Raw genomic sequence first — 227,049 nt, forward strand, 5'->3', positions numbered from 1 at the left:
GTTCGATCTGCTGCCGACGCTGGAGAAGAACTCCCGCGTGAAACTGCTCAATTTCACCGGCGGCAACATGTTCGCCGGCGCCTACCGCCTCAACGCGGCGTCGAAACCGTTCGACGATCCGGCGATCCGGCGCGTGCTGTGGAAGCTGGTCGACCAGCGCGAAGTGCTGGATGCGCTCGGCCTCGATGCCAAATACGCCACGCCCTGCGCGACCTTCTTCACCTGCGGCACCACCTATGACAGCAAGGCCGGCACGGAAGCCGCTGCAAAGCCGTCGATCGAAGCGGCGCGCGCCGCGCTGAAGGCGACGAAATATGCCGGCGAGCCCGTGATCGTCATGGAGGCCAACGACCTCGAAGCGCCACGCGTCTCGGCGCAGGTGCTGGCCGAGCGGCTGAAGCAGGCCGGCTTCAACGTCGATCTCCAGGTGATGGACTGGGCGAGCGTGCTGGCGCGCCGTGCCAAGAAGGAGGGCTGGAGCGTCTATGGCGTTCACGCCGGCGGCTTCGATCTCGGCTCGCCGCTGACCAACGTCATGGTGGCGTTCAACTGCGCCGACTTCACGGGCTGGCAATGCGATGCGCGCATCACGCCGCTCATGGAAGCCTTCGCCAAGGCGCCTGCCGAGGAGGACCGCAAGAAGATCGCGGCCGAGATTCAGACGGTGATGTACGATCAGGCGCCCGGGATTCCATGGGGCCAGTTCGCCCAGCCGGCGCTTTATCGCGCGACGCTGCGCAATCTGATACCGTCCGCCATCCCGGTGTTCTGGAACGTAGAGAAGTAACGCGATGTACGATGTCATTGTTGTCGGCGGCGGCTCCGCCGGCGCCGCTGTTGCGGCGCGGCTCTCCGAGGATCCCGCAAGGCGCGTGCTGCTGCTCGAAGCGGGTCTCGACTGGCGTGCCGACGAGGCGCCCTGGGAGGTGATGACGCCGAATCCCATTCCGATCATCCACAAGCGCGAGTACCAGGAAAAATGGCAGTGGCCTGATCTGCTGACGCGCCGCGTGGCGGGGCAGGAGCCGCGCTTCTATTGGCGCGGCAAGGGGCTGGGCGGCTCGTCGATGATGAACGGCCAGATCGCGATCCGCGGCGTTGCTGACGCCTTCGACGAATGGGCGGCCAATGGCTGCACCGGCTGGTCGGCGAAAGAGGTGATGCCGCTGTTCTCGGTGATCGAGGACGATCTCGAGTTCGGCGACACCGCAGGCCACGGACGCGGCGGACCGCTGCCGGTCTACCGCGCCCCGCCCGAGAAGTGGGGACCGATCGATCGCGGCTTGCGCGATGCGGCGCTGGCGAGCGGCTATCCCTGGTGCGCCGACGTCAACGGCCCTGACGGCGAGGGTGTCGCCTGTTATCCCATCAACAGCCGCGACAGCCGCCGCATCACCACCAACGAGGGATATCTCGAGCCCGCGCGCGGCCGCGCCAATCTGGAGATCCGCGGGCATGCGCTGGTCGATCGTGTGCTGATCAGCGACGGTCGCGCGACCGGCGTCCGCGTCCACATCGAGGGGCAGGGCACGAGCGATATCGGTGCGCGCCAGATCGTGCTGTGCGCCGGCGCGATCCACAGTCCTGCGATCCTGCTGCGCTCGGGCATCGGCCCGGCCGAAGAGTTGAAGGCGATGGGGATCGCCGTCGAGCGCGATCTGCCGGTCGGTCGCCACTTCTTCGACCACCCGCTGTTTCGCGCCACGATCCAGCTCCATGAAAATCTCCGGCCGACCGATCCGGACACCCGCCACACCAATTGCTGCGTGACCTATTCCTCGGGCCTCGCCAACGGCGGCAAGCGCGACATGATCCTGATCGCCTTCAACCACCGCGGCATCGGCGTGCCCGGCGCGATCGGCGCCGGGCTGTTCAACGCCTATTCGCGCGGAACGCTCAAGCTCGCCTCGACCGACCCCAGTATCGATCCCGTTGTCGAGGAGAACATGCTGGCCGATCCCCGGGACATGCTGCGCATGATGGATGCGGTGAAGCGGCTCGCGGTGATTACGTCCCAGCCGGCGCTTTCCGGCATCGCCGACTGGATCAGGTTGACCGACACGGATCTGACCTTGCCGCAAGCCGCGGCCTTGCCGGATCACGAACTCGACGCGCTGCTGCGTCGTGAGACCGGCGACATCCAGCACGCCGCCGGCAGCTGCCGCATGAGCGGCGTCAACGACCCCGATGGCGTGGTCAATCCTGATGGCACGGTGAAAGGCATCGCGGGCTTGCGCGTCGCCGACGCCTCGATCATGCCGTCCGATTGCCGCGCCAACACCCACTTCACGACGGTGGTGATCGCGGAAGCGATCGCGCGAATGATGATGCGGTAGTTGTCACAAATACAGGTGTCATGCCCCGCGAAGGCGGGGCATCCAGTACTCCGACGCACCAGTGGGTTCGCACAATGTCCGCCGCGGAGTACTGGATCGCCCGCCTTCGCGGGCGATGACAGCGAGAGTGGGGCTAGACTTGCCGTCGTGCCAATACACGTTTCAAACAGCGGGCGAGCGTTCGCCTTCTCGCGGCGGATATCACCCGAGTTTTGCTTCTCGCGCGCCCTCGTAGAGACAAGGGCGCAGGGAAGGCCGGGCGCCGGCTGGCACCCGCAAGTCCGTGCGCCACAAAAAATGCACACGGGGTGGACTACAGGTCTCGCCGGATCGCCCGGCCTTCCCTGCGCGAATGGTTTTAACGGTGTCCTTCGTGCTCTCCCCGGGGAGCGATGCACTATTGCCCCCGTCGCCTCACGGATGGCTGATGCGCGCGTCCGGTCGGACCGCAACATCACCGCAAGACTTGACGCACAGACCCCGGGCGTCAGGACCACACGACTTCTCCGTCCGCGCACGTCTTCGCTGGGAATCCGAGAGGTGGCGTGTGCTCGCTCCCGAAGCCATGCGAAGACGCTGTCAGCGCCGGGTCGTATGCGCAAGAGCCATTGCTCACGGTGTCCCGCCCTGCAATGCCGATCGCGCCCGACGCCGTCGCGTCCATCGCTGCCCGGCCTGCGGTTCGTGACGATCGCGATCCGCCCCTTGTCTCAGGCCAGGGTGTTTCGCATGTACGACAAATCCGAATTTCGGTAAAGTGGAATATTTTCGGGGCCGGAGCTTGACACGTCGTGAGATCACGCGGCGCGGCTGTATTGCCCGACAGGCAATCGTCGGCGGGGCGTAGGTGACGAGCTTTCGGCCAGAGGGCGATGAAATGGCATACGGTCTTTGGATTTTTGCAATAGGACCGTTTGCAATCTCATTCAGATGAGTAAGGCCACCGCTGTTTTCCCCGTGGGTCGGTCAAAATCCCCCGGGTATGGTCACTTGAAACTCCCCCACCTGATGATCGCCGTCAGCGCCGCTGAACAGCAGTAGCCGGTCAGGCAGGACGTTTATGTTCGACCCCTTTAGCCAGCAAGGGGCCGGGGAGTTGAACGTCTTGAAGCGACATCTGCAAAGCACGGTATTTACATTACTTGATCGCAACGCCAGCCAGCGCGAGATCCACAGGCTGACGGGGGTCGATCGCAAGACGATCCGGCGTTACCGGGCGCTGCGGGCTGGTGCGGAGGCAAATTCCCCCGGGGAAGTGACCACCGGCACGGTGAGCGCGGACGACCAAATTCCCCCACCCCGACCACCGGCTTTTGGGGTGTCGGAAGCGACAGCCGCCTGCAGCCTGGCCCGCTCGGCCTGCGAACCGCATCGGGCATGGATCGAAGAACAGGTCCGCCTGAAGCGGAATGCGCAGGCGATTTACCAGGACCTGGTCGATCGATTTGGCTTTCCGTCCAGCTATCAGAGCGTCAAGCGGTTTGTGCGCACGTTGCGACACAGCGATCCCGAGCAGTTTGATCGACTTGAGTTCCTGCCTGGCGAGGAGGCCCAGGTCGACTATGGCGAGGGCGCTCTGACGATTGATCCCAGGAGCGGCCGGTACCGCCGTCCCCGCCTGTTTGTGATGACGCTGCGCTACTCGCGGCGCAGCTTCCGGCGGGTGGTCTGGAAGTCCAGCCAACACGTCTGGGCGCAGCTCCACGAAGAGGCGTTCCGGTATTTTGGCGGGGTCCCCAGCTATGTCGTGCTCGACAATCTGAAGGAAGGCGTCCTCAAGCCGGATTTGTACGAGCCCGAGCTCAACCCGATTTACAGCGCGATGCTGGCTCATTACGCCGTGGTCGCCGATCCCGCGCGGGTGGCCGATCCCAATCGGAAAGGCTGCGTCGAGAGTGCGATTCAACATACCCAGGGCACCGCGCTGGCCGGACGGCGCTTCGAGACACTGGAAGCCCAGAACGAGTTCCTGAGGCACTGGGAGGAGAATTGGGCCTCCAAGCGCATCCACGGCAGCACGCGCCGTCAGGTCGAGGCGATGTTCCAGGAAGAGAAGCCGCACCTGCGGCCGCTGCCTGTCGCTCCCTTCCGCATCTTCACCGAAGTCGTCCGGACTGTCTGCGACGACACCACCGTACGCGTCGACAACAGCTATTACGCCGCGCGGCCCGCGCCGATCGGCAGTCAGGTCGTGGTGCGGATCTACGCCTCCACGATCGAGATCCGTGATCGCCACACCCGTGCGCTGCTGCGTGTTCATTCCCGGATGACGCACCCCGGTTCTGTTGTCCTGCCGACCAGCGAACGGCCGTTCAATCCGTCGCGGCAAACCGCCGTGCTGCTGGCGAGCGCCGAGCGCATCGGGCCGCAGACCAGGGCGCTATGCCAGCAAGTGTTCGACACCGAGGGGCGCCCCGGACAGCGCGCGATGTGGGGCATTGTCGGGCTGGGCCGGAAGTATCCGGCGCGGCTGGTCGAGCAGGCCTGCGCGCACGCCATCGACAACCGCATCTACCGCTACAAGCACGTGCGTGCGACCGTCGAGCGGTTGTTCGAACAGGCGATTGAGCAGGTTGGAGTGACGCCACAGCCGGCATCGCCGCTCACCCAGGATCATCCGCTGATCCGTACCCCCGCGGAATACGGCGACCTCTTCAGCCGCGCTGTGCGGCGCGACGCCGACGATAATGGTCGGCAGGCCGAGGCTCACGACGATCACGCCACGGCAATCCGCGCTCGTGTCGCCTGCGCAACCCCGGCCAGCTCCGGCGCCACGAGCGCTCCCGCTGCACCTTCTCACCTTAAACTGGAGACCTAGCCACATGATGACCATGCCGGAAATTGAGCGTTGCCTACGACAGCTGCGCCTGTCGGGTGTCCGCGACACGCTGCAGACGCGCGTGCTCCAGGCGCAGGGCGCCAACCAGCCCTTCCTCGAGACCTTCTCCCTTATCCTGCAGGATGAACTGGACCGTCGTCAGTCCCGTCTTATCGAGCGGCGATACCAGCAATCCGGGCTCGACGAAAAGCTGACGCTCGCCGAGTTCGACTGGTCCTTCAATCCCAAACTGCCACGTCAGACCTGCTTCCAGCTCCACACCCTGGCGTTCATTGCCGCTGGCGAGAACGCTCTGCTTGTCGGCAAACCTGGCACCGGGAAGTCGCACATCGCCAAGGCGATTGCCTATCAGGCGATCCTGCAAAGCCACAAGGTCCAGTATCTTGAGACCGACGACTTCTTCCACCGCTACGCCCTGAACTCTCCGGCACAACGCGAGGTCCGGCTGCGAACCATCATCGACTGCGATCTCCTCGTGCTGGACGATCTATTCCTCGCACGCGCCATCCCCGACGACGCCGGCACTTTGCTGCAGACCCTGATCCATCAGCGCTACAAACTGCGCCGCAGCGTCATCGTCACCTCCAATCGCGTCGTGCAGGATTGGGGGCATACCTTGGGGACAACACTATGAGCACGACGATCCTCGATCGCCTTATGCATCATTGCCATCTGCTTGAGTTCGACGGACGCAGCTATCGGCTCAAAGAAGCCGCTGAAGCTCTTGCCCGGGAAACAAACTCAAACTAACAGTCCCTTGTCCTGCCTCGCGGGTGGAGGAATTTGACTGACCACACCCGGAGGAATTTGAAGTGACCCGCGGGGTTTTTCCGCGCGTTATTCCGCTCCTGGCCCTTAGCGGAGCCTTCGCGATACAGTGCTCTACGGCAGCTTTTGACCCAACTGAGACATGAAAGGGACGCTTAAGCTTGAGTTGCACAGTCGCGTCAGATCCGATTGCCCCAGAACCTATGTAACAATACGTAGTCCCATTCTTTCTTGATGCGGCCGTCACAATAGTTAGGTAGCGTGGCTTTATCGTCGGCCTGCCCGGCTACCGATGACTGTGAGCAGAAGACTCGCGCCCTCGACTCAGCGTGAGCCCCTATGCCCAAAAACTCTCCGCGCCCGATCTGCCCGAAATGCGGCAAGCCGATGCACTTCGTGATCGTCAAAACAGGCGGTCGCAAGTTTCGGTGTATTAAGTGCGATGACATCGACCCAATGCAGATCCCAGAAGTTCAAGCATGGACCAAAAGCGAATTGCACCCGCCGAAAACTGGCACTTCATGTGATCGTGCAGGGGCAGTTTTTGCCGCCGAATGGGCGATCAAGCAAGCTCTCAAAGAGAAACGCTATTCAAAATAAGATCGGCGGAGTTGGCCGACTTCTCGGATGTCGCCTGTTGGCCCGTCGCTTCCGTCGACGCGATGAAGCTGCATGTCGGCTCGTAAAGGCAAAATGGAAGGCTGCGGCCGAGCGCCAAGCCGACGCTTCGCAACCTGCTGGAAGAAGAGGCCAGGCTTGCCAATTGGCATAAGAAAAAACCGAAGTGGTAGGGCTCGCGGGGAGTGAGCAATTTTGCTCAGACGCGACGATGCGGATATGCAATTCGTGCCACACCGGGGTTTTGCAAACCCACCCGGGGCTGGGAAGCCGCTGCCCGCGACACAGATTAAGCGGGCGGCGCTTTTTCCATGGAGTAAGGCCGCCTCGGTTCGAAGCCTCCTTCAATTGACGGCGAACATGTCGCCTATTGGCCCTTAGCGACCCTTCGAGGCGCCCCGTGTCGAAGTCTGCTTTTGATCCAGACCGGACCAGGCACCCAAATCCCCAATTGACGCCAGCTTATCCCGGCCCTTGAATGCTTCCCGGAACGCCTGATGGAGGAACGCCTGCCCGCAGACTTCTGCGGCACTGCCTCGCGAGCGGCCGATCTTCACGCTGTCGGCTTCGAAGGTCCAGGTCCGCCGATGCGCATGGAGGTCTTGGCCATGAGGATTTCTTCAGCGCTTTTCGCCCTTTCGCTGACGTCGCTTGCTTCAGCGGGGGCGTCTGCACAAAGCCAAGAGGGCCCGCCCGCATGGGCCTATCCGGTAAACCCGCCGAATTTTCAACGCGCCCCCGACGACGGCACGATCCGGCGAGTCCCCGACAGTGCCGCCGGTTTTACGCTCACGCAACTGCGCGATCTGTTCGCCGCTCCCGACTGGCATCCGCAAGACCATCCGGCTATGCCAGAGATCGTCGCAAAAGGGAGCAAGCCTGACGTGTTCGCGTGCGGCGTCTGCCACCGGGCAGACGGACCGGGCGGCCCTGAGAATGCCAGCCTGTTTGGCTTCTCCGCGGAATACATCATCCAGCAAACGGTGGAGTTCAAGTCGGGCCTGCGCAAGAATTCGGTGCCCCGCGTCGCCACCGACCTGATGATCAAGACGTCCAAGGCCATCACCGATCAGGAGCTCAAGGAGGCTGCGAACTATTTTGCGTCAATCAAGCCGAGATCCAACATTGCGGTCGTAGAGACCGAGACCGTGCCGAAGACACATGTCAGGGACTTGTTCCTGGCGCCGATGGACGGCGGCGAGAAAGAGTCCATCGGCCAGCGCATCATCGAGATTCCGGAAAACGTGGAACACTTTCTCAGCCGGGACTCGCGCGCTCGTTTCATCGCCTATGTCCCGGTTGGCAGCATTGAGAAAGGGCGGGCGTTGGCGGCGAGCAGCGACCTCCGCGTCCAGTGCGCCGCCTGTCATGGTGCCGACCTCAAAGGGACTGCCGTGGCGCCAGGGATTGCGGCCCGTTCGCCCACGTACATGTTCCGTCAGCTTTACGACTTCAAGTCGGGCGCGCGGAAGGGCGCCAATAGCGACGTCATGAAACCGGCTGTTGAAAACCTCGGCATCGACGACATGATCGCGCTGGTCGCCTACACGGCGTCGCTCATGCCTTGACGTTTCCAGGCTGCTCGTACACGCCCTAGATCACCCCCACCAGCCGCAGCGCCACGCCTGCGGCGCAACTGCCCGCCAGCACCGTGAGCATGCCGAGCTTGAAGCGGAAGATCGCGGTTGCGGCTGCGACCGACAGCACGAGCGCTGGAATGTCGACGCTGGTCAGCACCGGCATGTCGAAGTTCAGCGGGAAGGCGTGCACCGGTACGGTCTCGCGGAACAGCGTGTGCAGCGCGAACCAGATCGAGAGGTTGAGGATCACGCCGACGACGGCGGCGGTGATCGCGCTGAGCGCGCCGGCAAGGCCGGTGTTGCCGCGCAGGCGCTCGATATAGGGGGCGCCGACGAAGATCCAGAGGAAGCAGGGCGTGAACGTGACCCAGGTCGCGAGCAGGCCGCCAAGCGTTGCCGCCAGCATCGGCGACAGGCCGCTTGGATCGCGATAGGCCGCCATGAAGCCCACGAACTGGAGCACCATGATCAGCGGACCCGGCGTGGTCTCGGCCATGCCGAGGCCGTCGAGCATCTCGTGCGGCTTCAGCCAGTGATAATGCTCGACCGCCTGCTGGGCGACATAGGCCAGCACCGCGTAGGCGCCGCCGAAGGTGACGAGCGCCATCTTCGAGAAGAACAGGGCGATTTGGCTGAAGACGTTGGCCTGGCCGAGCGCGGCGAGCAGGGCAACTACCGGCACCAGCCACAGCGCAAGCCACAGCGCGCCCACGCGGATCGCGCGGCCGGTGTCGGGTTTGATGTGATCGGGCACGGCGTCGCCGAGCATGCTGTCGATCACGGCGCTGCTGCCGCCATGACCGTGACCGGCCGGAGCAAATTCCGGACGGCCCTGTCTGGCGCCGATATATCCGATCAGGCCGGCGGCGATGATGATGATCGGGAAGGGGACTGCAAAGAAGAAGATCGCGACGAAGGCGATAGCCGCGAGCGCGATCATGATGCGGTTCTTCAGCGCGCGCTTGCCGACGCGCACCACGGCCTCGACGACGACGGCGAGCACGGCGGCCTTCAGGCCGAAGAACAGCGCCTCGACGAAGCTGACATTGCCGAAAGCCGCGTAGATGTAGCTGAGGGCCATGATGGCGATGATGCCGGGCAGGATGAAGAGCCCGCCCGCCATCAGCCCGCCGGCGGTGCGATGCATCAGCCAGCCGACATAGGTCGCAAGCTGCTGCGCCTCCGGCCCCGGCAGCAGCATGCAGTAGTTCAGCGCATGCAGGAAGCGGCCTTCGGAGATCCACTTCTTTTCTTCGACCAGGATGCGGTGCATCACCGCGATCTGGCCCGCGGGCCCGCCAAAGCTCAGGCAGGCGACGCGCAGCCAGACGCGGAAAGCTTCATTGAAGCTGATGCCGTGACCGGCATCAGCTCCTGATTGAACGTTACGGGTATCCATTACGCCTTCACTTTGTTGGTCGGCCAGTTGTGGGTCTCAGCCGTGGCGTCGCGGCACCAGCGGTAAAAGGCGTCGTAGAGCAGCAAGCCGGCCTCGAGCTGTTCGAGGTCGTCGTCATACATCCGCGACAGCCCGAGCGACGCCGCGAGCAGTCCGGGGGCCTCCGGCGCCAGATCAGGCCGCGCGGTGTCGGCGCCGCGCACCAGCGTTGCGAGCCGGAGCAGGGCCGGGGTGGCGATCCCGAACTCCTCGATCATGACGTCGAAGGTGCAGAGCTCGCCGCGGTGGCTCCAGAACACGTTCTCGATGTCGAACGGGGCTGCATTGAACCGCTCGCCGACCGCGACCACTTCGGACGGCGCCACATACAGGAACACCGCGTTGGGATCGACGAAGCGGCGGATCAGCCAGGGGCAGGCGATACGGTCGACCTTCGGCCGCGCCCGGGTTACCCAGACGGTGCGTCCCTTGGCGTCGCGGGGCGGCAGCTTGCGGGTGTCGAGGAGCGGCAGCTTGGCCTCCTTCCAGCCCTCGAAACCGCCGTCGAGCGTCTCGGCCTGAACGCCAAGCTGGCGCAGCCAGGCCGCGGTGCCCTGCGCAAGCTTGGCGCCGCGCAGGCAGGAGACGATGACGGAGCGGCCCGCGAAGGCGGCGCCCCAGTCGGGAACGTTCTCGTGGCTGAGCCTGATGGAGCCGGGGATCAGCCGCCGGTCGGCGGCAAAGTCCTCCTCGGTCCGCACGTCGATCAGGACAGGAGCGTTGGCCGTGCCGATCAGGCGCGCCAATTTATCGGATGATATGGTCGTGAATGTAGACATGATGCGTCCTCGCATAAACCAAACGGGACGCGATACTTGGGCATGTCGCCTCGTGGGGAGATCGCTCAAATCCCCATGAGCCGCATTACAACGAAACCGCGCCAAGCTGTCAACCGCCGGTTTTGCCGCTAATGAGCGTTAGAAAGATGTGCTGCCGGGGCCTATATTGGCCCCTTGCGGATTCTGTTTTCCGGAGAGTTGAGCCGATGCATTCCCATTCCATCGAGCAATGGACCCATGACCACGCTTTCCTGGGCGAGAAGCACGACGAGAACGAGCGGCGCACCTGGCTCGTGGTGGTCCTGACGCTGGTCATGATGGTCGGCGAGATCGTCGCCGGCTCGCTGTTCGGCTCGATGGCGCTGCTCGCCGACGGCTGGCACATGGGCACGCACGCAGCCGCGCTCGGCATTGCTGCGTTCGCCTACCGCTTCGCGCGCCGGCACCTGGGCAATGCGCATTTCACCTTCGGCACCGGCAAGTTCGGCGATCTCGCCGCCTTCTCCAGCGCGATCATCCTCGGCCTGATCGCGGTCGAGATCGCCTATGAGAGCGTGCTGCGGCTCTTCACGCCGGTGCCGATCGTCTATGGCGAGGCGATCGCGGTGGCGGCGCTCGGTCTTTGCGTCAACCTCGCCAGCGCGTGGCTGCTGCGCGGCAGCCACGATCATCACCATCACGGCCATGATCACGGCCACGGCCATGCGCATGATGAACATGACGATCATGACCATCACCACCATCGTCATCACGACAACAATCTCCGCGCCGCCTATGTCCACGTCATGGCGGATGCCGCGACCTCGTTACTCGCGATCGGCGCGCTCGCGGTGGCGATGTATTCGGGATGGGTCTGGGCCGATCCGGCCGTCGGCCTGATCGGCAGCGTCGTGATCGCAAGCTGGGCGTTCGGCCTGATCAAGAGCTCGGGCGCGGTGCTGCTCGACGTGCGCGCCGACGAGAAGCTGGAGCGGGTGATCCGGGCACGCATGGAGGTCGGCGAGGATCGCGTCACCGACCTGCATCTCTGGCAGGTCGGCCCCGGCCATTGTGCCGTGCTGGTGTCCGTGGTGTCGGACAAGCCGAAGCAGCCGGCCGTCTACAAGAAGCGGCTCGCCGGGCTGAAGGGCCTCAGCCACGTCACGGTCGAGGTCGAGACCTGCCCGCACTGACGTGATCCGCGGGAGCGGAATTCTGCGGCGCGGCCGGGGTTGATCCTCGGTTGTAGCTTCCCAAACGCTTGCCAAGGAGGACCAAGGATGACGTCCAGGATCAAGCTTGCTTTTGCCGCCGCCGCTCTCGCCTTGTTCAGTCATGCAGCGATGGCCCAATCGGAAAAGCCCGGCGTCGAAAGGCTCTACGTCCTCAATTGCGGTGAGGGAACCGCCGGCGACATCTCGCGCTGGACGCCCGGTCTGAACGAAGGCAAGTCGATGGACTTCGTCGACAGTTGCTATCTCGTCAAGCACGCCAAGGGCTGGTTCCTGTGGGACACCGGCATCGCCGATTCCGTCGCCGCCATGCCCAATGGCCTGGTGCCCGCCGATCCCAAGGCCGTGACCTGGCGGCGGCCGAAGACGCTTGCCGCCCAGCTCGAGCAGCTCGGCGTCAAGCCCGACGACGTCAAGGCGATGGCCGTCTCGCACACCCACCCCGACCACTCCGGCAATGTCGAGCTGTTCCCGCAGGCCGTCCTCTACGTGCAGAAGGCCGAATATGACTGGCCCGGCGCCAACAACGAGCCGCGCTTCAAGCCTTCGCATCCCGTCGAGCAGCTCGTGGGCGACAAGGACGTGTTCGGCGACGGCAGCGTGACCATCCTGTCGACGCCTGGCCATACGCCGGGACACCAGTCGCTGCTGGTGAAGTTGCCGAAGACCGGCGCGGTGATCCTGTCCGGCGATGCCGTGCACTTTAGGGATAATTGGGACAACCGCCGCGTGCCCAGCATGAACGTCAACAAGGACCAGACCGCAGCCTCGATGCAGAAGATCGCCGACACGCTCTCCAGGGAGAAGGCGCAGCTCTGGATCAATCACGACAAGGCCCAGCGCGACAGCCAGAAGATGGCTCCGGAGTTCTACGACTAGCTTCTCCTACCCGCTTGTTGCCACACTACAACGTGTTGTCGCGCCCGCTGATGCAGCGATCGAGCGCGCTCGGCTTTCTCACGGTCGGCATGGGCGCGGGCGCCGTCGTGCTGGTGCTGGCGGGGCTCGTGAAAGGCAGCTTTGCGGCGCTCGATCACTTCACGACGGCGCAGTGGATCGCCGGCATCTATCTCGGTGCCGGCGGCGGCGCGCTCGCCTTCATCCTCTGGGTCATGGCGCTGGCGCGGGCAACGCCGACCCGGGTCGCCAATACCATGACGGTCAATCCGATCGCCGCGACCTTGCTGGCAGCGCTGCTGATCGGCGGGCCGATCACGGCAAATCTCCTGGTCGGGCTGCTCGCCGTCTTCGCCGGAATCTGGATTGCGACCAGCGAGGCGAAGCCGGCCTAGCTGTGTGGCGCAGTCGCTGCGGGCGGACTTGCCTCCGGCGTCTTCTTCGGCTTCAGCGTGCCGGCATAGAACGACAGCAGCCACACCAGCATGACGGCAAGGAGATAGACGACCCAGGCCTGCGGCGGCGTGGTCGCCCAGCGCAGGAGGCCCTTGAATGTGCGGGGCGGGCTGTTGTCTTCGGTCATGGCCCGCTTGTGCGCGAAAGCGGCGGTGCGGTCAATCGGGCCGGCGCTCGGCGCGGATCAGGAACAGCGCCGCCAGCGCCGAGAGGCTCAGCGCGGAGGAGACCATCAGCACCTTGGCGCCCATGACGTCGATGAGGAGGCCGAACGCCAGCGGCGCCACCGCCTGTGCCATCCGCGCCGGCGCGCCGATGATGCCGAGGCGGTAGCCGAAATCCTTCGGCCCGAAGATCGACAGCGGCAGCGTGCCGCGGGCGATCGTCAGGATGCCGTTGCCGGAGCCGTGCAGCAACGCGAACGCGCTCGCCGCGGCGCCGCCGACGATGGCGACGACGGCAGCTCCAATCGGATGGGTCACGCAGGCGAGCCGGGTCGACCACAGCGGATGAAAGCGGCTCAGAACGCTCGCTTCGAGGATGCGCGCGAGCACTTGCGCCGGACCGATCAGCGCGCCGGCCGCGATCGCTTCGACATGGGTCGCGCCGGTTGCCTCCACGATGCGCGGGAAATGCACCGCCATCGCGCCGGTGACGGTCCAGGCCGCGGCGAAGACGAAGGCGAGCAGGATCATGGTGCGGTCGAGCGGCACATGCGGCTTCGCGGCCGTCGCCGCCGCCTGCTTGGCGCCCTTGATCGCCGGCAGCATGAAGAAGTTGAGGGGCAGGCCGATCAGGATGTTGGCGGCGGCCCAGGCAAAGCAGGTCTCGCGCCAGCCGATATGGGCGAGGCCCCAGGCGGTGAGCGGCCAGCCGACGGTGGAGGCGAAGCCCGCCATCAGCGTGATGCCGGTGATGGGCCTGCGCGCCTCGGTGCCGTAGATGCGGCCGAGCGCGGCGAAGGCGGCGTCATAGAGCCCCATCGCCATGCCGATGCCGAGCACGAGCCAGGCGACCGCCATCACCAGAACGGATTGCGACAACCCAAGGAGCACGAGGCCGGCGGCCATGGTCAGGTTCGAGGCGGACAGCACCTGCCGTCCGCCGACGAGATCGATCTGCCGCCCGATCCGCGGGCCGAGCATCGCGGAGATCACCAGCGAGGCCGAGAACGCGCCGAAGATCCAGTTGGAGGAGACGCCAAGGTCGTGCGCCATGGGATCGGCGAGCAGGGCCGGCAGATAGTAGCTGGAAGCCCAGGCCAGGGTCTGCGTGGTGCCGAGCGCCAGGATGATCGGGAGCTGGCGCTGGCTCATCCGCGCGTGCTTCCGATTCTGGCCGACAAAGTCATCATCGCCGGCATTTGCCGCCGGCGCAGCGAGTGCGTCAACCGCGATCGCGGCATATTCGACCTGCAAGGGATGGGAGCCTTGCGCATGGCTCGCGCGAGGCTTGCGCCTTTCGCTCGTCACGAATGCACGGCATAATGGCGCATGCAATTGACCTCGCGCCTCGCGCTGATGAACTGGCTGACCGGCCAGGGGCTCACGGGCCTGCCTGAAAACGAACTGCTCCGCGGCTTCTGCGAGCGCTGCCGCGCCGAGGGCCTGGAACTCTCGCGCGCCCTCGTCGTCATCGACACGCTGCATCCGATCTATGAGGGCCGCGGTTTCCGCTGGAGCGACCGGGCGAGCAACGAGAGCGACGCGTTCGAATACGGTTCGACCGCCGAAGGCGATGCGGCCCAGCACTGGCGCCGCTCGGTGTTCTTCCACATGCTCGAGCACGGCCACGACGAGATGGTGATCGATCTCGCCGACGCGCCGTCGCTGGATTTCTCGCAGATCGGCGAACTCGCCGAGAAGGGCCATAAGCATTATCTCGCCTTCGTGCACCGCTTCGGCGAGAACGGCGCGCTCGGCCTGATGGATTGCCTCTATTCCTGCTGGACCACGCGCCGCGACAGCGGCTTCAGCGAAGCCGAGTTGGAGTCCCTGCGCGATCTCGTGCCGGTGCTGGGGCTCGCGATCAAGTCGGCGCAGCAGGTCGATATCGCGCGCACGCTCGGGCGCGTCTATCTCGGCCGCGGCGCCTCCGAGCAGGTGCTGGGCGGCCGCATCTCGCGCGGCGTCACCGAGCGCATCAAGGCAGTGCTGTGGTACTCGGATTTGCGCGGCTCGACCGGGATCAGCGAGAGCATCGGTCCCGACGAGATCATCCCGTTTCTCAACGACTATGCGCAGGCTGTGATCGACGCGATCCACGATGCCGGCGGCGACGTGCTGAAGCTGATCGGTGACGGTGTGCTCGCGATGTTCACCGGCGAGGACATGGCGCATGCGCGACGTGCTGCGCTCCGCGCCGAGCATCTGTTCCGCCAGAACGTCGCAGCGCTGAACAAGCGGCGGGAGGCGGACGGCCGTCCCACCACGTCGGCTTATATCGGGCTGCATGTCGGCGAGGTCTTCTACGGCAATATCGGCAGCGAGGATCGGCTCGATTTCACGGTGGTGGGTCCGACGGTGAACGAGGTCAGCCGCATCGCCTCGATGAGCCGCTCGGTCGATCGCGAGCTGTTGGCGTCGGCGGAGTTCTACAAGGGGCTCGATGCCGCCGGCCGCCGCTATCTCGTCTCCACCGGCCGCTACGCGCTGCGCGGCATCGGCCGCGCGCAGGACCTCTACACGCTCGATCCGGAGGTTGACGCCAGCGAGCCGGTGACGGGGAGCTATGAGCGGTATCTGGCGAGTTAGGCATCACTCCCTCGCCTACGTCGTCCTGGCGAAAGCCAGGACGACGAGGAGGATGCTGCGCCACTTTCCGCAATCGCGACGCAGCTAACACCTCACCGCCACTTCGTCCCCCACCATGTCCGGCTGCCGGTCGAGTGACGCGGCCGGTGACAGCAGGATCACGAGCGCCTGCATGCCGAACACCGCCGCCGCGAGATAAAGGCACGCCTCCGCGCTCCAGAGCCCGCCCACGATTGCCCCCAGCGCCGAGCCGAGCGGGCGGGCGCCGTAGCTCATGATGTTGATGGCGGAGACGCGACCGAGCAGGCGCGGCGGCGTCACGGACTGGCGCAAGGTGGTGGTCGAGATCACCCACAGGATCGGCCCGACGCCGAGCAGGAAGAAGCTCAAGGCCGCAAGCCAGGGCGAGGGGACCAGCACCGTCAGCGCCATCACCAAGGAGGCGACGAAGCCGGTGACCGGGCCGAGGCCGACAACCGTGCCGAAGGCGACGCGCTGCATCACGCGCGTCGCGAGCAGCGCGCCGATCACCATGCCGACGCCGTACATCGTCAGCACCGTGCCGACGCCGGCGGCGGTCAGCCCGAGATGGCGCACGGCATAAGGCACGAACACGGCGATCTGCAAGAACCAGCCGGTGTTGAAGATGAACTGGGTGATGAAGACCGGCCGGAGCAATGGATGGTGAAACACGAAGGCTGCGCCTTCGCGGATGTCCTGGAACGGATGGCGCCGCGGCGCCGGCGTGCGGGCGGGCTCGTAGATGCCGGAGAGCAGCACCACGGCAATGGCCGAGAGCGCCGCGGCAAAGCCGAAAGCCAGGCTCGCGCCCCACCAGCCGACCAGCGCGCCACCAAGCGCAGGCCCGCTGGCAAAGGCGATGGTGCGCGCGAGCTCGATCCGGGCATTGGCGGCTGGCAACAGGTCCGAGCTCACCAGCGAGGGCACCAGGGCCGGTGCGGCCACGCTGTAGACGACGGTGCCGCACACGGCAGCGAAGCCGAGCAGGGCCAGCAGCGGCAGATTGAGGGCGCCGAGCGCGAGCAGCAGCACGATCGCCGCGAGGGCTGCGGCCCGCAGCGCCTCGGCGCCCGCCATCAGCGCGCGGCGGGAGATGCGGTCGGCGAGCAGGCCGGCCGGGATGGCGAAGAGCACGAACGGAAGTGTCAGCGCCATCTGCAATAGACCGGTCTGGCCTTCAGCGACCCCGAGCGTCAGCACGGCGACGATGGGGGCTGCGGCCAGCGCGATCTGCTCGGCCGATTGCGCCGCGAGATTGGACCAGGCGAGGCGGCTGAAGGTGTCGGGGAGGCGAGGCGGATTTGACATGGCTCATTTCCTGCAGAGTCGGATTGGCGCCAGTATCCGCCCCCGAGACCGGCCAAACCCACCCGCTTCCCGACAGGCCCGGGGCAAAACAGGTCCGTGCCGGGAACCGACGCGGCCAGATGCAGTTGCAAATGAGTTGCAATAAGATTCGACTTCGGTATTCTGACCACATGGATGCCCGATCGCCCGATTTAACCACCGACGCCGCCGGCTGGCGCACCGACGTGCCGACCACAAAAAGCCTGGCCGAGGTGAATGCCTCCGTCGCCCTCCCCACGGCGGGGGTGTGGTGGCGGCGGCTGCTCGCCTTCGTCGGTCCGGGCTATCTCGTCTCGGTCGGCTACATGGATCCCGGCAACTGGGCGACCGACCTCGCCGGCGGATCGAAGTTCGGCTACACGCTGCTCTCGGTCATCCTGCTCTCCAACCTGATGGCGATCCTGCTCCAGTCGCTGGCGGCGCGGCTCGGCATCGTCACCGACCGCGACCTCGCGCAGGCCTGCCGCGCGACCTATTCGCCGGCGGTGAACTTCCTGCTCTGGCTCGCCTGCGAGGCGGCGATCATCGCCTGCGATCTCGCCGAGGTCATCGGAACGGCGATCGCGCTCAAGCTCCTGTTCGGCATCCCCCTGATCGGCGGCGCGCTGATCGCCGCGCTCGATGCCTTCCTGCTGCTGCTATTGATGAACCGCGGCTTCCGTTTCCTGGAAGCCTTCGTCATCGCGCTGCTCGCGGTGATCGCGGTTTGCTTCGCGGTCCAGATCGTGGCCGCGGCGCCGCCGGTCGCGGAGGTCCTGCATGGCTTCATGCCGAAGAGCGAGATCTTCACCAATCCGGAGATGCTCTACATCGCGATCGGTATCATCGGTGCCACCGTGATGCCGCATAATCTCTATCTGCACTCCTCGATCGTGCAGACGCGCGCCTATGAGCGCAACGAGACCGGCCGGCGCGAGGCGATCAAATGGGCGACGACGGACTCGACCATCGCCCTGATGCTGGCGCTGTTCATCAACGCCGCGATCCTCGTGGTCGCCGCGGCAACCTTCCACAAGAGCGGCCATTCCGACGTCGCCGAGATCGGCCAGGCTTTCGAGCTCTTGTCACCGCTGCTCGGCCTCGGTATCGCCTCGACGCTGTTTGCCATCGCGCTGCTGGCCTCGGGCCTCAACTCGACGGTGACCGCGACACTTGCCGGCCAGATCGTGATGGAGGGTTTTCTCGATCTGCGCCTGCCAAGCTGGGCGCGCCGCCTGCTCACGCGCGGCATCGCGATCATTCCGGTGATCATCGTCACGGCGATCTACGGCGAGCGCGGCACGGCCGATCTCTTGGTGTTCAGTCAGGTCGTGCTGTCGATGCAGCTGCCCTTCGCAGTCATCCCGCTGGTCCGCTTCGTCTCCGATCGCCGCAAGATGGGCAAGTTCGCGATTTCCCCGTACGTCGCTACGATCGCGTGGATCGTCGCGGGCGTCATCGTGGTTTTGAATCTGAAGCTGCTGGCGGATACGCTGTTCGGGTGAGCCGAGGCGGCCGCTTGCTCCGCCTGGCCACAACAGCCGCGCCCGGTGGCATTTTGGGCTGGCGGCCTGATTTTCCCAAGAGCACGAAAGGGCGGATAGGCACACGCCTGAACCTCGATTTTGTGAACTGCCTCACTTTTCAATTTATGCGGGGCGCGTATACTGCCCACCAATTGCTACTAGGACGAGTGTTGTAGGGCGTAGTGTCATGTTGTTTGTTTCAGGATTGATTTTACTCCCCGCGGGATGATCGGCGGCCCGCGCCGGATAAAGTGCGCCGACCGCATTTTCTCCGGATACATCTATCGGTTCTGCGCGAGCCCGGTCGGCACGCGAATGGTTGGTTAGATTCATTGCTTTGATTGACGGCTTGTTTTTTCGCTGCGCGGGTTCACGTCCGGGAGGGGACGATGATCAGGCCAGGAAGCATCGGTTGTTTCGGTAAATTCATTGATGAATGGGGGCTGCCGTGACCAGGTGTCCCACGTGTTCAACGCGTGTTGCCCGCGAAGATCGGTTCTGCTCGCAATGCGGCGCGGATCTCAAGCGTCGCGTGGTGGAGCCCGGTACCCAGGATCGGGGCGCACAGGTCGTCCAGCTGCGTGATCATCCGCCGTTACGATCAAAGATGCTGACCGAGAATAAGCACGTCAGCGTGCTTTTCGCCGATGTCTGCGACTCGACCGCATTGCTGCAGCATTCCGACCCCGAAGAAGCCCGCAACTACCTCGGCAAGGCGCTGAACCAACTGGCCGAGGCGGTCGAGACCTATGGCGGCACGGTCAGCCAGTTGCTCGGCGATGGGCTCGTCGCCTTGTTCGGTGCGCCCCTGGCGCAGGAGGATCACGCCTTACGTGCGTGTCTTGCCGCCCTCAAGATGCAGAGAGCAACCGTTCCCGGCCATGACGTGCAAGGCGTTGCAAGTCCGACGCTGCGCATCGGCATCAATTCGGGAGAGGTGCTGGTCGGGGTTGTCGGACAATACGATTGGTCGCACTACGGAGCAGATGGCAAGACGATTCACCTTGCGTCCCGGCTCGAAAAGATGGCACCGCCCGGCGGCATTCTGGTCAGTGCCGCGACGCAGCGGCTTGTCGCCCAGCAGATCGAGACGCGGTCGGTAGGGACCCGGCAAATACGGGGATTGGACGAGCCGATCGAACTCCACGAGGTCGTGGTCGAGACCGAAAGTTCGGCAGCGGCGCCGCTGACGCGCAAGCAACGCTGGGCGCCTCTGGTCGGACGCGAAGATTCCTTACGGATCCTGGCAGGGGACCTTGAGGTCGTTCGAAAGGGTGGAATGCGAACGATCGGGCTGTGCGGCGATGCCGGGATCGGAAAGTCCCGCTTGGTTGCCGACTGGACGGCCGCCCTCGCAAGCGAGGGCATGGACGTCTGCGTTTCGCAGGCGAGAGGCTATGCGAGCACGCGCGCCTACAGCGCCGCCGCGGACCTGATCGCGAGCCTGGTTGGGCTGGTGCAAATGAACGTGACGGACGTACGGCAGTCCGCCAGGCAGGCCTTGATCGAGGGATGGCCAGCCGAGGGCGCCGAACATCTCGCGGCGGCCAGCGACCTGTTGGGGCTGGCGGCGCCCGATCAGGCCTGGCTGGCGCTGAACCCGGTACAACGACGGCGCCGCATTGGCGAAGCACTGCTGTGGCTGGTGCGCAGGCGCGCGCGGTCTGGCCCGTTCGTGCTGGTGCTCGAGGACGTTTTCCTGGCCGATCGCGAGAGCCGGAGGTTGTTCGAGGCCTTGCTTCCGAAGCTTCAGGAGCTGCCGGTTCTGGTCTGCGTCAGCTATCGGCCCGATTTCGAGCACCAGTGGCGGCAGGCGCCGTGGTTCGTAGAGCGCATGATCGAGCCTCTACACGACGGCCAGATGCTCAGGCTCGCGCGTGCCCTGCTGGGGGACGATCCATCCGTGCTCGGCGTCATGAACGAGCTGGTCGCCCGCGCCGACGGTAATCCCTTCTTCCTTGAGCAACTGGTCATCACCCTCATCGATGACGGATCGCTCGAGGGAACGCCGGGAGCGTACCGCCTCCAGAGGCCTCTCGGAGAGCTGCGCGTGCCGGGCTCGATCGCCGCGGTCATCGGCGCGCGGACCGACAGGCTGCCCGAGGCCGCCAAGTCTGCGCTCGAGGCTGCGGCCGTTCTTGGCGATCCCATCACGCGCGACCTGATCGCCACGATGCAGGCGGTGGACATCGCGCGCGCCGAAGAATTGCTCGCCCTTTGCGTCGCGTCCGGCCTCCTGTCGTGTCCGGAGCAGACGAGCCTATCGCTCGAGCCGCAGGCGTTCGCGTTCCGCCACGCGCTGGTGCGCGACGTCGTGCTCGGGGTGCTTACGCGCAGCAGGCTCAAGGCGCTGCATCGGCAGGCCTTCCTGGCGCTCCACGCGCAGCCGGGAGCCGCGGATGCCGATGCCGCGCCGGTGTTGGCGCATCATTCCTTCAAAGGCGAGGAATGGGAGCAGGCGGCAAAGTTCGCCATCAAGTCGATGGCACGAGCCATCTCGCATTCGGCCAATCAGGAGGCCCTCCAATTGTTCGAGAAGGGGATCCAGGCTGCACGGCGTGTCGACGGCGCCCCGACTGCGCAAGCCCTGGAGCTTGCGCTTCGTCTGGAAGCCATCGGGGCAATGATGGCCCTTGGGCAGATCGACGACATCTTCAGCAACATGGAAAGGGCTGAAGCCATTGCCGTGCAACTGAACGATCAGCGCGCACGGGCGGCGGTTTCGACCGAGACAGCGGTGTTTCTGTGGATGCGCGGTCGTTTCGAGCAAGGCTTGCGCTACGCCTCGCAGGGCCTGGAAGCGGCCCGCCTTGCACAGCGTCGCCACATGACGATGGCGGCGCATCAGACGCGCCTGATGCATCTGCATGCCCTCGGGCGATACGCGGAAGCGGCCGTCGAAGGCAACGTCCTGCTGTCCGAATACGGCCCGGAACTGTCGGCGCACTACGTTCAGCCCGGATGGGCCGCCATTCCCATCATCAACCTGTATGCGTTTCACGCCAGCACGCTCTGGCGCCTCGGGGACAGCGAAGCCGGTAGCGCCTTCTGCGCCAAGGCCTACGAGATCCTGTCGAACATCGACCACCCATACTCCCGTCTGCTGATCGATACCGTCCAATCGCAGATGTGGATCGAGAACGACGAGCTCGACCGGGCGGAACGCATGATGCGCATGGACCTGCAGCAGTGCCTGACGCACAACGTGCCGACCATGCTTTCCGTTTGCATGGGCGTTCTCGGCAGCGCGCTTGCACGCAACGGCAAGGCTGCCGAAGCGGTGCCCATGCTGGAGAGAGGGTTCGCCGATCGCATCTACGAGGCGGCCGGCCCCTACGGCCGGACGTTCATGCGTGTGAGCCTCGGTGTCGCCTATCGCAAGCTCCGACGGCTGGACGATGCGATCGCGGTCGGACGCAAGGCGGTCGAGCAGGCCGCTGAAGAATACGGGCACCAGACCGAAGCTCTGTACGAGCTCGCTGAAACGTTGCGGCACGCCGGCGATCAGGCCGGGGCCGAAGCGCATTTCAAGCGAGTCGCCCTGGCGGCGGAACGCCTGGGCATGCCCCACTATCAAAGGCGGGCCGCAGCGGCCCTCGCGGATTGGCGGAAGGATGGGCATGCAGCATGAAACTCTCCACTTATGAACCCGACGCCTTGCAGCCGGGAGCACGCAGTCTCTCCTATGGTGTCTTTTGCTGGCTCAACCGCCACATCACCGTCTTGCGTGCGCTCGGCGCACTGCTGCGGCGCTGGCCCTCGGTGGGGGGCTTGTTCGGCATGGTGGCACGCGCCAGTGCCGTCAAGGACGTGCTGACGCGCACGCGCAGCTTTTCCAACACGGCGCATGCGGCCAACATGGTCTCCGGAGACTATCTCATCGGGATGGATCCCGGCCCGACCTATTCGGCCGATCGGGATCTCGTCCATGCGCGGTTGGCGGCTCTGGACGTTCCAGCCGATTCCGATGCCGAGGCACAGCGCCGGATCAAGGACCTGAGCAAGCCCGGAGCGGCCGAATTCGATCTGATCGATGATTACCTGATGTGGGTCGTATTCCACGCCATGAGACCCCTGTTTGGAGATGCGACAGGCGCCGTGGTTGCGGGGTCGGCGACCAACGCTGCGCAAGGCGATGTCGATGAAGGCTTGCAACGACAGTACATGCTTGAGATCCGATACGTCGCGGGGCAGCTGCTGGCTGGCAACCTGGCGACACTCGACCTCCGGCGGCGGGCGGAATCGTGTGGGGATGCGCTACAGGCGCGCATCGATCGCGTCACCGGCCCCATCGGCGCTGCGTGGGGCGTCAAAAGCTCCTCCGAGGACATTGAACGAAACGCGGTAGGCCTTGCCTGGATCTCGCATCCGGTCACCGTCCAGTCGGGAGCCCTTGTCATGCAAGAGCTGCTGGGACGCCAGAAGGTCTATGAACAGCTGCGATCGCGGGCCAGGGCTCTCGGCGAGTCCCGCGTCTGGACCGACCCCGATTTTCGCAAGGCCGTGCGCAACCATGTGCTCGAGCTCATGCGCTTCCGGCCGATTTTTCCGCTGCTGGCGCGCGACGTGCCCCGGGATACGGAAATGGAGACGGGCGCGCGAAGCAACGCTGGATGTCCGGGCGGCGGCAAGGTCTCGCTGTTGTCGATCGCTGCCCTGTTCGATCCCACCGCGGTGCCCCAAAGCGGTCGCTTCTGCCCGAACCGCGATTGGGGCAGCGAAGATGCCTTGCGGTATCTCATGTTCGGCTATGGCTACCGCCAATGTCCCGCCCGGGACTACGCGGTGGATATCCTGACAAGCGCGCTGATCGGCTTGCTCACCTTGCCCCGGCTGCAACTGGCGCGCGGTGAAGGCAAGGCCATTGCTTATGACGGACCGCTGATGTTGTGCATGCGCATGCGTATCACCTGAGCACGCGGAGAAGACAGCCATGCTCGAGATTGTCCGGCAGCAGATGATCTGCATCGTTGCGCCCGGCTGGCCCGGCGGAGGCGGTCTCCCGCAATCACTCCAGGATGCGCTGGACAGCCTCTTGCGCGATGTCGCGGTGGTTCACTTCGCTTCGATCGGGCTCCTGCCGGCGGTGGCCGATGCCGCGGAGCAAAGGCCCTCGCTGATGGTCGAGCTTGCGGTCGAGGAGGGCCTGCGCCCGTACGACCTGCTGTATCGCCTCATCCACCATCCCGGCGGCGCGATGTGGTCGCTGTTCGGTGCCATGGTCGCTCCCGGCGTTGCGGTCCCCACGGCGCAGCACGAGCAGCAATTGCTGGACAAGCTGATGCAGTGGCACAGCATCGCCGATGGCGCCTTCGTCGGCGCCCGCGACCGGTCGGTCCGGCAGATCAAGATGGAGCAGGACCTGCTCGAGCGCACGCGAGCCGAGGCGCGGACGCTGAAATCCAAATACGGCAATGATCGCACCGCGTTCGCGCTGGCGCTGGCGCGATGGGCATACGCAGACCCACGCTTCGAGTGGGCGGCCACGCCTGCACCGCGTTCCTACTGGCGCGGGAAGGGGGCCGGCATCGGCGCGAAGCTCGCCTATCCGGTAGCGGCGATCGTCCTGTGGTTTGTCGCGCTCTGGCTCATCTCGGCACTTCCGCGCGCCTACAATTGGTTCTTCGGCGAACCGGGTCCCATCGTGCAGGCCGTGGAGGACGCCGTCAGCAAGACGAGCAAATGTCTGCTGGCGATAAGTGGACACGGTTTGCTGGCGTTCGCGGTGATTGCATTTCTAGTGTGGCTGTTCCTGGTCCCGCTGCCTGCGCAATTCGTGTCATGGAGGCGGTGGTTGAACAGCGTTCAGCAAGAGCTCGACCGACCGACCGATACGTTCTCATCGCTGTCGACCTATGTCGGTGGCTGGGTCATCGGCGTGCCGCTGCTGCTGGCCATCGCCGCGTGCGCCATAGCCTACACTCTCGCGCCGCTGGCCTATGCGCTCGCTCCGGACTATATGGCGCGTATCGTCGAACCGAAGATACCAAAGCTGACCGGATTGGAGATCATCGGGATCGCCGTCGCTGTGATCGCCGTGGTGCTTTGCATCGGTACGTTGTTTTACTGGCTCAATCGCCGGTTCACGAAGCTGAGCGAGCAGTTCTTCCATCCGCTCGAAGACGACGTTCCGCGTGCCCAGCAGATCCACCCGTCGGTCGAGAGATGCGAGGCGGAGCTGGTCCGCAAGACCCAGCACATGTTCAGCCTTACGGATGTGCGTCGTCCGAACGGGTGGAGCGCGTGGTGCATCCGGACGGCCCTGCGTATCGTGACATTCGCCGGACGGGTGTTTTTCACGCAAGGGTGGCTCGGAAATGCGCCGGGCATCCATTTCGGTCACTGGCACATCATCGACAACGGTCGCCGCTTTCTGTTCTGCTCGAACTATGACGGCAATTTCGGCGGCTATCTCGACGATTTCATCAACGGTGCTTCTACCGGAACCACGCTGGCCTGGCGCTGGACGGAGCTCAGTCCACGCGCGCCGGCGGTGGACGGTCAGCCTGGCATTGCCGCGCCGCGCAGCTTCCCGCCGACGCGCTTTGTCATCTTCCGTGGTGTGAAGTGCGAGCTGAAATTCAAGTCCTACGCGCGCGACAGCATGCTCCCGCACATCTACCATTTCGACGCGTGCAACAGGACGATCGAGCAGATCAATCTTGCGACCGGACTGCGCGACGCCCTGTTCGGCGAGCGCAACGAGAAGAACGACGACCTGATCATGAGGGCGATCGAGACATGAAGCACGCACCGCTTCTCTCCGAGCAAAGCGACGACATCCAGGGCATGCTGAAGAGCGGCTTCGGCTGGCTCAAGAGCAGCCGTTTCTGGTTGCTCACGATCCGCGAAGGCCGCGTGGATCAGGCCCGGGCCTGGCTCGCGAAACTCGTCGACAGCGGTTTGGTCGTCAGCGCCAAGCGTGTCGGGACGGGCAGGAAGAAACCGGAAGAGTCGATCAGCGAGGCCGTGGCGGTCGCCTTCAGTTTTTCAGGGCTCAAGAAGCTCGGCTGTACCGAGGCGGAAACGCATCCGTTTCCGACTGCTTTCAGCAGTGGCATGGGAAGCGCATTGCGCAAAGAGCTGTTGAGGGACGCTGGGCGTGATCAATGGCGCTGGTCGGATGTTGAAGACCCCGACGGCCGCCAAACCGTTCACATCCTCGTTGCGCAATGGTGGGTGCTCGACAAGAAATCGCGAATGGAGGATCCCGATCCGGATGCGTTCATCGTCAGGACCGTTGAAAACAATCCTTGCTCGTTCAAGAAAGAGGAAGATGGCAAACTGCGCGAGCCGTTCGGGTTCCGCGACGGCCTCGCTCAACCCGTGATCCGCGGCCTCAGGGAAGAGGGGGGGGCCGCGCTGAAGCAGGCCAAGCGCGATGCCGGCGACCTCTATGAGGATCGCGTCGTCGAGCCCGGAGAATTCATTCTTGGCTATCGCAACGAATATGACGAACTCACCTACTGTCCCAACGTGAAGGAGTGGCCGCAGTCCAGTGCCCGCTTCACGCTGAACGGAAGCTACCTGGCCGTGCGGCAGATCGCGCAGGATGTCGATGCGTTCGAGCAGTTCAAGACGGCTAATGGCCAGCACATCTGCGAAAAAATGATGGGGCGTCGGATGGACGGCATGCCGCTCGGATGGCAGGGACCTCTGGGGTCGGATTCGGCGGCGGACGCCTTCCGCTATCGAGTCCAGGACGCAAACGGCTTCGTTTGCCCCCAGGGAGCTCATGTCCGCCGGTCCAATCCGCGCGATTCCCTTGGCATCGATGTGCCATCGAGCATCAAATCATCCAAGCTGCACAGGTTGCTCCGCCGTGGACGGCCCTATCGTGAGACGACCGAAAGCGGCACGTCGTGCGATGGCTTGTTCTTTATCGCGTGCAATGCCGATCTCGAGCGCCAGTTCGAGTTCATCCACCAGCGCTGGGTGCAAAACCCCCGGTTCGGGACTCTTGAAGGCCAGGACGATCCTGTCGTGGGTTCGTCGCCTGTCCCGAAGACGTTCACCATTCCGGGATTGCCGAGCGGCAGCGAAGTGACGCTGGCCTCATTCACGCAGGCGCTCGGAGGCGGTTACTTCTTCTTGCCGGGGATCGCGGCGCTTCAGTTCATCGCCGGAGGTCGCGCCGGTGCAAAGCCTGCCCCGTCGCGTCAGGTTGAAGCGGCCTCCTGAGAGGGAAGACGGCGGAGGGCTTAGTCCTGCGGCTCTGACGCCGCATCCCCTTGCGCGTCGATGCGCAGCCAGCCCGACGGAGCGAGGCGCTGCTGCGGCAGGAAGCGGGCCTTGTAGTCCATCTTCTTCGAGCCCTCGATCCAGTAGCCGAGATAGACATAGGGCAACCCTTGCCGACGGGCGCGGGCGATGTGGTCGAGGATCATGAAGGTGCCCATCGAGCGGCTGACCTGGCTCGGCTCGAAGAAGGAATAGACCATCGACAGGCCGTCGCTGAGCACGTCGGTGAGCGCAACCGCGATCAGCTCCTCGCCGCGGCCGGTGATACCGCTGTCGGGGCCGCGCTTGCGGTACTCGATGATGCGGGTCTCGACATGGCTGTCCTCGACCATCATGGCGTAGTCGAGCACGGTCATGTCGGCCATGCCGCCGTGGCGGTGGCGAGCGTCGAGATAGGCACGGAATACCGAATATTGCTCGGAGGTCGGGACCGCACTGCGCTGCTCGCCGATGATGTCGGCGTTACGCGCTATCACCTTGCGGAAGTTGCGGGACGGGCGGAACTCGTTGGCGATGACCCGGACCGACACGCAGGCGCGGCACTGGTCGCAGGCGGGCCGATAGGCGATCGACTGGCTGCGGCGGAAGCCGCCATGGGTCAGGAGGTCGTTGAGGTCGCCCGCGCGGTCACCCACGAGGTGCGTGAACACCTTGCGCTCATGCCGGCCCGGCAGATACGGGCAGGGAGAAGGCGCCGTAAGGTAAAATTGGGGGGTGTCGCGCGAGTGCTGGGTCAAGGGACGTCGTGGGCCTCCAAAACGGGTGTCAGCATCGCGCTACGGAAGCCCCCGGTCAATTGGTCTGCTCGGCAGGTCAGATCAGTCAGCTTAGCCGGTCCTGGTTGATAGGTTCTTGATCAGTAGGTTCTGGCGCCCTGGGGCAGGGGTGCGCGGACCGAGTTGTTGATCACGACCGTTCCGAGCACGAAGTCATGCAAAAGGCGCCGCCGGCCGTTGAACAGGCCGACCAGGACCACGAAGGGCGACAGGAACGAAACCGTCACCCAGAACAATACGGCATGGGTGGCGCCGAGCACGAAATAGCCAGGAGCGCCGTACCAGGTGCGCAACTCCAGGTCCATCACCCGCATGCCGATCGTCGCCGACGACGGACCGCCGATGCAGGCGCCGTAATAGACGATGGCCCAGATCACGGACGCCGGCCAGGCCAGCCAGAACAGCGCCCAGCCGATACCGAGCGTGACCACGCCGAACAAGGCGATGAAGAGGTAGCCGAGGATGACCGGCACCGCGATCACGACCATGTCGATCAGGAAGGCGAACACCCGCCGCGTCGCGACGCCGCGGAACAGTTCCGGGTGCAGATATGGATCGTAAGCGTGCGGTTGCACCCCGCCGTCATTGCGCCAGGCGCCTGCCTGGGGTCCTGAATTGCCCGAGTCCGAATACGACATGGTCCATCCTCCAGATGGGAAACTTCCGTGGCAGGACATGGGAACAGGCCGTCCGCGTGCCAAGGGCGTCGGGATTAACAAGCCGAAATATTCCGGCGATTCGGGGGCGAGGGGGCGGGAGGGACGAGCTGCAACCGCGAACCCAAGCGTCGTCCTGGCGAAAGCCAGGACCCATTACCCCAGGAAGAGTTTGGCGAAGACCAGAAGTTTGATTCCTTCGCTGGTACGAATACCGCCCGCCATCGATGGATCACGCGGTATGGGTCCTGGCTTTCGCCAGGACGACGACGGAGGCGAGGTCCCGGCCATCGCCAGGACGACAATGACCTTACCCCTGCGCCCGCAGCTTCTCCGCCGCCTTCGGGGCAAAGTAGCTCAGCACGCCATCCGCGCCGGCGCGCTTGAAGGCGAGCAGGCTCTCCATCATCGCGCGGTCGCCGTCGAGCCAGCCGTTGCCCGCGGCCGCCGCGATCATCGCGTACTCACCGGACACCTGGTAGGCGAAGGTCGGCATCGCAAAGGTGTCCTTCACGCGGCGGACCACGTCGAGATAGGGCATGCCCGGCTTCACCATCACCATGTCGGCGCCCTCGGAGATGTCGAGCTCGACCTCGCGCAGCGCCTCGTCGGTGTTGGCGCTGTCCATCTGGTAGGTGCGCTTGTCGCCGGTCAGCGTCTTGGCCGAGCCGATGGCGTCCCGGAACGGGCCGTAGAAGGCGGAGGCGTATTTGGCCGCATAGGCCATGATCTGCACGTCGATCAGCCCTGCCTGGTCCAGTCCCTCGCGGATCGCGGCGACGCGGCCGTCCATCATGTCGGAGGGCGCGATGATGTCGCAGCCGGCTTCGGCCTGCACCAGGGCCTGGCGCACCAGCACGGCGACCGTCTCGTCGTTCAGGATCGCGCCGTCCGCGATCAGGCCGTCATGGCCGTGGCTGGTGAAGGGATCGAGCGCGACGTCGCAGAGGACGCCGATCTCCGGAAATTCCTTCTTGATCGCGCGTACCGCCTGGCAGACCAGATTATTCGGGTTGCAGGCCTCCGAGCCTTCCTCGTCGCGCAGGGACGGGTCGGTGTAGGGAAACAGCGCGATGCAGGGGATCGTGAGCTTCATCGCGCGCTCGGCCTCGCGCACGGCCTGGTCGACGCTAAGGCGCTCGACGCCCGGCATCGAGGCGATCTGCTCGCGCTTGTTGTTGCCGTCGATCAGGAACAGCGGCCAGATCAGATCGTCGGTGGTGAGCACGTTCTCGCGCACCATCCGCCGGGCCCACTCGGCCTTGCGGTTGCGGCGCGGACGGATGGCCAGATCGAGGGCTGGGGAGGCGGCTGCGCCATCCCGGCGCGAAACCTCGCGCAATTCGATCGGACGCCCGTATTTGATCGCCATCACTCTTCCTCCGGCTGGAATTATTCTTATACCAGCTCGCATGGTTCCCGTCACCGCGGCTTGACCTGCCGCAAGGGATGGCAGCCGATTGATTTTGCGGGGCGAAACAGCCAGAAGGGAGCCATGTCCGAGATCTCCACCCGCGATGCGGCCCGCGACAGCGCCAACGCCAGGGACGCCGCCAGAGACAATGCCAGAGACAATGCAATGTCGGTGGCGGCGATCTCGTCGGAGCGCTCGGAGTCCGACGACAATGTCTGGACGCGCCGGCTCGTGCTGTTCCTGCGGGTGATGGCGGTGCTCTCGATCCTCAAGGGCCTCTATCATTGGGCGCAGGTGACCGGCTTCGTCGGCGGCGAGGACGAGGCGTTCGAGAACCAGTCGATGGCCTGGCAGGCCGCGACCGTCTACTTCGCCGTGATCGAGCTCGTCGCCGCCGTCGGGCTGTGGCTCGCAACGCCCTGGGGCGCGGTGGTGTGGCTGACGACCGTGGTGTCGATGGCGGTGATCGAGCTGATGTTCCCGGGAATCTACGGCGGCAGCCTGGTCGTGGTCGGCGTCGAGGTCTTCATGCTCGCCGCTTATCTGGCGCTCGCCTGGATGGCCGCGCGCGAACGGCCGCCGTAGGGCGGATGCAGGACTCTTGTAGGATGGGTAGAGCGCAGCGAAAGCCATCACCGACGTGCGCCCGCATCGATGGGTTTCGCTTCGCTCTACCCATCCAACGATCTGTTCAGCTCCGGGACACGAGAGCAGAGTTCGGCGCTTGGTTGACCGCTGGTTGCCTAAAATTCGAAGTAAGTTTTCGCTAACCTAGCCTGGTCCGCCACAGCTCTTACGCGCGCGTTTCGAAACGGGGCGGGGCTGTTCTGGAATGCGACAACCGGGGCGGACGGAGGGTGAACAGGACCTTGCGAGGGTCAACAGAGGGTTGCGAAAAGCCCTTGTGGCACAGGCTTAATCCGCAATTCACTGTCTTAAATTCATGATCTCTTTATTCTCTTATTTAAGCCGATCTTCAAACGAGCCCCTTAAGTTGCACCTATCAGACGGGACACAAGTTTCGTCGAATAAGTGTCGATAAAAACGACAACAGGGGAAGTGTCATGATGAAAGCCGTCGCAACTGCGGCAGATACCGCAGAGCGCGTCTCCGGCCAGCAGGGTTCGGTGCAGTCGCTCTATCTGGAAGCTTTGACTCTGGTGGAGCGGCTGCATCGCCGGCTCCTCGACGTCATCAAGGACGAGTTCGATCGCCGCGGTCGCGCCGACATCAACTCGGTGCAGGCGCTCCTGCTCTACAACATCGGCGACAAGGAGCTGACCGCGGGCGAGCTGCGCACGCGCGGCTACTATCTCGGCTCCAACGTCTCCTACAATCTGAAGAAGCTCGTCGAGCTCGGCTTCCTCGATCACCAGCGCTCGCGCGTCGATCGCCGCTCGGTGCGCATCCGCCTGACGCCGCAGGGCCAGGAAGTCCGCCGTATCGTCGACTCGCTCTACCAGAAGCACGTCAAGACGGTCGAGCAGGTCGGCGGTATCTCGGGCGAGGAATTCTCGACCCTCAACAAGTCGCTGCACCGTCTCGAGCGTTCTGGACTGATCAGATTCTCTATCGGCTCTGAGTTTCCAAGGGATGGCCAAGCCGGCCCGCAACAAGACCGGCAAGCCTGCCGAACGTGCCTGACTTCCCCAAGCGCACCGGCCCGGTTTCTCCCGGACCGGTGCGTTTTGTCATTTTGCAGCTGCGAGAAAATTCACCGATCGGGTGGAACCGGAGCCCGGTATCGCCGTTAGTTCTCTGGATTCGGAGGATGCGATGCTGGTCGGGCGCGGGCTGCAGGTCATGAACGTCCAACTCGTGAGTGATGCCTATGCCATCGCCGCGAATTACCTCCGCCGCTCCGGTGCGATTCCCGACACGCTCGTCACCAACGAACACCTGCTCGAGATCATCATCAAGCTGCTCCAGCACGGCGAATTCAACAAGATCAGGCTCGCCAACAAGGCGATCGCCCGGTTCGAGACGCAGTCCGAGGCCCGCGCGGTTGCCTGATCAAAACTCCCGACATTCCAGAGAACCAGAGGGTGCCATGGACGCTGCCATCGACCGCATCATGCAGACTTATGACCTGCTCGCCAATCGCACGGCGGCGGCCAGCGAGGAGACACGCGCCAAGGTGACGAACTACCTCAACACGCTGATTGAAGCGGGTGAGAAGGACCCGCACAGGTTGACGGTCTGCGGCCTGACCTATTTGCGCCAGCTCGACGGCAGCGTGGACCCCGTGAAGGCCGGGTATACGGGGCTCTAAGGGGGAGGGGCGGCTCTCATCGGCCGGCAGGACTTTAAGGTCCAAAACGGCCCCTTCAGGCATCATCGGAACGGGGCGGTTCCAGCGAACCGCTCCAGCGTCCGGATCCTTCAATCCCCACCATATCTTGCATAAATATCAGGCCCGACCCGCAACTACTTGGCCGGGGGCGGGCGATGTGGTAGATCGCGCTCGCCGCTTCCGATCGCCACACCAGACCCGCCCGTAGCCCGCCAAAAGGCTGCGGCGGTGGAGATATTCGCAAGATGACCTCAGCCAGAACCGCCTCCGCGCCCGATTCGTTTTTCACCGCCTCGCTCGACCAGGCCGACCCGGAAATCGCAGCCGCCATCAAGGGCGAGCTCGGCCGGCAGCGCCATGAGGTCGAGCTGATCGCCTCCGAGAACATCGTCAGCCGTGCCGTGCTGGAAGCGCAGGGTTCGGTGATGACCAACAAATATGCGGAAGGTTATCCGGGCGCGCGTTACTATGGCGGTTGCGAGTGGGTCGACGTCGCCGAGAACCTCGCGATCGACCGCGCCAAGAAGCTGTTTGGCGCTGGCTTCGCCAACGTCCAGCCGAACTCCGGCAGCCAGATGAACCAGGCGGTGTTCCTGGCGCTGCTCCAGCCCGGCGACACCTTCATGGGCCTCGACCTCGCGGCCGGCGGCCATCTCACCCATGGCTCGCCCGTCAACATGAGCGGCAAGTGGTTCAAGGCCGCGCACTATACCGTGCGCCGCGAGGACCAGATCATCGACATGGATGCGGTCCAGAAGCAGGCCGAGGAGGTCAAGCCGAAGCTGATCGTCGCCGGCGGCTCGGCCTATTCGCGCGCCTGGGACTTCAAGCGTTTCCGCGAGATCGCGGACAGCGTCGGCGCGTATCTGCTGGTCGACATGGCGCACTTCGCCGGCCTCGTCGCCGGCGGCGTGCATGCCTCGCCGGTGCCGTATGCGCACGTCACCACCACGACGACGCACAAGTCGCTGCGCGGTCCGCGCGGCGGTCTGATCCTCTCTAACGACGAGACACTCGCCAAGAAGCTCAACTCGGCGATCTTCCCGGGCCTGCAGGGCGGCCCCCTGATGCATGTGATCGCGGCGAAGGCGGTCGCCTTCGGCGAGGCGCTGCGTCCGGACTTCAAGGTCTATGCGAAGAACGTCGTCGAGAACGCCAAAGCGCTGGCCGAGGCGATGAAGAGCCACGGGTTCGATATTGTGTCCGGCGGTACCGACAACCATCTGATGCTGGTCGACCTCAGGCCGAAGGGCCTGAAGGGCAACGTCTCGGAGAAGGCGCTGGTCCGCGCGGCCATCACCTGCAACAAGAACGGCATTCCCTTCGACCCCGAAAAGCCCTTCGTGACCTCGGGTCTGCGTCTCGGCACCCCGGCGGCGACGACCCGCGGTTTCGGCGTCGCTGAATTCCAGCAGGTCGGCGGCATGATCGCCGAGGTTCTCAACTCGATCGCGCAGTCCGACGACGGCAAGGCGCCGCTGGTGGAAGCCGCGATCAAGGAACGGGTCAAGGCGCTCACCGATCGGTTCCCGATCTATCAGTAAGGCTAGGCCAAGCGGATGCGCTGCCCGAACTGCAACAGTCTCGATACGCAGGTAAAGGACTCGCGTCCGACCGAGGACTCGTCCGTGATCCGCAGGCGGCGCGTGTGCGTCGCCTGCAATTTCCGCTTCACCACCTTCGAGCGCGTGCAGCTGCGCGAGCTCACGGTGATCAAGCGCAACGGCCGCCGTGTGCCGTTCGACCGCGACAAGCTGATGCGCTCGGTGCAGATCTCGCTTCGCAAGCGGCAGGTCGAGCCGGAGCGGGTGGAGAAGATGGTCTCCACCATCGTGCGCGAGCTCGAGACCGGGGGCGAAGCCGAGATCTCCTCCGAGGTGATCGGCGAGACCGTGATGGAGCATCTGCGCACGCTCGACGACGTCGCCTATGTGCGCTTCGCCTCGGTCTACCGCAATTTCCGTGAGGCCAAGGATTTCGCCGACGTGCTCGGCGAGCTCTCCGGTGAGGAGGAAGCGCGGCTCGCCGCGATCCGCAAATGATCTTCCGCATCCTGGAGGATCAGTTCGCGCAGAAGATCCGCGAATCCAAGGACGCCGATCGCCGCTTCATGCAGCTTGCGCTGGCGCTCGGCCGGCGCGGGCAGGGACGGACTTGGCCCAATCCGGCCGTCGGCGCCGTCATCGTGAAAGACGGCGTCATCGTCGGCCGCGGCTGGACGCAGCCCGGCGGACGTCCGCATGGGGAGCCCGAGGCCTTGCGGCGTGCCGGTGAGGCGGCGCGCGGGGCCACGCTCTACGTCACGCTGGAGCCGTGCTCGCATTTCGGTAAATCGCCGCCTTGCGCCGATGCGGTGATTGCGGCCGGCATCAAGCGCGTGGTGGCGGCGATCGAGGATCCCAATCCTGAAGTCGCAGGCCAGGGCCATGCCCGTCTGCGTGCTGCCGGCATCACCGTGGACGTGGGTCTCTGCGCGGCGGAGGCTGCGTTCGACCACGCCGGGCATTTCCGCCGCATCCGCGACAGGCGCCCGCATGTGATCCTGAAGCTCGCGGTCTCGCCCGACGGCAAGATCGGTGCCGCCGGCGGCAAGCCGGTCGCGATCACGGGCGAAGCTGTGCGCAATCGCGTGCATCTGCTCCGCGCGCAGAGCGATGCCATCCTGGTCGGCATTGGCACGGTGCTGGCGGATGATCCGCTTCTCACCTGCCGCCTGCCCGGCATGGCTGCGCGTTCGCCGGTGCGCGTGGTGCTCGACCAGAGCCTGCGCATGTCCGCGGCGAGCCAGCTCGTCCGCTCCGCGCGCGAGACGCCGCTGTGGGTGGTGGGCTCTGAACTTGCCGAGGCTGCGGCCGCCACGCGGCTTGGAGCAGCCGGCGCGCAGATCATCCGCGTACCGCCGGGAAACGCCTCCGGGCTCGATCTGCCGGCAGTGCTGCATGTGCTGGCCGAGAAGGGCATTTCGCGGCTGATGGTCGAGGGCGGCAGCCTCGTTGCGGCTTCGTTCGTGGCGGCCGATCTCGTCGACGAGATCTGGCTGTTCCGCGGCGCGGAAGAGGTCGGCAGCAGCGGCGTCGATGCGCTCGATGCATTGCCCCTGTCGAAAATCACGCAGTCGCAGGCCTACAAGGTTCATGCTAGCGAGACATTCGACAAGGATACTCTCACCATCTACGAGCGCGCCTAACATGTTCACCGGCATTGTCACCGATCTCGGCGAGATCGTCAGCTTCACGCCAACGGCGCAGGGCCAGTTGCACCGGCTGCGCATCGCCTGCAGCTATGATCAGACCACCATTGCCGATGGCGCCTCGATCGCCTGCAATGGCGTCTGCCTGACGGTCGTCGCTTCAGGTGTCGCGGGCGGCAAGACCTGGTTCGACGTCGACGCGGCCGCCGAGACGCTGGCGCTCACGACGGCAAAGCACTGGAGGGTGGGCACCAGGCTCAACCTCGAACGCGCGCTCAAGATCGGCGATGAGCTCGGCGGCCATATCGTCGCCGGTCACGCCGACGGGATCGCGACCATCGTCAGCCGCGAGGACCTGCCCGACATGGCGCGGTTCGTGCTCTCCACGACGCGCGAGCTGGCGCGGTTCATCGCCACCAAGGGATCGATTACGCTCGACGGCGTCTCGCTGACAGTCAATACGGTTGCGGACGTGACCTTTTCGGTGCTGATTATCCCGCACACGCTGACCGTCACGACGATCGGCGGCTGGAAGGCGGGGGCCGAGGTCAATATCGAGGTCGACCTGATGGCCCGCTACGCGGCGCGGCTGACGGAAATGAAGTGACGGCAAAGCCGTCATTCCGGGGCGGTCCGTAGGACCGAACCCGGAATCTCGAGATTCCGGGTTCGCTTCGCGCCCCGGAATGACAGTTTAAAACTTGGCTTACATGCGTTCGGCGACTACATAGCGCCGACCCCTGTGAAACGGATTGAACGATGGCAGACGCGCGGCGCGCACCCTTGAAGGACCAGACCGACATTTCCGGCGCGCGTGCGCTGATTGTCGAGGCGCGGTTCTATGACGATCTCCAGGATGCGCTACTGGACGGCGCAGTGGCCGAGCTGAAGGCCGCCGGCCTGACGCATGACGTCATCACGGTTCCCGGCGCGCTGGAGATCCCGGCGGCGGTGGCCATTGCGGTCGATGCCGCGGCGGCCAACGGCAAGCCCTACGATGCGGTGATCGCGCTCGGCTGCGTGATCCGCGGCGACACCATCCATTTCGAGATCGTCTCGCAGGAATCCTCCCGAGCGCTGATGGACCTTGCGGTTTCGCGAAAGCTCCCGCTCGGCAACGGCATTCTCACCGTCAACACCGAGGCGCAGGCCTGGGCGCGGGCGCGCGCCAGCGAGCTCAACAAGGGCGGCGATGCCGCGCGCGCTGCGCTTGCGATGCTGCGCATCAAGCGCCGCCTGGCGCGGGCCTGAGCCATGGCCGACAACAACAAGAAGCCGGCGGGGCTTACGGAGAAGAAGGCGAACCGGCGCGGTGCGGCGCGGCTCGCGGCCGTCCAGGCGCTGTACCAGATGGATATCGCCGGCGCCGGCATCAACGACATCTTCGCCGAGTTCGAGAGCCACTGGCTCGGCAACGAGGTCGAGGGCGACACCTACCTGCCGGCCGAAGCCGCGTTCTTCCGCGACGTCGTCTCCGGCGTCGTGCGCGACCAGAAGAAGCTCGACCCCCTGATCGACGAGGCGCTGTCGAAGGGCTGGCCATTGAAGCGGATCGAGGCGATCCTGCGCGCGGTGCTGCGGGCCGGGGCCTATGAGCTCCAGCATCGCAAGGACGTGCCGGGCCGCGTCGTGGTCTCCGAATATGTCGACGTTGCCAATGCCTTCGTCGATCGCGAGGAGACCGGCATGGTGAATGCGGTGCTCGACCAGATCGGCCGTCAGTTTCGCGGTGACGAGTTCGGGCGAGGGTAAACACATATTCCGCTGTCATCCCCCGCCTTGTGCGCAGTTGCGCACTGGGGCGGGTGATCCAGTACGCCGCGGCAGCGGTTATTGAAATCGGGCGTCTCGGCGTACTGGATCGCCCGGTCAAGCCGGGCGATGACAGTGGAGTTTGGGGCTAGCGCCGATGACCAACGCACCGGAAAACTCCGCCGAAGACACCCTCATCGCGCGCTATTTCAAGCCGCTGGCGACCGATCCCGGTGCGTTCGGGCTGGTCGACGATGCCGCGGTCCTGTCCTCGTCCGGCGACGACATCGTCGTCACCACCGATGCCGTGATCGAGGGTGTGCACTATCTTGCCACCGACCCACCCGACACCATCGCGCGCAAGGCGCTGCGGGTGAACCTGTCCGATCTCGCCGCCAAGGGCGCCGTGCCGGCCGGCTTCGTGCTGACGCTGGCGCTGCGGAGCAAGGAGGACGCCTGGCTCGGGCCGTTCGCGGATGCGCTGGGCGAGGATGCGAAAACCTTCGCGTGCCCGCTGCTCGGCGGCGACACGGTGTCGACGCCGGGGCCGCAAATGATCTCGATCACCGCCTTCGGCCGCGTGCCACGGGGGCGGATGGTCGGCCGCACCGGGGCGCGGCCAGGCGACCGTATCCTGGTGACAGGCACGATCGGCGATGCCGCGCTCGGACTTGACGTGCTCACGGGCGGCGCTGCGGCTGCGGCGCTCGCGTCCGATCCTGCCGCAAGGGAAGCTCTGGTTTCGCGCTATCGCATTCCGCAGCCACGCAACATGCTGGCGCGCGCGGTGAGGGACCATGCGTCGGCTGCGATGGACGTCTCCGACGGGCTCGCCGGCGACCTGACAAAACTCTGCGCGGCGTCGGGCGTCTCGGCCTCTGTGGACGTGGCGAACGTGCCGCTCTCGGCCGCCGCGGCGGGCCTGATCGTGCGCAACGCCGTTTGCGTCGAGACGCTGCTTGCCGGGGGCGACGATTACGAGGTGCTGTGCACGGTGCCGCCGGCGCAAAGCGATGCGCTGATTGCCGCGGGGCGGGCTGCTGGCGTTGCGGTCACGGCGATCGGCACGATCGTCGCAGGGAGCGCGCGGCCGCGCTTCCTGGACGGGCAGGGCCAGGAATTGGCTTTGAAGCGGCTGTCCTACAGCCACTTCTAGGAATTGCTCCAAATCGCGGCGTCCGGGCGATGGGCTGAGGACTTGGAGCTCAGGACTTGCTCAGGACTTGGCCTAAATACTTGCCGAGATCGGCTTTTTCGGCCGCTTCCGGCGTTGCACCATCAAGTTGATTTTGGCAAGCTCGCGACCGACTGAGGCCGCCCCTTCGGGAAAGGGGGCGGCCTTGTTCGAAATCAAGGCGCCGCACCGCACGACGGACAATAAAAGGCGCCGGGGACACATCAAGGATCTGAGGCAAAAAATCACATGACAGCATTATGGTTGATAGTGCTCTGCGGAGTGCTTTCCGTCGTCTACGCGATTTGGGCGACGTCTTCGGTGTTGAGCGCGGATGCGGGGTCGCCGCGCATGCAGGAGATCGCAGCTGCGGTGCGCGAAGGCGCACAGGCCTATCTGCGGCGCCAGTACACCACGATCGGTATCGTCGGCATCGTCATTTTCGTGCTGCTTGTCTATTTCCTCGGGTTCTATGTCGCGATCGGTTTTGCCATCGGCGCCATCCTGTCGGGGGCGGCCGGCTTCATCGGCATGAACGTCTCGGTTCGCGCCAATGTGCGCACTGCCCAGGCGGCGACCACGTCGCTCGCCGGCGGCCTCGAGCTCGCCTTCAAGGCGGGCGCGATCACCGGCATGCTGGTGGCGGGTCTCGCGCTGCTCGGCGTGACCCTCTATTTCGGCTTCCTGGTCTATTCGCTGAAGCTCGCGCCTGACAGCCGCGTCGTCGTCGACGCCATGGTGGCGCTCGGCTTCGGCGCCTCGCTGATCTCGATCTTCGCCCGTCTCGGCGGCGGCATCTTCACCAAGGGTGCGGACGTCGGCGGCGACCTCGTCGGCAAGGTCGAGGCCGGCATTCCCGAGGACGATCCGCGCAACCCGGCGACCATTGCCGACAATGTCGGCGACAACGTGGGCGACTGCGCCGGCATGGCCGCCGACCTGTTCGAGACCTATGCGGTGACCGCGGTCGCCACCATGGTGCTCGCGGCGATCTTCTTCGCCAAGACGCCGATCCTCATGAGCATGATGACGCTGCCGCTCGCCATTGGCGGCATCTGCATCATCACCTCGATCATCGGCACCTTCTTCGTCAAGCTCGGGCCGAGCCAGTCGATCATGGGCGCGCTCTACAAGGGCCTGATCGCAACCGGCGTGCTGTCGCTGATCGGCATTGCCGTGGTGATCTACACGCTGATCGGCTTCGGCAAGCTCGACGGCGTCGACTATACCGGCATGTCGCTGTTCGAATGCGGCGTCGTCGGCCTGATCGTCACCGCGCTGATCATCTGGATCACCGAATACTACACCGGCACCGACTATCGTCCGGTGAAGTCGATTGCGGCTGCGTCGGTGACCGGCCACGGCACCAACGTGATCCAGGGCCTTGCGATCTCGATGGAGGCGACCGCGCTGCCTGCGATCGTCATCATCGCCGGCATCCTCGTCACTTACAGCCTTGCCGGCCTGTTCGGCATCGCGATCGCGACGGCCACCATGCTGGCGCTGGCCGGCATGATCGTCGCGCTCGACGCCTTCGGTCCGGTGACGGACAACGCCGGCGGCATCGCCGAGATGGCGGGCCTGCCGAAGGAGGTGCGCAAGTCGACCGATGCGCTCGACGCCGTCGGCAACACCACCAAGGCGGTCACCAAGGGCTACGCGATCGGTTCGGCCGGTCTCGGCGCGCTCGTGCTGTTCGCGGCCTACAACCAGGACCTCAAGTTCTTCGTTGCGGATTCCGCGCATCACACCTACTTCGCCGGCGTCAATCCCGACTTCTCGCTGAACAATCCCTATGTGGTGGTGGGCCTCCTGTTCGGTGGTCTGCTGCCGTATCTGTTCGGCGCGATGGGCATGACGGCCGTGGGCCGTGCGGCGAGCGCGATCGTCGAGGAGGTGCGGCGTCAGTTCCGCGAGAAGCCGGGTATCATGCAGGGCACCGACAAGCCGGACTACGGCAAGGCGGTCGACCTGCTGACCAAGGCGGCGATCAAGGAGATGATCATCCCCTCGCTGCTGCCGGTGTTGTCGCCGATCGTCGTCTACTTCCTGATCTACGCGATCGCCGGAGGCGGTGCGACCGGCAAGTCGGCGGCGTTCTCGGCGGTCGGCGCGATGCTGCTCGGCGTGATCGTGACGGGCCTGTTCGTCGCGATCTCCATGACCTCCGGCGGCGGCGCCTGGGACAACGCCAAGAAGTACATCGAGGACGGTCACTACGGCGGCAAGGGCAGTGATGCCCACAAGTCAGCGGTGACCGGTGACACCGTCGGCGATCCCTACAAGGACACGGCGGGACCGGCGGTGAACCCGATGATCAAGATCACGAACATCGTGGCTTTGCTGCTGCTGGCGATCCTGGCGCACTGAACCTGTCGCGCGCTACAAACGACAAACCCGCGGTGCAAACCGCGGGTTTTTTGTTGTCCGCTTTACGGGGGACCGTCGCCATGAAGGTCGAGACGACCAAGTGTATCCGGTGCGGCTGCGACATGCTGATGGCCGACACGGTCTGTCCGACTTGCGGCAGGGTGCAAGCCGGTGGCCGGCAATCCGGTGCGCGTACAATGCTGGCGGTCGCGCTGGCGGCGGCCGTCCTCATCGCCTTCAACTGGTTCAAATCTCCTGCGCCGCAAGCGAGCCCGCCTACTGCACATCCATCTGCAAACCTTCCTTCTGGATGATGCCGGCGAACTTCTTCGTCTCGGCGTCCACGAAGTCGGCGAACTGCTGCGGCGTGCCGTAGTCGGCGCGGGCGCCCATGGCGGCGATGTTCTTCTTGATGTCGTCGCGCTCCAGCATCGCCTTCACCTGGAGATTGAGCGCTTCGAGCACCCCGGCGGGGACGCCTTTCGGCAGGAACACCGAGAACCACGACGAGACGTCGAAATTGGCCAGCTCCGGTGCGCTCTCGCGCATGGTCGGCAGGTTCGGCGCGAGGTCGCTGCGCTCGGCGGTCGTCACGCAGAGGCCGGTGAGCGTGCCGTTCTGGACCTGCGGCAGGCTCGGATAGAGGTTGTCGAACAGGATCTGGATGTCGCCGGCGAGCGCGGCCTGGAGCGCGGGCCCGGCGCCGCGGAACGGGATGTGCGTCATCTTCAGCCCGGTGAGCTGCAAGAACCAGGCGCCGGTGAGGTGAGGGCTCTGGCCGACGCCGGAGGAGGCATAGCTGAGCTTGTCCGGATTGGCCTTGAGATAGGCGATCAGCTCGGCGACCGACTTGATGCCGGTCTTCGGATGCGCCGACACGATGTTCGGGATCCGGATCATGTTGGAGACCGGCTGGAGCTGGTCCGGCTTGTAGGTGAGGTTCTTGAAGATGCTGTAGGCGATCGCGTTCGGCCCGGGGTTGCCGATCAGGATGGTGTGGCCGTCCGGCTTGGCGCGAACCACCTCGGCGGTGCCGATCGTGCCGCCGCCGCCGGAGCGGTTTTCCACGACGGCCGACTGGCCCCAGGCGGTTTGCAGATGGGCGGCCAGGAGCCGGCCCATGACGTCAGTCGAGCCGCCGGCCGCAGCCGGCACGACGAGGCGGACGTTTTCGGTGGGTTTCCAGTCCGCCAGGCTCGACCGCGGCAGGATCGCTGCAGCCGACAGGCCGGCAGCGCCGGTGAGCACGCGGCGGCGGGACAACAAGGTTTTCGGCACGAATCCACTCCCAGCTTCTTGTTTTGCAGGGAGCGTATGGAACCCGGCGCGCGACGGCAAGTCGCACGCGCCGGTAAGTGCCGCGCGGAGGGCGGCACGACGCCGCAGGCTGAAGGCTCAGTTAAAGCTGAGCAGCTTGAACAGCGGCGTGAGGTAGCTCATCTCCTGGCCCGATGTCGGCGTGGTGCGGCTGATGAAGTCGAAGATCTTGCCGTCCTGGAGACCGTAATTCGCCAGCCTGCGCACGCGCCGATTCTTGTCGAAATAGATCGCGATCACGCGTTGATCGACCACCCTCTGGTTCATGAAGGCGACCATCCGCTCCGAGCGCTGCGAGATGTAGTAGAAGACCTCGCCGTCGAGGGTCGCGACCGTGGAGGGCGTGCCCATCACGATCAGCACCTGGTCCTGGCTCGCGCCGATCGGAATCTGCTCCAGCGCGCCGGGCGGCAGGATGTAGCCCTTCTGGAACTGCTCGCCGGTGCAGCCCGCGAGCGCCACGCCGACCAAGGCCGCAGCGGCAGCCATGCGCAGGCCGCGCCAGCGTGCATGAAGGCCGCGCCGCTGGTCTGCGCGCGGGCTCGTCTGGTTCGTTATCGTCATAGCGGAACTGATTCCGTCCCCTTGCGTCGCGCGAGGCGCTGAAGTACCGGGCTGAGGCTCTGAATGCAACACGCGCGCGCCCGCTTGCGGAAACCACAATGCTTTGGCCGTTCAATCACTTCAGGAAACCCCGGCTAGCCCCGCCGGGCACCATTGAAGCCATCTATGGCATGATCGTGACGCAGGCGCGAGAACCCATATTTTACCGCGACTTGGGCGTGCCCGATACGGTTAACGGGCGTTTCGACCTGTTGCTGCTCCATCTCTGGCTGCTGCTGCGCCGCCTGCGCACGGTCCAGGGCGCCACGGAGCTGTCGCAGGCGCTGTTCGACCGCTTCTGCGAGGACATGGACGACAATCTGCGCGAGATGGGGGTGGGCGACCAGACCGTGCCGAAGCGGATGCGGGCCTTCGGCGAGGCCTTTTACGGCCGGGTGCAGGCCTACGATCAGGCGGTCGAAGGCGGCGGTGAGGCGCTGGCGGCGGCGATCTGCAAGAATATCTTGAATGGGTCCGGCATGGACCAGGCGGAGCGGCTCGCGGCCTACGCGCGGGCCGCGGACGCCGATCTCGGCCGGACCGGCGAGGCCGCGCTGCTGCGCGCGGCCTTCAACTTTCCCCCGGCGCTTCCCGAGGATGTCACGCCATGAGCCGACCGAATACTGGACCCGATCCCTGGCGGTCCCCCGTCATCGTTGCGCAGATTCCCGACACCGGCCTGCACCGTGAGATCGAGGCGTCGGCCGCCGAACGGCAGGTCATGGCCGAGGTCGCGGGCGTGCGGGAGATCCTGTCCGCTAACGCCAGCTTCGACGTCGTGCCGAAAAGCGGCGGCCGGGTCCAGGTCACGGGCCACGTCCGCGCCCGGGTCGGCCAGACCTGCGTGGTCTCGCTCGATCCGATCGAGAACGAGATCGAGGAGGAGGTGGACCTGACGTTCGCCCCCGAGGCCGAGGCACGCCGCCTGTCCGACCTGATCGAGGAGGGCCAGGACGACGAGGAGCCACCGGAGGTCATCGACCCGCCGGAGGCCATCATCAATGGCATCATCGACCTCGGCCGGCTCGCCACCGATGCCCTGTTCCTGGCGATCGACCCCTATCCGCGCAAGCCGGGGGTCGTGTTCGAGGCGGAGGTCGTCGCCCTCGACCCGTCGGACCATCCTTTCGCAGCGCTGAAGGCGCTTCAGGACAAGAAGAAAGGCCAATAGCTGCCGATTCCCCGTAAGACCGCTTGCCAGGCAGCGCGAGGCCTTTGCGGGAGTGGTTTGAAAACCTGAATTATCTATCTGATTTCCATATATTTCTTGCGAATCTTCTGGTTTGCCGCCGGATCGCCCCGAATGCAAAAGGCTGGGGGCAAGAGGTTGTTTCGGGATAACAAAACGCTATTGTCGCGCCCCGGTCCGGGCGCGGCGTGGCGCTTGGCCGCCGCCACGTCCGTGGCGAACCCATTTTGCGGCCCCCGCTCGTTGAAGACCGCACCAGACCAGGTTTCCAGGACTTTTATGCTAAGCAAGGTTCGCATCGCGCTTGACGCCATGGGAGGCGATGTCGGCCCCGCCGTGGTCATTCCAGGCGCCGCCATCTCGCTTCAGAGGCATAGCGCGACCGAATTCCTGCTGGTCGGCGACCGCGCCAGGATCGAGCCCGAGCTCGAGAAGCACCCCGCGCTCAAGGCTGCTTCCAGGATCGTCCATACCGACGTCGCCGTCAGTGGCTCGGACAAGCCGAGCCAGGCGCTGCGCCGTGGCCGCAGGACCTCCTCGATGTGGCTTGCCATCGATGCGGTGAAGAAGGGCGAGGCGGATGTCGCGGTCTCCGCCGGCAATACCGGCGCGCTGATGGCGATGTCTCGCTTCCACCTGCGCACGCTGCCGGGCATCGACCGCCCGGCGATCACGGGGATATGGCCGACCAAGCGCGGCGAGTCCGTCGTGCTCGACCTCGGCGCCACCATCGGCGGCGATGCGCACCATCTGGTGTCGCTGGCCGTCATGGGCGCGGCGATGGCAAGCGTCCTGTTCAACAAGTCGCGCCCCACGGTCGGCCTGCTCAACATCGGCGCCGAGGAGATCAAGGGGCACGAGGAGATCCGCGAAGCCAGTGAAATCCTGCGGGCGAGGAACCTGCCGGAACTCGACTATATCGGCTTCGTCGAGGGCGACGGCATCGGCAAGGGGCTGGCCGACGTCATCATCGCCGAAGGTTTCAGCGGCAACATCGCGCTCAAGGCCGCCGAGGGAACCGCGCGGCAGATGGCGGAATTACTCCGCAACGAGATGCAGCGGAGCTGGCTGTCCAAGCTCGGCTATCTCTTTGCGCGCAGCGCCTTCCAGGCCCTGCGGGACAAGATGGACCCCAACAAGTCCAATGGCGGCGTGTTCCTGGGGCTCAACGGACTGGTGGTTAAAAGCCACGGCGGAACCAGCGCCGAAGGCTTTGCCTATGCGATCGATGTTGGCTATGAGATGGCTCACTACGATCTCCTGAACAAGATCAATCAGATGCTCAACCGCGAGGGTGGTGCACTCAATTCCGTGCAGGCCGCGCAGGAGGCTGTTTCGTGACCAAAATTCGTTCGGTCGTGCTGGGCTGCGGCTCTTACCTGCCGGAGCAGGTGGTGACCAACGCCCAATTGGCGGCGCGTATCGACACGTCCGACGAGTGGATCGTCCAGCGTACCGGCATTCGCGAGCGGCACATTGCGGCCGAGGGCGAGTTCACCTCGCACTTGGCGATCAAGGCCGCGCAGGCCGCGCTCACCGATGCCGGCGTGGACGCGCAGTCGATCGATCTGATCGTGCTGGCGACCTCGACGCCCGACAACACCTTCCCCGCGACGGCCGTCGCCGTGCAGCACGGGCTCGGCATCAACCACGGCGCGGCCTTCGACCTGCAGGCGGTGTGCTCGGGCTTCGTGTTCGCGCTCGCCACTGCCGACAATTTCCTGCGCACCGGCGCCTTCAAGCGCGCGCTGGTGATCGGCGCCGAGACCTTCTCGCGCATCCTCGACTGGAACGACCGCGGCACCTGCGTGCTGTTCGGCGACGGCGCCGGCGCGGTCGTGCTGGAGGCGCAGGAGCAGGCGGGCAGTGCGGCGACCGACCGCGGTGTCGTCACCACGCATCTGCGCTCCGACGGCCGCCACAAGGCAAAGCTGTTCGTCGACGGCGGCCCGTCCTCGACCCAGACCGTCGGCCATCTGCGCATGGAGGGCCGCGAGGTCTTCAAGCATGCGGTCGGCATGATCACCGACGTGATCGTCGATGCCTTCGAGGCGACCGGGCTCAATGCCGACAGCATCGACTGGTTCGTGCCGCACCAGGCCAACAAGCGAATCATCGACGCTTCCGCGCACAAGCTGCATATCGCGCCGGAGAAGGTGGTGCTGACGGTGGACCGTCACGGCAACACGTCGGCGGCCTCGATCCCGCTGGCGCTGGCGGTGGCGCGCAAGGACGGCCGCATCAAGCGCGGCGACCTGATTCTGCTCGAGGCCATGGGCGGCGGCTTCACCTGGGGCTCGGCGCTGGTGCGCTGGTAGAGCCACAGTCGATAAAATTTTGCCGGAATCAGCGGCGATATCGATGCGTCTGCATTGATGAGCGCTGTTGACCGGCGTATCGTAACCTCATAATTTCAGACAACAATTGTTCGCCGTGATGTGGGGCAGGGCGATGACCGATACAAGTAAAACCGTAACGCGTGTTGATCTGTGCGAAGCCGTCTACCAGAAGGTCGGCCTGTCGCGCACGGAATCGTCCGCCTTCGTGGAACTCGTGCTGAAGGAGATCACCGACTGCCTTGAGAAGGGCGAGACGGTGAAGCTGTCGTCGTTCGGTTCCTTCATGGTCCGCAAGAAGGGTCAGCGCATCGGCCGCAACCCGAAGACCGGCACCGAGGTGCCGATCTCGCCGCGCCGGGTCATGGTGTTCAAGCCGTCGGCGATCCTGAAGCAGCGGATCAACGCCCAGCACCGTACCAACGGCGACGGCAGCAAGGTTCAACCCGAGGCGTAATCGCCTTTCGGATAAGGATTTGGCATTTGGACAAGGCGCCGGATGCGTTCCGAACCATCAGCGAAGTAGCGCAGGAACTCGACATTCCGCAGCACGTGCTGCGGTTCTGGGAGACCCGGTTCTCCCAGATCAAGCCGATGAAGCGCAGCGGCGGCCGCCGCTATTACCGCCCCGACGACGTCGACCTGCTCAAGGGCATCCGCCGGCTGCTCTACGGGGAGGGCTACACCATCCGCGGGGTGCAGCGGATCCTGAAGGAGCACGGCGTCAAATCGGTCCAGGGCCTCGCCGACGGCGCGGCCGCGGTCTCGTTCGGAGCCATCGAGGACGCCATCGGCGCGAGCCTGATGGAGCCGGACGACGAGGCACCGATCAAGGGCGTCGCCGACGCCGACGATGACGACTACCAGGGCGACGAAGAGGACGGCATCGACTTCCGCTTCACGGAGGTCGACGACGAGGAAATCCTCACCACCTTCCGCAAGGGCGGCACCCCCGCCGCGCCTGCCGGCCCCAGCGCGCTGGACCGGGAGCGGCTGGGACGGGTGCTCGCCGACCTCGTCGCCTGCCGGGAAATGCTGGATCAGGCGCTGAAGGACGGCTAGGGCGGTATCGGCCGGCTTTGCGGGCAGTTCCGGGGCTCTGGGCTCAGAGCCAATCAGATCGCGATACCAAAATGCTGCGACCTCGCCTTGCGCAAAGCGGCGATCCTAGCTAATGGAACGACGTTCGGAGCGTGGCGCAGCCCGGTTAGCGCACTAGTCTGGGAGACTAGGGGTCGGAGGTTCAAATCCTCTCGCTCCGACCATCTAACAAACTGCGATTGCAGGGACATTTTCGCTCCTATCAAAAGCCGATGACGCTCGCACAACCTCGGGGGAAGCACCGGGGAAGCACGAGCGCCGATTCTAAGCGCGTCGGGCGGACTTTGCACCGCCCGAAAGTAACCTCAGTTCAGGTGCTGCCGGCTTTCGGCGCCGGCCCTTGCCTCCAGCATTTGGATGGCGGCGGCGAGTGTCACCGCAGCGTCAATCTCGACCAGGTTGCCGGGCAGGGGACGGAATTGGCCCGCGGCCTTTCCCTTGAGTGGCGCCAGCATCGCTGCGGCGGTCGCCGAGCTCACGTGGCAGCGGATCAGGGCGTTTCCGTCTTCTATGGCCAGGATGAGGTCAGTGCCGCGGCGAGCAAGGAGGGCGCCGAGATTATCCGAGGTCGTCGCGGTGCGGAGGGCGATTGCGTTGCGCATAGTGTTTTGCCTTTCGAGCAAGATGCGAGTCCAGGGGCGAAATGACCGACACTAGGCGGCCCCGCGCACCTTTGGGCGTGCGCCTTGGACATACGCGCGCGGCCCCTGGACAAGATTTGTGATTGCCGCTCACCGGATTGGCTCTCGGCTAGTGTTTCGGGCTTTCGACCCGCGATCAGGATGCGCTCAGCGGGAAGATCGGCAAGGAATGTTTTGTCTGGAAAAGTCTAATACGTGAAACCAGACAGCTTAGGGCTTGATCCGCTTTGCGCACTTCTGAATCTCAGCGCTCTTGTCGGGTTTTGAAATCGCGCATTACCAGACAAGAAATGCCTGTGCCGCAGGGGTTTTTGTGACTCTAAAAGATAAGCAATGCCAACGTCTTCGCCTGTCTCGATGCGCGGTGATTGTCTTCAAATGAAGGCCGAGCCGACGGCGTCGGGCTAGCGTAGTTGACGCGTGTTTCCACGTGATGGCCTCGTGCCAAGCCTGCACCCACCCCCGGCCCACTCCCACCCCTCGGGGGGAGGGGCTTGCTCGCAGTCAAAACGCCGCAAAGCCGCTCCGCTAATTTTGCGATTCCGGGGAGTTCAAGGTCCCGCGTACTGGCGGTCGACCGGTGTGCGGCAAAATGGATTTGAAATCGAGAAGATCAAACTGTACGACTGCGAAATCCTGCTGCACCTGGACCACTCCAAGTCCGACCAGGAGGGCAAGTGCACCGCGCTCCTGGTCCGAATGGCAGGGAGCTTCCGCCGCTCTAGCGTAGATCGACTTCTCTCCGGTGTCGCTATCCAGCGATGCTTCGAAGAAGGGAATCTTCAATTTTAGCGCGGCTTTGATTTTGCAGAAACGCGTCACTCCTATTTGGCTGTGAAGCATGCCCACCTTGGTTTCGGAAATGTACAGGTAATAGTTCATTGGCATTCTCAAGGGTCTTGCCGCCATGCTGCGGCCGCCGGCGCCCGTGGATCCACCAAGGGTGCCTATCGGACGTCAGTTGACGGAGGCTTTGCTTCGGACGACATCGTCAGACCTGTGAGGGACGGAAGCCTGCAATCTCACCTGAATTGTTCGCTGTCGTCAACCTTAAGTCGCATCAGAAGCACTTGGCCCAACGGAGCGGCGGAGCTCCGGTGCCACCCGATTCCGCCCATGTCGCGTAATCGTCGAACCCGAGCGAAACTCCTTCAAGCAGCGACTTGGCGTCGCCAGGCGCCTTCAAATATTCCCATAGTCGATCGGCATTGGAATCGTCGAATTCGACGAGAAGTGACATCATTAGGCCGAGGCCAAACTTGCTTCCGATATCCATCCGGCCGTACTGAAGGGCGCAGTCGGCGAAGCCATAGATGTAGCCCAGCGCTTTCGGGTTGATGCGATCTTGATCCACCAAGACAATATCGCCAATAAATAATTCCTGAGCTCGAAGCAGTTCCGCCAGTAGGCGCATTGCACCCGCGTATCGTACTTTCAGCGCCTGCTCATCCATCGATCACCCTTTTCAATGGTGGTGAATGCTACCGGCTTTCGTGCTGGAGTCCGGTAAGGGCTCTTATCGCACTCCACTAGTCCAACTGTCGTTGATCCGTCCATCTAGGTGGAATCACAGTCGTCAAAAGACGGAAACTCTTTGAATGTCGCGTGATGGGGGTCCGGCTGAAAAGCACCGACTGGTTGTAGCTGTAGTGAAACTGCATGGCGGCGCGCGCAATGGGTGCGCCAGCGGGCATTCTAACAACGTGATTGAGCGGACAGACATAAATCGGTGCTTCACGGGGTTTGATGAAGTTCCGGGTGTCGACTTCTAATACCACATTGGATAGGCCGGCGCCTTTGTCGGTGATCGCCTCGATTATCTAAGTATAGCGGAGCCTTAATCAGCGTCATCGCTCGAAATGATCCCCGTCGGACAGCCTCGCTTCCCAGGAAGGTGCCTAAAGATAGGAAATCGACAATGTCCGCTCGATGGGCCACCCACTGCCAAAGGGGCGCTGTCTGAGAAGAAATATTGCGAAGGCCGCAATCGGCTAGAGCAGTGACTTCGTCGGGCCCTAATTGCCCGATATCACCGTAACGGAAAATCAGATTGGCGTCGTGAACGCCCATGACGTCTTCGTCGTTTCCTTGTTGATGAAGTACTTGGCCAATGAGGCGGAAGCGAGCCAGATCAAACGGTTCAATATGCTTCTTTTTCTTGGCGACTGCGGCAATGCGCTCGAGAAAAGATAGAGCGCTCGTTGACAGCATACCTTCTGTTGGTGCGTCTTTGCTGGATGTTTGACCTGCGCTCGGTGCGACGGAACTATCGTCGGGACTGGTCTCGTTGGTCGCCCTCAAATTACTTAGATATCGAAATAGCGCACGTCTAAGCTTTTTCTGGTAATCGTCCTCAGTCTTGAAATCTTCAAAGAGAACGCGTTTCTCGGTGATCATTTGTTTTCGGAATTCAAGCACCCGTTGAAGGCCGGTGCCTGGATCGTCCAACTTGTCAGATGGAATCTCCTTGAAAAACATGCTGATTTCCGGCTTGCCCTCGCTGGACCGGCGGCTCAATGCGAGTTCAAATTCTTCTTCAAAGCCCGATGTGAACCGGCCCTCGCTGTCTGGGGGCGTGCCCCATCGTTTCCACATGAGCCCTATGAAGTACTCGCACTGTTCAACCTCTTTATTGATCAAGGCTTGTGGGCGCCCATAAGCGGAGACGGTATCTTCCCACCCGATCAAATCGACGTGGTAACCAAATGTTCGGCCGATCGTTTCGTTGATCTCATCGACGGCCTCTTTTGCCAATGAGCGTTCTCTTCCCAAATCGCCCGGTGAAGCCAGAAAAACTTTGACCACTTTTCGAACGTTCTCTGCCATAGCAGGCGGAATCCTCTCACATTTAGTTTGTTAGAGCCCGAGACCCAGTCACTGGGCCGCGCGATCGCCAACGCTTTCGCTGCCGTTCGTCATGTTTCGCGATTGCTGGAGTCCGGTAGGGGCTCTTATCGGACTCCAGCCCTATGAAAACCATTCCATGCCCGTGGACTCCACGTACTTCTTGATGTGTTCTGCTCGTGCCTCAGTTTGGAGCGAAACGTAATCCTTGTTGGGCGCGTTCGTTTTGAACTTCTCCTCTTTGGCTGCAGATATCAGCATCTGTAAATGACCACGAGCAGGCGCTGGCACCGGGACAGTCGGGTCGATATCAGCCAACAGGCATGCCGCTTGGTAGAGCCGAAGTGTGGTTGCTCTGCTCCACGGGGATAAATCGGGCCTGTCGAAGGTCTTAGTTGCGAAGAGCGTCCTGACAAAGCGGGGCAATAGGGCCAGATAAACGGAAGCCACGATTGTACTGAATGTGGTCAGCACGAGGACTTGCACCGAGGCGCTCGAGAGCCAAGTCCAGACTGTTGCAGCAGTTGCAATTGCAAAAGCGACTGCAATCGGCCAGAAGCCAATGAAATCAAGTACGTGCTTGACGGCTTGCACGACGAGCATTTCGCTTAGCTTTTTCAGCATTTCAGCCCCATGAAAACCAAGCAACTTTTCGTTGCACAATTGTCTAGCTGAAATCACCATCGCCTTGGAAGGCGTTGGCGCGGGTCCTCCCCAGCGGAAAAGCAAAACCGGTGGCCCGGCCCCAAAAAGTCGCTAGCTGCCGGGGGCAAATCTGATGCAACGACCACACGATGCAACGCCTTTGGAGCTGATTCCAATCAGCGAGGCGGCCCGGAAGATCGGGGTCAACAAGTCCACCTTGAGCCGGCAGATCGACAGCGGCGCAGTCCGGTCCCACGACGGGAAAGTCGTGTTATCTCAAGTGCTTGAGGACCGGAAAAACAACGTCAATCTCAGTCAGTCGCGCCGTCTGACCACGGCGGCGACGCCGCACGGGTCTTCCACCTCCCTAGGGGATGAATGGCGAGGGGAGAGGGAAAACCTCGCTACCCGAGCCACAACTGGCAAGCTTCGGTAGAGCGCCACTCTGAGCCGTAACTTTTTGCTCACTTCGGTCCTCTAGAGTTATCTCACGGACGCAACGCCGCTTCGCCGACGGCACCCACCGCGCAATCCCGCGCTCTTCCTCTCACCCCGTCGGCAACCAATGTCCTACCCCACCAAATACACGCGCCAATACGATTACGTTTCGTACCAAAACGCCAATCCGGCCCGGCCGCTGCCGGCCGACAAGGTCCACGCTGACTTCAACCAAGTTGCGCTCTCGACGAATGAGATCGTCGACTTCCTGAAGACGTCGCTGCGCTCCGATGGCGCAGTCATGAACGGGTCGATCGGCTTCGACCAGCTTTCGACCAGCGTCAAAGCAATGACGGGCGATCCGACTTCCGTTGAGACGTTGTTGTCCGCCGCATCTGCCAGCGCAGAGTCCGCGGCTGCATCCGCGGGTGCGGCCGGCACCAGCGCGACGAATGCGGCAACGTCTGAGACGAATGCGGCGACGAGCGCGAGCTCAGCGACCACGTCGGCGAGCTCGGCGGCCACGTCCGCAGCCAACGCCGCGACGACCCTGGCGAATGCGCTTGTCCGCGGAAACAATCTATCGGACTTGGCGAATGTGTCGACCGGCCTGAATAACTTAGGTGGCGTCAGTTTCCTAACGGTTCAGGCCGCCAGTTCTGGCCAAAAGGCGCAAGCAAGGTCGAACATCGGTGTCGGAACGGACGCAGCCGCAACGAAGTCAGATCAGCAGGCAGGTACGAGCACGACGGCGGCCGTGACGCCTTCACAGCAACAACAGCACGACTGCTCGGCAAAAGCCTGGGCTCTATTTCACTGGAGTGGCTCGGCCCTCGTGATCGATGCTTCGTACAATGTCGCAAGCATTTCGCGCAGCTCCGCTGGCATCTACAACGTAACCTTCACAACCCCGTTTGCGAGCACGGCCTTTTGCTGCCAAGTGACGACGGAGATCGCCGGCAATACGCCCGAGGGCGTTATGGCCATTGTCGCGCAAGGGTCTCGCTCCGCCGGATCGGTACAGGTCCGTTTCCTAAATCAGGCAATGAGCGCGCCTGTGGATCCGAGCGCCGCGCATCTGGTCTGTTATGGACGGCAATGATTGGCAGCCCGCGGTTCAAAGACTGTAGCTGGCGAGCCAAGCTCCGTAGTATCTGAGGTCTGTCGATAATGCCCAAACTCGTAGAGTTCGAAGGCAGCATCCACCAATTTCCTGATGACTTCACGCAAGCGGAAATCCAGCGTGCATTGAGTTCCCGTCCGCGCGCTCCGCAACTTGCTGACGTGACCGCTTCCGATCGCCGACTTCCGATGGCCGAAGACCCTCGGTCCGTGCCAGCGCCGCAGCTGATTCCTCAACTCCCGGCGGGCTACAAGCTTGACCCGCCAAACCCGCCGGCGGCGACCGCGCTACCGCCGCTTCCCTATGGGTATACGCTCGATCGCAAGCCCACGCTTGTGCCGGTCGACCACGATCCTTTCGCTCAGGCGGCCACACCTACACAGCCAAAGCTCGTGCCTGTCGATCATGACCCTTTCGCGGCGTTTCCCGACGCGCCTCCCGCTGCCGCACCATCCGCTCCTGTCACCACGCCCCAAGGCCGCATCTACGTCTCGCCGGCGACCGCCGAGCCGAACGCCGCTCCGAGTGCGTTGCACAGCCTCGCCGTCGGCGCCCAAGGCGTCGGCAAAGGCCTCACGGACATCGTAACGGGGCCGTTCGATCTCGTCGCGGGGGCACAGAACCTCATCTCCGGCGGAGTCAACAAGCTGTTCGGCACGAACATTCCCATGGCTACGCCGGCGTCGAAGCTGGTCGAGAAGGCCACCGGGCCGTTCTCCATTCCGGAGAGCGAGATGTCTCCGGGCGAGAAGCTCGGCTACAACGTCAACCGCTTCGGCACACAAGCGCTCGGTACCGGCGCCATGCTTGCAGCGCGAGCGCCAAGCGTCGCCGCTGCGACAACGCGGGCTGACACGTCCGTCGGGCGCGTCCTGGACCATCTGTCCCGGCCGTACACCGAGGCGCCCGCGCGGACGCTTGTCGGCGACACGATCGGCGGCATGGGCTCCGGCGTTGCGGTGAACGCAGCGGACGATTACGTCCCCGAGCACGCTGTCGTCGGGGACACGATACCGAAGCAGGTGGCGAACATTGTCGCGCCTCTGGTCGGGGCAGTCGGCGCCAACTCCATCCAGGGCACCGCGGAAGGCATTGCCGGCTTAATCAAGAACATTGCGGCGAAATCATTCGGTTCTGCATCGGCACCGATCCCGCTCAATCCGAACACCAGGGCGCCGTACAGCACCGCCGATGTCGATCGCGCCGCAGCTAGGATCCAAGACGCCGCATCCGGCTCGCCGCGCGCGCTGGCGCAAGACATCCGCGAGAATGCGGCCGCCTTGTCGCGGCCGGCAGAGGAAGGCGCCTCGCCCTTGCAGAGCTCGGCAATGCCGACGTCAGGTTTGCTGTCGGGCGATCCCGGTCTCATCGCAGCAGAGCAGGGAGCGCGCCTCAAATCGGCGCCGGAGTTCATCAAGCGCGACCAGAATGTCAAAGCCGCAGCGGCAGAGCGCGTTGACGCCATGCGCGACCCGGAGGCGGATCTCGGTGCTGTCGTGCGCCGCGCCGCGCAGACGCGAGATGAGCGACTTGGCGCCGCAGAGAACGAGATTCTCCAGAGAGAAGAAGCGATCCGGTCTGTTGATCGAATCCGATCGGATCAGGGACAGCCGTTCGGCGCGCTCGCCAATAGTGAGGTCAAGGCAAACGCTTCGCGTCGACTGGACGAGGCTTTCGTCGATCGGACCTACATTCCGGCACGCGCCGAAAAGAATCGGCTGTTCGACAGTGCTCCCGGGCGGGCCGATGAGCTTCCGGCCGACCACGTCTTCTCGGTGATCGACCGGATCCGCGCCGGCGCGAACGATTTGGCCCCGGGAACTCTGCCGGCGGACTTCATGCGGCGGCTGGACGCTTTGCGGCCGCAGATGGTTGAGCATCCGCCGGAAAGCGGGCGAATGGTCAACGTCGGCGGGACCGGCACGGCGCTCGGTGGCGACCTTGCGGACCTACGCAAGTTCATCGGACCGGCCCAGGAGCGCGCGCAGGCATCCGGGAACTTCGACCTCGCGGACAACCTGGGCCGATTGCGGAGCGCGATAAATCGCACCCTCGAGGACGCACCTGGCTACTCGGAAGCCAATGCCAACTATCAGCGCTTCGCACAGCGTTTCCGTCCCGAGCGAAATGACGAGACGGCAAGGTTCACCCGCGAGCTCGATCGTGGCGGCCAGAACGTCGACGGCGAGCTCAACCGCGGCGGAACGCCTCCAAGTGCTACCGCGGACCGCTTCCTGGCCTCACCGGAGAAGGCGACCAGCTTGACGCGGGCGCTTGACGGGTCACCCGCTGCGCCGGACGCTCACGCGGCGCTTCGCGACTACCTGCGCTCCGACTTCGCCAAATCGGCCCTCAATGCCGATGGCACGGTGAACTCGATCCGCGCCAACGCGTGGGCGCTAAACAATGCTGACGTACTGGCGCAATTTCCCGCCGTGCGGGGCGAGTTCGACGACATTGTCGCCGCCGCACGTCGCGGAGAGCAAATGTCGGCGCAAACAAGGGCGGACCTGGAAGCAGCGCGCGCCAACCGCAAGGCCACCGAAGCTGAGATCGATCGGTCGGCAGTCGGGACCCTGCTTCGGGAGGATGCCCGCGACGTCGCGCAAAAGCTGCTCGGCGGGAAGTACAACGCTGGAGCCAAGCTCGACGAAATCAACGCGCTCATCAAAAGCGATCCCCAGGCGGTAAGGGGCTGGAAGGCCGCCGTGTCCGAGGTTCTTGCGGACAAGGTCCAGGGCACTCGGCAGGTAGGCGATACACTCGAGGTGCATTTCGCTCGGTTGGCGCGAGAGTTCAAGGACAATGAAGCGTTGCTCGCGAAGACCTTCACGCCCGAAGAGATGAACAACCTCCGCCAGGCGCACAAGATCTTGTCCTACTTCAAAGAGGCCGAGAAGCGTTCGACTGTCGGGTCCGACACGGCCGAGAAGCTCAACATCCCGGGATGGGCTCAACTGGCCGTACGCCACTTCAAAGGCGACTTGGCCGGCGGCGGCTTGATTAAGCGGTTCAAGCTGCTCCTCGAGATGCTCCCTTCCAACAAGCAGAATGCGGACGAGATCATTCACATGGCTTGGTTCGATCCGAACGTGGCCGCCTATCTCCTGGAGCGCCCCGTAAAGAATCCGAACGTGCCGCAGTACAACATCGACTTGCGCCGTCTCATCGCCGCCGCGAACTCATCGCGCGATAACTAAGGAGCTTAGATGCCGTCGATCGCAGCTTACGACCTCACCGAACAGCAGCGGACGTTGGTGCGCCTTATCGTAAACGAGGGTAGGCGACCTGAGGAAGCCGCAGAGATCGCCGGCTATCACCCGAAGTCGGTCTATAAGACTATGCGGCTACCAGCGGTCGCGGCGGCAATTTCGGAGTCGATCCAACTCGATCTCGCGGTGGTCGGCGCACCGCTGGCGTATCGAGTAGCGAAGTCACTTCTCCAGGACGCAAGCGTTAGCGCCCGCGTCCGGGCGGATCTCTCAATCAAAGTTTTGGACCGGGCAGGGCACATTGCTCCTACGCGTAAAGACACGTCGCCACAACAAAAGGCGCTATCTGAGATGTCTCGAGACGAACTCGCTGCCTTCATCGAGCGCAACCAAGCGGAAATCGACAAGGTTGAGGGCGAGCTGGCATCGCGGGCTAAGGACGTGTCTCATTATCTTCGATGAGATCAGAGCACTGCTTCAGGTGCGATATTCGTCAATCGGCTCTGATTTCACGTTTACGGTGACTTCCATGCTGACATCCTCGCCGGCATCGCCCGAGCTATGGCTGATTTTGGGTGACGCGGCCTGATCAGGCGGCGTGGCTTTCAGTGTTCGGAATGACTTCGATTCCGTCGATGAACTTTACACCGGCGATGACTTTCGGCAACTGGTTCGTGCTCTTCAATCGCCGCCAGGTCTTCGATGCGGCGTCGATGAGCTTGAACACCATCAGCTTCGCAGTTTGTTGCGACAGCGATCCCTTGGTCCGCACCGTTCGGTGGCGCACCGTGGCGAAGACGCTCTCGATCGGGTTCGAGCTGCGTAGGTGGATCCAGTGCTCAGCAGGGAAGTCGAAGAAGGCGAGCAGCGCATGGCGATCCTTGATCAGGCACTCCACCGCACGTCCGTATTTGACGTGGTATTTCTCGACGAAGACGTCGATCGCGGTTTCAGCTTCGGCCCGGTGTGGGGCCAGATAGATGTTCCGCAGGTCGTTCTTCATGGGGCCCTGCACGGATTTGGCGACCTTGTCGAGTACGTTGCTCACTTTATGGCACCAGCATCGTTGGTGCCGCGTGCCGGGAAAGGCCTCGTCCAGTGCCTTCCAGAAGCCGAGGGCGCCGTCGCCGATGGCGAGTTGCGGGGCAATCCGTAACCCGCGTTGCCGCAGGTCGATCAGGAGTTCGCGCCAGCTCTGCGCGCTCTCGCGCACGCCGACCTGGAAGCCGATCAGCTCCTTCTTGCCTTCCGGCGTGGTGCCAATCAGCACCAGCATGCATTCGCTGTGATCTTCCATGCGGGCCTGCAGGTACACGCCATCGGCCCAGATGTAGACATAGCGACGCGCCGACAGATCGCGTCTCTGCCAGCGTTCGTACTCGACCTGCCAATCGGCCTTCAGGCCGGCGATCACCGAAGGCGACAGGTTCGGCGCATCCTTGCCGAGCAGCGCCGAGAGCGCCTCCTGGAAGTCGCCGGTCGAGATGCCGCGCAAATAGAGGACCGGGATCAAGGCATCCAGGCTCTTCGTCCGCCGCGCCCATAGCGGCAGGATTGCCGAACTGAAGCGGAGGCGGTCGCCTGGCCCGCTCGCTCCGCGGTCGCGGACCTTGGGACGAGCGACCTCCACCGGACCGATGCCGGTCGCAATCTCGCGCACCGGACCGTGCCCATGTCGGACCAGGCGCGCTCGACCGTCGGGCAGCGTCAGATTGGCCGTGCTGGCCAGAAACGCGCCAACCTCGATCTCGATCGCCCTGGCAAGCAGGTCCCGCGCGCCGGCACGAACGATATCGGTCAGTGGATCATCAACCGCGGACGGCTGACGGAAAGCAAGAACATTGGTAGTCTCGGTCATGGCGTATCGCTCTCCTCGAGAGGTTCTGGCAGGCTCGTCACCCGCCTCGATACGCCGCCTTCCTCACACCGTCATCACCCAGATTCCGCCATAGCTCGCATCGCCCCAGTAGCTGCCTGAAAGTGGGATAGCCTGAGCCGGGGTTCGAGCTACGCCGACCCTAATAAGGTCCCGATTCCCGACTATTCCGTTGGTTGGGTCGAACTCTACCCAGCCCGAGCCCGGGACGTAGATTGAACACCAAGCGTGTGTCGAGCCACCTCCGAGCCGGACCGGTCCATCGCGATCGGGCACATAGACGTACCCGGTGATGAAGCGGGCGGCGAAGCCGAGCGAGCGCGCGGCTTCCATCATCAGAAATGCGAAATCTCGGCAGGTTCCCTGTTGAAGGCCTATGGTTTCTGCGGGTGTTTGTGTACCTCGCATCGTGCGGCGCTGGTAGGAAAATCCCTCTGCGATCGCCTCGTTGAGCGTCATGAGTAACTGCCCGGTGGGTCGGTTAACGCCAGGTCCCATGAACTTGGAAAGCCATTCGTCGATGGCTGTATCGCTTGGATAATGGCGACGGATGTATGGGTCTAAATCCGGCAGCTCATTGCCGTCATAAGCGAACGGATGCTCCCGGGCGTATTCCTCGATCCGAAAGTCTGGAGCGTTCTCTGGGGTATGCTCAAGACGAATTGTCGTTTCAAACTCCAGCAGCTCTGCCAAAGTATTGAAGTCAACCAGCGTAAGGCAATTGCCGAAGACGTCGTGTATCCAGCGAATTTCGATGGGATCCGGTTTTATCACAAGTTGGCAGTCGAGCAGCCGCTGATCAAAGCTATCTCGCGGACGAAAGAGCATTTGATGCTGCCCAAGCTTTACGGGCCTGCGGTAGCGATAAACAGTGCTGTGGTGGACAGTGTAAATGGTCATCGCATGAGCTCAGGACCGCAAGATAAGACCCGGTCTTGACCGTAGTTCGCAAGAGAAAAGGGGTTTATTCGTCCCAGACAGACACTGAACGAGATTGTTAGCTGAGCGGCGGCGAAGGGGCTGCGGTTTCCGCGCGGGTAGCGAGGCGCAGACTGAATTGCCGAAGATCATGCGCAGCATAGCGGTCGAACGCGGTACGCATAGGCTGCAGATAGATAGGGCGGCGAGCGCCGGCGCCGCCGCAGGTACGCGCGCGGGCCTTCCCATGGGTAGTCGGGACGATTCTCGCAAACCCTGTCGACATCGTCACAGGTCTGGCGCGCAAAACATCGTCATTTTGCAGCGCGGTACGGTTCCCAGGTGCTAACGTGCGTTCGAACTCGCGAACTGCGGCGGCCTGCCGCTCTCGAAATCTGGTCTCACCTCCGCTCCCCGACTGCCGCATCCGCCGCAGACAAAGCGTGGCTCGACGTCGGATAATCGAACATCGTCCGGCCAGCGATCAGCGCTCAGAGCTACGTGATGGCCGCAATGGCAATAGACCAGCACACCGCGTACGCCCATCTGCCGCATCTCGCCGAAGGTGATCTTGACGGCGCGGCCGTCAACATGCGCGGGCGTGTGGCGTCGGGCAGGGTGAGGCATGCCGCCATCGAAACACGGCGCCGGCCGGAGTCAAATTATCAATCCCTTGGGCCTCGGAACGCGCGCGAGCTACTGCGCGTCGTGGGTGTGGAAAAGCAAAGGCCCGCCGGTTCACGATGGCGAGGCCCACCCTTGTTGCATGCGCTAATCATTCGTGAATTGCCCACCCCTGACGCCGTAGAAATACTGATCCAGCTATGATGGCGGTGGCGTTGATTACCGGCTGTGTCAGCGTTTTGGCTCTAGGCGCCACATTCGCGGTGATCATCTATTTCGATGCTAGAGCGGATCGCGGGCGCCAACAGTAAGGCCGCGCCGGAAGTTGATTGCCTGATGAACAGGATCACTCAAACGTTGGGCCGGACGGGGATGTCCCTTGTTGTCGTCTCTCTCGTCTCTGCCTGCTCCAGCTCAGAACATGCCGCTCCGAAGTCAGTTGCTCGAGCTGGCGCGCCGTGGGCTCGAGACCTCAATGAGCCGCCCCCAAATCGAGAGCCCGCGAGTGCCGCAACTGCACAGACAAAGGCAGACCTGAACGCTGCGCGCCAGAAGGCGGTTACCGGGCGGTAGGGGGCTTTCGCGCTGAGTCGTCCGCAAGCTTACCTGTGCCGGCAGAACTTCACGAGCGGCGGGGCTTTGGTCCCGCGCCTAGATCAGCGGAAATGGTTGTTCCTATATTGAAGGGCTGACGGATCCGCAGGGCTCATGGGTTAGGAGCACGTGCCCGTGCCAACATTCATGGTGCGTTTGGGCGAAGCCAATCAAGGCCAGGATAATCAAAGCCACTGCGACGCATCCGGCTACAACGTTCTGCATCATGGCTGCCACTCCAGGTAAACTGTGACTGGCTTACTCGGCCAGGCACCGGCGAGCAGGACTTCGAAGTCCGCGCTGGGCGCCCGGTCACCGAGTGATCACCGCGGACGGTGACCGGGCGGACAACCTATCTGGAGCTATGGCTGATTTTGGGTGACGCGGCCTGATCAGGCGGCGTGGCTTTCAGTGTTCGGAATGACTTCGATTCCGTCGATGAACTTTACACCGGCGATGACTTTCGGCAACTGGTTCGTGCTCTTCAATCGCCGCCAGGTCTTCGATGCGGCGTCGATGAGCTTGAACACCATCAGCTTCGCAGTTTGTTGCGACAGCGATCCCTTGGTCCGCACCGTTCGGTGGCGCACCGTGGCGAAGACGCTCTCGATCGGGTTCGAGCTGCGTAGGTGGATCCAGTGCTCAGCAGGGAAGTCGAAGAAGGCGAGCAGCGCATGGCGATCCTTGATCAGGCACTCCACCGCACGTCCGTATTTGACGTGGTATTTCTCGACGAAGACGTCGATCGCGGTTTCAGCTTCGGCCCGGTGTGGGGCCAGATAGATGTTCCGCAGGTCGTTCTTCATGGGGCCCTGCACGGATTTGGCGACCTTGTCGAGTACGTTGCTCACTTTATGGCACCAGCATCGTTGGTGCCGCGTGCCGGGAAAGGCCTCGTCCAGTGCCTTCCAGAAGCCGAGGGCGCCGTCGCCGATGGCGAGTTGCGGGGCAATCCGTAACCCGCGTTGCCGCAGGTCGATCAGGAGTTCGCGCCAGCTCTGCGCGCTCTCGCGCACGCCGACCTGGAAGCCGATCAGCTCCTTCTTGCCTTCCGGCGTGGTGCCAATCAGCACCAGCATGCATTCGCTGTGATCTTCCATGCGGGCCTGCAGGTACACGCCATCGGCCCAGATGTAGACATAGCGACGCGCCGACAGATCGCGTCTCTGCCAGCGTTCGTACTCGACCTGCCAATCGGCCTTCAGGCCGGCGATCACCGAAGGCGACAGGTTCGGCGCATCCTTGCCGAGCAGCGCCGAGAGCGCCTCCTGGAAGTCGCCGGTCGAGATGCCGCGCAAATAGAGGACCGGGATCAAGGCATCCAGGCTCTTCGTCCGCCGCGCCCATAGCGGCAGGATTGCCGAACTGAAGCGGAGGCGGTCGCCTGGCCCGCTCGCTCCGCGGTCGCGGACCTTGGGACGAGCGACCTCCACCGGACCGATGCCGGTCGCAATCTCGCGCACCGGACCGTGCCCATGTCGGACCAGGCGCGCTCGACCGTCGGGCAGCGTCAGATTGGCCGTGCTGGCCAGAAACGCGCCAACCTCGATCTCGATCGCCCTGGCAAGCAGGTCCCGCGCGCCGGCACGAACGATATCGGTCAGTGGATCATCAACCGCGGACGGCTGACGGAAAGCAAGAACATTGGTAGTCTCGGTCATGGCGTATCGCTCTCCTCGAGAGGTTCTGGCAGGCTCGTCACCCGCCTCGATACGCCGCCTTCCTCACACCGTCATCACCCAGATTCCGCCATAGCTCACCTATCTGGCGGGCCTTCTCAAAGCGGCGTGAGGATCTGCCATATGACCAGCAGCACCACGATCACCATCATGACGTAGATAATCCTACGGCCGGTCTGGTTTATTCGGCTCATCGGATCACCATGCACGGTTTGCCCTTCTTGCGCTGTGGCCCGCCATCTGGTGTCGGCCCTCCGCGGTTCAAGGCCCTCATGATGCCAACCCCCAGCTTGCGCCCGTCTACCTCGATCGGATCATCCTCGAACGGCCGCCCCCAGCCTCGATCGGTCATTGCCGCGGGCTGACGCCGCTTGCGCTATCTGGCGAAACCGGAGTCTAGAAGCTTCAGAGTCGAAATAGGCCACTTGCCGTCGTGGCCACCGATCGAGATCCGGAGCCCGTGCACCTCGTCAAGGAAGACGTGATCAACCGTCCCCGCCTTACCGTCGGTCAGGATAACACCCCTGCCGATTAGCTCCGTCTCGGCAGCATGAAGTTCTCGAAGGATGTTCGTCGCTCGTTTGGTCCAGTCATCGGACATGGTCATGCCCTACGCGGCCGGCGGATTAGTGAAGATCAGTCAGAGCGGCAGATGCATTGAGGCCATCGCCGCTTCGCGCGAGTCAGTGCCGCCAACCGTCCTTGTCGAGCTCGACCCTGAAACCTTCCGGCAGCCGCGGCGTCTCGCTTTCGGTCACGACTTGCAGCGCGGGTTACTTAGCGGGTGCAAATCGCCTTGAAGCCAGCGGCCATTGGAATGCATGGGATCGTCATGCGCTGCGAAGGTCGTAAGTGCGTGATTGCAGACAGCGCAGCGAAACATGTGCAAGTCCACGCTTAGGCTTTTTGGCTCGATGCTGACGAGCATCATCTGGGCCTTGCACCTCGGACAGGCGGGGCGCGCAAAAGGAGCCGGCGGAATGGGCCGCGCCCATCTGGCGACCCACCGCTGTTCGAACTTTCTTTCGAGGTCCGCAGGGATCGTGCTCATGATCCGAACTCCGGGGTTCGCGATCCTGCCCCGGTGCTACCGTTTCAACGCTCACCGCGCCCTAAAGGTCCCAAACAGCACCAGAGGGAACCATCGCGTCCGCAGCGGCGCGCTAGTCGGCCGCCAGCGCGTTCAGTCCGTCGCGGGACGTCGCCGGAAAAGATGTGCCAGGTCTCGCGGCGGCGGGTGAGGGCGGTCATGCGCTCATGCGGTCAAGTCTAGGGAGCGAGCTTCGCAACGCCAATGTGCCCCACCAGAACAGGCGTTCCAGAAAGTGGGTCGCTGAGAAGGGTTTTTCGTAGTAAAATCAGTGGGGATTTCGGCTGATGGCGCTCCCTAGCGGAATCGAACCAGAGCCGCAGAGGCTAGGCTTTCGTATTCATATCTTTAACTTGCTCTTGCAGGAGCGGTGATGAAGCCACCGAGGCCTCAACGCCAGATCAAGGGCGCCGAAGAATCGTTTGGATCAAGGCTCCCACCTCCGGAGCCGCATCATCTTTCACTATTCCGTCCGACCCTGGCCTAAACAGCGCGGTCAAAATAAGTGCGCGGTCCTTTTCTTCCACAGACTGGCTCTTGGTGAGTGCTAGAAACGTCATGATCATTGTGCGCCGTTCTTCCGCGTCGGTGGCGAGGTGATACGCACTCAGATAGATCCGCAACAGGATCCGGGCCGCCCAAAACAGGATGCTTGTCATGAGCAATGCAAAGGCGGTCGATTTAAAAAGGGCTGCATAAGGAATGGCCTCACCGCCGGTTGGCAGATGTGAGGCCGCTCTTTCGAAAAGGCACCAAAGCACCGATACGGCGACTATCGCGAAAATGACCAGGGCTATTGACGCATAGCAAGAGCTTTTCCGGTGTTGCGCTGCGCGCACTTGCCAATATCGGACAGGTCCGCGCAGTTGCATCTGAATCTCGTATGCGGCCGTGATGCCTTGGAGGTCAGATTTCAATTTTTCAAAAGTTGCTTGATTTGACTCTGTCGCGCGCGCAGTACTCTCCTGAATGCCATCTCGCTGCGCTTGCGCTTGCTCAGCTATGGCACTCATCGTCTGGCGGGAAGTTGCGACAGCATTTGAAAGTACATTGCTCAAATCGTCGGCATCGCGGACAAGGCCAGCCCTGATCGATTCAGCCGAAATTTTCAGGGCGTCCATCATCTCCGGATCGACGTTAGCCAAAATCGCGTATCCGACAGCGCGCCCGCGGCGCAGGCTGTGGCGGCTTTCGAAGAGGTTATCGTTTATCTGGTGATCTAGCCCGGTCAGCACGGCCAAAGCCGCCGCGGCGGCTTCCGGATCTTGCTGTGCGAGACGGTGTATCTGCCATGATTCCTGATCAATCGAACACCACTCGGTACGGGGGTTCCCAAACCGTTGAGTCAATTGTGAGATGAGCGACTCAAAAAACCGAGCTTCGCTCGGGTTGTCTATGACGTTTTTTGCTTCAGCTTTAATCGCCTCGGTCCAACCTGGGCGATACCTGTGAGCTGCTACTTGCGCCACTTGACTGTTAATTTTCTCGCTAGCGGTCCATCCCCAAAGCTCGTCTTCTCGCTTGAGAAAATTCAGCACCTCTTCTGCATTTTCGAATTCGATGAGCCTGTTCAGGGCTGGTCTTTTGACCGTGATGAAGGCCATGTTTCCCCCGCCTTACCAAGAGGGGAGAAACCTCCTGCAACCAGGGGCTGAGCGCAATACCCAGGCTGGACCATTTTCCGGCTCGTCCTCGGGGTCAGTGGGTTAGGCCCAGCGATTGCTGGTTTCCATCCAAATTGGAATAGGTAGTCCGATCAATGGAGTGAAAATGACCCGGTTTGCATAAAAAAGGAAATAAAACAAAGACTTGCGCGTGTTTGGGAGACTAGGGGTCGGAGGTTCAAATCCTCTCGCTCCGACCATTTGTTCCAACTCATCTGTCGGGTGGATTGACCGTCGGCGTGGAGAGCGCTCCGGCCGGCGACGCATGCGCGACGGTCGGTGGCGGGTGGCTGCTTCGGGGGCGGCAAACTAAAATGCCGAAAACAACCCCATGCACAGTAGCGATGCCATTGACGGATAACGTTTTTCCGAATCGGTTTGACCTGTCGGGCAAAACAGGGGCATGATGTCATCGTGGCAGCCGGTCGGGATGGGGCAGTATCTACGACAGCTGCGTCATGCGTTGCACGCCGCGCGAAACAGGTCCGGTCCGATCTCGCCGCTCTCGAACGGCGCGATGAAGATGCCGTTGGGCCGGCCGCGCAACAGCCGGGCGAGATGGGTCTTGCGCATTTCCAGCGGCAGCTGACGCAGATCTTCGTCGCCGAGTGCGAGAACGTCGAATGCGTAGAGCTGCACCTTGTTGTCGTGCCGGCGCGAGTGCAGGGCGTTGAAGTCGGAGATGCCATCGACGCCAAGGACGACCGCCTCGCCATCGACCGCGAACCGTTGCTCGCGATTGCGCAGCGCGGCCTGGACGATCCAGGGGAAGCGGTCGGTCCAGTTGTGGCCGTTCTTGGTGACCAGGCGGACCCGGCGGCCGTTACGCTCAAGGCGCAGACGGTATCCATCGTACTTGATCCATGGACCCAGTCAGGCCCGGCTGGGACAGCCTTGGCTGCAGTTGGCAGGCAGAACTCGAACGCGCGGTGCATGAGAACGAGATAGTCACGCGGCTGCGAATATGCGAATCTCCCTCCCGTTTCAGCGTCGGGAATTCGCCAGTGAGGAACCGATGACAATTGCATTGCCGTATCTTGGAATTGCGCTCTGCTGCTCGCTCGCGGTCTGGTTGGTGAGCTTGATGCTTTAGGCGCAGCTTCAGTGTCGCCAACCATCCTTGTCGACCTCCACGCGGAAGCCCTCCGGCATCCGCGGCGCCTCGCCGTCGACCGGGGCGTTGCAGGCCGGGCAGGGCGCGCCGGCGGCGCCGCAGGTGCATGCGCGTGGGCCATCCCATGGGCGGTCGAGATGGTTCTCGCAAACCCAGCCGACGTCGTCACAGGTCGTGCACTTTACGGCCGCGTGCGGCTTTGCTCCGGCTGGCATCAAGTGGCACCTGGCAGCGGCAGCGCGAGCTGCACGTCGAAGCGCCTGGTGGCGTTGGCGGCGATGAAGTTCTGCAGCGCGGACGTGACCTCTGCGTCGGTATCAATTGCCCGCTGCGCCAGCGCGTCAGCGACGTCGGACGTGGCGTCCCGTGACCAACCTTCGCCCGGATTGAAGCACACAATCCTGACCGGATAGGCGTATTGGCCGGATAGGAGATCTCTGAGGACAGTCTCGAGGTCGGTGTCGGTTTCGTCGGTCTCGCGCCAGGCGCAACCGGCGCGGACGCCGAAGTCCTCGAGGACCAGATAAATGTCGCGGTCGAGGCGGTCGGCCGGCACGATCGGGGGCGAGGTACGCATACGCAAACTCCAACACAGACCGTGGCGGAGAGACGGCCCCGGCTTCAGGGTGGCTCCGGTGGTAGGCCGAGGCCGCTCCGCCAGCTCGGACAGCGAGCCGGCGAGATTCAAATGCCGCGCGCTTGCGTGGTTCCCGTAATTCGCGGCTCCATCTGCGCGTATCCTGATTAGGACAGCAGCGCTGGCGCTTTATGGCGCGCTGGTCAAAATTGCTCAGACTTCGACCTGCCGTAGGTGTTGAAATGATCCATCACCGCGCGGTCCCTCGGGCATCTATCGGTGATGAGAACGCCATCACGCGCTCCCGCCTTCAAGAATGGAGCCGTGCCATGCAGCGACGCCACCTCAAGCAAACTACGTCCCTTGAAGAGCGCCTTGCCGAACAAGCCCAGCGTCTCCGTCAGGAAGCCAAATCGCTTCCACCTGGTTTCGAGCGCGAGCAAGCAATCCGCAAAGCGCGGCAAGCCGAGACCGGCGCGCATATCAGCGAGTGGCTAAACTCGCCCGGATTGCAGCCGCCTAAGTAGCCGCCTCCATCGGTCTTTGATTTAGCTCAATGACCCCGATTGGTCCCGCCTATTCGCTGGACAATGAACCAATCCGACAAGCCGGATTCAGCTAAGCCGCCACCTCCTCAGCCGACACGCTTGGATGAGGTGCGCCAGGCCGTTGAAGAATACGCTGCTGACCTCCGGGAAATGATCAGAAAGCTCCGGCAGAGGCTGCTGCATTGAGGCCGGCGTCCAGCAAGGTCGCCAGCTTCCGGTCGTTCGTTGCGCAAGAGTTTGCCATTCCTGTCCGGAACACTACTGCCAATGTTGGGAAACGAACAGAACGGCGCTCGGAGCTGTGAGTAAGCTCGGAGCTGCTTGAGCTTCCCCAAGGTCCAAGCACCCACGGCCCCGGCCTCAACGCCCACCACGACACCCCACGGCCGGGGCCGTTTTTCTCCGCTACCGATAGCCCATTGCCGGCATCGGCGGCCTGACCCAATCAAAGTTTGGCCTGACCTCGGCGCCACGCCCGCCGCAGGCGGTGCAGACGAAGCGCGGCTCGATATCTGACAGCCGGACATCGTCGCGCCAGCGATCGGCGCTGAGAGCAACGTGATGATCGCAATGGCAATAGACGAGGACGCCGCGCAAGCCCATCTCGCGCATCTCGCCGAAGGTGATCTTGATCGGTCGACCGTCGACGTGCGTAGGCGTGTGGCGGTGGACAGGGCGAGGCATGCCGAGATCAAAAGCGGCGTCGCAAGCACGTTGCAAATTATCGATTCCTAGTAGCACGGCGCGAGCGCGAGCTACTGCCGGTCGTGGGTTAAGTGCCTTGTGCGCAGGCCGCCGGTTCACGCTGGCGGGCCACAATCGGCGCACAATTTTGGATTGTGCGACCAGGTTGTAGGTGCTACGTTTTCCCGTGCTATGTGGAGCGAGATACTAGTTCGTATCGCCATTATCTGTGTAGGGCTCACACCTGTCGTGGCGCTAGCAATGCTGACGTTCTGGAAGTAAGGCCGTTTCAAGTTGGCGGGCCTACTCTTCGGCGCGATCACCCTGGACGGCGAGCAGCTCTCTGATCCACGCCACTTTCTCTTTGGCGCTGATCGGTCCCTGTATGGTCTTCCGGATGTCCTCGACCAGGCCTTCTAATCTTAGTCGATGCGCGCGGTCGGCTTCGCGGCGGCTGGCATCAGCAATCTCATCGAGAGCAACCATACGGCGAGTATTGCTGATTTTTCCTGATGCGTCAAAGCGCCGTTGGCGGCCCCTGACCTGATCGGCTCCTCGAAAGGCCGCCCCGGCCCGCCTTCATCAGGCCTGCTTCACGCTCTCCGCGATTGCGCGTTCAACTTCTGAGGCGAGAACCGTCAGGTGATCGGCTAGCTTCGTAAAAAGCTCTCGCTTCTTCGGGTCAGTCGCCAGGTCACGGATGAGGGCGCACTCGGCGGCGTCTGTGCGGAGCTTTTCCAACTGAGCCTGCATGTCTTTCATTGCGATCAGTTCCGTTTCCGAGCGGGAACCGTACCGCTTGTGTACGAAAGCGGACAGACCTAATTGCCAGTTTTTCCTAGGCTAGGGATGCTTAGCGACCCATTACCGCCAAGCAAACCTCCAACGGTCCCAGCATAGGGGTATGCTGGGGCCGTTTTTATTGGGCCTCAGCCTTGATTAAGCCGCACGAAGGTTCCGCTCTCGTGCAGCTCGAGCCAGCCTCTCTCGACCGCATGCTGGATGCCGGTGCCGAACTCCGGGCCCGTCGCCTTGCAGCCGTTCCTGGAGAGGAACGGCGCGTTGATCTTCTCGATGTGAATGCGCCCATTGACGGGCTCGACGCCGGCGGCGAGCTCGAGGAGCTTGCGTGCGGCAACTTGCGGATCTGCGAAGTGGCGGGTCTCGACGTGCTTCATGCGCTGGCGCCGGCGAGCTTGTCGCGCTCGATGCGAGCCAGTTCCTTGGCCTTGGCCTCGGCCTCGTTGCGCGTCAGCAGATCCGGTCGAAGCCGCCGGCCGGGCAGGTCGCCCCAGTAGAAATAGACGCTCGGACGGCCGTCCGCGAAGCGGACCTTATAGCTGCCGGTGTCGGGGACGCGTTCGTGCTTCTTGATCGTGATCGGCGTGGTCATGGGACTTCAATAAATAGCGAGCCCAGGGCGGAACGTCCACGCCGTTGACGAACATGGAGCCGACGATGATGCTTAAACAAGTTCATTCGCGTCATCTAGGACGCGGAGCACTCCTGGGTGACGGCGCGTTCCAGCGCCGGGAGCCAAGCTCACCAAAATTTTGAGGATCATCTGGGGAAATGTCGCGATACTGTTGTTGGTATGGTGGTGCCGATAGCCTCGGGCGGGAAGAAGAGAAAATCGCGATGCCCGCACAACCCGAATTTGTAGTGTTTGACCTCATCAGGATTGTTGCAGGGTAAGTATCGATCGCCAAGAAACATTATCCCTGAGTACCCAAGGTTTTCGAAATAACTGAAAAGATCCGCAGATTCGGTGGGCACGGCTTCAAATTGAATGACCGGGCGGCTAGATTTTATTGTTCGCTCCGCTCCCGAGAAGACATTCAGTTCGTGCCCTTCAACATCACACTTGATGAATCGCAGGTTCGGCATGTGCATGCTGTCGAGCGTAGCGAGCGGCACTGTAAGCTGATCAGCCTGCAATCGGCCGGGTTCGAGGGAAGCGCTCCCGTCGCCAACGCGACAACGCGTTAGCGTCGCTCTTCCAGCCTCTTTTGAGAGTGCGGTGTTCAGAACTTCGACATTCTTTAGTTTGAAGGCCCGCTTCCGATCGTTGATGTAGCGGGCCATTTCTGGTTGGGGCTCGAAAGCCACGACATTGCCAGACGGTCCCACAGCTCGCGCGAGCCAGTACGAGTAAATACCCTTGTTCGCGCCGACGTCCAGCGCAGTACCACCGCGAAGATTGAGGCTCAGCAAGGTTTTGAGTTGAAGCCGCTCCGTGCGGAACCGGTAACGCAGGCACCTAACAAGGAAGTGGACATCTTCGAAGTTCATCCGTTCGCCCTCCAAGCGAGGGATTACCACTACAACCGCAAGTCGCGCAATACACAGAAATAACCGGGCAACAGGCTGAAACGAAGCCCCAATCACCTTTCCGCAAGTAGGTTGGCCCGACCATTCGGGCCATGAAGCTCATTGACGATTGCGGTGGGCAGGCAGAACTCGAACGCGCGGCGCATGCGAACGGGATACCCGCTCGTACGCGGGCAAGGGCCTCGTACGCTACGCTTGGTAGTCTGATGACAAAGAGCGATTGGCTCGATGTCATCTGGGGTCTGCAGGATGCGAGCTATCACGGGCTTGCGCTGCAAGTCGCCATCCGGCGACGTCTTCAGCTTTATGACAATGTTCGCAAGTCAGACTGCCACTAAGAAGAGCGCGGCCGCGCGACGCATTCGCCGGCGAAGGTTCCCTAGAGCAGTTTGGGCAGATCAACGCCAGCTTTCTTATCCGCCAGCGCGGAGAGCCGAGAGAGCTATGGCGGAATCTGGGTGATGACGGTGTGAGGAAGGCGGCGTATCGAGGCGGGTGACGAGCCTGCCAGAACCTCTCGAGGAGAGCGATACGCCATGACCGAGACTACCAATGTTCTTGCTTTCCGTCAGCCGTCCGCGGTTGATGATCCACTGACCGATATCGTTCGTGCCGGCGCGCGGGACCTGCTTGCCAGGGCGATCGAGATCGAGGTTGGCGCGTTTCTGGCCAGCACGGCCAATCTGACGCTGCCCGACGGTCGAGCGCGCCTGGTCCGACATGGGCACGGTCCGGTGCGCGAGATTGCGACCGGCATCGGTCCGGTGGAGGTCGCTCGTCCCAAGGTCCGCGACCGCGGAGCGAGCGGGCCAGGCGACCGCCTCCGCTTCAGTTCGGCAATCCTGCCGCTATGGGCGCGGCGGACGAAGAGCCTGGATGCCTTGATCCCGGTCCTCTATTTGCGCGGCATCTCGACCGGCGACTTCCAGGAGGCGCTCTCGGCGCTGCTCGGCAAGGATGCGCCGAACCTGTCGCCTTCGGTGATCGCCGGCCTGAAGGCCGATTGGCAGGTCGAGTACGAACGCTGGCAGAGACGCGATCTGTCGGCGCGTCGCTATGTCTACATCTGGGCCGATGGCGTGTACCTGCAGGCCCGCATGGAAGATCACAGCGAATGCATGCTGGTGCTGATTGGCACCACGCCGGAAGGCAAGAAGGAGCTGATCGGCTTCCAGGTCGGCGTGCGCGAGAGCGCGCAGAGCTGGCGCGAACTCCTGATCGACCTGCGGCAACGCGGGTTACGGATTGCCCCGCAACTCGCCATCGGCGACGGCGCCCTCGGCTTCTGGAAGGCACTGGACGAGGCCTTTCCCGGCACGCGGCACCAACGATGCTGGTGCCATAAAGTGAGCAACGTACTCGACAAGGTCGCCAAATCCGTGCAGGGCCCCATGAAGAACGACCTGCGGAACATCTATCTGGCCCCACACCGGGCCGAAGCTGAAACCGCGATCGACGTCTTCGTCGAGAAATACCACGTCAAATACGGACGTGCGGTGGAGTGCCTGATCAAGGATCGCCATGCGCTGCTCGCCTTCTTCGACTTCCCTGCTGAGCACTGGATCCACCTACGCAGCTCGAACCCGATCGAGAGCGTCTTCGCCACGGTGCGCCACCGAACGGTGCGGACCAAGGGATCGCTGTCGCAACAAACTGCGAAGCTGATGGTGTTCAAGCTCATCGACGCCGCATCGAAGACCTGGCGGCGATTGAAGAGCACGAACCAGTTGCCGAAAGTCATCGCCGGTGTAAAGTTCATCGACGGAATCGAAGTCATTCCGAACACTGAAAGCCACGCCGCCTGATCAGGCCGCGTCACCCAAAATCAGCCATAGCTCGAGCCGAGAACATCGCACCAATACCCAGAGCAGTATGGCGCCATTATAGGTTGTTGGATGCGTCGACTTCAATGGTCGATGCCGTTTCGGCAACGCCGAAATATCACTTGCTCCGTCGGGCAAAACAGTGGTTCATAAGGCGCTGGCTCTGACTCTGTTAAGAGGAACCAGCATCATGGCGGATGAAGTCGAAGTCTCTTCTGAGCTGTCCAAAATTGCGAAGCTCAATGGGGACTTCCGTAGGAACTACGGCACATTTCTTGGCGCAATTCTGTATCTGCGCTCGATCAGCGCAGCGCGCAAGGCATCCCACTGGGGCGGACTAATCGTAGCCTTTGCGACAGCCATTCTGACTTGGGTGGTGAAGTACGGATTGCCGTGGGTCAGCCCATCGTGAAGACGTGAATTTCGCGGTCTGGGCTCGCTGCCTTAGATTGTTGAGAGCGCGACGTGTTGGAGGTGGGTCCGATGGTCAACGCGCTCGTTCCGCAAAAGATCTGTCTGCCAAAAGCACAGCGAGCCCGTCGCGCTGCGCAATACGTCAGAATGTCGACCGACTATCAACAATACTCAATTGAAAATCAGTTGGCAGTAATCGCTGCCTATGCGCAGAGATTGGAGTTGGAGATTGTCCGGACTTACCGTGACGACGCCAAAAGCGGACTTCATATCAGAAATCGAAAGGGTCTTTTGGATCTGATCGACGATGTTCAGTGTGGGCGCGCGGATTTTGGCAGCATCCTCGTCTTCGACGTCAGCCGCTGGGGACGCTTTCAGGACGTGGACGAGAGCGCGTATTACGAATTCCTTTGCAAGCGTAACGGTGTGCGTGTCGAGTATTGCGCGGAGCTGTTCAAGAACGACGGCACCTTTGTTTCGAGTATCGCGAAGAATCTGAAGCGAGGCATGGCAGCCGAATGGAGTAGAGAGCGATCTGAGAAAGTGTATGCTGGAGCATGCCATGTTGCTCGACTGGGCTTTCGCCTGGGCGGGCGCCCCGGCATCGGCCTGCGCAGAGAGTTGATCGATGCAAGCGGACGCTCTCGGGGTATCATGCAAAACGGTGAGCGGAAATTTCTCCAGACTGATCGGGTTATGTTGCGGCCAGGGCCGCCGGAGGAGGTTGAACTTGTCCGCTCGATCTTCCGACAGTTCGTGGTTGATCAAAGGGGAGAGACCAAGATTGCGCGACGCCTGAATGATGCCGGCATCAAGTGCCCGACCGGCCGGCCTTGGTCGCAGGGGGTCATCCGCTACATGCTGGCGAATGAGAATTACATCGGCAATTTGCTCTATGATCGCCATACGTGTCGGCTTCGCGAGTACAACAAGCCAAACCCGCCGGAGCAGTGGATTCGCAATGTCGGCGCATTCGAATCGGTCATTAATCCAGAGCTGTTCGCGAAAGCGCGTGCGATCATCAGTACTCGCAAAAGCACCAAGGGTCTCTCCAACGAAGAGATGCTAAAGCGACTCAGAATCTTGCTGAAGAAAAAGGGGCGGTTGAGCCGGGATATCATCAGCGATGCGCCGGGCGTGCCGAGTCCTGGTCTTTACCAGTTCCGCTTCGGATCGCTGAGGAACGCTTACCGGTTGATCGGCTACGAGTCGAGGTGGAATTGCGAATATATCGAGACGCGCAATGATCGACACGCCAAAATTCAAGACCACGCTTTGAGACTAGCGACAGCATTGGCTGCTTTGGGTGAAGACATCAAATTCGATCAAGTTCACCAGACGCTACAGGTGCGGGCTCTCGCGGTCTCGTTGCGCATAGCCCGCAGTAGTCATGATGGTAACGAGAAGCATTCGGAAACATGGACGGTCGAGCGCGGCCAACATCTGCCTCCTGGCTTGATCGTCGGAATCAGGCTCGACCGTTCAAACCGGACGGTGCGTGACTATTTCTTAATTCCAGCATCGAAACTCGTCGTTCGCTTAAGGTTCACAGAGATTGGCGCCAAACGTTTCGGCCTGCGCTGGTTTAACTCTTTCGATCGCGTCATCCAGGCAATTAAGCGTCGGCTTGAAGGGCGGGTTGTGACTTAGCGGCTGGAAGTCGCAAACGAAAACGGAAATCTATTTGAGTTAGTCGACGTCATCGACGGCAAATACCTCGTAGAATTGACCCGGCATCGTCTGGGTGAATAGTATTTCCAGCGCAACAATATCTGCATAGCCGCTGCTGTCGTTGCCGACGTTAATTAGGTCAACAACGGTCAAGCCATTGTCCGTGTCGAAGTTGGATGCTGGTGCGCCAGGGATCCGAATGAGGCCCTGCATGCTCGGGCCTTGCGTTCGGATGGCGACTTTGATCTGCGCCGTGTTTCGCCCGGGAAGGCCCGAAGAGCGGAGATCGATCCTCTGCCATTGGTCGAGCTCTGCTGAAGCGTGCCCCATGTCCCTTGGACCCATTGCTGGATCAATGGCGGCGAGGGTAGGGAACGCCAATGCAAAAACTGAAATGGCGAATGCAAAGATAGCCGGTAGTTTGAGGCTGCCAGCGTGAGAGGTGTGCAAGTTAGCGAGCTTAAGCAACACGTGCGCCGACCTTTCATTCACACAAACAATTTTAGCCCTCCTGCAATAGCCCCCAACAGGCCGCTGACCCCCAACAACGGGCCTTTCGGATATTCCGCTAATCGGCGAATGGCAATCTCCGAACCCTTTATTACACCCTTGAAAACCGGTGTTAGCCAGAGAGGCAGGCAGGCCAATGCAATGAATATCGTTGTTACGAACAGATAGCCGACAAAACCGGCCAGAGGTACGGAGACCTGACGGCCGCTGAGGTCTTTGACCAAATCGTAGACGTCAAGGCTGATCATCGTCATCGCGCCGGGCAACCAAATGAAACCGTATTTAGTACGCCCCACGATTAATCTGAGTAGGGCCGGGCCTGTCATCACAGCCGGAACAAGAAGGCTCATGAAGCCTAACGCTACGAGGATGCTTTCGGCCTCCCATCCAATAAGGGCCGCACCGAGGATTATGATGCCAACAGAAAAGCCAAAAAGGAGCAACGGTCGTCCACGCAACCATTCGAAGGTTTTCCACTCCGCTGCTCGGTCAAGCCAAAACCACCAACGTGTCAATTGATCGAGCAAACGACGCTTTGCTTCGGCGGACAGAAAAAAGTCCAGCAATAGGAAAATTGACCCGAATCCTGCTAGGATAGCTGTCAGGTTTACAATGGCCTTCTCCATGCAGCCTCTCCGATGTCGGCGCTGGCGGCCGATTGTTAAATCGGCTCACTAAAGTGCCGTGAGCTCATGAATCACAACCGCAGTCAGACCCCCGCAGGCCCTTGGGCCACATCGATCACATGACGATCGGACCCGACAGTGATGATGATCGTGTAGCTCTTTTGAGCTCCTGCTTGATCGGTCGGTGGCGCCACGTGCAGTTGCCCACCGTACCACTCGCCGGGCATCAACGTGTTGTCTTTGATAACCGATTGCTCGAGCACGGCCATGTTGCGCTGACCACTCTCGACTGTCGCCGCGACCATCGCTTCATTTTGAGCGGCGGCGTTACCTTGGGCGATGGCGGCTGCCGTCGGACTGTAGAAGGTACCGGTGCGGCCGCTGGGCGTCGTATATGAGCCGTAGCCGGCGCGAGAAGCGCTATAGGAATTGGCACCAGCCGCCAAACCCGTTAGTAGCGCCGCGGCCACTTGCCTGTTCTTTTCCTCCTGAACCAGCATCTCGTATGTGACGATCTTCATCTCGAAGTCGGAGCCGGCGGCGTGTTGGATGGCCTCGACCTGTGCAACGCGGAAGTCGACCGGTTGCCTACTGAGGTTGTTGATGCCGACCACGAAGACCGGACGCCCATTCGCCTGAAGCTGGCGAGAGGCCGGTCGGACGAGGACGAGCGAGCTCTTCTGACGCGACACGAGGGCAGGTTGCCCGTCTCGCATCAACGCCTGTTGCTGTGGGTTCGATGCCTTGAACGAAACAGTATCGCCCGCGGTCATGCAGCCGGCTAACGTGGCGCAAACCGCCACTACGGACAAAATACGCATAATGGAAATCTCCCAGACCCGGCGCCAATCCAAGCGCAACTAGGACGGGAGAGCAAGGGAAGTGTGCGCGCCGCAGGTCGACTGCCATCGTCTAAAGGTCGAAGGCGCGGTATCGTTGTGCCGCCACGCGGATCGGCAGGAGTCGAAGTGGGCAGCCCGGGCCAACTTAGGAGGTGGTTCGATCTGGCCCTCCAACATGGCGAACGAGGAGCGGGGATTGTCCCGGCGAACCCGCAGCGCCAGCGCCCAGATGGGGTAGGTGAGACTCGTCTGGTCCGAGTTGCCGCCCTTACGCTCTTCCTCCTGGATGTTCGCCTCGAGCGTCTGAACCCGCCAGTGCGTGACAGTCTCATTGCGGTGCAGCAAGGAGTGCCGTGGCGCCAGCGTGGGAGCAGGGCAGCTAATTTAGTCCGTTTGTATGATTCCCCGCAGGCGAGCTCTGGGTCTAGGCTGAACCCATTGCAGAGTATTTTTGATTGTGGGGCAGCGTTATGTCGAGTGCGATGGAATTGATTGTGGACGGCTACGCGAGACTGAAAGACCGCCAGTCGCTTGAGGACCTGAGGATGCACCGCCAGCGCCTGGCGGTCGACCTGAAAGCCTGGGAGGGCTTTGACTGCCGGTCGTCGATTGCCCAGGTCGAGCAGGACATCGCGGCCATCGAGGCGGGGCTTGAGAGTCTGTCGGGGCAGGTTGGCGGGTAGGTTAGGAGGGAGAGCGTTCCGCAAACGTTGGCGGAGCGGTGTAGGGGCGCGGCCGGGCAACCTGGGGAACCTGAATTGCCATGATGCCCCTGTCAGACGTAGCTTAGCGGCCTGCCGGGCGAGTGCCAGGCCCGGCGAGGCCCACCACGGCTGCACCGGTCGCGGGCGGCCAGCCACGGGTGGGGCGATCCCAAGCTCGGCAGGGGCGCCGTGCCGCACGGCTTCACCTACACATGGTGCGATCTTTCAGCGTTTGCCTCCAGCCGGAACGCCGGGACGAAAGGCTTTGCAGAAGGATTTTGCGGGGAAATTACGCGAGATATTTGAGAAGCAGGTTATCAACGCGAGTGCTTATCGCAACGGACTTTGCATTGACCTAAACAACCGCGCGCAAGCGGGCGAGTTTGTATCCTGACCGCCTCTCCAGGAGGCGAGCGCAAGCAAATTGAGCAAGCAGAGGGAGGCGACATGCGAGCGAGACTGCTTCCCCTAGTCATCCTTTTCGTGTTGTCGCTTCGACCGGCGTTGTCTGACGAGATACAGCGTATGACGGTTGCTCAACTCGCCGCGAAATGTTCGGCATCAGACGCGGAGACGGCGGCGTTCTGTCTAGGACTGGCAACGGGCGTGCTTACACAGCTTCAGAGCAACGGTAATTTCTATATGGGTGTGCGAAGAGTGATGAAGCACGCAATGTTCTCCAATTCGCTGGCGCGGCGTGCGCGCCAGTCGAACCAAAGTTAGCTCTCGCGGCCTTCATCGCTTGGGCAAAAGTCCACCCAGAAAATCAGGCGCAGAACGGTCTCAGCGGAGTGTCAAATGCGATACGGCAGGCTTGGCCCTGCAAGGAGCATCTTTGAGAGCAGGGCGACTGCAAGGGCTATGGTCGGTGCATGGCAGTTGCTTGCCGAGTCGGTCGAGGCGTCAGCGCTGCTGCAAGAACAATCAGAAGATAGAGCTGCTAATCCGGGCCGCTCATGCCCAGACTGCTTCTACCGCCGCCTGATATCTCTCAACGAAGCTGCGAAACCATCCCCTCTTGAAAGCCTGTTGGACCTTATCATCGGGGTCGAGCGGCATGATCACCATGCCTGAGTTAGCAAAAATTTCTTTGAGCTGCGCACTGATCAAGATCGCGCCGAGATCCGGACCGTTCGCGGGACGTTGAATGATCACGTCCCTACAGCACCCGGCCAACGCACGCATCGCTGCAGGAGTCGCGAGATCGCGACTTTGCTCATCATTGTGGCGGCCGACTGCCTCATCGATGATATCACCAAGCTGGCGAGCGCTTTCTGCGTATTGTTCGGGCGTCAATTTGCCGGCCATCGCAAATCCCCTTGGTGAAAATGCTATCCAATCTCAACCGGAGGGCGAGCGCAAGGGGAGCGTCTTACGGGGCCGCCGGCAGCTTCTTCGCTTCGTGAGCCTGATCCATCAATGACCGGATCGTCGTGCCCTTGCTCGCCGCGCTCTCAGAGCCCGCGGCGACACGCTCCGGAGTACACCTCGTCGATGGTGGATTTCCACATTGACGAGCGAGCGCCTCCCAGCCCACGCACTTCCCCGCCTGATTGCGATAGCCCGGACCACCATTGTCACCACAGGCCGAGAAGCCCGGCACACACATGAACATAGGAGATGCGGCGACGACCGCCAGCAAACCCGAATTGCGAATGATCCTTCGCAGCATCTTTAGTGCACCATCATCACTAGGGTCTCCCTCAATTCAACTTCAGTGGTACTCTCGGCTTCGTTGGCACCGTCACGGGGGGATCAGGCAGAGACAGTTCTTTCTTTGACGAGCGCCTCGATTGGAACCCTAGGAGTTGCGCGAAGTCGTCGAGCCTTTCCATGTAACGCCAAGCGGTCGGCTCACCTTCCAGATCAGAAAATTTGACGAGCTGCCAAACCTTCCCGGTCGCCGTATCAACCAAGAAGGTATCTGCTCGCACCGAAGGGTTCATTACCACCTGGTATCGACCCGGCTGTTGCGAAAAAAGGTCTGACCGCGATTCTTGGGCCGATGCGCAACTCGCGAACGCTGACACGAGACCGCAAATGACCGCGCGCATTCTCAAATTCCCCTATAAACGTTCCGATCGCCACCGCAAATGAAGGCGCGCGTCTCACGGTGGCGCTGCCTGCGTAGTCTCTGCGGCCTTCAGGAGAAGGTAGTCCTGCACTGTGGCAGTGTTCGTATAAGCATTGCCGCGCGACTGAATGAGCCATGTGTTAGCGGTCATCTGCTGCGCGGCGTCGCCTGTAAATCCAATTTCTTGATATTTTGTACCGCAGCCGCCCAGCGCGAGGCAGAGCCCGGTGATCGCAAACCAACGCATTTCCGCCCCCTCGCGCTATCCAAGCGCAACTAGGGGGAGTGATCAATGCGACGTTCGCCGAATCGGTAGAAATACGGAGGCAAGCCTAAGTGTCGTGTTGTGCAGATGACTTATCGCGCCCTGGCACTCAACTCGGCCTTGAGCCCGACGGCAGCTTCTGCAACTCGATTCAGAGGGTTCGCAATGCAATAGTTGTCGATCCAGGCGTAGTAGGCAACGCTCTCTGGCTTTGGTGAGATAAAATCCTTTGCAGAGCTCGCAGAATTGTAGCCTGACAGGAAGCCATCAATCCACGCCTGCACTTGAAGAGTCGCGGCGTTGTTGCCCGTCGACCGATATTGCTGCCATTCCGCACAAGTGACCATGCCCGCGCCGTAGACCATCCTGTCGCCCTCGGCGGCAAAGATAGCGGGTGCGGAAGTTACGACGTAGCCAGCAGCTAATAGGCTTGCGATGACTTTCATTGCTGAATTTCGCCCCACTGGTAGCCATACACCCACCAGATCAGGGTAAGCAGGGTCACCACCGCCGGGTGATCAATACCGCGGACGGTGCGTGCCGACTGATCCGGTGGAGGGATTGATGTTGCCCGTGGCCGTGAAGTTGTCTCGCTGAGTGCTGTTCGGATTGGTTGCTACATAGGGCAGCACATAAGTGCCGTGGGTGTTGGGGTAGCCCGACGACGTGTGCGTGTTCGGGTTCGTGCCGGTGCCGAGATACTGCGCCTGAGCAGCAGTTGCGAACAGTGAAAGAGCCACGGCGAAAATCAAATGCCTCATTTCGAATCTATCCCCCAAAAGTGTTATAGGATTATGCACGCAACCATGCGCGACAGGGGAGTCCAGCGGTAATGTATCCGGTCAACTACGGAAGCCTCGCTACCCCTTGACCAACACATCGCCCTGAGAGTCAGATCTGCTGCATGCGGCATCACTGCGACGAACTCGAGCGCATGGAGCGGATCTGCCTGGATTTGATCACTCGGAAACGTGCCCCGGTCGCCACTTGCCTTCAAGGCGTCCCTAGAATCGCCTTATGCTGGCTCAGCCAAACCTCACGGGGGAAGCGGGGAATGGTTAGGCCCGGCGCGCGATCACCGGACAAAGCCGCGCCGGGCCGCGAGTGCTTAGATCGGTGAAAGCCGCCCGACAGTTGGCGAGACTATTTCGCCCGGCTCGGTTCGCCCGCGGTACGCACCAGGCGATCCGCTTTCACCAGAACACGATCATCAGCCGGCTGTGGTCGCAGCGAAAAGCTGATCGCGATAAACGCGACGCAGAGCACCAAGCCCACCGCCATCACGCGCCGGTGGGTCGGTCTATCGACATTATGAAACGATGGGATCATTTGGGTACCTCATTCTGAGGCGGTCCTCGGGACACCATTCATATTTGTGTTCCTGACAAGCGATGAGGTTCAACGCGTGCGCCCGCCTGCTGGCGGGCCTTTTGTCGCGATCTGTGAACTACAAGCGCAACGGGCATCACCTGCTATTGGTGGGGCATGCTGCACCACGCCAGCACATCTGACGGAGGGCGAACTCTGAAACGCCAAGGTTGGCTCCGGCGCGGATCAGTGTCTTGCTCGAGAGCAGATCGCGGTGCGGCCAGCTCAATTCCTCGACGTCGGTTTCCAGCCATAGGACTGGCGCGGAATCTGGCCAGTGACGTCGATGTCCTTCTCGTCAGTGAGGCGCCAGGCCGCCACTCCGAAGCAGACGGTCAAAACTACCGCGGTAGCTAGCAGAAGCGTCGACAGAAACTGGCTCATGCCTACACCCCTGAACGTGGCGCGTGGCTGAGCGACCATGAACTGTCGATTCGGAAAATGCAGACGCGCTGACCTAACGGTGAAATGTCCCCAAGCTTCTGCGAGGCAGAGCGCATGTCGCTCGCGAGCTGTGCCGTTATCCAACCAAAGCCATGCGGCTCTCCGCGGTAATTCGGTATTCGGTTTCGCCCGATGTTTGGGGGATTGCCTCAACCAAGCCCAACTCTACTAGGCGTGCGACGAGCTCGTGATCGAACAGCGGGGGGCTGATCCACGGTTCGGGAGACAACTGCTTCAAGAACGCGCGCTCGATCTCGGTTAGATCCACGGTTGCCTCGGAGAAAACTCCAGCCGACTTGGCGTCGTTCCACCCGATGTAACCGAGCCAATCAAGAAGGACCGAAAGCGCTTATCAGTCCGATCGCAATGGGGACCAGCCCCACGACGGTCCATAGGGCCGGCGAACTGGAGCCCAGGCCAGCAACAAAGATCCAGACACCAAAGCCCACAATGAGCGCCGAAATGGTGTAGGCGAGTGCTTTTTCCATCGGCCGATCCACGAGAAACAAAGGATCGATGCGACTGTACGACCCAGAACGGGGTGAAACGTTCCTTCGTTCCAAAGGCAGTCGAGTCTGACCATTGGCTAAGGCGCATCATCGTACCGGCTCCGGATCCGTATTTCTTTCGATACTATCCAGCGGCGGCAGCGCCGGCTTGGGCGGCCGCTTCTTCGGATCTTTGTGGTTGAAGTGCCCGCGGGTGGGGATAGGGATCCGCAAGCGCTTGCAGAGGTGCCGGAGGGCGAACTCCGATATTCCAAGATCGGCGGCCGCTCGTATCATGGTCTTAGTCCAGACTAGGTCTCGGATCTCGGCGCGGCTCATGTCTCTCCGCAGGTGGCGTCGACCAACCGAGATCTTACGGTTCTTGGTCGTGCGCGGCCGCTTGATGCAGTGCTTTCGTTCGAACGTTTTGGTGGCCTTGTCCTCCATTCGCGATCGATAGCGCGCCAGGCGCTCGGGATAGGGATATGGGAACGGGGCGCACGCCTTCTTCAATTTGTAGAACCGGCGCGCCCAGGACTGCTGCTCTTCGTCATCGAATGGATAGAAGGGCAGGTCGACGGCGCGGGCCCAGGGGGCGTGGGGCGGTATGTTGGATGTTCTTTGCAGATCGAAGTCCCACCAAAGCGCGTCGGCGAGCCGGGTACGCTGCTCCGGGGCGGCTAGGTGGTCGATGGTCTCGGCGCAATATCGCGGCGCACCGGACGGACCGCCGGCGACCGGCGCAATGATGCCGACGTTGAGGAGACTCTCGAGCTCGTAACCCTTCAGGTTCAGCCGTTCGAGGACCTCGTATTCTTCGTAGAGAGGAGGGGCTGTCGTCATCGCCTTTGGTCCCTTTCGATGACGCGTGTCCATCGGATCTGGCGTTCAACGAAGCTGGTGCGGAAGTAACCCCGCGGCGGCATCGGCACCTCGAAGAGGGTGCAGACCCGCTTAAGTACGTGCTTTTTGATCCCTAGACGATTTGCGACCTCGCCCATAGGCGCGTTCCAAACTCGCAAGCCGAGCTCGTCGCGAGATATTCCCGTGTGCTTCGTCACTTCCTCGTTCTGAAGCGCAGCAAGACGATCGACAAGTTGGCGGCCATAAGCCGCCGCGAGCATCGCTTCTTTGATTTCGGGTGGCACGTCATGCGGGACGCCATCCGCTCGCGAAGGCGTTGCGATCGGTTCTGGGTCTAGACCGCGGCCGCTGGCGGGATCGCCTCGCGGTGGAGGCGGGGTGTCGTCCGGACCAAGGGTGACGGCCGTTGCGAGGTCGAGGACTTCCTGTTCGGGCATGCTTCGCTCTCCACGAGCCCCAGCAGGCTTTTGGGATCACTGAGCGGGGGCGCGGTCAACGGTGAGAGTTTTTTGGATTTGTCGACTTTGCACGAGAGTGCTTTTGTCAGGTGCTTTCGTGACGCGCGGCCCCGCTCTTGTCTGGTCGCTGCGTTCGCTAAACTCGGCCCGCGAGAGAGCGTCACTCCGAATCGGGCGGCTTGCCGGGGGTGCGGTTATCGATTTTGTGCAATTTAGCGGTTTTGAGAGGGCGACTTCGTCGACCGGACCTAGTTGTTTCGCCCAATCATCGGGGGTGCGGGGTACATCGCGATTAGGATAACGAGAAGGATGACTTTTTCGCGCGGTCGCTCGCCGGTGCTTCCCGCCGCGTGTATTTGGCTGCGCAACCGACGGTCGTCATCGCCTGCGATTAGTTAGGTCGCTGCGATCGAACGCCTGCGGCGGATGCAGCATGCAGCATCTTCTCTCGTCCGAAGAGATTGAACGGCTTGCCTTCGCTCTCCTCGACCATTGCGAGCGCCTGCAGTCTCATGAACTCGTCGGCGTGTTCGCGTCCCTGAAGCTGCGCAATCATGTTGTATTGACCATTCAGCTTCGCGATCAGGCGATCACCGGACCAGCGCACGATGGCCTGCTGGATCCGCACGATCCAATAGGCGACGAACAGGGCGGCGCCGGCGGCAACCGCCGAGAAGACACCCGGAGTAAGCCAGGTTAGGGGCTTCCCGGGCGCACCAAAAGCCACGGCAGTCCAATTGGCTGCCTGTGGCCACCAAAGGAGGGCGATCGCACCAATTAGCCCGAGCAGCGCAATCGCAGTCGCAAAGCCCAAGGTGAAGACCGTGTAGAATTGGCCGCGGGGCATCCGAAAACCTCCGTTCTGGGGCTCAACGCCAGATTGCCGTAGCTGGAAGGCGTCTGCAAGCCTGCCAGAAGGCCGCTCAGTCGAGATACGAGGGCCGCTGGACGCGTTGCATGGCGAGGATGGCCTGATTGACCGCTCGCTCCCGGCGGGCCGCCAGGCGCGCCGCAGCGCTCGGCTTCTTCAACCGCGCCTTCGGCCGCTTCTTCCGAGCCTTCTTGACCGGGATCGGAACGCCGGGCGCGTGGTGGAGCTCGCAGCGCTTATTGAGTTGGCCTTTGCGGATCCGGCTCTTGGTCGCGAGCGCTTGGAAGATGCGCTTGCACCCCGGTTCTGCGCAGACCGACTGATAGTGGATCATCTCGACGTAGCGGCCGTCCCGGGTCCAATGATCCTTGGTGCCCAGGATCTGGTGGAGCCGCCCTCGAGACTTGAAGAGGCGGCCAGGAGTGAAGCGGTTCATTGATGTCTTCCCGTATTGTGGGCGCATACCGGCGACGTGGATGGACGCAAAAGCCGGCGCCGGCTTCTCGATTGCGGTGGAGCGGCCAGCGGTGGGGGTGTCAGCGGTGTCAGCGGATTCCGCCTAAACGGGCTCAGGGGAAAATAGAGGAAGGAGGGGGCAAAAAGCCTTGGTGTATCCGCGCGCGCAAGTGACACCGCTGACACCCCCGCCGCTGGCGGGGGCTTCAAAGCGTCAGTCGTGTCAGCGCTGTCAGCGGTTGTCAGCGCATCGAGGCGTGCGCTGTCCGTCGTGTCGGGCCGCATACCGGGAAGCAATAGCGCTGACAGCGTTGACACCCGCTGACACCGCTGACGGGGCCGCGCCATCATACCGGACCTCCTTGGCCCGCCCGCCGACTTGCTGCCGCGACTGCGATTTCACCGCGAACAGTCTCGCGACGTTCTGTTTCAGCGCGCCGAATGTCCTCGAAACGCCCATCGTGAACTGCCGGGTTTACCCGCCAACTGGCCGGATCGGAGCTTACCATCCGCAGCCAGCCGTCGGTCTCGAGGCGGCCCATCACGGCGAGAAGCTGCTTGCGGTTGCGGCCTAAGCTGCGCGGCCGCGCCCTGCCGACTTCTCTGGCAGTTATCCGCTCCATGTTGCGGGTCAGAATGTACCCCGCGATCCATCGAGCCTCCTGGTCGTGCCCGGCGCCGTCGAGCACCGTGGAGTGAATGAACAAGGCATGGGCGTACAGAAATTCCTCGACGTATCGGCGAGCTCGTCTGGCGGTTTGGGCCGAGATGAATTCGTCGGGGCCCACCTCGATCGCTTCGGCAATGAGGGCCCATTCGATCAGGTGGAACGCGAGAGTATATCGGCCGAACTCAGCATCCGTTTTTGCCAGCCAAGTCTTAAGGCCGGAGGGAATATCGGGGCGGGCCATTTCCCGCATTTTGAATGCCTTGATGGCCCACAATTCCTGGGCCGCCCCCGGGTCGAAGCGGTAGGTCGCCTCCTCGAGCGAAGCTAGAGCCAGTGCTACCCGCGGAATGGCGGCTTCGATGGCCGGATCCTCAGCGTTATCCTCACCAAGTCCCAGCTGCCGAATGGCGATCAGAGCGAACCTCTGCAGCAGGCCGTCTGTTTCGAGGTCGGGAGCAAGCCGTGCGATCAGATCATCCTGAATCCCTCCGATTATCGAAACAGCCAAGTTCGGAGCTTCGACCGACCCGCGGCCCTGCCGATCGACGCGGTAGGGGCCGCCTTCTTTCGCCTCAAGCCAAAGCGCCCTGTCTTTCGAGCCCTTCGCCCGGTAGGCATCCATCCCGCCAAGCCAGCCAGACAGCTCGTCGGAATACTGGATCATTGGCGCAATCTCGGGCGTTTCGGCCAGGCGCGTTACGATCGCCTCTGTGGTGCTGTCGTTCGAGATCTTGGAGCGTGACTTTGGCGGCGTGGGCTTCACGATGACATCTGCAGGATGCTGATCGTCCTCGGCTGGCTCTTCTGTCTTTTTCTTCCTTGAAGTTCGGGCTGCAATGGCGAGCTCTGCCCGATCGTAGTCTGCCATTTCCTTGGCGAATGCTGTTGACCAGCTCTTGTTGACGGGCGACGCAAAGGCGAGGGCGGCCTTCACCGCGGCTGATTTGGCTGAGCCTGGATCGCCGACAAGCGCAGTCCACAGTACGCAGAGGACCGACCAGGAACTTCGGTTTTGATACATTTGCAACCGATTGGTCGCCGGAATGAGCGAACCCACGACAGCTACCGCAGCGGCGGTGATCGCATCCGAGTTCACGCCTAGCGACCGAGCCCGGTCCCTTCCGAACGCGCTCAGGAAGGGCGGAACGATGCCGTCGAGCATGTCCCCTGGCGGCTTCTCTTGTTTCCAAAGGTCGGCCGGATCAACCCAGTCGCTGGCCGGCTGCGATCGCACGTCCACTTCGACGGGCTCAAACTCCACTTCGGCGCATGCGATGCCGGGAGGATCCTGACCGTACGTGTAGGCGTTGGCCACGCGGGTTTCGATGTGATCGTAACTCTTACCTTCGGCGCGCGGCCAATGCTCAACGATCAGCTCCAGGCACTTCTCCTGGCTGATGCCGAGGCCCCGGACGTAGCAAGCCGTCACGTACGTGCTGTACGCAGCCGCGCCGCCCGTGAGGTGCGAGATCGCGCGCGCGATGTTGGCCGGTTGGTCCAGTTCTACCAGAGGAATGGCGCGGTCGAGGGCCGTTCGCTCGCGAGGGCGGCCACAAGCTGTGGCCCATGCCTCGGGGAGTTTCGCGATGGCCTCTTGGTTCGTTAGATCGTATGCTTTTCCGTCGATTGTGCTCCCGCAACCAACGACGTAGCCGCCGACGCATTTGACATCGATCCCAGGGCCTAATTTCGAATTGCTGTTTCCGAGTGGCCATGGTGCGATAAAATAGCGATGCTCGCCTCCGGATGCTGTTCGGAAGGTTGTCGTTGCCGGCAGCTTGCCGAGGTGCTCCTCAAGCTCCGCGATCGATTGCATCCCCGGTTTGCCTTCCTTGGTGTCAACATCGATGACGACAAGAAAGCCGCTCAGAAAAGGTAGACCGCTCCTAATTCCGATGTTGCGGGCGCGATAGCCGCCGGACCAAAGCTTCAAAATGCGGTCGGGGTCTCGACTGGCGACGTCCTTCCAGTTGTCGCTCAGCGCCGGCGTTTTCTGATTGGGAAGTAGGGGGAAAACGTCGAACCCCAACTCGGCAAGACCAAGGGCAGTTCGTTGATTGTCAACGATCGTTGTGTTATTCATCACTCAGGTTTTCGTTTTTGGCCCCGTTCGACCTGGCAGTCGGCGGGGCCATTGTTTTGGCGCCCGCGGGGTCCGTGGCTGTGTTGGCCCTCATAGTCTGGTGTTGGGAATGGTTGGCCGGCGAAGGGGGCGCGATGCGCGCGACAGATCAGGCGGCCTCTTCTGACGTCGAGTTGCGCCGCCGGCTCCACATCCAGGCGTCCAAGTCGGTGACGTCGTAGAACACCTTAGATGGAATTGGGACGATGTAGGTGGGGCCGCCGCCCTTCACGCGCAAGCGTTCGAGCGTTGCGGTCGACAACCGCACGTGCTTCGCTGCTTCTTTGGTATTCAAGAACTGCTGCATCTGATCCTTTCTCCATTTGGGTGGCGCCACCTTCAGAAAGAAGCTGGCACCCACCACTTGGATCAGATGCTAGCAACGACCATCAGAAGCCGTCTCCCCTTGCATTTGTGGGTTTGTCGATTTTAGCGATTCACAACGCAAAATCTCTTCAGAGAGGACTGGTTTTGAAGGCAAATCGGGTCGCGCGCCGATAATCTTGCGGAGCTCCGCTTCTAAGATCGTTGCGACGCCTCGCTTTTCGAGCAGCATGTCGTATTTGTCGTAGACCGCGGTGACGTCGCCGTTGACGTGATCCAACAACGCTTTGACGTCCGGCCGGGGAGCACCTCCACGGCGGGCAATCGTAGCGGCCGTGCGGCGCAAATCATGCGCTGTGAAATGGGCTAAGCCCAAGAACTCGCGGATGCCGGGGCGGTCCGTTGCGCTATTTCCCTTTTTGTTGCCTTTCTTTTTGCCATTTAGCGCTTGGCTGATCGATGCGCGCGCGATCGCGACGTCTCCCATGTTGAATTTGCTCGGAAAAAGGACTGCCGGCGGCGCATCGTCGATTGGCTCAGGTGGATTGTTGTGACCGATACCGGGCTTCTCCTGTGCGGTCGCTTCCCTGACGATCTCTTGCGCGAGCTCGGAAAGGGGGACGAGTACGGCCCGGTCCTTTTTCACGCGGCCCGGAGGCATGTCGTAGATTGCGCCGGTGGTGCCGAGATGGGTAAATTCGTCAGTCTTAGCGCCGGCCGCCTGGTAGGGACGGACCATCGTGGCCAAAATGAACTTGATCGCGAGTGCAACAGGTCGTTCTACGGGGCAGTCGGGGAGGTCGAGGCCCCACCACAAGGTCCGGATCTCATCGTCGGCCAAGACCCGATCGCGCTTCTTCTCCCTGCCTCCGCGACGTTCCAGACCCGCTAGGGGGTTCAAAGGCACGTATTTGCGGCCCGGCTGCATCCCCCACTTGAACATCTTGTGGAGGACCGACTGGGTTCGATTAGCGCTGACTGGCGCATCGTCGGCAATCAAATCGAGGAGGTCGGCTACATCGTCGTCGGTGATCGATGCCGCTAGTAGGCGGCCCCATTCGTCGCGCGGGCGCCTGAGGTATTGTACGTCGTTCTTCCAGCTCTTCTTATTTGCATTAGGAACCTCCGCTGGCCACTTCCCGGTCTGATTGAACGCCTGGACGATCTCTTTGCCTCCGGCCCCGATCACGTATTCAGCAATGTATTGGTCGGCAAAGGCGTCGAACGTTAATCGGTCTCGCTTGGGGCGATTCGCCCGTTTCTCGGCAGCAGGGTCGGCGCCATTGGCCACGGTTCCCAATAGGATCTTGGCTTGGGTTCGGGCCGCTTCGGGGGCGATTTTGCCGACGGCTGCCAGGGTGAGCCGGCGGACAGGCGCGGTCCGGCCGGTCCCGGCCCGGTAGACCAGGATGAAGGACTTGGCGCCCGTCGGCCGGACGCGCACCCCAAACCCGGGAAGTTTGGCGTCCCAAACCGTGTACTCGGACGCCTGCTTCTCCAGGCCGTCGACTAGGGTTTTGGTGATGGTTTGACCGCTCATTTGTCCTCCGGGAAGCACGGGGGAAGCACCGCGGTGCCAATCACAGCAGGTGATGGATGGCACGAGGTAAAGGAGCGGGCGATTTCTAGGCGGCGCTTAAGGCCGCTGAGGGTGTCGGAGGGCGGGTGAGGGAATGCCAGCCATGTCTGGGAGACTAGGGGTCGGAGGTTCAAATCCTCTCGCTCCGACCATTTTTTCCAACTCATCTGTCGGGTGGATTGACCGTCGGCGTGGAGCCTACTCCCGCCGCGGGACGCATGCGCGTCGATCGGCAGAGGGGCGCTGCTTCGATGGTCGGCAGATTAAAATGCCGAAAACAACCCCATGCACAGTAGCGAAGCTGTTGGCGAATCATGTTTTTCCGAATCGGTTTGACCCGTCGGGCAAAACAAGGGCATGATGTCATCGTGGCAGCCCGTCGGATGGAGGAGTATCTACGACAGCTGCTTCATGGGTTGCGTCGCAGGGGGCTGGGCGCGCGACTTCGGGAGCGGAGTTGTCTTCTCCCCGGCGCAGATCTTCGCCGCCGAGCGCGAGAACGTCGAATGACGAGCGGACTTTCAACCAAATTCTGCGGAAGCTATCGCGCGGCGGCTGTAACACAAATGAGATTGGCACGCGATCAAGCAGGATGATCTGTCGATGCGGTCTTCTCTTGCGCACTTGGAACGACATAGGACCGATTGGCGCATCTCAAACAGCGCCGCTGACCTATTGATCTGCATCATGGCGCTTTACGGCTTTAGTGGTCCGCTTCCTCTGCTGTCAGCTAAGCTGGGAGAAGATCATGACAATCAAATACGTTCTCGCAGTAGCGCTCGTCATGCCACTCCTGATGGTGTCCAGCATTGCGCAAACCGTGGATCGGCACACCTATCAGGGCGGCCCAAAAACAAACATTCCTCATGCCACACGTATGACAACCGCGAGCAGCGCATTCGCAATGGCACCTTCCGCAGTCGCACCAAAGCCCAAGCGTCAGCATTTTTATAGCGGCGGGCCACAAACGGTCGTGCCGCATTCCTATTGAGATAAAGATAAAATACTCGGCAGTGGTCGAGAGCGGCTTTCTTCTGGTTGCACCGCGTGGGATCGCCGTCACGTTATCTAGTCACATGGGCGTGAGAGTGTAAGCGACACAGTCCGGCCGAGTAGCAATTGACGGCGCGAAGCGCCTTCGATTTGGCTCTTTGGGGTGACCGCAGCTTTTCGGAGGAGGTTCGAAATGTATACGCGCGTTCTACAACTCACGATATCCGCTCTCATTCTATCGTATGGCACGTTCGGTGCCTTTGCACAGAGCCAAATGACACCGCAACCAGATCAGCAACAAATGCAATCGCAATCGCATCCCATGGGCCAGGAAGGCGTGGGTACGACGGGACACGGAAGCATGCCGGGCGGCGGCATGATGGGACATATGATGGGGCGCAGCATGATGGGTGGAGGCGCGATGGGACCACCTTTTATGATGCGTATGATGTTCGCTCTGATGGACGCCGACGGCGATGGGACCATCTCACTGCAGGAGTTTCAGGCAGCTCACGAACGAATTTTCAAGGCAATGGACAGCAATAAAGATGGCAAGCTTACGTTAGAGGAGATGCAAACGTTCATCCACGGAACCAGGTGATCGGCTGCCCGCGGATGGCGCGTCGTCCCGTGTGCCATCTGCTCCTACAATGGATCTTTCCTGCTGATGAAACGAAGCCTTAAGCCTTCAGGTCCGCGATCCGCATAATCGCGACCACGTTCGCGTCGTTGTACGCTTGTTCTTTTGTCTCCTTGTTTACGTCACCTGCCGCGTCCACGCAGACATTGCAGCCTCGTTAGGAATGGCCGCAGTTGGCCCGAAGCCGGCTGCAAATGAGGGGCAGAGCATGTCCGCTCTGCCCGGTTAGTTCAGACGTCGACCTGCTCTGCTATTGCGAGTGCATCGTCGACTTCAATTCCCAGGTACCGGACGGTGCTCTCGATTTTGGTTTGCCCCCGGCGTGGGAGCACGACGAACCTGTTTCCGTTTGAAGCCTTTGAACGAGCTGGCCATTGGGCTTGCGATGATCGGCGAGGCGCGTTTCGCCAGGAATTTGTCTGGTCTCCACGATGCGACGACCGCCCTCGACGTGAGACGGCCCGCCTGCGCGAGCGGCTCATGCAGGTCATTGGATGGCTCCATCCCTTGAAAGACGCCCGGGAGCATCTAGATAACATCCATAAGCCATCCAAAGGGATGGTATATGGATGTTTTACTATGGCCGCTAATGTGCACGAGCTGCGACCCAAGGCCCCCGACACCGAGAAGATCACGATCAACCTTGGCTATGTCGACCTCGGTCACGTCGATCTTATGGTGCAGGAAGGGTTCTATTCGAACCGGACCGATTTCATCCGGACAGCAATCCGGAACCAACTCGAGCGACACGTAGAGGTCGTCAGACAGTCCATGGCCCGGAAGAAATTGGACCTCGGGCTGCGCAACTACACTCGCGAGGATCTCGAAGCGGCGCGGCGCGCCGGCGAGATGCTGCAGATCAATGTTTTGGGCTTAGCCACCATCGCCCAGGACGTCACTCCCGAGTTGGCTCGCGCCACAATCGCGTCGGTCTCGGTGCTGGGGGCCCTTCACGCCACTCCCGCGGTCAAGGCCGCACTCGCCGACAGAACGAGGTGAACGATGCTGAATCAAGACATAGTCCGCGAAGCAACCCGCCTCACGCGTGGCGGCCAACTGGTCGAGGCCACCGCGCTGCTGCAGCGCATGCTCCAGGGCGGTCGCGCGCCAAGACCGGAGTCTCGCAGCGCCTCTCAGGCTCGGCTCCCGCGGCTCGATCCGCTTACCATCGACGCCACGGCCGACGTCGTCGAGGAGCGGAAAGCTCCGCAGATTGCGCCGGCCCGCTCTGCTCAGGGACGCAGACACTCCTTACCGCTCGACGGCATGCGGGATTTTTCCGGGAGCTATGGCGGAATCTGGGTGATGACGGTGTGAGGAAGGCGGCGTATCGAGGCGGGTGACGAGCCTGCCAGAACCTCTCGAGGAGAGCGATACGCCATGACCGAGACTACCAATGTTCTTGCTTTCCGTCAGCCGTCCGCGGTTGATGATCCACTGACCGATATCGTTCGTGCCGGCGCGCGGGACCTGCTTGCCAGGGCGATCGAGATCGAGGTTGGCGCGTTTCTGGCCAGCACGGCCAATCTGACGCTGCCCGACGGTCGAGCGCGCCTGGTCCGACATGGGCACGGTCCGGTGCGCGAGATTGCGACCGGCATCGGTCCGGTGGAGGTCGCTCGTCCCAAGGTCCGCGACCGCGGAGCGAGCGGGCCAGGCGACCGCCTCCGCTTCAGTTCGGCAATCCTGCCGCTATGGGCGCGGCGGACGAAGAGCCTGGATGCCTTGATCCCGGTCCTCTATTTGCGCGGCATCTCGACCGGCGACTTCCAGGAGGCGCTCTCGGCGCTGCTCGGCAAGGATGCGCCGAACCTGTCGCCTTCGGTGATCGCCGGCCTGAAGGCCGATTGGCAGGTCGAGTACGAACGCTGGCAGAGACGCGATCTGTCGGCGCGTCGCTATGTCTACATCTGGGCCGATGGCGTGTACCTGCAGGCCCGCATGGAAGATCACAGCGAATGCATGCTGGTGCTGATTGGCACCACGCCGGAAGGCAAGAAGGAGCTGATCGGCTTCCAGGTCGGCGTGCGCGAGAGCGCGCAGAGCTGGCGCGAACTCCTGATCGACCTGCGGCAACGCGGGTTACGGATTGCCCCGCAACTCGCCATCGGCGACGGCGCCCTCGGCTTCTGGAAGGCACTGGACGAGGCCTTTCCCGGCACGCGGCACCAACGATGCTGGTGCCATAAAGTGAGCAACGTACTCGACAAGGTCGCCAAATCCGTGCAGGGCCCCATGAAGAACGACCTGCGGAACATCTATCTGGCCCCACACCGGGCCGAAGCTGAAACCGCGATCGACGTCTTCGTCGAGAAATACCACGTCAAATACGGACGTGCGGTGGAGTGCCTGATCAAGGATCGCCATGCGCTGCTCGCCTTCTTCGACTTCCCTGCTGAGCACTGGATCCACCTACGCAGCTCGAACCCGATCGAGAGCGTCTTCGCCACGGTGCGCCACCGAACGGTGCGGACCAAGGGATCGCTGTCGCAACAAACTGCGAAGCTGATGGTGTTCAAGCTCATCGACGCCGCATCGAAGACCTGGCGGCGATTGAAGAGCACGAACCAGTTGCCGAAAGTCATCGCCGGTGTAAAGTTCATCGACGGAATCGAAGTCATTCCGAACACTGAAAGCCACGCCGCCTGATCAGGCCGCGTCACCCAAAATCAGCCATAGCTCTTTTTCCGGACTCGGCCTGCGCAGTCCGATCAAGCGCGCCCCTCTGTCCCCATCGGACATCGTGCCCGAGGGCACACGGTTTATCGCCGGTACCTTCAGTAACGCCGCGGGAAGCCGGACCTACAAGCTGTTCATCCCAAGCCGCTGTCAGGGACAACGGCTTCCCCTGATCGTCATGCTTCACGGCTGCACCCAGTCGCCGGACGATTTCGCGGCCGGCACCCGGATGAATTTCCTGGCGGAAGAGCAGAATTGCTTCGTGGTCTATCCTGAGCAGCCGAGCGGAGCCAACCAGGCGAAGTGCTGGAACTGGTTTCGCACGGGCGACCAGCGCCGCGGCGGGGGCGAGCCCTCGATGATCGCCGGCATTACCCGCCAGATCATGCGCGACCATGTGATCGATCCGAAGCGCGTATACGTCGCGGGTCTGTCGGCCGGCGGGGCCGCCGCCGCCATCATGGGCGCAACGTATAGCGACCTGTACGCGGCCGTCGGTATTCATTCAGGCCTCGCGTGTGGAGCCGCGAGCGATCTCCCCTCCGCGTTCGTGGCCATGCGACAGGGAGGCGGCTCCAGGGCAATTGCGGACGGCATAACTTCTGTGCCGACCATCGTGTTCCATGGCGATCGTGACACTACGGTGCATCCAAAGAATGGCGATCAGATTATCGAGCAGTCCGCCGGGGCAACGAGACCGACGACGAAGGTACTTCGCGGACGCGTACCCCACGGCCATGCCTATACTCGCACCGTCCTGATTGACGGGGCCGGTCGAGCGATATCCGAACACTGGAACATCGACGGCGCCGGACACGCGTGGTCAGGCGGCAGCCCCGCCGGGTCCTACACTGATCCGCAAGGACCGGATGCGACGAGGGAAATGCTGCGCTTCTTCCTCGAGCATTCGCTCGGTGGATAGTCTGGCTTATTCTCAGACTGACGCCGCTGAGCATGGGTCAGGAAGATCGCCAGTTAGACGTTTGTTGGTTGGAGTTGCTACCCAAGATCATCGTCGACCTCGTAGAACGTGCGATTGATGCGGGACTCCAACGATGCACGGGTTTGGAACGCTACGTCACAAAGCCTGTTGTCCTTTCAGAAGTGACCGTTTTGGTCGCCCCCCCATTTTCGTGGAGCGTCAGATGAGCAAACGCAAACCGGCGACAGCGCCAAAGCGCGCCCGCAATCCGAAAATGGCCGCGCGGGCCCAACGGAACAAGCAGGCCATTGTTAGAAGCCCGAAAGAGAATTTACTTCACTCTGCTGCGGCAGTTTCGGTCGAACCGCCTCCCGAGCTTCATGATGATCCTAAACACGAGGTTTCTATCATTGAGCCTCGGGTGGATACCTTCCCAGGTGACCTCAGTCAGAGAATGACGGATAGCGATCCAACGAAAGGCTTTGCTTTAGCGACGGCAAACATGCAGGCGTATCAAGCGAAGCTTCTTGAGATAGCCGGGGCCAACGCGCAATTTGCTTTTGAATTCGGCCTGAGACTTGCGACGATCAGGTCACCAACTGAATTTTTCGGCGTCATTACGGAATTTACAAGCAGACGGGTCGATATGTTCGCGCAGCATTCGAAAGAACTGGCGGCATATCCGTTCTGGCGCATCAAGCCGCCCCGAGAGCTCACGGCTCTGCCGGGACGATAACTGCAAGCCGTACCCGCTGCGGCAAAGCTTGTCGTTCTGATCCTCGGCGGCGACAAGGCGCTGCCCCAGGAACGCCGGCCTCTCTTGACCGCGCGCTGCGCATCATGTTCCCGATGATCTCGGAGGTCGCCGAATTCAACAGGAGGCCCGCCGGTTCACGCTGGCGGGCCTTGGTGACTAAACCCGGCAAGGTGTATCCTTCCAAAGGGGCGGGCGGAGCTTGATTCGTCATGCTGGAAGCCATTCTCCTATTGCTGGGAATTGGGGCCGCAGCTCTCCTGCTGATCGCGTTTTGGGGACTGCATCGCCACGTATAGGCACAAAAAAAAGCTCGGAGGCGTATCTGGCGGATCAGAAGCTCGAATGCCCGCCGCGTTTGGGGGCTACCTTCAGCTGCAAGCCCATAGCCGTGAGTACCCCCAGGACGGTAGAAAAATTCGGAAGCTGTTCGTTGCCGAAAGCACGATAAATGCTCGTTCGCTGCAGCTCGGCCATTTTCGAGATTTCTGAAATGTTGAAATCTTTGAGGGCCTGTCCGATCGCCCTGGAGATTGTGTGAGGTTCGGTCGAGGCGAATGCTTGGTTCAGCTCATCGGCGAGCTGCGAAAGGTGTGACTGGTCGGTAGGTCTTCGTCACTCGAGCCTCCCAACGCACAAGGCCGGCTCAAAGAGCCGGCCTTGTTCGTTTGCATAATGCTAATCAGTACCTCGCGACGAGAGGGCCGCCGAACCGATAGTTCAGGCGCACGAGACCCATATCGACATCTTGGCTGATGCGATTAGTCTGAAATAACAACCCGGTCCCAGGGACCGTGAGGTCTCTCGTTTGATGGCCGAGGAAGATGTGATCGTACTCAACACCGACCGACCAGTTCGGCGCAAAGCCAAACTCAAGGCCGGCGCCAACTGTGGCCCCCCAGCGCGTGTCGCGACCTGAGGCTAGCAATGTGCCAGCACCGGGAGTGCCGGGAGCAGCGTAGATGTCAAACTTATCGCCGACCACAGCCGCGCCACCCTTCACGTAGAGCAGAACGCTGTTCCAGGCGTAGCCCACCTGACCCGTGATGAGACCGAAGGAATCGATCCGTGACCGATTGCGGTCGCCCGTTACCAGAGCGCTACCCGGGAACAGGAGGCTGATGTTGTCGCCGGAGAAGTCGGCCCAATTGCCCTGGCCTTCGAGACCGAACACCCAACTTGCTGACTGCCAGCGATAGCCGACCTGACCACCGACCGTGCCGCCAGTCGCGTTGTGACAGCCTTCACCGACGAGGGTGCCGGTAACTGGCGTGACAAAGTCCCAGCAGCTGTGCGCGGAGCCGCCGCCACCGTTGATACCAATGTAGAAGCCGCTCCAGTCGTAGATGGCGGCGACCATCGGCGCCGGGGCCTTGGTGTACGGCCGGGCGGCCAGATCCGCCGCACCGGCGGGAGCCGCCAGAGCGAGAGCCAATGTTCCGGCCGCAGCCGCAAGAACCTTCTTCATGCGAGTATCTCCCCAGAGTAACGAGTTCAATGAATTGGCGCGTTCGCCCACCTGCCTGACAAAGAGTAAGTCGATGGTTGATAATTGCTGTAGCCCGCATGCCACACTCGTTGCCAAAGGTTGGCCGAAATTCTCAACGTTTACAGATGGTTGAGTGGAACTAAACGCACGTTAGCGTGCGTATGATGTCGAGAGTGCCAAGAGTATCCGGGCCCGTGGAATATGTGAGACCACATTGCCTTGCGCAGACTCGGCGGCAGCTGGCGCAAATCTTCGCCGCCGAGCGCGAGAACGTCGAATGCGTAGAGCTGCACCTCGTTGTCGTGCCAGCGCGAATGCTGCGCGTTGAAGTCGGACACGCCGTCGACGCCGAGCACCACGCCTCGCCGTCGATGATGAATTGTTGCTCGCGGTTCTTCAGCACGGCCTCGACGATCCAGGGGAAGCGCGTGGTCCGGTCGTGGCCGTTGCGGGTGAATAGCCGGGCGGTCTTGCCGTTGCGCTCGACGCGCGAGCGGTAGGCGTCATATTTGATTTCAGTCGGGGCCATCAGGCACCGCCTTGGCGGCGGTGGCCAGGCAGAACGCGAACGCGCGGTGCATGCGAACGGGATAGTCACGCGGCTGCGAATATGCGAATCTCGCTAGCGTTTCAGCATCGGAATTCGTCAGTGAGGAACCGATGACAATTGCATTGCCGTACCTTGGAATTGCGCTCTGCTGCTCGATCGCGCTCTGGTTGGTGAGCCAGGTGCTGTAGGGTGTGGAACATCGCGACAGCGGCAGCGACGCTACTTGTGGCGTTTGCTGCAACTCGCGCATATGCCGCTGACATAGGTTATCTGGCTCCTCCCGGAGTCGCTGCAAACGAGTTTCCCTCACCGCAGCGCCCCGTCGCACGGATTGTCAGCCCACGCCGCGCCGCCGAAGAGCACCGCGACGCTCTCAATGAGGCCGGCCAGATCGCACGTGTTCTTGAACTGAAACCTGGCATGACAGTCGGCGACATTGGTGCGGGCAGTGGCTACCATACGGTTAGACTCTCGTACCTCGTCGCACCCGCCGGCTCTGTTGTTGCCCAGGACGTCACGCGGGATTACCTCATAGAACTCGCCAGGCGAACAAAACTCCTGAAGTTGACGAACGTGCAATTCGCGCTCGGCGAACCACACGACCCGCGTCTGCCCGCTTCCTCGCTGGATGCCGCAATCCTCGTGCACATGTATCACGAGATAGCCCAACCCTATGCCTTCCTCTACAATCTCGCGCCCGCCTTGAAGCAGGGTGCACGGGTCGGAATTGTCGACCTTGAGCTTCCGACGTCGAAGCATGGCACGCCAATTGAGCTCCTGCGCTGCGAATTGACCGCCGTCGGCTATCGCGAGGTCGCCACATACAAGCTCGAAGGGGACGGAGGGTACCTCGCAGTATTCTCTCCGCCGGAGGTCGCGGGTCGAAAATCTCCCCGCGACATCGTTGCTTGCAGGGATCCCGCCGGCACTCGCTGACACCACGCCCGCCGCCCGGCCTATTCTTTTCGCGCCAGGGAGCGCGTCGCCAGCAAGGACGATCGCGATCAGAAGCGGTTGGCCGAGCGCCCGACCGGCGCGATTGACCCAAAACGGCCGTTGACCCAGGACCAGCCCATCCTGTCTACTCAACTGAGTGGTGGCAGCGTGTAAGACAATGCTGACGCAAATTTACGAAGTCGCGACACCTGCGGAAGCCGAGGCGATATCGGTAATCGGCGTGGATCATGTCGGCGTGCTCGTCGGCGATGGAGCCTTCCCCCGGGAGCTTCCGGTTCAGAAGGCGTTAGCGGTTATGAAGATGGTGCGGGCGCCGTCCGTAGTTTCCGCGCTGTTCCTTTCGGCGGATGTCGCTCTTATCGAACGGATGGCGAGAGAGCTTGATCCGCCCATTGTTCATCTTGGCGCATCCAGCGAATTGCTTACGCCTGATCTTGTCGTGGCGCTGCGAAAGTCCCTGCCGAAGACCAAATTCATGCGCAGCGTACCTGTCACGGGACCTGAGGCAGTAGGCGTGGCGCAAGCTTATGATGGGGTTGTCGATTGGATCCTGCTCGACAGTCATCGGACAGGTGATGTGCAAATCGGCGCGCAAGGGGTGACGCACGACTGGAGCATCAGTCGAACGATAGTGGAGAGTGTTCGCACCCCGGTCATACTTGCTGGTGGCCTCGGACCGGACAATGTCAAGGAAGCTATTCGGTCGGTGCGACCTGCCGGCGTTGATTCGAAAACAAGAACGGATCGAGAGGGCACTCACTCAAAAGACCTGAGGAAGGTAGAAGCCTTCTATCGCGCTGCGACGAGCGGTTAGATCGCACCTCTCTTCTTGGCCCATCGCGTCAGATCTGACCCGGAACAGCAATCGCAATGCGCCCAATGCGCCAACGCCCACCTTCCTAGCGGCAAACGCGGGCTCTGCGTCTGGCACGTTTTTAGCTTGTTTTGGTGCGGGGCTGGCGCGGCAGCTCCCCGCTCGACGGCCTAGACCACCAGACAGGGGCGGGGAGCTTGCCGAGGTTGCTTTCAATCTTCCCGCCAACCGAGGCGGCCTTACGGGGTTACCAGTTGTTGCTCCAAGCACCTGTCTGCGACGCTGTCTAATTCTCGAATTACGAAATACTCTTGAAACAATGAGTCGCCATAGTCACCGGTATTTTTGAGGAACTTTGCCACCACTCTGTTTCATTTCGATCGGTCTCTTTGCGAGGCGCAACCATGGATTTGAGAACAAATAGGATTGAAGTCGGCGCGCGTTTTAAGCTCAGCGAAATCGGAAAAATTCGTTGCCCAGACCTGGCTGACAAGGTTGGCGTCGTTGTCGCCCTAGGCCAACGTACAACCGGCATCACCGTTCTGTTCGATGGTGCCCAACGACCAACCGTTTTGCATAGGGATTACATCAGACCCAGCTCTGATGAGGATTAACGGATCGCTCCGTTCCGGCACTCGGGCCATCCTGATGAGGTACCCAAAAGGGGTCGTCAGAATAGCCGGCGCGTCTTGATTCGCTTCCTGGACAGTCGCAAACTGCCCGCAGGGGCTCGTTACGCAGTTCTTCTACTTTCCCTGCTTCAGTCAGTTTGCAATCTCCACCAGGTCACCTCAGACGGGGGGCGCGACTCATGGAAATATTCCGTGCTGAGAAGATTTGCGTTGTCGAGGACAACTCAACCAGAACGTGCCGCATCTGCGGCAAGAAAATGAAGCTTGTCCGAGCGGTGGTGGACTCTGAGAGCGGAGCCATCACTCGTATGTTCGAATGCGGCTGCGGCAAGCGCGTCTGGGACGACTGAGGCGCGCGACCGGTAGTGGCTGATGACGCATTGCCGCCGGCTGATGCGGTAGAGTGGTACAGGGCGGGTTTCGCGTCCTTTTTTAATTCCCCAAGCTTCGCGGAGCGAAAGTTTGGGGCGGAGTTCTCTCCTATGCTCAGTCCTAGCTTTCCAACGTTCTTGTAGGCGTCCACTCTCCAGACATCGTTCCACCTACCTCAAATACCCCACCACCATCCTCGTCGTCTCGTCCACCAGCGTCCGCACCGTCTTCTCCGACAGCATTTCGGCGTGGTTCAGCACCGTGTTGTGCGCGACGGCCTCGATGGCGCTGACGCAGATGAAGGTGGCAAGGGCCGGGTCGATCTTGCGCATCTCGTTGCGGCGGCTTTCGAGATAGGCGCGGACGAGGGTGTGGACCTCGCGATTGAAGGCCTCGACGTCCTTGAGCTGGCCGGTGCGCGGGATCTGCTCGGCGAGCACCCGATGTAGTTTCGGATCGATGCGGTGGGCCTCGATCGCGACGCTCACGAGTTTTCGCACCGCCTTCTCGATCGGCATGTCGGCGACCTCGGTCAGCGCTGAGCGGACGATGCCCATGATCTCCTCGTTGTGGCGGTCGATCACGGCGGCGACGAGGGCCTCCTTGCCCGGAAAATACTGGTAGAGCGAGCCGACGCTGACGCCGCCGACTTCGGCGATCCGGTTGGTGCTCGCCTTCTCAAAACCTTCGCGGACCAGAATGCGAGCGGTTGCCTCGACCAGTGCGTCGACGGTGGCGCGGGACCTTTTCTGGGAGGCGTTTTTCCGGGGTTTTGTCGGTGGTTTGCGCGCCATGGGCCAGCCGTCCGAATGCGAGTAGGAAAAGCGAGTGAATGCTCGCATTATATCCGCAAGTGGCGACGGGTCGGCAAGCGTCTTTGCCGCCGCGTCGGGAGAGCCCGGAGGGGAGGTGGCCAATGAGCGTTGCGAAGATCGTGTCGGCGTTGCAGTTTTGCCCTGGCGGCCGCGCGCTGGATGCGCCGCCGCAGCGCGATCCCGCGCCGAGCTTGCAGAGCCGTTGCTTCAACGTGCTGCTCAGGCTGCTTCCGTTCAAGAAGCAGCTCGCATCCGCCGAGGCGGTGCAGGCGCATGTGCACAAGCGCGACTTGCAGCCGGCCTCACATGAGCCGACGGGGCTCGGCCGCGGTGTCGAGGTGACGCTGACCAGGATGGGCGGATGGCCGGTCTATTACACCGCGCCGTCTTTCGGCCATGAGGGCTGCAACTACGTCATGTTCCTGCATGGCGGTGGCTTCATCAACGAGATCGTGCCGGCGCATTGGCGGCTCATTGGTCAGATGACGCGCGAGGCGCGCGTCGTTTGCGTCGTGCCGATCTATCCGCTCGCGCCGCGCGTCACCGCGAAGGACGTCGTGCCGGCGACGGCCGAGCTGTTGCGGATGCTGCTGGAAGATGCCGGGCCTGCAAAGGTCACGGTGGTCGGCAATTCGGCCGGCGCGGGCCTGGCGCTCGCCGCCTGCCAGTGGCTGCGTGATCGCGGACATCGGCAGCCGAGCCTGATGGTGCTGATCTCGCCCGCCGCGGATGCGTCGGTCGGCCGTCCGGAGCAGGTCGAGATCGCGGCGCGCGATCCGATCCAGGACATTCCGGGGATCCTCGAGGCGGGGCGCCTCTATGCCGGCGAGCTCGATGTCGGCCATCCCTTCGTCAGCCCGCTCAACGGCGCGTTCCGTTCGCTGCCGCCAATGACGATCTTCGCAGGGACTCGCGATCTGCTCTACCCCGACAGCGTCGATCTTGCGGAGCGGTCGAGGGCGGTGGGTGTGCCGGTCGAGCTGCATCTGCTCCGCAACCAGCCGCACAATTATGCGCTGATGCCGACGCCGGAGGGGCGAAAGGCGCGCGCGATCATCTTGCGTGCGATTGCTTGAGGGAAGAGCGTGACGATTGTCACAAAGCGCGCCGCCGCGATGGGTCTGGCGCCAGCGGTGCCCGCGCGGAGGAGAAAGGCGGCCCCCGGGGCGTTTCCTCAGTCGTCTTGATATCAGTAGTTTTGCGGGGCCTTAGGCGTGGCCCTTGATCTCGTAGTGACCCGGCACGCATTTGTAGCGCTCGAGGCGCCAGTTGGCGTGATAGATCGGATGCTCGCCCATCCACTTCGCCAAGGGTGCCTGTGCGCCGATTGCACACTGCATCATCGACATTTCGGGCGTCATGTTGCTGTCGGTCACGATTTCCTCGACGCAAGCGCCCGAGGCAGATGCACCAAGCCGGCAGAGCACGGCAACGACGGTCACGAACATTCCTGTCACCTCATCGGTAGTTTCTGACCACGAAGAGGATGCAAGCGGAGTGCCAGAGCCTGTGACACAAACAACACGCTGACCTGGCCGACTCGACCCAGCGTCCACCCCCATTTGATGATTCGGATTGTAAAAAAATTGCCCTTAACCCGAAGCCGGACAAATACGGGAACCGGAGGGGGTGATCACAGGAATGTTGGATTCTGCGGGGCTGCGCCGCGCGGACGGCCCTTCACTGGGCTTGCACAGCCAATAGGCTTCGAAGCGGGCGGATACTCGTCAAAAGAGCGGGACCGCCACAAGGGTTATGGAAACGCGAGGGCAGAACATGAAGGTACGTCCGACCGGCGTGATCCCGCCGATGACGACGCCGTTCCGGAAAGACGGCGAGATCGACTTTGGGCACGTGGCGCCCCAGGTCGACTGGATGATCGGCGCCGGCGCGCACGGCGGCTCGACCGGCGAGGGGCGCACGCTCGATCACGAGGAATATCGCGACCTGACGGCCGCAACGGTGGAGGCGGTGAAGGGGCGCATTCCCGTGATCGCCGGCATCATCGTGGACTCCACGCGCGATGCGATCCGCCGCGGCAAGCTGGTTCGCGACATGAATGTCGCCGCGCTCCAGGTCACGCCGGTGCACTATTTGTTCAAGCCGGACGAGGAGGCGCTCGGTGCGTTGAACGGGCCGTGCGTCGAAGCGGCCGAATAGTCCGTCCGCCGAAATAACGATGGCGAAGATGGCAGCGCCGATCCGCTTTTACCTGCGGATGCGGCGCTGCTACATTTTGCGCGCGCTGCGATGAGCGGCGCTAAAGCGCGATGAGATTGGGATGAATCGTCATCGCGCTTCAGGTTATTGTTTGAGCATGATCTCTTCGGAGAACCGCTTCACACTTTGCGCTAACGCGGCCCTCCGGGGCCGGATCATGCTCTGAAGAAACATACCGACAAGGGAGCGGCCGAAAGTCCCATGAAGGATTTTGCAGGAAAGATCGCGGTCATCACCGGCGGCGGCACGGGAATGGGACGCGAGCTCGCGCGACAGCTCGTGGCCGAAGGCTGCAATGTCGCGATGTGCGACGTCTCGGAGGCCGCAATGGCCGAGACCAAGCGGCTCTGCGAGGTCGAGAAGCTGCCGCAGGGCCTGCGCGTCACGACGCATGTCGCCGATGTCGCGATCGAGGATCACCTGAAGCGCTTTCGCGACGAACTCGCCGAGCAGCAGAAGACCGACAAGATTCATCTGCTGTTCAACAATGCCGGCATCGGTGGCGGCGGCAGCCTGTTCACCAACACGCGCGAGCAGTGGGAGCGCACCTTCAACATCTGCTGGGGCGGGGTCTATCTCGGCGTGCGCACCTTCCTGCCGATGCTGGTGGCGGCGGACGAGGCCCACATCGTCAACACCGCGAGCGTCAACGGCTTCTGGGCCTCGATCGGCATGGGACAGGCGCACACCGCCTACAGCTCCGCCAAGTTTGCGGTGAAGGGATTTACCGAAGCGCTGATCAACGACCTCCGCCTGCATGCCCCGCACGTCAAATGCTCGGTGGTGATGCCCGGCCATATCGGCACCTCGATCGTCTCCAATTCGCGCAAGGTGCAGAGCACGGACGGGTCGGAGCGGCTCAACGCCGACGAGGTCGCGCTGACCCGCAAGCGCATGGTCGCGGCCGGCGTGCCGGATGCCGACAAGATGTCGGACGAGGACATCCAGGCGGCGTTCGCCGAGCGCGCCCGCAGCTTCCTGGAGGATGCTCCGACGACGGCTGCGCAGGCCGCGAAGATCATCCTCGACGGGGTCAAGGCGGAGCGCTGGCGCATCCTCGTGGGCGAGGACGCCAAACGCCTCGACGAGCGCGTGCGCGCGACGCCCGAGCAGGCCTATGACCGCGCCTTCTACGAGAGCTTTACGCAGGAGGTCGGCTGGCGGCTCGGCTGAGTCTACCTCGCTGTTGTGACCAGCGAGGCGCGGATATAGGTATGATGATCATCATGGCAAGAGGTGCGCAGGTCATTTGACGTGCCAGCTCTTGCCAATATTCGCGGCCTCATGACGAATTGGAATGTCACGCATGCGGCGCGGCGCATCGTTCAATAATCGTTCAAGCGATGGTGATCTCAAACACCTGTAATGGCGCGCACGGCGGCTTGGTTGGCGAACCAAAATAGTTTAGTGAATCAGGGGTAACGCGATGATAGAGCGTAGCTCCGATGATACCCGCATGCCTCTCCGACGACTGGTCCCTTTGCCCGGAGAGAGAGGACATCTCCGCTGAATTCACGCGGCTCCTGACCGCAGCCCAGGAGGGCGGCGCCACGATCGCGGAATGCCTGATGATCGCGCGGCAGCTCAAGCGGGGCGACGAGCAATCCTGGCACCGCGAGTGGAAGCGGCTTGCGCAAGCCAACCGGCACCGCGCCGAGGCCGCGTTCGCGGAGGGCCACATGGCGACCGCGCAGCGCAACTGGCTGCGGGCGTTGAACTACTACGGTGCAGCGGCAATGCCGCTCGATCAGGCCGACGAGCGGCGCTGGGTTGCGGTGCTGGCGATGCAGGAATGCGCCCGCCGCTACCTCACGGCGCGCGCACCGGCCGGCGAGGTCGTGACGATTCCCTGGGTCGACGATCATGCGTTGCAGGGCTACTTCCTGCCTGCGGCGTCGGCGAGGGGACGGGCGCCGACCGTGATCTGCATCGGCGAGCCGGGACACCGCAAGGAGGAATTCCTGTTCAAGCTCGCACCGCATGCGCGCGAGCGCGGACTGTCGATGCTCGCGCTGGACCTTCTCGGCGACCAGCGCGACGATTATACCGATACGCTCCTGCAGCGCCGCGATCTCGAGAGCTCGATCGCGAGCGTCATGGATTATCTGGAAACGCGCGGCGACGTCGATTTCGATCGCGTCGCCATCGTGGCGGACGGGTGGGGATCCTCATTCGTGGCGCGCGCGGTGTTGCAGGAGCCGCGGCTCGCCGCCGCCGTCTGCGATGGCGGGTTGTGGGATCTGCACGAACGATCGTTCTTCGCCAGCCGCTTCGCGATGAGCGACCTCAGCATCGTCCCGGTGCCGCATGCCCCGCTGATGGCCTCCAGCGCCGACTGTCCGGTGCTGATCACGCTCGGCGAGGATGGCTGGCTCAAGGCCGACCGGGCGCGTCAGATCGTCCAGAAATCCCGGCTCGGCAGCTCCGATATCGTGCTGAAGGTGTTCACCGCGGCGGAGACCGGCGCAGCGCAGGCCCATGCGGACAATCCGAGTCTCGCCAACGAATACATCTTCGACTGGCTGGAATCGCGGCTCGGCGCCGCCGGTCGGCGGAGTTGAGCGCGGCCTCGCGTCTCAGAAGTCGAGCGATATCCTGACGCAGGCCTTTTCGAGCCGGTTCTTGAGCGTCGCGAGCTTGGTGGTGAATTCCGTCAGCTCGTTCTCGTCGAACTCCTGGAAGACGAACTCGCGAATCGTCTTGTACTGCTCGTTGAGGCTCGCAATGTGCTTCTGGGTCTTGTCGACCAGTGACAGCCGCACGACCCGGGCGTCGGTCGGCGAGGGCCGCCGGCGGAGCAGGCCCTTCTTCTCCAGCAGCTTGGACTGGGTGGTGACGAACGAGGGATCGACGTGGAGCAGCTTGGAGACCACGTTGACCGGTACGCCGTCGTCCTTGTCGAGGTCGGAGATCGCCATCAGGATCAGCCATTGCGGGCCGCTGATGCCGAGCGTCCTCGCCCAGAACTGACGCAGCTCCTCGAGATACATGTTGATCGACGATATCTCCCAGGTGAAGCGCCTGATGAGATCCAGGTTGCCGATGGGGCGCAGGCGCGCTCCTTCTTTCCTCGTCGCGGACACAGCGTCACTCCCGTGAACTGATTCTTCAGGCCAGTGTTCGTGGAAGGCCATAGTCCACGCAAGCCTGCTCTGACGCAAGTGCAGAGCAGGGTAATTTTGTCACTAAAATTACAAAGATGAGCAGGTCAGCATATTTGGTCCGCCCGGGTGTGGCGCCCGGGGCACAGGTTTAGTGAAACTACAAAGCTTACCAAATAAACTATTTTAATTAGCGTAATGGCGCAGGCATAGTGGTGCCCGACGGTGGGGGGTACTCGATCGTCCCGTTGCAGGTGGTTCGCTCACGTCCCTCGCGTCGAATGCGGGTGTGTCCGAAAGCGCAAAGCGGCCGAGCGGATTTGAAAAGACGGGGATCTGGGGGGCCTCACGGTCCGGTCTCCGTAAAATGAGCAACTTGGAGGTTTTATATGAAAGTGGTGAAGAGCCTTTTGCTCGGCACTGCGGCGGGTCTGATCGCCGTCGGTGGAGCCCAGGCGGCCGATCTTCCGGTCAAGGCCAAGGCGGTCGAGTACGTCAAGATCTGCACGCTCTATGGCGCGGGCTTCTACTACATCCCGGGCAGCGACACCTGCATCAAGCTCGGCGGCTATCTGCGTGCCGAAGTGGCGCTCAATGCCGGCGGCAACTACAGTGCCCAGTACAACGGCGTGTTCGCGGCCAACAACCGGCTGACCAACTACTACTCGATGCGCGCTCGTGAAGATCTCAACATCGACACGCGCACCGCAACGGAATACGGCGTCGTCCGCACCTATTTCGATGCGGTCTTCACCTGGACGACCGGCAACTATGGCGGCACCGGTTCGGGCACGGGCGCGACCCAGTACAGCGGCACGATCGGCCTCAATGCCGCGGGGACCGGTCTCACGGGCTCGGGCGGCGGCAACGTCAACGGCACCGACGGCAACCTCTCGGGCGGCGCGCTCGGCGTCTACTACGCTTTCATCCAGTTCGCCGGCTTCACCATGGGTAAGGCGGTGTCGCAGTTCGACGCGCCCTGGATCAACTATCCCGGCAACAACTTCGACCAATTGGTCGGCGGTAGCGGCACCACCAACGGTGTTACCCAGTTCACCTACACGGCCGATTTCGGCCAGGGTGTGACGGCCGCGTTCTCGGCGCAGGACCAGACCCAGGTCTTCCAGACCAACATCTGGAACACCGCCGGCATGTCCACGACCGGCGTCCTCGGCGGAGCCTACGGCTCGAACGATCTCGGCGGCACCCGGGCTCCCGACCTCGTGGGCATGGTCCGCGTCGATCAGGCTTGGGGCCTGTTCCAGGCGTCGGTCGCCGCGCACGACAACCATGTCGGCTACTACGGCGCGAGCGAAGTCACCGGCCATCCGGAAGACAAGTGGGGCTGGGCCGTTCAGCTCGCTCTCCAGATCAAGAACATCCCGACCGGCGCCGGCGACGTGATCAACCTCTCGGGCGTCTATACCGACGGTGCGAGCCGCTACAACTTCCAGGAGCTGGCCGCGACCAGCTACTCGATGTTCGGCAGCTCCAACGCGGCGTATCAGAGCATCGGCTTTGCCGGCGTGTCTGACGCGGTGTTCGGTCCGGGCGGCGGCCTCGAGCTGACCAAGACCTACGGCTTTCGTGGTGCCTATACCCACAACTGGAGCCCGTACTGGAACACGGCGCTCTACGGCGCGTGGGCTGCGGTCAACTACAGCGGCACGGCCAAGGGCCTGATCTGCGGCAGCGCCGCGTTCGCCACCCTGACCGGCACCTGCAATCCGGACTTCAACATCGGCCAGGTCGGCGTCATCACCCGCTGGACGCCGGTGAAGAACCTGACCTTCTCGGCTGACTTCACCTACAGCCATCTCGACCAGAAGTACTCGGGCGTGATCACGACCCCGGCGCTCACGGGCGTTGCCAAGCCTGCGGCAACCTATGAGCTGAAGGATCAGGACACCTACAGCCTGCTGCTGCGCGCCCAGCGCAACTGGTAAGCTTCAGGGCTTTCGGATCTGACGCAGCCCCGGCGGGACACCGCCGGGGCTTTCTGCTGGGCCTTCGGAAAATCCGGCAGCCTGTGCAGGCGACGAAGACGAGCCATGCGATTCGATCGCCTCAAACTTATTTACTTACATGAGTTACTAAGCTATATAGCTTTCAGCCAAATACGAAAGTTGCGGCTCTTAGCTTCACGCTAAGCCTCCAGAAACCTCCGGTGATGCCCCGCCGGAGGTTTTTCGTTTTTGGGACGTGCGGCCTCAGCCGCGCATCATGCGGGCGCGCGAGTTCGGCCGGTAGGCGAGGCGGCTGTGGCCGGCGCAATACGACTGGCCGTCGGGCGCAGTATTGCCGCAGAAGCAGAAATCGTCTTCACCCGGCGTCGAGATCGGCCAGCGGCAGCGGTTCTCGGACAGCTCCAGCAGCGAGCAGCGATTGGCGTCGTCGATTGGACCGGCGATCACGGGAGCGTCGGTCTCGCCGTAGATGGTGGCGAGCATCTCGTATTGCAGCCGCGGCACGGCTCTCCTCGTACGCGGCGGCGCAAGGCTCCGCTCGAGCCTGCGGTCTTCGACCGCGCGGCTGCGCGTCAGATTGAGCCGGGACAGCTTGCCGATCACCGCGTTGCGGCTGACGCCGATGTCGGCGGCGATCTCGCGGCAGGAGAGGCCGGCCTCGAAATGTTGCTTCAGAAGTTCAATTCGTTCGTCAGTCCAGGTTGGTGAGAGAACAGGCATTTGTAACGGTCCCAGGTTGCAGATGTCGGCCATCCGCCTCTCGAGATCCGTCCGCCTCACGTCCGGCGCGCGCTCACGTCCTGCCATTGTCGCGAATCGACAAAAGCCCGTCCTTGATGGCGAGACGGATGCCTTCCTCGATCAATGTCCGTGCGACGCCGGGAACGCTGGTGCCGTGGGTGCCCTGTCTCACCAATTTCTCCAGATAGGTGATGGTCGAGAGCGCCAAGGTTACGGGAATGCGGTCAGTCTCGGCTTTTTCGGTGGCCATGGCCCGAACGCTAGCCTCTTACTCGGGTACATAAAAGTAACGATTAAGACTCTATTTAGGTTCGAGGCCGGAAGTCAAATCCGAACTGAATCGGCGTCTCAGCTCATTGGAATCGCTTGAGAAATTGGGCACGGCGCGGCGCGCCGCGCGGCAGACCGGGCGGCGGCGTGGCGTCAACGGGTCAGGGAAGGCGCCGGCGGCTCAGCCGTGCACGATCACCTTTTCGATCATGCAATGGATGCCCTTGGAGCCGTTGACGGTCTGGGTCACCCGCAGATCGGCCGCCAGGCTGCACAGCGTGTAGGCGTCCTCGCGCGACAGGTTACGCGTCTCGCCGAGCAGCGCGATCATGTCGCGCAGCGCGCGCACCACGCACTGGTCGAGATCGGGGTCCATCGCCATGGTCATGTAGTGCGTCGGCGTCTCGGCACGGGGATAGTCGAGCCTGAGGTCCTTGCGCAGCGTCAGGCGGAAGCGGCCCTGGAGCGCGGTCTCGATCGCGGTGACGCAAACCTCGCCGTCGCCCTGCACGCCATGGCCGTCGCCGCAGGAGAACAGCGCCCCCGGGACGAACACCGGCAGGTACAGTGTCGCGCCGGCGCCGAGCTCCTTGTTGTCGAGATTGCCGCCCATGGCGCGCGGGACCAGCGAGGAGATACGGCCCCAGGCCGGCGGCGGCGAAACGCCCATCACGCCGAAGAACGGCTTCAGCGGCAGGTCGAGGCCCCAGGGCATGCGGCCGACCATTCGCGTCCGATCCAGCGGGATGTTGAGGATGCGCGTCTCGTGGAAATCGTCGGGCAGGGTGCCGGACAGCGGCCTGATCAGATTCCAGCCCCAGTCCTGCCGGAGCTGGACGTCGAGGATCTCGACCGCGAGCACGTCGCCGGGTTCGGCCCCCTCGACCGCGATCGGTCCGGTGAGGATGTGGCCGGGCAGCATGCGCTCACTCTTCGCGTGGACCTCGTGCATCTCCGGCGGAATGTGAAATTTGTCGCGGTCGGGCAGCACGTCCGGGCTGCCGCTGATGGTGTCGACCGTCACCTCGTCGCCGCTCTTGACCGTGAGGACGGGCTCGAGCGCGGCTTCGAAGAAGCCCCAATGGCAGGTTTCGGGGCTTGAATGCAGGTGATGATGGGTCATTTGCGGCCGTCCGTTCGGTTTGAACTGCTGTGCCCGGGCTTGACCGGGCGATCGATCCTCTTTCAAGAAGATTTAAGATGGACGGGCCGGTCAAGCCCGCGCATGACCCGATCATTCCAGCGAGGCTCCCCCTGTATTTCGTTCTTTCCAAGACCCTCGGCACGGCGCTGCTGCCGATCAATCTTCTGGTCGAGCTCGGAATCCTGTCGCTGGTGCTGATGCTGACGCGCTTTGCGGCGCTCGGCCGCAAGCTTGCGGTGACCACGCTGGTCCTGCTGGCGCTCGCCGCGTTCTCGCCGCTGGGCAACCTCCTGCTTTATCCGCTGGAGTCGCGCTTTCCGAAGTGGGACCCGTCGCGGGGCGCGCCCGACGGCATCATCGTGCTCGGCGGCTCCGTCGACACCGATCTGTCGGCCGCACATCGCACGCCGGTGGTCGCGTCCGCAGCCGATCGCATGCTGGCACCGGCCGAGCTCGCGCGCCGCTATCCGAATGCGCGCATCGTCTTCACCGGCGGCTCGGCGAACCTCGTCTCCACCGATGCGAAGGAGGCCGACTACTCCGCGCCGATCCTGGAAAGCCTCGGGATCCCGAAGGAGCGCCTGATCGTCGAGCGGGACTCGCGCAACACCTGGGAGAATGCGGTCTTCACCAAGCAATTGGTGTCGCCGAAGCCGGGCGAGCGCTGGCTCCTGGTGACGTCGGCTTTCCACATGCCGCGCGCGATGGGGATCTTTCACAAGGCCGGATTTGACGTCGAGGCCTATCCGGTGGACTGGCGAATGGGCGGGCGTGACGATCTCTTCGCGTTCACCCATATCGGCAAGGAGGGGCTCGGCAGGACCGACGTCGCCATGCGCGAATGGATCGGCCTGTTGACTTACCGCGTCATGGGCCGGACCGGCGAGTTGCTTCCGGGGCCGGGCAAGGACTAGAACGAGAGGCGCAAAACAAGAACACAGCACCGGCGCACGATCGCCGGCCCGGAGGACGCCATGCAGCAGCAGAGCGCTGAGAACATCGATCTTGCCGGCCTTGTCGCCGATCTCAATAGCCTGTTGCGGCTGAAGACCACGGTGATCGGCATGAAGCTGTTCGCACGCGCCGCGGACATGGAAGCGATCCCGAAAATCCGGCGGCCGAACGCGATCCACACCACCGACCAGATCGTCAGCATGGCCGCGCGTCTGGGGTGGACCGTCGGCATCACCGCCGACGATCTTGTCGGTGCCCAGTGCCGCGCGGTGATTGGCCTTAGCCCCCAGGACGACAAATGGCTCGCCGGCGAAAATTACGTCGGGGTCTGGCACGGCACGGCGGAGGACGCGCGCAAGCGCCAGGAGGCGCTGGACGTGGTGCCGTTCGGGCACTATCAGGCGCTCGCGGTCAGCCCGCTCGCCAGCGGCCGGCTCGATCCGCCCGACATCTGCCTCGTCTATGCGACGCCCGGGCAGATGATCATCCTGATCAACGGGCTGCAATATACCGGCTACAAGAAGTTCGAATGGGGCGTGGTCGGGGAGACCGCTTGCGCGGATTCGTGGGGGCGGGCGCTCAAGACCGGGGAGCCCAGCCTGTCCTTGCCATGCTATGCCGAACGGCGCTATGGCGGCGTGCCGGACGAGGAGATGCTGATGGCCCTGAAGCCCTCGCATCTCGCCAAGGCGATCCAGGGCATGAAGGCGCTGGCGAAGAACGGCCTTCGCTATCCGATTCCGCCCTATGGCATTCAAAGCGACGTCCGTGCCGGCATGGGCGTGAGTTACGCGAAAAAGTAAAGGCCAGTCATGAGCTCTGCGAAATTCGACATCGTCGTCTACGGTGCGACCGGTTTCACCGGCCAACTCGTCGCCGAATATCTGGCGGCGCACTACAAAGACGACAAGGCGCTGAAATGGGCGATGGCGGGCCGCAGCCTCGACAAGCTGAAATCGGTGCGCGAGGCGATCGGCGCGCCCGCGGATACGCCGCTGATCGTGGCAGATGCGTCCGATGCCGCCTCGCTGAAGGCAATGGTCGCGCAGACCAAGTCGGTGATCACGACGGTCGGTCCGTATCAAATCTATGGCGAAGAGCTGCTCGCGGCCTGCGTCGCTGGCGGCACGGATTATTTCGACCTCTGCGGCGAGCCCGTCTGGATGCGGCAGATGATCGACAAGTACGAGGCGGCGGCCAAGGCGAGCGGCGCGCGCATCGTGTTTTCCTGCGGCTATGATTCCGTGCCGTTCGAGCTCGGTACGTTCTTCGTCCAGGAGGAAGCCAAGCGCGTGTTCGGCGCAGCGGCTGCGCGCGTGAAGGGCCGCGTGCGCGACATGCGCGGGACGCTGTCGGGTGGCACCGCGGCGAGTGCGAAAGCGACCTTCGATGCTGTCGCGAAAGATCTCAGCCTTGTCGCCATTCTCAACGACCACTTCGCGCTGACGCCCGGGTTTGCCGGACCAAAGCAGCCGAAAGGCAACAAGGCGGCGTTCGAGGAGGATCTGCAATCCTGGGCCGCGCCGTTCATGATGGCGCTGATCAACACGCGCAACGTCCATCGCTCCAACATGCTGATGGGATTCCCTTACGGCCAGGAGTTCGTCTACGACGAGATGGTCTTGACCGGTCCCGGCGAGAAGGGCGAGGCCAACGCGAAGCGCGTGATGGCCGTCAACGCCGAAAAGACCGGTCCGAAGGCGCCGAAGCCGGGTGAGGGGCCGTCGAAGGAAGAGCGGGAGAACGGTCTGTTCAATCTGCTCTATGTCGCGATCGCGCCTGACGGCCGCATGGTCCGCGCCGGCGTCACCGGCGACCGCGATCCCGGCTACGGCTCGACGTCCAAGATGATCTCGGAATGTGCGATCTGCATGCTGCGCGACACGCCGGACGTCGCTGCCGGCTTCTGGACCCCGGGCGCGGCGATGCAGCACAGGCTGATCAAGCGGCTGCAGGACCACGCTGGGCTGACGTTCGAGGTGGAGGGATAGGGCCGCATCACAGACGCTGTCATGCCCCGCCAAGGCGGGGCATCCAGTACGCCGCGGCTTCTCCGTATCTTATCGCTGTCTCTGGAATACTGGATCGCCCGCCTTCGCGGGCGATGACACCGTGTTCGCGCTACACCGCCCGCGCATCATACGCGTACATGAACTCCATGCTCTTCGAGCCCAGCGGCAACAGCCATTTCAGCATCTGATTGCGCATCCACGCGCCGGTGGCGCTGAACTCGCGCTTGCTGTTGCCGTTGCGGCGGGCCATGGCGACGATCTTTTCCGTGCGCGGGCGGCGCTCGGCTTCGAAGGCCTGGAAGGTGGTGCCGAGCTCCTGTCCGTCCTGCATCAGGCGCGCGAGCCGCATCGCGTCCTCCAGCGCTAGCGAGGCGCCCTGGCCGGCATGGGGGCTGGTCGCATGCGCGGCGTCGCCGATCAGCAGCGAGCGCTTGCGCGACCAGGTCGGCAAGGTCGCGACATCGAGCGTGTCGGTGACCACGATGTTCTCGGCCGCCTCGATGATGTCGGGGATCGGATCGTGCCAGCCGCGATGGAAGCCGCGCAGATGCTGCTTCAGTGTCGCCGCATCGAGCGCGCGGAACATCGCCGCGTCCATGCCGTGCGCGGGCTGCGTGCTCCACCACATCACGCCGTCGTTCGGATCCGGGCTGCAATAGCCGTAGCCGAAGAAGCCGCTCTGGCCGAACGTGGTCTCGACGTGCCGGCCGATCGGCCTGCCGTCGAGCACGGCGTGCGGCACGAAGCCGCCGAAGCCGATCAGGCCGGTGTCGAAGGGCCGGGGTCCGTCCGGCACCACCTGGCGTCGCGTGATTGAATGCACGCCGTCTGCGCCGATCAGGAAGTCGCCTTCGGCGGTGGTGCCGTCGGCAAAGTAGGCGATGATCGGCTGGTCGCCGCGGTCCTCGATCTTGATCAGGCGCTTCTCGAAATAGAGCGAGACGCAGGCGCACCAGGCCTTGTCGATCAGCATTTCGTTCAGCGTGGCGCGGCAGACGTTCACCGCGGGCTGGCCGAAGCGGCGCTGCATGTCGCGGTTGATCGAGCCGAGCTTTCGGCCTTCCTGCGAATAGAAGTCGAAGGCCTCCGCGACCGAGCCGCGGCTGATCAACTCGTTCGAAAGGCCGATCTCGTCCATCACATGCATGCCGTTCGGCGCGATCTGAAGGCCGCCGCCGATACCCTTCGAATAGGGCCAGGCCTCGTAGATCGCGGACTCGATGCCGGCGCGGCGGAGCAGGATGGCGGCGACGGGCCCGGCGATGCCGGCGCCGATGATCAGGGCCTTGCGGGGACGGTTGGACATGGCTTGCTCCCGACGTTTCCGTGGTGCTAGGAGAAATTACGGTCGCTAAATCTCTTAGTGACTAAGATATATATCGACTAAGATATGAGGTCGGCCTTGTCAAGGACGAAGGCGCGCGCGGCGCTGTTGCAGGAGCTCGAGGAGGCGATGCGCCGGTCGTCCGCGCAGGGCGTGCTTTATGGCCAGACCGTTGCGAACGTTGCCGGAATTGCCAATTCCGACCTCGAATGCATGGACATCCTCTATCTCGAGGGACGCGTCACCGCGGGCCGGCTCGCCGAGGTGACAGGCCTCACGACGGGCGCCATCACCGGCGTGATCGACCGGCTCGAGAAGGCTGGCCTCGTGCGCCGCGAACGGGACGAGAAAGACCGCCGCAAGGTCTTCATCGCGGTCGTGCCGGAGGCGGCGATGAAGATCGGCCAGTTCTACGTGCCGATGCAGCAGGCGATGGAGAAGGTCTTCGGCGCCTATTCCGACGAGGAGCTGCGTCTTTTGCTGCGCTTCGCGACGGAGGGCTACAAGGGCGTGCTTGCCGCCACTGAAGCGCTGAAGAGCCTCCTCGACACGCCGCCGGAGAAGCGTCCCGATCTCAAGCTGAAGAAGCTTCGTCGCCAGCCCTAGTCTTATAGACTTGGGCAGCCGCGACCATGCCCCACATCGCGCCCAGCATCATCCAGAAGTGCCGCCAATGGTCGGTGTCGATCACGAAGCTTTCGCCGACTGTGCCGACGAAGGCTGAAAACACGGCGAGATAGGCGCGCTGCCAGGGCACGCGGACGAAGATGTGCCGGAAGCCCGTGATCACCGTGGTGAAGACCAGCGCGGGATAGCACACGCCGGACAGCCAGCCGCCCGACATGAAGGCGTTGAGATAGGAGTTGTGGGTGTCCTCGGGGAAGAAGCGGTGGAATTGCAGGGGGCCGATCCCGAATGGCAGGTCGAGCGCCATCTCCGCACCCAGGATGTGCCGGCCGAACCGGCCGAAGCGGCCCTCGTCATAGCTTTGGTCGAAGCTGGCGCGCTGCTTGAACATCTCGGCGGTGGAATCGAACGACAGCAGCACCGCGATCAGCGCGACGCCCAGCACCGCGGCGACGATCGCCATGACGACGATGCGCGAGCGCTGCGCGTTGGTGCGGCTGGTCAGCACCATCAGCGCCAGCATGAAGGCGGAGGTCAGCACCAGCCCGCCCCAGGCGGCGCGGGAGAAGGCGAGCAGGATCGCCAGCGACATGATGCCGAAGGCGATGACGTTGCGGAAGGCCTTAGCCGGCTTGTCAGAGACCACGCTCTGGAGCGCGAACAGCGCCGGCAGGATCAGGAAGGCGCCGAGCACGTTCGGGTCCTTGAACGTGCCGCGCGCACGTCCGTAGAGCGTGAGGAGGTCGTCTCCGCCGGGAATCAGGTGGAAGTAGCCGGCGACCGCCGACAGCGAGGCAATCATCGCGCCGACCACGAGGCCGCGGCGGAGCATATCGAGCCGGGCCGCGGTGTCCTCGGACGTGATCGTGGCGAAGAACACCACGGTCACCGCCATGTACCAGGAGGTCGCGATCCAGCTCACCACCTCGGGCTGTTCGAACAGCGGGATCGCGCTGATGGTGTAGCCGACATTGAGCAGGACCAGCACCAGCAGCAGCGGCATCAGCGCGAGTCGCAGGCGCAGGCCGGTGGCGAAGAAGGTGACGGTGGCGAGCAGCGTCACGATCTCGTAGGGGCTGGGTTCGATGAAGACGATGGCGCCGGAGGCGCCGACCAGCCACACCAGCGCGCGCTGGAGGGCCAGCACGCCGGGCGCAGCGCGAACCGCTGCATTCATCTCCCCGGCTGTCGCCGCATACGCCATCACACGCTCACGCTACTCGTACACACAACTTCCGCCGTCATGCCCCGCCTAGTGCGCGCTTGCGCACGGGGGCGGGGCATCCAGTACTCCGCGCCGTCAGTGGCGACGTTCGCCGCCGGCGTTTACTGGATCGCCCGGTCAAGCCGGGCGATGACAGCGCGTTCTTGACGCAAACAACTCAATACGCGTTCTCGTTCTTGGTCAGCAGCGAGATCGGCGTCTTCAGGAGAATGACGAGGTCGAACAGCACCGACCAGTTCTCGATGTAATAGAGGTCGAACTCGACGCGCTTCTGGATCTTCTCTTCATTGTCGATCTCGCCGCGCCAGCCGTTGATCTGGGCCCAGCCGGAAATGCCGGGCTTGACGCGGTGGCGGGCGAAATAGCCGTCGACGGCCTCGTCGAACAGGCGGCTCTGGAGCTTGCCCTGCACCGCATGCGGGCGCGGGCCGACCAGGGAGAGGTTGCCGGAGAAGACCACGTTGAAGAGCTGCGGCAGCTCGTCGAGGCTGGTCTTGCGGATGAAGCGGCCGACGCGGGTTACGCGCGGATCGTTCTTGGTCACGACCTTCGAGGCCGTCGGATCCGCCTGGTGATGGTACATCGAGCGAAACTTGTAGACGTCGATGCGCTCGTTGTTGAAGCCGAAGCGCTTCTGGCGGAACAGCACCGGGCCGGGGCTGTCGAGCTTCACCGCCAGCGCCACCAGTCCCATCACCGGCAGGGCTGCGAGCAGCGCGAGGCCGCCGACGACACGGTCGAACAGCCATTTCATCACGAGGTCCCAGTCGGTGATCGGCGCCTCGAACACGTCGAGCGTCGGCACTTCGCCGAGATAGGAATAGGAGCGCGGACGGAAGCGCAGCTTGTTGGTGTGGGCGGACAGGCGGATGTCGACCGGCAGCACCCAGAGCTTCTTCAGCATCTCCAGGATGCGCGTTTCCGCCGAGATCGGCAGCGCGAACAGCACGAGATCGACGCGGGTGCGGCGGGCGAACTCGACGATATCGTCGACCTTGCCGAGCTTGCGCGCGCCGGCGCAGGTGTCCAGCGCCCGGCTGTCGTTGCGGTCGTCGAACACGCCGAGTACGTGGATGTCGGAATCGTCCTGCGCCTTCAGTGCCTCCACCAGTTGCTCGCCGTTACTGTCGGAGCCGACGATGATGGTCCGGCGGTCGAGCCGGCCCTCGCGCCCCCAGGCGCGCACCAGCGAGCGCAGCACCAGGCGCTCGGCGATGAGCGCTGCGAGCCCGATGAAGTAGAAGGCGGCAAGCCACAGCCGCGATATTTCGCTGCCGAACTTGGCGAAGAAGGAGATGCCGATGAAGAGCAGGAAAACGAATGACCAGGACGAGATCATCCGCGTCATCTGCCGGAGCTGTCCGCGGAACAGCTGCACCTGGTAGATGTCGGCGGCCTGGAAGCAGACCACGGCGGCGACCGCGACGGCGAGGATCTCCTCCGGATATACCCAGCTGAAGCCGGAAAGCGGCATGACGTAGCCGACATAGACCGCGATGCCGACGAGGCTCAGCAGCGCGAAGTCGGCAAGGCGTACGATGCCGGTGATCACGATCGGCGAATAGGCGCGGGCGACCTTCTGGTTGACGACGTCGAGTGCAGCGGGCGAGAGCCGGCGGCGGCGCTCCACAAAGGGCTGGTCAGCCGGCTTGGCCGCGGCACTGGTCGCGGCATCGAGCATCGAGCGTGCGTTGAGCGGTTCCACGGGCGTCCACGTCCATTCCAAAAACCCGTGGCGCAGCCTTGCACCCCGGGCGAGCATCCCCCGGCACCTCGATTATCGGACAAATCGGAAGAATCTCTAAAGCGACCTTAAGGGTGGTTAATGATTGGCAAATGCGTCGCGATAGCCCGCGATCACGCCGTCAACCATCGCCTGCTGGGAAAAATGCGCGGAGATGCGCTCGCGTAAGGAGGATGCGCGCTGCGCTGTCGCCTGCGGATCGTCGAGTGCGGCCGCAATCGCTTCCGCCATCGCCTCGGCGTTGCTTGCCGCGAACAGGGCCGGGCTCTCCGTGCCGAATATCTCCGGAATGCCGCCGACGCGCGCGGCGATCATGGGAATGCCGGCCGCGCCCGCCTCGATCACCACATAGGGCATGGAATCGCCGCGCGAGGGAACGACCAGCAGCCGCCCTTTGGAGAAGCCGTAGCGTGCCTTGACGTGGCCGATGAAGCGGATCGCGCCGGAGAGGCCGAGCCTCTCGACCTGCGCCTTCAGCGCTGCCGTCTCCTCGCCGTCGCCGCCGAGCGTGAGGGTGACCTTCTTGCCGCCTTCGTGCAGGCGCGCCACGGCATCGACCAGCAGATCCGCGCCCTTGATGTGCCTGAACTCGCCGACATAACAGAGGTCGGTGGCATCCTCGGTGGTGACAACAGGCTCGAATTCCTCCGGCGTCACGCCATTGAAGACGCAATGCACCACGCCCTTGGGTGTGCCGACGATGCGCTGATAGGTGTCGCGGGCAAACGCGCTCTCGAACAGGAACAGGTCCGTCGAGTCCATCAGCGAGCGTTCGAGCCGCGCATAGAACTCGCCCTTCAACGTGTTGAGCGGATAGTGCAGCGAGCCGCCATGGGGCGTGTAGATGCGGATGGTGTCATCGGAGCGCCGCCGCATGCGAATGAACGCGCCGGCCTTGGCGCCGTGGCCGTGCATGACATCGGGCTTGAGCTCCGCGATCAGGCGCCGCATCCGAAGCCACACCAGGACATCGTCGGGCGACGGCTCGCGGCGGATCGCCATGCGGTGCACGCCGAGCTTCAGTCGCGGCGCGAGCTCGGCCAGCGCCTTGTCGGCGCGCTCGCCGCCGGTGAGGCGGTCGGCGAGAATCCCGACATGGTGGCCGCGATCGACCTGACCATTAGCGACGTCGAGGATGTGGCGGAAGATGCCGCCCACGGGGGCGCGCACGGCGTGCAGGATGCGAAGCGGCCGGTCGGGAGAGGGGGGCATGATCTGAACCAGCGCTCGACGGCGAATGCCGAACAATTTCCGAAATATCGAGACGGATTAAGAGGCCTCGTGGTTAACAAACGGTGACGGGCGCGCGTGTGCCCATCGCGGGATTAACGCGATTAACCCAGCGGCAACCTTAATGGAGTGTAATCGCCCCGGTTGAGGTAGCTTGGTGGCGTTGCCCTGCGGGAGTGTTCGATGCGTTTAGCGTTCTGGCGTGCCGGCAAGGACAAGGCGGTGGTCGAGCGGGCTGTTTCGAAGTCCAAAGCCGAAGCCAAGCCCGAAGCCACGCCCAAGGTCGAAGCAACGCCTGCGCCTGCTGTCACCAGGCAGGCGTCCGGTGAATCCGGCGACATCGATCTGCACGCGCTCGGCGGCGCGCTCGCCCGCAAGCGCGGCTGGATCATCGTGCCCACGGTGCTGGCGCTGGTCGCGTCCGTCGCCGCCGTCAATCTCGTGACGCCCCGCTACAAGTCCGAGTCGCGCATCCTCATCGATGGTCGCGAGAACGTATTCCTGCGTCCGAGCAGCGACCGCAGCACCGAGGAGCGGCAGGCGCTCGACCCCGAGGCTGTCACCAGCCAGGTACAGCTCGTGCTGTCGCGCGATCTCGCGCGCGAGATCATCAAGAAGAACAAGCTTGCGGAACGGCCCGAATTCGATCCGGTGCTGCAAGGCATTTCGCCGCTGAAGTCGCTTGCGGCGCTGGTCGGCATCGGCCGCGATCCGTTCTCGATGACGCCGGAAGAGCGGGTGCTCGACGCCTATTACGATCGCCTCCAGGCCTATGCCGTCGACAAGTCGCGCGTGATCGTGATCGAATTCCAGTCGGCTGACCCGGATCTCGCCGTACGCGTCGCCAATTCGATCGCCGACGGCTATCTCGTGCTTCAGCAGAATGCGCGCCAGGACCAGGCGCGCAATGCCAGCCAATGGCTCGCGGGCGAGATCGAGAATCTGCGCAAGAAGGTTTCCGACGCCGAAGCGAAGGTCGAGGACTTCCGCTCCAAGTCGTCGCTGTTCGTCGGGACCAACAACACGACGCTGTCGAACCAGCAGATGGGCGAGGTCAATACCCAGCTCAACAACGCGCGCTCGATGAGGGCCGATGCGGAATCCAAGGCGCGGCTGATCAAGGAGATGCTCCAGAGCGGCAAGCCGATCGAGGCGTCCGAGGTGGTGAACTCCGAATTGATGCGGCGGCTGTCCGAGCAGCGGGTCACGTTGCGGGCGCAGCTCGCTGAACAGTCGTCCACGCTGCTCGGCAATCACCCGCGGATCAAGGAGCTGAAGGCGCAGCTCGGCGACCTCGACAACCAGATTCGCGACGAAGCGGCCAAGATCTCCCGCTCGCTCGAAAGCGATGCGCGCATCGCCGGTGGCCGGGTCGACGGCCTGACCACGAGCCTCGAGCAGCTCAAGAAGCAGGCGACCTCGACCAACGGCCAGGACGTCCAGCTCCGCGCGCTCGAGCGCGAGGCCAAGGCGCAGCGCGACCTGCTGGAAACGTATCTTGGCAAGTACCGCGAAGCGAGCACCCGCGAGAGCATCGATACGGCGCCGGCGGAAGGCCGCATCATTTCGCGCGCCGTCGTCTCGAACACGCCGGCCTATCCGAAGAAGCTTCCGATCGTGCTGATCGCAACCATCGCGACGTTGCTGCTCTCGTCCGGTGTCGTCGTCACCGGCGAGCTATTGCGCCAGACCGCGCCGCGCGCGGCGGCTGTCTTTGCTCCGGCGCAGCCGCAGGCACAGGCGGCGGTTCGTCAAGAACCATTCGTCCGGCCGATGGTCGAGCCGGTGGTCGAACCGGTCATGGACGAGCCCGCGCCGCTTCAGCCGGAGATGACGGCCGATGCCGATGTCACCGAGTTTGCCGAGATCGAGCATCTGGCCGACAGGCTGCGCGCCGCGGCGGCAAAGAAGATCACGGTGCTCGGCACCGCGCCAGGCGAAGCCGTCACGCTGTCGGCGCTGACGCTGGCCCGGCACCTGGCGCGCGATGCGCGGGTGGTCGTGGTCGATCTCGCCGCATCCTCGCCGACGATTGCCGCGGTGTCCGTCGATGCCGCGGCGCCCGGCCTTGCCGAGCTGATGCAGGGCGAAGCCTCGTTCGCGCAGGTGATCACCCGGGACAAGCTGTCGCGGCTGCATCTGGTCATGGCCGGCCGTCCCGGCTTCGACCGCAGCCTGCTGCAATCGCCGCGCGTGACGCTCGCGATCGACGCCTTGCTTCGCGCCTACGACCACGTGCTGCTCGACGCCGGCAGCGCCTCCGACCTGCCGGCAGAATTGCTGACCGCCAATGCCCGCGCCGTCGTGGTGCCCGATGCGTCAATGGAGCCGGATGCGCGCAGGCTGATGAGCGAGCAGCTCAAGGCCGTCGGCTTCAGCGAGGTGACGATGCTGAGCAGGCCGGTCCAGCCGTCGGATGCACGCGAGACGGGACCGCGCGTGGTCGCGGCTTAGTAGATTTTACCCTCTCCCCGTGTGGGCCCCGTGTGGGAGAGGGTGGCTTCGCGAAAGCGAAGCCGGGTGAGACGGGTGAAGGGTCTCTCTCCACGAGTTCGGAATCGTAGGGTGGGCAAAGGCGCACTTGCGCCGTGCCCACCACCTTTCAACGATTGCGGCAGAGGTGGTGGGCACGCTTCGCTTTGCCCACCCTACGTTACTACGAAGTCTACCCGAACGCTCGCCGTAGCCGCTGCGCCAGATCGAACAGCATCTGGTTCTGCTTCACCAGCCGCTTGCCGTGGCTGAGCGAGGACATCGCCATCGCCGCAAGCTTGCCGCGCGAGGTCAGCGGCACGAAGCTGTCAAAGATGTCCTCGTCGTCCTTGCAGAACATCCGCTTGTAGTCGTCCGAGCCGATGCCGAGGTCGAGCGAGCGGTAGCCGCGCTCGGCGTAGCGGTCGATGATGTAGCGCATCAGGATCAGGCCCGGGCTGTAGCGGGCGTGCTCGGACATGGTGTAGGTGTTGAACATCATCGAGAAGCGCTGGCCGTCGGCGACGCCGGCGAAGATCGCGATCACCTCGTCGTCGCATTCGAGCGCGTGGATGTCGATGACACGGCCGTCGCCGCGCGGCGACAGGCAGGCGCTGCGGACGAACTGTTCGACGCCCGGCTCGGCGAAGACGTTGGGCAGTTTCTGTTCGGCCATCCGCACCGGCTTGACGCGGAAGAACCAGTCGAGCAGGCAGGTGACGTCGGCGTCGTTGGTGGCGAGGTGATAACGATAGCCGGCGAGCGCCTGGAGCTTCTTCTCCTTGCTCTTGAGGCGGCGGCGGAAGGAGTTGCTGATCCGCGACGCGGGCGGGCCGCCCGGCTCCATCACCAGCAGCGGGCAGCCGTTGATCGCACTCTGCCGCGGGAGAGCCGCGAACGGGTTCTGCTGATCGTTCCAGCGCAGCGGCTGCTGCGTCAGCGAGAGCACGTCGACATGCTCGCGCAGCGGCGCGAGCAGTGCGTCGAGATCGGCGGCGACGGCCTGTGCCGCGAACTCGGCGTTCCACAGTCCCATGTTGAAGGTCGTATGCTTGCCGCCCATGAAGCAGGCCGTGCGCACCCCGTGGCCTTGGCGCAGCGAGAGCGGCAGCAGCAGGACCGGTGCATGTTCGGCGTCGCGGGCGATCACGATGAAGGGGCGCGCGCCCTCGCAGCCGCCGACCAGCCGCTGCCAGGGGCTAAGCAGGTCGAAGCGCTGGTAGGGCGTGAAGAGGTGGCCGCTCTCCTCGAGGGCGCGCCAGACCGGCTCGGCCTGATCGAGATCGGTGACGATATCGACCTGCGCGATACGGCTCGCTTTCGACCGCGCTGGCGCTTCTGCCGTCCGGCTTTGCATCGCCGCAGCCATGGTCATTCGCGAAACCTGTCGAGAAATCAAAAATATGCGTAATTCGGCCTGTGGCCGACCTTTGCAAAGAAATGTCAACAAAGGGTAATGACAATAGGCGAGGGAACGGGCCGCCGGCGAGCGCGAAGGTGGGATATTGGCATCCGACGACAGATGGCTGGAACGGCTGCGCCATGAGCTGACCTGGTTCACCGGCCAGGCCGCGCTGCGCAGTCGTGGAGCTGGCGCCATCCTGCGCTTTCAGCACGTGCGGCCGCGGCGGCGCGGCGGATTTCAGCCGCTGCGCGAGAACGAGATCACGCCGCAATTCCTCGACCGTGCCATTCGGGCGCTGAAGCGCTGGAAGTACGACATCCTCGGCATGGACGAGGTTTGCCGGCGTGCAGTGACGCTGCCGGAGAAGCGGCGCTTCGCGGCGCTCACCTTCGACGGCGCCAGCAAAGATCTGATCACGTTCGCCTACCCGGTGCTGGCCCGCCACGCCGTGCCGTTCACGATCTATGTGCCCACCGCGTTTCCCGACGGGGTCGGAGAGGCCTGGTGGCTCGGGCTCGAGCAGGTGATCGCGCGCGAGAGCCGCATCAGCCTGATGATGGGCGAGAAGGAGCAGCGTTTCACAGTCACTGATAATGCCGAGAAGCAGGCGCTGTTCTCGCATCTCGAGATCTGGCTGCGTTCGCTGCCGCCGGCGGATGTGTCGGCTGCGATCGCCGATCTCTGCACGCGCTACCGGATCGATCTGGCTGCGCTCTCGCGCGAAGCGTCGATGGATTGGGAGGATCTGGCGAAGCTCGCGGCCGATCCGCTCGTCACGATTGGCAGCGCGACCGTGAACTATCCCGTTCTCGCCAACATGAAGGATAGTGCGGCGCTGCGTGAGATGACGATGGGCAAGGTGGTTGCGGAAGCGGCCTTCCACCGCGAGATCAGGCATCTCGCTTTTCCGTTCGGCGATCGCGCCTCGTTCCGGCGCAGCCACGTGGTGATGGCGGAGGAGGCGGGCTTTACCAGCGCGGTGTCGGCGATACCAGGCATCGTGGATGCGGAAGGGCGAACCAATCTGCGCGCGCTGCCGCGCATTTCCTGGGATGGCCGGGTGCGCTCGTTGCGCATGCTGCGCGTGCTGGCGTCGGGTGTCGCCTTTGCGCCGGTGAAACCGACCGGCCGCGCGACGTAGGAGCGTTACGTAGAAGCGTTAGGTGGGCTTGGCGCGATCGGGCCGCTGCATCCAGCTCACGATCGGCATCGCCGGCAGCACCCAGCCCATGCCGACCACCACGTAGTAGATCGCCTGCCGCCAGCCGGATTCGGCGATCCACGGCATCTGCGCCGCCGCCATGCCGAGCAGGGCCCAGACGGTAGCCAGCACCAGGAGCAGGATGGCGCCGAGGAACTTGCGGGTGCGGATCGTCATGACGGAATGTCGCGGTCTCTTGCGTAACTTGCGCTGCGGGAGCGGGGGACTATAAGGGGCACGCAGTCCGGTTCAAGCCTCCTGGTTCAAGTCTCTTAGCTACAAGGTTTGGTTTCGCCCTGAAATGACGACGATTTCCGCCCCGTCCGAGCCGTATCGCGCCGTGCGCTGGTGGCTGATTTCCGTGGCCGCGCTGATCGCGCTGATGGTGCTGGTCGGCGGCGCGACGCGGCTGACGGAATCCGGCCTCTCGATCGTCGAATGGAAGCCGGTAACGGGCAGCCTGCCGCCGCTCTCGGCGGCGCAGTGGACCGAGGCGTTCGAGGCCTACAAGAAGATCCCGCAATATCGCGAGCTCAACGCGGGCATGAGCCTGTCCGAGTTCAAGGAGATTTTCTGGTGGGAGTGGAGCCACCGGTTGCTCGGCCGCTTCATCGGCGTCGCTTATCTGTTGCCGTTCCTGTTCTTCCTGTGGCGCGGGGGCTTGTCCCGTGAGTTGAAGCGCAGGCTGTGGCTGCTGTTCGCGCTCGGCGGGCTTCAAGGCGCGGTCGGCTGGTGGATGGTGGCCTCGGGTCTCTCGGAGCGGGTCGAGGTGTCGCAATATCGGCTGGCGACGCATCTGGTGCTCGCGCTGCTGATCTTCGCCGGCATCGTCTGGACGGTGCGGCGGCTCAAGGAGCGGGCGCAGATCGCCGCGCCCGCGCGGCTGCGGTTCACGAGTGCGCTGCTGCTTGTCGTGACCTTCGTGCAGATCTATTTCGGTGCATTGGTCGCGGGCCTGCGCGCGGGCCGCGCCTACAACACCTGGCCTGAGATCGACGGCGCGCTCATTCCCTCCGCCGAGCGGCTGTGGTTCGAGACGCCGTGGTGGCGCAACATGTTCGACAATGTGCTGACGGTGCAGTTCGAGCACCGCATGACGGCCTATGCGCTGTTCGTGTTGGCGGCGCTGCATACGTTCGACGCGGTGCGTTCGCGCGCGGGTCTGGCTGCGAGCGGCGCGCTCTGGCTGTTTGCGGCGGTGAGCCTGCAAGCGGTGCTCGGCATCCTCACGCTGCTCAACCAGGTGCCGATCGGGCTTGCGCTCGCGCATCAGGCAGTCGCGATCGCGGTCTTGACGCTCGCGGTGATGCAGACGGAACGGCTGGCCTCGCGGCAATCTGCCGAGACGCAGCCGCGCGTGGTTCCGGTCAGTCAGCCCGGCTGATCACCATCAGCCCGGCTGATCAGCAATAGCCGTAGACGCCGCACGCGTAGGGCAGGCGCCAGAAATAGTCGACCTGTTTCCCGCCGTAATACGGGCCCTGATAGTCGTAGTCCCAGGGGCGGCCATAATAGCCCGGCAGCGTGTGAGAGCCGGGCAGCAGCGGCGTGCCCGGCAGATTGCGGACGTAGCTGCCGATGCCATAGGCCGGCGAGATCAGCGCATCCGGATCGGTCTCGACATAGACGGTTGGCGCCTCCTGCGGCGGCACGGCGGCCCGCCGCTTCGGCGTGGCCGGAAGGTCGGCGGCGAGCGCGCTTGAGAGCGTCAGCATCGCCGCAAGGGCAGGCACCATCCAGCGCAGCATCGTCGGCTCCGAATCAAAGGGCGATCCAAAGACGATGTATGCGGCCGATATGGTTAATGACTGTTAACTGAGGGGCGGCGCCGCCACCATGCGCCGTCCGTCATTCCGGGGCGGTCCGGTAGGACCGAACCCGGAATCCAGAGATGAGCAAATGACGTCGAGATTCCGGGTTCGGTGCTTCGCACCGCCCCGGAACGACGGGCAACTAAGCCCCCAGCGCCTGTTCCAGATCGGCGATCAGGTCTTCCTTGTCCTCGATGCCGATCGAGAGCCGCACCACGTCGGGGCCGGCGCCGGACTTCACCTTGGCGGCGTCGTCGAGCTGGCTGTGCGTGGTCGAGGCCGGATGGATCACCAGCGAGCGGGTGTCGCCGACATTGGCCAGATGCGAGAACAACTGCAGTTTCGACACCAGGCTGACGCCGGCGTCATAGCCGCCCTTCAGGCTGAAGGTGAACACGGCGCCTGCGCCCTTTGGCGCGTATTTGCGCGCAAGCCGGTTGTACTTGTCGCTGGCAAGGCCCGCGTAGCTGACCGAGGCCACCGCCGGATGGCCGGCGAGGAATTCGGCGACCGCCTTGGCGTTGTCGCAGTGCTTCTGCATGCGCAGCGGCAGCGTCTCGATGCCGGTCAGGATCATGAAGGCGTTGAACGGCGACAGCGCCGGCCCGAGGTCGCGCAAGCCCAGCACGCGGCAGGCGATCGCGAAGGCGAAATTGCCAAAGGTCTCCTGGAGGCGGATGCCGTGATATTCCGGCCGCGGCTCCGACAGCATCGGATATTTGCCGCCGGTCGACCAGTCGAACGTGCCGGCATCGACGATGATGCCGCCGAGCGAATTGCCGTGGCCGCCCAGAAACTTCGTCAGCGAGTGCACGACGATGTCGGCACCGTGATCGATCGGGCGGATCAGGTAGGGCGAGGCCAGCGTGTTGTCGACGATCAGCGGCACGCCCGCCTTGCGCGCCACCGTCGAGACCGCCTCGATGTCGGTGATGCTGCCGCCGGGGTTGGCGATGGACTCGATGAAGATCGCCTTGGTGCGCGGGGTGACGGCGCGCTCGAAGCTGGCGATGTCGTCGGAATCGGCCCACACCACGTTCCAGCCGAAGCTCTTGAACGCATGCGTGAACTGGTTGATCGAGCCGCCATAGAGCTTTCGCGCGGCGATGAACTCGTCGCCGGGCTGGAGCAATTGCTGCAACACCACGACCTGCGCGGCGTGGCCGGAGGCAACGGCCAGCGCCGCCGTGCCGCCTTCGAGCGCAGCGACGCGTTCTTCCAGCACCGCGTTGGTTGGGTTGCCGATGCGGGTATAGATGTTGCCGAACGCCTGCAATCCGAACAGCGAGGCGGCGTGGTCGGCGTCGTTGAAGACGAAAGAGGTCGTTTGATAAATCGGCGTCGCGCGCGCACCGGTCGTGGGGTCGGGCTGTGCACCGGCATGCACGGCGAGGGTTGAAAATCCCGGAAGGCGATCGCTCATTGAGGGCGTCCTGTTCTTGTGGTCTGAAATCGCGCGGCATGCTGATCGGCGCCGCTGCTGCCGTCAAGGCGCGGCTTCACATCGGAACGATCGTTCTGCGTATTGTCGCGTTCGCGAAAAGAATCGTTCGCAATTGCGTCAGCTTTGCTCGCTCTTGTTTTTGGCGGCACGATCGGATGCCGCGGTATCGCCACCGCCGACACTCATCCGATTGAGGGATAGCCGCATGCCTTGCGTCGGCGCCGGCGCGCGCTTGGAGCTGAGCGTGCGCGAATTGACGCCCATCCAGGAGATCTCGGACGACAAGCGGCCATATTCGATCTTTGGGCAGCGGTTCATCACGACCTTGATACCGACCGCTTCGGCCTTCGCCGCCGCGACGTCGTCACGCGCGCCGAGCTGCATCCAGATCACCTTCGGCAGCGGATCGAGCGCCAGGGCTTCCTCGACCACGGGCATGATGTGGCTGGAGTTGCGAAAGATGTCGATCATGTCGACGGGACGGCCGATGTCGGACATCGAGGCGACGAAGGGTTTTCCGAGCAGCTCCTTGCCGACATGGCCGGGATTGACCGGAATCATGTCATAGCCGCGCTGCGCCAGATATTTGAACGCGAAATAGCTCGGCCGCACATTGACCGGCGAGGCGCCGACCATCGCGATCGACTTCACGCTGTTGAGGATGGCGCGGATGTAATTGTCGGGATAGGCGTCGTGGTTCATCTTTTTCTTTCGTTCGTCATTCCGGGGCGGCTCGCAGAGCCGAACTCGGAATCTCGAGATTCTCAGGTGCGCAATTGCGCACCATAGTTCGATGCTCCGCATCGCCCGGAATGACGGTGCGTGAAACGTCGCTATTCATCCCGCCACGTCGGCGCGCGCTTCTCGATGAAGGCGCCGATGCCTTCCTCGGCGTCGCGCGCCATCATGTTCTCGGTCATCACCTCTGCCGCATAGCGATAGGCGTCCGCAAGGCTCATCTCGGCCTGGCGATAGAACGCCTCCTTGCCGAGCTTGACCGTGTAGGCGGATTTCAGCGCGACCTGTTCCGCCAGCGCAATCGCGGCGCCGCGCTCGGTACCCGCTGTCACGACGCGATTGACGAGGCCGATCTCGCGGGCGCGGTCGGCCGTGACAGGCTCGCCCGTCAGCAGCATCTCCATCGCCTGTTTGCGCGGAACGTTGCGCGACAGCGCCACCATCGGCGTCGAGCAGAACAGGCCGATGTCGACGCCGGGCGTGGCGAACTTCGCGTCCTCCGAGGCGACCGCGAGATCACAGCTTGCGACGAGCTGGCAGCCGGCGGCGGTCGCGATGCCCTGGACGGCGGCGATCACGGGCTTTGGCAGGTGCACGATCGCCTGCATCATCGCGCTACAGGCGTTCATCATCTCGGCGAAATATGCGCGGCCGCGATCGGGGTCGCTGCGGCGCGCGGTCAATTCCTTCATATCGTGGCCGGCGGAGAAGGCCGGACCGTTGGCGGCGATGACGGCGGCGCGGATGCGCTTGTCCTCGGCAATTGCGTTGAAGCTCGCATGCAGCTGGCCGATCATCGCCTCCGACAGGCTGTTGCGCGCGGCGGGGCGGTTCAGCGTGAGCACGGCGACGGTGCCGACGATCTCCCGCAGCAGGATCGGCGGTTCCGGGAAGGGGGGGCGGGCGGGCTGGACGGACATCGAAGCGTTTCCAGTTGGATTATTGCAATTGGATGATGCAGATAACCTAATGTAACAGCGGACCTGAAGCGAGGGTGGGGGTGGCATGGCGTTAGCGAAAATGAGCGTGGCGGAGGTCGAGCAGTTTCTCCGTGACGAGTTTCCCCAGGCCTTCAGTGGCGGCGACATCACGATCGAGAGCGCGGACGGCCAGACCTGCCTTTTGCGCCAGCGCTACAGCGAAAGGATGCTGCGGCCGGGCGGAACCGTGTCCGGCCCGACGCTGATGGCGCTCGCCGATTTCGCGATGTACGTGGTGCTTCTGTCCGCGATCGGGCCGATCGGGCTCGCGGTCACCACCAATCTCAACATCAACTTCCTGCGCAAGGGCCAGCCCGGCCAGGACGTTCTGGCCGAGGCGCGGCTGCTCAAGCTCGGCAAGCGCCTGGCGGTCGGGGAAGTGAACCTCTTGTCCGGCACCTCGCCCGATCCGATCGCCCATGTCACCTCGACCTATTCCATTCCAAATGTTTGAGCTTTTTGCAGGTAATATAGCACCATATTTTTAAGCTGTTGATTTTACGAGCGTAATTTCCGTCTTCGGGCATTGACCGTTGCGCGTCTCTTCTCTAGAAAACCGCGCAGTCCGGTGCGGTGTTCGCGCCGATATCTCCCGTCCACGGAAACTCCGATATGAAAACCTTTTCGGCAAAGCCGGCTGAGGTGACGAAGAAGTGGGTGCTGATCGACGCCAAGGGTCTGGTCGTCGGCCGTCTCGCCACCATCGTCGCCATGCGCCTGCGCGGCAAGCACCTCCCGACCTACACCCCGCACGTTGATTGCGGCGACAACGTCATCATCATCAACGCGCAGCATGCGGTCCTCACCGGTCGCAAGCGCGAGCAGAAGACCTACTACAAGCACACCGGCTATGTCGGCCACGTCAAGGAGCGCACCGCGCGCCAGATCCTCGAGGGCAAGCATCCCGAGCGCGTGCTCGAGAAGGCCGTCGAGCGCATGATTCCGCGTGGTCCGCTCGGTCGCGTGCAGATGGGTAACCTCCGCGTCTACGGCGGGGCCGATCATCCGCACGAGGCGCAGCAGCCCGAGAAGATCGACATCGCCAAGTTGAACCGCAAGAACACGAGGGCCGCATAACATGGCCGAATCCATTCAGTCGCTCGACCAGCTCTCGCAGCTCAAGACGGCGGCCGCGCCCGACGCGCCCAAGCACGAGAAGAAGGTCGACAAGTTCAACCGCGCCTATGCCACCGGCAAGCGCAAGGACGCGGTCGCCCGCGTCTGGATCAAGCCGGGTGCCGGCAAGGTCACGGTCAATTCGCGTGAGGTCGAGGTCTATTTCGCGCGTCCCGTGCTGCGCATGATGATCGAGCAGCCGTTCTCCGTGGCCCAGCGTTCCGGCCAGTACGACGTGATCTGCACCGTCGCCGGCGGCGGTCTGTCCGGCCAGGCCGGTGCCGTCCGTCACGGCATCTCCAAGGCGCTCACCTATTTCGAGCCGGAGCTGCGTACCGTGCTCAAGAAGGGCGGCTTCCTCACCCGTGACAGCCGCGTGGTCGAGCGCAAGAAGTACGGCAAGGCCAAGGCCCGCCGGTCCTTCCAGTTCTCGAAGCGTTAATCGCTTCGGTCACATTCGCCGCGAAAGCGGCTTCAATGAGATGCAAAAGGGCGCTGATTTCAGCGCCCTTTTTGTTGTTCGTTTGTATGCAAATTGACGACGTGTTTCCCGAAAAGTTGGGGCCGCGTGAAAACCTGAATGGAACCCGCGGGAACTTAGCGTCGCCTTTGGAAGGGCGCGCAAATCGGCTGGGCCGGTCGCGTAACTGCTATGTTTTCAAGGGGGCCGACATGATGTCGCTCGATAGCATCACGCTCTATTTGGTTGCCACCATGGTCGCCGCACTGCTCGGCGCCATGATGGTGTTCTTCGGCAGGCAGGAGAACAGTCCTGCGCTGAAATGGTGGGGCACCGCCTATCTCCTCGGCGCGGCCTCGGTCGCGTTGTGGACGGCGGCCGGCGACAGGCTGGGGCCGCATCTCTATCTGGCGTTAAATGCCGTCGGCTTCGTCGCCTGCGGCATGGTGTGGAACGCGGCGCGCGTCTTCCACGGTCGCAAGCCGAACTGGCCCGGCCTCGTGCTCGGCGCGCTCGCATGGGCCGCCGCCGTGACGCTGCTCGATCCCGCGGCGTCCATGCTGCGCATGATCATCGGCGCCGGCATCGTCTCGGTCTATGCCGCGCTGACCGCAAGCGAGCTCTGGGTCGAGCGGCGCAAGAGCCTGCAACGGCGCTGGCCGGCCTTCGTGGTGCCGGTGATGCACGGCTGCGTGCTGATGCTGCCGATCCTGCTCGGCAGCTTCCTGCGCCCGCACGATGCCGGCTTCTCCAGCAGCATCTGGGTCACCGTGTTCGCGGTCGAGCTCGTGCTCTATGCCGTCGGCACCGTGTTCGTGATCTTCATGCTGGTGTCGGAGCGCGCCGTCACCGCGCACCGGACCGCCGCATCCACCGATCCCCTGACCGGCATGCTCAACCGCCGCGGCTTCTCCGAAGCCTGCGGCCGCGTGATCGAGCGCGAGGCCAAGGCCGGGCGTCCCGTGACCGTGATGATCTTCGACATCGACCACTTCAAGTCGATCAACGACCGCTTCGGCCATCCCGCCGGCGACGAGATGCTGAAACTGTTCTCGACCGTGGTCGTCAGCAATCTGCGCATCACCGACATGTCGGGCCGCATCGGCGGCGAGGAATTCGCGGCGTTGCTGCCGTGTTCGCTGGAGGAGGGCGTGCTGGTCGCCGAGCGCGTGCGCGAAGCCTTCGAGACCTCCGGCGTCGTGGTCGATGAGGGCCCGGTCGACACCACCGTCAGCATTGGCGTCGCCGGCGGTCCGGCCGGTACCGAGCTCGAGGTGCTGCTGGCCTCGGCCGACACTGCACTCTACCAGGCCAAGCGCGGCGGCCGTAACCGCGTCGAGGCCGCGGAGGAGCTGCCGCTGTCGCTGGAGAACTGGCGCCGCCAGAGCGCCGCGCGGATCGGCGCGCCGCAGGCGCGTCCGGCCACGGCTTGAGGCAAAGGGCCCTGCGGTAATTCCTTGTTTACCATTCGATCCCTACCATTCCGGTCATGGAATCGATCCGTCGACAGACCCCGCAGGCCGCCCTGATGTCGCTCGAAGCTCAAGCCGCCTCGGCGCGAGGCGGCTTCGCCTGTCTGTTCTCGACCGCGGAGGAATATGAGACGGCGCTGATCACCGAGCGCCGTGCCCAGGGACGCTACACGCAGCAGCGCCGCAGCTATTGGCCGCTCGCGCTGTTCGTCGGTTGCGCGCTCATCGTGGCAGGCACCGTCCTGCTGTTCGCCTGAGAGACCTGCAGTTTCCGGCCAGCCAGGGCGCCGTTTCGGCGCCTTTTTCTTTTGGGCGGGGTGCGGTAGACACGCCCGTCAAACAAGGAGGGTGGAAGCCGATGATCACCGAGATCGCGCAAATCGACGTCAAGCCGGGCAGCGAGAAGGATTTCGAGGCCGCCGTCGCCAAGGCCAAGGCCGCGTTCGGCCGCTCCAAGGGCTTTCACGGCTTCGAGCTGCACAAGTCGATCGAGAAGCCGCAGCGCTATCGCCTGATGGTGAAATGGGCGACGCTGGAGAACCACACCGTCGATTTCCGCGGCTCCGAGAACTTCACCGAATGGCGCGGCCTCGTCGGCCAGTATTTTGCTGCGCCCCCGGAGGTCGAGCACACCGAGACTGTGCTGACGACCTGAGCCACCTCAAGCCGCCTCTGCCAGGGGCGGCGCCTCATAGGTCTTGAAATGGTCGATCATGACCTTGGCGATGGCGACCAGTGGCAGCGCCAGCGCCAGGCCCCAGATTCCAAAGACGACGCCGAGCAGGATCTGGAACGCGAACAGCGTGGCCGGCGGAATGTCCAGCGCCTGCCGCTGGAGCAGCGGCGTCAGCACGTAGCTCTCCATCGCATGCACGCCGAGAAACAGGATCAGTGCGGATAGCGCCGGGATCCAGCCCGAGGCGAGACTCGCCAGCACCACGACGACGCCGGCGATGATGGCGCCGACGGTCGGGATGAAGGCGAGGAGGCCGGCCTGGATTCCCAGGATGAACGACCCGGGGATGCCGATGATGGCCAGCCCGATCCAGGTCACCACGCCGACTGCCAGCATGACGATGATCTGCGCGATCAGCCAGCGCTCCAGCGTCTCGCTGATGCGGTCGACGATGAGCGTAGCCCGCGTGCGGTGCCTGGCCGGCACGAGGAACAGCAGGCCGTCGTGATAGACGCTGGGCTGGGCAGCGAAGGCCAGCCCGAGAAACAGCACGATGAAGATGTTGCCGACGGCGCTGATGGTGCCGAGCAGCAGCTTGAAGGTCTGGCTCACGATCGCCCCGCCGCTGGACGCGAGGGCGCCTGCACCCGGCAAATTGCCGCGCGGGGCCGTGTTTGGGGTGGGCGTCGACCCTGCATCGGTGGAGGCGGCGGGTGCGGCGTTGCCGAAATCGAAGAAGCTGGTGTCGATGCCGTGGTTGTCGAGAAAGGACTTCACGTTGGTGATCTGCGACCTGATGGTCTTGCTGAGCAGCGAGGCCTGTTCGGCGATGGTGGCGCCGCCGAGATAGGCGACGCCCGCGAGCATCAGGGCCAGCGCGATGCAGACGATCGCAAGCCGTATTGTGTGCGGCAGGTGCACGCGGCGGCCGAGTGCATTGGTCAGCGCGTTGAGTCCGACGCCGAGCAGCATGCCGGTGAAGATCAGGAGCAGGGTGGCGGCAAAATACCAGGTGAAGGCGAGCAGCGCCGTGACCAGCACGACGCTGATGCCGCCGACCGAGATGGCCCAGGCCAGGTCGCTGCGGGTCCGGGGTCGTTCATCTCGGGAAATTGTCACGTCGTCTCCTTTTGGGAAGGCCGCAGAGCGCACTCTTTCGCCAAATCTCACCTGGGATCAAGCCGAGGCTATGCACCGGTTTGACGCCTCGGCGGGCCTGCTTTGGCCGACGCCGGGCGCGAAAGGGGGGCCGACGCGGCGCCAAAGGCGCGAAAATAGCATTGCCGTCCCGCAATCCCTTCGGTTGAATTTGTTCCATCGGAAGGGCATGTTTGGAGAATCTTCTTACGGGGGAGGTCGGAAACGGAAGATGAGAAAGCCGGTCGTCGGCGTGATCGGGAACGCCCATCGCGTCGAAAATCGATTTCAGGTCCAGATGGTCGGCGAGCGCAATTTGCGTGCGGTGGCCGAGGTCTCCGGCGGCCTGCCGGTGATGTTTGCGGGCTCGCCCGACATCACCGACATCGGTGCGTTGCTCGATACCGTCGACGGCATCGTCCTCACGGGCGCCCGCGCCAACGTCCATCCGACCCGCTTCAACGTAGACCCTTGCGAGAAGCACGAGCCCTACGACATCCACCGCGACGAGGTGGCGCTGGCGCTTTCGGTCGCCTGCGTTGCCCGCGGCATCCCGCTGTTCGGCATCTGCCGCGGCCTCCAGGAGATGAACGTCGCCTTCGGCGGCTCGCTGCACCCCGAGATCCGCGAGATCCCGGGCCGCATGAACCATCGCATGCCCCGGCTCGAGAACGGCGAGATCCACCCCGATCCGACCGTGGTGTTCGCCGACCGCCACGATGTCGACCTCACGCCGGGCGGGGCGTTCGCACGGCTGCTGGGCTGTGAGAGGATCCGGGTCAATTCTCTGCACGGCCAGGGCATCCTCGATCCCGGCAAGCGCGTGCTGATCGAAGGTGTCGCCGAGGACGGCACCATCGAGGCCATCCGCATCGCGGAAGCCCCGACCTTTGCGCTCGGCGTGCAATGGCACGCCGAATACGATCCCCAGCGCAATCCGATCAACCGGAAGCTGTTCGAGGCGTTTGGCGCAGCGCTGGTGGAGCGGCAGCGCGCGACGGCGTAGACCACGTTCGTGTCCCGGACAAGCGAAGCGCTGATCCGGGACCCACGCCGCTCGGAGGTCCTGCTGGGGGATAGCTCGTTTGGCGGATAGTCAGCCTATCTTCTGGTTTGTAGGAACGCTTGCATCTCTTCCGGCGTGAGTTTGCCATCCTTATTGCTGTCCATTGCCTTGAAAATTCGCTCGTGGGCTGCCTGAAACTCCGCCGACGAGATGGCTCCGTCGCCGTCGGAGTCCATAAGCGCAAACATCATGCGGAACATTATGGGAGGCCCCATCGCGTCCACACCCATCGTGCTGCGCCCCTTCATCGCGCGACCCATCATGTCTCCACCACCCATCATGCCTTGTCGCTCTCCGGACGGGCTTGCGGGGGGCGTCGTTTGCGCTGGATGAGCCGGTCGCGAACCTGCACCCCACGGTTCATGCGGCGCCACAAAGGTCCAGAAATAGCACGTTGGTCCGCCGCCGCCTCGATCGTTGCATCACTCGCCGAGGATGTTGCGGTACCCGTGGTACGTCATCATTTGCCGCGAGGTAGCATGCGGTTCAGCGTATTGTCGCGAAAAACGATATGATGGATCAGAGCTGCGCCAGCATGAAAGAACGCGACGAATACAAGCGCGTGGGCCGCAATTTCGTGGATCTCCTTGACCGAATGCGCGAAGGCTCTATCTCGTATCCATGGCGATGATATTTCGTAGATGCCGAGCAGCGGCAACGCCTCGCCACGCGCAAACTGCGTAACGATCCCGGCGACCGGAACGACAACGAGCAAGGCGTAGAGCGTATAATGAAAAAGACGGGCGGATGGGTCGGCGAAGGCGCCAAGCCATCTGCGGAATTCGTTTGGCTCGGGAGCCGGCGGCGGAACGGCCGCCCTCCACACCAGCCGCATGATCAATGCGGCCAAGATCAACAGGCCGGCGGAAACATGAACAAGCAGGCCTGTCTCGCGCGCGCCACCCTTGGGCAAGTCATCGCCAAATATGCCGAGCGTCCACGCAACGATCACCAAAACGACCGTCGCCCAGTGGAGGAACTGGGGAATAGTACCGTATCGGTCAGGGGAACTCGTCAATGTCGCCTCCCTTCGGCTTCGATCCGGTGGCGCGGGTCAACTCTTCAAACATCATTACATCAGAAAAGTCGCGCCAACTCGTTGATCCACCTCATGGCGCGACCTGTTTCTCGCGCGAGGATGGCTGCATCTTTCTGAGACGAGTTCGATTACTGCGTATTACGGTATTGCTCGGCCGCGATCTGCTCACGGCGTCGGGCCGGAGCAGAGTTAAGTGCACTGTCGCCGCAGTTGTGGATTTGCTGGGCGAGCAAGGCGCTAAGCTGGGTCGAACACCCTTGGTCAGCGGTTACGCCGTCCGCTCCATCCGCCGCGCGCGATACGCCTGAGGCGACATCAACGTCAGCTTGCGGAACGCCTTGCGAAAGCTGCTCTCGTCTTCATACCCTGTCGTGCGCGCGATGGTCTTGATCGGCTGCGTCGTTGTCTCCAGCAGCGTGCGCGCGTGCTCGACGCGGCGGCGCATGATGAAGGCTTGTGGCGGCTCGTGCGTGAGCTCCTGAAACTTCCGGTTCAGCGTGCGCTCGCTGAGGCCGAGCGCGCCGGCAAGGCGCTTGACCGTCATCGGGCTCTTGCCGGTGCGACGAACCAGCAGGTCGGCCCTGGTCAGCAGCGGGTCCTGCGAGAGCAGGTAGCCCACGGGCATGAAGATCGATTGGGTGCGCTGTGCGGTGTCGATGACGACGTAGTCCGCGCACAGTTTTGCGATCTGCTTGCCGTCGACCATCTCGATCAGCCTGAGCAGGAGGTCGACCCACGACATCGGGCCGGCGGCGCAGACGACGCGGTCCGCGCTGGTGATGACGGCGTCGGGGGCGAGATCGATCGCGGGATGGCGCTGCCGGAGCTCGCTTTGCAGCCACCAGGTGATGGTGGCGCGGCGGTTGTCGAGCAGGCCCGCTCCGGCAAGCAGGAAGACGCCGCTGCAAAAGGCGCCGATCAGCCGGCCGTTGGCGTGCTGTTGCCGCAGCCAGGCGCCGGCACGGACGTATTGCGGCCGCAGGCGCTCGGCCGTGACGTGATCGACGAGGTTGCCGGGGACGAGGATCGCGTCGAAGCCGGCGCGCTTGCCGATCGCGCCGTCGACTGCGACCGTCTGGCCGCCGCCGGCGCGCACCGCCTTGCCGTCGAGCGACAGCGTCTGCCAGGTGAAGCGGGATTTTTCGCCGCTCTGCTGCATGACGTGATTGGCGAGCGACAGGACGTCGGCGACGCCTGAGATCGCCGAATGCATGCAACCTTCCAGCGCCAGAACTGCGAGCTTCATGGGATCTCCTGCCAGCCACTGGCGACCCTAACCGATCGGCGCCAGCGATGCGTGGCGGAAATTGCCCGATCTCTGGCTGATCCGCCACTGCCCTGCCCGGGGCGCCGGGTCCAAATTCGCTCTGTCGTCACACGACATGATTGGAGAGAGACATGCCTTACGTCACCATATCCACCGTCCGCGGCATCCTGGACGCCGCGCAGAAGAAAACGCTGCTCGAACGCGTCACCGACCTCCTGGTCGAGGTCGAAGGGCAGGGCAGTCCGGACTTCCGCCGCAACGTCTGGGTCAGGATCGAGGAGCAGGAACCTTCGCACTGGTCGCTCGGCGGGATGCAGCCGACGAGCGAGATCATCGCGAGTACGTTCGGCGCGATCGGAGCGGACGGGGTGCGGATCGCGAGGCCGTAGCCGCCAAGCGCGCGGGCGGATCAGCCCAAGGCATGGTCCCCAAGGCATGGTCCGCCACCGCCCTGCTCAACCGATCCGCGGGGCGATTTCCATTGCATCGCACAATCAGACAAGGGCCTGCACACGGCTGCATTGAGGTTCAAGAGACGAACACCATATGTTCTGCAAGGGAGCCCTGCCGTGCAGACCATGAAGGCGGCCCTCGTTACGGCGATTGGCGTCGTGGCTTTGATCTGCTGCCTCCTTCCCAGTTCAGCAGAGGAGAACGGCCGTCTTGCACTGATTGTTTCGATCGACGGGGCCATTGGCCCCGCGTCGGCCAGTTACGTGAAGGAGGCCTTGGCCCACGCAAGCGAACGGCGCGCCGAGGTCGTGCTTCTGAGAATCAACACTCCCGGCGGACTCAATTCCAGCATGCGCGAGATCATTGCCGATGTGCTGGCCTCGCCCGTCCCTGTCGTCGGTTACGTCGCTCCCTCCGGCGCCCACGCGGCGAGCGCGGGGACCTATATCCTTTATGCGACCCACATCGCGGCGATGGCGCCGGGCACCAATATTGGTGCAGCAACGCCGGTGCAGATTGGCGGACCGCTGCCGGGTCTGCCGAGCGGTACACCGGACAAGGGCGGCAAGGACAAGAAGGACGGTGACCAGCAGGGCGAGAAGGATCAGCCCAAGGATGCGATGACGGCAAAGGTGACCAATGATGCGGTTGCATTCATCCGTAGCCTTGCGGAGCTGCGCAACCGCAATGTGGACTGGGCGGAGAAAGCGGTCCGTGAGGCCGCCACTCTCTCTGCCAACGGCGCGCTAGAGGCCCATGCCATCGATCTCGTCGCGCGCGATCAGGCCGAATTGCTGAGGCAACTCGATGGCCGCGTGGTGGAGGTTGCAGGCGGCAAAACGCAACGCCTCGCGACGAAGGATGCGGTCGTTGAAGCCATCGACCCCGGATGGATATCCCGCTTCCTGGCGGTCATCACCGATCCGAATGTGGCGTTCATTCTCCTGATGGTCGGCATCTACGGCCTGATCTTCGAGTTCATGTCTCCCGGAGCCGTCGCTCCGGGAGTCGTCGGCGCGATCTGCCTGTTGATCGGGCTCTATGCGCTCAATTTGCTGCCGATCAACTATGCCGGGCTTGCCCTGATGCTGGTCGGCATAGTGCTTCTCACAGTCGAAGCCTTCAATCCGACGGTGGTGATCGGTCTCGGAGGGATCGTCGCTTTCGTGCTGGGAGCGCTGATGCTTTTCAGGGTCGAGGCGCCCGGCTACCACCTGTCGTGGTGGGTAATCGGCATCGCTGCAGCTGTGTTCACCGGCTTTGCGCTCGTCGTGCTTGGTTCGCTGCGGCGTGCCGCCAACGCTCCTGAGCGGGTCGGCGCGCAGGCCATGCGAGGCTTGCCCGCCGAGGTTCTCGACTGGCGTGGGAGCGAAGGTCATGTCTTCGCCCATGGCGAGCGCTGGCAGGCGCGCGGCGCCGAAACGTTCAAGCCCGGAGAGACGGTCGAAGTCGCAAACGTCGTCGACCTGACGCTGCTGATACGGCGCGCACCAGCCCGAACAGGCGAGGGAGATCCGTCATGATGCTGGAATATCTGACCTATGCGGCGCTCGCGTTGCTTGTCATCATGTTCCTATCCCAGGCTATTCGAATCCTGCGTGAATACGAGCGTGGCGTCGTCTTTACGCTCGGTCGCTTTACCGGCGTGAAGGGCCCGGGCCTCATCATCCTCATTCCGGTCGTGCAGCAATTGGTAAAGGTCGATCTACGGGTGATGGTTCAGGTCGTCCCGCCCCAGGACGTGATTTCGCGGGACAACGTCTCCGTCAAGGTCAACGCCGTTCTGTATTTCCGCATCGTCGATCCCGAGCGGGCCATCATCAAGGTCGGCGATTACATGGCCGCCACCAGCCAGCTCGCGCAGACCACGTTACGCTCGGTGCTCGGCAAGCACGAGCTCGACGAGATGCTTGCCGAACGCGACAGGTTGAACGCCGACATCCAGGAGATCCTCGACAAGCAGACCGACGTCTGGGGCATCAAGGTCACCGGGATCGAGATCAAGGACATCGATCTCAACGAAACCATGGTGCGCGCGATCGCCAAGCAGGCCGAAGCGGAACGGTTGCGGCGCGCCAAGGTGATCAACGCGATGGGCGAGCAGCAGGCCGCCGAAAAGCTCGTCGAGGCCGGTCGGATTCTCGCGCAGGAGCCGCAGGCGATGCAGCTACGTTACTTCGCGGCCCTGCACGACATCGCGGGCGAGCGGTCGTCGACCGTCGTCTTTCCGCTACCGACGGGTTTGCTCGATCATTTTATGCCGCGGCGGGACAACCCATAGGGAAAGCAGCAGGCTGACCCATCTTCGGCCTCAATGGGCGTATCGAATGTCGATCCCTACTTGAACGGGAGGACAATTCGATGACGAAGCCTACCGCCAGCCCAGCCAGCTGTCGCCAACGTCGAACATCCATGCTTGCCATTCCACTGCTGTCTTTTGCGCTCTGGTCCGGCGGCATCGGCGCAGCGGCGCACGCTGCGGAGCCGGGCAAGGACGCTTCGGCCGGAGGCCTGCCGCGCATTCTCGTGCTTGCGACGGGAGGCACCATCGCAGGCCAGGCTGACGCGCGTGCGACCGGTGCGTACAAATCGGGCCAGATCACGGGCGAGCAATTGATGCAGTCGGTGCCGGGTCTGGACAAGCTGGCAAAGCTGAACGCCGAACAGATTTCGTCGATCGGATCCCAGGACATGAACGACAAGGTCTGGTTTGCGCTGGCCCGTCGCATTCAGGAGGCCTTCGACAAGAACGAGGCCGACGGCGTCATCGTGACCCACGGCACGGATACGCTGGAGGAGACGGCGTTCTTTCTCGACAATGTGGTGCGTGGCGACAAGCCGGTGGTCATCGTCGGCTCGATGCGTCCGGCTTCAGCCGTCAGCGCGGATGGCCCCGGCAATCTGTACGAAGCGGTCCAGGTGGCCGCCGATCCCCGATCCCGCGGTCGCGGCGTCATGGCCGTGCTGAACGACAAGATCGAGGGAGCACGCTCGGTCACCAAGACCAACACCACGAGCATCGAGACGTTCAATTCTCCCAACGGCGGGCCGATCGGCTATGTCGACACCGCGGGCGGCATCCGTTTCATGGCCCAGGCTGCCGGTCTCAAGCGCGCGGCCTATCAGCTCCCGGCAGGCGAGCAATTGCCGCGGGTCGAGATCGTCTACTCGCATGCCAACATGGACGCCGTTCCGATCGAGGACGCCATTTCCCACGGCGCCAAAGGCATCGTGCTGGCCGGTGTCGGTGACGGCAATACGTCGAAGCCGGCGCTCGATGCGCTCGAAGCGGCCGCGAAGAAAGGGATCCTCGTCGTCCGTTCCACGCGGGTTCGGTCTGGCTTCGTCACCCGCAATGTCGAGGTCGACGATGACAAGAACGGCTTCGTCGTGTCCGAGGACCTCAATCCCCAGAAGGCACGGGTTCTCACCCAGTTGCTGATCGCGAGCGGCGTGACGGGGCCGGCCGAGCTCCAGCGGGCTTTTACAGCGACATGGTGACTGGATCGGCGACGAGGCGCCCCAAAACGAAAAGGCGCCCCTCGCGGAGCGCCTTTTGCTTGTCGCAGACAGTTCGGGCCGCTTAGCCCGAATAGTACATGTCGAACTCGACCGGGTGCGGGGTCATTTCGAAGCGCTCGACTTCGGTCATCTTCAGCTCGATGTAGCTGTCGATGAAGTCGTCGTCGAACACGCCGCCGGCCTTGAGGAAGGCGCGGTCCTTGTCGAGGTTTTCGAGCGCCTCGCGCAAGCTGCCGCACACCGTCGGGATCTGCTTCAGCTCTTCCTTCGGCAGGTCGTAGAGGTCCTTGTCCATCGCCGGACCCGGATCGATCTTGTTCTTGATGCCGTCGAGGCCGGCCATCAGCATCGCGGCGAAGCCGAGATAGGGATTGGCGAGCGGATCCGGGAAGCGCACCTCGACACGCTTGGCCTTCGGCGAAGCGGTGTAGGGGATGCGGCAGGAGGCCGACCGGTTGCGCGCGGAATAGGCGAGCAGCACGGGAGCCTCATAGCCCGGGACCAGACGCTTGTAGGAGTTGGTCGAGGGGTTGGTGAAGGCGTTGATCGCCTTGGCGTGCTTGATGATGCCGCCGATGTAGTGGAGGCAGGTCTCCGACAGGTCGGCATATTTGTTGCCGGCGAACACCGGCTTGCCGTCCTTCCAGATCGACTGGTGCACGTGCATGCCCGAGCCGTTGTCGCCATAGACCGGCTTCGGCATGAAGGTGGCGGTCTTGCCGTAGATGTGGGCGACCTGGTGGATGCAGTATTTGTAGATCTGCAGATGGTCGGCCATCAGCGTCAGCGTGTCGAACTTCATGCCGAGCTCGTGCTGGGCGGAGGCGACCTCGTGGTGATGCTTCTCGACCTTGACGCCCATCTTGGCCATGGCGCCGAGCATTTCCGAGCGCATGTCCTGCACCGAGTCCTGCGGCGGGACCGGGAAGTAGCCGCCCTTGGTGCGGACGCGGTGGCCGAGATTGCCGCCTTCATATTCGGTGTCGGTGTTGGTCGGCAGCTCCGAGGAGTCGAGCCTGAAGCCGGTGTTGTAGGGGCTGGAGGAGAAGCGCACGTCGTCGAACACGAAGAACTCGGCTTCGGGGCCGACGAAGACGGTGTCGCCCACGCCCATCGACTTCACCATGGCTTCCGCCTTCTTGGCGATGCCGCGGGGGTCGCGGTTGTAGGGCTCGCCGGTGGTCGGCTCGAGCACGTCGCAGGTGATGACCATGGTAGTCTCGGCGAAGAACGGATCGATCGTCGCGGTCACCGGATCCGGCATCAGGCACATGTCGGACTCGTTGATCGCCTTCCAGCCGGCGATCGAGGAGCCGTCGAACATCGTCCCTTCGGCAAATATGTCTTCATCGATCATGCTGACGTCGAACGTCACATGCTGCCACTTGCCGCGCGGATCGGTGAAGCGCAGGTCGACGTACTTGACGTCGTTGTCCTTGATCGATTTCAGGACGTCTTTGGCGGTCTTCATGCATACCCCTTTTGGCTCTGCGGGTCGGTTTCCAGATGAGCAGGATTATTCTCGCTTTTGGCGAGTTCGCGCGCGACCGCACAAACGAATTCGGGCCGCCGAAGCAGCCTTATTTCTTGTCAGAGTGTCGCAAAATGCGGGATAGCACCCGGCTCAGATAGCGTCCAGCCCGGATTCGCCGGTTCGGATGCGGATCGCCTCTTCGATGTTGGAGACGAAAATCTTGCCGTCACCGATGCGACCGGTCTGCGCAGCGCGGCGGATCGCGTCGATGGCGCGCTCGACCAGATCGTCGCCGATCACGATCTCGATCTTCACCTTGGGCAGGAAGTCGACGATGTATTCTGCGCCGCGGTAAAGCTCGGCGTGTCCCTTCTGCCGGCCAAAGCCCTTGGCCTCGGTGACGGTGATGCCCTGAAGGCCGACTTCCTGAAGCGCTTCCTTCACCTCGTCGAGCTTGAACGGCTTGATGATGGCTTCGATTTTCTTCACTGCGCGCCTCCCGGCATTTCGATCAAATAGCAACGTCTTCGTCAGGATGCGCTTTTCTCACGCACGATCTTGTCTTCGCTATGCCGGGATCCCTGACCAGCCCGGCACCAACGGCCGGCCACACCCTGATAGATGTCAGTGAGCACGACGAACCGAAGCGGCTTCCTCGAAAGCAGGGTCTATGCCAAGTTGCAAATGCCCTGATTATTGGAGCGTTATCAGCCTTTTAACGAGCATCTCTGATAGGTGGAGCCGACCGGCCCAAAATACCGAAGACTACGAAATAGGCAAACGGTTCAATCTGTGGGCAAATCGGCGTTCCGGCGGTCGGATCGGCACCGAAGATGCCTGTTGAAGAGGCGTTTGTACAGGGAAGTGGCATGGAAGTTCTGACCAACGCCGAAATGCAGCGCGCCGACCAGCTCTCGATCGCGGCCGGCACGCCCGGCTTCAAGCTGATGCTGAGCGCGGGCCAGGCGGTCGCCGAGGCCGCCAACGCGCTGGTGGAGGAGGGGCCGATCCTGATCGTGGCCGGCCCCGGCAACAATGGCGGCGACGGTTTTGTCGCAGCCGCCGAGCTCGCCGCCCAGGGCCGCGAGGTCTCGGTGATCCTGATGTGCGAGCGCGACCAGCTCCAGGGCGACGCGGCCTCCGCCGCGCGCGGCTGGAAGCACCCGGTGCTCCCGTTCAATCCGCAGGCGATCGGAAAGCCCGCGCTGATCATCGACGCGCTGTTCGGTGCGGGCCTCAGCCGCCCCGTTGACGGCGAGGCGCGCGCGATGATCGAGGCCGTCAACGCCAATGGTGCCTTGGTGCTCGCGGTCGATCTGCCGAGCGGCATCAACGGCACCAGCGCCGCCGTGCTGGGAGCTGCGGTCAACGCCACCGAGACCGTCACCTTCTTCCGCAAGAAGCCGGCGCACCTGCTGGTGCCGGGGCGGATGCATTGCGGCCGCGTGCGCGTTGCCGATATCGGTATCGACGCACAGGTGCTTGACGAGATCAGGCCGCAGACCTTCGAGAACGACCCGGATTTCTGGGGCGCGGCCTTTCCGGTGCCGCGGATCGACGGCCACAAATATGCGCGAGGGCAAGTGCTGGCGGTCTCGGGCGATGCAGCCGCGACCGGCGCGGCGCGGCTTGCCGCGCGCGGCGCGTTGCGGGCCGGCGCGGGCCTGGTGACGCTGGCGAGCCCGCGCGATGCGCTCGCGATCAATGCGGCCGCGCTGACCGCGGTGATGGTTCGCCCCGTCGACACCGCGATCGAGTTCGGCGAGCTGCTCGGCGACAAGCGCTACAACACCTGCATCATCGGCCCCGGCACGGGCGTTGGCGATCGCACCTGCGATTTCGTCCACACCGCGCTTGGCGCGCAGCGGCATCTGGTGCTCGACGCGGATGCGCTGACGAGCTTTGCCGCAAATCCCGAGCGCCTGTTCGAATCGATCAAGGCCTCGCACGACAATGCGGTGGTGCTGACGCCGCACGAGGGCGAGTTTCCGCGCCTGTTCTCCGATCTCAGCAACAAGCACCCCGGCCGTTCCAAGCTCGAGCGCGTCCGCGCCGCCGCCGAACGCTCCGGCGCGGTGGTGCTGCTGAAGGGGCCGGATACCACCATCGCCGCGCCAGACGGCCGCGCCACCATCGCCGCCAATGCGCCGCCCTGGCTCGCCACGGCGGGTGCGGGCGACGTGCTCTCCGGTATCATCGCGGGGCTCCTGGCGCAGGGCGTGCCGGCCTTCGAAGCCGCCAGCATCGGCGTGTGGATGCATGGCGAGGCGGCAAGCGAGGCGGGGCCGGGGCTGATCGCGGAGGACCTGACTGAGACGCTCCCGGCCGTGCACCGGCGGATTTATAACGCACTGGGGATCGAGTACTGAGCTGCTCGCTACGGCGGGTAGGATGGGTAGAGCGCAGCGAAACCCATCATCTCAAACCTCGGCACGGTGGCGGTGGGTTTCGCTGCGCTCTACCCATCCTACGAAACCTCACTCCACCGCGTACCAGCGCACCAGCCGCGGCGCGGCCCAGTCGGTCACGACGGATTCGATCAGCCAACGTCCGGGCGAGGTCGCCGCGAACGCGATGCGCTGGGTCTGGCCGGACTCGATCGCGAGCGTGTCGAGCCAATAGGGCTTCCAGCCGTCGTCGAGCTTGTCGAGCAGGCGGAAGGGATGGCCGTGCAGGTGGAACACGGCGGTGAGGGGCGCGGGGTTCTTGAGGGTCAGCACGACGGTGCGGCCGGTCCTGGTGCGGAAGGCCGGCGCCGACGAGGTGGAGAAATCCGCAGGCCGCGTCCAGCCGGTATCGGGTGCACCGAGCGCGACATCGAACCGCAGGGCGCCTTTGAGATCGAGCTGGTCGGGCAGGGCATTCGCAGGGAGCGGTTGTGGCGGCAACAGCGGCGCGCGCCGCTCCAGTCTGCCGGAGATCGAGAGGTTTCCGATCGGGCGGGCCTCCTTGCCGTCATGCAGCAGAAATTGGGCCGATGTGGCTGCGTCCACAAAGGCGTCGGCCCGTCCGCCCGGGGCCAGCACCAGGGCGCCGTTGCGGGCCGGGAACGGCTCGGCCGGCTGTCCGTCCAGGGCCATCACGCGGACCTCGTGATTCTCCAATTTGATTGCGAGGACAGTGCGTTGGGAGCCATTGATAAAGCGCAGCCGCAGCCGCTCATTGGCGGCGGCTGAGAGCTCGCATGAAGTCTGCCCGTTGATTGTATAGAGCGGGGTCGTGTCCTTGGGATCGCGGCCCGGGGGCAGCGCGGTCCCATCCGGCCGCAGGCGCCATTCCTCGATCAGCAGGACCTCGTCACGATCGACGGCGATGCGGCTCGTCTCCTCCGCGATGATCGGAAGCGGCCGCGCCGGCTGCTTCAGGCCGTCCTCGAAGAGGCGAAAGTCGGTCAGCAGGGTTCCGGCGTTTGGTATTGAAATAATTGAAGTTTCAGTCGCGTCCGGCGCCGTCGGCGCGCGCCCTCGCAGCGGGTCCGCCGCAGCCGGGCCGTTGAGGCCGTACCAGACTGGGGCAAGCGGCACAGGCAGGTCGTTGCGGAACACCACCTCGCAGCGGTCGCCGCGCTTGAGATGGACGCCCCTGGTATGGCTTACGGCGGCCAGCTCCCAGATTGGTGTGGGCGGCTGCCCCGGCTTCAGAGCCAGCGTTGCCGGCCTCGCCTGAAGGGCGATCTGGGCGGTCACGGACGGACCTGCGCCGCCGGCCATCAGCCCCGCAGCCGAGGCTCCGAGGCCAACCAGAACCTCGCGTCGGCTCGGGTGAAAGATCCGCGGTTTCATGGCCCGATCCGGACCACGCCGCGCTGGATAAGTCCAGCCATCGTGCCTACTTGAAGCCTGCCTCCATCAGGCCATTTTTTTGCTGCGAACAGTCAGGCGCATGCTATAAGCCCGGCCGCCCGCGGCATCGCGGCCGGTCTTGATGCAAATTCACGCGGGCGTGGCGGAACTGGTAGACGCGCTGGATTTAGGTTCCAGTGACGAAAGTTGTGGGGGTTCGAGTCCCTCCGCCCGCACCAAGCGCTTTCAGCGTTTGCACGGATTACCGAAGGGCCTCGCTTCGTGCGGATGTTTTCCGTCTGGAGCAGGGCTCTGATGAACCACCGGCGTTGAGGCGTTTGCCTCGCGTTGGATCGATTAATGACAGCGTCCCGACGCATGCGTGCCGGGGCCGAACGAGAAGAAGATTGGACGCCATGCAGGTCACAGAAACCCTCTCGGAAGGTTTGAAGCACGAGTTCAAGATCAGCGTTCCCGCGTCTGATCTCGACGCCAAGGCCGGCGCCAAGCTCGTCGACCTCAAGGACAAGGTCCGCATCAACGGCTTCCGTCCCGGCAAGGTGCCGGTCGCTCATCTGAAGAAGGTCTATGGCCGCTCGGTGATGGCCGAGACCATCGACCAGACCATCCGCGACACCAACACGCAGCTGTTCTCCGAGCGCGGCTTCCGCCTCGCGACCGAGCCGAAGATCACGATGCCGAACGAGCAGGCCGAGGTCGAGGAGCTGCTGAGCGGCAAGACCGATCTGACCTACACGGTTGCGATCGAGGTGGTGCCGTCGATCGCGCTCGCCGACTTCAAGACTTTCCAGGTCGAGAAGCCCGTGGCTGACGTTACCGACGCCGATGTCGACGAGGCGATCAAGCGCATCGCCGACACCAACCGCGGCTATGCCGCGAAGGCCGACGGCGCCAAGGCCGGGTCGGGCGACCGCGTCACCATCAACTTCAAGGGCGCCATCAACGGCGAAGTCTTCGAGGGCGGCACCGGCGAGGGCATCCAGGTCGTCATCGGCTCCAACACCTTCATCCCCGGCTTCGAGGAGCAGCTCACCGGCATCGGCGCGGGCGAGACGCGCACGCTGAAAGTGTCGTTCCCCAAGAACTACATGAACGACAAGCTCGCCGGCCAGCCGGCCGAGTTCGAGACCACCGCGACCTCGATCGAAGCGCCGCAGGACATTGCGATCGATGACGAGTTCGCCAAGACGCTCGGCCTCGAATCGCTGGACAAGCTGAAGGAAGCCGCGCGCGAGCGTCTGGTTGCCGAGTTCGCCGGTGCGACGCGCCAGCGCGTCAAGCGCGCGCTGCTCGACCGTCTCGACGAGGCGCATCGCTTCGAGGCGCCGCCCTCGCTCGTCGACGAGGAGTTCAATCTGATGTGGAACTCGGTCAAGGCCGAGATGGACTCGGCCGGCAAGACCTTTGCCGACGAGGACACCACCGAAGATGCCGCCAAGGAAGAGTACCGCAAGATCGCCGACCGGCGCGTGCGCCTCGGCCTCGTGCTCTCCGAGATCGGCGAGAAGAACAAGATCACCGTGACCGACGACGAGGTCGGCCGCGCCGTGATCGAGCGAGCCCGCCAGATGCCCGGCCGCGAGAAGGAAGTCTGGGACTATTACCGCAGCAACGCCCAGGCGCTGGCCCAGCTTCGTGCGCCGATCTATGAGGACAAGGTCGTTGACTTCATCCTCGAGCTCGCCAACGTGACCGAGAAGAAGGTTTCGCGCGAAGACCTCTACAAGGACGATGAGGCGGAAAAGACCGCGGCCTGAAGGCTTTGAGACAGTCTTCTATTAAGGATGATCAGCGGAAGGGCCCGGCTAGCCATGTGGCTGGCTGGGCCTTCTTGCGAGAATCAGCTTCAAGTGCCCGGCGGATTAAGCCTTAATTCGCTCCGCACTTGTCTGGCGCGAATTGGGCTATATCTGTCGGTACACCCTGTACCCAAACTTCTACCGCTACCAACTTCCTGCATCACGGGCGTCCATCGGCCTTCCGGCAAATCCAGCCAGACTGGCAGCCAAGAGTGGCGATGTCCGCCTCCGAAAACCCTAGGTGACTCATGCGCGATCCGGTTGAAACCTACATGAACCTCGTGCCCATGGTGGTCGAGCAGACCAACCGTGGCGAGCGCGCCTACGACATTTTCTCGCGCCTGCTGAAAGAGCGCATCATTTTCCTGACCGGTCCGGTCGAGGACGGCATGTCGACGCTGGTCGTCGCGCAGCTGTTGTTCCTCGAAGCGGAAAATCCGAAGAAGGAAATCTCGATGTACATCAACTCGCCGGGCGGCGTGGTGACGTCGGGCCTTGCGATTTACGACACCATGCAGTTCATCCGCCCGCCGGTCTCGACGCTGTGCACGGGGCAGGCGGCCTCGATGGGCTCGCTTCTGCTCGCCGCCGGCGAGAAGGACATGCGCTTCTCGCTGCCGAACGCGCGCATCATGGTGCATCAGCCCTCCGGCGGCTTCCAGGGCCAGGCCACCGACATCATGCTGCACGCGCAGGAGATCCTGAACCTGAAGAAGCGGCTGAACGAGATCTACGTGAAGCATACCGGCCAGACCTACAAGACGATCGAGGACGCGCTGGAACGCGACAAGTTCCTGACCGCCAACGACGCCAAGGAGTTCGGCCTGGTCGACAGGGTCATCGACAAGCGCGCCGAAGAGCCGAGCGCGGCGAAGACCCAGTAGCACTACCGGTCGGTAGCGGCGTCCCTCGGGGGCGCCCGGGTACCTTCAGGGGAGCGTTCACGTTTAGGACTCGTGTGCGCACTGCAAAACGCTGTTTTGCGCCCTGCGACAAGCAGAAAGTTCCGCTTTCGTGCTTGTTTTTCGTGGCAATCCAGCAACGCCGGGGTGATTTCGATCACTTCGCCCGTGCCAAGACCTGAAATCACGGTATTGTCACGGGTAGCCGGCGACCCCCGATTAGCGAATTCTTGATAGTCGGGTGACAGCATGGTTGGCTACGAATGATCCGCTATGATCGCGGGAGAATCGAGTGACCGTGATTCGCACGGGATGTAGCGCGTAGGGTCTTTTTTGGTACGGAATTTGCTCTATTTGAACTTCATACCGACCGGTGTGTCGGGATGGAGCGATCGAGCGGAACGGGATCGAACCGCGGACGGAGACATGAATGAGTAAGGTCGGCACGAGCGACTCCAAGAACACGCTATATTGCTCGTTCTGCGGCAAGAGCCAGCACGAAGTCCGCAAACTGATCGCGGGTCCCACGGTCTTCATCTGCGACGAGTGCGTCGAGCTTTGCATGGACATCATCCGCGAGGAGAACAAGTCCTCGCTGGTCAAGTCGCGCGACGGCATTCCGACGCCGAAGGAAATCTGCAAGGTGCTGGACGATTACGTGATCGGCCAGAGCCACGCGAAGAAGGTCCTGTCGGTCGCGGTGCACAACCACTACAAGCGCCTCAACCACCAGACCAAGCACAACGACGTCGAGCTCGCGAAGTCGAACATCCTGCTGATCGGTCCGACCGGTTCGGGCAAGACGCTGCTCGCGCAGACGCTCGCCCGCATCCTGGACGTGCCCTTCACGATGGCGGACGCAACGACGCTGACCGAAGCCGGCTATGTCGGTGAGGACGTCGAGAACATCATCCTGAAGCTGCTCCAGGCCGCCGACTACAATGTCGAGCGCGCCCAGCGCGGCATCGTATACATCGACGAAATCGACAAGATCAGCCGCAAGTCCGACAATCCCTCGATCACGCGCGACGTGTCGGGTGAGGGCGTGCAGCAGGCGCTCTTGAAGATCATGGAAGGCACGGTGGCTTCGGTCCCGCCGCAGGGCGGCCGCAAGCATCCGCAGCAGGAGTTCCTGCAGGTGGATACCACCAACATCCTGTTCATCTGCGGCGGCGCCTTCGCCGGCCTCGAGAAGATCATCTCGGCACGCGGACGGTCGACCTCGATCGGCTTCGGCGCCCAGGTGCTCGCGCCGGAGGACCGCCGTACCGGCGAGATCTTCCGTCACGTCGAGCCTGAGGATCTCCTGAAGTATGGTCTCATCCCCGAGTTCGTCGGCCGTCTGCCTGTCGTGGCGACGCTCGAGGATCTGGACGAGACCTCGCTGAAGAAGATCCTGACCGAGCCGAAGAACGCGCTTGTGAAGCAGTACCAGCGCCTGTTCGAGATGGAGAACATCGAGCTGACCTTTGCCGACGAGGCGCTTGGCGCGGTCGCCCGCAAGGCGATCGAGCGCAAGACCGGCGCCCGTGGCCTGCGTTCGATCCTCGAGGCGATCCTGCTCGAGACCATGTTCGACCTGCCGGGTCTGGAAGGTGTGGAAGAAGTCGTGATTTCCCGCGAAGTCGTGGAAGGCACGGCCCGTCCGCTCTACATCTACGCCGATCGATCCGATCGCGCCGTCGAGAACGCCAGCGCCTGATTTGCGGCGCTGGAACGCTCCAATCGTCCTGACAAGTGACGGCTGCGGAAGGTATCTCCGCAGCCGAGTTTGCGTCGCTTACCCGTGTGCGTAAGCACCTGATGGCGCGCGTTTTTCAATGACTTGACACCCCCCCGGTCGATAGCCACCTAATGTCGGCGGCGAGCGTGAATTCTCTTCAAGATTCGCCTCAGTTCCGATCCGGCAAGCCCGGTCCACCCTTGGAATGGTAGACTGGTTTTGTGGATCACCTCGGCACCTTGTGGCGGTTGCGCATGAGCATGGCGGGCTGCGTGCAAGGGGGCAAAGCAAAAGGAAAAGGCCATGACTAATCCAAAACCCAGGCCAACCATCGTCCATGGCGAAACGCACGCTTATCCCGTGCTTCCCTTGCGCGACATCGTCGTCTTCCCGCACATGATCGTGCCGCTCTTCGTCGGCCGCGAGAAGTCGATCCGCGCGCTCGAAGAGGTGATGAAGAACGACGCGCTGATCATGCTCGCGACGCAGAAGAACGCGTCCGACGATGATCCGGCGCCCGATGCGATTTACGAGACCGGTACGCTTGCCAGCGTGCTCCAGCTCTTGAAGCTTCCCGACGGCACCGTGAAGGTGCTGGTCGAAGGGCTCGAGCGTGCGCGCGTGCAGAAATACACCGATCGCGCCGACTACTATGAAGCGACCGCGATTGCGCTCGCCGATACCGATGCGAAGTCGGTCGAGGCGGAAGCGCTGGCACGCTCGGTCGTGTCCGACTTCGAGAGCTATGTGAAGCTCAACAAGAAGATCTCGGCCGAGGTCGTCGGCGTGGTGCAGGCGATCACCGATTTCGCCAAGCTCGCCGACACGGTCGCCTCCCATCTCGCCGTCAAGATCGCGGATCGCCAGGGCATCCTGGAGACGCTGTCGGTCACCACGCGCCTCGAAAAGGTGCTGGGCCTGATGGAGAGCGAGATCTCGGTGCTCCAGGTCGAGAAGCGCATCCGCTCGCGCGTCAAGCGCCAGATGGAGAAGACCCAGCGCGAGTATTATCTCAACGAGCAGATGAAGGCGATCCAGAAGGAACTCGGCGACGACGACGGTCGCGACGAGCTCGCCGATCTCGAAGAGAAGATCTCCAAGACCAAGCTCTCCAAGGAAGCGCGCGAGAAGGCGCAGCACGAATTGAAGAAGCTGCGCCAGATGTCGCCGATGTCCGCGGAAGCGACCGTCGTGCGCAACTACCTGGATTGGCTGCTGTCGATCCCGTGGAACAAGAAGTCCAAGGTCAAGAAGGACCTGGAATCGGCGCAGGCCATCCTGGACTCCGATCACTACGGTCTGGAGAAGGTCAAGGAACGTATCGTCGAGTATCTCGCGGTGCAGTCGCGCGCCAACAAGCTGACGGGACCGATCCTGTGCCTCGTCGGACCTCCCGGCGTCGGCAAGACCTCGCTCGGCAAGTCGATCGCGAAGGCGACCGGACGCGAGTTCGTGCGCGTCTCGCTCGGCGGCGTGCGCGACGAGGCCGAGATCCGCGGTCACCGCCGCACCTATATCGGCTCGATGCCCGGCAAGATCATCCAGTCGATGCGCAAGGCGAAGTCGTCCAATCCGCTGTTCCTGCTGGACGAGATCGACAAGATGGGCGCCGACTTCCGCGGTGATCCGTCCTCGGCTTTGCTCGAGGTCCTCGACCCCGAGCAGAACGGGACCTTCAACGACCACTATCTCGAGGTCGACTACGATCTGTCCAACGTGATGTTCATCACGACCGCGAATACGCTCAATATTCCGGGACCGTTGATGGACCGCATGGAGATCATCCGGATCGCGGGCTACACCGAGAACGAGAAGGTCGAGATCGCGCGCAAGCACCTGATCCCGAACGCGGTGTCCAAGCACGGCCTGGACTCCAAGGAGTTCTCGATCGACGACGACGCGCTGCTGCTGCTGATCCGCCGCTACACCCGCGAAGCGGGCGTGCGTAACCTGGAGCGTGAGCTCTCCACACTCGCCCGCAAGGCGGTGAAGGAGCTGATGATCTCCAAGAAGAAGTCGGTCAAGGTCACCGAGAAGTCGCTCGAAGAGCTTCTGGGTGTGCCGAAGTACCGCTTCGGCGAGATCGAGAGCGAGCCGCAGGTCGGCATCGTCACCGGCCTTGCCTGGACCGATGTCGGCGGCGAGCTGCTGACCATCGAAGGCGTCATGATGCCGGGCAAGGGCAAGATGACGGTCACGGGCAACCTGCGCGACGTGATGAAGGAATCGATCTCGGCGGCGGCGTCCTACGTCCGCTCGCGCGCGATCGTCTACGGGATCGAGCCGCCGCTGTTCGACCGGCGCGACATCCACGTGCACGTGCCGGAAGGCGCGACGCCGAAGGACGGTCCGTCGGCGGGCGTGGCGATGGCCACCGCGATCATCTCGGTCATGACCGGAATCCCGGTCCGCCACGATGTCGCGATGACCGGCGAGATCACGCTGCGCGGCCGCGTGCTGCCGATCGGCGGTCTGAAGGAGAAGCTGCTGGCTGCTGCCCGCGGCGGCATCAAGACGGTGCTGATCCCCGAGGACAACGCCAAGGATCTCACGGAGATCTCCGATGCGATCAAGGGCGGCATGGAGATCATCCCGGTCTCGCGGCTGGATGACGTCGTCGCCAGGGCGCTGGTGAAGAAGCCGGTGCCGATCGTCTGGGAAGAGGACACCAAGGTGACGGTGAAGCCGGACGGCGACGAAGCCGCCGGTGGCCTGACCGCTCACTGAGCTCCAGCGAAAGATGATAAAACGGCGCCTTCGGGCGCCGTTTTTGCTTTGATGCAAGGGAACGAGGGCGATGCAGATCGACGGGCAATGCCATTGCGGGCAGATCACCTTTGAAGCCGAGATCGACCCCGAGGCGGTCTCGGTCTGCCATTGCCAGGACTGCCAGACGCTGACGGGATCACCGTTCCGGGTCACCGCGATCTGTTCCGCCGGCGACGTCAAGCTCACCGGCGGCACGCCAAAAATCTACGGCAAGCGCGGCGACAACGGCCGGATGCGCTTCCAGCATTTTTGCGCCGACTGTGGTTCCCCGCTGTTCACCAGCGGCGAGGGCGACCAGGCCGACGACTGGGGCATCCGCTGGGGCAGCATCCGCCAGCGCGACGCTCTGAGGCCCAGCCGACAGATCTGGTGCCAGTCGGCGGCAGTGTGGATCGACGCCGTGCCGGGGCTGCCGGGGAGGCCGCAGGATTGATGTTCCGTACTTGCTCACCGAGGGCGGGTAGGGATAAAGAGGCGGCGAGGGCGGTTAGCTCAGCTGGTTAGAGCATCTCGTTTACACCGAGAGGGTCCGCGGTTCGAATCCGTGACCGCCCACCAACGCGTTTTTCGGGTACTGCCTCGTCAATTGGAACGGGCCGAGCGGGCAGCACCGAGCCGACGGCCATCGGTTCCGGCTGCATCTTGTGCTTGCGGCCGGTCTTCGTGTCGGGCATATCGGCCCGAACTGGGACGCGTAGAGCGGCTGCCCTGCCAAGCACCACCTGGATCCGACGCCGGCCATATGCCGACCAAGCTGCCCTACCGACCGGAGATCGACGGCCTGCGAGCGATCGCGGTCCTGCCTGTCATTCTCTATCATGCCGGGGTTCCCGGATTCTCGGGCGGCTTTGTCGGAGTCGACGTCTTCTTCGTGATCAGCGGCTATCTGATCACGTCGATCATCCTCGACGAATATGAAAATGGCGGCTTCAGCTTCGTCGGCTTCTACGAGCGGCGCGCCCGGCGCATTCTGCCGCCCTTGTTCCTGGTCTGCCTTGCGAGCATTCCGTTCGCCATCTATTCGCTGAGCCCGCGCGATCTCGAGGAGTTCGCCAGGAGCCTGCTCTCGGTCTGCGGTTTCGTTTCGAACTTCTTCTTCTGGTCGCAAAGCGGATATTTCGACGGGCCGACCGAGCTCAAGCCACTCGTCCATACTTGGAGCCTTGCGGTCGAAGAGCAGTTCTATCTGGTCTTTCCGATCGCGCTGTTCTTGTTGCTCAAGCTCGGTCGACGTCACGCCATCGCGTTGTTTGTCGCGACCGCTGTACTGAGCTTCGCTCTCGCTGTTTGGGGATCGCGTCACGCGACGGCAGCGACCTTCTACCTCCTGCCGGCAAGGTATTGGGAGCTTTTGATCGGTGCGCTGCTGCCGCTGTGCCGCATCGAGACCGAAGCGCGGCGCCTGCCGCGCCGGCTCGCCGAGCCGCTTGCGTTGCTCGGTCTTGCATTGATCGCGATTCCGATCTTCACCTATCACAACATTCCCTATCCCGGCGTTTACACGTTGCCGCCGACACTCGGCACGGCGCTGGCGATCGTGTTCCTGCGACCCGATACGCTATCGGGCCGCATCGTTGCGACGCGCGGCCTCGTTGGCATCGGCCTGATCAGCTACAGCGCCTATCTCTGGCATCAGCCCGTGTTTGCGCTTGCGCGGCTCGGCGCGATCTATGAGGCCAATATCCCGGTCTTCATCGGCCTTTCGGCGATTGCGCTGCTCCTGGCCTACCTGACCTACGTGCTGGTCGAGCGCCCGGTGCGCGACCGCAAGCGGTTCACCCGGAACGAGGTGTTCGCCTATTGCGGTGCTGCCTCCGCGGGACTGGCCGGCCTCGGCCTGGTCGGCATCTTCACCGGCGGGCTCGAGAACAGCTATCTCGCCCGCAACGACATGGCGACCCAGCGGGCCTATGCGCTCATCAAGCAGTATGGCTTGCGCGATATCAAGGCCCGGCTGATCGACCGCGGCTGCCAGTTCTGGTCTCCCCGTCCGGACGAGGCGTTCGAGGCGCGGTTTCGATCCTGTGCCGAGAAGTTTGGCCCGGCCATCATGGTCGTCGGCGATTCCCACGGCGAGAACGTCTACAATGCGGTGGCCAAGGCGAGCCCCGGCGAGTTCGTCGTCGGTCTGGTCGACGAAGGCTGCCGTGCGTGGAACGACAGCGATGCCTGTCCGTATTCCAGGCTCAAGGGCTTCCTCGATCGCAACGGAGCTTCCGTGCGCGGGATCGTCTTCAACGTGTCGGGAGCTCACCTTCTGACCGACCTGGAAGGCAATTCGGAAAACCACCACCTGTTCGAGTGGAAGACGGGATATCTCATCAATTACGAGAAGGTCGCCTTCACGATCAACTATCTGCGGACGATCGCGCCGCTGGCGAAGATCGTGTGGCTCGGTCCCTTTGTCGAAGCACGGGTCAACTTCCGCGATCCGCCGTCAATCGCAAGGGACGCGTTCAGGATGAATCCCGTCTCGCTCCATCATTTCAAGGCGCTGGACGCCGAGATTGCCAAGGAAGTCGCCGAAGGGCCACAGACCTTCAAGTATCTGTCATTCTACGACGTGCTCAAGGTCGATCAGTATTTCCTGCTGACCGGCGATTGTCTGACGTTCAGCGATCCCGATCATCTGAGCGCCTGCGGCGAGGAGTTGCTTGGCGAGAAGCTCAAGGCCCAACTGCCCTGGCCGAACTCGTAGGCTCCAGGCACAAGCATCCAAGCGGTGCCCGTCCGACCTTCAATTTGAATGGGCCGTACCTTCGGTTCGTGATATGGGCTGAACGGCGCGTGAGTGCGCGATGAGGTCCCGATGCAGCAACCCAGCGGACACGAGCAGAATGTCGACCAGATCGCCTATTGGAACGGCCCCAGCGGGCAACGCTGGGCCGATCGACATGCGGTGCAGGAGAGGCTGCTCGGGCCGATCGCGGATGTCCTGATCGATCGCGCCGGGCCGAAGCCGGGCGAGCGCGTGATCGACGTCGGCTGCGGCTCCGGCGCAACGACGGTGGCATTTGCGAAGGCGGTGGCGCCTGATGGCTTCGCGCTCGGCCTCGATGTCTCCGACCCCATGTTGTCGCAGGCGCGTGCGCTGGCGCCAAAGGGCCTGCCGCTCGATTTCGTGCTGGCGGATGCGACGGTACATCCGTTCGAGCCGGCGAGCTTTGACCTCCTGGCCTCGCGCTTCGGCGTGATGTTCTTCGCCGATCCCATTGCGTCCTTCACCAACCTTCGTCGCGCGCTGAAGCCGTCCGGGCGGCTCGCCTTCGCCTGTTGGCGTGAGCCGAAGGAGAACCCGTGGATGATGGCGCCGCTGATGGCGGTCTACAAGCACGTGCCCAAAATGCCGCCGGTCGGGCCGGAGGAGCCGGGCCCGTTCGCCTTCGCATCCGAAGAGCGCGTGATGCGCATCCTGAAAGGGGCGGGCTTCGTCGATGTGGCGATGGAGCCGCACAATCTCGCGATGGATATCGCCATCGGCGGTGGGCTCGAGGCCGCCGTCGACGGCGCGCTCCAGATCGGCCCGGCCAGCCGTGCGCTGCAAGGGCATCCGCCGGAGACGTATGAGGCCGCTAAGGCCTCGATCCGCGAAATGCTCGCGCCGTTTTTGAAGGGACAGTCGGTGGCACTTCAGGGCGCGATCTGGATCGTGACGGCGAAGGCGTCGTAGCGCTCGCTGCTCGACGCCGTTGTGCGCAGTTGAAGCTGAGCAAATGCCTCTTCACACCACGTCATCCGGCGCCAGCGCACAGCCATTATCCGGATGCGTCTCCACCTGAAGCGTGGTGTGGCCGATGCGGAAGGATGTCTTCAGCATCTGTGCGGTCTCCATCAGGAACGCATCGCCGCTACCTGCGGGCATGACGAGATGGCAGGTCAGCGCCGTCTCGGTGGTCGAGATCGGCCAGACGTGCAGATCGTGGATCGCGGACACACCCGGGCGCGCCAGCAGGAGCGCCCTGATCGCGGCGAGGTCGGTGCCCTTGGGGGCGGCCGCCATTGACATGTCGATGGAGCCGCGGAGCAGGCTGGTCGTGCTCCAGAGAATGGCGGCGCAGATGACGAGGCTGGTGACGGGGTCGAGCCAGAGCCAGCCGGTCCAGATGATCAGCGCCGCCGAGACGACGACGCCGAGCGAGACGGCGGCGTCGGCGGCCATGTGCAGATAGGCGCCCTCGATGTTGATGTCGTCCTTGCGACCGCTCGCGAACAGCATGGCGGTGAAACCGTTGACGAGGATGCCGATGCCGGCGACCACCATCACGGTCACCCCCGCGACCGGCTCCGGCTCGCGCAGGCGTAAAATCGCCTCCCAGCCGATCGCGCCGGTCGCGACCAGCAGGAACACGGCATTGGCCAGTGCCGCCAGGATGGTCGAGGCACGCAGGCCGTAGGTGAAGCGTCCGCTCGGCGCGCGCCGCGCCGCGATTGCGGCGCCCCACGCCACGACCAGGCCGAGCACGTCGGAGAGATTGTGGCCGGCGTCCGCGAGCAGGGCGGTGGAGTTGCCGATATAGCCATAGACCGCCTCGGCCACGACCAGCGCAGTGTTGAGCGAAATGCCGATCGCGAAGGCCTTGCCGAAACTGGCGGGCGCATGGACATGCGCGTGGCCAAGACCACGACCATGGCAATGATCATGCTCGTGACCTGCATCGTCATGATGGTGATCGCCGTGGTGGTCGTGGTTGCCCAAACCTAGCGCTCCCCGGACGCTGCCAAATCAGCCGCCATTGTAGGCGTTTCGCGTGCCACGTCACGCCGGAACAGCATGTAGAGCGCCGGCAGCACAAGGAGCGTCAGCACGGTCGAGGAGATGATGCCGCCGATCACCACGGTTGCGAGCGGCCGCTGCACCTCGGCGCCGGCGCCGGTGGCGAGCGCCATCGGCACGAAGCCGAGCGAGGCGACCAGCGCGGTCATCAGCACCGGGCGCAGCCGGGTCAGCGCGCCCTCGCGCACGGCCTCCGCAACGGATCGTCCCTCGCTGCGCAGCCGCTCGATGAAGGCGATGATGACGAGGCCGTTGAGCACGGCGACGCCCGACAGCGCGATGAAGCCGACGCCGGCGCTGATGGACAGCGGGATGCCGCGGAGCAAGAGCGCCGCGACGCCGCCCGTCAGAGCCAGCGGCACGCCGGAGAACACCAGCGCCGCATCCGCCGCCGATCCCATGCCCATGAACAGCAGCAGGAACACCAGCAGCAGCGCCACCGGCACCACGATGGTCAGCCTCTTGGTGGCCGAGACCAGCTGCTCGAACTGGCCTCCCCAGCCGATCCAGTAGCCCGGCGGCAGCTTGACCTTCTCCGCGACGGCGGCTTGCGTCTCGGCGACGAAGGAGCGCAAATCGCGCCCGCGAACGTTGGCCATCACCACGACGCGGCGCTTGCCGTTCTCGCGGCTGATCTGGTTGGGACCCGGCGCGATCTCGATTGCCGCAACGGAAGAGAGGGGCACGTAGCGCGGCGTCGTTCCCGATGTCCCCGGCCAGGCGGTCTTCGTGACGGCCGCGACGTCTTCGCCCGGCGGCAGCGGGATCGGCAGCGACTTGATCGTGTCAGGGTCGGCACGCAGGCTTTCCGGCAGCCGGACCACGATGTCGAAGCGGCGATCGCCTTCGAACAGCTTGCCGACCGGCTTGCCGCCGATCGCGATCTCGACGAGGTTCTGCACCTCGCTGAGGCTGAGGCCATAGCGCGACAGCGCCTGGCGATCGAGCTTGACGGTGAGGATCGGCAGGCCCGCGACCTGCTCGGTCTTGACGTCGGCGGCGCCCTCGATGCCGCGGACCACGCCGTTGACCTGCTGGGCGATGCCGGCGAGCACGTCGAGATCGTCGCCGAAAATCTTGACGCCGACGTCGCTGCGGATGCCGGCGATGAGCTCGTTGAAGCGCATCTGGATCGGCTGGGTCATGCCATAGGCGGTGCCGGGCAGGGTGTTGGCGGCGCGTTCGATCTCCTCGATCACCTCGTTCTTCGGCTTGGCGGGATCGGGCCATTCCTCGCGCGGCTTGAGCGTGACATAGGTGTCGGCGGCGTTCGGCGGCATCGGGTCGTTGGCGATCTCGGCGGTACCGACCTTGGAGAAGATGGTCGCGACCTCCGGCACTTGCTTGACCGCCTTCTCCAGCCGAATCTGCATGTCGACGCTCTGGGTCAGGCTGGTGCCGGGAATCCGGATGGTCTCGATGGTGATGTCGCCCTCGTCGAGGCTCGGGATGAATTCGCCGCCCATGCGTGTCGCGGCGAAGACGCTGCCGGCGACGATCAGGACGGCGCCAAACGCGACGCTGCCGCGGTAGCGGATGGCGCGGTCGAGCAGCGGCACATAGAACCGCTTGGCGGTCCGCATGAAGAGGTTTTCCGTCTCCGAGACCCTGCCGGTGACGAAGATCGCCACCGCGGCCGGGACGAAGGTGATCGACAACAGCGCCGCGCCCGCGAGCGCCATCAGCACGGTCAGGGCCATCGGCGTGAACATCTTGCCTTCGGTCCCCGTCAGGGTCAGGACCGGCAGGTAGACCACGGCGATGATGAGCGTGCCGAACAGGCTCGGCTTGATGACCTCGCTGCTGCCGGCGCGGATCGTCTCCATCCGTTCCTCGAGCGACAGCAGCCGGCCGCGCCGGTGCTGCTCGGCAGCGAGCAGCCGCAGGCAGTTTTCGACGATGATGACCGCGCCGTCGACGATGATGCCGAAGTCGATTGCGCCGAGGCTCATCAGATTGGCGCTGACCTTGCTCTCGACCATGCCTGATATCGTGAACAGCATCGACAGCGGGATGACGCAGGCCGTGATCAGTGCGGCGCGGATGTTGCCGAGGATCAGGAACAGCACCGCGATCACTAGCGCCGCGCCTTCGACGAGGTTCTTCTCGACGGTCTGGATGGTCGCTTCCACCAGATGCGTGCGGTCGTAGACGGCGCGCGCGATCACGCCGTCGGGAAGCGATTTCGCGATCTCCGTGAGCCTCGCCTTGACGCGCTGGGCTACGGTGCGGCTGTTCTCGCCGATCAGCAGCATGGCGGTGCCGAGGACGGTTTCGCTGCCGTTGGTGGTCGCGGCGCCCGAGCGCAGGTCCTGGCCTTCCTGGACGTCGGCGACGTCGCGGATGCGCACCGGCACGCCGCCGCGCGAGCCGATCACGATGTCCCTGATGTCCTCGATATTGGCGACTTGGCCGGGTGCGCGGACGAGATATTGCTCGCCGTTGCGCTCGATATAGCCGGCGCCGACATTGGCGTTGTTGGCGGCCAGCGCCGTCATGATGTCGCGGAAGCCGAGCTTGTAGGCCATCAGCCGGCCGGGGATCGGCAGCACGTGGAATTGCCGCTCATAGCCGCCGATCGAGTTGACCTCGATCACGCCGGGGATGGTGCGCAGTTGCGGCTTGATGATCCAGTCCTGGATGGTGCGCAGTTCCGTCGGCGTGAACTCGGCGCCGGTCGGTGACTTCGCGCCGGCCTTGGCCTCGACCGAGTAGACATAGATCTCGCCGAGCCCGGTCGAGATCGGCCCCATCGCGACCTCGGTGCCTGCAGGCAGCAGGTCCTTTGCCTGCTGGATGCGCTCGTTGACGAGCTGGCGCGCGAAGTAGATGTCGGTGCCGTCCTGGAACACGACGGTGACCTGGCTCAGGCCGTAGCGCGAGATCGAGCGGGTGTAGTCGAGCCTGGGCAGGCCGCCCATCGCGGTCTCGATCGGGAAGGTGATGCGCTGCTCCGCTTCGAGCGGCGACAGGCCCGGCGCGCGCGTGTTGATCTGGACCTGGACGTTGGTGACGTCGGGCACCGCGTCGATCGGCAGGCGGGTGAAATTCCAGGCGCCGAAGCCGCCGGCGACGAGCGCGAACAGAACGACGAGCCATCGTTGACGAATGGAGAAGGCGAGGAGGGCGTCAATCATGGTCGGCGTCTCCCTTGCCCATCTCCGCCTTGACCACAAAACTGTTCTCGGCGACGTAGCGCTCGCCGGCCAAAAGGCCTGCGCGGATCTCCACGAATTTCGGATCGGAATCGCCGAGCTCGACCGGACGTGCCTCGATCTTGTCGCCGTCCTCGCGGACGAACACGATGGTTTTGTTCTCCAGCGTCTGGATCGCACTTCGCCGCACGGCAACTGCGACGTTGCGTGCGGCGAGGATCAGCCGCGCCGTGACGAACAGGCCGGGGCGGAGCCGGCCGTCGGGATTTGGCAGCACCACGCGCGCCAGCGCGGTCTGGGTCTCGCTCGAGCCGATCGGCGCCATGTAGGAGATCGCGCCCTTGATCTCGCCGCGGCCATCGTCGGGGTCGATCAGTACCTCGTCGTTGAGGCGGACGCGCCGGAGGTCCTGCCGGTAGATCGACAGGTCGACCCAGATGCTGGAGAGGTCGGCGACGACGAAGGCCGGTTTCTGCTCGGAGGCGTATTCGCCGAGCGAGATCTGCCGCTCGATGATGGTGCCGGCGATCGGCGCCTTCAGCTCATAGACCGTGAGGCTCTGATTGCTCTCGATCGCGGCGAGCAGGTCGTCCCTGGCGACCTTGTCGCCGATGCGCTTCTGGATCGACTTGGCGACGCCCGGAAAGCGCGGTGTCACCTGCACCACGGCTTCCTGATTGGCGCGCAGGATACCGTTGAAGGCCAGCGTGTCGGTCAGCGTGGCGCCCGCGGCTTCCGCCAGCGTCACGCCGGCGGCCGCGAGCTTGACGTCGGAGATGCGGATGCGGTCGGCGCCATGCTCGTCCTGCTCGACGTGGTCGTTTGGTTTCTCCGGCTTCTTGTCCGCGGCATGTTCGGTCGGTGCGACCTTGGGCGCTGCAAGCATGGCGTAGCCATAGGCACCGAGCGCTGCGGTCACGATCGCGACGAGGATTGTGGAGGATGTCTTCATCGAGCGCCCTCCCGGGCCAGCGCAAAGGGATTGCCGACGAGGCCTTCGATGGTCGCCACACCGGCATGGAAATTCTGCAGCGCTTCCTGCTCGCGCAGCCGCGCCTGGGTCACGCTCGCTTGCGCGTCGAGCACTTCGAGCAGGGAGAAGCGGCCCTGGCCGTAGCCTTGCGAGATCGCTTCCGCAGCCTCAGTGGCCTTGGGGATGGCGATCTCGCGCAGCACCGCGAGCTCGCGCAGCGAGCCCTGGAGCGAGTCATAGGCGCGGCCCGCAATCACGATCAGCGTGTTGCGGTTGGCCTCGCGCTCGGCCCCGGTCTTGGCGAGGCTTTCCTGCGCTGAGAGGATGTTGCCCTGGTTCTGGTCGAACACGGGTATCGGCACCGAGACGGTGAGGCGCGCCGCATCGTCATTGGTTTCGTTGAAATGGCGCCAGCCGGCCGCGATCCGCACGTCCGGATAGGGCTTGAGCCGCGCCATCAATAGTTCGGCATTGCGCTGGGCAAAGACCGCCGTCCAGCGCACCAATTGCGGATTGGCATCGATGGCGGCGACCACCGACTGGAACGTCGGCGGGCGCCCCGTGGTGTCGAGCCGGCCGGAGACCTCGCCGAATTTCGCAGAGGGATCGCCCATCAGCACCGCGAGCTCGCGCCGGGCGCTTGCCAGCGTCGCCTTGAATCGCTCGCGGTCGGCCTTCACCAGGGCGGAGGCGACCTCGGCGCGGCCGGTCTCGGCCGGAGAGGAGGCGCCGGCTTCCACGCGGCGGCGGAGCAGCGGCGTCAGCCGGTCGATCGCGGCGATCTGCTCGTCGAGGATCTGGATCCGCCGCTGCGCGCCGAGCACGCTGAGGAAGGCGATCGCGGTTTCCGACAGCACCTCCAACCTGACGGCCTTGCGCTGGATCGCGGCGACCTCGATGCCGGCCTGTCCGGCCGCGATCCTGGCGTCGCGCTTGCCGAACAGCTCGAAGGCCTGGCTGATCTGGAGGGTGGTCTCGGCCGATTTCGTGCCGCGATAGATGCCCGACCCGAACGAATTGTCCTGTTCATAGGACAGTTCCGGATTGAGGAGCGCGCCGGCCTGGATGCGCTGACCGGTGGCGATGCCGACGTCGCGCTCCGCCGCCGTCAGGCGCGGGCTCGCGGCCAGCGCGCGCGAGAGCGCCGCGCGCATGGTCAGCGTCTGGGCGTGTGACGTCAGCACCAGGGGTGGGCTGATGAGAATAGCCAGCGCGCACGCGATGCGCGCAGCCAGTCGCCTGCAAAACATGAACAGAACCTGTGAAGGAGAACCGATGGGCGCGATGGGGCGCCCGGCTGATCCGTTCAGGTCAGGTGCTTGGGGGGCGGGGATGCCGTATCGGGCGCGATGCCGGCGAGCGCCGGCTGCCGCTGCGGGACCGGCGCTGCCATTACATCGGCCGCGGCTTCCGGCTGCACCGGTTGCACGACAGCGATGGAGAAGCAGCCGTGGCAGTGATGGCCGGCAAGCGCCTTATGATCGCCATGGCCGGCCGCGCCGTGGTCGAGCATCGCCGCGATCTCGGAGCCGCCGGACGGGCTGGTCACATCGATGTCGTGGGCCCCGTGGAGCGCGCCCGAGAGCAGATACACGACCGCGACGAACACAGCCACGAGCCCGCGCCAATGGCGCGTGGTACTCCGTCTGAAGGGCCGGCGATTCAGGACCACGAATTCACTCTCGCTGTCGGTTCGGCTGGCCTAGCATGGCAGCGGGAACAGTGTCGACCCGCAATAGTGTTACGTGTGGGGAACTCAACGTCGCAGCCGCACCTCATGATGCGAGTGCGACCGGGGCGCAACATTCCGGGGGATTACGAGCTCATTCGGCGGCCTCCGGAATTTGCTCCGACGCGACAGCCCCATCGCCCGTACGGAGCCCGAAGCCCTTCACCAGGCCGAAGATTGCGGGGATCACGATCAGCGTCAGCAGCGTCGACGAGATCATGCCGCCGATCATGGGCACGGCGATCCGCTGCATGATCTCCGATCCCGTTCCGCTGCTCCACATGATCGGCAGCAGGCCGGCCATGATCGCAACCACGGTCATCATTTTCGGGCGGACGCGCTCGACCGCGCCTTCCATGATCGCCTTGTCGAGATCGTCGCGGGTCAGGACGCGTCCGGCGCGCGCGCAGCGCGCTTCGGTTTCGGCAAGGGCGTGGTTGAGATAGATCAGCATCACCACGCCGGTCTCGGCCGCCACGCCCGCGAGCGCGATGAAGCCGACGGCGACCGCGACCGAGAGGTTGAAGCCGAGCCACCACATCAGCCACAGGCCGCCGACGAGGGCGAAGGGCAGGGAGAGCATTACGATCATGGTCTCGGTGATCGAGCGGAAGTTGAGGTAGAGCAGCAGGAAGATGATCAGCAGCGTCACCGGCACCACGATCTTCAGCCGCGCGGTGGCGCGTTCCAGATATTCGTATTGCCCGCTCCAGACCACGTAATAGCCTGATGGGAACTGGACGCTCGCCTGCACCGCGGCCCTCGCATCGGCGACATAGCCGCCGAGGTCACGGTCGCGGATGTCGACATAGATGTAGGTGGCGAGCTGGCCGTTCTCGGTCCGGATCGAGGTCGGCCCGCGCGCCGGCGTGACGCTTGCGACCTCGCCGAGCGGGACGGCGCCGCCGCCCGGCATCGGCACCAGGATGTCGCTGGCGATCGCCTTCGGATTGTCGCGCAGGTCGCGCGGATAGCGCATGTTGACGGTGAAGCGCTGCCGGCCCTCGACGGTCGTCGTCACCGTCTGGCCGCCGAGCGCGGTCGCAATCGTGTCTTGCACGTCCTGCACCATGATGCCGTAACGCGACAGCGCCTCGCGGTCCGGCGTGATCTCGAGATAGTAGCCGCCGAGGCTCCGCTCGGCATAGGCCGAGGAGGTGCCGGGCACCGCCTTGAGCACCTGCTCGATCTGCCGGGCCACCTTGTCGATCCCGGCGAGATCGGTGCCCATGACCTTGATGCCAACGGGGGTACGGATGCCGGTCGAGAGCATGTCGATGCGCGCCTTGATCGGCATGGTCCAGGCGTTGGAGACGCCCGGAAACTGCAGCGCCTTGTCCATCTCGGCGATCAGGCTGTCGATCGTCACGCCGGCGCGCCACTGCTCCTTCGGCTTGAGGTCGACGATGGTCTCGAACATCTCCGATGGCGCCGGATCTGTCGCGGTTGCCGCACGACCGGCCTTGCCGTAGACTGAGGCGACTTCCGGAAACGAGCGGATGATGCGGTCCTGGGTCTGCATCAGCTCGGCCGCCTTGGTCACGGAAATGCCGGGAAGCGTCGTCGGCATGTAGAGCAGGGTGCCTTCGTTGAGGTTCGGCATGAACTCGGAGCCGAGCCGGCCTGCCGGCCAGATCGAGGCGGCGAGCACGCCAAGCGCGAGCAGGATCACTGGGATCCGCGCCCGCAGCACGCCTGAGATCACCGGCCGGTAGATCCAGATCAGGAAGCGGTTGATCGGGTTCTTGTGCTCCGGGATGATCCTGCCGCGGACGAAGATCACCATCAGCGCCGGCACCAGCGTGACCGACAGCAGCGCCGCCGCCGCCATCGCGAAGGTCTTGGTGAAGGCGAGCGGGCTGAACAGCCGGCCCTCCTGCGATTCCAGGGTGAAGATCGGCATGAACGAGACGGTGATGATCAGCAGGCTGAAGAACAGCGCCGGGCCGACCTCGGCGGCGGCCTCGATCAGGATCGCCACCCGCGAATGGCCGGGCGCGGCGCGCTCGAGATGCTTGTGCGCGTTCTCGATCATGACGATCGCCGCGTCGATCATGGCGCCGATCGCGATCGCGATGCCGCCGAGGCTCATGATGTTGGAGCCGATCCCGAGCAGCTTCATCGCCCCGAACGCCATCAGCACCCCGACGGGGAGCATCAGGATGGCAACCAGCGCGCTGCGGACATGCAGCAGGAACACGATGCAGACCAGCGCCACCACGATGCTCTCCTCGAGCAGCGTATGCCGGAGCGTCTCGATCGCGGCCTTGATCAGGTTGGAGCGGTCGTAGACCGGAACGATCTCGACCGATTTCGGCAGGCTGGTTGCGATCTCCCTGAATCGCTTCTTGACGCCCTCGATTACGTCGAGTGCGTTCATGCCGAAGCGCTGCAGCACGATGCCGCTCGCCACCTCGCCCTCGCCGTTGAGCTCGGCGATGCCGCGCCGCTCGTCCGGTCCGAGCTCGACGCGGGCGACGTCGCGCAGCTTGACCGGCGTTCCGTTGTCGGTCTTCAGCACGATGTTGCCGATGTCGTCGACGCTTTTCAGATAGCCCTTGCCGCGAATGACATATTCGAACTCGGAAAGCTCGACGGTGCGGCCGCCGACGTCGGCATTGCTGGCGCGGATGGCATCGCGCATCTTCTGCATGGTGATGCCGAGGTCGCGCATGCGCTGCGGATCGAGGATGACGTTGTATTGCCGCACGAAGCCGCCGATGCTCGCGATCTCCGCCACGCCTTCCGCCTTGGCGAGCGCAAACTTCAGATTCCAGTCCTGGATCGTCCGCGTCTCAGCAAGGTTCAATTCCTTGGACATCACCGCATATTGGTAGACCCAGCCGACGCCGGTGGCGTCGGGCCCGATCGTGGGCGTGACGCCGGCGGGCAGCCGCGACGCGGCGCCGTTGAGGAATTCGAGCACGCGCGAACGGGCCCAGTAGATGTCGGTACCGTCCTCGAAGATGACGTAGACGAAGGAGACGCCGAAGAAGGAGAAGCCGCGCACCACCTTCGACCTTGGCACCGTCAGCATCGCAGTGGTGAGGGGATAGGTGACCTGATCCTCGATCACCTGGGGCGCCTGGCCCTGATATTCGGTGTAGACGATGACCTGGGTGTCGGAGAGGTCTGGAATGGCGTCCAGCGGCAGATGGAGCAAGGCATAGAGGCCGGCCGCGGCGGCAAAGCCGGTGCCGAACAGGACCAGCAGCAGGTTGCGTGCCGACCAGGCGATGATGCGCGCGATCATGGCTTGCCTCCCATCGCGTGGCCGCCGTGCGCATCAGTGCCTTGCGCGTTAGTGCCTTGGGCGTTGCCGCCTTCGGCGAGTCCTTTGAGGGCCGCCTTGAGGTTGCTCTCGGCATCGATCAGGAAGTTGGCGGAGGTGACGATGACGTCGCCCTCGGCAAGCCCGTCGCGGATCTCGACATAGCCGTCGCCCCGCCGCCCGAGCTTGACCTCGCGCGGCTCGAAGCGGCCCTGTCCCTTGTCGACCAGGACGGCCTGCCGGCTGCCGGTGTCGAGCACCGCGCTTTCGGCCACGCTGAGCACCGGCGCCGGATTGCCGGTATCGATTGCGGCATCGACATACATGTCGGGAAGCAGCGCGAGATCGTCGTTGGCGAGTTCGATCCGTATCCGCGCCGTGCGCGTCTCCTTGTTCAGCTGCGGATAGATGACGCTGATCCGGCCGCCAAAATCCCGATCGGGATAGCTGCGCGCCCGCACCGTCACGGGCTGGCCGACGGCAATGCCGCCGAGGTCGCGCTCGGCGACGTCGACATTGGCCCACACCAGCGAGATATCGGCGATGCGAAACAGGATGTCGCCGGGCTGGGCGCGCATGCCGTCGATGGCGTTGCGCTGGAGCACGATGCCGTCACGCGGCGACGACCATTGGATGGTGATCGGCACCGCATGGCTCTTCTCCATCTCGGCGATGACGGGTTCGGGGACATCGAGATTGACCAGCCGCTGCCGCGAGCCCCGGCCGTAGGGTTCGATGCCCGCGGTCGTCTTCGAGGTGATGGTCGCGAGATATTCGGCCGCTGCGGACGATACGGCCGGACTGTAGATCTCCATCAGCGACTGCCCCTTGGTCACGCGGCTTCCGGTGGTGACGTCGGCAACCTTCTGCACAAAACTCTCGGCGCGCATGGCGATGACCGAGATCCGGCGTTCGTCGAGCTGGATAGTGCCGGGCGCGCGCACCAGCGTCCGCAGCCGCCGTAGTTCGGCAGGCTCCGATTTGACGCCGCTGCGCTGGATTTTGCCGGGCGACAGCTTGACCGAACCGTCGTCGCTGTCGTCGCCGTCATAGACGGCGATGTAATCCATCCCCATCGAATCCTTCTTCGGCACTGGTGAGGTGTCGGGCAGGCCCATCGGGTTGCGGTAATATTTGATCTTGCGATCGGCCTTGTGCTCGCCTTTAGGCTCGTCGGCATCGGACGGCGCCGGTACGGCGACGTAGTCGCGGCCGTCCTCGGTCTTCTTCGGCGTCGGCGAATAGAGCGGCTTGCCGTCCGGATCCTGATAATAGAGCGGGGCGGCCGTATCCGCCGCATTCGCTGCGGACAAAATCGGATCGCCATTCGCCGGCAAAAAGCTGCCGGCAAACAGCGCGGCGCCTACCGCTGCGACAAGCGCAGCGGTAGTGCCGATGAGGCGGCTCTTGCTCATTGCTCGGCCGTGACGACGAGCTTGTTTTCGACCGTGCCGCTTTCGCCCTGCACCTTGGCGCCAAGCGAGAGCTGCCAGCGCCCGGCCATGCCAAAGGTGGCCTTGAAACGGTAGGTGCCGGGCTCGGTGCCCGGCATCGGCGTGACCTTGGTGGCCATCTCCTGCATGCCGTCGGGCGCCATGTCGAGCCGGCTGGCGAAGACCACGGCATCCGGCACGGTCTTGCCGGAGGTCTTGTTGACCAGCCGTACCGCCACGATGCGATCGGCGCCGGCCTTGACGGTCGGCTGCATGAGCTGGAATTCATAGTTCTTGATTTCGGCGCGTGCGGAGGTCGCAAACGCGGTTGCGATCAGCGCGGCCATGGCGGCGCGCGCGACGTGGGACGTTGTCATGATTTCAATTTCCTCGATGGGTCTGATGGAGTCGCACGCAACGACGTGACGCGTCGCAAGACGGTATGCAGCCATGCGCGCCGATTGCGGCACGCATGTTCACCAGGCGGCGGAGCGCCTGTCAGACGATCGATCGAGGGGGATGATCCGGAGGTGGGCGGGTGAGGCCGTCGCCGATGGCATCATCGAGCGGCCGAAGCAGCGCGAGAGGACGCGCATAGCGGATGGCGGTCGCGACGACAGGTCCTGCCTGCAACGCCTTCAGCATGCAGATCGCGAGGAGCGGGCAGTCCTGGCATTGCTTGCTGTTCTGCTCGTCGGGGCAGCACGGCATGTCCGCCGACATGTCCTGTGCGCCGGTCATCTGCATGTCGCTAGCCATCAGAGGCTCCGCCGCTGCTGGCGTCACCAGCGGCGCAACCATCAGCCCTGCGGTCACGAGGACCGCGAGCACGAGCCTGAGGATGCGACAAGCCATCATTGCGCGACACTCTCACACGGTGGCAACACTGGAAAGTCCCCCGGTTCACAAGTGTGAGAGCAGGGAGCGCTGGTGGTTAACCGTTTCGAGCGATCGCGGAGTACCATGTTATTGCGCAATCCTAATGGGATTTGGGGCCTCCCTGATAACGCCATCCGGATGCGCCGCCCGCCGGTGCGGTGGCGGGCAGCGTAGGAGCTTGTCGATCATAGGCCAACGCGGAATACGGGCCTTGACGTAGGACAAACGTTCTGGATTGCGAGGTTTGCCTGGCCTCATTCGGCCAATAGCTCCTGTCGGAAATGGTCGAGCCCGCATGGGCGCTGGCCGAGACGGCCAAGAGAAGCGTGAGTGCGAGAAGGCTCTTCGTCAACATAGTTCCGGCTCCATGATTTTCGCGGAAGCGCCTCTGTTGCGCTTCTTCTGAGGAGTTCGGAGCCATCCGCGAGTCGGTTACAGGCTCACGCCGACGTGAGTGCAGCCTCTCACCAGCGCAACAGCCGGGGTCCCAACAATGCGCCTGCGAGGGTGCACAGCACGATCGTACCGCCATACCAGAGCGCGACGAAGGGCAGCGAGTCGTCGGTGCAGTGAAGCGCATAGGCCATCGCGCTCATGCCACCTGCGACGAGCCCGCTGAAGGCGCCGGTACGGACCAGATTGGTCGGAGCCGCCTGTCGCACAGCCCAGATGACGACGGCAAACGGGACAATCGCGATGATCGGAATCGAGATGAGGCATTCGAGCCATTGATCGCCCATCACCATCCTGTCCCAGTGTGAACTCGGCGCCTGCCCAAGGCTGATGCCGGCAAGCAGGAGGATCGCCACAAAGGGCAGTGCGGCGAGGCCCGGGGATACCCTTCGTTCCCCGCCAGGCCGCGCCAGCCGTGCCAGATAGACCGCCGCCGCGCCTGTGGTGCCGAACGCGAATGCGATCTTCAGGAACAGAAAAATCAGGGTGCGTGGCGTGGTCAAGTCGGTGCGGACACCGAGTGCCAAGAACGTGACTCCGATTGCAACGGCCATTCCAACCACAAGCGCAGTGCCGACGCTGCGGTTGACCTGTCGCCGGTTGACCGGTTCGACACCCGCGCTGAGCGCGCTGATCAGCTCGTCCGTCTTCATGTTTGCGTCCTCTGTGCGATCAACGCCGCCAGGGTCTTCAGCCCGCGGTGAATATTGACCTTCACGCCCGATTCCGAGATGTGGCAGCGCTGTGCCGCTTCAGCGACGCTCAGCCCGTCGAGTTTCACGGCCTCGATCGCGCATTGCATCTTTTCCGGCAGGTGTTTGAGCAACCGCCTGAGATCGAAGCTGCTCTCGGCGCTGAGGTTATCGTCATTGGCAATGACGTCGCCCGCCTCGTCGATCGGCACGTCGGTAACCGAGGCCCGGTTTCGGCGGAGAAAATCGATCAGCTTGTAGCGCGCGATCGCGTGCACCCAGGGCGTTAACAGCTCCTGCGGATCGTAGGTGTGTCGCTGGAGGTGGATCGCCAGCACGGCCTCCTGAACCAGATCCTCGGCCTCCGCCACGCCTCGGCCTATTTTCGCGAACTTGCCCTTGTAATAGGCGCGCAAATGGCGGCTCAGCCGCTCAAGCAGCATGCGATGCGCCGCAGCATCGCCATCCTGGCTGGCAAGCATGAGTGCCTTGAGCTCGGTTTCCGTGGTCGTCATACCCACATGGCTATAGTTCGCTCGTATTGCCGACTTGGTTACAGTCAGTTCGCAAGATTCTCATTTTCCTCCTCCAAGGCAAACGGTGCGAGGGGTCGATCGAGTGGTCCGCAACGCGGATTGGGATGACTTCGTTCGTAGGGACTAGAGGCCGAGGCAATTGTGGAACCGCGCCTGGAAGATCGCCATCGTTACAGGCGCATGGTAAAATGGGACGCCGGAGGGAGCCTGGAGTGCCTGAAGAGTCCTGCTGCTCACACGACGCGTGCTGCGAGAAGGCCGCCAAACCCCGCGTGGAGGAGGTCGCCACGTCGGGCTGCGCCGACTGCTGCTCGGCAGGTGTTCCGGTCTTCGACGGGCTTGATCCACGATACAAGCGCATATTGTGGACCGTCATCGCCATCAACGCGGCGATGTTCGTGAGCGAAATGGTGGCGGGCCACTTGGCCGGCTCGCAGGCTCTCAAGGCCGACGCTCTCGACTTCCTGGCCGATACAGTCACCTACGGCTTGAGCCTTTCGGTCATCGGCGCGAGCCTCAAGACACGGGCCACCGCCGCACTGTTCAAGGGGGTGTCGCTCAGCGCGATGGCAGCCTGGGTGTTCGGATCAACGGTCTATCAGACCCTGATCCTGGGGCTTCCCCGTGCGGAGCTGATGGGAGCGATGAGCCTGGCCGCGCTGGCGGCGAATCTGACCTCGGTTCTCCTGCTCGCGCGCTACAAGGACGGCGACGCCAACGTGCGGTCGGTATGGCTCTGCTCGCGCAATGACGCGGTCGGCAACGTCATTGTGATGATTGCTGCCGTTGGCGTATTCGGTACCGGAACGGCATGGCCTGATCTCGCTGTTGCCGCCGTGATGGCGGGAATTTTCCTCACCTCATCTTTGCAGATCCTGCGGCAAGCGTGGGCGGAGTATCGCGGCGGCCAAGCTGCTGCGACCGCCTGAGGGGCAGGCTGGTCCCGGGCGCAATCGAGACGCGAAAAGGCCCCAGCCCGGGGCTGACCGGCTGAGGCCTTTGTGCTCACAATCTTCGTCCTTGGGACTTGGATCGCCAACGTTCCCTAGGGCTTGGAATTATTTCGCGCGCCGAGATTAGCCGCGCGCCTACGCTTTCTCCTCCCAGATCATGGCGAGGTGCACGATCGTCTGCACCGCCTTTTCCATGTCCTGCCGGCTGACCCATTCCAGGCGCGAATGGAACGCGTGCTCGCCCGCGAAGATGTTGGGGCAGGGCAGGCCCATGAAGGACAGGCGCGAGCCGTCGGTGCCGCCGCGGATCGCGGTGCGCATCGGGCGCAGGCCGGCGCGGCGGATCGCCTCGATGGCGTATTCGAGAATGTGCGGGTGACGGTCGATCACCTGCTTCATGTTGCGGTACTGCTCCTTGACCTCGAACTTGTAGGTCGAGCGCGGATAGTCCTTCATCACATCCTTGACGATGTTCTCGAGCAGGACCTCCTTCTCCTTCAGCCCTTCCTCGGTGAAGTCGCGCACGATGAAGGAGAGCGTCGCCTGCTCCAGCGCTCCGTCGATGCCGATTGGATGCAGGAAGCCCTGCTTGCCTGACGTCGTCTCGGGCGAACAGCCTTCCTTCGGGAGTCGCTCGACGATGGCTGCCGCGATCTTGATCGCGTGCTCCATCTTGCCCTTGGCATAGCCCGGATGGGCACTGACGCCGTTGATGGTGATGGTGGCACCATCAGCCGAGAAGGTCTCGTCCTCGACGGAGCCCGCGGTCTCGCCGTCCATGGTGTAGCCGAAATCGGCGCCGAGCTTCTTGATGTCGACATTGTCGACGCCGCGGCCGATTTCCTCGTCCGGCGTGAACAGGATCTTGAGGGTGCCGTGCTTCGCATCGGGGTTGTTGATGAAGAAATGCGCGGCATCCATGATCTCGGCGACGCCGGCCTTGTTGTCGGCGCCCAGCAGCGTGGTGCCGTCGGTGGTGATGATGTCGTTGCCGATTTGGTTCTTCAGCGCGGGATGCTCGGCGAAGCGGATCACCTGGCTGGTATCGCCCGGCAGGGTGATGTCGCCGCCGCGATAGTTCTTTACGACCTGCGGTTTCACGTCCTTGCCGGTGACGTCGGGCGAGGTGTCCATGTGCGAGCAGAAGCAGATCACCGGCACCTTCTTGTCGGTGTTGGCCGGGATCGTTGCGTAAACGTAGCCGTAGTCGTCGAGATGGGCGTCGGCGACGCCCATGGCCTTCAGCTCGGTGACGAGGACGCGGCCGAGGTCTTTCTGCTTCTCGGTCGAGGGCGAGCTGGGGGATTCCGGATCGGACTGGGTGTCGATGGTGACGTAGCGCAGGAAGCGCTCGGTCACGGTATGCGTGAAGATGAGTGAGGACATTTCTGGTCAAACCGCCGGGGGTCAGGGGGAGCAGGCGGTATATCAGAAAAGAGGGCCACGTTGCGGCCGGAACGAGCTTCGATCAGGCTTAACGAACAGTCACCTCAGATCGCCTCTTTCAGTTCCTTGACCGGGCGGAAGGCGACCTTCTTGCTGGCCTTGATGTGGATGGGCTCGCCGGTGGCGGGATTGCGGCCGGTGCGGGCCGCGCGCTTGCGGACCTGGAGGATGCCCAGCCCCACGATCCGGACGCGGTCGCCCTTCTTCAGGTGCTTGGCGATCAGCTCGACCATGTCGGTGAGGACGGCCTCGGCGTGCTTCTTCGACAGGTCCTGGCTTTCCGCGATGTCGGCGGCGAGGTGCTTGAGGGTGATGGTGGCGGGAGCGGCTGCCTTCTTCGCCATGTCTGGCCTCCTCGATTCTTGCCGGTGGCTGGGGAGACCGCCCCCGGACCCCGCAGGTTCCCGGAGGCGTAGACGATTCGGGACCGGACTGACTACGCCGCCCGGCGCGGCCGGGTCACGTTCCTGCGCGCCACCGGCGGATATCCGCTCCTTCAGGCTGTGGATGCAACGTCCTTGACTTCACCAAGCCCGGCCTTTAAGTCCCCCCTCGTTCCGCGGACATCTGTGCGCCACGCGGGAGTAGCTCAGTTGGTTAGAGCGCCGGCCTGTCACGCCGGAGGTCGCGGGTTCGAGCCCCGTCTCTCGCGCCATTTTATGGCGGAAATCAATAACTTAATCGCTGAATAGAAACCCTCCCTGGCAAACCGCCAGCGGAGCAAAGCGCGTATGCGACGATCGGCGAGCGGGTGGTCGTTATTTTCGATTTTTTCGTGTTTCCGATCTTGCCCGCAACAAGCGGTGTGCAACACATTGTGCAACCCGCCAGACCGCCGACGACCGGTCAAACCGCTCTCATTCGGATCAATCCAATGCAGGCAGCCGATTTCAGCGCAACGCTGCAAAATTTGTTCGCCAAGGGCGTGCGGTACGGGGCCGTGATCGACCTTGGCTGTGCCGATGGGCATTTCGTTCTTAACCACCTGTCACGGCTCGGTGGTGCGGTGCCGCTCAACATTGATGCCAACCGGATCTATGAGAACTCCCTGAAGGCCATCAAGGAGGTGCTTGGCGGGCACTATCGGATCTGCGCCATCACCGACCATGAGGGTGAGATCGAGATCACCGAGTCGGTGCATCCCTACTGGTCGTCCGTGCGCCCGGCGGGCGATCTCTACTGGGCGCGGCTCAACGACCTGATCAAGAGCAAGGTCAAGGTGCCGGCGACGACACTCGATGCGCTGGTCAAGGAACTGTCGCTCGAGCCGCCGTTCCTGCTCAAGCTCGACGTGCAGGGCGCCGAAAAGGCCGCGCTGAAGGGCGCGCGTTACGTGCTCGAAAATTGCAGCGTCGTCGTGTGCGAGGCCGACATCGACGACTTCCAGGACATCAACGCGACGCTGCTGGAGGCAGGTTTCTTCCTCTACGACCTGACGACGCTGCAGCGCCTGCGCGACGGAACGCTCGGCTGGTTTTACCCCGTCTATGTCAGCGGCAAGCTCGCCCACCTGAAGCCGCAGGCGTTCTGGGATACCGGCGACAATGCGGCGGTCATCGAGGTGCAGGAGGCGCGCCGCAAGATGATCCTCGAACAGAACAGCAAGATATTGAACCGGCTGCGCTACGGGCAGGCCGATGCCGGCCGGAATGATCCCTGTCCCTGCGGCTCGGGGCAGAAATTCAAGCATTGCTGCGGCAGCTACCGGGCCGACTGACTTTGGCGCAGTCTGCCGGCTCGTCGAGCTATAGAATACACCCTTGACATTTCAAAGGCTTGGCAGGCCACCTTCAGTCGACGGCTGAAAATCAAAAGGCCGCCCGAGGGCGGCCGGTTGGGGGTCAAATCGAACCTTTTCGCCGTCAGCGAATCTCCGACGTGCCCGCGCTCGTCACCACCACAGCCTTGCCGGCCTTGACCACGTGGGTCGACTGGGCGGTCTGGCTGTAATCGGCATTGGTGCGGGCCGCGATCCCGAAGCCGGCCACCGCAATGCCGGCCACAAGCGCCACCACCACGATCTTCAGGTGGGTCGCACGATCAGCAGAGTGAATTGAGTGGTTCATCTGAGCCTCCCGACGGGCTTTGCCGCCGTCTATGGGCTCATGTCTTAAGGACCATCTGTTTCCGGATGGTTTCGCGGGTTCCGCAAAATGGTTTCATTAATAAGCCGGGTTGGTTTCGCCAGGCTTATGGCCGAAACTGGTCTCAGGCTGCGGCCCGGCCGATATCGTCCCGGATGGTGCGGGCCGCCCAGACGAACAGCAGGGCGCCCAACGTGGTCGTGACCGCCGCCGAGAGCAGGGAATAACGCACGGCGTCCGCACCATAGCTGCCCCTCAGGGCATCGTTGACCATGCCCACGACCAGCGGGCCGACGCCCTGGCCGAAGCAGGTGGCGGTGAGCGCGATCAGCGCGGAGGCCAGCGCCCGCATGCTCGGCTTTGCCACGGTCTGCGCGATCGCGAAGATCGGCCCGAGATGGAAGCCGACCAGGAACGAGGTCAGCGCCAGCATCGCGACCATCATCGCGAAATCCTGCGTCAGCATGCACAGCGCGAACACCGGACCGGCGAGACCTGAGGTGATCGCGGGCGCCCAGAGCTTCCAGCGGTCGTCGCCGCGGCTCACTTGCGCCACCACGAAGCCGCCGAGCAGGGTGCCGGCCATTCCGGCGAGCCCCTTGAAGGTGCCGGCATAGGTGCCGATCTCGGCGCTCGACAGGTGGTGCACGCGCGCGAGGAACGGGGGGATCCACGCCGCGGTCGCGTAGTTGGTGTAGGTGGTGAGGCAGAAGCCGATCAGCACGATGATGAAGCTCCGCTGCGAGGCCAGGAAGCGCAGCGTCGGGCCGAGCGGCTCGGGCACGAAGCTCTCCTGCATCGCGCCGCGCTTCGGCTCCGAGATCGTCAGCCACAGGATAGCCGCGAGCAGGATGCCCGGCAGGCCGGCGACGTAGAACGCCATCCGCCAGCCATAGTGCTGGTTGACGTAGCCGCCGACGAAATAGCCGAGGAAGACGCCGAGATAGGTGCCGATGGCGTAGATGCCGAGCGCGCGCGGGCGTTCGTTCTTGGCAAAGAGATCGGCGACGATCGACTGCGAGGCGGGCGAGCCCGCGGATTCGCCGATGCCGACGCCGATGCGCGCCAGCGCCAGCGAGGTCACGCTCGAGGCCGCGCCGCACAGCGCCGTCATCGCGCTCCAGAACGCGAAGGCCACGGCCACGATGTTGCGCCGGTTGAGCCGGTCGGCGGCGCGCGCGATGGGGATGCCGAGCAGGGAGTAGAACAGCGCGAAGCCGAAGCCTGCGAGCAGGCCCATCATGGTGTCGCTGAGGGCAAACTCCTTCTTGATCGGCTCGATCAGGACGTTGAAGATCGTGCGGTCGAGGAAGTTCAGCGCGTAGATGACGGTGAGCAGCCCCAGCACGTAATAGCGCCGCGCCGAGGGCTTTGCCGCGGCAGTCGTTTGCACCGACACTTGTGACGTCACATCGACCACCGCATCCCCCCAATTTGTCTTTGTTGTCGTTGTCGGTCCAGCCCTTATTGGAGCTGGCAGCTTCACGCGTCGCGGATGTAATTCCCCGCTTCGAATTCGACCGGCGCCGCGCCCACATCGAACGACACGCCGATCGGGTCGCGATCTGCCTCCATCGCCTCCAGTTGCTCGCTCAGCATGCGCCGGATCATCAGGATGCCGCGGTCACTCTGGCCGAAATGCTCCTCGGAGTGAACGGTCACCGGGCCCTGGCCGACCTGGGCTTCGTAATCACCAGGGAATTGCTGGTGCTCGGCCTCGGTCATGTCCCACCAGAATTTTCCGTTGAACTTCGAGCGCATCCGGCCGATGTCGCCTGATGTCCTGACGCGACCGGCAACGTAGATGCGGAACGAGGTGTCGTCGATCGGCAGTGTCCAGCCGATCGACTCGACGCGGGCGAACTGCGCCACGCGCGGATTGGGCACGACGCGCAAGGTGGGGAGGGTGGCTTCGGTGACGCGATAGAACACCTTGCCGTCATCCTGCCTGCGGATCGAACGCACGGCGATCCCGCGCGGCGTCTTGTCGAACTTCACCTCCGGCATCGAGGCCATCATGTCAGTGAATTGCGGGCCCGAGAACGAGCCGTGCAGCACCGGCACGTGATAGGGATCGACCACGTTCTCGAAATGCTGCAGCCAGTTGCAGGGAATGACTGCCGGTCCGCCGCCGCCGATCGAGGAATCGTCGGCCTCGACGAACTCGCCGTCGTCCATGTTTTCGAGGCACTCATAGCGCGGCAGCACCGGGCGTTTCTCGGCCGGGCCCATATAGGCGAAGATCAGTCCGTAGCGCTCTTCGACCGGGTACCAGGGCTGGCGCACCTTGTCCTTGAACTGGCCGCCGTCGGGCTCGCAGGGCTGCTCCAGGCAGTGGCCCTCGGTGTCGAACTTCCAGCCGTGATAGCAGCAGCGGATGCCGTCCTCCTCGACCTTGCCATAATAGAGCGTGGTGCCGCGATGGCAGCATCGCGCGTGCAAGAGGCCGGCACGGCCATGCTTGTCGCGGAATAGCACCAGATCCTCGCCCAGCGCCCGCACCTTCTTCGGGGTGTCGGTGGCATCACCGATGAGCCCGACCGGGTGCCAGTAACGGCGGAGCAGTTCGCCCATTGGCGTGCCGCGCACGACCGAGGTTAGCTCGGTGCGCGTCTGCGCCGGTTTCATCGCATAGGCCGTGCCGAGATCGCGATCCCGCTGGGTGATCGTCATGCTGGTCCTCCCGCTGTGGGCCGTGCTGGCCGGGCCTTTTTTGTGCCTTTGTAGCAGTGAAAAATAATTCGATGACAATGTCAACGATCTTCCAAGTGCCGCTTGGTCGCATTCGGATGAGGTAGGAGGCGGCCTGCCTCAAGCTTGGGACTTGAGCCCGGCACTTGCTTCGGACTTGGGCTTGGCAGGTCACCGCTTTCTTGGCACAGGTGAACGATGAACCAGACACCGAGGGATGGGTGGACGACGCCCGAGGCGGGCGAGAGCGAGGCGGCGCCGATCACCGTGATGCTGTCGTCGCGGCTGATGGTGTTGGCCAATCTGCTCAAGCGCGGCGCCATCCTGCGCTACAAGCGCCTCGCTGGATTGTCCTCGGTCGAGTTCGGTCTGGTCGCCTCGCTCGGCCGGCGGCCGCCGATGAGCGTCGCGCGGCTCGCCGAAGCGGTCGGCCAGGACAAGGGACAGATCAGCCGCGCGCTTGCGGAACTCGTCTCGCGCAAGCTGATCGCGAAATCGGCCAACCCGAAGGACAGTCGCGAGGTGCTGGTCTCGCTCACCGCGGCGGGGCTCGCCGCGCATGACGTGATCGTCGAAGGCGCGCAGGACCGCAATCGGCGCCTGCTTGAATCGCTGAGCGAAGCCGAGTTCGACACGCTGCTGCGCCAGGTCGATCAGCTCACGGCGATTGCCGCCGAGATGCTCGAGGCCGAAAAGAATTCGCGCTGATGTCTCGGCAATCCCTGGAAATGTTGGATCGCTTCTAAGAGTCTCTCTAAGAAGTTTTCAATTAGGGAAATCGCGCACCCTCACATAAGCGTCACTGCAAACGCATGCCGTGTCGGGACACGACGGCATGACGCATCGAACATGCAGCTTTGGGGTGGCGCGTTGAACAGTCTTGGAATGCTGCGGTCGGCCGTGTTGGCGACCGCATCCGCTTGGGTCTTGGTGCCGCAGGCATCGCTTGCACAATCGTCTATGCAGAGTGGCGCTCAGAACCTGCCGTCGGTGACCGTCACGGCGCCGGAGGCGCGCCGCCGCGCACCCGCGTCGGCCGTGCGTAGCGCACCGCGGCGGTCAGTGCAGGCAGCGAATAGAAGCAAACCGCAGCCGCAGCGCAACGCCGGCTTCGTCGAGACGCCGCGCGGCCCCGTGCGCGGCTACGTCGCCGGCCGCAGTTCGTCAGGCACCAAAACCGACACGCCGATCATGGAGACGCCGCAGTCGGTGTCCGTCATCAGTGCGGAGCAGATCCGCGACCAGAAGGCGAACAAGCTCGACGAGGTGCTGCGCTACACCGCTGGCGTGCGGGCAGGGACCTTCGGCGCGGATACGCGCAACGACTGGTGGCTGATCCGCGGCTTCAAGTCCGACGACGTCGGGCTGTTCCTCGACGGCATGCAGCTGTTCTACACGTCCTATGCGAGCTGGAAGCTCCAGACGCCGAACATGGAGCGCGTCGAGGTGCTGCGCGGCCCGTCAGCGGTGCTCTACGGCGGATCGAGCCCGAGCGGCATCGTCAACGTCATCAGCAAGCTGCCGCCGGCCGAGCCGATCCGCTATGTCGAGACCGGCGTCAACAATTTCGGCAACGCCTATGTCGGCTTCGATGTCGGCGGGCCGGTCGCGACGCAAGCGCAGAACGGCAAGCTGTTCTACCGCGTCGTCGGCCAGGTCCAGAACGGCCCGACGCAAGTCAATTTCACGCCCGACAACAACTACTTCATCGCACCGTCCGTGACCTGGAAGCCGGATGCCGACACGACGTTTACGGTGCTGGCATCCGCTTCCCGGCAGGAAACCCGCGGCATCAACTTCCTGCCCTATGTCGGGACGGTCACCAATGCCTCGTTCGGCAAGATCCCGACCAGCTTCTTTGCCGGCGATCCCAGCGTCGACAAGTTCACGCGCGAGCAGGAGATGCTCGGCTACCAGTTCGAGCGCAATCTCACCGACGATCTGACATTCCGGCAGAATGCGCGGTTTGCCCATGTCGACGTGACCTATCGTGGCTATGTCGGCAACGACTACGGCAATCAGGCAACCGCCACGCTCAACCGCTACAATTGGTATGCGAAGAACACCGCCAACCAGGGCGATCTCGACAACCAGCTCGAATATCGCTTCGACACCGGTCCGGTGAAGCACACGATGCTGTTCGGGGTCGACCTGAAGGGTTATCAGATCGATGACTATCAGGCCTTCGGGTTCGGCGTGTCCTCGATCAACATCTTCAATCCGGTCTACGGTCAGGCGGAAACCCCGTTGCCGACCACGCCGTTCCGCAACTTCCAGATCACGCAGAAGCAGGCCGGCACCTACATCCAGGACCAGATGAAGCTCGGCAATTTTACGCTGGTCTTGAGCGGCCGCAATGACTGGGTCGCGACCACGCAAGACGCCCGCGACACGGGGGCTACGGTCAGCAGCCGCGATGACAGCAGGTTCAGCGGGCGCGCCGGCCTGATCTACAATTTCGACAACGGCATCGCGCCCTACGTCTCCTATTCGACGAGCTACAATCCGATCATCGGCCTCAACGCACAGAACCAGCTGTTCCTGCCGGAGACCGGCAAGCAGGCCGAAATCGGTGTGAAGATCGCGCCGAAGGGCTTTGACGGCTATTTCACCGTATCTGCCTTCGATCTGGTCCGTCAAAATGTGGCGACGACACTGCCGGGCAGTGTTCCGGTCTTGCAGAACCAGACCGGCGAGGTGACCTCGCGTGGCATCGAGCTCGAAGCGGTAGCGAACGCCACCAAGGAGCTGAAGCTGATCGGCGCCTTCACGGCTTATCACCTGTTCAACAGCAAGGATCTCGATCCGTCGCTGGTCGGCAAGACGCCGACCAACACGCCGGAGCTGCTGGTGTCGGGCTGGGCGGACTACACCTTTAGGGACGGACCGCTCGAGGGCTTCGGCTTCGGCGGCGGCGTGCGCTACATCGGCTCCTCCTGGGCCGACACCGCCAACACGCTCGAAGTTCCCGCGGTCGTGCTCGGCGACCTCGCGCTCCACTACGAATGGCAGAACTGGCGCACGGCACTCAACGTGATCAACCTGACCGACAAGATCTATGTCGCGAGCTGTGCCTCGGCCACGTCGTGCTTCTACGGCGATCGCCGGCGTGTGACCGCCAGCGTCTCCTACAAGTGGTGAGGGCGGGCGAGCGCACGGCATGTTGACGCTGCACATGTCGAGGTCCCGACCGGCCTGAGCTCGACCATGGCCTTGTTCTGCTGACCGGACGACCGCTGATCTTCCAGCGGGAGATCGATGAGCTCCCGGGCTATGCCCCCCGGCCCGGGGCTCATGCGAGCGCGGCGCGTGCGACGGTCCTGCAAGTCGCCGACGCCGCGCTCGCGGTCGATCCGAGGCGGGTTCTGCGCCGACGCATTCGCCAGACGAGCCCCGGTCCCGTCGCGATGCATGGCTCGTCCGACCATCCGCGCCTGTGGATACGTGTCCTTGCTGCACCTGTCCTCTTGCCGCCGCGGCCGCCAGCACTATGTCGCGTGGGTGACGGTAAGGGCCTCCGCGACGGTCATTGCCTGGGTCCGGGTGCGCTGCCGCACAGAAAACCCGGGCATTTTGACCGGATGCCATGCGGCCAGCACTGCCTTGGTCTGTGCACCGCAATCTCGGAACGGCCGCCGCACAAAGCTGCGGTCACCCTTGCTGGGCTTGGCGATCTGCTCCATACCAGCCGCGGGGTGATTCCGGGATTTTCTCCGTTCTGGGGGCGGCAAAGGGCCTAAAAAGAGCGTGTCTTGCGCCCATTGGTGCACTGCGCTAAGGCTCAGAATAATTCCAAATCGGGACGAATCCGCGGCTCCCCCGACGTCGCGGGAAAAAGGGCTCGCCAATGAGCGGCATTCTACAGAACTATCTTCCACTCGTCGTCTTCATAGGGGTAGCGGGCCTCATCGGCCTCGTGCTGCTGATCGCGCCTTTCATCGTGGCGTTCCAGCAGCCGGACCCCGAAAAGCTGTCGGCGTATGAGTGCGGTTTCAACGCCTTCGACGACGCCCGCATGAAATTCGACGTCCGCTTCTACCTGGTCGCCATCCTCTTCATCATCTTCGATCTCGAGGTGGCGTTCCTGTTTCCCTGGGCGGTGGCGTTCGGCAAGCTTGGCGCGACCGGCTTCTGGTCCATGGTGGTGTTCCTCGCCGTGCTGACGGTCGGGTTCGCCTATGAATGGAAGAAAGGGGCACTGGAATGGGATTGAACCCAGCACCGTCCACAGGTCCGGTTCTCGCGCCGGCCCCCAAGGGCATTCTGGATCCGTCGACCGGCAAGCCGGTCGGGGCCAACGATCCGTTCTTCCTCGAGGTCAATTCGGAGCTGTCCGACAAGGGTTTCTTCGTCGCCGCGACCGACGACCTCATCACCTGGGCGCGCACCGGCTCGCTGATGTGGATGACCTTCGGTCTCGCCTGCTGCGCGGTCGAGATGATGCAGGTGTCGATGCCGCGCTACGACGTCGAGCGTTTCGGCTTCGCGCCGCGTGCCTCGCCGCGGCAGTCCGACGTGATGATCGTCGCGGGCACGCTCACCAACAAGATGGCGCCGGCGCTGCGCAAGGTCTACGACCAGATGCCCGAGCCGCGCTACGTCATCTCGATGGGGTCGTGCGCCAATGGCGGCGGCTACTATCACTATTCCTATTCGGTCGTGCGCGGCTGTGACCGCATCGTGCCGATCGACATCTATGTGCCGGGCTGCCCGCCCACGGCGGAAGCGCTGCTCTACGGCGTGCTGCTGCTTCAGAAGAAGATCCGGCGCACCGGCACCATCGAACGCTAAGGTTTTACGTCATGGACGATGGCAAGCTCGACGCCCTTGGGCAAACGATCGTTAGCGCGCTTCCGGGCGCGGCTACTGGTCATTCGGTGGCCTTCAACCAGCTCACGGTGGATGTCGAGGCCGCCAGGATCGTCGAGGTGGTCAAGTACCTCCGCGACGACCCGAACTGCCGCTTCGTCAACTTCACCGACATCACGGCGGTGGACTACCCGTCGCGCGAGAAGCGCTTCGACGTCGTCTACCATCTGATGTCGCCGACCCTGAACGCGCGGATCCGGCTCAAGGCCCAGGCCGACGAGACCACGCAGGTGCCGTCGCTGATCGACGTGTTCCCCGGCGCCGACTGGTTCGAGCGCGAGGCCTACGACCTCTATGGCGTGTTCTTCGTCGGCCATCCCGACATGCGCCGCATCCTCACCGACTACGGTTTCGAGGGCCATCCGCTGCGCAAGGATTTCCCGACCACCGGCTTCGTCGAGGTCCGCTACGACGACCAGGAGAAGCGGGTGGTGTACGAGCCTGTCAGGCTCAACCAGGAATTCCGCAAGTTCGATTTCCTCTCGCCGTGGGAAGGGGCGGACTATCCGCTTCCCGGTGACGAGAAGGCGGGACCGAAGGCCTGATCATGAACGAGCAACCTGAAAATCTCCGCAACTTCACCATCAACTTTGGGCCGCAGCATCCGGCGGCCCACGGTGTGTTGCGACTCGTGCTCGAATTGGACGGCGAAATCGTCGCGCGCGTCGACCCGCATATCGGCCTGCTTCACCGCGGCACCGAGAAGCTGATCGAGCAGAAGACCTATCTCCAGGCGATCCCGTATTTCGACCGCCTCGATTACGTCGCGCCGATGAACCAGGAGCACGCCTTCTGCCTCGCCGCGGAAAAGCTGCTCGGCATCGAGGTGCCGCGCCGCGGCCAGCTGATCCGCGTGCTCTATTGCGAGATCGGCCGCATCCTGTCGCATCTGCTCAACGTCACCACGCAGGCGATGGACGTCGGCGCGCTGACCCCGCCGCTGTGGGGTTTCGAAGAGCGCGAGAAGCTGATGGTGTTCTACGAGCGCGCCTCGGGCAGCCGCATGCATGCGGCCTTCTTCCGCGTCGGCGGCGTGCATCAGGACCTGCCGCAGAAGCTGGTCGACGACATCGAGGCCTGGTGCGATCCGTTCCTCAAGGTAGTGGACGACCTCGACCGCCTGCTCACCGCCAACCGCATCTTCAAGCAGCGCAATGTCGATATCGGCGTGGTGCCGCTCAAGGAAGCCTGGGAGTGGGGTTTCTCGGGCGTGATGGTGCGCGGCTCCGGCGCGGCCTGGGACCTGCGCAAGTCGCAGCCCTATGAGTGCTACGCCGAGATGGATTTCGACATTCCGATCGGCAAGAACGGCGACTGCTACGACCGCTACCTGATCCGCATGGAAGAGATGCGCCAGTCCGTGCGCATCATGAGGCAGTGCATCCAGAAGCTGAACGCGCCTGAGGGCAAGGGCCCCGTCGTCGTCGAGGACAACAAGGTCGCGCCGCCGCGCCGTGGCGAGATGAAGCGCTCGATGGAAGCGCTGATCCACCACTTCAAGCTCTACACCGAGGGCGTTCACGTGCCGGCCGGCGAGGTCTATGCCGCGGTCGAGGCGCCCAAGGGCGAGTTCGGCGTCTATCTCGTCGCCGACGGCACCAACAAGCCCTACAAGTGCAAGATCCGCGCGCCGGGCTTCGCCCATCTCCAGGCCATGGACCACATCTGCCGCGGCCATCTGCTCGCCGACGTCTCGGCGATCCTGGGTTCGCTCGACATCGTGTTCGGAGAGGTCGATCGGTGATGGCGCAGGCGCCAATCCAGTTTGACCGCGCCTCGGGGGCCCTTGAAGGGGCCAACCTGTGGGAGCGGACGGCTGCCTTGGCGCTGGTGACGGGCTCGAAGATCTCGTCGCACTTCTCGCATATGGGCTATATCGCCTGCGCGAACCTGCTGCGGAAAACGCTGCCCGAGCGCAATATCGCGATCAAGCTCAATCCCGACGCCGTGTTCGAATTCCCGTATGGCGACGGCTATTGGAGCAAGCTGCTCAACCGTTCCTATATCTATGAGGACGAGCTGGAGCTCCTGTTCGCCGACTCCATCGACGTCGACTACACGCTGCTCGATTGCGGCGCCAACTACGGCTACTGGTCGGTGCTGGTGTCGAGCAGGCCGTTCGGCTCGCACAAGGCGATCGCGATCGAGCCGTCGGGCCAGAACTATCCGAAGCTTGCCAACAACGCCCGCATCAACGGTGGCCGCTTCGAAACCATGAAATGCGCGATCGGCGCTGCCCGCGGTACTGCGCGGCTGTCCGGCACGAAGCACGAAGCCTTCAGCATCGCCGGCGATCCGTCGGCGGGTGGCGAGGACGTGCCCGTGATCGCGCTCGACAATCTGATCGACGACGGCAAGGTCGAGGCCAGCGGCAAGTACCTGATCAAGCTCGACGTCGAGGGTGTCGAGATCGAGGCGATCAAGGGCGGCGCCCGGCTGCTTGAGACCGACAGCGTCATCATGTGCGAGGAGCACGGCAGCGACCGCAGCCACGCGGTGTCGCGCTTTATCCTCGAACAGACCCCGCTGACGCTGATCGTGTTCGATCCGCGCAGCAACCGGATGGAGACCGTGAAGGAGCTGTCGATCCTCGACCGCATCAAGGTCTCGACCCACGTCGGCTACAACGTTTTCGGCACCGCAAGCGCATTCTGGCAGGACAGGATCGATGCCCTGAATGCCAAGTCCCTGAATGCCAAGACCCTGAGTGCCAACACCGCGCGCCGCATGCAGTGAGAGATAAGAGATGTCCGTCCGCCGATTAGCACCGAAGGAAGTCCAGCCCGCGAGCTTTGCGTTCACGGAGGAGAACCTTGCGTTCGCCAAGCAGCAGATCGCGAAATATCCGGCCGGGCGCCAGGCCTCCGCGGTCATCGCGATCCTCTGGCGCGCGCAGGAGCAGCACGACGGCTGGGTGTCGGAAGCCGCCATCCGCGTCATCGCCGACATGCTCGACATGCCCTATATCCGCGTGCTCGAGGTCGCGACCTTCTACACGATGTTCCAGCTCGCCCCCGTCGGCAAGAAGGCCCACGTCCAGGTCTGCGGCACCACGCCATGCCGCCTGCGCGGCGCCGAGGAGCTGATCCACGTCTGTGAGCACCGCATCCATCACGAGCCCTTCCATCTCTCCAAGGACGGCAATTTCAGCTGGGAGGAGGTCGAGTGTCTCGGCGCCTGCGTCAATGCACCGATGGTGCTGATCGGCAAGGACACCTATGAGGACCTGACCAAGGAAAGCTTTGGCAAGGTGCTCGACGGCTTTGCCTCCGGCAATCCGCCGAAGCCCGGTCCGCAGAACGGCCGCCAGTTCTCGGCGCCGATCACCGGGCCGACCACGCTGAAGGAGATCACCTGATGCGTGATCTCTCGTCGCCGGCAGTGGAGGGGAGCGGTGCCATGAAGAAGTGGGGCTTCATCGCGATGCATGCCGCCGTGGCGGCCATTTTCATCTTCCTGCTGCAGCGTTTCAGCCTGAACGCGTCGCTGGAATCCAGCCTGCTCTGGGCGCTGACCTTCGCCGTCTGCGCCGCCGGACTTGCCTACAAGCAGTCCAATCGTTGATCGGAAAGCACTGATATGCTCGAGGACAAGGACCGCATCTTCAAGAACCTCTACGGCCTCCATGACTGGGGGCTCGAGGGTGCGCGGCGCCGCGGCGCCTGGGATGGTACGAAGAACATCATCGACAAGGGCCGCGACTGGATCATCAACGAGATGAAGGCCTCGGGCCTGCGCGGCCGCGGCGGCGCCGGCTTCCCGACCGGCCTGAAATGGTCCTTCATGCCGAAGGAATCGACCGACGGCCGGCCGAGCTATCTCGTCGTCAACGCCGACGAATCCGAGCCCGGCACCTGCAAGGATCGCGAGATCATGCGGCACGACCCGCATCTCCTGATCGAGGGCTGCCTGATCGCCAGCTGCGCAATGAACGCGCATGCCTGCTACATCTATGTCCGCGGCGAGTTCATCCGCGAACGCGAGCACCTCCAGGCCGCGATCGACCAGGCCTATGAGGCCAAGCTGGTCGGCAAGGACAATGTCAACGGCTGGCCGTTCGACATCTACGTCGCGCACGGCGCCGGCGCCTATATCTGCGGCGAGGAGACCGCGCTGCTCGAAAGCCTCGAGGGCAAGAAGGGCCAGCCGCGGCTGAAGCCGCCGTTCCCGGCGAATGTCGGCCTGTTCGGCTGCCCGACCACCGTCAACAACGTCGAGTCGATCGCGGTGGCGCCGGATATCCTGCGCCGTGGCGCGGCGTGGTTCGCCGGCATCGGCCGTCCGAACAATGTCGGCACCAAGCTGTTCTGCATCTCCGGCCATGTCGAGCGGCCCTGCAACGTCGAAGAGGCCATGGGCATTCCGTTCCGTGAGCTGATCGAGAAGCATTGCGGCGGCATCCGCGGCGGCTGGGACAACCTCAAGGCCGTGATCCCCGGCGGCTCGTCGGTGCGCATGGTGCCGGCCGAGCAGATCATCGATACGCCGATGGATTTCGACAGCTTGAGCAAGCTGCGCTCGGGTCTCGGCACCGCGGCCGTGATCGTTATGGACAAGTCCACCGATTTGATCCGCGCCATCGCTCGCATCTCGTACTTTTACAAGCACGAGAGCTGCGGCCAGTGCACGCCGTGCCGCGAGGGCACGGGGTGGATGTGGCGCGTCCTGACCCGCATGGCCGAAGGCCGCGCCCACAAGCGCGAGATCGACATGCTGCTGGAGGTCACCAAGCAGGTCGAAGGCCACACCATCTGCGCGCTCGGCGACGCAGCCGCCTGGCCGATCCAGGGCCTGATCGCGCATTTCCGTCATGAGATCGAAGCGCGCATCGACCAGTATTCGCATAAGTCCGACATCGACGATATCGGCGTCCGCGATCCCGTGAACATGGTCGCGGCGGAGTAAGAGACATGACCAAGCTCATCATCGACGGCAAAGAGATCGATGTTCCGGCCGAGTACACGCTGCTTCAGGCGTGCGAGGCGGCTGGCGCCGAGATTCCGCGCTTCTGCTATCACGAGCGGCTGTCGATCGCCGGCAATTGCCGGATGTGCCTCGTCGAAGTGAAGGGCGGCCCGAAGCCGGTCGCGAGCTGCGCCTGGGGCGTGCGCGATTGCCGTCCGGGCCCCAAGGGCGAGCCGCCGGAAATCTCCACCCGTTCGCCGATGGTGAAGAAGGCACGCGAAGGCGTGATGGAATTCCTTCTCATCAACCATCCGCTGGACTGCCCGATCTGCGACCAGGGCGGCGAGTGCGACCTGCAGGACCAGGCGATGGGCTATGGTGTCGACACCAGCCGCTTCGCCGAGAACAAGCGCGCGGTCGAGGACAAATATCTCGGCGCGCTGGTCAAGACCTCGATGAACCGCTGCATCCAGTGCACGCGCTGCGTCCGCTTCTCGGCGGAAGTCGCCGGCGCGCCTGAGATGGGCGCCACCGGCCGCGGCGAGGACATGGAGATCACGACCTATCTCCAGCACGCGCTGACGTCCGAATTGCAGGGTAACCTCGTCGACATCTGCCCGGTCGGCGCGCTGACCTCGAAGCCCTATGCCTTTGCGGCCCGTCCGTGGGAGCTCGGCAAGACGCAGTCGATCGACGTCATGGACGGTGTCGGATCGGCGATCCGCGTCGACACCCGCGGCCGCGAGGTGATGCGCGTGCTGCCGCGCATCAACGAGGCCGTGAACGAGGAGTGGATCTCCGACAAGACCCGGCACGTCGTCGACGGCCTGCGCACCCAGCGCCTCGACCGGCCCTATATCCGCGAAGCCGGCAAGCTGCGCGCGGCGAGCTGGCCCGAGGCCTTTGCCGCGATCGCTGCGAAAGCGGCGCGCAGCGACGGCAAGCGCATCGGCGCGATCGCCGGCGACCTCGCCGGCGTCGAGGAGATGTTCGCGCTGAAGGACCTGCTCGCCAAATACGGCTCGAGCAACCTCGCGGTGCAGGGCGGCGACGCGTTCGATCCGGCGCTCGGTCGCGGCTCCTACATCTTCAATCCGACGCTTGTCGGTGTCGAGCAGGCGGATGCGCTGCTCATCATCGGCGCCAATCCGCGCAAGGAGGCGGCCGTGTTCAACGCCCGCATCCGCAAGCGCTGGCGCTCCGGCGGCTTCAAGGTCGGCGTGATCGGCGCCAAGGCCGACCTGACCTATGACTACGATCATCTCGGCGCAGGCACCGAGACGCTCGGCGAGCTCGCGGCCGGCAAGCACTCCTTCATGGACGTGCTGAAGAACGCCAAGAACCCGATCATCCTGGTCGGCGCGGGCGCAGCCTCGCGTCACGACGGCGCCGCCATTCTGGCCGCCGCCGCCAAGCTCGCGATGGATGTCGGCGCGGTCAAGGACGGCTGGAACGGTTTCGGCGTGCTGCACGAGACCGCCTCGCGCGTCGGCGCGCTCGACATCGGCTTCTCCGCCGCGGCCGGTGGCCTGAACGCCGCGCAGATGACGACCTTCGGCACGCTCGACCTGCTGTTCCTGCTCGGCGCCGACGAGATCAAGGCGCCGGACGGCACCTTCGTCGTCTATATCGGCACCCATGGCGACCGCGGCGCGCACCGCGCCGACGTGATCCTGCCGGCAGCCGCCTACACCGAGAAGTCCGCGATCTACGTCAACACCGAAGGCCGTGTGCAGATGACCGGCCGCGCCGCGTTCCCGCCGGGCGAAGCCCGCGAGGACTGGGCGATCGTCCGCGCGCTGTCGGAAGCGCTCGGCAAGAAGCTGGGCTACGACTCGCTTGCCGCGCTGCGCCAGGCGATCTTCAAGGCGGTGCCGCATCTGATCCGGCTCGACCATATCGAGGCAGGCAGCGCCGACCAGATCAAGAGGCTGGCGGGCAAGGGCGGTTCGCCCGAGAAGGCGCCGTTCAAGCCCCTGGTCGACGACTTCTATTTGACCAACCCAATCGCGCGTGCGTCCGCCGTGATGGCGGAGTGCTCGCGGCTTGCCTCCGGGCAGATGCTGACCGCAGCGGAGTGAGCGTGATCTGATGGAATTCTTCGAAAGCGCATTCTGGACCGGTTTCCTCTGGCCGCTGATCATCATGGTCGCGGAGAGCGTCTTGGTGCTCGTCGTCCTGCTGGTCGCGATCGCCTATATCCTGCTCGCCGACCGCAAGATCTGGGCGGCGGTGCAGATCCGCCGCGGCCCGAACGTGGTCGGCCCCTGGGGCCTGCTGCAGTCCTTCGCCGACCTTCTGAAGTTCGTGCTGAAGGAGCCGATCATCCCGGCAGGCGCCAACAAAGGCGTGTTTCTCCTTGCTCCCTTGGTCTCATGCGTGCTCGCGCTTGCCGCCTGGGCGGTGATCCCGACCAATCTCGGCTGGGTGATCTCCGACATCAATGTCGGCATCCTCTTCATCTTCGCGATCTCGTCGCTGTCGATCTACGGCATCATCATGGCCGGCTGGTCGTCGAACTCGAAGTATCCGTTTCTGGCCGCGCTGCGCTCGGCCGCGCAGATGGTGTCCTACGAGGTCTCGATCGGCTTCGTCATCATCACGGTGCTGCTCTGCGCCGGCACGCTGAACCTGTCGGCCGTGGTCGAAGCGCAGCATGTCCGCGGCCTCGCCAGCCTGATCGGGCTGCCGCAGCTCACCATCCTGAACTGGTACGTCTGGCCGCTGTTCCCGATGTTCGTGGTGTTCTACGTCTCGGCGCTGGCGGAAACCAACCGTCCGCCGTTCGACCTCGTCGAAGCCGAATCCGAGCTCGTCGCCGGCTTCATGGTCGAGTACGGCTCGACGCCGTATTTGCTGTTCATGCTCGGCGAGTACGTCGCGATCGTCACGATGTGCGCGATGGCGACGATCCTGTTCCTCGGAGGCTGGCTGCCGCCGGTGGACCTGCCGCCCTTCAACTGGGTGCCGGGGATCATCTGGTTCTCGCTCAAAGTCTTCTTCATGTTCTTCCTGTTCGCGATGGCGAAGGCGATCGTGCCCCGCTACCGCTACGATCAACTGATGCGCCTCGGCTGGAAGGTGTTCCTGCCGCTGTCGCTGGCGATGGTGATCGTGGTGGCCGGTGTGCTGCACTTCGCCGGCATCGCGCCGAAGTGAGGGCCGTCATGGGTATCAACATCAACGCCACTGCACGCTCGCTTCTGCTGTCGGAATTCGTCTCGGCGTTCTTCCTCGCCATGCGTTATTTCTTCCAGCCGAAGCCGACGCTGAACTATCCGTTCGAGAAGGGCCCGATCTCGCCGCGCTTCCGCGGCGAGCACGCGCTGCGCCGCTATCCCAACGGCGAGGAACGCTGCATCGCCTGCAAGCTGTGCGAGGCCGTGTGCCCGGCCCAGGCCATCACCATCGAGGCCGGTCCGCGCCGCAACGACGGCACCCGCCGCACCGTGCGCTACGACATCGACATGGTGAAGTGCATCTATTGCGGCCTCTGCCAGGAGGCCTGTCCGGTCGACGCCATCGTCGAAGGTCCGAACTTCGAGTTCGCGACCGAGACCCGCGAGGAACTGTTCTATGACAAGGCCAAGCTGCTCGCCAACGGCGACCGCTGGGAACGCGAGATCGCGAAAGCGATCGAGCTCGATGCGCCGTACCGGTGAGATGAGAGCATGATCCTTCCCGCCACCTCCTCGTCATTCCGGGGCGCGCAAAGCGCGAACCCGGAATCTCGCGCCACAACCTCTAGATTCCGGGTTCGCGGGCTTTGCCCGCGCCCCGGAATGACGGGGAATGTCCAATGATCCTTCCCGCGCTGTTCTTCTATCTCTTCGCCGGCGTCTGCGTCGCCTCGGCGGTGATGGTGATTGTCTCGCGCAATCCCGTGCACTCCGTGCTGTACCTGATCCTGGCCTTCGTCAACGCCTCCGGCCTGTTCGTGCTGATGGGCGCCGAGTTCCTCGGCATGATGCTGATCGTCGTCTATGTCGGCGCGGTCGCGGTGCTGTTCCTGTTCGTGATCATGATGCTCGACGTCGACTTCCTCGAGCTGCGCGAGGGCTTCATCGAGTACCTGCCGGTCGGCCTCGTCATCGGCGGCATCTTCCTGTTCGAGCTGCTGCTCACCGTCGGCTTCTGGGTCATCAACCCCGGCGTCTCCAAGACGATCACAGCGGCGATCCCGACCAACGTGTCCAACACCGAGGCGCTCGGCCTCGTGCTCTATACGAAGTACGTCTACTACTTCCAGCTCGCGGGCATGGTGCTGTTGGTCGCCATGATCGGTGCCATCGTGCTGACGCTGCGCCACAAGGCGAGCGTGAAGCGGCAGGACATCAACGTTCAGAACGCGCGCACGCCCGACATGGCGATGGCGATGCGCAAGGTGGCGCCGGGGCAGGGGCTCTCGGATGCCGATGCGGCGGAGTGGGTGAAATGACGATCGGGCTCGGACACTACCTGGCGGTCGGCGCGATCCTGTTCACGCTCGGGATCCTCGGCATCTTCCTGAACCGCAAGAACATCATCGTCATCCTGATGTCGATCGAGCTGATCCTGCTCTCGGTCAACATCAATCTCGTGGCGTTCTCGACCTTCCTCGGCGATATCGTCGGCCAGGTCTTCGCGCTTCTGGTGCTGACGGTCGCTGCTGCTGAAGCCGCGATCGGTCTCGCCATCCTGGTGGTCTATTTCCGCAACCGCGGCTCAATCGCGGTTGAGGACGTCAATCTGATGAAGGGCTGAGCGCATGATCCGGAAAAGTGGACACCGGTTTTCCGACCAGATCATGCGGAAAGAGTAAGTCATGGTTCAGGCAATCGTATTCCTGCCGCTCCTGGGCGCCATCTTGGCCGGCCTGATTGCGCTGTTCGGCGCTCATGCCCGCAACCCCTCAGGCGACGAGGTCGAGCATCACGGCGACCACGGTCACGGCGATGCGCATGCGTCCGCGGCCCATGACGACCATGGCCACGACGATCACGCTCACGATGACCACGGACCGGTCGAGCCTGCAGCGGCGGGCTCGCGCGCGGCGGAGCTGATCACGACGGGACTGCTGTTCGTGTCGGCGGTGCTGTCCTGGATGACGCTGGTCGATGTCGGCTTCATGCACCACGACATGCGGATCCCGCTGTTGCCGTGGATCCTCTCCGGCGACCTCCAGGTCTACTGGACGCTGCGGGTCGACACGCTCACCGCCGTGATGCTGGTGGTGGTGACGACCGTGTCCTCGCTCGTGCACCTCTATTCCATCGGCTATATGGACGAGGATCCGTACCGGCCGCGCTTCTTCGGCTATCTCTCGCTGTTCACCTTCGCCATGCTGATGCTGGTGACGGCGGACAACCTCGTGCAGCTGTTCTTCGGCTGGGAGGGCGTGGGTCTCGCCAGCTACCTGCTGATCGGGTTCTGGTACCAGAAGCCGTCGGCGAACGCCGCCGCCATCAAGGCCTTCGTGGTCAACCGCGTCGGCGACTTCGGCTTCGCACTCGGCATCTTCGCGATCTTCATGCTGGTCGGCTCGACCGATTTCGAGACGATCTTCCACGCCGCGCCCGGCCTCACCGGCAAGACCATCAACTTCCTCGGCTGGCACGCCGATGCGCTGACCCTGACCTGCCTCCTGCTGTTCATGGGCGCGATGGGCAAGTCGGCGCAGTTCCTGCTGCACACCTGGTTGCCGGACGCGATGGAAGGCCCGACCCCGGTCTCCGCGCTGATCCACGCCGCGACCATGGTCACCGCCGGCGTGTTCATGGTGGCACGCCTGTCGCCGCTGTTCGAGCTCGCCCCGAACGCGCAGGCCGTCGTGATGTTCTTCGGCGCCACCACGGCGTTCTTCGCCGCGACCATCGGCCTCGTCCAGAACGACATCAAGCGCATCGTTGCCTACTCGACCTGTTCGCAGCTCGGCTACATGTTCGTGGCGATGGGAGCAGGGGCCTATTCGGTCGGCATGTTCCACCTGTTCACGCACGCCTTCTTCAAGGCACTGCTGTTCTTGGGCTCCGGCTCGGTGATCTACGCGATGCACCACGAGCAGGACATCCGCAATATGGGCGGCCTCTGGAAGAAGATCCCCTACACCTACGCGGTGATGGTGGTCGGCACGCTGGCCCTGACCGGCTTCCCGCTCACTGCCGGCTACTTCTCCAAGGATGCGATCATCGAATCGGCCTACGCCTCGCACAATCCGTTCGCGATCTACGGCTTCCTGATGACGGTCGTCGCCGCCGGCCTGACCTCGTTCTACTCCTGGCGCCTGATCTTCAAGACCTTCCATGGCGAGCCGCATGACGAGCATCACTATGAAGCCGCGCATGAGGCCCCGCTCTGGATCCTGATCCCGATCGGCGTGCTCGCGGTCGGCTCGATCGTCGCGGGCTTCCCGTTCAAGGAGCTGTTCGCCGGTCACGGCGTCGAGGAGTTCTTCCGCGAGTCCGTGAAGATGAACCCGCACATCATCGAGGAGATGCACCACATCCCCGAGACCATCGCCTTGCTGCCGACGGTGATGATGGTGCTGGGCTTCCTGGTCTCGTACCTGTTCTACATCCGCCGGCCGTATCTGCCGGTCGAGCTCGCGAACACGCAGCCGATGCTGTACCAGTTTCTGCTCAACAAATGGTACTTCGACGAGCTGTACGAGGTCATCTTCGTCCGTCCGGCGAAGTGGATCGGCTACCAGCTCTGGAAGAAGGGCGACGGCTTCATCATCGACGGCCTCGGTCCCGACGGCGTCTCGGCCCGCGTGCTGGACGTCACCCGCAACGTCGTGAAGATCCAGACCGGCTATCTCTATCACTATGCATTCGCCATGCTGATCGGCGTCGCCGGCCTGATCACTTGGTTCATGTTCGGCTTTGGAGGCCAGTAAATGACGACCTGGCCCATTCTATCGGTCACCACGTTCCTGCCGCTGGTCGGCGCGCTGATCGTCTATCTCACCCGCGGCGACGACGAGGCGGCGCGGCGCAACTCGCGCTGGATCGCCCTGTGGACCACGCTGATCACCTTCGCTGTGTCGGTGATCCTGGTCATGCGCTTCGATCCTTCGAATGCGGACTTCCAGTTCGTCGAGAAGGCGAACTGGCTCGCCACCGGCATCACCTACCACATGGGCGTGGACGGCATTTCGCTGCCCTTCGTGATCCTGACCACCGCGTTGATGCCGATCTGCATCATCGCGAGCTGGAAATCGGTCACGAGCCGCGTGCGTGAATACATGATGGCGTTCCTGATCCTGGAAACGTTTTTGGTCGGCACCTTCGCCGCGCTCGATCTCGTGCTGTTCTACCTGTTCTTCGAAGGCGGCCTGATCCCGATGTTCCTGATCATCGGCATCTGGGGCGGCCCGCGCCGGGTCTACGCGTCGTTCAAGTTCTTCCTCTACACGCTGCTCGGCTCGGTCCTGATGCTGCTCGCCATCATGGCGCTGTACTGGAACGGCGCCACCACCGACATCCCGACCCTGATGCACACAGCCGTGCCGCGGTCGCTGCAGACCTGGGCGTGGCTCGCCTTCTTCGCATCCTTCGCGGTGAAGATGCCGATGTGGCCGGTGCACACGTGGTTGCCCGATGCGCATGTCGAGGCGCCGACCGCCGGCTCGGTGGTCCTGGCCGCGATCCTCTTGAAGTTGGGCGGCTACGGCTTCCTGCGATTCTCGCTGCCGATGTTCCCCCTCGCGTCGCACGACTTCGCGCCGCTGATCTTCACGCTCTCGGTCATCGCCATCATATACACCTCGCTGGTGGCGCTGATGCAGGAGGACATGAAGAAGCTGATCGCGTACTCTTCAGTGGCGCATATGGGCTTCGTCACCATGGGCATCTTCGCCGGCACCTTGCAGGGCGTCGCCGGTGGCGTGTTCCAGATGATCTCGCACGGCATCGTCTCCGGCGCGCTGTTCCTCTGCGTCGGCATCGTCTACGACCGCATGCACACCCGCGAGATCGCGGCCTATGGCGGCCTCGTCAACCGGATGCCGCTCTACGCGCTGACCTTCATGGTCTTCACCATGGCCAATGTCGGTCTGCCCGGCACGTCCGGCTTCGTCGGCGAGTTCATGACGCTGCTCGGCACCTTCAAGACCTCAATCCCGACCGCGTTCTTCGCTTCGACCGGCGTGATCCTGTCGGCGTGCTACGCGCTCTGGCTCTACCGCAAGGTCGTGTTCGGGACGCTGGTCAAGCCGTCGCTGATGACGATCAAGGATCTCACCTTCCGGGAGTGCCTGACGTTGTTCCCGCTGATCGCGCTGACGATCCTGTTCGGCGTCTATCCGAAGCCGGTGCTCGACATGTCGGAGGCCTCGGTCCAGCAACTCGTCAACAATTACAACACCGCTGTGACGGCCGTGAAGGCCGCCGCACTGCTCCATTGATCGGGCAGGTCAGGATATCGCCATGAGCTTTGAGACTGCAGGTTATCAACTGGCGCCGGTGCTGCCCGAGCTCGTGCTCGCGGTCGGCGCCATGGCGCTTCTGATGCTCGGCGCGTATCGCGGGCAGGAGACCACAAAGACGGTCACGACGCTGGCGATCCTGCTCCTGATCGTGGTCGGCGTGCTCGAATACATGCTGCCCGCGGGCAAGCAGGTGACCTTCGGCGGCAGCTTCATCGTCGACGACTTCGCCCGCTTCATGAAGATCCTGGCCCTGATCGGCTCGGCGGTGACGCTGGTGCTGTCGACCGAGTTCCTGTCCGACCCGTCGCGCCGCATCTTCGAATACGCCATCCTGGTACTGCTCTCGACCCTCGGCATGATGGTGCTGATCTCGGCCGGCGATCTGATCTCGCTCTATCTCGGCCTCGAATTGATGTCGCTGGCGCTCTACGTCGTGGCGAGCTCGAACCGCGACAACGCCAAGTCGACCGAAGCCGGCTTGAAGTACTTCGTGCTCGGCGCGCTGTCCTCGGGCATGCTGCTCTACGGCTCCTCGCTGGTCTATGGCTTCACCGGCACGGTCAGCTTCACCGGCATCGCGGCAACCGCGACGACCGCGAATGTCGGCCTCGTCTTCGGTCTCGTCTTCCTGCTCGCCGGGCTCTGCTTCAAGGTCTCGGCCGTGCCGTTCCACATGTGGACGCCCGACGTCTACGAGGGCGCCCCGACGCCGGTCACCGCCTTCTTCGCCTCGGCGCCGAAGGTGGCCGCGCTCGCCGTCTTCACCCGTGTCACGCTCACCGCTTTCCCGGGCATCGTCTCGCAGTGGCAGCAGATCCTGGTGTTCGTGGCGATCGCCTCGATGGCGCTCGGCTCCTTCGCCGCGATCGGCCAGAGCAACATCAAGCGCCTGATGGCCTATTCCTCGATCGGCCACATGGGCTTTGCCCTGGTCGGCCTTGCCTCCGGCACCGTCGAGGGTGCACAGGGCGTCCTGATGTACATCGTGATCTATGTCGCGATGACGCTCGGCTCGTTCTCGATCATCCTCGCCATGAAGCGCAACGGCCAGGCCGTGGAGCAGATCAGCGATTTCGCCGGTCTCTCGCGTACCAATCCGCTGCTCGCCTTCATGTTCGCGATGCTGCTGTTCTCGCTCGCCGGCATTCCGCCGCTCGCCGGCTTCTTCGCCAAATGGTACGTCTTCGTCGCGGCCATCAAGGCGAACCTGTTCACGCTCGCCGTGATCGGCGTGCTCTCCAGCGTGGTGGGCGCCTACTACTATCTCGCCATCGTCAAGACGATGTATTTCGACGAGCCGGCCGGCCAGGTCGACCCGGTGCGCGTCGAGGTGAAGACGGTGCTGGCGGTCGCGGGCCTGTTCAACATCCTGTTCGCGCTGTTCGCGGGCCCGGTGGTGAGCGTCGCCTCCGCCGCCGCAAAGTCGCTGTTCTAGGATGGGGTTCGCGCTCGGTCCTCGCGCACTCTCGGCGGGCTACAAGCTCGCGGCTTTCGAGCGGACCGGCTCGACCAATACCGAAGCGATCGAGCACGCCAGGGGCGGCGAACCCGGCCCGATGTGGTTCGTCACATCGGAGCAGACCGCCGGCCGCGGCCGGCGCCAGCGCGCCTGGATCGCGCCGCGCGGCAATCTTGCCGCCAGCATCCTCGAAGTCATGACTGTTCCGCCAGCCGTCGCGGCCACGCTCGGCTTTGCGGCGGGGCTCGCGGAGGAGGCGGCCCTCGAGAAGGTGAGCCTGGAGGCCGCGCTGCGCCTCGGCGAGGGCCGTCCCCGCTACGCCCTAAAATGGCCGAACGACGTGCTTGCCGACGGCAAGAAGCTCGTCGGGATCGGGCTCGAGGCCGAAGTCATCGGAGACCGCCTCGCCGTCGTCGTCGGCATCGGCACCAACGTCGTCGCCGCGCCGGAGGGCACGCCGACGCCCGCGGTGTCGCTGGCCGCGCTTGGCGTCCAGATCAGCGCGGAGGAGCTGTTTTCCGCTCTGTCTGATGCCTGGGTCGAGTTCCGCGGCATCTGGGACAATGGCCGCGGCTTTGCCGAGATCCGCAGGCTCTGGTTGGAGCGGGCCGCAGGTCTCGGCGAAAGGGTTGCGATCAACACGGGAACGACGACGCTCGAAGGCATTTTCGACACGATCGACGACGCCGGTTGCCTGATCGTCCGCACTGCTGACGGCCGACGCCTGCCGGTGGCGGCCGGCGAGGTGTTCTTCGGCTCGGCCGCCTCAGTGGGAGCTGCGTGATGGCGAAGCCTGACGAACTGGTCTTTGCGCCGCTCGGCGGCGTCGGCGAGATCGGCATGAACCTGTCGATCTACGGCCTCGGCAACCGCCAGCAGCGCGCCTGGCTCGCGGTCGATCTCGGTGTCTCCTTCGGCGACGAGGAGCATCTGCCGGGCATCGACCTGATCATGCCCGACATCAGCTTCCTGGAGAAGGAACGCAAGAACCTGATGGGCCTGGTGCTGACCCACGCCCATGAGGACCATTTCGGCGCCATCATCGACCTCTGGCCGAAGCTGAAATGCCCGATCTATGCGACCCAGTTCAGCGCCGCGCTGTTCGAGGCCAAATGTGCCGCCGAGCGCAACGCGCCGAAGATCCCGGTGACGGTGGTGCCGTCGGGAGGGCGCGTCGATATCGGCCCGTTCAACGTCGAGTTCATCCCGGTCGCGCATTCGATACCGGAGTCGCACGCGCTGGCCATCCATACCGAAGCCGGCATCGTGCTGCACACCGGCGACTGGAAGATCGACCCGACCCCGATCATCGGCCGCCCGACCGACGAAAAGCGGCTGCGCGAACTGGGCGACGAGGGCGTGCTCGCCCTGATCGGCGATTCCACCAACGCGGTGCGCGACGGCCGCTCGCCTTCCGAAGCCGAGGTTGCCAGGACCATCGCCGGGCTGGTCAAGGCCGCCAAGGGCAGGGTTGCCGTGACGACCTTCGCCTCCAACGTCGCGCGCATCAAGGCGGTGGCGGATGCGGCGCGGGCCGCCGATCGCGAGGTCGTCGTGGTCGGACGCGCCATGGACCGCGTGTCGCAGGTCGCGCGCGAGACCGGCTATCTCGACGGGGTCCAGAACTTCCGCTCGATCGACGTCTACGGCCATCTGCCGCAGGACAAGGTGCTGGCGCTCTGCACCGGTAGCCAGGGCGAGGCCCGCGCGGCGCTGGCGCGCATCGCCAATGACGACCATCCGGAGATCACGCTCAACCGCGGCGACTGCGTGATCTTCTCCTCGCGCACCATTCCCGGCAACGAGAAGGCGGTCGGGTCGATCATCAACAACCTGGTGCTCCAGGGCGTCGAGGTCATCACCGATCGCGACGCCCTGGTCCACGTCTCCGGCCATCCCCGCCGCGACGAGCTGCGCGACATGATCGCCTGGGTGCGTCCGCAGCTCCTGATCCCCGTCCATGGCGAGGCCCTGCACCTGCACGAGCACGCCAAGCTCGCGCGCGCCGCCGGCGTGCCGCGCGTCCTGGTCTGCCGCAACGGCGACCTCGTCAAGCTCGGTCCCGGCGATCCCGGCATCGTCGGCGAGGTGCCCTCGGGGCGTCTCTACAAGGACGGCACGATCCTGGAGGATTCCAAGTCCCGCGCGGTGGTCGAACGCCGCCGCATGGCCTTTTCCGGCTGCGCTTTCGTCGCCATCGCCATGACCGCGCAAGGCGAGCTTGTCGACGAACCCGAGGTCGATCTCGTCGGCGTTCCCGAGAAGAACAGGGCGGGCGAGGCCTTTGACGACCTGGTCTTCGAGGCCGTGATGTCCACGATCGAGGGGCTGCCGAAAGCGCGCCGCCGCGATCCGGACGCGCTGGCCGAGTCGGTGCGACGCGCGGTCCGGGCCGTGATCAACGAACATTGGGGCAAAAAGCCCGCCTGTCTGGTACATGTGCTGACAGTCTGATTGAGGCATGGTCTTTTCGGAAAGGCGCTTCACGCTTTTCCGGATCGTGCTCTGAGGGAGAGAAACATGCTGGGTCGGCTCAACCATGTCGCGATCGCGACCAAGGATGCCGTCAAGGCTGCAAAAATCTACGGCGCCGCGTTCGGGGCGCAGATCTCGGAGGCGGTCGCGCTGCCCGAGCATGGCGTCACCACCGTGTTCGCGACGCTGCCCAACACCAAGATCGAGTTCATCGAGCCGCTCGGCGAAGCTTCTCCGATCGCAAAGTTCCTGGAGCGCAACGCGGACGGCGGCATCCACCATGTCTGCTACGAGGTCGTGGACATCATCGCCTCGCGCGACACCTTGGTGAAGGAGGGCGCCCGGGTGCTCGGCGACGGCGTGCCGAAGATCGGCGCCCACGGCAAGCCGGTGCTGTTCCTGCACCCGAAGGACTTTTCCGGCGCGCTGGTTGAAATCGAGCAGGCGTAAGGCCGTCCCATGGCCATCCAGATATCGACCGCGATCGCGATCTACTTCGTCATCTGGTGGGTCGCGCTGTTCCTGACACTGCCGTTCGGCGTGCGCAGCCAGCACGAGGACGGCGTGGGCGCGCCCGGCACCGATCCCGGCGCGCCGATCCTGACGCGGATGGGACGCAAGCTGATCTGGACCACGATCATCTCGGCGATCATCTACGGCGCGGGCCTTGCCGCCTATCACGCCGGCTATCTCTCGATCGAACGCCTGTCGAAATTGATGGGCATGCCGTTCTAGACGTTCTTTGCTGACGATATTGTTTTGGGGGAACGAATGACTTTTCAGAGGATCGTCGTTGCGCTTCTGGTGCTGATCGTCGCCGGTCTTGGTGCCATCGGCTATTTCGAGTGGAAGATGGCCGTCCAGGTGCGAACGCTGAAGGCGTTCGTCGAGGGCTATGTCTTCAACGAGGCCGTGATGGCCTGCGAGCAGGCCAAGAGCTCGACGCCGTTCAAGTGGAACGGCGGCAAGAGCACCTCGGTAATCGGGCTGAACTCGGTCAAGCTGGACAAATACAACGTAAGCGCCAGCTACACGCTGGTGGCGGACGGCGTCTATTGCGATTACGATCCGATCAAAAGAAAGGCCGGGATCGGCTCGAGCTTCCTGGAGCGGGAGTAACGATCCGGCCCATATTTATGGGGTAGGATCGTCATGACCGGGGACCAGGCAGGAGACTATCGGATTCTGCATGAGGCGGCGCTGCGGGACTATCTCGCGGGCCTTCCGGACCTCAAGGCGCTGCTCGGCGGCGATCCCGCATCCTGGTCGATCACCGAGGTCGGCGACGGCAATCTCAATCTCGTCTTCATCGTCAAGGGCGACCGCGGCGGCGTCGCCGTGAAGCAGGCGCTGCCCTATGTCCGTCTCGTCGGCGAGAGCTGGCCGCTGCCGCTGTCGCGGGCTCATTACGAATATCTCGCTTTGTCGCGGCAGGCCGAGCTCGCGCCCGGCCTCGTGCCGGCGCTGCTGCATCACAACGAGAAGCTTGCGCTGACGGTGATGGAGCTGCTCGAGCCCCACATCATCATGCGCAAGGGGCTGGTCGCGGCGACGCAATACCCGCGCTTCGCGGGCGACATCACCACCTTCATGGCGCGCACGCTGTTCTTCACCTCAGACCTCGCGCTGTCCGCGGCCGAGAAGAAAGAGGGCATCGCCGCGTTCGCCGGCAACCATGCGCTGTGCAAGATCACCGAGGACCTGATCTTCACCGATCCCTACCGCATCGCCGAGCAGAACCGCTGGACCGCGCCTTACCTCGACGGCCTGGCCGCCTCGTTGCGCGACGACATGGACCTGCATGTCGCGATCTCCCGGCTGAAGCTGAAGTTCATGGCAAGCCCGGAGGCGCTGCTCCACGGTGATCTCCACACCGGCTCGATCATGGTCACGGGCAGCCAGACGCGGGTGATCGACCCGGAATTCGCATTCTACGGCCCGATGGGGTTCGACGTCGGCGCCGTGCTCGCCAATCTGCTGATGGCCTATTTCGCCTCCGCCGGTCACGAGCGCGCGCCGGGCGAGCGGGCCGCGTTCGAGGGCTGGGTGCTGGAGACGGTCGAGCAGGTCTGGACCGAATTCGCCGGCAAATTCCTCGACCTCTGGCGCGCCGGTGCTTCGGGCGATGCCTATCCGGTCTCGCTCTTCGCCGGCGAGAAGGGCGCCGCGCGCCTCGAGGCGGAGCGGCAGGCCTATATGCAGCGCCTGTTCGCGGACACGATTGGCTTCGCCGCGGCCAAGACCATTCGCCGCATCTTCGGCCTCGCCCACAACATCGATTTCGAGCTGATCGAAGACCCGAAGAAGCGGGCGATCAGCGAGGCCCGCGCCGTGCGGCTGGCGAGGGCGATGATGGTGGAGACGGGGGCGTTTCGGACGATCGCTGACGTCACAGGCGCCGCGCGAAAGCTGCGCGACTGGATGCCGGAGTTTGCGAACGGCTAGAGGCCGATGCGCTTCAATAAAGCCGCATCGGCAGCAGGACGCCGTCTGTGCCGGCCAGCAGACCCCAGGTCTCGTTGGCCGCGACCTCGAACTCCCGGCTCGCTGCCGCACCGCCGTCGACCTTGAGCGTGACCTTGTATTTGCCGGGCGGCAGATCGATCTTCTGACTGTCCGGTATTTCGGCTGCGGCAGCGTCGGAGTTCGTCAAGTTCTCGCCGGCGTGCGCCGCCAGCTTGATGGTCTGGTCGGCGACGGTGATGACCGCCCCCTCGTCCGACTCGTTGCCGAGCATCAGCTTTGCCTGCCTCGGCCTCGGCAGGAGGCCGGCATTCGCGATACCCGGCTTGCGCAGCGAAAGCTCGGCGATTGTCCTGTCGTTCTGACGGGAAAGCCGGAGCAGGACCGGTCCACGGGGCGTCGTGAAGGTGATCACCGCCCGGTCTGGTTCGACCACCGTCTCGATCCAGCCACGCTTGCCGAGCTCGGCGCGATAGAAGCCGAGCACCGCCGCGAGATCGCGCGGGGTCTCGGCGTAGACCGACGTGATGAACGGCGAATTCTTCGCCGTAGCGATGCTCCAGCTCTCTGGCAGTGGCAGACCGGTGCCCTGGGAAACCCTGGCTTCGAAACCCGCACCTGCGCCCCGTGCGACCGCTCCGACGGGGATTCTGAGCAGTCGTTCGACGAAATTATCCGGAGTGTCATGGCCCCGGACCGCCCACCCCGTTTCGTCAAGATAGTCGTTCACGCCGGTGGTGCGACTCCAGCCGAACCGGATGCTGTCCGCCTCGCTGTACCGGCCGAGGCTGGCCGCGACCGGGCTTGCCAGCACGGCCGTGGCGGCGACCAGGCCGCCGATAAGCAAAGCACCCAGCGTTCGGCTTTTCATGTGCGGATTCCCATCTCGACGAGATCACTGGGCTGAAGGCCCTTGTCCTGAGCTTGGTCGCATCGATCACGCCGGACGTTCACCGCTCGTAGATCGTTGTTTCCGCTTCCGATTCTCGACGGGTTGAGAGGGTCGCCGCAAGCTACGGCTTCACCTGAGGGCTCGCCCCCCGGGCGGGCGTCTCGAACGAAGCGTTGCAAGGAACTGCGGCATCCAAGGCGAAAAGAGGAGCTTGCACTCGACGTGCCGCGAGTGGTCAACTCCGTGACTGGAATATGCCTGCAGTGCCGGAGGGGACATGATGTTCAGGATTGTGGCGATCGTCGCTGGGTTGGGACTGGCGCTCGCCGGATCGGTGGAGGCTCAGACTCCGCGCAAGGGCGGAACCATCCGGATGACGGCGCCCTACGGTTCCAGCTTCACCAGCCTGGACATTCACACCACGCAGCGCGCCCAGGACGAGATCTACGCCAAGGCGCTGCACCGGTCGCTCTACATCTGGAATTCCGCGGAAGGAAAGCCCGTCCTGGAACTCGCCAAGGAGGATGTTGTCTCGGGCGGAGGCCTCGTTCACACCTTCAAGCTGCGTGACGACGCCTATTTCCACAATGGCCGCAAGATGACGGCCGACGACGTCATCTGGTCCTACAACCGCATCATGGACGGCGCCAAGGCCTATCCCGGCGCGCGCTTTGTCCGCGTGATCGAGGGCGCCGCCGCGGTCGAGAAGGGCCAGGCCAAGGAAATCTCCGGCCTGAAGAAGATCGACGACTTCACCCTCGAGATGAAGCTGACCGAGAAGGTCGATCCGGGCTTCTACTTCTTCACCGCGCTGACCTCGATCTATCCCGCCGACGAGGCCGCGAAGGATAGCTTCATCCAGAAGCCGATCGGTCTTGGACGTTCAAGTTCGTCGAGCACGTGCCGGGATCGCGCATTGTGCTGGAGCGGTGGGACCGCTTCTACAAACCCGGCAAGCCCTACGCCGACAAGGTCATCGTGTCGGTCATGGGCGAGGCCGCGGCGCGCGATGTCGCCTTCCGCAACAAGGAGATCGACACCTCGGTGCTGGGACCTGCGCAGTATGTCGCCTACCAGTCCGACGCCGACCTCAAGGGCACCATCGTCGAGGTCGCCGAGGTCTTCACGCGCTACATGGGGATGAACACCGCGTTCAAGCCGTTCGCCGACAAGCGCGTCAGGCAGGCGATCAACTATGCGATCGACACCGACCTGATCATCAACAAGCTGGTCAAGAACAAGGCCTATCGCGCCACCAGCTGGCTGCCGCTGACCTCGCCGCTCTACGACAAGACCATGAAGCCCTATGCCTTCGATCCGGCCAAGGCCAAGCAGCTGCTGACTGAGGCCGGCTATCCCTCTGGCTTCGAGTTCGAATGGACCACCAGCCAGAACGAGAGCTGGGGTTTGCCGATCGTCACGGCCGTCATCCCGATGCTGGACAAGGTGGGCATCAAGGCGAAGGTCAAGCAGGTCGAGACGGCGGTGCTGGCGGAGGTGGTTCGCAGCGGCGACTACCAGGCCTTCATCTATTCCCAGCAGACCGGCCCGGATCCCCAGGCCGCGCTGAAATGCTTCCACTCGTCGACGCCGCAATCGGCGTGCAACTACATGAACTTCAAGAACGCCGATTTCGACAAGCTGATCGACGAGGCCGGGCAGACCGACGACGCCGCAAAGCGCGGCCAGCTGCTGCAAAAGGCCAATGCGCTGCTCTACGAAGAGGCGCCGGTCTGGTTCTTCAACTACAACAAGGCGGTCATGGCGGTGCAGCCGTGGCTCAAGGGGGTCCAGCTGAACGCGACCGAGCTGACCCACCAGAACGTCGAAGACCTCTGGGTCGACGAAACCTCGCCCGCGAAGTGACACCCGCTCTCGCGCTCCCTCCCTCGCGACAAGCGATGGAGGGAGCGAGGAAAAGTGCCGATGCTCTCCTTCCTGATCCGTCGCCTCCTGCAAACCATTCCGACCGTGCTTGCCGTGGTGATGCTGGTCTTCGTGCTGTTCAGCGTGGTTCCCGGCAGCATCGCCTCGACCATGAGCGACGACGTCGATCCGCAGGTCGAGGCGCGCATGAAGAAGCAGCTCGGCCTCGACGAGCCCGTCTACCTGCGCTTCGGCTCCTATATCGCGAAGCTCGCGACCGGTGACTTCGGGAACTCGTTCCGGACGCGCGAGCCGGTCACGACCATGATTGCCAAGCGGATGGGGCCGACCCTGCAATTGATCTTCGCGTCCATGGCATTTGCGGTCGCGATCGGCGTGCCGCTCGGCTTCGTCGCGGCGTTGCGGCCTGGTGGTGTCGTCGACAGCGCGGCGATGGTCGTGGCGGTGTCGGGTCTTTCAATGGCCAAGTTCTGGCTCGGACTGCTGCTGATGTACCTGTTCGCGTTGAAGCTCGGCTGGCTGCCGAGTTTTGGCTATGGCGATGGCGGCCTCAAAAATCTGATCCTGCCGGCCGTGACACTCGGCGTTTCGCCGATGGCGCTGCTGGCGCGAACGACGCGCGCCGCAGTCCTCGAGATCATGCACGCCGACTTTGTCCGCACGGCGCGATCGAAGGGCATGAGCGAGACGCGCGTCGTGAAGTGGCACGTGATGCGCAACGCGCTCGTCCTGATTCTCACGACAATGGGCCTGCAATTCGGCGCGCTGATGGGGCAGGCGGTCGTCGTCGAGAAACTGTTCTCCTGGCCCGGCATCGGCTCGCTGCTCGTCGACAGCGTCCTGCAACGCGACATTCCCGCCGTCCAGGGCTCCATCCTCGTGGTGGTGCTGTTCTTTCTCGCGATCAATCTGCTGATCGACCTGCTTTACGGCGTGATCGATCCCAGGATCAGATACGCATGAAGCTCCGCGCCAATCTCGTCATCGGTGGTGCCTTGTTCGCGCTTGCGATCCTGGTCGGCCTGCTCGCACCCTGGCTGGCGCACACCGATCCCGTCCTGGACGCCAATTTGATGAATGCGGAAGAGCCCCCGAGCTGGACCTGGTGGTTCGGGACCGACGGGCAGGGCCGCGACATCTATTCCCGCGTCGTCTACGGCGCGCGCATCTCGCTGACGGTCGGCATCGTCTCGCAGCTCATCAACAGCGTCATCGGCGTGGCACTGGGCCTGAGCGCCGGCTATTGGGGCGGCTGGTGGGACGATGTCGTCAACGGACTGACCAATCTGATGCTCGCGATCCCCTCGCTGATCTTCGCGCTGGCCATCATGGCGGTGCTTGGACCGGGCCTGACCAGCCTGCTCATCGCACTTGGGCTGACCAACTGGTCCTTTACCTGCCGGATCGCGCGGGCCTCGGCGCTGTCGCTGAGGAGCCAGGGCTACGTGCAGGCGGCAACCGTGCTCGGCTACGGCGATCTGCGGATCATGATCACGCAGCTCCTGCCGAACATGCTCGGACCCATCATCGTCATCGGCACGCTTGGGATGGGCAGCGCGGTCTTGTCCGAAGCAGCCCTTTCGTTCCTCGGCCTCGGCGTCCGCCCGCCTTTTCCGAGCTGGGGCAGCATGCTGTCGGAAGCCCGCGACCAGATCACGACGGCGCCGTGGCTCTCGGTCTTTCCGGGCCTTGCCATCTTCCTGACGGTGCTCGGCCTCAACCTGCTCGGCGACGGCCTGCGCGACATTCTCGATCCGCAATCGCGGAGCCGGCGCACATGACGGGCCCGCCGCTGATCGAAGTCGAGGATTTGCGCATCGATCTCGACGACGGATCGCGGCGCGTTGCGGCGGCCGAGGGCATCTCGTTCCGCATTGATCGTGGCGAGACGTTCGGCCTGGTCGGCGAATCCGGATGCGGCAAGAGCATCACGGCGCTCGCCTTGATCGGCCTGTTGCGGCCGCCGCTGTCGATCGGCGGCGGCGCCATCCGGTTTGAGGGGCGGGAGATCCAGCACCTTTCCGCGGCCAGGCAGCGGGAGCTGCGCGGCAATCGCATCGCCATGATCTTCCAGGAGCCGATGACGGCGCTCAATCCGGTCTCGCCTGTGGGGCGGCAGATCGCCGAGATGTTCGTGCTGCACCAGGGCAAGAGCTGGCGGGAAGCAGACCGGCTGGCGGTCGAGGCGCTGGCGAGCGTCCGCGTCCCCGCGCCCGAGCGACGCGTCAAGGATTACCCGCACCAGCTGTCGGGGGGCATGCGACAGCGCGTGATGATCGCCATCGCGCTCGCATGCGGTCCGGACCTTCTGATCGCCGACGAGCCGACCACCGCGCTCGACGTGACCGTGCAGGCCGAAATCATCGAGCTGATGCGGAATCTGTGCGCCGAGCGAGGAACGGCCATCCTGATGATCAGCCACGATCTCGGCCTGGTCGCCAATGTCTGTCGCCGCGTTGCCGTCATGTATGCCGGCCGCATTGTCGAGGAGCGCGGCTCGGCCGATATCTTCCGGGCGCCCTCGCACCCCTATACGCAAGGCCTGGTCGACTCGCTGCCGCGGCTGGGCAGCCGCGCGGCGCTTGGCCGTACCAGGCTCCAGGAGATCGCGGGCGTCGTGCCGGCGATCACGGCTTTCCCTGATGGCTGCAGGTTCAATCCGCGTTGCGCGCGGGCGACCGATATTTGCCGGACCGCGGCGCCGGAGACGACACGGCTGGACGCGGGCGGTCTGGTGAGGTGTCACCACCATGCATGAACCGCAAGAAAGGCCTGGTGAGGCGAGGCCGGATGACGATGTCATTCTCAGCGTCGAGGATCTCGCGGTCCATTTTCCGCTGGGAGGCGGCTTGCTGGGCCGCGGCCGGCGGCTGCTCCGTGCCGTCGACGGTGTCGATCTCAGGCTGAAGCGCGGCGAATGTCTCGGCCTCGTCGGCGAGTCCGGCTCCGGCAAATCGACGGTCGCATTGTCGATCCTTGGTCTGTTGGGGCCGACGCGCGGCCGCATCGTGCTGGACGGACAGGTCGTAACGAACAGGCAATCCGGCGATCGCAAGGCGCTGGCCCGCATCGTGCAGATGGTCTTCCAGGATCCGTACGCCTCGCTCAACCCGCGCCAGACCGTTCGTCGCACGCTTGAAGATCCGCTGCGGGTGCATGGCGTCACCGCCGCAAGCGAGATCGCAGACCGCGTCGCGACCATGCTCAAGCATGTGGGATTGCGCCCCGAACAGGCGGGCCGCTACCCGCATGAATTCTCCGGCGGCCAGCGCCAGCGCATCGGCATTGCGCGCGCCCTGATCCTCAATCCCAAGATCGTCATCTGCGACGAACCGGTGTCGGCGCTCGATGTCTCGATCCGCGCCCAGATCATCAACCTGCTGCTGGAACTAAAGGAGACGCTCGGCCTGTCCTACATCATGATCAGCCACGACCTCGGCGTCGTCGAGCACATGAGCGACCGCGTCGCCGTGATGTATCTCGGCCGTATCGTGGAGAATGGCGACTGGCGCGAGATCTTCGAGCGGCCGGCGCACCCCTATACGCAAGCCCTGATCGCAGCCATCCCCGATCCGCTGCGCCACGCACCGCTGGCGACGACAGGGGGCGATCTTCCCAATCCGCTCAATCCGCCGAATGGATGCGCGTTCAGCCCGCGCTGCCGTCACGCCGAACCCGTGTGCCGCCAGGAGCCCGGTCCGTCGCTGGAGACGCGTCCCGACGGGCACGCGGTGCGGTGCTGGCGGGCTGACGAGATTGCGGGGCAGGCGGCATTGGCCTCGACCGAAAGCGGACATCCCTAGAATGGAGGGCGCGTCCGTTGCCGGATCCCAAGTTCGCCGGCTGCCAGCGCTCGCAGCGTCAATTTCTGTGGAACGTCGATGCCCGCTTTAGTGCGCTGACCATGGCCATGAGATTGACGGTCGCGGCTTCTTGGCCTCGGGCCGCTCCGGGGTTCGCGCCGGCCTTTGCGCTTGGACGACATTGGCCGACTGCCGCGGACGTGGCAGCGGTATGTCAGGCACCGCTTTGGGCTCTTCAGAGCTCAGCGTTGGTGACGCTTCGGGCATCGTCTTTGGTTCTTCGGGGCTCGTCGTTGGTGACGTTTCGGGGATTGCCTTTGGTTGTGAAGCGTTGGCGATGACGCGGGCGAGCTGGTCCTGACTTGCGTTGAGCCGCTCGGTGAGCGTCTGGCTTTCGCGCGCCATTTGCATCTGATCGGCCTTGATCTGGAAGATGATGCCGTTGTTGCGCTCCGATTCCTCTCGACTCGCCCTGAGTTGGCTTGCCAGATTTTCATTGTCGCGGATCAATTGTTCCTGCCTCGCCTTAAGCTGTTCGACCGTTTGGCTCAAGGCAGCGAGATCACGCGCCATCGGTTGAAACTGCTGCGACAACTCGGAACGCAGGACAACGGCGCTCGGCTCGACCGCCTCCGGCGCGGCGCGAGCCAGAGGTGCTGGGTCGGAGGGAGGCATCTTTGCTGCATCAGCGGAGAATGACCACCACCAGGCAACCACACCAAGGGATACCGCCAACAGGAATCCGACGAAAGCCACATATCGCCAATCCGCCTGAAGCGTTGCGAGGGTGATGGGGGACCGCTCGATGCTGATCGGCGCGGCCGAAGAACTGACTCCTGCTTCGCGTGCTAGGTTCGACAGTTGCTCCTCCAAGCTTGCGATCTGCCCTTCCACGAGCCTGTCGTCTAGCATGGAGTTCATTTGATGCTCCGTATCAAAATGCAATGGCAATCGCGCGAGAGCGATCCGCGCATCCGCGCTACGGCGAGCGAACACTCAACGCATCGGTTCTTGGGCCTGCGAGGATTGTTTCTTGCCAGCCCGCTCGGTGTTGATTTTTAACGCAGCCGAGGAGGGCGGAACTATGTTCGTACTTGGAGAACTATGGAAGGAGTACTGACCCTTCACCGCCTGCTTCGCGTTCGCGCGGTCGGACGCCGGCGCCGAAGCGCCGGCGTGCCGCCAACTTTTATTGGGCAGAAATGCCCACCGTTGCTTGCGACTTCACAACCGGCGGCGGATTCCATTTGCCGGTCAGCGCTTCCGACTTCGGCGCGTACAGGCGCATGGTCAGATTGAACGGCGCCTTCGGTGCAGGAAGCCAGTTGGCTTCGAGCTCCTTGCCGGGGCTCGCGTTCTGGAAATAGAGGTCGAGCGATCCATCCGCATTGTACTTGAACGGCATCCAGCTGGAGACCGCAAAACGGTTCAGCGTGTTGCCGACCTGGAAGCCGTCCTGATCGTAGAGCGTGATCGACCAGAACGCGTTGACAGGCGGCGTGGCGCCCTTCTCGAAGGTGACGGTGTATTTGTTCGCGCCATCGAGCGGCTTACCGGTGTCGTCGGCGAGATTGAGCGGATAGATGGCATCCTCGACCACGTTGGCGCCAAGCCCCTGCTGCGCGACAATGGCCCGCTTCAGGTAGTAGTTGCCGTAAACACCCATCGTGTCGGTGTTCATCCCCCAGCCGTTGGCAACCCGCGCCAGCGTCGGCACCTTCCAGGCCATCAGCTTCTGCGCGTCCTGCGGTGCGGTCTCCAGCGCCCTTTGCACGGCCGGGTCGAGCTTGCCGATGTCAAAGCTCTTGCCGGGCTCGATGCCGATTTTCTTCATCTGCGCGAGGATCGGTTCGTCGGTGACGTGAGGCGGATGCAGCTTCAGCAATTCCGCGGCATAGGCGAAATACACCCCCGCCGTCATGGTATCGACCTGCGTCTTTGGCGGCGTCTTCATGTCGACGCTTGGGTCCGGCTTGAATTCGACCGGCCTGGGCGTTTTGCCATACTCGGAAAGCAGGGTGACCTTGTAGCCGGCCTGGATCTTGTGGACCGCATCATAATCCGGCGGCCCGTCGGTCTTAGTCCGGCCGATCAGCCAGACGTAGGGCGTTGGCGCGTCGATGCGCTGGGTGTCTTTTGGAAGCTTGAACTCCTCGGCGAATCTGTCCCGCAGATCCGGCCGCCAGTTCGCCGGCGCCACCAGGAACGTCCCGGCCTTGGTGCCCGTCGTGCGCCAGCCCGGCGATGCGAAGACGTCCGTCCACATGTCGAGCATCGGCAGCAGATAGTAGCGCCCATCGGTATCCGGTGCTGAGATGACAACCGGCTCCTTGGTCATGTCGAGCCAGGAGGCCGAATACAGCGTATCGAAGTTGGACCGCACCACGCCTTTGAAATCCGCCGGCGGGTATTCGGGCACGTTGACGAACGTGTTCATCGGTCCCCTGAAATCGGTCGTGCCGTTGGTGAATTGCTTGCGGGATACATCCATCGACATGATGGAGTAGAAGTAAACATAGGCGTCGACCGCGATGGCGTGCGCCTCCTGTTCGGTGATCGGCGGCGCCGATTGAGCCAGTGCTGCGGGTGCCGTCGCCGCACCAAGGCAGAGAGACAATGTCAGTGGCAGGAATCCTCGAAACATCTCGAACCTCCTCTGCTGATGATTGATTTGGATTTACGGCTTCGTTCAATTCTCCTTGTCCAACGTCAGAATCGTCTCGCCTCTCGTGACGGTCGAGCCCGGCGAATTTTCGATCAGTTGATCCACATCATATCGCCGGGACCTCGACCCACGCGTCGCGCGCGTTCCCCGCGTCTTCGTTCGTCTCAATGACAGGGTGGAGGCGGGGCTGCCGCGTTCTGGGCGAACGCTGTTTCGGTCCCGCGCAACGGCGCGGTTACGGTGAGCATTCCGAAAATCTGATTCAGTATTGTGTTACGCATGACATCATTCCTTGTACAAAAAACTACGGAACGACTTGAAACACTCGTGCTTGGGCGCGCCATTGCGAGGCAATGTGCAATGCATCAAACGCCTGACGGCGTATTCGGAAATCGAAACGAGGCGTGGTGGAAACGTTGCAACGAGGCGATTATAGATAGTTCTGGAAAGCTCCTTGCGAATGGAACGCTAGCACAACCGCCCAGTGAGGACCAGCCTTGGTCGTTATTTTGTGCCTCTACTTCGTCGCGCTATGGGCCGGCGTGGAGGCGAACCGGAGCACGCCGCGCTAAGGTGGGGGTCGGGCGCGGACAACGCCGGTGTTTCTGCTATAGTGCGACATTCGAACTCGCGGGGCGGCCGCTTCAAGGGTTGAAATCATGCACAGAGCATCTGGATCATTACTGTTTGCCATCGCTTTTATTCTTCTTGGTCCGCAAGCGCGCGCGCAGCAAATTCCGGCCGAAACGATTCAGGGAATGCTGGCGGCCCAGATCCGCACACAAGGCTTCACTTGCGAAAAGCCACTCGGCGCAAGGAAGGATGCGAAGTTGTCTCGACCTGATCGCGACGTTTGGGTTCTGAAATGCAGCAACGCCATGTACAGGATCTCGCGCGTTCCCGACATGGCGGCAAAGGTCGAACCGCTCCGCTGAGCTCGACGCTCTCTACGGATTGGCGCCGTGATGGAATTGCGCCGGTGTTTTGCCCGACGTGTCGAACGTCCTGGCGGCGAGGGCTCAAGCCATGCCTCACGGTCGTCTCAGCTCCCGCTGATGCCGACCAGGCGAGGGCGGCGGTTTGCGAGCGGGTTCTCGGCCGGCAGGGCGCGCAGCCATTCGCGAAAACTGACGATCTCGGGACAATCCGCGGTGCCTTCAGGCGCGATCAGCCAATCGCCGAGGCCCGACCCCTCGTTGAGCCGGTCGCAGCGATAGCCCGGATGGCGGCTGAGGCCGCGGGCAATCAGCAGGTCCACCTTGCCCTCGACCAATTCGTGCAGGCCGGCGGGCTGCAGCACCCGCAAACCGATGTCCGCATGCGCGCTGCGAAACTCCGCCAGATCGAGGCGGCGCAGGTCGAAGCTGCCATGGACTCCCAGTTGCAGCAGCACAGTACCTGACGGTTTCAATTGCGAAGTCGCCTCCGCAATATGGCGAAAGCCTTCGGAGACCCCGGGCAGATAGGCCTGACCGGCCGCCGTGAGGATGAGCTGCTTGTGCAGCCGCTCGAACAGCTGCACGCCGAGGCGTGCCTCCAGCGCCTTCACCTGCTGCCCCACGGCGGCGGGTGTCACGTGTAGCTCGTGGGCGGCGAGCTTGAAGCTGAGATGCCGTGCGGCGGCCTCGAAGGCGCGGAGCGCGTTGAGCGGGGGAAGGGCGTAGGTCATTGCGCCGCAGTTTGACACCGATGGGTCGTGGCCTTGCAATAGATTTTCTTGCGCTGAACCGCAGGAATGATGCTTTGCGCCGAGGCGATGTCGCCGGTTACGGTCAGCCCGCAATCCGGAGAAACCCCATGCCCTCAGCTCAAATCGTCAGCCACAATCCCGCAACCGTCCATGCTCCCGCCGGTGGTTACTGCATGGGACTTGAACTGAAGCAGCATCGCCGCCTGTTGTTCATCAGTGGCCAGGTGCCTGAGAAAACCGACGGCACCGTGCCCGAAGGTTTCGAGGCGCAATGCGCGCAGGCCTGGCGCAACGTCATCGAGGTGCTCGCCGCCGCGGGCCTTGGCGTCGAGCATCTGGTCAAGGTCACCACGTTCCTGACCGACCGGGATCAAGTCGTGACCAACCGCACCATTCGTCGCGCGGTGCTCGGGGAACACCAGCCCGCGTTGACGGTCGTGATCGTCGAGACCGTTGACAGCAAATGGCTGCTGGAGATCGAGGCGATCGCCGCGGAATGAGGCCGGCTTCGCCGACCTTGCAAACAGCCAAGTATGTCAGGTGCCAAATGGCCGAGAACATCCATCCCTTCTACGAGACGCATCGGGGCGCAATGGAGGCCGCCATGCGCGATCGACTCGACCTTGCCGAGCCGATGCTCTGCGAGCGCGCGCATCTCACCGACATCGGCGGGATCAGACGGGAGGTGATGGACGAATTCGAGATCGTGCTCAGTCAAATGCCCTATGTCGGCGGCGCGGCAAGTCGCATGAGCGATTTCTTCATGCGTCTCATGGGCTTCATGGCCATCAGCCGGGTGCTGCGGCGACACGGCGTGCCGCTGGCCGTGATCGGCGAGATCGAGCGGGAAACCCACAAGGCGCAATTGCTCACCGTCCCCGAAACGGAACGTCTCGCCTCGGGCCGTCAGTTCATGTCGCCGGAGAACCAGGCTTTGCTGCGCGCGCAGGCTGCAGGAAGTGTTACTGAAAGCCATCAGGAAGAGTTTCCGGAGGATTTCGTTTACGATTTCGTCGAGCCGGGGCCGGATGACAATTTCGAGTTCGGCATCAACTACAAGGCTTGCGGCTTCTGCAAATTCGCGGCTCGCCATGGCGACAAGGACATCCTGCCGAATATCTGTGGACTTGATTTCGACGCCTATGCAACGCGAGGCATCCGCCTGGAGAGGACACAAACCTTGGCCGGCGGCGCGAGCCACTGCAATTTCCGATTCTCGCGGCTGCCGTCGGAGTAGAACCGTCACACTGAGGTGGCCGCTTCTTCAGCGGCCCTCGAAGGGCGACGGCCCGGCTGCATCTCGGCCGTTCATCCTTCGAGGCCCCCTTGGGACGCGTTGCGTCCCATGCCTCGCACCTCCAGCGACAACGGCTTCGCCGTTGCGCGGGGATGTTCGCTTTAAGCGTCAGAGCTTTTGGGGAGAGCTGCAACGCACGCGCCGGCCGCCCATGATTAGATCCTGCTCCTGTTTTGCCCGACGAGTCAAATGTCGGTGCGGTCGCACTCGCGCAGTCGCATGTTTGGTAAGCGACTGAACTTCCTCACAGTGTCTACTGTGCATGGGGTTGTTTTTGCAGTTTTTGTTTCGAGGGCTGGCTACTCCGCCGCTTTCTCCCTCAGCCGCTGGGCGTAGACGTTGATGATCAAGGCCGCCAGCAGGATCAGGCCACGGATCAGGATCTTCAAAAAGCTGTCGATGTTGACGTGGTCGAGGCCGTTATTGAGAACACCGAGAACGAAAAGCCCGACGATGGTGTTGCCGATGCCGCCGCGGCCGCCGAACAAGCTGGTGCCGCCGACCACGACGGCGGCGATGGAGTCGAGCAAATAGGTGTCGAACTCGTTCTGCTGCGCGCTGCCGAAATGGGCGACGCCCAGCATGCCGCCGATGCCGGAGCACACCGCCGAGATCACCATGACGGCGCCGAGGATGAGCTTGACGTTGAGGCCGGAATATTCGGCGGCCTCGCGATTGCCGCCGACCATGTAGACGTAGCGGCCGAAGCGCGTGTAGGTCAGCACCAGATGGCCGCCGAGCAGCATGATGGCCGCGACGATGACGATCCAGGGGATGCCGCCGATCGATCCCGAGCCGAGCGTCGTGATCAGGCTAGGCACCTTGTAGGCGATCTGGCCGCGCACCAGCAGCGCCGAGATGCCGGCCGCGATCTGCATCATCGCCAAGGTCATGATGAAGGAGGGGATGCCGATCACGGTCAGGCCCAGCGCATTGACGAGGCCGAGCAGGGCGCAGAGCAGGATCGACAGGATGATCGCAACCGCGCCGGGCAGGGGGATGTTGGCGATGTTGACGTAGGACTCCTGCAGCGTGAAGTAGGCAACCGCGATGCCGGTGACGTTGGCGATGCTGGCGATCGACAGGTCGATCTCGGCGCAGAGGATCACGAAGGTGAGGCCGACGGCGATGATGCCTGTCACCGACACCTGCGTCAGGATGTTGCCGAGATTGTCGAGCGTGGCGAAGGAGGGGCTGGCGAAGGCGAAGAAGGCGGACAGGAAGATCAGCGTCAGGAACGGCGCGATGTTGCGCATCTGCGAGCGCAGGAAGGGCGCCAGACCGCGCGCCCGATGAGCTTCAGCAAAGGCCGTCTCACTGCTCGCCATGGTGCTTCTCCGTCACGCCGCTTCCAGCAGGCGGTCCTTGCTGACCGGCTCGTTCGAAAATTCCCGCACCAGTGCGCCGCGCTTGAGCACGAGGATGCGGTCGGCCAGCGACAGCACCGTCTCCGGCTCGGTCGACAGCACGATGATCGCGAGCCCCCTGGCGCGAAGGTCGCGGACGATGTTGATGACGTCGTTCTTGGCGCCGACGTCCATGCCGCGGGTCGGCTCGCACAGCACCAGCAGCTTCGGCGGATAGGTCAGCCATTTCGCCAGCGCGACCTTCTGCTGGTTGCCGCCGGAGAGCATGCCGAGATCGAGGCCGACCACCGGCGGCCTGATCTGCAATTGCTCGACCTGGCGCCTGGCGATGTCGCGCTCCTGTGCCGGCTTGAGCAGCAGCGACGAGATGCGATCCAGAATGCTGATCGAGATGTTCTTGTAGACCGGCTCCTGGTGAAACAGCATGTCGCGCCGGCTCTCCGGCACCAGCGCGACGCCCGCGCGGCGCGCAGCCGCCGTGCTGGCGAAGGTCTTGGGTTTGCCCTCGACGGCGAGCGTGCCGCCGTCCGGCTTCAGCTTGCCGAACAGGATGCGCGACAGCTCCTGCTGCCCGCAACCCATGAAGCCGTAGATGCCGAGCACCTCGCCGGCGCGCGCCTCGAAGGAGATGTCCTTGAGGCTGCGCGCCAGCGAGAGCTGGTCGACCTTCAGCACCACCGAGCTGCCGCTCGGCTGGGGCAGCATCAGATCGTCGGTGTAGCTATGCTCGAGCGCTTCGCCGCCGCGGCCGATCATGGCCTCGATCAGCGCGCCCTTGCTGGTCGCCGCGCTCGCTGTCTCCGCGACCTTCCGTCCGTTGCGGAACACGGTCACCGTGTCCGACACGAGCAAGATGTCCTCGATGAAATGCGAGATGAAGACGATTGCGGTGCCTTCCTCGCGCAGGCGCCGGAGCGTCGCGAACAGCCGCTCGACCTCGGGCGGGGAGAGGGCGGAGGTCGGCTCGTCCAGGATGACGATGCGGGCGCCGGAGAACAGCACGCGGGCGATCTCGATCAGCTGCTGGAGCCCGATCGGGAGGTCGCCGAGCCGGCTCATCGGATCGACGTCGATGCCGAAGCGGGCAAGCTGCTCGCCGGCCTCGCGCGCCATGCGCCGCCACTGCACCAGACCGAGGGCGTTGGTCGGTTGGTTGCCGAGGAAGACGTTCTCCGCGACCGTGAGGTCGGGCGCGACAGAGAGCTCCTGGTGCACCATGGCGATGCCGGCCGCATGCGCGTCGCGCGTCGAGCGGAAATGGGTCTCCTTCCCGTCGAGCAGGAAACGGCCGGAGAATTCGGTGTGCACGCCGGCGATGATCTTCATCAGCGTGCTTTTCCCGGCGCCGTTCTCGCCGACGAGACCGTGGATCTCGCCGGGATGAAGCGCGAAGTCGACACCACGAAGCGCCTCGACGCCGCCGAAGCTCTTCGTGATGCCTTGCAGTTCCAGGATGGGCGAACGATCCTCTCGCATTGCAGATTAGATCTTGGAGGCTCAGATCAGGAAGTGATCCTGCATCCACTGCATCCCGGCGGCGTTGGCCTTGGTCACGACCGGGCCGTCGGTGACGACGTTCTTCGGGATGCCCTGTCCGCTCTTCTCGCCGCCGACGACGGCGGAAACGCCCGCGATGATCGCACCGCCATGGATGCGGCAGGACGGATTGCGCACGGTCGCGAACATGCGGCCCTCGCTCACCGCCTGGATTGCCGGCGGCATCGCGTCGACGCCGCCGATCAGGATGTTGGTGCGGCCCCGCGCCTTCATGATGTTGGCAGCCGCCAGCGCCATGTCGTCATTGTGGAAGAACGCCGCGTCGATCTGCGGATATTTCGTCAGATAGGTTTCCCAGAGGCGCGCGGTCTTCGAGACGTCCCAATCGGCCGGCTGGGTGTCGAGCACCTCGATGCCGGGAAATTGCTTGACGACGTTGTTGAAGCCCTTGGCGCGGCCCTGCGCGCCGGTATGGCCGAGCGCGCCCTGCGTCATGATGATCTTGCCCTTGCCGCCCATGGCGTTGCACAGCGCCTGCGTCACCGAGGCGCCCATGAACTCGTTGTCGGGAGCGAGGAAGGAGTGGACGTTGATCTGGTCGAGCGGAGCAATCAGCGTGTCCATGTCGATCACGGGCGTGCCGGCGTCGATCATCTTCTGCACGGGCTGGGTGAGGGTGCCGATGCCGAAGGCCTGGATCGCGACGAAATCCCATTTCTGCGAGGCCATGTTGTCGATCGCGGCGCGCTGCTTCACCGCATCGAGCTGGCCGTCGAACCAGGTGACTTCGACGTTGAACAGCTTGCCCCAGAATTCCGCGGCCTGCTTGCCCTGCGCACACCAGGTGGCCTGGAGGCCGGCGTTGGAGAACGCCGCCTTCAGCGGCTTCTCCGATCGTCCGACTTCGGCCGCCAATGCGGGGTTTATGCCCATGCTGCCGAGGATGGCAGTTGCGGCGCCGGCGGTCGCTGCCGCCTGAAGAAGATCGCGCCTCGTCGTCGAGAAATCTTTCGTCCCGGACATCGCTCGCTCCCATAGATTTTGGCGTCGGCGCGTCATTGATTGCGCGACCGAGGCGGAAAGTGTCTCACAATCGAAGAGTTCACGCCACCCAATCTGCGATTGCGCGCAACGTCGCGGCGAGCCGTGGTGGTGCAGCGCAAAGCGTCAGGCCGGAACGGTGACGTATGCCTCGATGTCCGTCAGCAACGTATCCCAGGCCTGCGCGATCTCGGCCGACCATGCATCGCCGAGCAGGTCGCGCAGGGTATCCCTGATGACCGCGAAGAACGCGATGAACAGCTCGCGCGGCGTGCCATAGGCATCGTGCGAGACGACTTCGCAGGCGATCAGCCGGAAATGTCCGCTGCGCGTCCCGGCGAAATCGAGGATCGCCTCGATCGTCAGCGCAAGCATCGATCCCTTCACGAGCTCGCTGCCCTGCGAGCGGAACATCGTCCGCGTTTCCGGGTATTCGTCGAAAAGACGCCGGTAGACCAGCGGCGTGAGATCCGCGCAGCGCGAGGCCGCGCGTTCAAAGCTCTGTTCGATCGGATTGGGGGAGATAGTCATCGGCGTAGGCGCCATGCAGACAAAAAAAGAGCGGGGCCCTAGCCCCGCTCAAAAATTGTGTCGACCCTATTATCCCCGATTCTAAGATTTGCTCTTGATTGACGGGGCGACGCTGCGTTTTGCGCGCCAGGGGCTCCTCCCGAGACTTGGACCACCAGACTTCGACCTCTCGGCCAGCCTGAGCAAGAGGGATGCTAGATCAACTTTTCTCACTTGTCATCATTTTCGGCAACGATTGTTCAAAATAAGAGCAGTTAACGAAACGATCGGGCTTTTAGCCATGTAAGCATATGACAAATATAAGAAATCTGTGGATGGGCGGGGCGGATCGGCTGCCTCAAATGCCGGACCCGCCCCCGGATGGGGCGCCCCGACCACGGTTTTCGGCAAATTTGCGCTGGATCAAGAAGGCGGCGGAACTGACCTCGACTCAGGTCCCGGCGCGGTGTTTAGTTAGCGCACGAACGAATGGTTCGGCGGATGCGCGCACGGCTGCAAAAATTCCTACCCCTGGTCCTGCTCGCCCTGGCGATGCAGGTGCTGGCGCCGATCGCCGCCTGCTGGGCGGCTGGCCAGGCCGTGGCCGATCCGCTGTCGGCCGCCGTCATCTGCCACAGTGCGAATGAACAGGGCGGCCTGAACGATCAGACCGGCACGCCAACCGCGCATGGCGCTGCGTGCGCGCTCTGCTGCCTGGCCCAGGCCAATGCGTCGCTCGATTTGCCGCCAGAGGTTGCGCTCGCCATTCCCTTCCGCCATGCCGAATGTGTGGCGTGGCACGTGGCGGACGCATCCGCTGTTTCCGTCCATAAGGACGGAAGTGCTCAGGCGCGCGCGCCTCCTCGATTTTCCTGACGACCCTCGGTGTCGCCGCGGTCCGTCCGCTGGCGATTGATGCTGTCGAACAGCCGGGAAGAAAGCCGGCGTCAGGAATGCCTCATGTTACGTTGCCATGCCCGCCGTGGCGTGAGCGTCGTTGCCGTTCAGGCCGCGCTGCTTGCGTCGTCGAGCGGAGCCTTCGCCCAAAGCAGCAGCGCAGTGCTGCCGCCGGTGACCGTCGACGCGCCGGCTGCAGTGAAGCCCAAGCCACGCAAGCCGGCCGCTAATACGGCTGCCGCCAGGAACCGGTCGGCAAAGCCCGCCGGCGAGCGCGCGGCTCCCGCCGTTGCCAGCGAGCAGGGAGCGGCCAGCGCCCGAGCGTCGCTGGATCCGCCGGCCGCCGTGGCGCGCTATCAATTGCCGCAGCGCTCCTTCAGCGTCACGGCGAAGGAGGTCGATGAGACGATCAACCTCAAGGACCCCGAGGACGCCGTCAAATACATGCCGAGCCTGTTCGTGCGAAAGCGGAACGACGGCGACAACCAGGCGGTGCTCGCGACGCGAAGCTGGGGGCTGAACTCCAGTGCGCGCACGCTGGTCTACTACGATGACCTCCTCATCTCGGCGCTGATCGGCAACAACAACACGAACTCCTCGCCAAGATGGAACCTGATCTCGCCGGAAGCGATCGGGCGGGTCGATTACCTCAACGGTCCGTTCGCGGCCGCCTATCCCGGCAATTCGATTGGCGGCGTGCTGCTGATCACGTCAAAAATGCCGGACAAGCCGTTTGCGGTCGCCAAGGAAACGGTCTCGGTGATGCCGTGGAATCAGTACGGCACCAAGGACACCTACGTGACCAGTCAGACCAGTGCGGCCGCGGGTAATCGCGACGGCGCGCTGTCCTGGCTTGTCAGCACCAATTACCTCGACAGTTTTCAGCAACCGTTGAGCTACACAACCTTCGGCACCACGCTTGGGGTAGGACCTGCCGGCACGACGGGAACGATCGCCGCCCCGAACAAGGCAGGTGGTGTCGCCAATGTCGTCGGCACCGGCGCGCTGGCGCATTCGCAGCAGACCTCGGGCAATCTGCGGCTCGCCTACGACATCACGCCGCTGGTGCAGGCGACGTACTCGTTCGGCATCTGGAACAATCACCAGACCTCCGATCCGCAGACCTATCTGAGGTCGACTGTGACGGGTCTGCCGACTTTCGGGGGCGTCAGCAGCTTTGCCAACAGCAAATACACCTGGGATCAGATCCATGTGAGCAATGCCGTCTCGCTCAAAAGCGATACCAAGGGTGTCTTCGACTTCGACCTCGCGGCCTCGAGCTACAACTATCTCCAGGACATCCAGGTCAGTCCCTATACGGTCTCGCCGTCGCCGGGCCTTGGCTATTCCCTGAACGGCAAGGTGACGCGGATGGATGGCACCAACTGGCAGAACGCCGACGCCAAGGGCATCTGGCGTCCGCTGGGCTATGACGGCGCGCACGAGGTCAGCTTTGGCATCCACGGCGACCGGTACCGGCTCGAAAACCCGGTCTATGCTTCGAACGTCTGGTATAACACGCCATCGACGGGCAACGGCCAGCTCTATTCGACCGGCGTCGGCGAGACGCGCACTGGGGCTTTGTGGGTGCAGGACGCCTGGAAGATCATCCCGACTGTCAAGTTGACACTCGGCGGACGGCTGGAGAGCTGGCAGGCAGTTGAAGGCTTCAATCTCAACACCATGGCCACCAGCGCCGGCGTCATCACGTCCGTTGTGCCGACATGGCAACCGGGGCTGTCCTCGACCAACTTCTCGCCGAAGGCGTCGCTGTCATTCGATCCGAACAAGGACTGGAATATCACGGCGAATTTCGGTGAGGCGTACCGCTATCCGACGGTCACCGAACTCTATCAAAACATCACCGTCAACGGCGTCACCTATCTTGCCAATCCGCTGCTGTCGCCGGAGCAGGATTTCACCGGCGAGCTCAATCTTGAGCGGCGCTGGGTGGATGGTCGGGTGCGGCTCACGGTATTCGGCGAGCGGACCAACAATGCACTGATCTCACAGTCGACCACGGTGACCGACGCAAGTGGGGCGCAGTCTGTGCAGACAGCGATCAGCAACGTCGCCGCGATCCGGATGCAGGGCGTAGAATTGTCTGCCGACAAGGATAACGTTCTCATCGCGGGCTTGCAGGTGTTTGGTAGCGTGACCTACGTCGACTCGCGGATCATCTCCGACCCGAGCTGGAAGGGCGCGACCACCGTCGTCGGCAAGCGCGTGCCTTACGTGCCCGACTGGCGCGCCAAGTTCGGTGTCACCTACAGGCCGAATGAGAATTGGGCCTATACGGTCGCGGCCCGCTACAGCGGCAAGCAGTACTCGACGCTGGACAACACCGACCGCATCTCCCACGTTTACGGCGCGTTCGATAACTTTTTCGTTGTGGACTTGAAGATGCACTATAACGCGACGAAGAATTTCGCGTTCGACTTCGGCATCGATAATCTCTTCAACGAGCAGTACTTCCTGTTCCATCCGTTCCCGGGGCGAACCTTCGTTCTCGCCGGCAAGTACACGTTCTGAAGGGTGGGGCGATGTTAACGACGACAAGAAAGGTAACGACATGAACAAGCTCTCACGCATCTTCGCACTGGCGGCGCTCTCGGCCGTCGTGTTCGCCGCACCCGCGTCGGCCGACGACGTCAAGGCCGGCGATCTCGTCATCTCGCAGGCGTGGAGCCGGGCGACGCCGGGCGGCGCCAAGGTCGCGGGCGGCTATCTCACCATCGAGAACAAGGGCACGGTGGCGGACAAGCTGGTCGGCGTTTCCGCCGATATCGCCGGCAGGGCCGAGGTCCACGAGATGGCGGTGGACAATGGCGTGATGAAGATGCGCCATCTGGACAAGGGGCTCGTGATCGAGCCGGGCAAGACCGTGAAGTTCGCGCCCGGCGGCTACCATTTGATGCTCCAGGAGCTGAAGGGTCCGTTCAAGCAGGGCGACAAGGTGCCGGTGACGCTTCAGTTCGAGAAGGCCGGCAAGGTCGCCGTTTCCCTGGACGTCCAGGGCGTCGGCGCGCAGGCGCCCGGCGACGGCGGGCACATGATGAAGAAAATGCCGGACCATTCGGGAATGAAGATGTGACGAGCATGATCAGGACCTTCGGGAGACCGAACATGTCGAAGCGAACCTGGCTGATCCTTCTCGGCGTGCTTGCGGCAGCGCCGGCAAATGCGCACGTCTTCCTCGAGGGCAAGCAGGCGAGTGTGGGGGCGTCGTACAAGGCCGTCTTCGCCGTGCCGCACGGCTGCGCGGGCTCGCCCACGGTGAAGATCCGCGTCCAGATCCCCGAAGGGGTGATCGCGGTGAAGCCGATGCCGAAGGCGGGCTGGAGCGTCGATGTCGTCGAGGGCCAATATGCCAGCGAGTACGACTATCACGGCAACAAGCTCGCCTCGGGCGTCAAGGAGGTGTCGTGGTCCGGCGGCAAGCTGCCGGACAAGAATTATGACGAGTTCGTCATGCACACGGTGCTGACCGACAAGCTCAAGCCGAACACGACCCTGTACTTCCCCGTCGTCCAGGAGTGCGAGGCCGGCGTCAGCCGCTGGATCGAAATTCCGGCGGAAGGGGCAGGGCATTCGCACGAGGGCAAGTCGCCCGCGCCTGGTGTAAAGCTGTTGCCAAAACCCTGATGCGCGTTCTCGCCGCGCTCGCGACGCTGCTCCTGATTGTCGGCTTCGCGACCGGCGCGTCGGCGCATGCTGCGCTCGTCTCGGTCGAGCCGGCGAGCGGCAGCATCCTGAAGACCGCGCCGAAGGCGGTGGAGCTGCGCTTCAACGAGGCGGTGACGCCGGGCGCGATTCTGCTGATCGACGGCGCGGGCAGGGCGCGGGACGATGCCAGCGTCAGCGCATCGGACGAGATAATCTCGGTCGCGCTGCCGCCGGACCTGCCGCAGGGAACGGCGGTGGTCAGCTATCGCGTGATCTCGCAGGACGGCCATCCCGTCTCGGGATCGGTGGTCTTTTCGATTGGCACGCCGACGGCGACGAAGCCTCCGACCTCTACGGATAGCGGGCTGAACGCGCTGATCTGGCTGGCGCGGGTCGGTCTCTATCTCGGGCTGTTCGTCGGCGTCGGCGGCGTGTTCTTTGCGCGCTGGATCGCGTGGTCGATGATCGGGATGACCGTTCCGCGCGTAGCGCTCGCCATCGGTATTCCGAGTGCCACGGCGTCGCTTGGCGCGTTGGGCCTCGATCTCCTCGGGCTGCCGCCAGCGGCTCTCGCGACGGCTGCTCCCTGGAAGGTCGCATTCGCGACCAGCGCCGGCCCCGCGCTGCTGGTTGCCATTGGCGCGATGCTGCTCGCCTTGATGGCGTTGCGCAGCGCTTGGTATGCGCGTGCTCTTGCGAGCATCGCGCTCGTCGGCGTCGGTCTGTCGCTCGCCATGACGGGGCACGCTGCAACGGCGCCGCCGGAGGCGTTGACCCGGCCGGCGATCTTTCTCCACGGCCTCGGCGTCAGCATCTGGATCGGTGCTCTCGCGCCGCTCATCGCGCTGGTGTCGAAGCCGACGATCGCGACTCTTCCCGTCGTGAACCGCTTTTCGCGCATCGCTGCGCTGGCGGTCGGCGTGCTGGCCTTGACCGGCCTCGCACTCGCGATCGTTCAGCTCGAAAAGCCGGCAGCGCTGGTCGAGACCCGCTACGGACTGATTCTCTCGACCAAGCTTGCGTTGGTCACAGGATTGCTGGCGCTCGCCGCGCTGAATCGGTTCCGGCTGACGCCGGCCCTCGCCCGGGGCGAGAAAGGAACGCCCGCGCTCAAGCGCTCGATCCTGCTGGAAGGCGCGATTGCACTCACGATCCTTGCCGTTGTCGCCGGCTGGCGCTTCACGCCGCCGCCGCGGACCATCGTCCCGGAGACGCCCTTGGTGGTCCACATCCATACCGACAAGGCGATGTTCCAGGTCCTGGTGTCGCCGGGCAAGGCCGGTGTCGATGACTTCGTGCTCCAGCTCATGACCAGTGAAGCAACGCCGCTGGCGGCCAAGGAGGTGACGCTGACCCTGAGCCTGCCCGAGCGCGGTATCGAGCCGATGGAGCGGGACGCCTCGCTCGGGCCGGATGGCTATTGGCATGTGCGCAAGGTCGAGCTGCCCTTTGCCGGCCGCTGGCATGTGCGGATCGGTGCGCTGGTGACCGACTTCGAGAAGATCACGCTCGAGGACGAGCTTGAGGTGACGCCGTAAGGGGCGCCGCTGCGGCTCAAGCAGAACCTGAAGTCGACGGAAAATTGACAAGGAATCCCGCCGTGTTAGCGGCTTTTCCTCATTCCCGGTCTTGTGTTTTCGCTCCCAATCCGGTTTCACTGCAACCCCTCACTGATTCCCCGAGTGTTGCCATGCGGTTGTCGCGGTTCTTTCTGCCCATCCTGAAGGAAAATCCGAAAGAGGCGGAGATCGTCTCGCATCGGCTCATGCTGCGCGCCGGCATGATCCGGCAGGAGGCGGCCGGCATCTATGCCTGGCTGCCGCTCGGCTTCCGCGTGCTGAAGAAGATCGAGCAGATCGTGCGCGAGGAGCAGGACCGCTCAGGCGCACTGGAACTTCTGATGCCGACGCTCCAGCTCGCCGACCTCTGGCGTGAGAGCGGCCGCTACGACGCCTACGGTCCGGAGATGCTGCGCATCGCCGACCGCCACAAGCGCGAGCTGCTGTACGGGCCGACCAACGAGGAAATGATCACCGAGATCTTCCGCGCCTATGTGAAGTCCTACAAGAACCTGCCGCTGAATCTCTATCATATCCAATGGAAATTCCGCGACGAGCAGCGTCCGCGCTTCGGCGTGATGCGCGGCCGCGAATTCCTGATGAAGGACGCCTATTCCTTCGATCTCAACGAGGCGGCGGCGCGCGTCGCCTACAACAAGATGTTCGTCGCATATCTGCGCACCTTCGCGCGGATGGGGCTGAAGGCGATCCCGATGCGCGCCGAGACCGGGCCGATCGGCGGCGATCTCAGCCACGAATTCATTGTGCTCGCCGAAACCGGCGAATCCGGCGTGTTCATCAATCGCGACGTGCTGGACCTGCCGGTGCCGGGCGAGGACGTCGACTATGAGAGCGACCTCACGCCGATCATCAAGCAATGGACGTCGGTCTACGCTGCGACCGAGGACGTGCACGACGCCGCACGTTTCGAGCAGGAAGTGCCGGAAGCCAAGCGGCTCAACACCCGCGGCATCGAGGTCGGCCAGATCTTCTATTTCGGCACGAAGTATTCCGAGCCGATGAAGGCGATGGTGGCCGGCCCCGACGGTGTCGACGTGCCGATCCATGGCGGCTCCTACGGTGTCGGCGTCTCGCGCCTGCTCGGCGCCATCATCGAGGCCTGCCATGACGACGCCGGCATCAAATGGCCGGAAGCCGTCGCCCCGTTCCGCGCGGTGGTGCTGAACCTCAAGCAGGGCGATGCCGCGGTGGATGCGGCCTGCGAGAAGCTCTATGCGGAGCTCCAGGCCAAGGGCGTCGACGTGCTCTATGACGACACCGACCAGCGCGCCGGCGCCAAATTCGCCGCCGCCGACCTGATCGGCATTCCCTGGCAGATCATGATCGGGCCGAAGGGGCTCGCCGACGGCAAGGTCGAGCTCAAGCGGCGCAGCGACGGCTCACGCGAGACCATGTCGCCAGCGGACGCGGTCGCAAGACTTGTGGGCTGATAAGCCTGGTCGGCTGAATATTGTTCATCGCGCGATATCGCGGCCGCCAATCCGGCCACAATTGACCCCGAATCATGGGATTATCGAGCGATGGATGAAACCATGACCGAAACCGTGCAAACCGCGCCTTTTGCGCC

Annotated in this window: 213 protein-coding genes, 4 tRNA genes and 9 pseudogenes (2 of these 226 only partly in view); 127 read left to right on the forward strand and 99 right to left on the reverse strand. The window is 63.5% G+C overall.

Annotated elements, in window-relative coordinates; all coding sequences use genetic code 11:
- The 6 genes and pseudogenes from EI171_RS22270 to EI171_RS22295 all read left to right on the forward strand — a co-directional run.
- Positions 1-787 carry the 3' portion of an ABC transporter substrate-binding protein gene (locus EI171_RS22270; protein WP_161534686.1) on the forward strand. It extends 764 nt beyond the left edge of the window, so 787 of the gene's 1,551 nt are visible here — the last part of the coding sequence; its start codon lies off the left edge, out of view; its stop codon occupies positions 785-787.
- 4 nt (positions 788-791) lie between these two features.
- Positions 792-2,336: a GMC family oxidoreductase gene (locus tag EI171_RS22275; RefSeq protein WP_161534687.1), complete on the forward strand. Its 1,545-nt coding sequence runs from the start codon at positions 792-794 to the stop codon at positions 2,334-2,336.
- 1,060 nt (positions 2,337-3,396) lie between these two features.
- A complete protein-coding gene (gene istA, locus EI171_RS22280) occupies positions 3,397-5,154 on the forward strand; it encodes an IS21 family transposase (RefSeq protein WP_161532270.1) in 1,758 nt (585 codons plus the stop codon).
- A gap of 4 nt (positions 5,155-5,158) precedes the next feature.
- A pseudogene (istB, locus tag EI171_RS22285) lies at positions 5,159-5,925 on the forward strand (IS21-like element IS1631 family helper ATPase IstB).
- Between the two features lie 357 nt (positions 5,926-6,282).
- A complete protein-coding gene (locus EI171_RS22290; protein ID WP_161534688.1) occupies positions 6,283-6,543 on the forward strand; it encodes a hypothetical protein in 261 nt (86 codons plus the stop codon).
- 515 nt (positions 6,544-7,058) lie between these two features.
- Positions 7,059-8,129 (forward strand): c-type cytochrome, encoded by a 1,071-nt coding sequence (locus EI171_RS22295; RefSeq protein WP_161534689.1) that lies wholly within the window; start codon positions 7,059-7,061, stop codon positions 8,127-8,129.
- 25 nt (positions 8,130-8,154) lie between these two features.
- Here EI171_RS22295 and chrA read toward each other — a convergent pair whose 3' ends face one another.
- Both chrA and EI171_RS22305 read right to left on the reverse strand, forming a co-directional pair.
- Entirely contained in the window at positions 8,155-9,540 is a 1,386-nt protein-coding gene (chrA, locus tag EI171_RS22300; protein ID WP_161534690.1) for a chromate efflux transporter, read from the reverse strand.
- A complete protein-coding gene (locus tag EI171_RS22305) occupies positions 9,540-10,358 on the reverse strand; it encodes a chromate resistance protein ChrB domain-containing protein (RefSeq protein WP_028171619.1) in 819 nt (272 codons plus the stop codon). The genes chrA and EI171_RS22305 overlap by 1 nt, the downstream gene beginning before the upstream one ends.
- Positions 10,359-10,564: 206 nt before the next feature.
- Here EI171_RS22305 and dmeF point away from each other — a divergent pair, with 206 nt between their 5' ends.
- From dmeF to EI171_RS22320, 3 genes are all read left to right on the forward strand, one after another.
- Positions 10,565-11,530 (forward strand): CDF family Co(II)/Ni(II) efflux transporter DmeF, encoded by a 966-nt coding sequence (gene dmeF / locus EI171_RS22310; RefSeq protein WP_161534691.1) that lies wholly within the window; start codon positions 10,565-10,567, stop codon positions 11,528-11,530.
- 87 nt (positions 11,531-11,617) lie between these two features.
- A complete protein-coding gene (locus EI171_RS22315; protein ID WP_161534692.1) occupies positions 11,618-12,448 on the forward strand; it encodes an N-acyl homoserine lactonase family protein in 831 nt (276 codons plus the stop codon).
- 32 nt (positions 12,449-12,480) lie between these two features.
- Positions 12,481-12,861, forward strand: a complete 381-nt coding sequence (locus EI171_RS22320) for an EamA family transporter (RefSeq protein WP_371740526.1) — start codon at positions 12,481-12,483, stop codon at positions 12,859-12,861.
- Here the strand turns inward: EI171_RS22320 and EI171_RS22325 are convergent.
- Together EI171_RS22325 and EI171_RS22330 are read right to left on the reverse strand one after the other, a co-directional pair.
- The gene (locus EI171_RS22325) at positions 12,858-13,049 is read right to left on the reverse strand and encodes a hypothetical protein (protein WP_028171621.1); all 192 of its coding nucleotides are present in this window, start codon (positions 13,047-13,049) and stop codon (positions 12,858-12,860) included. The two genes, EI171_RS22320 and EI171_RS22325, sit on opposite strands and share 4 nt — an antisense overlap.
- Positions 13,050-13,080: 31 nt before the next feature.
- On the reverse strand, positions 13,081-14,238 hold the full coding sequence (locus tag EI171_RS22330) for an MFS transporter (RefSeq protein WP_161537056.1): 1,158 nt from the start codon (positions 14,236-14,238) through the stop codon (positions 13,081-13,083).
- A gap of 177 nt (positions 14,239-14,415) precedes the next feature.
- Here EI171_RS22330 and EI171_RS22335 point away from each other — a divergent pair, with 177 nt between their 5' ends.
- Positions 14,416-15,675 carry an adenylate/guanylate cyclase domain-containing protein gene (locus tag EI171_RS22335; protein WP_011087807.1) on the forward strand — a complete coding sequence of 420 codons (1,260 nt, stop codon included), beginning with the start codon at positions 14,416-14,418 and terminating at the stop codon, positions 15,673-15,675.
- 84 nt (positions 15,676-15,759) lie between these two features.
- Here EI171_RS22335 and EI171_RS22340 read toward each other — a convergent pair whose 3' ends face one another.
- The gene (locus EI171_RS22340; protein ID WP_161534693.1) at positions 15,760-17,004 is read right to left on the reverse strand and encodes an MFS transporter; all 1,245 of its coding nucleotides are present in this window, start codon (positions 17,002-17,004) and stop codon (positions 15,760-15,762) included.
- A gap of 170 nt (positions 17,005-17,174) precedes the next feature.
- On the opposite strand from EI171_RS22340, the gene EI171_RS22345 reads away from it, so the two are divergent.
- The 5 genes from EI171_RS22345 (at position 17,175) to EI171_RS22365 (ending at position 26,729) form a co-directional block, all read left to right on the forward strand.
- Positions 17,175-18,527, forward strand: a complete 1,353-nt coding sequence (locus tag EI171_RS22345; RefSeq protein ID WP_161534694.1) for an Nramp family divalent metal transporter — start codon at positions 17,175-17,177, stop codon at positions 18,525-18,527.
- A gap of 628 nt (positions 18,528-19,155) precedes the next feature.
- The gene (locus tag EI171_RS22350) at positions 19,156-22,179 is read left to right on the forward strand and encodes an adenylate/guanylate cyclase domain-containing protein (protein ID WP_244651757.1); all 3,024 of its coding nucleotides are present in this window, start codon (positions 19,156-19,158) and stop codon (positions 22,177-22,179) included.
- Positions 22,176-23,462, forward strand: a complete 1,287-nt coding sequence (locus EI171_RS22355) for a hypothetical protein (protein WP_161534695.1) — start codon at positions 22,176-22,178, stop codon at positions 23,460-23,462. The genes EI171_RS22350 and EI171_RS22355 overlap by 4 nt, the downstream gene beginning before the upstream one ends.
- A gap of 19 nt (positions 23,463-23,481) precedes the next feature.
- Complete coding sequence (locus EI171_RS22360; protein WP_161534696.1) at positions 23,482-25,293, forward strand: hypothetical protein; 1,812 nt, start codon at positions 23,482-23,484, stop codon at positions 25,291-25,293.
- A complete protein-coding gene (locus tag EI171_RS22365) occupies positions 25,290-26,729 on the forward strand; it encodes a Dyp-type peroxidase domain-containing protein (RefSeq protein WP_231166495.1) in 1,440 nt (479 codons plus the stop codon). The genes EI171_RS22360 and EI171_RS22365 overlap by 4 nt, the downstream gene beginning before the upstream one ends.
- Before the next feature lie 20 nt (positions 26,730-26,749).
- Here the strand turns inward: EI171_RS22365 and EI171_RS22370 are convergent, their stop codons facing one another.
- The 3 genes from EI171_RS22370 to hemB all read right to left on the reverse strand — a co-directional run bounded on the left by EI171_RS22370 (position 26,750) and on the right by hemB (position 29,593).
- Entirely contained in the window at positions 26,750-27,526 is a 777-nt protein-coding gene (locus tag EI171_RS22370) for an arginyltransferase (RefSeq protein WP_011087800.1), read from the reverse strand.
- A gap of 119 nt (positions 27,527-27,645) precedes the next feature.
- Positions 27,646-28,203 (reverse strand): RDD family protein, encoded by a 558-nt coding sequence (locus tag EI171_RS22375; protein ID WP_028171628.1) that lies wholly within the window; start codon positions 28,201-28,203, stop codon positions 27,646-27,648.
- Positions 28,204-28,531: 328 nt separating this feature from the next.
- Positions 28,532-29,593 carry a porphobilinogen synthase gene (hemB, locus tag EI171_RS22380; protein WP_028171629.1) on the reverse strand — a complete coding sequence of 354 codons (1,062 nt, stop codon included), beginning with the start codon at positions 29,591-29,593 and terminating at the stop codon, positions 28,532-28,534.
- A 123-nt stretch (positions 29,594-29,716) separates the two neighbouring features.
- Between hemB and EI171_RS22385 the strand changes: the two genes are divergently transcribed.
- From EI171_RS22385 to EI171_RS22440, 12 genes and pseudogenes are all read left to right on the forward strand, one after another.
- Positions 29,717-30,220 (forward strand): DUF6163 family protein, encoded by a 504-nt coding sequence (locus EI171_RS22385; protein WP_038966341.1) that lies wholly within the window; start codon positions 29,717-29,719, stop codon positions 30,218-30,220.
- A 479-nt stretch (positions 30,221-30,699) separates the two neighbouring features.
- Positions 30,700-31,217 (forward strand): annotated as a pseudogene (gene ldtR, locus EI171_RS22390) (transcriptional regulator LdtR).
- Between the two features lie 194 nt (positions 31,218-31,411).
- Positions 31,412-31,648, forward strand: coding sequence for a hypothetical protein (locus tag EI171_RS22395; RefSeq protein ID WP_028171631.1), 237 nt, complete (start codon positions 31,412-31,414; stop codon positions 31,646-31,648).
- A gap of 37 nt (positions 31,649-31,685) precedes the next feature.
- Entirely contained in the window at positions 31,686-31,907 is a 222-nt protein-coding gene (locus EI171_RS22400) for a hypothetical protein (protein WP_161534697.1), read from the forward strand.
- A 266-nt stretch (positions 31,908-32,173) separates the two neighbouring features.
- Positions 32,174-33,472 (forward strand): serine hydroxymethyltransferase, encoded by a 1,299-nt coding sequence (gene glyA, locus EI171_RS22405; RefSeq protein ID WP_161534698.1) that lies wholly within the window; start codon positions 32,174-32,176, stop codon positions 33,470-33,472.
- Between the two features lie 15 nt (positions 33,473-33,487).
- Positions 33,488-33,970 (forward strand): transcriptional regulator NrdR, encoded by a 483-nt coding sequence (gene nrdR / locus EI171_RS22410; RefSeq protein WP_011087793.1) that lies wholly within the window; start codon positions 33,488-33,490, stop codon positions 33,968-33,970.
- Positions 33,967-35,115: a bifunctional diaminohydroxyphosphoribosylaminopyrimidine deaminase/5-amino-6-(5-phosphoribosylamino)uracil reductase RibD gene (gene ribD, locus EI171_RS22415; protein ID WP_161534699.1), complete on the forward strand. Its 1,149-nt coding sequence runs from the start codon at positions 33,967-33,969 to the stop codon at positions 35,113-35,115. Before nrdR ends, ribD begins: the two co-directional genes overlap by 4 nt.
- Before the next feature lies 1 nt (position 35,116).
- Positions 35,117-35,725, forward strand: a complete 609-nt coding sequence (locus tag EI171_RS22420; RefSeq protein ID WP_028171634.1) for a riboflavin synthase — start codon at positions 35,117-35,119, stop codon at positions 35,723-35,725.
- A 152-nt stretch (positions 35,726-35,877) separates the two neighbouring features.
- Entirely contained in the window at positions 35,878-36,369 is a 492-nt protein-coding gene (gene ribH, locus EI171_RS22425) for a 6,7-dimethyl-8-ribityllumazine synthase (protein WP_011087790.1), read from the forward strand.
- 3 nt (positions 36,370-36,372) lie between these two features.
- Complete coding sequence (gene nusB, locus EI171_RS22430; RefSeq protein ID WP_011087789.1) at positions 36,373-36,870, forward strand: transcription antitermination factor NusB; 498 nt, start codon at positions 36,373-36,375, stop codon at positions 36,868-36,870.
- 157 nt (positions 36,871-37,027) lie between these two features.
- Positions 37,028-38,026 carry a thiamine-phosphate kinase gene (gene thiL, locus EI171_RS22435; RefSeq protein WP_161534700.1) on the forward strand — a complete coding sequence of 333 codons (999 nt, stop codon included), beginning with the start codon at positions 37,028-37,030 and terminating at the stop codon, positions 38,024-38,026.
- A gap of 267 nt (positions 38,027-38,293) precedes the next feature.
- Complete coding sequence (locus EI171_RS22440) at positions 38,294-40,414, forward strand: sodium-translocating pyrophosphatase (RefSeq protein WP_011087787.1); 2,121 nt, start codon at positions 38,294-38,296, stop codon at positions 40,412-40,414.
- A 276-nt stretch (positions 40,415-40,690) separates the two neighbouring features.
- On the opposite strand, the gene EI171_RS22445 is transcribed toward EI171_RS22440, so the two are convergent.
- Both EI171_RS22445 and EI171_RS22450 read right to left on the reverse strand, forming a co-directional pair.
- The gene (locus EI171_RS22445; RefSeq protein WP_011087786.1) at positions 40,691-41,692 is read right to left on the reverse strand and encodes a tripartite tricarboxylate transporter substrate binding protein; all 1,002 of its coding nucleotides are present in this window, start codon (positions 41,690-41,692) and stop codon (positions 40,691-40,693) included.
- A 117-nt stretch (positions 41,693-41,809) separates the two neighbouring features.
- Positions 41,810-42,295: an outer membrane protein assembly factor BamE gene (locus tag EI171_RS22450; RefSeq protein ID WP_161534701.1), complete on the reverse strand. Its 486-nt coding sequence runs from the start codon at positions 42,293-42,295 to the stop codon at positions 41,810-41,812.
- Between the two features lie 98 nt (positions 42,296-42,393).
- On the opposite strand from EI171_RS22450, the gene EI171_RS22455 reads away from it, so the two are divergent.
- From EI171_RS22455 to EI171_RS22485, 7 genes are all read left to right on the forward strand, one after another.
- A complete protein-coding gene (locus tag EI171_RS22455) occupies positions 42,394-42,945 on the forward strand; it encodes a ubiquinol-cytochrome C chaperone family protein (protein ID WP_161534702.1) in 552 nt (183 codons plus the stop codon).
- Positions 42,942-43,505 (forward strand): DUF177 domain-containing protein, encoded by a 564-nt coding sequence (locus EI171_RS22460; protein ID WP_161534703.1) that lies wholly within the window; start codon positions 42,942-42,944, stop codon positions 43,503-43,505. Before EI171_RS22455 ends, EI171_RS22460 begins: the two co-directional genes overlap by 4 nt.
- Positions 43,506-43,802: 297 nt before the next feature.
- A complete protein-coding gene (plsX, locus tag EI171_RS22465) occupies positions 43,803-44,864 on the forward strand; it encodes a phosphate acyltransferase PlsX (RefSeq protein ID WP_161534704.1) in 1,062 nt (353 codons plus the stop codon).
- Positions 44,861-45,841 (forward strand): beta-ketoacyl-ACP synthase III, encoded by a 981-nt coding sequence (locus EI171_RS22470; RefSeq protein ID WP_060912465.1) that lies wholly within the window; start codon positions 44,861-44,863, stop codon positions 45,839-45,841. Before plsX ends, EI171_RS22470 begins: the two co-directional genes overlap by 4 nt.
- 133 nt (positions 45,842-45,974) lie before the next feature.
- Positions 45,975-46,316, forward strand: a complete 342-nt coding sequence (locus tag EI171_RS22475; protein WP_028171641.1) for an integration host factor subunit alpha — start codon at positions 45,975-45,977, stop codon at positions 46,314-46,316.
- A gap of 26 nt (positions 46,317-46,342) precedes the next feature.
- Positions 46,343-46,921 (forward strand): MerR family transcriptional regulator, encoded by a 579-nt coding sequence (locus EI171_RS22480; protein ID WP_028171642.1) that lies wholly within the window; start codon positions 46,343-46,345, stop codon positions 46,919-46,921.
- 125 nt (positions 46,922-47,046) lie between these two features.
- A tRNA-Pro gene (locus EI171_RS22485) sits at positions 47,047-47,124 on the forward strand.
- A gap of 141 nt (positions 47,125-47,265) precedes the next feature.
- Here the strand turns inward: EI171_RS22485 and EI171_RS22490 are convergent.
- From EI171_RS22490 to EI171_RS22510, 5 genes are all read right to left on the reverse strand, one after another.
- The gene (locus tag EI171_RS22490) at positions 47,266-47,562 is read right to left on the reverse strand and encodes a hypothetical protein (protein ID WP_161534705.1); all 297 of its coding nucleotides are present in this window, start codon (positions 47,560-47,562) and stop codon (positions 47,266-47,268) included.
- Positions 47,563-48,129: 567 nt separating this feature from the next.
- Complete coding sequence (locus tag EI171_RS22495) at positions 48,130-48,483, reverse strand: hypothetical protein (RefSeq protein ID WP_161534706.1); 354 nt, start codon at positions 48,481-48,483, stop codon at positions 48,130-48,132.
- 178 nt (positions 48,484-48,661) lie between these two features.
- Positions 48,662-49,054 (reverse strand): hypothetical protein, encoded by a 393-nt coding sequence (locus tag EI171_RS22500; protein ID WP_161534707.1) that lies wholly within the window; start codon positions 49,052-49,054, stop codon positions 48,662-48,664.
- A gap of 281 nt (positions 49,055-49,335) precedes the next feature.
- Positions 49,336-50,427, reverse strand: a complete 1,092-nt coding sequence (locus EI171_RS22505) for a DUF4062 domain-containing protein (RefSeq protein WP_161534708.1) — start codon at positions 50,425-50,427, stop codon at positions 49,336-49,338.
- A 141-nt stretch (positions 50,428-50,568) separates the two neighbouring features.
- The gene (locus EI171_RS22510; protein WP_161534709.1) at positions 50,569-51,069 is read right to left on the reverse strand and encodes a hypothetical protein; all 501 of its coding nucleotides are present in this window, start codon (positions 51,067-51,069) and stop codon (positions 50,569-50,571) included.
- A 586-nt stretch (positions 51,070-51,655) separates the two neighbouring features.
- Between EI171_RS22510 and EI171_RS22515 the strand changes: the two genes are divergently transcribed.
- From EI171_RS22515 to EI171_RS22525, 3 genes are all read left to right on the forward strand, one after another.
- A complete protein-coding gene (locus EI171_RS22515; protein ID WP_161534710.1) occupies positions 51,656-52,630 on the forward strand; it encodes a hypothetical protein in 975 nt (324 codons plus the stop codon).
- A gap of 68 nt (positions 52,631-52,698) precedes the next feature.
- Entirely contained in the window at positions 52,699-55,851 is a 3,153-nt protein-coding gene (locus tag EI171_RS22520) for a hypothetical protein (RefSeq protein ID WP_161534711.1), read from the forward strand.
- Positions 55,852-55,860: 9 nt separating this feature from the next.
- Positions 55,861-56,325 (forward strand): hypothetical protein, encoded by a 465-nt coding sequence (locus tag EI171_RS22525; RefSeq protein WP_161534712.1) that lies wholly within the window; start codon positions 55,861-55,863, stop codon positions 56,323-56,325.
- A gap of 127 nt (positions 56,326-56,452) precedes the next feature.
- Here EI171_RS22525 and EI171_RS22530 read toward each other — a convergent pair whose 3' ends face one another.
- From EI171_RS22530 to EI171_RS22555, 8 genes are all read right to left on the reverse strand, one after another.
- Entirely contained in the window at positions 56,453-57,721 is a 1,269-nt protein-coding gene (locus EI171_RS22530) for an IS256 family transposase (protein ID WP_038952271.1), read from the reverse strand.
- A gap of 63 nt (positions 57,722-57,784) precedes the next feature.
- Positions 57,785-58,639: a transglutaminase family protein gene (locus EI171_RS22535; protein ID WP_161534713.1), complete on the reverse strand. Its 855-nt coding sequence runs from the start codon at positions 58,637-58,639 to the stop codon at positions 57,785-57,787.
- A gap of 363 nt (positions 58,640-59,002) precedes the next feature.
- Positions 59,003-59,284 carry a hypothetical protein gene (locus EI171_RS45780; protein ID WP_246740600.1) on the reverse strand — a complete coding sequence of 94 codons (282 nt, stop codon included), beginning with the start codon at positions 59,282-59,284 and terminating at the stop codon, positions 59,003-59,005.
- 983 nt (positions 59,285-60,267) lie between these two features.
- On the reverse strand, positions 60,268-61,536 hold the full coding sequence (locus EI171_RS22540) for an IS256 family transposase (RefSeq protein ID WP_038952271.1): 1,269 nt from the start codon (positions 61,534-61,536) through the stop codon (positions 60,268-60,270).
- A 394-nt stretch (positions 61,537-61,930) separates the two neighbouring features.
- Positions 61,931-62,161: a photosystem reaction center subunit H gene (locus EI171_RS45260; RefSeq protein WP_081369264.1), complete on the reverse strand. Its 231-nt coding sequence runs from the start codon at positions 62,159-62,161 to the stop codon at positions 61,931-61,933.
- An 884-nt stretch (positions 62,162-63,045) separates the two neighbouring features.
- Positions 63,046-64,248 (reverse strand): DUF6161 domain-containing protein, encoded by a 1,203-nt coding sequence (locus EI171_RS22545; protein ID WP_161534714.1) that lies wholly within the window; start codon positions 64,246-64,248, stop codon positions 63,046-63,048.
- Between the two features lie 516 nt (positions 64,249-64,764).
- A complete protein-coding gene (locus EI171_RS22550) occupies positions 64,765-65,181 on the reverse strand; it encodes a DNA ligase (RefSeq protein ID WP_371740546.1) in 417 nt (138 codons plus the stop codon).
- Positions 65,182-65,636: 455 nt separating this feature from the next.
- Positions 65,637-65,999: a hypothetical protein gene (locus tag EI171_RS22555; RefSeq protein ID WP_161534715.1), complete on the reverse strand. Its 363-nt coding sequence runs from the start codon at positions 65,997-65,999 to the stop codon at positions 65,637-65,639.
- A gap of 329 nt (positions 66,000-66,328) precedes the next feature.
- Between EI171_RS22555 and EI171_RS45785 the strand changes: the two genes are divergently transcribed.
- Positions 66,329-66,526: a hypothetical protein gene (locus EI171_RS45785; RefSeq protein WP_246740601.1), complete on the forward strand. Its 198-nt coding sequence runs from the start codon at positions 66,329-66,331 to the stop codon at positions 66,524-66,526.
- Between the two features lie 426 nt (positions 66,527-66,952).
- Here EI171_RS45785 and EI171_RS22565 read toward each other — a convergent pair whose 3' ends face one another.
- From EI171_RS22565 to EI171_RS22590, 6 genes are all read right to left on the reverse strand, one after another.
- A complete protein-coding gene (locus tag EI171_RS22565) occupies positions 66,953-67,231 on the reverse strand; it encodes a hypothetical protein (RefSeq protein ID WP_161534717.1) in 279 nt (92 codons plus the stop codon).
- A gap of 303 nt (positions 67,232-67,534) precedes the next feature.
- A complete protein-coding gene (locus EI171_RS22570; protein ID WP_161534718.1) occupies positions 67,535-67,717 on the reverse strand; it encodes a hypothetical protein in 183 nt (60 codons plus the stop codon).
- Between the two features lie 96 nt (positions 67,718-67,813).
- The gene (locus EI171_RS22575) at positions 67,814-67,993 is read right to left on the reverse strand and encodes a hypothetical protein (RefSeq protein WP_161534719.1); all 180 of its coding nucleotides are present in this window, start codon (positions 67,991-67,993) and stop codon (positions 67,814-67,816) included.
- Between the two features lie 167 nt (positions 67,994-68,160).
- Entirely contained in the window at positions 68,161-68,409 is a 249-nt protein-coding gene (locus tag EI171_RS22580; RefSeq protein ID WP_038967815.1) for a hypothetical protein, read from the reverse strand.
- A complete protein-coding gene (locus EI171_RS22585) occupies positions 68,406-68,624 on the reverse strand; it encodes a hypothetical protein (RefSeq protein ID WP_038967816.1) in 219 nt (72 codons plus the stop codon). The genes EI171_RS22580 and EI171_RS22585 overlap by 4 nt, the downstream gene beginning before the upstream one ends.
- 167 nt (positions 68,625-68,791) lie before the next feature.
- The gene (locus tag EI171_RS22590; protein ID WP_246740602.1) at positions 68,792-69,523 is read right to left on the reverse strand and encodes an FkbM family methyltransferase; all 732 of its coding nucleotides are present in this window, start codon (positions 69,521-69,523) and stop codon (positions 68,792-68,794) included.
- 575 nt (positions 69,524-70,098) lie between these two features.
- On the opposite strand from EI171_RS22590, the gene EI171_RS22595 reads away from it, so the two are divergent.
- From EI171_RS22595 to EI171_RS22605, 3 genes are all read left to right on the forward strand, one after another.
- Complete coding sequence (locus EI171_RS22595) at positions 70,099-71,367, forward strand: IS256 family transposase (RefSeq protein WP_038952271.1); 1,269 nt, start codon at positions 70,099-70,101, stop codon at positions 71,365-71,367.
- A gap of 208 nt (positions 71,368-71,575) precedes the next feature.
- On the forward strand, positions 71,576-71,797 hold the full coding sequence (locus EI171_RS22600) for a hypothetical protein (protein ID WP_161534720.1): 222 nt from the start codon (positions 71,576-71,578) through the stop codon (positions 71,795-71,797).
- 71 nt (positions 71,798-71,868) lie between these two features.
- Positions 71,869-73,449, forward strand: coding sequence for a recombinase family protein (locus tag EI171_RS22605; protein WP_161534721.1), 1,581 nt, complete (start codon positions 71,869-71,871; stop codon positions 73,447-73,449).
- 39 nt (positions 73,450-73,488) lie between these two features.
- Here EI171_RS22605 and EI171_RS22610 read toward each other — a convergent pair whose 3' ends face one another.
- The 3 genes from EI171_RS22610 to EI171_RS22620 all read right to left on the reverse strand — a co-directional run bounded on the left by EI171_RS22610 (position 73,489) and on the right by EI171_RS22620 (position 75,427).
- Positions 73,489-73,941 (reverse strand): hypothetical protein, encoded by a 453-nt coding sequence (locus tag EI171_RS22610; RefSeq protein ID WP_161534722.1) that lies wholly within the window; start codon positions 73,939-73,941, stop codon positions 73,489-73,491.
- A gap of 17 nt (positions 73,942-73,958) precedes the next feature.
- Positions 73,959-74,606 (reverse strand): hypothetical protein, encoded by a 648-nt coding sequence (locus EI171_RS22615; protein WP_161534723.1) that lies wholly within the window; start codon positions 74,604-74,606, stop codon positions 73,959-73,961.
- 83 nt (positions 74,607-74,689) lie between these two features.
- Positions 74,690-75,427, reverse strand: coding sequence for a hypothetical protein (locus tag EI171_RS22620; protein WP_161534724.1), 738 nt, complete (start codon positions 75,425-75,427; stop codon positions 74,690-74,692).
- Between the two features lie 491 nt (positions 75,428-75,918).
- Here EI171_RS22620 and EI171_RS22625 point away from each other — a divergent pair, with 491 nt between their 5' ends.
- Complete coding sequence (locus tag EI171_RS22625) at positions 75,919-76,131, forward strand: hypothetical protein (RefSeq protein WP_161534725.1); 213 nt, start codon at positions 75,919-75,921, stop codon at positions 76,129-76,131.
- A 719-nt stretch (positions 76,132-76,850) separates the two neighbouring features.
- A pseudogene (locus tag EI171_RS46765) lies at positions 76,851-76,991 on the forward strand (hypothetical protein); the annotation flags it as partial.
- Between the two features lie 115 nt (positions 76,992-77,106).
- On the opposite strand, the gene EI171_RS22630 reads toward EI171_RS46765, so the two are convergent.
- From EI171_RS22630 to EI171_RS22690, 14 genes are all read right to left on the reverse strand, one after another.
- A complete protein-coding gene (locus EI171_RS22630) occupies positions 77,107-77,460 on the reverse strand; it encodes a hypothetical protein (RefSeq protein ID WP_161534726.1) in 354 nt (117 codons plus the stop codon).
- Between the two features lie 800 nt (positions 77,461-78,260).
- On the reverse strand, positions 78,261-78,473 hold the full coding sequence (locus EI171_RS22635) for a hypothetical protein (protein WP_161534727.1): 213 nt from the start codon (positions 78,471-78,473) through the stop codon (positions 78,261-78,263).
- A gap of 110 nt (positions 78,474-78,583) precedes the next feature.
- Positions 78,584-78,937, reverse strand: coding sequence for a hypothetical protein (locus tag EI171_RS22640; RefSeq protein ID WP_161534728.1), 354 nt, complete (start codon positions 78,935-78,937; stop codon positions 78,584-78,586).
- 72 nt (positions 78,938-79,009) lie between these two features.
- Positions 79,010-79,252, reverse strand: coding sequence for a hypothetical protein (locus EI171_RS22645; protein ID WP_161534729.1), 243 nt, complete (start codon positions 79,250-79,252; stop codon positions 79,010-79,012).
- Positions 79,253-79,634: 382 nt separating this feature from the next.
- Entirely contained in the window at positions 79,635-79,820 is a 186-nt protein-coding gene (locus tag EI171_RS22650) for a hypothetical protein (protein WP_161534730.1), read from the reverse strand.
- Positions 79,821-80,084: 264 nt separating this feature from the next.
- The gene (locus tag EI171_RS22655) at positions 80,085-80,243 is read right to left on the reverse strand and encodes a hypothetical protein (RefSeq protein WP_246740603.1); all 159 of its coding nucleotides are present in this window, start codon (positions 80,241-80,243) and stop codon (positions 80,085-80,087) included.
- A 389-nt stretch (positions 80,244-80,632) separates the two neighbouring features.
- The gene (locus EI171_RS44840; RefSeq protein WP_202633174.1) at positions 80,633-80,791 is read right to left on the reverse strand and encodes a hypothetical protein; all 159 of its coding nucleotides are present in this window, start codon (positions 80,789-80,791) and stop codon (positions 80,633-80,635) included.
- A gap of 108 nt (positions 80,792-80,899) precedes the next feature.
- Complete coding sequence (locus tag EI171_RS22660; RefSeq protein WP_161534732.1) at positions 80,900-81,634, reverse strand: hypothetical protein; 735 nt, start codon at positions 81,632-81,634, stop codon at positions 80,900-80,902.
- On the reverse strand, positions 81,631-82,092 hold the full coding sequence (locus EI171_RS22665) for a hypothetical protein (RefSeq protein ID WP_161534733.1): 462 nt from the start codon (positions 82,090-82,092) through the stop codon (positions 81,631-81,633). The genes EI171_RS22660 and EI171_RS22665 overlap by 4 nt, the downstream gene beginning before the upstream one ends.
- Before the next feature lie 412 nt (positions 82,093-82,504).
- Entirely contained in the window at positions 82,505-82,960 is a 456-nt protein-coding gene (locus EI171_RS22670; RefSeq protein ID WP_161534734.1) for a hypothetical protein, read from the reverse strand.
- Between the two features lie 76 nt (positions 82,961-83,036).
- Entirely contained in the window at positions 83,037-83,420 is a 384-nt protein-coding gene (locus EI171_RS22675) for a hypothetical protein (protein WP_161534735.1), read from the reverse strand.
- A 367-nt stretch (positions 83,421-83,787) separates the two neighbouring features.
- Positions 83,788-86,193: a DUF3987 domain-containing protein gene (locus EI171_RS22680; RefSeq protein ID WP_161534736.1), complete on the reverse strand. Its 2,406-nt coding sequence runs from the start codon at positions 86,191-86,193 to the stop codon at positions 83,788-83,790.
- A 148-nt stretch (positions 86,194-86,341) separates the two neighbouring features.
- Positions 86,342-86,539 (reverse strand): helix-turn-helix domain-containing protein, encoded by a 198-nt coding sequence (locus EI171_RS22685; protein ID WP_161534737.1) that lies wholly within the window; start codon positions 86,537-86,539, stop codon positions 86,342-86,344.
- Between the two features lie 69 nt (positions 86,540-86,608).
- Entirely contained in the window at positions 86,609-88,096 is a 1,488-nt protein-coding gene (locus EI171_RS22690; RefSeq protein WP_161534738.1) for an integrase family protein, read from the reverse strand.
- Positions 88,097-88,883: 787 nt separating this feature from the next.
- On the opposite strand from EI171_RS22690, the gene EI171_RS22695 reads away from it, so the two are divergent.
- Positions 88,884-89,126: a hypothetical protein gene (locus EI171_RS22695; protein WP_161534739.1), complete on the forward strand. Its 243-nt coding sequence runs from the start codon at positions 88,884-88,886 to the stop codon at positions 89,124-89,126.
- 195 nt (positions 89,127-89,321) lie between these two features.
- Entirely contained in the window at positions 89,322-89,729 is a 408-nt protein-coding gene (locus tag EI171_RS22700) for an EF-hand domain-containing protein (protein WP_038966332.1), read from the forward strand.
- A 269-nt stretch (positions 89,730-89,998) separates the two neighbouring features.
- On the opposite strand, the pseudogene EI171_RS45790 reads toward EI171_RS22700, so the two are convergent.
- Positions 89,999-90,085, reverse strand: a pseudogene (locus tag EI171_RS45790) (integrase); the annotation flags it as partial.
- A gap of 262 nt (positions 90,086-90,347) precedes the next feature.
- On the opposite strand from EI171_RS45790, the gene EI171_RS22705 reads away from it, so the two are divergent.
- From EI171_RS22705 to EI171_RS22725, 5 genes and pseudogenes are all read left to right on the forward strand, one after another.
- A complete protein-coding gene (locus EI171_RS22705; protein ID WP_161534740.1) occupies positions 90,348-90,767 on the forward strand; it encodes a CopG family transcriptional regulator in 420 nt (139 codons plus the stop codon).
- A 3-nt stretch (positions 90,768-90,770) separates the two neighbouring features.
- The gene (locus EI171_RS22710) at positions 90,771-91,085 is read left to right on the forward strand and encodes a hypothetical protein (protein ID WP_371740527.1); all 315 of its coding nucleotides are present in this window, start codon (positions 90,771-90,773) and stop codon (positions 91,083-91,085) included.
- A 63-nt stretch (positions 91,086-91,148) separates the two neighbouring features.
- Complete coding sequence (locus EI171_RS22715; protein ID WP_038952271.1) at positions 91,149-92,417, forward strand: IS256 family transposase; 1,269 nt, start codon at positions 91,149-91,151, stop codon at positions 92,415-92,417.
- Positions 92,418-92,451: 34 nt separating this feature from the next.
- Positions 92,452-93,369 (forward strand): annotated as a pseudogene (locus EI171_RS22720) (PHB depolymerase family esterase); the annotation flags it as partial.
- Positions 93,370-93,592: 223 nt separating this feature from the next.
- A complete protein-coding gene (locus tag EI171_RS22725; protein ID WP_161534741.1) occupies positions 93,593-94,105 on the forward strand; it encodes a phasin family protein in 513 nt (170 codons plus the stop codon).
- Positions 94,106-94,456: 351 nt separating this feature from the next.
- Here the strand turns inward: EI171_RS22725 and EI171_RS46770 are convergent, their stop codons facing one another.
- The 4 genes and pseudogenes from EI171_RS46770 to EI171_RS46780 all read right to left on the reverse strand — a co-directional run.
- A complete protein-coding gene (locus EI171_RS46770) occupies positions 94,457-94,693 on the reverse strand; it encodes a putative addiction module antidote protein (RefSeq protein ID WP_333924719.1) in 237 nt (78 codons plus the stop codon).
- Between the two features lie 112 nt (positions 94,694-94,805).
- Positions 94,806-95,591 (reverse strand): outer membrane protein, encoded by a 786-nt coding sequence (locus EI171_RS22735; protein ID WP_028171648.1) that lies wholly within the window; start codon positions 95,589-95,591, stop codon positions 94,806-94,808.
- 140 nt (positions 95,592-95,731) lie between these two features.
- A complete protein-coding gene (locus tag EI171_RS46775; protein WP_371740561.1) occupies positions 95,732-95,968 on the reverse strand; it encodes a hypothetical protein in 237 nt (78 codons plus the stop codon).
- Between the two features lie 53 nt (positions 95,969-96,021).
- Positions 96,022-96,141: pseudogene (locus EI171_RS46780) on the reverse strand (DNA ligase); the annotation flags it as partial.
- A 210-nt stretch (positions 96,142-96,351) separates the two neighbouring features.
- Between EI171_RS46780 and EI171_RS22745 the strand changes: the two are divergent.
- Together EI171_RS22745 and EI171_RS22750 are read left to right on the forward strand one after the other, a co-directional pair.
- Positions 96,352-97,098, forward strand: coding sequence for a class I SAM-dependent methyltransferase (locus EI171_RS22745; protein WP_074076895.1), 747 nt, complete (start codon positions 96,352-96,354; stop codon positions 97,096-97,098).
- A 178-nt stretch (positions 97,099-97,276) separates the two neighbouring features.
- Complete coding sequence (locus EI171_RS22750; protein ID WP_028171652.1) at positions 97,277-97,933, forward strand: phosphoribosylanthranilate isomerase; 657 nt, start codon at positions 97,277-97,279, stop codon at positions 97,931-97,933.
- 1,174 nt (positions 97,934-99,107) lie between these two features.
- On the opposite strand, the gene EI171_RS22755 is transcribed toward EI171_RS22750, so the two are convergent.
- Positions 99,108-99,731, reverse strand: coding sequence for a TetR/AcrR family transcriptional regulator (locus tag EI171_RS22755; protein WP_161534742.1), 624 nt, complete (start codon positions 99,729-99,731; stop codon positions 99,108-99,110).
- 122 nt (positions 99,732-99,853) lie between these two features.
- Between EI171_RS22755 and EI171_RS22760 the strand changes: the two genes are divergently transcribed.
- The gene (locus EI171_RS22760; RefSeq protein WP_161534743.1) at positions 99,854-100,828 is read left to right on the forward strand and encodes an alpha/beta fold hydrolase; all 975 of its coding nucleotides are present in this window, start codon (positions 99,854-99,856) and stop codon (positions 100,826-100,828) included.
- Between the two features lie 132 nt (positions 100,829-100,960).
- On the opposite strand, the gene EI171_RS22765 is transcribed toward EI171_RS22760, so the two are convergent.
- Positions 100,961-101,200, reverse strand: coding sequence for a hypothetical protein (locus EI171_RS22765; protein WP_027547402.1), 240 nt, complete (start codon positions 101,198-101,200; stop codon positions 100,961-100,963).
- Positions 101,201-101,528: 328 nt separating this feature from the next.
- Here EI171_RS22765 and EI171_RS22770 point away from each other — a divergent pair.
- From EI171_RS22770 to EI171_RS22780, 3 genes and pseudogenes are all read left to right on the forward strand, one after another.
- A pseudogene (locus EI171_RS22770) lies at positions 101,529-101,879 on the forward strand (dihydrodipicolinate synthase family protein); the annotation flags it as partial.
- A gap of 294 nt (positions 101,880-102,173) precedes the next feature.
- Positions 102,174-103,145 (forward strand): SDR family NAD(P)-dependent oxidoreductase, encoded by a 972-nt coding sequence (locus EI171_RS22775; protein ID WP_028171656.1) that lies wholly within the window; start codon positions 102,174-102,176, stop codon positions 103,143-103,145.
- Between the two features lie 272 nt (positions 103,146-103,417).
- Positions 103,418-104,533, forward strand: coding sequence for a S9 family peptidase (locus EI171_RS22780; protein WP_161534744.1), 1,116 nt, complete (start codon positions 103,418-103,420; stop codon positions 104,531-104,533).
- A gap of 15 nt (positions 104,534-104,548) precedes the next feature.
- Here the strand turns inward: EI171_RS22780 and EI171_RS22785 are convergent, their stop codons facing one another.
- Positions 104,549-105,055 carry a MarR family winged helix-turn-helix transcriptional regulator gene (locus EI171_RS22785; RefSeq protein ID WP_028171658.1) on the reverse strand — a complete coding sequence of 169 codons (507 nt, stop codon included), beginning with the start codon at positions 105,053-105,055 and terminating at the stop codon, positions 104,549-104,551.
- 407 nt (positions 105,056-105,462) lie between these two features.
- On the opposite strand from EI171_RS22785, the gene EI171_RS22790 reads away from it, so the two are divergent.
- Positions 105,463-107,019 (forward strand): porin, encoded by a 1,557-nt coding sequence (locus EI171_RS22790; protein WP_011087746.1) that lies wholly within the window; start codon positions 105,463-105,465, stop codon positions 107,017-107,019.
- A 264-nt stretch (positions 107,020-107,283) separates the two neighbouring features.
- On the opposite strand, the gene EI171_RS22795 is transcribed toward EI171_RS22790, so the two are convergent.
- From EI171_RS22795 to EI171_RS22805, 3 genes are all read right to left on the reverse strand, one after another.
- The gene (locus EI171_RS22795; protein WP_161534745.1) at positions 107,284-107,760 is read right to left on the reverse strand and encodes a GcrA family cell cycle regulator; all 477 of its coding nucleotides are present in this window, start codon (positions 107,758-107,760) and stop codon (positions 107,284-107,286) included.
- 73 nt (positions 107,761-107,833) lie between these two features.
- Positions 107,834-108,031: a hypothetical protein gene (locus tag EI171_RS22800; protein ID WP_007603456.1), complete on the reverse strand. Its 198-nt coding sequence runs from the start codon at positions 108,029-108,031 to the stop codon at positions 107,834-107,836.
- A gap of 201 nt (positions 108,032-108,232) precedes the next feature.
- Positions 108,233-109,174 carry an acetamidase/formamidase family protein gene (locus EI171_RS22805; protein WP_161534746.1) on the reverse strand — a complete coding sequence of 314 codons (942 nt, stop codon included), beginning with the start codon at positions 109,172-109,174 and terminating at the stop codon, positions 108,233-108,235.
- A 131-nt stretch (positions 109,175-109,305) separates the two neighbouring features.
- Between EI171_RS22805 and EI171_RS22810 the strand changes: the two genes are divergently transcribed.
- The 3 genes from EI171_RS22810 to EI171_RS22820 are packed head-to-tail and all read left to right on the forward strand — an operon-like array spanning position 109,306 to position 112,140.
- The gene (locus tag EI171_RS22810) at positions 109,306-110,109 is read left to right on the forward strand and encodes a YdcF family protein (protein WP_197982525.1); all 804 of its coding nucleotides are present in this window, start codon (positions 109,306-109,308) and stop codon (positions 110,107-110,109) included.
- Between the two features lie 60 nt (positions 110,110-110,169).
- Entirely contained in the window at positions 110,170-110,952 is a 783-nt protein-coding gene (locus EI171_RS22815; RefSeq protein WP_161534747.1) for a DUF169 domain-containing protein, read from the forward strand.
- A 9-nt stretch (positions 110,953-110,961) separates the two neighbouring features.
- Positions 110,962-112,140 carry a trans-acting enoyl reductase family protein gene (locus tag EI171_RS22820; RefSeq protein WP_011087741.1) on the forward strand — a complete coding sequence of 393 codons (1,179 nt, stop codon included), beginning with the start codon at positions 110,962-110,964 and terminating at the stop codon, positions 112,138-112,140.
- A gap of 130 nt (positions 112,141-112,270) precedes the next feature.
- On the opposite strand, the gene EI171_RS22825 is transcribed toward EI171_RS22820, so the two are convergent.
- Entirely contained in the window at positions 112,271-113,467 is a 1,197-nt protein-coding gene (locus EI171_RS22825; protein ID WP_060912454.1) for an FAD-dependent monooxygenase, read from the reverse strand.
- A gap of 147 nt (positions 113,468-113,614) precedes the next feature.
- Here EI171_RS22825 and EI171_RS22830 point away from each other — a divergent pair, with 147 nt between their 5' ends.
- Positions 113,615-114,091 (forward strand): MarR family winged helix-turn-helix transcriptional regulator, encoded by a 477-nt coding sequence (locus EI171_RS22830; RefSeq protein ID WP_049832408.1) that lies wholly within the window; start codon positions 113,615-113,617, stop codon positions 114,089-114,091.
- Here the strand turns inward: EI171_RS22830 and EI171_RS22835 are convergent.
- The 3 genes from EI171_RS22835 to EI171_RS22845 form a co-directional block, all read right to left on the reverse strand.
- Positions 114,060-115,316: an O-antigen ligase gene (locus EI171_RS22835; RefSeq protein ID WP_161534748.1), complete on the reverse strand. Its 1,257-nt coding sequence runs from the start codon at positions 115,314-115,316 to the stop codon at positions 114,060-114,062. The two genes, EI171_RS22830 and EI171_RS22835, sit on opposite strands and share 32 nt — an antisense overlap.
- A gap of 178 nt (positions 115,317-115,494) precedes the next feature.
- Positions 115,495-117,042 (reverse strand): undecaprenyl-phosphate glucose phosphotransferase, encoded by a 1,548-nt coding sequence (locus EI171_RS22840; protein WP_161534749.1) that lies wholly within the window; start codon positions 117,040-117,042, stop codon positions 115,495-115,497.
- A 117-nt stretch (positions 117,043-117,159) separates the two neighbouring features.
- Positions 117,160-118,293, reverse strand: a complete 1,134-nt coding sequence (locus EI171_RS22845; RefSeq protein ID WP_028171668.1) for a glycosyltransferase family 4 protein — start codon at positions 118,291-118,293, stop codon at positions 117,160-117,162.
- Between the two features lie 201 nt (positions 118,294-118,494).
- On the opposite strand from EI171_RS22845, the gene EI171_RS22850 reads away from it, so the two are divergent.
- Complete coding sequence (locus EI171_RS22850) at positions 118,495-120,765, forward strand: exopolysaccharide transport family protein (RefSeq protein WP_161534750.1); 2,271 nt, start codon at positions 118,495-118,497, stop codon at positions 120,763-120,765.
- A gap of 211 nt (positions 120,766-120,976) precedes the next feature.
- Here EI171_RS22850 and EI171_RS22855 read toward each other — a convergent pair whose 3' ends face one another.
- Positions 120,977-122,158 (reverse strand): GNAT family N-acetyltransferase, encoded by a 1,182-nt coding sequence (locus EI171_RS22855; protein WP_161534751.1) that lies wholly within the window; start codon positions 122,156-122,158, stop codon positions 120,977-120,979.
- Between the two features lie 130 nt (positions 122,159-122,288).
- On the opposite strand from EI171_RS22855, the gene EI171_RS22860 reads away from it, so the two are divergent.
- Positions 122,289-123,329, forward strand: a complete 1,041-nt coding sequence (locus tag EI171_RS22860) for a polysaccharide deacetylase family protein (RefSeq protein WP_161534752.1) — start codon at positions 122,289-122,291, stop codon at positions 123,327-123,329.
- A gap of 18 nt (positions 123,330-123,347) precedes the next feature.
- Here the strand turns inward: EI171_RS22860 and EI171_RS22865 are convergent, their stop codons facing one another.
- Positions 123,348-123,566, reverse strand: coding sequence for a DUF2842 domain-containing protein (locus EI171_RS22865; protein ID WP_011087732.1), 219 nt, complete (start codon positions 123,564-123,566; stop codon positions 123,348-123,350).
- Between the two features lie 124 nt (positions 123,567-123,690).
- Between EI171_RS22865 and EI171_RS22870 the strand changes: the two genes are divergently transcribed.
- Entirely contained in the window at positions 123,691-124,773 is a 1,083-nt protein-coding gene (locus EI171_RS22870) for a COX15/CtaA family protein (protein ID WP_161534753.1), read from the forward strand.
- 19 nt (positions 124,774-124,792) lie between these two features.
- Here EI171_RS22870 and EI171_RS22875 read toward each other — a convergent pair whose 3' ends face one another.
- From EI171_RS22875 to EI171_RS22890, 4 genes are all read right to left on the reverse strand, one after another.
- Positions 124,793-125,137: a hypothetical protein gene (locus tag EI171_RS22875; protein WP_028171673.1), complete on the reverse strand. Its 345-nt coding sequence runs from the start codon at positions 125,135-125,137 to the stop codon at positions 124,793-124,795.
- A 205-nt stretch (positions 125,138-125,342) separates the two neighbouring features.
- A complete protein-coding gene (locus EI171_RS22880) occupies positions 125,343-126,623 on the reverse strand; it encodes an O-acetylhomoserine aminocarboxypropyltransferase (RefSeq protein ID WP_011087730.1) in 1,281 nt (426 codons plus the stop codon).
- A gap of 138 nt (positions 126,624-126,761) precedes the next feature.
- The gene (locus tag EI171_RS22885; protein ID WP_038966316.1) at positions 126,762-127,346 is read right to left on the reverse strand and encodes a CoA-binding protein; all 585 of its coding nucleotides are present in this window, start codon (positions 127,344-127,346) and stop codon (positions 126,762-126,764) included.
- A 131-nt stretch (positions 127,347-127,477) separates the two neighbouring features.
- Positions 127,478-128,302, reverse strand: coding sequence for an enoyl-CoA hydratase (locus EI171_RS22890; protein WP_038966315.1), 825 nt, complete (start codon positions 128,300-128,302; stop codon positions 127,478-127,480).
- A gap of 85 nt (positions 128,303-128,387) precedes the next feature.
- Here EI171_RS22890 and EI171_RS22895 point away from each other — a divergent pair, with 85 nt between their 5' ends.
- From EI171_RS22895 to EI171_RS22920, 6 genes are all read left to right on the forward strand, one after another.
- Positions 128,388-128,816: a PaaI family thioesterase gene (locus EI171_RS22895; protein ID WP_011087727.1), complete on the forward strand. Its 429-nt coding sequence runs from the start codon at positions 128,388-128,390 to the stop codon at positions 128,814-128,816.
- 158 nt (positions 128,817-128,974) lie between these two features.
- Positions 128,975-129,439 (forward strand): 50S ribosomal protein L13, encoded by a 465-nt coding sequence (rplM, locus tag EI171_RS22900; protein WP_011087726.1) that lies wholly within the window; start codon positions 128,975-128,977, stop codon positions 129,437-129,439.
- A gap of 1 nt (position 129,440) precedes the next feature.
- Complete coding sequence (rpsI, locus tag EI171_RS22905; RefSeq protein ID WP_011087725.1) at positions 129,441-129,920, forward strand: 30S ribosomal protein S9; 480 nt, start codon at positions 129,441-129,443, stop codon at positions 129,918-129,920.
- A 230-nt stretch (positions 129,921-130,150) separates the two neighbouring features.
- Positions 130,151-131,371, forward strand: coding sequence for a diguanylate cyclase (locus EI171_RS22910; protein WP_038966314.1), 1,221 nt, complete (start codon positions 130,151-130,153; stop codon positions 131,369-131,371).
- Positions 131,372-131,427: 56 nt separating this feature from the next.
- Positions 131,428-131,667 (forward strand): hypothetical protein, encoded by a 240-nt coding sequence (locus EI171_RS22915; RefSeq protein ID WP_038966313.1) that lies wholly within the window; start codon positions 131,428-131,430, stop codon positions 131,665-131,667.
- Between the two features lie 101 nt (positions 131,668-131,768).
- A complete protein-coding gene (locus EI171_RS22920; RefSeq protein ID WP_025036647.1) occupies positions 131,769-132,065 on the forward strand; it encodes an antibiotic biosynthesis monooxygenase in 297 nt (98 codons plus the stop codon).
- A gap of 6 nt (positions 132,066-132,071) precedes the next feature.
- Here EI171_RS22920 and EI171_RS22925 read toward each other — a convergent pair whose 3' ends face one another.
- A complete protein-coding gene (locus tag EI171_RS22925; protein ID WP_161534754.1) occupies positions 132,072-133,205 on the reverse strand; it encodes an AI-2E family transporter in 1,134 nt (377 codons plus the stop codon).
- Between the two features lie 250 nt (positions 133,206-133,455).
- Between EI171_RS22925 and EI171_RS22930 the strand changes: the two genes are divergently transcribed.
- On the forward strand, positions 133,456-134,229 hold the full coding sequence (locus EI171_RS22930) for a gamma-glutamyl-gamma-aminobutyrate hydrolase family protein (protein WP_028171680.1): 774 nt from the start codon (positions 133,456-133,458) through the stop codon (positions 134,227-134,229).
- Positions 134,230-134,324: 95 nt separating this feature from the next.
- Here the strand turns inward: EI171_RS22930 and EI171_RS22935 are convergent, their stop codons facing one another.
- The 3 genes from EI171_RS22935 to EI171_RS22945 all read right to left on the reverse strand — a co-directional run bounded on the left by EI171_RS22935 (position 134,325) and on the right by EI171_RS22945 (position 136,574).
- A complete protein-coding gene (locus EI171_RS22935) occupies positions 134,325-134,570 on the reverse strand; it encodes an EF-hand domain-containing protein (protein ID WP_082757040.1) in 246 nt (81 codons plus the stop codon).
- A 179-nt stretch (positions 134,571-134,749) separates the two neighbouring features.
- Positions 134,750-135,307: a cytochrome b gene (locus EI171_RS22940; RefSeq protein WP_246740249.1), complete on the reverse strand. Its 558-nt coding sequence runs from the start codon at positions 135,305-135,307 to the stop codon at positions 134,750-134,752.
- Positions 135,308-135,596: 289 nt separating this feature from the next.
- Positions 135,597-136,574, reverse strand: coding sequence for a GlxA family transcriptional regulator (locus EI171_RS22945; RefSeq protein ID WP_028171682.1), 978 nt, complete (start codon positions 136,572-136,574; stop codon positions 135,597-135,599).
- A 152-nt stretch (positions 136,575-136,726) separates the two neighbouring features.
- Between EI171_RS22945 and EI171_RS22950 the strand changes: the two genes are divergently transcribed.
- The 4 genes from EI171_RS22950 (at position 136,727) to EI171_RS22965 (ending at position 140,549) form a co-directional block, all read left to right on the forward strand.
- The gene (locus tag EI171_RS22950; protein WP_011087716.1) at positions 136,727-136,984 is read left to right on the forward strand and encodes a tautomerase family protein; all 258 of its coding nucleotides are present in this window, start codon (positions 136,727-136,729) and stop codon (positions 136,982-136,984) included.
- A gap of 180 nt (positions 136,985-137,164) precedes the next feature.
- Positions 137,165-138,571 (forward strand): nodulation protein NfeD, encoded by a 1,407-nt coding sequence (locus EI171_RS22955; RefSeq protein ID WP_028171683.1) that lies wholly within the window; start codon positions 137,165-137,167, stop codon positions 138,569-138,571.
- Entirely contained in the window at positions 138,568-139,329 is a 762-nt protein-coding gene (locus tag EI171_RS22960; protein ID WP_028171684.1) for a slipin family protein, read from the forward strand. The genes EI171_RS22955 and EI171_RS22960 overlap by 4 nt, the downstream gene beginning before the upstream one ends.
- Before the next feature lie 131 nt (positions 139,330-139,460).
- Complete coding sequence (locus tag EI171_RS22965) at positions 139,461-140,549, forward strand: asparaginase (RefSeq protein WP_231166493.1); 1,089 nt, start codon at positions 139,461-139,463, stop codon at positions 140,547-140,549.
- Between the two features lie 82 nt (positions 140,550-140,631).
- On the opposite strand, the gene glnA is transcribed toward EI171_RS22965, so the two are convergent.
- On the reverse strand, positions 140,632-142,041 hold the full coding sequence (glnA, locus tag EI171_RS22970; protein ID WP_011087712.1) for a type I glutamate--ammonia ligase: 1,410 nt from the start codon (positions 142,039-142,041) through the stop codon (positions 140,632-140,634).
- A gap of 153 nt (positions 142,042-142,194) precedes the next feature.
- Positions 142,195-142,533 (reverse strand): P-II family nitrogen regulator, encoded by a 339-nt coding sequence (locus EI171_RS22975; RefSeq protein ID WP_007603495.1) that lies wholly within the window; start codon positions 142,531-142,533, stop codon positions 142,195-142,197.
- A 380-nt stretch (positions 142,534-142,913) separates the two neighbouring features.
- Between EI171_RS22975 and EI171_RS22980 the strand changes: the two genes are divergently transcribed.
- Positions 142,914-144,413 carry an NAD(P)H-hydrate dehydratase gene (locus EI171_RS22980; protein ID WP_161534755.1) on the forward strand — a complete coding sequence of 500 codons (1,500 nt, stop codon included), beginning with the start codon at positions 142,914-142,916 and terminating at the stop codon, positions 144,411-144,413.
- A 108-nt stretch (positions 144,414-144,521) separates the two neighbouring features.
- Here EI171_RS22980 and EI171_RS22985 read toward each other — a convergent pair whose 3' ends face one another.
- Entirely contained in the window at positions 144,522-145,826 is a 1,305-nt protein-coding gene (locus tag EI171_RS22985) for a multicopper oxidase family protein (RefSeq protein WP_161534756.1), read from the reverse strand.
- Positions 145,827-145,980: 154 nt separating this feature from the next.
- Here EI171_RS22985 and EI171_RS22990 point away from each other — a divergent pair.
- The 9 genes from EI171_RS22990 (at position 145,981) to EI171_RS23030 (ending at position 156,710) form a co-directional block, all read left to right on the forward strand.
- Positions 145,981-146,065: transfer RNA gene (locus tag EI171_RS22990), tRNA-Leu, on the forward strand.
- A 177-nt stretch (positions 146,066-146,242) separates the two neighbouring features.
- The gene (gene tig / locus EI171_RS22995; RefSeq protein WP_110116200.1) at positions 146,243-147,604 is read left to right on the forward strand and encodes a trigger factor; all 1,362 of its coding nucleotides are present in this window, start codon (positions 146,243-146,245) and stop codon (positions 147,602-147,604) included.
- A gap of 290 nt (positions 147,605-147,894) precedes the next feature.
- A complete protein-coding gene (locus EI171_RS23000; RefSeq protein ID WP_110116199.1) occupies positions 147,895-148,530 on the forward strand; it encodes an ATP-dependent Clp protease proteolytic subunit in 636 nt (211 codons plus the stop codon).
- 448 nt (positions 148,531-148,978) lie between these two features.
- Positions 148,979-150,250 (forward strand): ATP-dependent Clp protease ATP-binding subunit ClpX, encoded by a 1,272-nt coding sequence (gene clpX / locus EI171_RS23005; protein WP_008547851.1) that lies wholly within the window; start codon positions 148,979-148,981, stop codon positions 150,248-150,250.
- 324 nt (positions 150,251-150,574) lie between these two features.
- A complete protein-coding gene (gene lon / locus EI171_RS23010) occupies positions 150,575-152,998 on the forward strand; it encodes an endopeptidase La (RefSeq protein ID WP_011087707.1) in 2,424 nt (807 codons plus the stop codon).
- A gap of 70 nt (positions 152,999-153,068) precedes the next feature.
- On the forward strand, positions 153,069-153,473 hold the full coding sequence (locus EI171_RS23015; RefSeq protein WP_011087706.1) for a GFA family protein: 405 nt from the start codon (positions 153,069-153,071) through the stop codon (positions 153,471-153,473).
- Between the two features lie 48 nt (positions 153,474-153,521).
- A tRNA-Val gene (locus EI171_RS23020) sits at positions 153,522-153,598 on the forward strand.
- 184 nt (positions 153,599-153,782) lie between these two features.
- Complete coding sequence (locus EI171_RS23025) at positions 153,783-155,738, forward strand: acyltransferase family protein (RefSeq protein ID WP_161534757.1); 1,956 nt, start codon at positions 153,783-153,785, stop codon at positions 155,736-155,738.
- A 111-nt stretch (positions 155,739-155,849) separates the two neighbouring features.
- Entirely contained in the window at positions 155,850-156,710 is an 861-nt protein-coding gene (locus tag EI171_RS23030) for a class I SAM-dependent methyltransferase (RefSeq protein WP_161534758.1), read from the forward strand.
- 51 nt (positions 156,711-156,761) lie between these two features.
- Here EI171_RS23030 and EI171_RS23035 read toward each other — a convergent pair whose 3' ends face one another.
- The 11 genes from EI171_RS23035 to EI171_RS23085 form a co-directional block, all read right to left on the reverse strand.
- Entirely contained in the window at positions 156,762-157,736 is a 975-nt protein-coding gene (locus EI171_RS23035; RefSeq protein WP_161534759.1) for a cation diffusion facilitator family transporter, read from the reverse strand.
- A 2-nt stretch (positions 157,737-157,738) separates the two neighbouring features.
- Positions 157,739-160,951, reverse strand: a complete 3,213-nt coding sequence (ihpC, locus tag EI171_RS23040) for a divalent metal ion exporter subunit IhpC (protein ID WP_161534760.1) — start codon at positions 160,949-160,951, stop codon at positions 157,739-157,741.
- Entirely contained in the window at positions 160,944-161,921 is a 978-nt protein-coding gene (gene ihpB, locus EI171_RS23045) for a divalent metal ion exporter adaptor subunit IhpB (protein ID WP_161534761.1), read from the reverse strand. Before ihpB ends, ihpC begins: the two co-directional genes overlap by 8 nt.
- The gene (gene ihpA, locus EI171_RS23050) at positions 161,918-163,192 is read right to left on the reverse strand and encodes a divalent metal ion exporter subunit IhpA (protein WP_028171693.1); all 1,275 of its coding nucleotides are present in this window, start codon (positions 163,190-163,192) and stop codon (positions 161,918-161,920) included. The genes ihpB and ihpA overlap by 4 nt, the downstream gene beginning before the upstream one ends.
- A 56-nt stretch (positions 163,193-163,248) precedes the next feature.
- Positions 163,249-163,614 (reverse strand): hypothetical protein, encoded by a 366-nt coding sequence (locus tag EI171_RS23055; RefSeq protein WP_161534762.1) that lies wholly within the window; start codon positions 163,612-163,614, stop codon positions 163,249-163,251.
- A gap of 151 nt (positions 163,615-163,765) precedes the next feature.
- Entirely contained in the window at positions 163,766-166,924 is a 3,159-nt protein-coding gene (locus EI171_RS23060; RefSeq protein ID WP_011087698.1) for an efflux RND transporter permease subunit, read from the reverse strand.
- Positions 166,921-168,357 (reverse strand): efflux RND transporter periplasmic adaptor subunit, encoded by a 1,437-nt coding sequence (locus tag EI171_RS23065; RefSeq protein WP_161534763.1) that lies wholly within the window; start codon positions 168,355-168,357, stop codon positions 166,921-166,923. Before EI171_RS23065 ends, EI171_RS23060 begins: the two co-directional genes overlap by 4 nt.
- The gene (locus tag EI171_RS23070; protein WP_161534764.1) at positions 168,354-168,752 is read right to left on the reverse strand and encodes a FixH family protein; all 399 of its coding nucleotides are present in this window, start codon (positions 168,750-168,752) and stop codon (positions 168,354-168,356) included. Before EI171_RS23070 ends, EI171_RS23065 begins: the two co-directional genes overlap by 4 nt.
- A 121-nt stretch (positions 168,753-168,873) precedes the next feature.
- On the reverse strand, positions 168,874-169,233 hold the full coding sequence (locus EI171_RS23075) for a hypothetical protein (RefSeq protein WP_028171698.1): 360 nt from the start codon (positions 169,231-169,233) through the stop codon (positions 168,874-168,876).
- A 485-nt stretch (positions 169,234-169,718) separates the two neighbouring features.
- Positions 169,719-170,360, reverse strand: coding sequence for an NrsF family protein (locus tag EI171_RS23080; RefSeq protein WP_011087694.1), 642 nt, complete (start codon positions 170,358-170,360; stop codon positions 169,719-169,721).
- Complete coding sequence (locus EI171_RS23085) at positions 170,357-170,914, reverse strand: sigma-70 family RNA polymerase sigma factor (protein WP_028171699.1); 558 nt, start codon at positions 170,912-170,914, stop codon at positions 170,357-170,359. Before EI171_RS23085 ends, EI171_RS23080 begins: the two co-directional genes overlap by 4 nt.
- A 233-nt stretch (positions 170,915-171,147) precedes the next feature.
- On the opposite strand from EI171_RS23085, the gene EI171_RS23090 reads away from it, so the two are divergent.
- Positions 171,148-171,864, forward strand: coding sequence for a cation transporter (locus EI171_RS23090; protein WP_038966301.1), 717 nt, complete (start codon positions 171,148-171,150; stop codon positions 171,862-171,864).
- Between the two features lie 159 nt (positions 171,865-172,023).
- On the opposite strand, the gene pepT is transcribed toward EI171_RS23090, so the two are convergent.
- Together pepT and EI171_RS23100 are read right to left on the reverse strand one after the other, a co-directional pair.
- The gene (gene pepT, locus EI171_RS23095) at positions 172,024-173,274 is read right to left on the reverse strand and encodes a peptidase T (protein ID WP_161534765.1); all 1,251 of its coding nucleotides are present in this window, start codon (positions 173,272-173,274) and stop codon (positions 172,024-172,026) included.
- 104 nt (positions 173,275-173,378) lie between these two features.
- Positions 173,379-173,684: pseudogene (locus EI171_RS23100) on the reverse strand (HU family DNA-binding protein); the annotation flags it as partial.
- A gap of 228 nt (positions 173,685-173,912) precedes the next feature.
- Between EI171_RS23100 and EI171_RS23105 the strand changes: the two are divergent.
- Positions 173,913-173,989 (forward strand) — tRNA-Asp (locus tag EI171_RS23105).
- Positions 173,990-174,208: 219 nt separating this feature from the next.
- Positions 174,209-175,051 carry an FkbM family methyltransferase gene (locus tag EI171_RS23110; protein ID WP_236842066.1) on the forward strand — a complete coding sequence of 281 codons (843 nt, stop codon included), beginning with the start codon at positions 174,209-174,211 and terminating at the stop codon, positions 175,049-175,051.
- Between the two features lie 145 nt (positions 175,052-175,196).
- Here the strand turns inward: EI171_RS23110 and EI171_RS23115 are convergent, their stop codons facing one another.
- From EI171_RS23115 to EI171_RS23125, 3 genes are all read right to left on the reverse strand, one after another.
- Entirely contained in the window at positions 175,197-175,400 is a 204-nt protein-coding gene (locus tag EI171_RS23115) for a hypothetical protein (RefSeq protein ID WP_161534766.1), read from the reverse strand.
- Between the two features lie 142 nt (positions 175,401-175,542).
- Positions 175,543-176,838, reverse strand: a complete 1,296-nt coding sequence (locus EI171_RS23120) for an MFS transporter (protein ID WP_161534767.1) — start codon at positions 176,836-176,838, stop codon at positions 175,543-175,545.
- Between the two features lie 62 nt (positions 176,839-176,900).
- Complete coding sequence (locus EI171_RS23125; protein WP_161534768.1) at positions 176,901-178,091, reverse strand: aromatic ring-hydroxylating dioxygenase subunit alpha; 1,191 nt, start codon at positions 178,089-178,091, stop codon at positions 176,901-176,903.
- 216 nt (positions 178,092-178,307) lie between these two features.
- Between EI171_RS23125 and EI171_RS23130 the strand changes: the two genes are divergently transcribed.
- Together EI171_RS23130 and EI171_RS23135 are read left to right on the forward strand one after the other, a co-directional pair.
- A complete protein-coding gene (locus EI171_RS23130; RefSeq protein WP_011087686.1) occupies positions 178,308-178,817 on the forward strand; it encodes a MarR family winged helix-turn-helix transcriptional regulator in 510 nt (169 codons plus the stop codon).
- 177 nt (positions 178,818-178,994) lie between these two features.
- On the forward strand, positions 178,995-181,250 hold the full coding sequence (locus tag EI171_RS23135; protein WP_161534769.1) for a TonB-dependent siderophore receptor: 2,256 nt from the start codon (positions 178,995-178,997) through the stop codon (positions 181,248-181,250).
- A gap of 347 nt (positions 181,251-181,597) precedes the next feature.
- Here the strand turns inward: EI171_RS23135 and EI171_RS23140 are convergent, their stop codons facing one another.
- Positions 181,598-181,792, reverse strand: a complete 195-nt coding sequence (locus tag EI171_RS23140; protein ID WP_161534770.1) for a hypothetical protein — start codon at positions 181,790-181,792, stop codon at positions 181,598-181,600.
- 164 nt (positions 181,793-181,956) lie between these two features.
- On the opposite strand from EI171_RS23140, the gene EI171_RS23145 reads away from it, so the two are divergent.
- The 22 genes from EI171_RS23145 (at position 181,957) to mtnK (ending at position 202,672) form a co-directional block, all read left to right on the forward strand.
- Positions 181,957-182,322, forward strand: coding sequence for an NADH-quinone oxidoreductase subunit A (locus EI171_RS23145; RefSeq protein WP_008136158.1), 366 nt, complete (start codon positions 181,957-181,959; stop codon positions 182,320-182,322).
- Complete coding sequence (locus EI171_RS23150) at positions 182,319-182,900, forward strand: NADH-quinone oxidoreductase subunit B family protein (protein WP_370140497.1); 582 nt, start codon at positions 182,319-182,321, stop codon at positions 182,898-182,900. The genes EI171_RS23145 and EI171_RS23150 overlap by 4 nt, the downstream gene beginning before the upstream one ends.
- Before the next feature lie 11 nt (positions 182,901-182,911).
- Positions 182,912-183,523: an NADH-quinone oxidoreductase subunit C gene (locus tag EI171_RS23155; RefSeq protein ID WP_060912426.1), complete on the forward strand. Its 612-nt coding sequence runs from the start codon at positions 182,912-182,914 to the stop codon at positions 183,521-183,523.
- Positions 183,524-183,525: 2 nt separating this feature from the next.
- Positions 183,526-184,722, forward strand: a complete 1,197-nt coding sequence (locus EI171_RS23160; RefSeq protein WP_011087682.1) for an NADH-quinone oxidoreductase subunit D — start codon at positions 183,526-183,528, stop codon at positions 184,720-184,722.
- On the forward strand, positions 184,722-185,714 hold the full coding sequence (locus EI171_RS23165) for an FkbM family methyltransferase (protein ID WP_161534771.1): 993 nt from the start codon (positions 184,722-184,724) through the stop codon (positions 185,712-185,714). The genes EI171_RS23160 and EI171_RS23165 overlap by 1 nt, the downstream gene beginning before the upstream one ends.
- Before the next feature lie 10 nt (positions 185,715-185,724).
- Complete coding sequence (gene nuoE / locus EI171_RS23170) at positions 185,725-186,336, forward strand: NADH-quinone oxidoreductase subunit NuoE (RefSeq protein ID WP_140980588.1); 612 nt, start codon at positions 185,725-185,727, stop codon at positions 186,334-186,336.
- On the forward strand, positions 186,336-186,542 hold the full coding sequence (locus EI171_RS23175) for a hypothetical protein (RefSeq protein ID WP_011087679.1): 207 nt from the start codon (positions 186,336-186,338) through the stop codon (positions 186,540-186,542). Before nuoE ends, EI171_RS23175 begins: the two co-directional genes overlap by 1 nt.
- Positions 186,543-186,557: 15 nt before the next feature.
- Entirely contained in the window at positions 186,558-187,883 is a 1,326-nt protein-coding gene (gene nuoF, locus EI171_RS23180) for an NADH-quinone oxidoreductase subunit NuoF (protein WP_011087678.1), read from the forward strand.
- A 5-nt stretch (positions 187,884-187,888) separates the two neighbouring features.
- A complete protein-coding gene (gene nuoG, locus EI171_RS23185; protein ID WP_161534772.1) occupies positions 187,889-189,964 on the forward strand; it encodes an NADH-quinone oxidoreductase subunit NuoG in 2,076 nt (691 codons plus the stop codon).
- A 10-nt stretch (positions 189,965-189,974) separates the two neighbouring features.
- Positions 189,975-191,042, forward strand: coding sequence for an NADH-quinone oxidoreductase subunit NuoH (nuoH, locus tag EI171_RS23190; RefSeq protein WP_074076914.1), 1,068 nt, complete (start codon positions 189,975-189,977; stop codon positions 191,040-191,042).
- Between the two features lie 14 nt (positions 191,043-191,056).
- Positions 191,057-191,545 (forward strand): NADH-quinone oxidoreductase subunit NuoI, encoded by a 489-nt coding sequence (gene nuoI, locus EI171_RS23195; protein WP_026232873.1) that lies wholly within the window; start codon positions 191,057-191,059, stop codon positions 191,543-191,545.
- Positions 191,546-191,682: 137 nt separating this feature from the next.
- The gene (locus tag EI171_RS23200) at positions 191,683-192,321 is read left to right on the forward strand and encodes an NADH-quinone oxidoreductase subunit J (RefSeq protein WP_060912423.1); all 639 of its coding nucleotides are present in this window, start codon (positions 191,683-191,685) and stop codon (positions 192,319-192,321) included.
- Positions 192,318-192,626 carry an NADH-quinone oxidoreductase subunit NuoK gene (gene nuoK, locus EI171_RS23205; protein ID WP_008547737.1) on the forward strand — a complete coding sequence of 103 codons (309 nt, stop codon included), beginning with the start codon at positions 192,318-192,320 and terminating at the stop codon, positions 192,624-192,626. Before EI171_RS23200 ends, nuoK begins: the two co-directional genes overlap by 4 nt.
- 61 nt (positions 192,627-192,687) lie before the next feature.
- Positions 192,688-194,760, forward strand: coding sequence for an NADH-quinone oxidoreductase subunit L (nuoL, locus tag EI171_RS23210; RefSeq protein WP_161534773.1), 2,073 nt, complete (start codon positions 192,688-192,690; stop codon positions 194,758-194,760).
- Positions 194,761-196,269 carry an NADH-quinone oxidoreductase subunit M gene (locus EI171_RS23215; protein WP_028171717.1) on the forward strand — a complete coding sequence of 503 codons (1,509 nt, stop codon included), beginning with the start codon at positions 194,761-194,763 and terminating at the stop codon, positions 196,267-196,269.
- Positions 196,270-196,291: 22 nt separating this feature from the next.
- On the forward strand, positions 196,292-197,728 hold the full coding sequence (nuoN, locus tag EI171_RS23220) for an NADH-quinone oxidoreductase subunit NuoN (protein WP_011087671.1): 1,437 nt from the start codon (positions 196,292-196,294) through the stop codon (positions 197,726-197,728).
- A gap of 1 nt (position 197,729) precedes the next feature.
- Positions 197,730-198,536, forward strand: a complete 807-nt coding sequence (locus tag EI171_RS23225; protein WP_011087670.1) for a biotin--[acetyl-CoA-carboxylase] ligase — start codon at positions 197,730-197,732, stop codon at positions 198,534-198,536.
- Entirely contained in the window at positions 198,536-200,206 is a 1,671-nt protein-coding gene (locus tag EI171_RS23230; RefSeq protein WP_028171719.1) for a ribonuclease J, read from the forward strand. Before EI171_RS23225 ends, EI171_RS23230 begins: the two co-directional genes overlap by 1 nt.
- Positions 200,207-200,272: 66 nt before the next feature.
- On the forward strand, positions 200,273-200,677 hold the full coding sequence (mce, locus tag EI171_RS23235; protein ID WP_011087668.1) for a methylmalonyl-CoA epimerase: 405 nt from the start codon (positions 200,273-200,275) through the stop codon (positions 200,675-200,677).
- 9 nt (positions 200,678-200,686) lie between these two features.
- On the forward strand, positions 200,687-200,962 hold the full coding sequence (locus EI171_RS23240; RefSeq protein ID WP_011087667.1) for a DUF1467 family protein: 276 nt from the start codon (positions 200,687-200,689) through the stop codon (positions 200,960-200,962).
- Positions 200,963-200,998: 36 nt separating this feature from the next.
- Complete coding sequence (locus EI171_RS23245) at positions 200,999-201,346, forward strand: hypothetical protein (protein WP_011087666.1); 348 nt, start codon at positions 200,999-201,001, stop codon at positions 201,344-201,346.
- 33 nt (positions 201,347-201,379) lie between these two features.
- Complete coding sequence (gene mtnK / locus EI171_RS23250; protein WP_161534774.1) at positions 201,380-202,672, forward strand: S-methyl-5-thioribose kinase; 1,293 nt, start codon at positions 201,380-201,382, stop codon at positions 202,670-202,672.
- Positions 202,673-202,685: 13 nt separating this feature from the next.
- Here mtnK and EI171_RS23255 read toward each other — a convergent pair whose 3' ends face one another.
- Positions 202,686-203,561 carry a hypothetical protein gene (locus EI171_RS23255; protein ID WP_161534775.1) on the reverse strand — a complete coding sequence of 292 codons (876 nt, stop codon included), beginning with the start codon at positions 203,559-203,561 and terminating at the stop codon, positions 202,686-202,688.
- 298 nt (positions 203,562-203,859) lie between these two features.
- Here EI171_RS23255 and EI171_RS23260 point away from each other — a divergent pair.
- The 5 genes and pseudogenes from EI171_RS23260 (at position 203,860) to EI171_RS23280 (ending at position 209,272) form a co-directional block, all read left to right on the forward strand.
- Positions 203,860-205,448 (forward strand): annotated as a pseudogene (locus tag EI171_RS23260) (ABC transporter substrate-binding protein).
- A gap of 60 nt (positions 205,449-205,508) precedes the next feature.
- Positions 205,509-206,432, forward strand: a complete 924-nt coding sequence (locus EI171_RS23265; RefSeq protein WP_161537061.1) for an ABC transporter permease — start codon at positions 205,509-205,511, stop codon at positions 206,430-206,432.
- A complete protein-coding gene (locus EI171_RS23270; protein WP_011087661.1) occupies positions 206,429-207,250 on the forward strand; it encodes an ABC transporter permease in 822 nt (273 codons plus the stop codon). The genes EI171_RS23265 and EI171_RS23270 overlap by 4 nt, the downstream gene beginning before the upstream one ends.
- Positions 207,247-208,227, forward strand: a complete 981-nt coding sequence (locus tag EI171_RS23275) for an ABC transporter ATP-binding protein (protein ID WP_028171724.1) — start codon at positions 207,247-207,249, stop codon at positions 208,225-208,227. Before EI171_RS23270 ends, EI171_RS23275 begins: the two co-directional genes overlap by 4 nt.
- Complete coding sequence (locus EI171_RS23280) at positions 208,220-209,272, forward strand: ABC transporter ATP-binding protein (protein ID WP_161534776.1); 1,053 nt, start codon at positions 208,220-208,222, stop codon at positions 209,270-209,272. The genes EI171_RS23275 and EI171_RS23280 overlap by 8 nt, the downstream gene beginning before the upstream one ends.
- Positions 209,273-209,359: 87 nt before the next feature.
- On the opposite strand, the gene EI171_RS23285 is transcribed toward EI171_RS23280, so the two are convergent.
- Positions 209,360-210,193 carry a hypothetical protein gene (locus EI171_RS23285; RefSeq protein WP_161534777.1) on the reverse strand — a complete coding sequence of 278 codons (834 nt, stop codon included), beginning with the start codon at positions 210,191-210,193 and terminating at the stop codon, positions 209,360-209,362.
- A gap of 268 nt (positions 210,194-210,461) precedes the next feature.
- A complete protein-coding gene (locus EI171_RS23290) occupies positions 210,462-211,916 on the reverse strand; it encodes a DUF1254 domain-containing protein (protein WP_161534778.1) in 1,455 nt (484 codons plus the stop codon).
- 680 nt (positions 211,917-212,596) lie between these two features.
- Between EI171_RS23290 and EI171_RS44845 the strand changes: the two genes are divergently transcribed.
- Positions 212,597-212,872: a hypothetical protein gene (locus tag EI171_RS44845; RefSeq protein ID WP_202632999.1), complete on the forward strand. Its 276-nt coding sequence runs from the start codon at positions 212,597-212,599 to the stop codon at positions 212,870-212,872.
- A 107-nt stretch (positions 212,873-212,979) separates the two neighbouring features.
- On the opposite strand, the gene EI171_RS23295 is transcribed toward EI171_RS44845, so the two are convergent.
- Entirely contained in the window at positions 212,980-213,606 is a 627-nt protein-coding gene (locus EI171_RS23295) for a LysR family transcriptional regulator (protein ID WP_011087656.1), read from the reverse strand.
- Positions 213,607-213,734: 128 nt separating this feature from the next.
- On the opposite strand from EI171_RS23295, the gene EI171_RS23300 reads away from it, so the two are divergent.
- Together EI171_RS23300 and EI171_RS23305 are read left to right on the forward strand one after the other, a co-directional pair.
- Complete coding sequence (locus EI171_RS23300) at positions 213,735-214,127, forward strand: RidA family protein (RefSeq protein WP_161534779.1); 393 nt, start codon at positions 213,735-213,737, stop codon at positions 214,125-214,127.
- 47 nt (positions 214,128-214,174) lie between these two features.
- The gene (locus EI171_RS23305) at positions 214,175-214,864 is read left to right on the forward strand and encodes an L-2-amino-thiazoline-4-carboxylic acid hydrolase (RefSeq protein WP_161534780.1); all 690 of its coding nucleotides are present in this window, start codon (positions 214,175-214,177) and stop codon (positions 214,862-214,864) included.
- Between the two features lie 359 nt (positions 214,865-215,223).
- Here EI171_RS23305 and EI171_RS23310 read toward each other — a convergent pair whose 3' ends face one another.
- The 4 genes from EI171_RS23310 to EI171_RS23325 all read right to left on the reverse strand — a co-directional run bounded on the left by EI171_RS23310 (position 215,224) and on the right by EI171_RS23325 (position 219,360).
- A complete protein-coding gene (locus EI171_RS23310) occupies positions 215,224-216,252 on the reverse strand; it encodes an ABC transporter permease (protein WP_161534781.1) in 1,029 nt (342 codons plus the stop codon).
- Between the two features lie 12 nt (positions 216,253-216,264).
- Positions 216,265-217,767: a sugar ABC transporter ATP-binding protein gene (locus tag EI171_RS23315; protein ID WP_161534782.1), complete on the reverse strand. Its 1,503-nt coding sequence runs from the start codon at positions 217,765-217,767 to the stop codon at positions 216,265-216,267.
- A 21-nt stretch (positions 217,768-217,788) separates the two neighbouring features.
- Complete coding sequence (locus EI171_RS23320) at positions 217,789-218,811, reverse strand: sugar ABC transporter substrate-binding protein (protein WP_007610940.1); 1,023 nt, start codon at positions 218,809-218,811, stop codon at positions 217,789-217,791.
- 144 nt (positions 218,812-218,955) lie between these two features.
- Complete coding sequence (locus EI171_RS23325) at positions 218,956-219,360, reverse strand: globin (RefSeq protein WP_161534783.1); 405 nt, start codon at positions 219,358-219,360, stop codon at positions 218,956-218,958.
- A gap of 480 nt (positions 219,361-219,840) precedes the next feature.
- On the opposite strand from EI171_RS23325, the gene EI171_RS23330 reads away from it, so the two are divergent.
- From EI171_RS23330 to EI171_RS23360, 7 genes are all read left to right on the forward strand, one after another.
- Entirely contained in the window at positions 219,841-220,215 is a 375-nt protein-coding gene (locus EI171_RS23330) for a DUF2946 domain-containing protein (protein ID WP_202633000.1), read from the forward strand.
- An 84-nt stretch (positions 220,216-220,299) separates the two neighbouring features.
- Positions 220,300-222,768, forward strand: a complete 2,469-nt coding sequence (locus EI171_RS23335) for a TonB-dependent receptor (protein ID WP_246740251.1) — start codon at positions 220,300-220,302, stop codon at positions 222,766-222,768.
- A 40-nt stretch (positions 222,769-222,808) separates the two neighbouring features.
- Positions 222,809-223,330 (forward strand): copper chaperone PCu(A)C, encoded by a 522-nt coding sequence (locus EI171_RS23340; protein ID WP_161534786.1) that lies wholly within the window; start codon positions 222,809-222,811, stop codon positions 223,328-223,330.
- Positions 223,331-223,362: 32 nt separating this feature from the next.
- Positions 223,363-223,881 (forward strand): YcnI family protein, encoded by a 519-nt coding sequence (locus tag EI171_RS23345; protein WP_028171736.1) that lies wholly within the window; start codon positions 223,363-223,365, stop codon positions 223,879-223,881.
- On the forward strand, positions 223,881-225,440 hold the full coding sequence (locus EI171_RS23350) for a CopD family protein (protein ID WP_161534787.1): 1,560 nt from the start codon (positions 223,881-223,883) through the stop codon (positions 225,438-225,440). Before EI171_RS23345 ends, EI171_RS23350 begins: the two co-directional genes overlap by 1 nt.
- Positions 225,441-225,592: 152 nt before the next feature.
- Positions 225,593-226,912 (forward strand): proline--tRNA ligase, encoded by a 1,320-nt coding sequence (proS, locus tag EI171_RS23355; RefSeq protein ID WP_011087644.1) that lies wholly within the window; start codon positions 225,593-225,595, stop codon positions 226,910-226,912.
- A gap of 90 nt (positions 226,913-227,002) precedes the next feature.
- A protein-coding gene (locus EI171_RS23360) for a lipoprotein-releasing ABC transporter permease subunit (RefSeq protein WP_011087643.1) crosses the window boundary here: on the forward strand, positions 227,003-227,049 show its 5' end (the start). 1,234 nt of this gene lie beyond the right edge of the window; only the first 47 of its 1,281 coding nucleotides appear in the window; its start codon is at positions 227,003-227,005; its stop codon lies beyond the right edge, outside the window.

Origin of the sequence: Bradyrhizobium sp. LCT2 (assembly GCF_009931255.1) — a bacterium.
Taxonomy (GTDB): domain Bacteria; phylum Pseudomonadota; class Alphaproteobacteria; order Rhizobiales; family Xanthobacteraceae; genus Bradyrhizobium; species Bradyrhizobium diazoefficiens.

Bases quoted from the DNA above. Each gene is read 5' to 3' on its own strand.
- EI171_RS22275 (WP_161534687.1), top strand. From the start codon at position 792: ATGTACGATGTCATTGTTGTCGGCGGCGGCTCCGCCGGCGCCGCTGTT.
- istA (WP_161532270.1), top strand. From the start codon at position 3,397: ATGTTCGACCCCTTTAGCCAGCAAGGGGCCGGGGAGTTGAACGTCTTG.
- EI171_RS22290 (WP_161534688.1), top strand. From the start codon at position 6,283: ATGCCCAAAAACTCTCCGCGCCCGATCTGCCCGAAATGCGGCAAGCCG.
- EI171_RS22295 (WP_161534689.1), top strand. From the start codon at position 7,059: ATGGAGGAACGCCTGCCCGCAGACTTCTGCGGCACTGCCTCGCGAGCG.
- chrA (WP_161534690.1), bottom strand. From the start codon at position 9,540: ATGGATACCCGTAACGTTCAATCAGGAGCTGATGCCGGTCACGGCATC.
- EI171_RS22305 (WP_028171619.1), bottom strand. From the start codon at position 10,358: ATGTCTACATTCACGACCATATCATCCGATAAATTGGCGCGCCTGATC.
- dmeF (WP_161534691.1), top strand. From the start codon at position 10,565: ATGCATTCCCATTCCATCGAGCAATGGACCCATGACCACGCTTTCCTG.
- EI171_RS22315 (WP_161534692.1), top strand. From the start codon at position 11,618: ATGACGTCCAGGATCAAGCTTGCTTTTGCCGCCGCCGCTCTCGCCTTG.
- EI171_RS22325 (WP_028171621.1), bottom strand. From the start codon at position 13,049: ATGACCGAAGACAACAGCCCGCCCCGCACATTCAAGGGCCTCCTGCGC.
- EI171_RS22330 (WP_161537056.1), bottom strand. From the start codon at position 14,238: ATGAGCCAGCGCCAGCTCCCGATCATCCTGGCGCTCGGCACCACGCAG.
- EI171_RS22335 (WP_011087807.1), top strand. From the start codon at position 14,416: ATGCAATTGACCTCGCGCCTCGCGCTGATGAACTGGCTGACCGGCCAG.
- EI171_RS22340 (WP_161534693.1), bottom strand. From the start codon at position 17,004: ATGTCAAATCCGCCTCGCCTCCCCGACACCTTCAGCCGCCTCGCCTGG.
- EI171_RS22345 (WP_161534694.1), top strand. From the start codon at position 17,175: ATGGATGCCCGATCGCCCGATTTAACCACCGACGCCGCCGGCTGGCGC.
- EI171_RS22350 (WP_244651757.1), top strand. From the start codon at position 19,156: ATGCTGACCGAGAATAAGCACGTCAGCGTGCTTTTCGCCGATGTCTGC.
- EI171_RS22355 (WP_161534695.1), top strand. From the start codon at position 22,176: ATGAAACTCTCCACTTATGAACCCGACGCCTTGCAGCCGGGAGCACGC.
- EI171_RS22360 (WP_161534696.1), top strand. From the start codon at position 23,482: ATGCTCGAGATTGTCCGGCAGCAGATGATCTGCATCGTTGCGCCCGGC.
- EI171_RS22365 (WP_231166495.1), top strand. From the start codon at position 25,290: ATGAAGCACGCACCGCTTCTCTCCGAGCAAAGCGACGACATCCAGGGC.
- EI171_RS22375 (WP_028171628.1), bottom strand. From the start codon at position 28,203: ATGTCGTATTCGGACTCGGGCAATTCAGGACCCCAGGCAGGCGCCTGG.
- hemB (WP_028171629.1), bottom strand. From the start codon at position 29,593: ATGGCGATCAAATACGGGCGTCCGATCGAATTGCGCGAGGTTTCGCGC.
- EI171_RS22385 (WP_038966341.1), top strand. From the start codon at position 29,717: ATGTCCGAGATCTCCACCCGCGATGCGGCCCGCGACAGCGCCAACGCC.
- EI171_RS22395 (WP_028171631.1), top strand. From the start codon at position 31,412: ATGCTGGTCGGGCGCGGGCTGCAGGTCATGAACGTCCAACTCGTGAGT.
- EI171_RS22400 (WP_161534697.1), top strand. From the start codon at position 31,686: ATGGACGCTGCCATCGACCGCATCATGCAGACTTATGACCTGCTCGCC.
- glyA (WP_161534698.1), top strand. From the start codon at position 32,174: ATGACCTCAGCCAGAACCGCCTCCGCGCCCGATTCGTTTTTCACCGCC.
- nrdR (WP_011087793.1), top strand. From the start codon at position 33,488: ATGCGCTGCCCGAACTGCAACAGTCTCGATACGCAGGTAAAGGACTCG.
- ribD (WP_161534699.1), top strand. From the start codon at position 33,967: ATGATCTTCCGCATCCTGGAGGATCAGTTCGCGCAGAAGATCCGCGAA.
- EI171_RS22420 (WP_028171634.1), top strand. From the start codon at position 35,117: ATGTTCACCGGCATTGTCACCGATCTCGGCGAGATCGTCAGCTTCACG.
- ribH (WP_011087790.1), top strand. From the start codon at position 35,878: ATGGCAGACGCGCGGCGCGCACCCTTGAAGGACCAGACCGACATTTCC.
- nusB (WP_011087789.1), top strand. From the start codon at position 36,373: ATGGCCGACAACAACAAGAAGCCGGCGGGGCTTACGGAGAAGAAGGCG.
- thiL (WP_161534700.1), top strand. From the start codon at position 37,028: ATGACCAACGCACCGGAAAACTCCGCCGAAGACACCCTCATCGCGCGC.
- EI171_RS22440 (WP_011087787.1), top strand. From the start codon at position 38,294: ATGACAGCATTATGGTTGATAGTGCTCTGCGGAGTGCTTTCCGTCGTC.
- EI171_RS22450 (WP_161534701.1), bottom strand. From the start codon at position 42,295: ATGACGATAACGAACCAGACGAGCCCGCGCGCAGACCAGCGGCGCGGC.
- EI171_RS22455 (WP_161534702.1), top strand. From the start codon at position 42,394: ATGCTTTGGCCGTTCAATCACTTCAGGAAACCCCGGCTAGCCCCGCCG.
- EI171_RS22460 (WP_161534703.1), top strand. From the start codon at position 42,942: ATGAGCCGACCGAATACTGGACCCGATCCCTGGCGGTCCCCCGTCATC.
- plsX (WP_161534704.1), top strand. From the start codon at position 43,803: ATGCTAAGCAAGGTTCGCATCGCGCTTGACGCCATGGGAGGCGATGTC.
- EI171_RS22475 (WP_028171641.1), top strand. From the start codon at position 45,975: ATGACCGATACAAGTAAAACCGTAACGCGTGTTGATCTGTGCGAAGCC.
- EI171_RS22490 (WP_161534705.1), bottom strand. From the start codon at position 47,562: ATGCGCAACGCAATCGCCCTCCGCACCGCGACGACCTCGGATAATCTC.
- EI171_RS22495 (WP_161534706.1), bottom strand. From the start codon at position 48,483: ATGAACTATTACCTGTACATTTCCGAAACCAAGGTGGGCATGCTTCAC.
- EI171_RS22500 (WP_161534707.1), bottom strand. From the start codon at position 49,054: ATGGATGAGCAGGCGCTGAAAGTACGATACGCGGGTGCAATGCGCCTA.
- EI171_RS22505 (WP_161534708.1), bottom strand. From the start codon at position 50,427: ATGGCAGAGAACGTTCGAAAAGTGGTCAAAGTTTTTCTGGCTTCACCG.
- EI171_RS22510 (WP_161534709.1), bottom strand. From the start codon at position 51,069: ATGCTGAAAAAGCTAAGCGAAATGCTCGTCGTGCAAGCCGTCAAGCAC.
- EI171_RS22515 (WP_161534710.1), top strand. From the start codon at position 51,656: ATGTCCTACCCCACCAAATACACGCGCCAATACGATTACGTTTCGTAC.
- EI171_RS22520 (WP_161534711.1), top strand. From the start codon at position 52,699: ATGCCCAAACTCGTAGAGTTCGAAGGCAGCATCCACCAATTTCCTGAT.
- EI171_RS22525 (WP_161534712.1), top strand. From the start codon at position 55,861: ATGCCGTCGATCGCAGCTTACGACCTCACCGAACAGCAGCGGACGTTG.
- EI171_RS22530 (WP_038952271.1), bottom strand. From the start codon at position 57,721: ATGACCGAGACTACCAATGTTCTTGCTTTCCGTCAGCCGTCCGCGGTT.
- EI171_RS22535 (WP_161534713.1), bottom strand. From the start codon at position 58,639: ATGACCATTTACACTGTCCACCACAGCACTGTTTATCGCTACCGCAGG.
- EI171_RS45780 (WP_246740600.1), bottom strand. From the start codon at position 59,284: ATGCCTCACCCTGCCCGACGCCACACGCCCGCGCATGTTGACGGCCGC.
- EI171_RS22540 (WP_038952271.1), bottom strand. From the start codon at position 61,536: ATGACCGAGACTACCAATGTTCTTGCTTTCCGTCAGCCGTCCGCGGTT.
- EI171_RS45260 (WP_081369264.1), bottom strand. From the start codon at position 62,161: ATGACCATGTCCGATGACTGGACCAAACGAGCGACGAACATCCTTCGA.
- EI171_RS22545 (WP_161534714.1), bottom strand. From the start codon at position 64,248: ATGGCCTTCATCACGGTCAAAAGACCAGCCCTGAACAGGCTCATCGAA.
- EI171_RS22555 (WP_161534715.1), bottom strand. From the start codon at position 65,999: ATGCGTACCTCGCCCCCGATCGTGCCGGCCGACCGCCTCGACCGCGAC.
- EI171_RS45785 (WP_246740601.1), top strand. From the start codon at position 66,329: ATGCAGCGACGCCACCTCAAGCAAACTACGTCCCTTGAAGAGCGCCTT.
- EI171_RS22565 (WP_161534717.1), bottom strand. From the start codon at position 67,231: ATGCCTCGCCCTGTCCACCGCCACACGCCTACGCACGTCGACGGTCGA.
- EI171_RS22570 (WP_161534718.1), bottom strand. From the start codon at position 67,717: ATGGTTGCTCTCGATGAGATTGCTGATGCCAGCCGCCGCGAAGCCGAC.
- EI171_RS22575 (WP_161534719.1), bottom strand. From the start codon at position 67,993: ATGAAAGACATGCAGGCTCAGTTGGAAAAGCTCCGCACAGACGCCGCC.
- EI171_RS22580 (WP_038967815.1), bottom strand. From the start codon at position 68,409: ATGAAGCACGTCGAGACCCGCCACTTCGCAGATCCGCAAGTTGCCGCA.
- EI171_RS22585 (WP_038967816.1), bottom strand. From the start codon at position 68,624: ATGACCACGCCGATCACGATCAAGAAGCACGAACGCGTCCCCGACACC.
- EI171_RS22590 (WP_246740602.1), bottom strand. From the start codon at position 69,523: ATGAACTTCGAAGATGTCCACTTCCTTGTTAGGTGCCTGCGTTACCGG.
- EI171_RS22595 (WP_038952271.1), top strand. From the start codon at position 70,099: ATGACCGAGACTACCAATGTTCTTGCTTTCCGTCAGCCGTCCGCGGTT.
- EI171_RS22600 (WP_161534720.1), top strand. From the start codon at position 71,576: ATGGCGGATGAAGTCGAAGTCTCTTCTGAGCTGTCCAAAATTGCGAAG.
- EI171_RS22605 (WP_161534721.1), top strand. From the start codon at position 71,869: ATGGTCAACGCGCTCGTTCCGCAAAAGATCTGTCTGCCAAAAGCACAG.
- EI171_RS22615 (WP_161534723.1), bottom strand. From the start codon at position 74,606: ATGGAGAAGGCCATTGTAAACCTGACAGCTATCCTAGCAGGATTCGGG.
- EI171_RS22620 (WP_161534724.1), bottom strand. From the start codon at position 75,427: ATGCGTATTTTGTCCGTAGTGGCGGTTTGCGCCACGTTAGCCGGCTGC.
- EI171_RS22625 (WP_161534725.1), top strand. From the start codon at position 75,919: ATGTCGAGTGCGATGGAATTGATTGTGGACGGCTACGCGAGACTGAAA.
- EI171_RS22630 (WP_161534726.1), bottom strand. From the start codon at position 77,460: ATGGCCGGCAAATTGACGCCCGAACAATACGCAGAAAGCGCTCGCCAG.
- EI171_RS22635 (WP_161534727.1), bottom strand. From the start codon at position 78,473: ATGCGTTGGTTTGCGATCACCGGGCTCTGCCTCGCGCTGGGCGGCTGC.
- EI171_RS22640 (WP_161534728.1), bottom strand. From the start codon at position 78,937: ATGAAAGTCATCGCAAGCCTATTAGCTGCTGGCTACGTCGTAACTTCC.
- EI171_RS22645 (WP_161534729.1), bottom strand. From the start codon at position 79,252: ATGAGGCATTTGATTTTCGCCGTGGCTCTTTCACTGTTCGCAACTGCT.
- EI171_RS22650 (WP_161534730.1), bottom strand. From the start codon at position 79,820: ATGATCCCATCGTTTCATAATGTCGATAGACCGACCCACCGGCGCGTG.
- EI171_RS22655 (WP_246740603.1), bottom strand. From the start codon at position 80,243: ATGAGCCAGTTTCTGTCGACGCTTCTGCTAGCTACCGCGGTAGTTTTG.
- EI171_RS44840 (WP_202633174.1), bottom strand. From the start codon at position 80,791: ATGGAAAAAGCACTCGCCTACACCATTTCGGCGCTCATTGTGGGCTTT.
- EI171_RS22660 (WP_161534732.1), bottom strand. From the start codon at position 81,634: ATGACGACAGCCCCTCCTCTCTACGAAGAATACGAGGTCCTCGAACGG.
- EI171_RS22665 (WP_161534733.1), bottom strand. From the start codon at position 82,092: ATGCCCGAACAGGAAGTCCTCGACCTCGCAACGGCCGTCACCCTTGGT.
- EI171_RS22670 (WP_161534734.1), bottom strand. From the start codon at position 82,960: ATGCCCCGCGGCCAATTCTACACGGTCTTCACCTTGGGCTTTGCGACT.
- EI171_RS22675 (WP_161534735.1), bottom strand. From the start codon at position 83,420: ATGAACCGCTTCACTCCTGGCCGCCTCTTCAAGTCTCGAGGGCGGCTC.
- EI171_RS22680 (WP_161534736.1), bottom strand. From the start codon at position 86,193: ATGAATAACACAACGATCGTTGACAATCAACGAACTGCCCTTGGTCTT.
- EI171_RS22685 (WP_161534737.1), bottom strand. From the start codon at position 86,539: ATGCAGCAGTTCTTGAATACCAAAGAAGCAGCGAAGCACGTGCGGTTG.
- EI171_RS22690 (WP_161534738.1), bottom strand. From the start codon at position 88,096: ATGAGCGGTCAAACCATCACCAAAACCCTAGTCGACGGCCTGGAGAAG.
- EI171_RS22695 (WP_161534739.1), top strand. From the start codon at position 88,884: ATGACAATCAAATACGTTCTCGCAGTAGCGCTCGTCATGCCACTCCTG.
- EI171_RS22700 (WP_038966332.1), top strand. From the start codon at position 89,322: ATGTATACGCGCGTTCTACAACTCACGATATCCGCTCTCATTCTATCG.
- EI171_RS22705 (WP_161534740.1), top strand. From the start codon at position 90,348: ATGGCCGCTAATGTGCACGAGCTGCGACCCAAGGCCCCCGACACCGAG.
- EI171_RS22710 (WP_371740527.1), top strand. From the start codon at position 90,771: ATGCTGAATCAAGACATAGTCCGCGAAGCAACCCGCCTCACGCGTGGC.
- EI171_RS22715 (WP_038952271.1), top strand. From the start codon at position 91,149: ATGACCGAGACTACCAATGTTCTTGCTTTCCGTCAGCCGTCCGCGGTT.
- EI171_RS22725 (WP_161534741.1), top strand. From the start codon at position 93,593: ATGAGCAAACGCAAACCGGCGACAGCGCCAAAGCGCGCCCGCAATCCG.
- EI171_RS22735 (WP_028171648.1), bottom strand. From the start codon at position 95,591: ATGAAGAAGGTTCTTGCGGCTGCGGCCGGAACATTGGCTCTCGCTCTG.
- EI171_RS22750 (WP_028171652.1), top strand. From the start codon at position 97,277: ATGCTGACGCAAATTTACGAAGTCGCGACACCTGCGGAAGCCGAGGCG.
- EI171_RS22755 (WP_161534742.1), bottom strand. From the start codon at position 99,731: ATGGCGCGCAAACCACCGACAAAACCCCGGAAAAACGCCTCCCAGAAA.
- EI171_RS22760 (WP_161534743.1), top strand. From the start codon at position 99,854: ATGAGCGTTGCGAAGATCGTGTCGGCGTTGCAGTTTTGCCCTGGCGGC.
- EI171_RS22765 (WP_027547402.1), bottom strand. From the start codon at position 101,200: ATGTTCGTGACCGTCGTTGCCGTGCTCTGCCGGCTTGGTGCATCTGCC.
- EI171_RS22775 (WP_028171656.1), top strand. From the start codon at position 102,174: ATGAAGGATTTTGCAGGAAAGATCGCGGTCATCACCGGCGGCGGCACG.
- EI171_RS22780 (WP_161534744.1), top strand. From the start codon at position 103,418: ATGATACCCGCATGCCTCTCCGACGACTGGTCCCTTTGCCCGGAGAGA.
- EI171_RS22790 (WP_011087746.1), top strand. From the start codon at position 105,463: ATGAAAGTGGTGAAGAGCCTTTTGCTCGGCACTGCGGCGGGTCTGATC.
- EI171_RS22795 (WP_161534745.1), bottom strand. From the start codon at position 107,760: ATGCCTGTTCTCTCACCAACCTGGACTGACGAACGAATTGAACTTCTG.
- EI171_RS22800 (WP_007603456.1), bottom strand. From the start codon at position 108,031: ATGGCCACCGAAAAAGCCGAGACTGACCGCATTCCCGTAACCTTGGCG.
- EI171_RS22805 (WP_161534746.1), bottom strand. From the start codon at position 109,174: ATGACCCATCATCACCTGCATTCAAGCCCCGAAACCTGCCATTGGGGC.
- EI171_RS22815 (WP_161534747.1), top strand. From the start codon at position 110,170: ATGCAGCAGCAGAGCGCTGAGAACATCGATCTTGCCGGCCTTGTCGCC.
- EI171_RS22820 (WP_011087741.1), top strand. From the start codon at position 110,962: ATGAGCTCTGCGAAATTCGACATCGTCGTCTACGGTGCGACCGGTTTC.
- EI171_RS22825 (WP_060912454.1), bottom strand. From the start codon at position 113,467: ATGTCCAACCGTCCCCGCAAGGCCCTGATCATCGGCGCCGGCATCGCC.
- EI171_RS22830 (WP_049832408.1), top strand. From the start codon at position 113,615: ATGCGCCGGTCGTCCGCGCAGGGCGTGCTTTATGGCCAGACCGTTGCG.
- EI171_RS22835 (WP_161534748.1), bottom strand. From the start codon at position 115,316: ATGGCGTATGCGGCGACAGCCGGGGAGATGAATGCAGCGGTTCGCGCT.
- EI171_RS22845 (WP_028171668.1), bottom strand. From the start codon at position 118,293: ATGCCCCCCTCTCCCGACCGGCCGCTTCGCATCCTGCACGCCGTGCGC.
- EI171_RS22850 (WP_161534750.1), top strand. From the start codon at position 118,495: ATGCGTTTAGCGTTCTGGCGTGCCGGCAAGGACAAGGCGGTGGTCGAG.
- EI171_RS22855 (WP_161534751.1), bottom strand. From the start codon at position 122,158: ATGACCATGGCTGCGGCGATGCAAAGCCGGACGGCAGAAGCGCCAGCG.
- EI171_RS22865 (WP_011087732.1), bottom strand. From the start codon at position 123,566: ATGACGATCCGCACCCGCAAGTTCCTCGGCGCCATCCTGCTCCTGGTG.
- EI171_RS22870 (WP_161534753.1), top strand. From the start codon at position 123,691: ATGACGACGATTTCCGCCCCGTCCGAGCCGTATCGCGCCGTGCGCTGG.
- EI171_RS22875 (WP_028171673.1), bottom strand. From the start codon at position 125,137: ATGCTGCGCTGGATGGTGCCTGCCCTTGCGGCGATGCTGACGCTCTCA.
- EI171_RS22880 (WP_011087730.1), bottom strand. From the start codon at position 126,623: ATGAGCGATCGCCTTCCGGGATTTTCAACCCTCGCCGTGCATGCCGGT.
- EI171_RS22885 (WP_038966316.1), bottom strand. From the start codon at position 127,346: ATGAACCACGACGCCTATCCCGACAATTACATCCGCGCCATCCTCAAC.
- EI171_RS22890 (WP_038966315.1), bottom strand. From the start codon at position 128,302: ATGTCCGTCCAGCCCGCCCGCCCCCCCTTCCCGGAACCGCCGATCCTG.
- EI171_RS22895 (WP_011087727.1), top strand. From the start codon at position 128,388: ATGGCGTTAGCGAAAATGAGCGTGGCGGAGGTCGAGCAGTTTCTCCGT.
- rplM (WP_011087726.1), top strand. From the start codon at position 128,975: ATGAAAACCTTTTCGGCAAAGCCGGCTGAGGTGACGAAGAAGTGGGTG.
- rpsI (WP_011087725.1), top strand. From the start codon at position 129,441: ATGGCCGAATCCATTCAGTCGCTCGACCAGCTCTCGCAGCTCAAGACG.
- EI171_RS22910 (WP_038966314.1), top strand. From the start codon at position 130,151: ATGATGTCGCTCGATAGCATCACGCTCTATTTGGTTGCCACCATGGTC.
- EI171_RS22915 (WP_038966313.1), top strand. From the start codon at position 131,428: ATGGAATCGATCCGTCGACAGACCCCGCAGGCCGCCCTGATGTCGCTC.
- EI171_RS22920 (WP_025036647.1), top strand. From the start codon at position 131,769: ATGATCACCGAGATCGCGCAAATCGACGTCAAGCCGGGCAGCGAGAAG.
- EI171_RS22930 (WP_028171680.1), top strand. From the start codon at position 133,456: ATGAGAAAGCCGGTCGTCGGCGTGATCGGGAACGCCCATCGCGTCGAA.
- EI171_RS22935 (WP_082757040.1), bottom strand. From the start codon at position 134,570: ATGATGGGTGGTGGAGACATGATGGGTCGCGCGATGAAGGGGCGCAGC.
- EI171_RS22945 (WP_028171682.1), bottom strand. From the start codon at position 136,574: ATGAAGCTCGCAGTTCTGGCGCTGGAAGGTTGCATGCATTCGGCGATC.
- EI171_RS22950 (WP_011087716.1), top strand. From the start codon at position 136,727: ATGCCTTACGTCACCATATCCACCGTCCGCGGCATCCTGGACGCCGCG.
- EI171_RS22960 (WP_028171684.1), top strand. From the start codon at position 138,568: ATGATGCTGGAATATCTGACCTATGCGGCGCTCGCGTTGCTTGTCATC.
- EI171_RS22965 (WP_231166493.1), top strand. From the start codon at position 139,461: ATGCTTGCCATTCCACTGCTGTCTTTTGCGCTCTGGTCCGGCGGCATC.
- glnA (WP_011087712.1), bottom strand. From the start codon at position 142,041: ATGAAGACCGCCAAAGACGTCCTGAAATCGATCAAGGACAACGACGTC.
- EI171_RS22980 (WP_161534755.1), top strand. From the start codon at position 142,914: ATGGAAGTTCTGACCAACGCCGAAATGCAGCGCGCCGACCAGCTCTCG.
- EI171_RS22985 (WP_161534756.1), bottom strand. From the start codon at position 145,826: ATGAAACCGCGGATCTTTCACCCGAGCCGACGCGAGGTTCTGGTTGGC.
- tig (WP_110116200.1), top strand. From the start codon at position 146,243: ATGCAGGTCACAGAAACCCTCTCGGAAGGTTTGAAGCACGAGTTCAAG.
- EI171_RS23000 (WP_110116199.1), top strand. From the start codon at position 147,895: ATGCGCGATCCGGTTGAAACCTACATGAACCTCGTGCCCATGGTGGTC.
- clpX (WP_008547851.1), top strand. From the start codon at position 148,979: ATGAGTAAGGTCGGCACGAGCGACTCCAAGAACACGCTATATTGCTCG.
- lon (WP_011087707.1), top strand. From the start codon at position 150,575: ATGACTAATCCAAAACCCAGGCCAACCATCGTCCATGGCGAAACGCAC.
- EI171_RS23015 (WP_011087706.1), top strand. From the start codon at position 153,069: ATGCAGATCGACGGGCAATGCCATTGCGGGCAGATCACCTTTGAAGCC.
- EI171_RS23025 (WP_161534757.1), top strand. From the start codon at position 153,783: ATGCCGACCAAGCTGCCCTACCGACCGGAGATCGACGGCCTGCGAGCG.
- EI171_RS23030 (WP_161534758.1), top strand. From the start codon at position 155,850: ATGCAGCAACCCAGCGGACACGAGCAGAATGTCGACCAGATCGCCTAT.
- ihpC (WP_161534760.1), bottom strand. From the start codon at position 160,951: ATGATTGACGCCCTCCTCGCCTTCTCCATTCGTCAACGATGGCTCGTC.
- ihpB (WP_161534761.1), bottom strand. From the start codon at position 161,921: ATGAAGACATCCTCCACAATCCTCGTCGCGATCGTGACCGCAGCGCTC.
- ihpA (WP_028171693.1), bottom strand. From the start codon at position 163,192: ATGTTTTGCAGGCGACTGGCTGCGCGCATCGCGTGCGCGCTGGCTATT.
- EI171_RS23060 (WP_011087698.1), bottom strand. From the start codon at position 166,924: ATGATCGCGCGCATCATCGCCTGGTCGGCACGCAACCTGCTGCTGGTC.
- EI171_RS23065 (WP_161534763.1), bottom strand. From the start codon at position 168,357: ATGAGCAAGAGCCGCCTCATCGGCACTACCGCTGCGCTTGTCGCAGCG.
- EI171_RS23070 (WP_161534764.1), bottom strand. From the start codon at position 168,752: ATGACAACGTCCCACGTCGCGCGCGCCGCCATGGCCGCGCTGATCGCA.
- EI171_RS23075 (WP_028171698.1), bottom strand. From the start codon at position 169,233: ATGATGGCTTGTCGCATCCTCAGGCTCGTGCTCGCGGTCCTCGTGACC.
- EI171_RS23080 (WP_011087694.1), bottom strand. From the start codon at position 170,360: ATGAAGACGGACGAGCTGATCAGCGCGCTCAGCGCGGGTGTCGAACCG.
- EI171_RS23085 (WP_028171699.1), bottom strand. From the start codon at position 170,914: ATGACGACCACGGAAACCGAGCTCAAGGCACTCATGCTTGCCAGCCAG.
- pepT (WP_161534765.1), bottom strand. From the start codon at position 173,274: ATGTCCTCACTCATCTTCACGCATACCGTGACCGAGCGCTTCCTGCGC.
- EI171_RS23110 (WP_236842066.1), top strand. From the start codon at position 174,209: ATGCAGGCAGCCGATTTCAGCGCAACGCTGCAAAATTTGTTCGCCAAG.
- EI171_RS23115 (WP_161534766.1), bottom strand. From the start codon at position 175,400: ATGAACCACTCAATTCACTCTGCTGATCGTGCGACCCACCTGAAGATC.
- EI171_RS23125 (WP_161534768.1), bottom strand. From the start codon at position 178,091: ATGACGATCACCCAGCGGGATCGCGATCTCGGCACGGCCTATGCGATG.
- EI171_RS23130 (WP_011087686.1), top strand. From the start codon at position 178,308: ATGAACCAGACACCGAGGGATGGGTGGACGACGCCCGAGGCGGGCGAG.
- EI171_RS23135 (WP_161534769.1), top strand. From the start codon at position 178,995: ATGCTGCGGTCGGCCGTGTTGGCGACCGCATCCGCTTGGGTCTTGGTG.
- EI171_RS23140 (WP_161534770.1), bottom strand. From the start codon at position 181,792: ATGGAGCAGATCGCCAAGCCCAGCAAGGGTGACCGCAGCTTTGTGCGG.
- EI171_RS23145 (WP_008136158.1), top strand. From the start codon at position 181,957: ATGAGCGGCATTCTACAGAACTATCTTCCACTCGTCGTCTTCATAGGG.
- EI171_RS23155 (WP_060912426.1), top strand. From the start codon at position 182,912: ATGGACGATGGCAAGCTCGACGCCCTTGGGCAAACGATCGTTAGCGCG.
- EI171_RS23160 (WP_011087682.1), top strand. From the start codon at position 183,526: ATGAACGAGCAACCTGAAAATCTCCGCAACTTCACCATCAACTTTGGG.
- EI171_RS23165 (WP_161534771.1), top strand. From the start codon at position 184,722: ATGGCGCAGGCGCCAATCCAGTTTGACCGCGCCTCGGGGGCCCTTGAA.
- nuoE (WP_140980588.1), top strand. From the start codon at position 185,725: ATGTCCGTCCGCCGATTAGCACCGAAGGAAGTCCAGCCCGCGAGCTTT.
- EI171_RS23175 (WP_011087679.1), top strand. From the start codon at position 186,336: ATGCGTGATCTCTCGTCGCCGGCAGTGGAGGGGAGCGGTGCCATGAAG.
- nuoF (WP_011087678.1), top strand. From the start codon at position 186,558: ATGCTCGAGGACAAGGACCGCATCTTCAAGAACCTCTACGGCCTCCAT.
- nuoG (WP_161534772.1), top strand. From the start codon at position 187,889: ATGACCAAGCTCATCATCGACGGCAAAGAGATCGATGTTCCGGCCGAG.
- nuoH (WP_074076914.1), top strand. From the start codon at position 189,975: ATGGAATTCTTCGAAAGCGCATTCTGGACCGGTTTCCTCTGGCCGCTG.
- EI171_RS23200 (WP_060912423.1), top strand. From the start codon at position 191,683: ATGATCCTTCCCGCGCTGTTCTTCTATCTCTTCGCCGGCGTCTGCGTC.
- nuoK (WP_008547737.1), top strand. From the start codon at position 192,318: ATGACGATCGGGCTCGGACACTACCTGGCGGTCGGCGCGATCCTGTTC.
- nuoL (WP_161534773.1), top strand. From the start codon at position 192,688: ATGGTTCAGGCAATCGTATTCCTGCCGCTCCTGGGCGCCATCTTGGCC.
- EI171_RS23215 (WP_028171717.1), top strand. From the start codon at position 194,761: ATGACGACCTGGCCCATTCTATCGGTCACCACGTTCCTGCCGCTGGTC.
- nuoN (WP_011087671.1), top strand. From the start codon at position 196,292: ATGAGCTTTGAGACTGCAGGTTATCAACTGGCGCCGGTGCTGCCCGAG.
- EI171_RS23225 (WP_011087670.1), top strand. From the start codon at position 197,730: ATGGGGTTCGCGCTCGGTCCTCGCGCACTCTCGGCGGGCTACAAGCTC.
- EI171_RS23230 (WP_028171719.1), top strand. From the start codon at position 198,536: ATGGCGAAGCCTGACGAACTGGTCTTTGCGCCGCTCGGCGGCGTCGGC.
- mce (WP_011087668.1), top strand. From the start codon at position 200,273: ATGCTGGGTCGGCTCAACCATGTCGCGATCGCGACCAAGGATGCCGTC.
- EI171_RS23240 (WP_011087667.1), top strand. From the start codon at position 200,687: ATGGCCATCCAGATATCGACCGCGATCGCGATCTACTTCGTCATCTGG.
- EI171_RS23245 (WP_011087666.1), top strand. From the start codon at position 200,999: ATGACTTTTCAGAGGATCGTCGTTGCGCTTCTGGTGCTGATCGTCGCC.
- mtnK (WP_161534774.1), top strand. From the start codon at position 201,380: ATGACCGGGGACCAGGCAGGAGACTATCGGATTCTGCATGAGGCGGCG.
- EI171_RS23255 (WP_161534775.1), bottom strand. From the start codon at position 203,561: ATGAAAAGCCGAACGCTGGGTGCTTTGCTTATCGGCGGCCTGGTCGCC.
- EI171_RS23265 (WP_161537061.1), top strand. From the start codon at position 205,509: ATGCTCTCCTTCCTGATCCGTCGCCTCCTGCAAACCATTCCGACCGTG.
- EI171_RS23270 (WP_011087661.1), top strand. From the start codon at position 206,429: ATGAAGCTCCGCGCCAATCTCGTCATCGGTGGTGCCTTGTTCGCGCTT.
- EI171_RS23275 (WP_028171724.1), top strand. From the start codon at position 207,247: ATGACGGGCCCGCCGCTGATCGAAGTCGAGGATTTGCGCATCGATCTC.
- EI171_RS23280 (WP_161534776.1), top strand. From the start codon at position 208,220: ATGCATGAACCGCAAGAAAGGCCTGGTGAGGCGAGGCCGGATGACGAT.
- EI171_RS23285 (WP_161534777.1), bottom strand. From the start codon at position 210,193: ATGAACTCCATGCTAGACGACAGGCTCGTGGAAGGGCAGATCGCAAGC.
- EI171_RS23290 (WP_161534778.1), bottom strand. From the start codon at position 211,916: ATGTTTCGAGGATTCCTGCCACTGACATTGTCTCTCTGCCTTGGTGCG.
- EI171_RS44845 (WP_202632999.1), top strand. From the start codon at position 212,597: ATGCACAGAGCATCTGGATCATTACTGTTTGCCATCGCTTTTATTCTT.
- EI171_RS23295 (WP_011087656.1), bottom strand. From the start codon at position 213,606: ATGACCTACGCCCTTCCCCCGCTCAACGCGCTCCGCGCCTTCGAGGCC.
- EI171_RS23300 (WP_161534779.1), top strand. From the start codon at position 213,735: ATGCCCTCAGCTCAAATCGTCAGCCACAATCCCGCAACCGTCCATGCT.
- EI171_RS23305 (WP_161534780.1), top strand. From the start codon at position 214,175: ATGGCCGAGAACATCCATCCCTTCTACGAGACGCATCGGGGCGCAATG.
- EI171_RS23310 (WP_161534781.1), bottom strand. From the start codon at position 216,252: ATGGCGAGCAGTGAGACGGCCTTTGCTGAAGCTCATCGGGCGCGCGGT.
- EI171_RS23315 (WP_161534782.1), bottom strand. From the start codon at position 217,767: ATGCGAGAGGATCGTTCGCCCATCCTGGAACTGCAAGGCATCACGAAG.
- EI171_RS23320 (WP_007610940.1), bottom strand. From the start codon at position 218,811: ATGTCCGGGACGAAAGATTTCTCGACGACGAGGCGCGATCTTCTTCAG.
- EI171_RS23325 (WP_161534783.1), bottom strand. From the start codon at position 219,360: ATGACTATCTCCCCCAATCCGATCGAACAGAGCTTTGAACGCGCGGCC.
- EI171_RS23330 (WP_202633000.1), top strand. From the start codon at position 219,841: ATGCGCGCACGGCTGCAAAAATTCCTACCCCTGGTCCTGCTCGCCCTG.
- EI171_RS23335 (WP_246740251.1), top strand. From the start codon at position 220,300: ATGTTACGTTGCCATGCCCGCCGTGGCGTGAGCGTCGTTGCCGTTCAG.
- EI171_RS23340 (WP_161534786.1), top strand. From the start codon at position 222,809: ATGAACAAGCTCTCACGCATCTTCGCACTGGCGGCGCTCTCGGCCGTC.
- EI171_RS23345 (WP_028171736.1), top strand. From the start codon at position 223,363: ATGTCGAAGCGAACCTGGCTGATCCTTCTCGGCGTGCTTGCGGCAGCG.
- EI171_RS23350 (WP_161534787.1), top strand. From the start codon at position 223,881: ATGCGCGTTCTCGCCGCGCTCGCGACGCTGCTCCTGATTGTCGGCTTC.
- proS (WP_011087644.1), top strand. From the start codon at position 225,593: ATGCGGTTGTCGCGGTTCTTTCTGCCCATCCTGAAGGAAAATCCGAAA.